Here is a 230,686-nt window from a genome sequence, read left to right on the forward strand (position 1 = left end):
GCGTGCGCAGCGCCGTGGTGCTGACCGGCGACGTGCACCGGTCGTGGGCGAGCAACCTGATGCTCGACTACGCCTCGCAGAACAGGATCGTGGGCACCGAGCTGGTCAGCACGTCGGTCACGTCCTCCGGCGACGGCAACGCGGCGGAGACCGGCCTGTCGAGCCTCAACCCGCACGTCAAGTTCTACAAGAACCTCCGGGGGTACGTCCGGGCCAACGTCGACTCCACCCGGATGGCCGTCGACTTCCGGTTCGTGGACAAGGTGACCGTCCGCGACTACCCGGTGCACACCGTCCAGAGCTACGCGATCGAGGCCGGCAACCCCGGTCTGGTGAACCCGTGAGGGCCCGCGCGCTCGGTGTCCGCGCTCTCGTGGTGGCCGTGACCGCCGCGACGGCCGGTCCGCTCCTGGTCGGCGCCCCAGCGTCGGCGTCCGGCACCACCCCGGCGGACATCACCTGGTCCACGGCGAACAGCGTCGCGACCGGCGACCAGGACAACGCGGCGGTGTCGGCGACCCGCAACGGGTACACGGCCGTCGTCTGGGAGGACGACCGCGACGCGACGAACCCGACCGACCCGGTGCACTCGGAGGTGTTCCTCCGGCTGTACAAGGACGGCACATCCCTGTACGAGAAGAAGATCTCCACCGGCGGCACCGGCACCTGGCGGCACTGGCAGCCCGACGTCGCCCTGCACGAGGACGGCACCGCCGTGGTCGTCTGGTCGGAGGACCCCGACGGCAACGGCTTCTACAACATCGCCGTACGCACCGTGTCCACCGCCGGCACGGTCAGCGGCTCCGGCACGGCCAACGCCAGCTCCGCCGGCCAGCAGTTCGAGCCGGCCGTGGCCGCCGACCCGGACGGCGCGGGCTTCACCGTGGTCTGGGAGGACGTGCAGACCGGCGCCCAGCCGACGGTCCGCGCGGCCGGCTACGCCTCGCTCACCTCGAAGACCTACGAGGCGCAGGTCAACACGACCGGTGGCACCCACCACCGGCCGGACGTGGCCGTCGGCGCGGCCGGCAACGCGGTCGTGGTGTGGGACGAGGACGGCGACGGCAACGGCTTCTACAACATCGGCCTGAAGATCCTCACCCCGTCCGGTGGGGTGAAGCTCGCCCAGACGACGGCCAACGCGGCCGGCGGCGGCCAGCAGCGCAACCCGGCCGTGGCCGCGACCTTCAACGGCGACTTCGTGGCCGCGTGGGAGACCGACCACACGGGTACCGCCCGGGTGGCCACCCGCTCCTTCACCGCCACCGGGGCGGCACGCACCACCACCGACCGGCTCGTCACCGACGACACCGAGGTCGTAGGCCCGCAGACCACGCCGCGGGTCGGCGTCGACGACCAGCTCAAGCTCGTCGTGAGCTGGGTGGACGGCTCGGACGTGTGGGCGCGCGGCTTCAACCCGGACGGCACGGTCACCGGCCGGTTGCCCGAGCTGCGGGTGAACGCGACGGCCACCGGCCGGCAGGACGAGCCGGCGTTGGGCGTGTCGCCGTGGGGCGAGATCACCGTCGCGTTCACCGACGACCAGGACGGCAACGGCTTCGACCAGGTCTACCTGGGCACCGGCCTGGTCAACAGCACCTGGTAACGGGGACGCGCGGATCGACCCGGCGGGCACCGGACCTGCTGCCCGCCGGGTCAGGCCTTCCAGCCGGGTTCGCGGCCCAGGTAGCGCAGCAGCGTGGCGGCGGCGTCGTCCCCGCCCTCGGCCGGCACGACGGCCCCGAACGCCCCCCACGCCCGCAACGGTTCGCACAGCGCCGTCGCGATCGGCAGCAGGGCCTCGGCCATCGGTGCGGTGAGCGGCGAGGGCTGCCCGGTGGCGACGGCGATGTCCCAGGCGTGCACCGCCGCGTCGAGCGCGCACGCCCCGGCGGCCAGGGTCGCGGACATCGGCCCCTGCGGCAGCGGGTTCGGCACGTTCTCCGCGTCGGTGGCCACGGTGGCCCAGGCGTTGACCGTGGCGTCGAGGGCCAGGTCCAGCACGATCAGCGGCGCGTCCCGGAGCTTCCCGGACGGCGCGAACGGGTTCTCCGCCGGGCCGGGGCCGCCGGTGATCGCCGCGGCATAGGCGAGCTGGTCCCCGGCGGCGTGCTGGAGCACCTGGGTGACGTTCCACTCCGCGCACGGGGTGCGCAGCGCCCAGTCGGCCGGGTCGACGGCGGCGACCGTGGTACGCAACGCCTGGTGCGCGTCGACGAGAAGGACGTACTCGGTCATGGGGCTCCTCCGTGGACAGCGCAAGATCAGCGCAGTGAGCCTCGCCCGTCGGATCCGTCCGTGTCAATGGGCCGTCCGGTGCTGCCGCGCCACGGCGTCGACCAGCGTGTCCACAATGGCCGAACGCGTCGACGGATCGTCGCCACCCCGCCCCGTTCGGTGATCCCTCTTCACGGGCGGGCCTCTAGTCGCGGGTCTGCAGCGCCAGGCGGACCGCGAAGCCGACCAGCAGCAGCCCGGTGACCCGCTCGATCCGGGCCCGGACCTTCGGCCGGCGCAGCACGGCACCGGCCCGGTCCACGACGAGGACGTACAGGCTGAACCACAGCAGGTAGATCACCGCGAAGATCGCCGACAGCAGCAGCGCGTAGCCCAGGCCCCCGCCGTGCCGGGGGAAGAACTGCGGCAGCAGGGTGATGAAGAACAGCGCGACCTTCGGGTTCAGCGAGTTCGACAGGAACCCGTGCCGCAGGTAGCGCCACGGGGAGCCGGCCGGTTGCGCGGCCTCCTCGACAGCCGCCGACGCGGACCGCTTCCGGGCCGACAGCAGGGTCTGCACGCCCATCCACAGCAGGTACACGGTGCCGATCAGTTTCAGGGCCGTGAACGCCTCCGCGGAGGCCATCAGCAGCCCGGACACCCCGAACGCCGCCGCGGTGGCGTGCACGGAGACCCCGGTCGCCCCGCCCACCATGGTCAGCAGCCCGGCCGTCCGGCCGCCGGTGAGCGCGTTGCGGGTGATCAGGGCCTGGTCCGGACCGGGGATGGCGATCAGGACCAGGGCGGCGAACGCGAAGACGAGCACTCAGACCCCCGACTGTCGGAATGTGGCGTTGATGGTCCGCAGCAGCGGCCGGCGGTGCTCGCGGTGGTAGAAGTGCCCGCCGGCGAACCGACGGGAGGCCACCGGACGGGTACTGTGCTCCGCCCACGCCGCCAGCTCCTCCTCCGTCACGTGGTCCTCGCGCCCGCCGAGGACGGTCAGCGGCACCGGCAGCGCGGGGGCCGGCCGGTGCGCGTAGGAGTCGACCAGCTCGTAGTCGGCCCGCAGGCAGCCGGCGATCATCGATTTGAGGTCCGGGTCGACCAGGGCCTCGGCCGGCACCCCGCCGTGCCGGCGCTCGACCTCCGCGAGCAGGTCGTCGTCGGGCAGGTGGTGCACGGCCGGCTCCCTGCGGGGCAGGTGCGGCGCCGGGTACGCGGAGACGAACAGCCGCTCCGGCAGTGGCCGGCCGGCGCGGTGCAGCGCCCGGGTCACCTCGTAGGCGACCAGGCTGCCCATGCTGTGTCCGAAGAACGCGAACGGCGCGGGAAACGTGTTCTCCGCCAGCAGTGCTTCCACGAGCGGCTCCATCCGGGTGAAATGTCGCTCCCTGAGCCTACTGCCGCGGCCGGGCAGTTGGACCCCCCACAACTCCACGCCGGGCAGTTCCGCCGCCCACCGGACGTACTCGGCGATCGAGCCGCCGCCGTGCGGGAAGCAGTACAGCCGGACGGCCGGGGTGGGCCGGGCGATGGCGCGGACCAGCCAGCGCGGAGTTGAGAGGGTGTCCACGTCAGCCCCCTACGCCGGCTGTCTCGCGAGGTGGTCCGCCAGGGCGGCCAGCGTCGGGTGGTCGAGGAGTTCGGTCGGGGGGATCGTCCGGCCGAGCAGGACGCCGAGGTCGCCGGCCAGCACGAGGGTGGTGGCCGAGTCGACCCCCAGCGCCTCCATGGTCGCGGTCGGGTCCACCTCGGACGGTGCGATGGCCAGCAGGTCGGCGACGAAGCCCACCAGCCAGTCCTGGATCGGCTGCGCGGTCATGACGCCTCCCGGGGCTCGGACGGACCGATCAGGTCGGTGAGGTAGCCGTCGAGGGCCTCCACCGTGGGGTACTCCAGGATCACCGCGACGGGCACGGCCACCCCGAACCGGGTCTGGATCGCCCCCACCAGCCGCGCGGCCTGCAACGAGTCGCCGCCGGCCTCCAGGAAGTCGTCGCCGAGGTCCAGGTCGGCCAGGCCGAGCGTCTCCCGCCAGATGTCCACCAGCTGGTATTGGCGTTCCGTCCGCGGCGGCTTCGCCGGCCGGCCCCGGGCCGCCGTCCGGACGCTCGCCCGTGCGAGGGCCTTGCGGTCGACCTTGCCGGTGTCGCTGAGCGGCACGGCGTCGAGGGTGTGGATCCGCGACGGCACCATGTGTTTCGGCAGCCGTTCGCCGACGAACGCCTTCAACGCCTCCGGCTCGAACCGGCGGCGCTCGGCCGGGCCCCGGGCGACGATCACGTCGAAGCCCACCGCCGCCGGGCCGCCGGTGGACAGCACCGTGGTGCCGGTGTACCCGGCCGTGGTCAGGACGGCGTCCCACTGCCGGCGGTCCAGCAGCGGGTGCGCGCCGCGCAGCGCGGTGTCCTCGTACCCGTCGAAGCCCTGTTGCAGGCCCATCGTGAGGTCGAACCACGGGTGGAACGTGGTCTGCTCGACCATGAGCAGCACCGCGTCGGGCGCGAGCACCCCGGACAGGTTGCGCATCGTGCGGCCGATGTCCTTCGCGTCGTGCAGCACGCTGGCGACGATCACCAGGTCGAACTCGCGGCCGTCGAAGCCCTGGGTCTGCGGGGTGCTGTCGAGGTCGTACAGTTCGTAGCGGACGAAGGGGTGGTCGGTGAACGCGGTGCGGGCCGCTCCGAGGAAGTACGTCGAGATGTCGGTGAACACGTACTCGGTGGCCTCCGGCGGCAGCAGCGGCAGCAGGTGACCGGTGAGCGAGCCGTAGCCCGCGCCGACCTCCAGGATCCGCAGCGGCCGGTCGGCCGGCCACTGCGCGACCAGCTCGGCGACGGCGGCCGCCGCGATCCGGTACGTCGGGTCGAACAGTCGGGCGTACACCTCCGTGGTGCGGTCGTTGGTGTACAGCTGCGCGGAGTGCAGGTCCTCGGTGAGCACCCCGGCGACGCCGCCGGCGAGGCTGAGCAGCCAGTCGGTCAGGTCGTCGGGCACGCCGAGCGACCCGCCCAGGCTGGCCCGCACGGCGTCGGCGACCGGGCCGGGGATGGCCTGCGGCAGCTCACGGACGACGACGGACCCCTCAGGGTCCGGGCGCAGGAAGCCCCGGTCGGTGAGCACGGCGGTGGCCCGGCGCAGCCAGCGGTCGTAGCGGCCGGCGACGCCCGCGCCCCGCGCCGTGTGCGCCGGGTCGAACACCCGCCCCGGGCGGTGTGGCATGCCCAGGGCGCGGAACGCCGTGCCCACCGCCGCCGCGTGCACGTCGTCGAGCCGCCGCCACGCCTCGAGCAACGCGGCGGTGTCCTCCTCCGGGGCGCTGGCGGCCAGGCCGGTCAGCCGCCGCCAGAGCGCGTCGTTGTGCGCCCGGTCGGCCGTCTCGACGCCGAACAGGGACTCGTCCGGCGGGTCGGTGGGCACGACGTAGCCGACCAGGCGGGCCGGGCCGTCCCCTGTCGCGGCGACGGCCACGGACTGGTCGACGCCCGGGTGCTGGCGCAGCACCGCCTCGACCTCGCCGAGTTCCACCCGGTACCCGTTGATCTTGATCTGGCCGTCGCGCCGGCCGAGGAACTGCAGGGTGCCGTCGGGCAGGTAGCGGCCGTAGTCGCCGGTCCGGTAGAGCCGCACGCCGGTCACCGGGTGGGTCGGGAAGCTGGCGGCGGTCTTGTCCGGGTCGCCCCAGTAGCCCCGGGCCAGCCCGTCGCCCTCGATGTACAGCTCGCCGGTCACCCACACCGGGCTGGGCCGCAGCCGCGCGTCGAGCACGTGGAACCGCTGATTGCGCAGCGGCGTGCCGTACGGGACGCTCGGCGCGTCCGGCTCCACGTCGGCGGTCGGGTGCGCGATCGACCAGATCGACGCCTCCGTCGCCCCGCCCAGGCTGAACACCTGCGCGTCCGGCCACAGGTCCGCGATGCGCTCGGGCAGGTCCACCGGGATCCAGTCGCCGCTGAGCATCACGACCCGCAGGGCCGGGGGCACCTCCGCGCCGGCCTCCAGGTGCTCGACGAGCATCAGCATCTGGGCCGGCACCGAGTTCCACACGCTGACCCGGTGCTCGGTCATCAGTTTCGCCCAGTGCGCCGGGTCGTTGAGCTTGTCGCCGTCGGGCAGCACGAGGGTCGCGCCGGCGGCCATGGTGCCGAACAGGTCGTAGACGGACAGGTCGAAGCCCAGGTCGGCGAGGCCGAACACCCGGTCGTCGGCCGTGACCCGGTACCGGTCGTTGATGTCCACGACCGTGTTCAGCGCCGACCGGTGCTCGATCATGACGCCCTTGGGGTTGCCGGTGGAGCCCGACGTGTAGATCACATACGCCAGGTCCTCCGGCCGGGCGGGGTTGTCCGGGGCGTCGAGGTCCGCCGGCAGCGCCGCCAGGTCGAGCCGGGGCAGCCCGTCTGGCCAGCGCTGTTCCCGGGCGGTGGCCCCGGACACGATCGCCGCCGCGTCGCCGTCGGTGAGGATCTGCCTCTGGCGCAGGGTGGGCAGGTTCGCGGCGACCGGCAGGTACGCCGCGCCGGCCCGCAGGATGCCGTACGCGGCCACCACCTGGTCGACGCCCTTGTTGGCGACGATCCCGACGAGCCGGTCGCGGCCCGGGCCGGCCAGCGCGGTGGCGACGGCCGCCGAGCGGGCCTCCAGTTCTGCGTAGCTGATCGTGCCGGCCGGGCTGATCACCGCCGGCTGGTCGGGGCGGTGCGGCACCTGGGCCAGGAACGGCTCGTGCAGCAGCCCGGCGGGCAGCGGGCCGGCCGTGTCGTTGGCCCGGCGGCGGGAGGCCACCTGGCGGTCGGGGAGCGCCACGGCCAGGTCGGCGTCCCAGGCGTCGTCGTCGCTGGCCAGCCGCTCGACGAGGGACGTGTACGCCTCGAACATGTCGTCGAGCATCCCGGCCGGGAACAGCTCCTCGATCGCGTCCCAGGACAGCTCCAGGGTGCCGGTGACGTCGACGACCTGGTGGTCGAGCCACACCTGGGGGGTCTGGCTGACCCGGTAGCCGATGTCGCCGAAGTACTCCCGGGGCCCGCTGAGGTCGGCGACCGTGCCGAGTCCGCTGGTGAACACGACCGGGATGGTCTCGAAGCCGGTCTGCAGGCCGCGGCGGCGGCGTTCGCGCAGGGTGTGCAGGGCGCTGGCGTAGCGGTGCCGCAGGTCCTGTTGCAGCTGGGACTGGGTCCGGCCGACCTTGTCGACGAACCCGTCGGCGCCGGTGGTGTCGACCTCCAGCAGGCAGATGGAGGTGAAGTCGCCGACCACGTCGCGCAGGTGCGGGTGCGCCATCCGGTGCCCGCGCCCGTCGTCGGTGAGCACGAGGGGCAGCCGGTTGAACAGGGTCAGGTTCAGGGTGAAGCGCTCCGTGCCGCTCCACAGCGCCAGGACCTCGCCGAACGCGGTGGCCAGCACGGCGGTCGGGGTCAGGCCGCGCGCGCGGGCCCGGTCGGCGAACCGCTGCCACAGGTCGGGCCGCAGCCGGTACTCCCGGTGGGTGAACACCGGCTTGCGCACGCTCGCCGGGGACTTCGCGAGGGGCAGGTCGGGCGGCGGGGCGAGGGTGTCGGCCCGGCCGGTCCAGTAGTCCAGCGCCGACAGGTAGCGCGACCCGGTGTGCGCCTCCTCGAGGGCCTCGACGTACTCCCGGAACGAGGTCTCGATCGGCGCCAGCACGGTCTCCGGGTGCTGGCACAGCAGCGCCCACTCGCTGAACAGGACGGCCACGCTGGCCAGGTCGACCATCAGCAGGTCGAGGCTGATGTGCAGCCGGTCGTGGTCGGGCAGCCGGGTCAGCCGCAGGCCGAACAGCGGCCAGGTCGTCGCCGGGTACACGTGGTGGGACATCTCCGCGCGGATCTCGTCGAGCCGGTCGTCGACCTCCGCGGGTTCGGCGTCGCGCAGGTCCACGCACGCGATCTCGTACTCCGGCACGTCGTCGAGGATCCGTTGCCGGCCGTCGTCGCCGACCACGGCGCGGAGCATCTCGTGCCGCGCGACGAGCCGCCGCCACGCCGTGGTGAGCAGGTCGGGGTCGAGGCGTTTGCCGTCGAGTTCGAAGTAGGCGTGCGGGGCGACGTTGCCGAGGACGAAGTTGGGGCCCCGGCCGACCCAATAGGCGTACTGGATCTCGGTCAGCGGAAAGGACTCAGTGTTGTCCACGCGGACACCCCCCGGGCGCGACGCGGCATCGTGACATCTTCATATGTGATGTACCAGCCTTATCCAGGTCAATGCGCCTCAATGGGCGGAGAGGCGGCAGAGCTAATGATCGCCACCGTTTATTCCCGGTGGCTTCTCCCAGGATGCTCACTTCGTCGGATCCGATGTGGACATACCTGGGGGGCTCTGACCTCGACCTGGGCCGCTACCCGACGCGACCGCCCCGGGCGGGTCGGGCGCGAAACGGAAGATCTTTGACGGTTACGGTGGTTCCCGACCCGGCGCGCGGCGGTCGACCCGCGCCGGACGGCCGGTCAGGTCACGCCATCCGGGCCAGGTCGGCGTGCCGCACCGCGCCCCGCAATGGCAGCCCGGCGGCGTACCGCTCGATGTCGGCGACCGCGTAGGCGCCCAGCAGGCGGAGCTCGCGGCCGCGTACCCCCGCGATGTGCGGGGTGACCAGAACGTTCGGCAGCACCAGCAGCGGGTGGTCCAGGGGCAGCGGCTCGGGGTCGGTGACGTCGAGGACGGCGTCGAGCCGGCCGGCGGCGCAGTGCCGGGTGAGCGCGGCGGTGTCGATCAGCGCGCCGCGCGCCGTGTTGATCACGACCGCCCCGTCCCGGAGCAGGTCGAGCCGGCGGGCGTCGAGCAGGTGGTGGGTCTCGGGCAGCGACGGGGCGTGCACGGTGACGATGTCCGACCGCCGGCACAGGGTGTCCAGGTCGACGAGCGTCGCGCCCCCGCCGCCCGCCGCACCGCCGCCGCCCGGCGGGGCGGCCCGGAACTCCGCCGGGTCCGCGTACGGGTCGGCCACCAGGACCTCGACGCCGTAGTCGGCGAGCATCGCGATCACCAGCCGGCCGACCCGGGACGCGCCGACCACCCCGACGACGCACCCGGTCAGGCCGGTCGCCTCGCCAGGGGCGTGCCGGTGGCCGTCGTGGCCGTTGCGCAGGTCGCGCGCGGCCCCGAAGGCCCGCTTCGCCGCGAGGACCAGGGCTGCCAGGGTGTACTCCGCGACCGGCCGCGCGTTGGCCTCGGCGGCGGAGGACACCAGGATGCCGGCCGCGTACACGGCGTCGGTGACGTGGCCCTTGACCGACCCGGCGGCGTGCACGACGGCCCGCAACCGGGGCGCGCCGGCCAGGAACTCCGCGTCGATGGTCGGGCAGCCCCAGCCGGTGAGCAGCACCTCGGCCCGGGCGAGCGCGGCCGGGGCCGGGCCGGCCTGGAGGTTGACCGCCGGGTCCCAGGTGGCGGTCCGGTCCAGCCGGGCCCGGAGGTCGGCCGGCAGCAGGTCGCCGACGAGGTCGGGCGGCAGGGCGAGGACGACGGCGGGATGGTCGGACATGGTGCCCCCGGTTCGGCGGAAGTAAACGATTACTGAAGTTGCACCGTAAGCCGATCGGGCTGGTGCGCGCAAGTGGCTCAAGTCACCGTTGGAAAGCGGTTTCCAACCCGGGAATAACATACCAAATCCGGCAAAAAAGTCCTGAGATAACTGGCTGGACACCCTCTTGACCTGAAGTAGTAACCGTTTTAGTGTCACGCCAGATAGTCCCTGAGCGATCCCGTGACCGAGAGGACAGAAGGTGACCGTGACCAGCCCGCCACCGACGCCCCGCCCGCCGAGCCGGCGCCGTCGGCTGCGCCGGGACGCGCTGCTGCTCGCCCTGATGCTGCCGGGCGTTGCCTACTTCCTGGTGTTCCACTACGGCGCGCTGTTCGGGAACGTGATCGCCTTCCAGGACTTCGTGCCCTACCTGGGCGTCGGCGACAGCGACTGGGTCGGCTTCTCCAACTTCGCCGCGATGTTCGGCGACCCGGCCTTCTGGAACGCGGTGCTCAACACCGTGCTGATCGCGGCGCTGCAGCTGGTGTTCTACTTCCCGGTACCCCTCGCGTTGGCTCTGCTCCTGCACAGCCTGACGGGGAAGTTCCTGCAGAAGTTCGTGCAGAGCGTGGTCTACCTGCCGCACTTCATCTCGTGGGTGATCGTGATCGCGCTGTTCCAGCAGATCCTGGGCGGCACCGGGGTGCTCAACGGCTTCCTCGGCGACCACGGCCTGCACACCGTGGACATCATCGGCAACCCGACGCTGTACAAGCCGCTCGTCGTCGCCCAGGTGATCTGGAAGGAGTCGGGCTTCGGCACGATCATCTTCCTGGCCGCGCTGTCCCAGGTCGACGTGCAGCAGTACGAGGCCGCCGCCCTGGACGGGGCCGGCTACGGCCGCCGGCTGTGGCACGTCACCCTGCCGGCGATCCGGCCCGTGATCGTGCTGCTGCTGATCCTGCGGCTCGGCGAGTTCCTCTCCATCGGGTTCGAGCAGTTCTTCCTGCAACGCGACGCCGTGGGCCCCGAGGCCGGCGAGGTGATCGACACCTTCGTCTACTACGCCGGCTTCGCCAACGGCAACTGGGGCCTGGCCGCCGCGGCCGGCCTGTTCAAGGGCGTGGTCGGCCTGGGGCTGATCTACACCGCGAACCGGATCGCCCACCGACTCGGAGAACAAGGGGTGTACGCGCGATGAGACCCGCCTGGCAAGGACGACCCACCATCGCGGTGCGGGTGGCCAAGGGCGTCGCGCTCCTGGTCGTGACGCTCCTCGTCGTGTTCCCTCTGTGGACGGTCGTGGCCACCAGCATCAGTTCCCCGGAACTCGTGACGGCCAACGGCGGCTACGTGATCTGGCCCTCGGACCTGTCCGTCGACGCCTACCGCGAGATCCTCGGCGGCGGCATCGTCACCCGGGCGCTGCTGGTCAGCGCCGGGGTCACCATCATCGGCACCGCCCTGAGCCTGGTCGCCACGATCGGCCTCGCCTACGGGCTGGCCCGGCCGCAACTGTTCGGCGGCCGGCCGATCCTGCTGACGGTCATGTTCACGTTCCTGTTCCCGCCGAGCATGATCCCGCTGTTCCTGATCGTGAAGGGCACCGGCCTGTTCGACACCTTCTCCGCGCTCGTGCTGCCGTTCCTCGTCAACGTGTTCAACCTCGTGGTGATGCGCGGCTTCTTCCAGTCGGTCCCGGCCGAGCTCCTGGAGGCGGCCCGGATCGACGGGGCCGGCGAGTTCCGGATCCTGCTCCGGGTGGTCCTGCCGCTGTCCAAGGCCGTGGTCGCCGTGATCGGGCTGTTCTACGCCGTCGCGTACTGGAACAGGTTCTTCGAGGCGATCATCTACTTCAACGACCAGTCGAAGTGGCCGATCGGCACCGTGCTGCGCCAGTACGTCACCCAGGGCGCGCAGCTCGCCGACTCCAGTGTCAGCGAGTCCGCCAGCGCGAACGCCCCCCAGTCGATCCAGATGGCCGTCGTCGTACTCGCCACTCTGCCGATCGTGTGTCTCTACCCGTTCGTCCAGCGCTACTTCGTCAAGGGCGTCCTCACCGGGGCGGTCAAGGCGTGATGCGACGTGTCCCTCCACCCCCAGAGTTTCAGCTGCGCTACTTCGTCAAGGGCGTCCTGACCGGCGCCGTCAAGGCTTAGAAGGGAATGACCATGGACCGCAGGTCCCTCCTCAAGATGATCGGCGCGGGGGCGCTCGCCGTCACCGCCGGCGGCACGCTCGCCGGGTGCGGCGGAGGTGCCACGAAGGGCGCCGTGGGCAACTCGGGCAAGAACCTCACCCCGTGGCCGACGTACGTGCCGTTCGCCGGCCCCAAGCCCGACCTGGCTCCCGAGGCGAAGTTCGGCATCCAGGCCGGCTACCTCAACTACCCGCAGCACCTCGCCACGGCCGTCAAGGACAAGGTCGGCGACGGCTCCGACGTCACGGCCATGGTGATCACCTACGGCACCCCGCCGAAGCCGGCCGAGCAGAACCAGCTCTGGGCCGCGCTGAACAAGGCGCTCGGCGTGAACCTGAAGCTGGTCCTGGTGCCCGACGCGGAGTTCCAGAAGAAGATGGCCACCGTGATGGCGTCGGGGGACCTGCCCGACATCATCATGTTCGGCGCGGGCTACTACCTGTCCCGGGAGCAGGACTTCATCCAGACCCAGTGCGCGGACCTGTCCGACCTGATCGGCGGGGACCACGTCAAGGCGTACCCGAACCTGGCCAACATCCCGGCCTACTCCTGGCAGGGCATGGGGCGGATCGGCGGCAAGATCTACGGCATCCCCACCGAGCGGCCGATGCCCGGCAACAGCCTGATCCTGAACCGGACGGCGATGGACAGCGCCGGCGTGCCCCGGGACTGGAACGCCGACCAGTTCCTCGCCGGGCTGAAGGGGTACACCTCCGGCAAGAAGTACGGGATCGGCGCCTCGACCAGCAACTTCACCGGCTGGGCCTCGGCGGCCTACCACGCCGGCTCGTTCGGCGCGCCCAACCTGTGGAAGGTCGAGGGCGGCAAGTTCATCCCCACCTACGAGACAGACCAGTTCCGCCAGGCCCTGGAGTTCATGACCAAGCTGCCCTACTACCCGGACTCGCTGACCACCAGCGCGGTGGACATGAAGTCGCTGTTCTACAACCAGACGGTGGCCTCGATGACCGACGGGTTCGGCGCGTACGCGGGCACGGCAGCCAAGGTCAAGGACTTCACCTTCGACTTCGCGCTGCCCTACGGCAAGAACCCCACCCCGTGGCAGGGCAACGGCCGGTTCGGGTACGTGGTGTTCAAGAAGGCCCCGACCGACCGGCTCAAGCTGCTGCTGCGGGTGTGCGACTACCTGGCCGCGCCGTTCGGTTCCACGGAGTACGAGCTGTGCAACTTCGGCGTCGAGGGCGCCCACTTCACCCGGGGCGCCGACGGCGGGATCGTCACCACCGAGCTGGCCAAGACGGAGAACATCACCAACCTGCCGGTGAAGTACATCGCCGCCGCCCCGCAGGTGATCTACTTCCCCGGCAACCCGGAGGCCACGAAGCGGCTGCACCAGTGGGAGCGCGACACCCTGCCGCGCAGCGTCGCCGACCCGTCCAACGGACTGCGCTCCGCGACCTGGTCGACGAGCGGGGCCCAGCTCGACAAGGTGATCGGCGACGGGCTGGCCGCGGTGATCTTCGGCCGCAAGTCGGTGTCCGAATGGGACGCGATCGTCAAGGACTGGAAGGCCAAGGGCGGGGCGAAGGCCGCCGAGGAGTACGCGACGGAGCACGCCGCCGCCTGACGGGCGGCGCGTCCGGGTCGGGCCCGGACGGGCGGACCCACCGACGCAAGTGATCCGCACGCACCCGGGTGGTGGCCGCCACCGCGGTGCGTGCGGATCCTCCGCGTCGGTCAGGCGCGCAGGCGGGAGCGGACCGAGTCGCGGATCACCACATGCGTGCCCAGCACCACGTGCGGGGTCAGGTCGGGGGAGTGCAGCGCGAGCCGCACCGCCTGGCGCCCCAGCTCCTCACTGGGGATGTGCACCGTGGTCAACCGCAGGTCGAGCGCCGGGGAGATGTCGTTGTAGCCGACCATCGAGATGTCCTGCGGCACCGACAGCCCCGCCTCGCGCAGCGCCTGCATCGCGCCGGCGGCCACCAGGTCGTCCGAGCCGAACACCGCCGTGAACCCGGGCGGGCCGGCGGCGAGGAGGCGGCGCATCGCGTCGTACCCGAAAGGGCGGCCGAACATGCCCAGCACCTGCAACGCCGGATCCTCGGCGATCCCGTGCTCGGCCAGGGCCCGGCGGTAGCCGGCGATCCGCTCCTCCGCCGTGCTGTGCCCGGGCGCGCCGCCCAGGTAGAGGATCCGCTCGTGCCCCTGGGACAGCAGGTGGCTGGTGAGCGCGTACGCCCCGGCCGAGTTGTCGTACTCCACGGTCACCGCCGGCACGTCCGGACCCAGCGACGGCCGGCCGACCAGCACGAGCCGCGAGCCCGCCGCGTGCAAGGAGCCGGCGACCTGGGCCATCCGCCGCCGGTACTCCTCGTCCTCCACCACGGCGCCGACCAGGATCACCGCGTCGGCGTGCTGTTCGCGCAGCAGGGTGAGGATCGCCATCTCGCGGTCCGGGTCCCCGCCCGTGGTGCAGATCAGGCACAGTCGGCCCTCGGCGGCCGCCTGGTCCTCCACGCCCTGGGCGATCTTCGCGTAGAAGGCCGCGTCGACCGCGCTGACCAGGATCGCGACCGTCTTGGCGCTGTGGCCGGACAGGGCGCGGGCGTGCGCGTTGACCACGTAGTCCAGCGCCGCGACGGCCTTGGTGACCCGGGCCCGGGTGGCGGGCGCGACCGGGTAGGTGCCCGCGAGCACCCGCGACACGGTGGCGACTGAGACCCCGGCCCGCTCGGCGACGTCGCGGATGGTCGCGCGGCCGCCCGGGGTGGTGCGCTTGCGGCTCATCGACCCTCTGTTTCTGTAAACGTTTTCATCACAGAATAGTGCATCCGCGGCACGGGTCAAGGACGCCCTCTTGACAGGTACGCGTCGATAGGTAAACGTTTTCCACATGCTTGCCACGCCCGCCGAGGACCGGGTCCTCTCGCCGCACACCGGCTGGGGTCGCGACCACTGGGTCGCCGTCGCCGACCACTGGCTGCTGCACCTGCGCCGGTACGCGAGCCCCGACCGGGCCCACTTCCACGTCCCCGGCCGCACCAGTGGCTCCGGTGTCCGCAGCGACGGGCTCGAGGCGTTCGCCCGGAGCATGCTGCTCGCCGCGCACCGGATCGCCACGGGCGACGACCCGCACGACTACGCCGGCTGGTACGCGGCCGGCATCGCCGCCGGGGTCGCGGGCGAGTGGTCCCGCGCCGACCCGTGCGTCGTTTCGATGGTCGGCACCGGCCAGCCCACGGTGGAGGCCGCCAACGTCGCCCTCGCCCTGCGGGCCAGCCGGGGCCGGATCTGGGACCGGCTGGACGCGACGACCCGCGAGCGCCTGGTCGACTGGCTCGGCCACCACGCCCGGCTGCCCGTGTGGCCGAACAACTGGCAGCTGTTCCCGGCGGCGTGCGAGGCGTTCCTCGGCTCGGTGGGCGCCGATGTGACGGGCTGCCGGGGCGCGGCCGGCGTCGCGGTGATCGAGGGGTACCACCAGGGCGGCGGCTGGTACCTCGACGGCCCCGGGCGCAACGTCGACCACTACCTCGGCTGGGCCATCCACCCCTTCCTCGGCATGTGGTACGCCGAACGCGGCACCCCCGACGAACTGCAGGCCTGGCGGACCCGGCTCGCGTCCTTCGTCGCCGACTTCGCCCGCACCTTCGCCCCAGACGGCCGGATGATGCACCAGGGCCGCTCGCTCACCTATCGCACGGCGGCCCTGTCCGCCCTGTGGCTCGCGGAGTCCGAGGGCGTCTCGCCCCTGGAGCCCGGGGAGACCCGGCGGATCGCCAGCGGCCTGCTGCGGTACTTCACGGACCTGGGCGTCGGCGTCGAACGGCCCGTGTCCCTCGGCTGGGGCGCGCCGGACCACCTGGCCCTGACCCAGTCCTACAGCGGCCCGGGTTCGCCGTACTTCGCGGCGACGGGTTTCGCCGGCCTCGGCCTGCCCGCCGATCATCCGGTGTGGACTGACGTGGAACCCGATCCGGTCACGGAACCGTTCACCCGCCCGTTGCCGGCGGTCGGCTGGCTGGTGCACGGCGCGGGCGATGGCGTGGTCCGCCTGGTCAACCACGGCAGCGACCACGCCTCCGACTCCTGGAACACGCCGACGGCCACCGACCCCGACGACCCGCACTACGCCAAGTTCGGCTACTCCACCCACACCGCCCCCGGCACCGGCGCGGCGTTCGACGACGCGGTCGACGGGCACCTCGCGCTGCTGCGGGGCGGCCGGGCCAGCCGACGCGGCCGGATCCTGGGCCACCTGGTCGACGGGAACCTGGCCGCCTCCTGGCACGTGCCGCAACGCGACGGGGCCGCCTGGGACGCGCGGGTCGTGACGGCCTCGGTGGTCGACGCCGGCCACGAGGTGCGCTGCCACTGGGTGACGGCGCGCGGCGCGTATGGGCTCCGCGAGGGCGGGCACGCGGTGGCCGGGGCGGCGGTGACGGCCGCCGACGGGGTGGTCCGTTCCGCCGACGGACTGGTCAGCTCCGTGGTCGCCCTGTACGGCTGGACCGGGGCCGGCAGCGTCGCGCAGGACGGGTGCAGCGCGTCCGGCGCGGTGGCCGCGGCGCCGTACCTGACCGGCGAGGTCAACGGCGAGGGCGTGTTCGTCGCCGACCACCGGCTGGGCTTCACAGCGGGCGACGCCGAGGCCGGTGACGGCGTCGACTCCGACGCCGGCGTCGACCCGGTGACGGCGGATGTGGCCGGCACTGTGGTCACCGTGACCTTTCCGTCCGGCCGGGTCCGCACCGTCGACCTGGCCGCGCTGTTCGATCTCCCGGCACCCGGGTAGCCGGTCCCGCCGGGCCCCGCAAGGCACCCCTCCCCGAAGGAACGCACATGAGACGCTTCCTCCCCGTGCTGGTCCTCGCCGCGACCCTCCTGGCACCGACGCCAGCCGGGGCCGCCGCCCCCGCCACCTACTACCTGGACTGCTCGGCAGCCGCCACCGGCGACGGCACGGCCGCGACCCCGTGGCGCGACCTCGCCACGGTCAACGCGCACACCTTCGCCCCGGGCGACACCCTGGCCCTGCGCCGGGGCGTCACCTGCACCGGCCAGCTGCACCCCCTCGGCTCCGGCACCGCCACGGCCCCGGTCACCGTCGCCGCCTACGGCACCGACACGGCCCGCCCGGTCGTGGCCGCCGCCGGCACCGCGTACGCGGCGTTCTACCTGCGCAACCAGGAGTACTGGGAGATCCGGGACCTGGAACTGACCAACGACGCCGGTACGGCCGCCGAACGCGACGGCCTGCTCGTCGAGCTGACCGACTTCGGCACCGGGCACCACTACGTGGTCGACAACGTCTACGTCCACCACGTGCGCGGCGACGACTCCAAGTGGAGCAACGGCATCCAGTTCCGGGTCAGCGGCACCACCACGCCGACGCACTTCGACGACGTGCTGGTCCAGAACTCCGAGGTGTTCCACGTCGACCGCGAGGGCCTGACGACCCGCTCGACGTGGATGTGCCGGCCCACGTACGGCACCGGGGACGGCTGCGGCACGACCCAGAACTGGGTGGCCAACACCCGGGTGGTGTTCCAGGACAACCTGCTGCACGACATCGGCGGCGACGGCCTGGTGACCCGGGTGACCGACCACGCCCTGGTGCAGCGCAACGTGGCCTACGACATCGCGACGCGTTCGCCCGGCAACAACGCCGGCCTGTGGACCATCAACAGCGACTACCCGACGTTCCAGTTCAACGAGGTGCACCACGTGCGCCGCCAGCCGGGGACGAACGACGGCATGGCCTTCGACTCCGACTTCGGCAACCTGGGAGCGGTGTTCCAGTACAACTACAGCCACGACAACGAGGGCGGCTTCCTGCTGTTCTGCGGGGCGTGCGGGGGCGGGTCGAGTTCGACGGGCACCGTGGTCCGGTACAACCTGAGCGAGAACGACCACTCCCGGATCCTGTACGCGGTGGGGGAGAAGGACGCCCGGATCTACCAGAACACGTTCCACCTGCCGGCCGGGTCGACGACCGCGATCGTGCAGGACTCGGGGAACACGAAGGTCGCGTTCACCAACAACATCGTGTCCAACCTCGGCAGCGGCGGTTACAGCGGCGCGGCGTCGGCGTACACGTGGACGAGCAATGTGTTCTTCGGGTCCCACCCGGCGAGCGAGCCCGCGGACCCGGGCAAGATCACGGCGGATCCGAAGCTCGTCGCGCCCGGCACCGGCCCGGCCGGACTGCGGCTCGGCGCGGGCTCACCGGCACGCGGGGCCGGCACGGTGATCGCCGGCAACGGCGGCCGGGACTACTTCGGCGGCGCGGTGCCCACGGGCTGCCGGCCGGACATCGGCGCGCACCAGGCGTCGCCGACCTGCGCGAACCTCGCCGCCAACGGCGACTTCGAGGCCGGCACCCTGGCCCCGTGGACGGTCTACAACCGGGGCGCGCTGGACCCGACGGCGCACGCGGGCACCGCCGGCGTGCGGGTCGGCGCCTACCCCGGCTCGGTCGAGCAGGTGGTCACCGTCGCGCCGAACACCACCTACACCCTCGCCGGATGGGGCAGGGTGTCGGCGACCGACACCCAGGTCGTGATCGGCGTGAAATCCTTCGGGGGTACCGAGACCCGCGCCCCCGCCTTCACCACGATGTCCTGGGCCTTCGGTAGCGTCACGTTCACCACCGGCGCGACGAACACGACCGCCCGGATCTACTGCTATGCCCGGGTCGGCACCGGCTACGGCTACTGCGACGACATCACCCTCGTGGCGACCTGACAGCGTCCGGCTGCTCGCTGACGACGGGCCCCTCGGGGCCCCAGGAGGCGAGCAGCCGCAACGCCTCCTCGGACGCCGACCCCGGCTCCGCGTGGAACGTGATCAAGTGCAGGTCGCCGGGCACGGGGAAGATCTCGTACGCGAGGGTCATCGGCCCCACCACCGGGTGCTGGAACTCCTTCGTGCCGAACGTCTTGTCCTGCACTCCGTACGCCGCCCACAGCTGGCGGAAGTCCTCGCTGCGCACCGACAGCTCGCCGACCAGCGTGCACAGCCGCTCGTCGCACGGGAACCGCCCGGCGTCGAACCGCAGGTAGTTGACAGTGTCGCGGGCCTTGCCGGCCCAGTCGACGAACAACGCCCGCGCCCGGGGGTCCAGGAACACGAACCGGGCCATGTTCCGCTCGGCCGGCGGCAGGGCCGGGAAGTCCACCAGCAGCGCGCGGGCCAGGCGGTTCCAGCCGAGCACGTCGGTGCGCCGGCCCGTGATGTACGCCGGCACGCCGTCCATCGCGTCGATCAGCTGCTGCAACTGGGGCCGGACCCGCTGCGGTCGGGCCGGGCGCGCCGCCGCCCGCCGGTCGGGCCGGGCCAGGTGCATCAGGTGCGCCCGCTCCGCCTCGTCGAGCCGCAGCGCCCGGGCGACGGAGTCGAGGATCTCCACCGACACGTTCTGGCCGTTGCCCTGCTCCAGCCGGGTGTAGTACGCCACGCTGACCCCGGCGAGCTGGGCCAGCTCCTCGCGGCGCAGCCCGGGAACCCGACGCCGACCGCCGTAGGTGGACAGACCAGCCTCTTCCGGGCTCAACCGGGCGCGCCGGGAGCGGAGGAAGTCACTGAGTTCGGTGTGCAGGCCCATGCACCCAGTATGCCCAGCGGTCCGGCGCTGATCCTGTCCCTGCCAGTGGTACGAAAACGGGTGGTCTGGGTAGGCCGCGCGGTCCCGGGCAGACTGGTCGCACATCCACTCGACAAGGAGCGCCAACAACCATGGCCAACGTCACCGCCTACGCCGCACCCCAGGCCAAGGCCCCGCTCGAGCTCACCACGGTCCCGCGCCGCCCGGTCGGCGAGCACGACGTGCTGATCGAGATCGCGTACGCCGGCATCTGCCACTCCGACATCCACCAGGTGAACGAGGACTGGGGCACCGCCACCTTCCCGATGGTCCCCGGCCACGAGATCGCCGGCATCGTGTCCGAGGTCGGCCCCGGCGTCACCCGCTACGCCGTCGGCGACCGGGTCGGCGTCGGCTGCTTCGTCGACTCCTGCCGCGAGTGCGTCAACTGCGAGGCCGGCGAGGAGCAGTACTGCCTCGGCGGCATGGTCGGCACCTACAACGGGACCGGCAGGGACGGCGGGCCCACCTACGGCGGCTACAGCACCCACATCGTCGTGGACGAGAACTACGTGCTGGGCATCCCGGAGGGCATCGGCCTCGACGAGGCGGCCCCGCTGCTGTGCGCGGGCATCACCCTGTACTCGCCGCTGAAGCACTGGAACGCCGGCCCCGGCAAGCGGGTCGCCATCGTCGGCCTCGGCGGGCTCGGCCACATGGGCGTGAAGATCGCGCACGCCCTCGGCGCGGAGGTCACCGTGCTCAGCCAGTCCCTCGCCAAGCAGGCCGACGGCCTCAAGCTCGGCGCGGACCACTTCCACGCCACCGGCGACCCGGCGACGTTCGGGAAGCTGGCCGGCTCGTTCGACCTGATCGTGAACACGGTCTCGGCGAACATCGACCTCAACGCGTACCTGGGCCTCCTGGCCACCGACGGCACCCTCGTCAACGTGGGCGCGCCGGAGGAGCCGAGCCCGGTGGCGATGTTCGCGCTGATCGGCGGCCGCAAGAGCCTGGCCGGCTCGATGATCGGCGGCATCCGCGAGACCCAGGAGATGCTCGACTTCTGCGCAGCGCACGGGCTGGGCGCCGAGATCGAGGTGATCTCCGGCGGCCAGATCAACGAGGCGTACCGGCGGATCCAGGCCAGCGACGTCCGGTACCGGTTCGTGATCGACATCGCCACGCTGAACAGCTGAAACGGCGGGCCGAACGTCCGGACCCCGGACGTTCGGCCTCCCGACGTTGTACTCTCCCGTCCATGCGGGTGCTCGTCGTCGAGGACGACTCGGACGTTCGGGGCGTGGTGGTCGCCGCCCTCCGGTCGGCCGGTTTCGCCGTCGACCAGTCGGCGGACTGGAGCCAGGCCGACCTCGCGCTGTCCGTCAACGAGTACGACTGCCTGGTTCTCGACCGGATGCTCCCCGAGGGCGACTCGGCCGACCAGTTGCACCGCCGCCGGCAGGCCGGCCTGACCGTGCCCGCCCTGATGCTCACCGCGCTCGACGACGTCCACGACCGGGTGGTCGGCTTCGAGTCCGGGGCCGACGACTACGTGGCCAAACCGTTCTCCTCGGCGGAGCTGGTGCTGCGGGTGCGCGCCCTGTGCCGGCGGCAGGGCAGCATGCTCCCGCCCGTGATGCGGGTCGGCGACATCGAGGTCGACGTGGCCCGGCGCGAGGTGCGCCGGGCCGGCATCCTGCTCACCCTCACCCCCAAGGAGTTCGCGGTCCTGGAGACCCTGCTGGCCCGGCACCCCTCGGTCGTCAGCCGGGCTGAGCTCATCGAGCACTGCTGGGACGAGGTGGCCGACCCCGCCTCCAACGTCGTGGACGTGATCATCGCCCAGCTGCGCCGCAAGCTGGGCGAACCGCTGGCCATCGCCACGGTCCGGGGCGCGGGCTACGGTCTGCGGCACCCGTCGATGTGAAGCGCCGTCCCCGCGCCGCCCGGCCGCAGGTGCACCTGCAGACCGCCGGCCGGCTCGTCGCCCTCCGGGTCCGGCTCACCGTGCTGCTGCTCGTCCTCAACGTCGCCGGGCTCGCCGGGATGGGCGCGGTCGCCCTCGTCGTGGACAGCGAACAGCGCAGCGAGGTGGCCACCGCCGAGCTGCGCCGGGTCGCCGGCACCGCCGTCGCGCTGCTGTCCTACGACTCCGGGGCGCTGCGCCTGGACAACCTGTTCACCGACCCCACGGCCCAGGGTTCCACCGCCGTGTACGTGTTCGAGGCCAGCCGTACCGATGTGAACCTGGTCTTCGCGCACCCCTCCGGGCGGCTGACCATGCCGACCCACGCGCTGCTCGACCCGGCCCGCGACGTGTGGCGGTCGGGCACCCAGGTGTCCGCGACCGCCACCGACGCCAGCGGGCACGGGGTGCAGCTGCTCGCCGTGCCGTTCGCGCACGGCGTGACCGGGGCCGTCGCCGGCACCGTGGTCGCGATCGCCGACCCCCGTCCCGGTCAGCTCGCCCACCAGCGGCTCGCCGTGGCGCTGGTCGTCGGCGGCGCGATCTTCATGACCCTCGCCGGGGCCGGCGGCTACCTGCTGGCCCGGCGGGGCACCCGGCCGGCGGTCGAGGCGGTCGGCCAGCAGGAGCACTTCCTCGCCGACGCCGCGCACGAGCTGCGCACCCCGCTGACCGTGATGCGCGCCCTGTCGGAGGCGGCGCTGAAGAACCCGGAGCAGCAGTCCGACGCGCTGCGCCAGGTGCTGCGGTCCACCGAGCGGCTCACCGACTCCGTGGAGGCGCTGCTCACCCGGGCCCGGGTGGTGGCCGGCCTGCGGGCCCTGGAGCGCCAGCCGTTCCGGCTCGACCAGCTCGCCGAGGAGGCGGTCGCCGAGGCCGTGCCCGCTCCGCACACCGTGACCGTCGAGGTGGAGCCCACCGTGCTCTACGGCGACCCGGCCCTGGTCCGGATCGCCATCCAGAACCTGGCCCGCAACGCCGTCCGGCACGGCCGGGTCGGGTCCGAGCCGGCCAGGATCCACCTCGTCGTCACCGAGGCCACGGTGAAGGTCGAGGACAGCGGCACCGGCGTGCCCGACTGGGCGCTGGACGCCCGCACCCGGCGGTTCCGGACCGGCGCGACCGACGGCATCGGGCTGGGGCTGGCCATCGCGCAGTGGGTGGCCGAGCTGCACGGCGGCACGCTGAGGCTCAAGTCCCGACCGGGTGGCGGCACCAGCGCGGTGCTCAGTCTGCCGGACCGCCCGCCCGTGCGGCCTTCCCGCCGTTGGGGGCGATGACCCACCAGCCCTGGGCGTGGTCCTGGCCGTTGGTGTCCCCGGGCATCCGGTCCCCGGCGAAGCCGTACAACGGCCAGCCGCCCAGGGTCAGCTGCACCGTGCCGTCCGCGCGGGCCAGGTTGCCGACGAGCTGGCGGTCGATGCCCACCACCCGCAGCTCGCCGTGCACGAGGACCGGCAGCCACCGGGCCGTGCACTCGTCCACGCAGTTCGACCGGGGCGGGGCGGAGCTGTCGCCGTCGAAGCGGTACAGCACGTACCCCTGGCCGTCGATCACGATCGGCCCGAGCACCCGCGAGTCGACAGCGAACAGGCCGGGGTCGGCCAGTCGGCCGGGGCTGGGCCCGGGGGAGGCGGTCACCGGCGACTCGGGGCCGGCGGTGCAGCCGGCCAGGGCGACCGCCAGGGCCACCGGGCCGAGGAGCCTGCGCCAGGGTGTCACCCACCCAGTATCGGGCCTCATGAAATCCTCACCATCGCCGGACCACACTGTGAGTCAGACCACCGACACAGGGTAGGGGAGGGCGGGCATGCGCTGGTTCGGCGTCACGGCTCTGCTGGTCCCCGCCCTGGTCACCGCCGGGTGCGTGACCTCGGCCGAACCGCAGCCGACCCCGTGCGGCAAGCGGATCGGGGTGTTCGGGCCGCTGTCGGGGGTGTCGGCGAACCTGGGGCGCAACGTGCGCGAGGGCGTGGAGCTGGCGGTCGAACAGTACAACGCGGCACACCGCACCTGTTCCGTCGAGATGGCCACCTTCGACTCCCAGGGCGACCCGAAACAGGCGCCGGCCCTCGCCCAGCGGGTGGTCGCCGACCCGCAGCTCGTCGGCGTCGTCGGGCCGGTGTTCTCCGGCGAGTCCCAGGCCGCCGTGCCGCTGCTCAACCAGGGTCAGGTCGTGACGATCTCCACCTCGGCGACCGAGACGAGCCTGACCAGCCACGGCTGGACGACGTTCCACCGGCTGCTCGGCAACGACGCCCAGCAGGGGCCGGCTCTCGGCCGGTACATCGAGAAGGTGCTCCACGCGGAGAAGGTGTTCGTCATCGACGACACCGGCGCGTACGGCCACGGCCTCGCCGCCCAGGTCATCGAGGCGCTCGGCCACCGCGTGGTCCGCAGCGCGACGGTGCGCTCCAAGCAGCTGGACTTCTCCGAGGTCGTCGCCCAGATCGTGGCGGCGAAACCGGACACGATCTTCTACGGCGGCTACTACGACGAGGCCGGCGGCCTGCTCCGCCAGGCCCGCGACGCCGGCGTCACCGCGGCGTTCGTGGCCGGCGACGGGGTCAAGGACGAGGGCTTCCTGACCCGGGCCGGCCAGGCGGCGGCGGAGGGCGCGGTCATCACGTGCCCGTGCCACCCGCCGGAGACGGCCGGCGGCCAGTTCTTCGCCCAGTACCAGGAGCGGTTCGGCCGCCGACCGGTGACCTACAGCGCCGAGGCGTACGACGCCGCGAACATCTTCCTGCACGGCCTCGACGCCGGCCGCGCCACCCGCCCCGACATGGTCGCGTACGTCAACGCCTACTCGGGGACGGGCGTCACCGGCGCCATCCGGTTCACCGAGACCGGCGAACTCGTCGGTTCGGCCGGCAAGGTCTGGGCCTACCGGGTCCACGCGGGGGCCATCGTGACCGACCGTCTCATTCCCGAAGCCTGACCCCGGAGGCAGACGATGACCGCTTCACTGACCCTGCACAGCACGCTGATCCGGCGTGGGGATCCGGCGACCGACTCCCTCCGCCGGGCGCTCGCCGAGGTGCCGACCGGAGAGTACGCGCTGCTGGAGGCCGCCATCGCCTGGCGCAACTTCCGGCCGGCCCAGACCCGGCCGTCCCGCCGGGGCGGGGCGCGTGCCCAGACCCCGCCCACCGGGCCGCGGTACCTGCCGCTGGCGGAGGTGGACGACGAGCAGGTGGCGGCCAGGCTGTGCCGGCTGCTGTCCGAGCTGGCCTGGGCCGTGGTGACCCGGCCGGAACCCGAGCCGGGCAGTACCCGGCGGCGGCTGCGGGTGGAGGTGCCGGCGCCGGTGTACCACCTGGTGGTCCGGGCGCTCAGCGGTGCGCTCCGGCACGCCCGCCGGGAGCTGGACGCGGACGTGGCCGGTTCCGGGGCCGGGGTCGCGGCGGCCACCTGGCGGATGGGCCTGCTGATCGGTGGCCTCGGCCCGAGCCGGGACGCGATCTGCCTGCGCACGGGCGCCTCGGGCACGGCCGACCTGCTGGTCAGCGCCGCTGCGGTGCTCGGGGTGTCGGCGACGGTCGACGAGGAGCGCGGCGGCCCGGCCGTACTCGTCTGCCAGGCCGGCGACGTGCGCCGCCTGCTCAACGCCGCCGTGACCCCGGCTCTGGTGCGCTGACCAGCACGAACATCCGCCCCGTTCGCCGCATCCTCTCTCGCGGCGGACGGGGCGGAGTCATGTCCGGCCCTTTACATGTGACCATTTGGTCACCTATCCTGGGGGCGTGACCGACGACGACCGCGTGTTTAAGGCCCTGGCGGACCCGACCCGCCGCGGCCTGCTCGACCGGTTGTTCGCCCGGGACGGCCAGACGCTCACCGAGCTGGAGGCCGAGCTGGAGATGACCCGGTTCGGCGTCATGAAACACCTGCGGGTCCTCGAGGACGCGGGCCTGGTGATCGCCCGGAAGTCCGGCCGGGAGAAATTGCACTTCCTCAACGCTGTGCCGATCCGGCTGATCCACGACCGGTGGATCGACAAGTACACCGAGCGGCGGGTGTCCGCGCTCGTCGAGCTCAAAACCGAACTGGAGCAGGGACAATGACAACCGTGGAAGAAAAGACCATCCAGGTGTACCGGGTGTACATCAACGCGACGCCCCAGGCGGTCTGGGACGCGATCACGAAGCCGGAGTTCACCGAGAGGTTCGGCTACGGCGGCCGGGCCGACTACGACCTGCGCCCCGGCGGCGCCTACCGGGGCTTCGCGAGCCCCGAGATGATCGCGGGCGGCTCGCCGGAGCTGGCCGTCGACGGCGAGGTGATCGAGTCCGACCCGCCGAGGCGACTCGTGCAGACCTGGCGGATGCTCATGGACGAAGGCATGATCGCCGAGGGTTTCACCCGGCTGACCTACGAGATCAAGCCCCGCCAGGGCGGCGTCACGGCGCTGACGGTCACCCACGATCTCACCGGTGCGCCGAAGCTGCAGTCGCTGCTGGCCGGCGAGTGGGACGAGACCGGTGCCGGCGGCGGCTGGCCGTGGGTGCTCAGCAGCCTGAAGACGCTGCTGGAGACGGGTGACACGCTGAACTGGCCGGGCTGAGCCCTGACGGCGTGACCGGCGCCGACCGGTCACGCCTGATCCCGTACCACAAAGGCTCAAGATCCTCATTCACTATGTTTGGGCGAATTTTCCCCGGGTATCTGTGCGGTGAACGACGACAGGGCGACCCCGTTGGTGGAAAACCGGCGGAGGGCCCCACGCGAGAGTCGGTAGTCCCATGCACAGCAAGCGGATCATGACCCTGCTCGCCACCCCAGTTCTGATCGCGACGGCGGTGTTCGCCGCGAGTACCCCGGCCTTCGCGACCTGCGCCAACCTCGACGGTGCGAACGGCGCGGCGGGCACGGCGAGTAACCCGGCAGGCCAGGCCGGCGGTGTCGGCGGCAATGCGGTCGTCGGCTGTCCCGGTGGGGCTGGTGGAACCGGCGGTGCCGGCTACGGTGGCGGAGCTGGGGGAGCTGGCGGTGCCGGCGGAACCGGCGATGTCGGCGGTGTCGGCGGCAAGGGCGGCGTGAGCGGTCCCACGGCCGGTACCGGCGGCGCGGGCGGCGCCGGCGGCACCAGCCGGATCGGCGCCGGTGCCGCGGGTGGGATCGGTGGCTACGGCGCTGCCGGTGGCGCCGGTGGACGCGGCGGCACGTCGAACATGGCCAACGGCGGCCTCGGCGGTGTCGGCGGCAACGGCCGCCCGGCCAACGGACCCGGTGGTGCCGGCGGCGCTGGCGGCCTCGCCGTCCTGGCGACCGGCGGCGACGGCGGCTCCGGTGGCCGGGCCTGTGGTGCCGGCGCCAACGGCATGGGCGGACTCGGCGGGACCGGATTCCTCGGCAACGGCACGGCCGGTCCGAACGGCGTCACCAACACAGGTAGCTGCCTGTAAAACGACGTGGCGCGGACGGGGCCGCCCGGGTGGCAGCCGGGCGGCGCCGTCCGCGCCACCGAGCCGTGCCAAGCCGAACGATGCCGAGCCGAGCCCGGCGGTGCCGAACCGGGCGGAGCAGCCCTCGTCGCCGAGCCGAGCCGGCGATCCGGCCCCGGGCACCGCCAGGTCTCGGGCTAGTCCCGCAACGCCGCCGCCACGAGCCGCAACGCCTCGCGCGGATCGACCCCGAGCCGGCGGACGAGGGCGGCGAGCGACGCGGCCTCCTGTTGCACCCGGCGCTGCGCGGCGTCCCCGAACGCCGTCACGAAGGTCCCGTTGCGCCCCCGGGTCTCCAGCACGCCGTCCTGTTCGAGTTCCCGGTAGGCGCGCGCGACAGTGTTCGGCGCGATGCCGAGCTCCTCGGCGAGGACCCGGATGGTCGGCAGCCGGGTGCCCACAGCGAGCGCGCCGGTGCGCACCTGGTCGAGGATCTGGGTCCGCAGCTGCTCGAACGGTGGCACGGCCCCTGCCGGGTCGACGGTGACGATCATGCCTCATCGTGGCACACGGGACGGACCCGCGCCGGGTGTCGGGGCGCGGGTCCGCGTACCGGTCGGATCAGTGGTAGATCATCAGGCTGACCCGGGAGGTGAGCATCTTCAGCCGGTCCAGCCCGGCGAGGCAGTTCTGCAGGTCGACGGCCGAGCCGACCTGCTGCTCGACCACGCTGCTGCCGGTGAACAGCCCGGCGATCACGGTGCCGGTGTAGGTCGTGACCAGTGTGCCGCCCGAGATCGACGCGGCGTGGGTGGCCTGGACCTTGGTGGTGGCTCCGGTGTTCCAGGTGATCGTGTAGGTGACGACGTAGGTCTGCAGGTTCATCTGGCACTGGTCGTTCAGCGTGCTGGTCACGTTGACCAGGCCGGACACCAGGTTCGGCACGGTCTGCGACACGCAGGGCTTGTATGTGGTCTTGTATGTCAGCGTGGTGGGCGCGAGGACCAGGGAGATCGGCGGGTTGAACGTCGTGACGTTGTTGCTCGGCGGGACGCAGTTCGCGTCGACGACCGAGGCGTGTGCCGGGCCGGCGAAAGCCACCAGGCTGCCGGTCAGGGCGAGCAGGGCGACGGCGGCGGCGCGGACGAGACGGACCATCATGGTCCTCCGATCGGGGGGAGTCGGACGGGACATATTGATGCTGGACTATATGTGAAGGTTAAGATCAGGTGAAGCGTCTGTCCTTAAGAGACAGTGCCAACCGCGAGCGCCGAGCCGACCGGGGCGGACCGGTGTCGCCCGCCGCCCGTCGGGCGGATCCGTGTCGAGTCCCGCCCGCCGGCTCCGACCACCACGTGTGGAGCACGCCGCTCCCGTCACCGGAACCACCAAAGGGGTGCCACCGTGAAGTACATGCTGCTGATCAACAACAATCCCGCGACCATGGAGGCGATGTCCGAGGCCGAGCGCACCGCGCTGATGGGCGACGTCGACCAGTTGATCGCCGAGCTCACCGCCTCGGGGGAACTCGTCGGCGGCGAGGCGCTCGCCGACGGCTCGCACACAAGGACGGTGCGGGTCCGCGACGGCGTGCCCACGGTCACCGACGGCCCGTTCCTGGAGGCGAAGGAGTACCTCGCCGGCTATCTGATCATCGAGGCCGAGAGTGTGGACCGGGCCGTGGAGATCGCCGCCCGGTGGCCCGACGCCCGGTACGGCGCGATGGAGGTTCGGCCGATCATGGACTCGGTCGGCCTGGAGATGTGAGCGCTCCGGCCGCGCGGCCCGCCGTCCTCACGACTCCGGGGGCAGGGGGAGCCGCGCGGCCCGGCCCGCCAGGTACCGCTGCTCGGGCAGGCTCGTGGTCCGCCGGGCCGCGAGCTGGAAACACGCCCGGGCCTGCGGCAGGTCGCCGGCCATCTCCAGCAGGTGGGCCCGCACGGCGTCGACCCGGTGGTGCCCGGCCAGCCGGTCGTCGGCGTCCAGGGTGGCCAGCAGGCGCAGGCCCTCGCGTGGCCCCTTGACCATCGCGACGGCCACCGCGCGGTTCAGGGTGACGACCGGGTTGTCGGCGAGCCGGTCGAGGATCTCGTACAGCGCCAGGATCTGCGGCCAGTCCGTGTCCGGCGCGCTGGGCGCCTCGGCGTGCACGGCGGCGATGGCCGCCTGCAGCTGGTACGGCCCGAGCACCGTGCTGGCCAGCGCCCCGGTGACCAGCACGATCCCCTCGGCGACCGACTCCCGGTGCCACAGCGAGCGGTCCTGCTCGGCCAGCGGGACCAGCGCGCCGTCGGGTCGGGTCCTGGCCGGCCGGCGCGCGTCGGTGAGCAGCATGATGGCCAGCAGGCCGGCGATCTCGCCGTCGTCGGGCAGCAGGCGGCGGACCTCCCGGGTGAGCCGGATCGCCTCGGCGGTCAGGTCGGCGCGGTGCAGGTCCGGGCCGGACGTCGCGGTGTACCCCTCGTTGAAGATCAGATAGAGCACGTGCAACACCGCCTGGAGCCGCTCCGTGCGCTCCTCGCCGGGCGGGATCGCGAACGCCATCCCGGTGGCCCTGATCCGCTGCTTGGCGCGGCTGATCCGCTGCGCCATGGTCGCCTCGGGCACCATGAACGCGCGGGCGATCTCCGCCGTCGACAGCCCGCCGACGGCCCGCAGCGTGAGCGCGATCCGCGACGCCGGTGTGAGTGCCGGATGGCAGCACAGGAACAGCAGGGTGAGCGTGTCGTCCGCGGCGTGCACGCCCGGATCGTCGGCGGCCGGCGCGAGGAGCCCGTCGGCCGGCGTCATCGCGGCCGACGTCGCCTCCCGGGTCCGCCGGGCCTGGTCGCTGCGCCAGTGGTCGGTCAGCCGGCGGGTCGCCACGGTCAGCAGCCACGCACGGGGATTGTCGGGAACACCCTGCTCGGGCCACTGCACGGCGGCGGCCAACAGCGCCTCCTGGACCGCGTCCTCGCACGCGTCGAACTGGCCGTGCCGGCGGACGAGCGCGCCGATCACCTGGGGCGTCAGGTGCCGCAACAGGTCTTCCACGCGCCCAGCGGGACTCACGCGTTCATCCTAGACCGCGGACCCGACAATCAAGATCAACCCCAGAGGAAGACGGGTACGAGAGACACCTGCCCCGGCTTCCATCCGTCCGCCAGCCCACGGGTCGCCGGCGGTGGCCGCCGCGTCGCGGGAACCTGGTGTCCTCAGGCCGCGTCGGCCGCCGGTTCGGCGTGGTGATGATGGTGGTGGCCCCGGACCTCCAGCCGCCCGAGCAGCTCGGCGGTCGCCAGCGCCACGGCCTCCACGGCGGCGTCGAACGCGTCGGCGTTGTGCGCCGCCGGCTTCCGGAAACCGGACACCTTGCGCACGTACTGCAGCGCTGCCGCGTGGATGTCGTCCTCGGTGACCTCTGGCGCGACCGGCGGCCTGAGGATCTTGATGCTTCGGCACATGCCCCCAGTATGCCCCGCGCGGGCCGGCACCCGGGCCGGCTCACGGTCTCCGGGCGGCACAGCACTCGCGGAGATGCGGACGGGCGGACCTGACGCCCATTCTGAGTGTCCGGGAGGATCCGCCACTCGTGCCTCGGGGGCATGGGAGGCGGAGGCCCGGACGACTTCTCTCCGCACGGCCCGCGCCGGACGACCGCGCGCCCGAACGGCAGCCCGAAACGGCGGCTCAGCAGGGATTACTCCCAGAGTGCTCGACTGCCCGCGAAGCCGTTACAGGGGCACGAATGCCATACATACTAATAATTCACCACCATCACGGGAGGCCACCATGGTCGTCGGGCGGGTCATCTCCTCGGTCGCGCAGCGTCAGGTCAGGTACGTGACGCCCGTGTCCGCCAACAACGCCACCGGACTGGTGTCCACAGTGTATGGACAGATCGCCGACGAGATGCGCCTCGTGGTGCCGCCGGCTCTCCTGCACTCGCCGGCCCCGGACCTGCTCGCCGCGTACTGGATGCTGATGCGCGAGCCGCTGCTGCCCACGGTCACCGTGACCCGGGCCGTGAAGGAGGCGGTCGCCGCGGTGGTGTCCGTCGCCAACACGTGCCCGTACTGCGCGGAGATGCACAGCATCGGCCTCTACGACCTGTCCACCGAGCAGGAGGCCGAGGCCGTCCTGGCCGACCGGCTCGACGAGGTGGTCGACCCTCGGGTGCGCTCCGTCGCCGAGTGGGCGAGGACCGCGCACCGGCCCGGCACCCCGGGCGGCGAGCAGCCGTTCCCCGCGGCCGACCGCCCGGAGCTGGTCGGCGTCGCGGTCAGTTTCCACTACCTCACCCGGATGGTGAACGTCTTCCTGTCCAGCTTCCTGCTGCCGCCCGGACTGCGCCCCGCGTCCCGCCGCCGTGCCAAGCGCGGCATCAGCCGGGTGCTGCGCCCGACCCTGCGCGGCAACCGCGAGGCCGGCCGGTCGGTGCCGCTGCTGCCCGACGCCCCGCTGCCCGCGGACGCCGGCTGGGCGGTGGGCAACCCGTCCGTCGAGGCGGCCGTCGCCCGGTCGTACGCGGCGTACGAGGCGGCGGGGGAGCGGTCGGTGCCGTCGGCGGTGCGCGACGTCGTCCGGGCCCGCCTGGCCGACTGGCGCGGCGAGGACACCGGCATGAGCCGGCGGTGGGTCGAGCCGCTCGTCGCCGGGCTGCCCGAGGCGCACCGGGCCGCCGGGAGAGTCGCGTTGCTGACAGCTGTGGCCTCGTACCAGGTGGACGAGGAGGAGATCGCGGCGTTCCGGCGCGCGCAGCCCGACGACCGGGCACTGGTGGAGACCGTGGCCTGGGCGAGCTTCGCCGCGGCGCGCCAGGTGGGCAGCTGGCAGGTGCCGGCCACGTCGGGTACGGCTCCGCGCACCCAGAGTTGAACAGAGCACTTTGGAAGAAGAAATCCGCCGGATGGCTCCGACAAGCTGGGAAAGGCTGCGCCCTGAACACCGTCGGGTGCGCGGTTGACAGGCCATTTCTTCTGCTGGAGGCAGATTATGACAACATTTGAGGCGTCGGGCGCGGGTTCCACCGGATTGCTGGACCGGTTGAACGGCGCCCGGCACCGGCTGTCCCTCAACCTGTTCATGGTCATCGTGTTGGCGCACTGGGCCGAGCACCTCACCCAGGCCTTCCAGATCTGGGTCCTGAACATGCCGCTGAAGGAGTCGCGGGGCGTCCTCGGCTACTTCTACCCGTGGCTGGTCAAGTCCGAGTGGCTGCACTACGGTTACGCGCTGGTCATGCTCATCGGCCTGTTCCTGCTCCGCAAGGGCTTCGTCGGCCGGGCGAAGGCGTGGTGGACGGTCGCGCTCGCCATCCAGTTCTGGCACCACATCGAGCACCTGCTGCTGTTCATCCAGGCGCAGAGCGGGACCATGTTCTTCGGCCAGAAGGTGCCGACCAGCATCCTGCAGCTCGCCTTCCCCCGGGTCGAGCTGCACCTGTTCTACAACACCATCGTCTTCATCCCGATGGTGGTCGCGATGTACCTGCACCTGCGGCCGAACCAGGACGAGTTCCACGGCGCGGAGTGCAGCTGCGCCAAGGAGCCGGCCCTGTCCGGCACCTCCCGCGGATGACCACTGACACGGCCGAGCAGAGCGCTCCCGTCCGCTGGTGGCGACGGCCGTGGTCACGCCGGTTGGGCGCCGGGATCGTGGTGTCGATGGCACTCCTGATGGGGGTCATCGCCCTGACCGACCCGGCGCCCACCGCGCTGTCGGCCCTCGTGCCCGCCGACGGCGCCGGTCTGGCCACCGCGCCGACCGAGGTGGCGATGGAGTTCACCGCCCCGCCGATCACCCGCGACTACCACCTGACCGTCGCCACCGCCCACGGGGTACCCGTCACGTCCGGCCCGGTCCGGATCGACGGCACCCGGGTGGTCGTGCCCGTCCGGATCACGGACCCAGGCGTATATCTGGTGGGCTACCACGTCCGACTGGACGACGGCACCGAGTCCACCGGCGTCAGCCGCTTCGGCGTCGGCCAGGACACCCCGCCGGCGCCCGTGGGCGACCCCCTCGCGGCCCCGGCCGGTCACGTGCACACCACGAAGGACCCGCTGAGCCTCGTCCTCGTCAGTGTGGACGTGGTACTGCTCGCCGCCCTTGCCTCCCTGCTGTTCCGCCGCCCCCGGGTCCGCCGCCCCCCGACGGGATAGCCGACCCGGGCCCGACGCGCACCGCCGATCCGGCCTACCCGCCTCGACGCGGCGGCCGCACGGCGCCGTACCGGAAACGGTCCGTGGCGGGTTCGGTGGAAGAGAGTCAAAGGCTCTTCTCTCTTCCACCGAACCCGCCACGGACCCCCGGGCCAGGCCCAGTCAACATCCCGGCCGGGCCTATCCAACATCCCCCGCCGGCTCCTCACTGCGCCCGCAGCGGGACGCGGGTCGGGCGCATGAAGAAGGTGCACCTGTCCTCGTAGCGGATGCGGAGTGGAGGCTCGCAGCGCCGCGAGAACAGGTGCACCTGTTCCTCACTCGGCGGCGGATCGGTGAGCGGGGCAGGAATCCCGGGCCGGATGCCTGATCCGCGGCGATCCGCCGCCTCTGTTCAGTCGGGGGACGCCGCCGGGTCGTCGGCCACCATGGCCGGCTGCTGTCGGCGCGTGCTCATGGTGGGACTCCTTCACAGGGCCAGCAGATGCAACCTCATAGTTGCAGATCGACGATGCCGGAGCAACCCGGGAGTTGCGATCCGAGCGGGAACGCGCAGCGGGTGCCCGACGTGCGGGCCGGCCCCCGCGGGGAATCGTCTCCGGATGGTGCCGCCCGCGACCTGCGCCGGAGCTGGTGTCGCCCGCGGCTCGGGCCGGAGCCGGTGGGGCCGGCGGCCGGCGCACGAAGGTCCAGGCCCGACCGCGCGGTCGAGCCTGGACCTTCGTGCGGAGAGCGGCGGGGTCTGCCTCACGAGTCCCGCCGTGAACCGGGACCGGTCAGATGTAGTAGGTGTTGGGGTCCGCCCCGCACAGGATCCGGCCGTAGGTCTCGGCGTTGACGTCGGGGTTCATCATCGCGTGCAGGCTGAACGTGTGCAGGTCGTTGACGACCCGCTGGATCGGCACCGACGTGTAGGCCGAGGAGCCGCCGCTGGCCAGCGCGAAGGTGTCCGTGGCCTCCCGGACCAGGCGCACGGCCGCGCCCTCGTCCGCGCGGCTGCGTCCGCGTTCGAGCAGCTCCCATTCGTCGCCGGAGGCGCACTTGGCGTCCACGGTGGCGGCCAGCCGCTGGGCGTGGAACTCCGCCTCGTCGAGCTTCATCATCGCCTCGGCGATCCGCAGGTGGGTCACCGGAGCCTCGGACATGCTCGGGTACTCGGTATAGGTGATCTTGCGGCCGGGCAGCCGCTCGAAGAAGGTGTCCCGGATCGACTTGGCCATGCCGATGGCGACGCCGACCGTGGACGCCGCGCCCATGGAGATGAACGGGGTCCGGTACATCGCGGTGCCGGCGTTGAGCTTCGAGGCCGACTGGCTGTTGACCACCATGGGCGCCGGCAGGATGCGCTCCTGGGGGATGAACAGGTCGCGCGCGGTCGTGGCGACGCTCCCGGTGCCGCGGAAGCCCGTGGTGTGCCAGTTGTCGGTGATCTCCAGGTCCGACATCAGGACCGGACCCATCACGGGATACGGCTGCCCGTTCGGGTCGAGGAGGATCGCCCCGATCTGCTGGTAGCGGCTGCTGAGCGCACCGCTGATGCACGGCCACGTGCCGTTGACCAGGATGCCGCCGTCCACGGGGACCGCTGTCGCGCTGCCCGGGCCGATCGTGGTGCAGACCTGCACGTCGGGGTCCGCGAACACCTCGTCCTGGACCTCGTCCGGGAACAGGCCCAGGCCCCAGGTGGCGACCCAGGAACAGACGGCCACCCACGCGGCGGACCCGTCGATCTGGGCGATCTCGTCAGATACGGCGACCATGGTCCGCGCGTCGCTCTCGTACCCGCCGTAGCGTACCGGGATCCGCATCCGGAAGACGCCGGCCTCTGTCAGGGCCCGGAGCGCGTCGTCGTGCAGCCGGCGGTTCTCCGACGACCACTCGGCGGTGGCCCGGATGACGGGCGCGATGTCGCGCACCCGTCGCACCAGCTCTTCCTGGGTCGGGACGTTGATCGATGTTGGCATGTTTTCTCCTAGATGGAGGTTCGGGGCCTACTCCGAGCTTCTGAAAGCGTTCCCGATCCGCCGGCCACAGACTTCTCCCGTATTGCCTACCCGTGCGGCGGCCCGGCCCGGCGCGGTGCGCAGCAAGGTGGGAGAAGCCAGGCGGACGCCGATCCTGTGATGCTCGTAGCCGTGGGTCGCTCCACCAGGGACGGTGCGTCCGCGCGCGGCCCTCGAGCGGTCGATAGCCGTGTGCGTATTCCGTCTACAGGAGAGAAGGCCGAACATGATCGAGCTGGAGACCGTGAACCTCGAGATCGACGGGCCGAAGGCCACGATCTTCCTGAACCGGCCGGCGAAGAAGAACGCCATGAACCCGCAGATGCACAAGGACATGAACGAGGCCCTGGACGCGATCGAGGCCGACGAGGCCGTCAAGGCCGTCGTCATCACGGGCAACGGCAACAGCTTCAGCGCCGGTATGGACCTCGAGGAGTGCTTCCTCAAGCCGTTCGAGGACCCGATGTTGTTCTACAAGACCAACCTGGTCGCGCTGAAGTGGTTCCAGCGGCTCAAGGCGTTCCCGGCGGTCACCATCGCCAAGGTGAACGGGTACGCGTTCGGCGGCGGCTTCGAGGTCACCGGGCTCTGCGACCTGGCCGTCGCGAACGAGTCCGCGAAGTTCGGCCTCTCGGAGATCAACTTCGGGATCTTCCCGGCGGGGGGCGCGTCCTGGGCCGCGGCCCACAACCTGCCCCGCAAGCAGGCGCTCTACTACATTCTCACCGGCGACACGATGACCGGTCGGGAGGCCGAGACGTACGGGCTGGTGAACAAGGCCGTGCCGGCCGACCAGCTCGACGCGGAGACCGACCGGCTCGTGGGCCTGATCGTCAACAAGAACCCGATCACGCTGCGGCTGGCCAAGGAGGTCTACGAGCGCACGACCACCCTGGATCTGCCGGCGGCGATCGACTACGACCAGGCGAAGCTGTGGGAGCTCTCCCGGCTCAGCGGCAACGAGTGGATCAACGTGGCGCTCAAGCAGTTCGAGAAGCGCGCCTACCAGCCCGGTCTCAGCACCTACAAGCGGGAGGAAGTGGCCTCATGATCTTCACTGGCTCCCGGCCGAGCGTGCCCATTCCCGAGACCTCGTTGACGTCGTTCGTGCTCAGCCGCGCCGAGGAGTACGCGGCGAGGCTGGCCACCGTGGACGTCACGGGCGGCAACGGGTACACCTACGGGCAGCTCGCCGCCGCGATCCGGCACACGGCCAGCGGGCTGCGCGCCCGCGGCTTCGGGAAGGGCGACGTGCTGGCCATCCTGGCGCCGAACGTGCCCGAGTACCCGATCGCGTTCCACGCCGCGGCGGTGGCGGGCGGCACGGTGGTCGTGCTCAACCCGCTGGACACCGCCGACGACCTGGCGACGCTCCTGAACGACACGGGCGCGCGGCTCCTCGTGACCGTGCCGGCCGAGGTGGCCAAGGCGACGGCGTTGACCACCCGGACGAAGATCGAGGAGATCCTCGTGTTCGGCGAGGCCGACGGCGCGACCTCGTTCTCCGCGCTGCTCGCCGACGACCGCACGCCGCCGGATCCGCCGATCGACCCGGCGCGGGACGTGGTGGCCCTCGTGCACTCCAGCGGCAGCACCGGCCATCCCAAGGGCGTGATGCTGACGCACCGCAACATGATCGCCAAGGCGCTCCTCACGGGCCTGGTCGCGCCGAACGGCGAGGGGGAGAGGGTGCTGGCCGTGCCGCCCTTCCACCACGCCTTCGGCCTGACCATGATGATGAACGCCAGCCTGTCGCAGGGCGCGACGCTGGTGACCATGTTGCGCTTCGAGCCCGAGGCCTTCCTGAAGGCGGTCCAGGACCACCGCATCACCCGGTTGTACATCGTGCCGACCATCGCCGTCCTGCTGGCCAGGAGTCCGCTGGTGGACAGGTACGACCTGTCGTCGCTGCGTTCGATCATCTCCGGCGGCGCCACGCTCGACCCCGAGATCGCCCGCCAGGTCCGCGAGCGGCTCGGCTGCCACATCAGCCAGGGGTACGGCCTCACCGAGGCGATGGTGTCGTTCATGCAGCTCGAGGACCCCCCGACGCCCGGGTCGGTCGGCCGGAACGCCCCCAACGTCGAGTGCAAGATCATCGACGTGACCACGGGGGAGGAGTTGGGGCGCAACCAGGATGGCGAGATCCTGATCCGCGGCCCGCACGTGATGAAGGGGTACCTCAACGCCGAGGAGGCGACCCGCAAGGTGCTGGAGCCCGACGGCTTCCTGCACACCGGGGACCTCGGCCACGTCGACGACGACGGGGAACTCTTCATCGTCGACCGGATCAAGGAACTGATCAAGTACAACGGGCAGCAGGTGTCCCCGGTCGAGCTCGAGGCGGTCCTGATGGCGCACCCGAAGGTCGCCGACGTCGCGGTGATCGGGGTCCCCGACGAGGCCACCGGCGAGCTGCCGAAGGCCTTCGTGGTCGCCAGCGAGCCGTCGACGCCCGAGGAGCTCATGGCCTACGTGGCCGAGCGGGTCGCGCCGTACAAGAAGATCCGGCGGGTCGAGTTCATCGACCAGATTCCCCGCACGCCGGTCGGCAAGATTGAACGTCGCACGCTGAAGGAGCGCACCTCGAAATAGGACTCCGCCGCGTCCCGTGCCGACTCCGGTCGGTGCGGGCGCGGCGCGTGTTTTCGCGCCTGAATGACGTGGCAGCGAGACGCCAATTTGGAAGAAGAATCGCGGGGCGAGTTTTGACACCCTGATAGGGGATAGATCCAGCAACGAGGAGATCTGATGAACCTTCCGACAGTTGTCTCCAGAGCAGAATGGTTGGTCGCGCGAAAGGCGCTCCTGGAAAAGGAGAAAGAAGTCACCGCCGCCCGCGACATGATTAACGAGGCGCGTCAGAATCTGCCGATGGTCAAGGTGGACAAGGATTATTCCTTCGAGGGGCCGAATGGCACGGTCACGCTGCTCGACCTGTTCGAGGGCCGCCGTCAGCTCATCGTCCGCCACTTCATGTTCGCCCCCGGGGACGGGGTCGGCTGCATCGGCTGTTCCATGCAGACCGACAGCATCGGCGACCTCGCGCACATCTGGGCCCGGGACACCAGCATCGTCCTGGTCTCCCGCGCGCCGCTGGCCGAGCTCGACGTCTACAAGGCCCGGATGGGCTGGACCATCCCGTGGTACTCGTCCGGGAACAGCGAGTTCAACCGCGACTACGAGGTCACCACGGACCTGGGCGAGTCGCCCGGGGTGAGCTCCTTCATCCGCGACGGGGACGACGTCTTCCACACCTACTCGATCTACGACCGGGGCGGGGAGATCTTCAAGAGCTTCTACAACTACCTGGACGTCACCCACCTGGGTCGCCAGGAGGCCCAGCTCGAGCACCCGTGGGACTGGTGGCGCCGCAAGGACGAGTACGACGACGTGACCGCCGCGGCGCCCGGCACCAACCACTGGAACGGCACGAGGTTCCAGTCGTAGTCGCCCCCGCCTTCCCTCCGTCCTGCCACCGGTCGATCAGCGGCCGGCCGGCGGGCACGACCCCACCGACGACCGCCCAGGGGTACGGCGGCGCGTCGGTCCGGTGGAGTGCCGCCGGCGGGACGGCCTGAGGCTCCGGCTCCGGCATCGTGGCGCACCGTCGCGCCAGGCCGGAGCCGGAGCTTTGTGGCGGGTGGCGCGTTGAACGTGCGGGGACCGGTGGCCGCCCGCGGGTCGCCACGACACGAAAGTCACGTCTGACACCGAACACCGAGCTTGACCGACCTTGCCCCGGAAGATATCCATGACACAGACATCCAAGACTGGGAGGACACCATGAGCGACTTGTCCGGCAGGACCACGATCGTCGTCGGTGCGAGCCGCGGCCTGGGCCGCGGGATCGCCACGGCTTTCGCCGAGGCCGGGGCCCCGGTGGTCGCCGTGTCCCGTAGCTCCGTCACGTATCCCGAACCGTCCAACGGCGCCGGCACCATCCAGCCGGAGGTCTTCGACGCCGGCGACGCCACGGTGCCGGCCCTCCTCCTCGACCGCCACGAGCCGGAGATCATCGTCGTGGTCGCCGGCGCGACCCCGCACATGCGTCCGCTCCAGGAGCAGACCTGGGAGACGTTCTCCACCAACTGGGAGACCGACGTGCGGATCACGTTCCACTGGCTGCGGGAGGTCCTGCTGACGCCGTTGCGCCCCGGCAGCAGGGTCGTCGTGGTCAGCAGCGGCGCGGCGCTGGGCGGTTCACCGCTCAGCGGAGGGTACGCCGGCGCCAAGTCCATGCAGCGCTTCGTCACGGGGTACGCGCAGGACGAGGCGAACCGCGCCGGCCTGGACATCACCTTCACCGCGGTGCTGCCCCGGTTCTCGCCGACGACCGGGGTCGGCCGGCCGGCGGTCCGGGCGTACGCCGCCCGCTCCGGCCGGTCGATCGAGGAGTTCCTCAAGGCCTCGGGCCCGCTGGTCAGCCCGGAGAGCGCGGGCGCCGCGCTGGTCGAGCTGGTCCAGGCGGACGCCGCGGCGGTGGCCCCCGCGTACGTGCTGACCGGGGCGGGGCTGCAGAAGCTCCCGTAGGAAGGCACGAGGAAGGGGCGGGCCCGTCCAGCGGCCCGCCCCTTCGCCGTGCGCTCAGCTCTGCTTGAGGGACCGGGCGAACGTCCGGACGTCCTGGACGTAGAGGTCCGGCTCCTCGAACGCCGCGAAGTGTCCGCCGCGCTCGAACTCCGACCAGTGCGTGAGGGTCGGCAGGATCTGCTCGGCGAACCGGCGGATCGGGGGCGCGATGTCGTGCGGGAAGACCGCGACGCCGGCCGGGACGGTCAGCGGCCACGGACCGGCCCAGCGCGCGGCCAGGTTCTGGTTGGTCCGGTCGGTCGACTCGTAGTAGATCTGCGCCGACGAGCCGGCCGTGGCGGTCAGCCAGTAGAGGGTGACGATCGCGAGCAGCCGGTCGCGGTCGACGGCCTCCTCGGGCACCAGGTGGGAGTCCGTCCACTCCAGGTACCGCTCCACGAGCCACGCGAGCTGGCCCAGCGGCGAGTCGGTGAGGGCGTAGGCCACCGTCTGCGGCCGGGTGGCCATCAGCTTCATGTGCGCCGACAGCTCCAGGTCGAAGTGCAGCAACTTGCCCAGCCGGCCCATGTCCGCCTCGCTGAGGCCCGCCATCTCGGCCGGGTCCTCGGGCGGGAAGGTCACCAGCATGTTCAGGTGCACGCCGGCCACGTGCTCCGGGGCGATCAGGCCCAGCTCCAGGGACACCAGCATGCCCCAGTCGCCGCCCTGGGCCACGTACCGGTCGTAGCCCAGCCGGCCCATCAGCTCCTTCCAGGCCCGCGCGACCCGCTCCACGTCCCAGCCCGCCGCGCGGGTGGGGCCGGAGAACCCGAAGCCGGGCATGGCCGGGATGACGACGTGGAAGGCGTCCGCCGGGTCGCCGCCGTGCGCGCGCGGATCGGTCAGCGGGCCGATCACGTCCATGAACTCGACGAACGAGCCCGGCCAGCCGTGCGTGATCAGCAGCGGGGTGGCGTCCGGTTCCGGGGACCTGACGTGGACGAAGTGGACGTTCGCCCCGTCGATCTCCGTGGTGAACTGCGGAATCTGGTTCAGGGTCGACTCCATGGCCCGCCAGTCGAAACCGGTGCGCCAGTACTCGGCCAGCTCCCTGAGGTAGCCGACGGGGACGCCGCGCGCCCAGCCGGCGCCGGGCACCTCGTCGTCGGGCCACCGCGCGTGCTCCAGCCGGCGGTGCAGGTCGTCCAGGTCGCTCTGCGGGATCTCGATGCGGAAAGGTTGCATGTCCCTGCCTCTCGTCGTGAATGCACCCCAAGGTACTTTCCGCCGCGTGCGCGGCACTCTTCCATGTTGCGCATGTCCGGTCCGGTTCCCGTCTGCGACCTGGGCGGCCCCGCGACAGTGGCCGGGAGGTCCACAGGGGACGTCCCGGCCACTGTTCCGGCCGGCCTCGCCGGGCGCGGGGCGGCACCGGCACGAGGCTGGTGCCGCCGGGTCGGCGTACCCGTCAGGGAATGGGGAAGAACGCCCGGACGAACTTCTCGAACCCGCGGTGGCCGATGATGGCCCGCATCTTCGGCAGCACCCGGGGCGGCATGCCGATCGGGTACCGGATCCGTGGGTTGGGGCTGGTCACCGCCTTCTCGATCACCTTTGCGACGTCGTCGGCCCGGACGGCGATCTTCCCGCGCAGCGGCGGGTTGTCACTGAGCCGGTACGCCTGGTGCCAGTCGACGAAGTAGTCCCAGAACTCCTTGTACAGCGCCGGGTTGTCGTGCGAGTCCATGCCCAGGTCCGCGACGCTGTCCGGCACGAACCCGCCCAGGATCGGCGCCGGCTGGATCAGCACCACCTCGATGCCGAACCGGCGCACCTCGTGCCGCAACGAGTCGCCGATGGCTTCCAGGGCGTGCTTGGTGGCCTGGTAGTAACCCCGTCCCGGGGTGGCGAACATGCCGAAGATCGACGACATGATGATGACCCGGCCGCCGCCGCGCTCGCGCATGCCGGGCAGGACGAGCTGGGTGAGCCGGCTCAGCCCGAAGACATTGGTCTCGAACTGGGCGCGCACCTCGTCCATCGGGGTCTCGCCGATGGTGCCGTTGAGGCTGTAGGCGGCGTTGTTGATCAGGGTGCCGACCGCGCCGTGCTCGTCGGAGATCCGCTTGACGGCGGCGACCATCGACTCCTCGTCGTTGACGTCGAGGTGCATGACCGTGATGCCCTCCGCGGCGAGGTCGGCCAGGGCGTCGACGTTGCGGCCGGTGGCGTACACCGGCCAGCCGGCGCGGTGCAGGCGCAGCGCGGCGGCCCGGCCGGAGCCGGAGGACATGCCGGTGCCCGACGAGGCGCCGGTCAGCAGGATCGCGCGTGATCGCGTCATGATCGGATGCCCGCCGTCACTCGTCTGCCAGGCGCGCGATGCGACTGCGGGTCACGGAGGAACCCAGGCCGGTCGCGTCGACCATCCGGTTGATGAAGGCGAACAGGCTGGCGGTGAACACGGCCTCGAGCATCTCCGCCTCGCTCCACCCTGCGGCGGCGGCCTTCTCCCAGTCCGCGTCGGTGATCTTGTACGCGCCCGTGCTGACCTTCGTCACCAGTTGCATCAGCGGCATGGTGCGCTCGTCCACCGGCAGTTCCTCGGCCGTGGTCGCGGTCTCCATCGCGTCGATCAGCTCGTCGGAGCCGCCGAACTCGCTCAGGAACCAGCTGTGCGTGCCCACGCAGTACGGGCAGCCGTTGAGCTTGGAGGTCCAGGCCGAGATGAGCTCCTTGAGCTGCCGCGGCAGGGTGTCCCCGCCGAAGACGCCGCCGTAGCCGGCGAGCACGACCTCCAGCAGTCGCGGATTGGTGGAGGTGAGGCGGAACATGTCCGGCACGAAGGGAAGTCCGGTGACCTGCTTGATCTTCTCGTACAGTTCCGCGGTGCGCCCTTGCGCGTGTTCCTCGTCAATCAGCGGGACCCTGACTCCCGGCTGCCTTGTCGTCGTTTCCATAGGGCCTTCTCCTCGGTGGGTGAACGATGCCCGGGCCCGCTCCCGCACGTGCCGCTCCGCGACCGGATCCAAAAGGAAGAGCGGGATACCGGTCGGAGCGTTTCCCCGGCGTTCGGCGACGGCGCTGCGGATGTTCTCCGCGACAGTGGTCGGGCGATGAAATCGCTGGTTAATGATGGCACGCCCGGACGGGCCGGATGCTCTCCCAGATTGCCTATTCCCACGGCCTTTCCGCTGGTGGCCGTGGTGGCGGGAAAGCCGCCGCCCGCGAGTGCTGGCTAGCGGCACGACCCACCGCTAATCTGTGGACAAATTCCTATTGCGACGGATGGGGTTTCCCGATGAGTCTCCTGCGACCGGTGCTGGGCGTGCTGGGGCTGACCCAGATCCGTCACGTCTCCGCAGTGCGGCGGGGTCGTGCGACCGGAATGGTCGCCCAGGTCTACCGGCAGATGGAGCGCGACTTCGGCGTCCTGGCTCCGCCGATCGCGTTGCACTCCCCGGCCCCGCCGACCCTGGCCGCGGCGTGGACGCTGCTGCGGGAGGTCCTGATCGTGGGCGGCACCGCGCCGCGGGCGGCGAAGGAGGCGGTGGCGACGGCCGTGTCGCTGGGCAACGCCTGCCCCTACTGCGCGACCATCCACAACAACGCCCTGACGGTGCTGGGCGCGCCCGGCGTCGAGTCCGCCGAGGGCGGCCCGGAGCTCGGGGCGTTCGCCGACTGGGTGCTGTCGGCCCAGAACCCCGGTGCGGCCGTCGCCCCGCCGTTCCCCGCGGAGCAGACCGCGGAGCTGGTGGGGGTCGCGGTGCTGCTGCACTATCTCAACCGCGTGGTCAACGTCCTGTTGCGCGACGTGCCGCTGCCGCCCGGCGTTCCGGAGCTGGCGCTGTCGCCTGTGCTGTGGGTCCTGGGCCGGGGCATGCTCGCCGCCTCGCGGCGCACCCACGTCCCTGGGCGGGCGCTCGTCCTGCTGCCGGCGGCCGAACTGCCGACGGATCTGGCGTGGGCCGCGGGCAACGAGTCGGTCGCCGACGCGTTCGCGCGGGCGTGCGCGGCGATCGACGAGGCTGGCCGCCGATCGGTGCCGGAGCCGGTGCGCGCGCTGGTGCTCGACAACCTCTCCGGTTGGCGCGGCGGGTTGCGGGGGATCAGCCGGTCGTGGGTCGAGGACCTGGTGGCCGTGCTGCCGGAGGGGCAGCGGGCCGCCGGTCGGCTGACGCTGTTGGTCGCCTTCGCGTCGTACCAGGTGGACGCCGGCGTGGTGCGCGGTTGCCGCGAGGCCGGGGCGGACGACGGGGCGCTGGTCGAGATGTGTTCGTGGGCGGCGATGGCGGCGGCGCGCCAGGTGGGCGGCGCCCTTCCGCTGCCGGGGGCCGCACGGTGAATGTGCGCCTAAACGGTCGCAAAGTATAGATGACCATCATTGTTATTGATTTCCGTGGATGCTAGTGTCGTGACGAAGCGAGATCAACTAGAGCACAGAGAGTAAGGCTGTGGTTCGATGCCGGACCGCACCCTGGTCGACGGGACGCCAGCCTGGCGGCGTCCCGTCCGGCATGCCCGTTGCGTCAAGCTCGTGCTCCGCAGCTCATGGTGGTGTCCCGGCCCCGGCGGGGACAGCCCGGTGCGACCGGCCTCCCGCCGGTCCGCCGGGCGACGCGAGCGCACCGTTCGAGAGTCGGACCCGCAGACGTCTCCGACTCACTCGCTGAATGGAGATGATTCGCCGTGCAGAAAGCCGTTGAGCGCGCAATCTCGATCATGTGGGACCGCTACCACGAACCGCTGTCGCTGGACGCCATGGCGGGTTCGGCCTTCCTCAGCCGGTTCTACTTCTCCCGTCTCTTCCGGTCGAGCACCGGCACCTCGCCCGGCCGCTACCTGACGGCGATCAGGTTGTACAAGGCCAAGAACCTGCTGCTGGAAACCGACATGACCGTCACGGACATCGCCTACGGGGTCGGCTACAACAGCCTGGGCACGTTCATCAGCCGCTTCACCCGCAGCGTCGGCATCTCGCCGGCCCGCTACCGCTGGCTGTCCCAGCACGGCATCCCGCAGCTGTCCCGGACCACCGAGGCCGGACCGCCCCGGCGGGCCACCCTCGGCGGCCACCTGTTGCTGCCGCACATCGATGTCCCGGTCAAGGTGTACGTCGGCGTGTTCGACAGCCCCATCGTGCAGGGCCTACCCGCCGCGTGCGACATCCTGGAGACGTCCGGGGCTTTCGTGCTGCGCGACATCCCGGAGGGGGAGTGGCATTTACGGGCGGCCGCGATCGCGCTCGACGACATCGCCTCCGGACCGTCCCTGCGCCGCCCCCTGGCCGTCGGCGCGCACGACCCGATCTTCGTGGTGGCCGGCGCCGACCTCGAGGTCGACCTGGAGCTGCACCCGATCGGGAGCTTCGACATGCCGATCCTGTTCGCGCTGCCGGAGCTGGACAAGCTCGCGGCGACCGGCAACGGGCGGCCGGTACGCCGGGACCGCCGGGCCGCGACGGCGCGGATGCTGCACGGCGCCAAGGTGTGACGACAGCCCGCCGGGCCGGACGGATCGTGCCGGCCGGCCCGGCGGGAAGGGTCCGGCGCGGCCCCAGGTGGACCCGGGCAGTCGTCAGGCGCGGGGCGCGGCCCCGGCGTGTTCGGCCGTAAGGGCGCCGACGTGCCCGGGATCGGCGGCCCGGCCCACCTGGCGCTCCGTGAGCAGCCCGGTGCGGTGCATCCAGCGCAGCGTGTCGGTCAGCGTGTCCGCGAAGGGCCGCGACCCGTGCGCCGTCGCACCGTCGGCGGGGTGGGCGTCGCAGGCGCAGACGTAGCAGGCGCCGTACTCGGCCGGGATGTGCCACGGCCACACGTGCTGCACCAGGCCGGTGAGGTAGGCGAACGGCAGCATCGGCCGCGCCGGCAGGAACAGTGTGGGCAGGTCCCGCCCGGTCGCCGCGCGCACGGCCCGCACGTAGTCGCGGGTGGTGAGGTACCCGCCGGGTCCGAAGTGCCGGTCGAGGCCCGTCGGGGCGGCCGTCAGGAGCTCGGCGTGCAGCCGCGCCGTGTCGCGGACGTCGCCGATCGGGAAGCCGCCCGTGGGCCACACCGGCATCAGGCCGCGCAGGGTGTTGCGCAGCCGGCCGTTCTGGTCGCCGACCTTCGGGTCGTACGGGCCGAGCAGGGCCGGCGGGTAGGTGATCGCCACCGGGGCGCCCTGCGCCTGGTGCCGACGCGCGACGGTCTCCGCGGCGGCCTTGCTCGCCAGGTACGGCTCCCGTGCCGTACCCGGCGGGGTGTCGGGCCCCACCACGCCACCGGCCGCGGGGAGCATCGCGCCGAACGTCGAGACGTGCACCGTCCGCGCGACGTCGAAACGCCGGGCGGCGTCGAGCACGAGTTCCGTGCCGCGGACGTTGGTGCGGCGCGTCTCGCGGTGGCGTCTGCTGTCGAACGAGTACACTGAGGCGGCGTGCACCACGGCGTCGACGCCGCGGACCGCCCGCGCCACCACCACCGGGTCGGTCACGTCGCCGATCAGCACCTCCACCGGGTCGCTGGGCACGCCGAGGGGCACCAGGGCCCGCTCCACGGCCGCCGCGTCGCGGGCGAGCACCCGGATCCCGTGTCCGGCCGCCGTGGCCGCCGCGATCGTGTGCGCGCCGACGAATCCCGTGCCACCCGTCACCAGTACCAGCATCACAAGCTCCTTCCGATGGGACCGATCGTGCTCCGCCGCGACCCCGCGGACACCTCTGAGCGTGCGCTGTCGTCAGGGGTGTTCGCCGTGGTCAGGAGCGCAATGAGGGAGTAGCCGGCCGGTCGGCGGAGCCGGGAGAATCAGGCGAATTGATCGCCGAACGTAGACGAGGGGAGCATCAGGTGACCGGTATCATTCGAGCGCTTCGGCGCCGTGTTTTCACCCCCGACATCGCCGAGACGCTGGTCTCTACCCGGGGGTTCCACGACAAGAGCCCGCAGGCCCGCGGCGTGCTGGAGACCGTCGGCGCGTCGTTCCTGGCCGGGCTGTCCGCCGGGGCCGGCGCGCGGCACGTGACCGACGTCGACACCGAGCTGGCCGACCTTCCGACCCGGTTCCGGGGATTCGCCTACGAGGGCGCGGGGATGGGCTTCGCGCTGGTCGACGCGGTCAGCCCCGGGCGGCCGTGGCGCAGTGCCGAGTTCCTCGCCGGCTCGGGCGACCCGCACGTGTACATGGCCTACGTCGGCATCGGTTGGGCGATCGCCCGGCTGCCGCGGATGCTGTGGGGGCGCGCCACGGCGGCGGCGACCGACCCGTTGCTGCGCTGGCTGGTGCTCGACGGGTACGGCTTCCACCAGGCCTACTTCCACACCCACGAGTACGTCTTCCAACGCCGCGAGCTGACCAGGTTCCCGTGGCCGGGCGACGACCGGTCCGGCTACGCCCGGCACGCGATCGACCAGGGCATCGGCCGGGCCATGTGGTTCGTCGCCGGCACGGACCCGGCGCTGGCGGCCGACCTGATCGACGACTTCCCGGCCCACCGGCACCAGGACCTCTACAGTGGCGCCGGCCTCGCGGCCACCTACGCCGGCGGCTGCACCGAGGAGGAGTTGCGCATGTTCCTGCGCCGCTCCGGCCCGCACGCGCCGTTCGTGTCCCAGGCGTCGGCCTTCGCCGCGCAGGCGCGGGTGCGCGCGGACCTGCTGGTGCCGCACACCGAGATGGCCACCCAGGTGTTCTGCCGGACCGGCGCGGTGGACGCCGGCCAGGTCACCGAGGACCTGATCCCGCCCGGCCCGAACGCTTCCGGCCTCCCGGCGTACGAGGTGTGGCGGCGGGCCGTCGCGGACCGGTTCCGGGCCGGAGCGCGCGTGCAGCGCTGAGGCGGGTCGCCGAGCCTGCTCGGTCAGGCGACCACAGCGGCCGCCGCACCCGCCTCGGCGGCGCGGCGGCCGCTGCCTGCGCCGACCTGGGCATCGACCCCGGTGAAGACGGCAATCTGGCGAATACCTTCGATGCCCGTGATGGATAACGTCGGTGTGGGCGCCCGTCGTGGCGCCGCCCGCAGCGCCGCGCCGCCGACGCGACGCGGCCGCCCGGGTCACCTGGGAAGAGAGGAAACGCCGTGTCTGTCGAGGGATTCTGGAAGATCGCGGTCGCCACGCCGCTGGGTACCCGCCACACCGTGCTGGAGCTGTTCACCGAGGACGGCGTCCTGCAGGGGATCTCCCGTGGCGAGAAGGAGGAGCTGATCCTCAAGGACCTGCGGCTGGAGGGGGACAAACTGTCCTGGTACCAGTCGATCAAGAGGCCGATGCGGATGGACCTGAGCTTCGACCTCGTGGTGGAGGGCGACGACATGACGGGCACCGCCAAGGGCGGCATCATGCCGGCGTCGAAGGTCACCGGCCGCCGTGAGCCGGCCGCACAGGCGGGCTGAGCCCCGCACGCGATCCGGGACGCGCGGCCACAACCACAGGTAGCACCGATCGTCATGGACGTCCCGACCCGGGGAGACGTCCATGACGTGTGTGCGCACCCCGACGGCGCACCGGGACCGAGCACGCTGGAAGAAGCGCGGGGTGGCCGACAGCGGGCAGCATGCCGGGCAGGACCGCGTTGCCGCCGGCCCGCGGCCTGTCGCCGAGGAGAGTGACCGTGGCACACATCAACCTGGGTCTCGACGAGGAGAACTTCCCCGGAATCACGGGACTGTTGACATTCCGGCAGGAGACCGCCGCGCCGCTCAACGCGCTGGCGGAGGCGCTCCTGCACGCCCCCCACCCGACCCTCAGCCCGGGGGAACGCGAACTGATCGCCGCGTACGTGTCGGGCCTCAACGAGTGCGTCTTCTGCGCCACGTCCCATTCGGCGTTCGCCGCGGCGCAGCTCGACGGCGGGATGACCCTGGTGAGCCAGGTGCGCGCCGACCTCGACTCCGCCCCCGTCAGCCCGAAGCTACGGGGCCTGCTGCGGATCGCCGGGGCCGTGCAGGAGAGCGGCCGCAAGGTCACCGCGTCGCTCGTGGAGGCGGCGCGGGCGGACGGCGCCACCGACCTGGAGATCCATGACGCCGTGCTGATCGCCGCGGCGTTCTGCATGTTCAACCGGTACGTCGACGGGCTCGGCACCCGGCTGCCGGTCGACCCGATCGCCTACGAGGAGGCGGCGGGCCGGGTCAAGACCATCGGGTACGTCCGCACCGGGTGAGCAGTGCCGTGCCGGCGGGCCGTCCCTCCGCCGGCACGGCGCCACCGGCCGCACCAAGCGCGGCCAAGAAGGCACGTTCGAAGTGCGTCAGGGCGGGTCCGGTCCGCGATCGTGGAAGCCATGTCGACAACCTCCGAACATTGGCAGCGGGTACGCACGTCCGTGCCCGAGGTGCTGCACCGACTACTCACCCTTCTCGACGGCGCCCCGCCCGACCGGGCCGCCACCGCCGACTGGTCCGTGGCCGACACCGTCGCGCACCTGGCCACCATCGCCGCCACCGACGTGGCGCTCGTGCGTGGTGGCTCCGAGGACCCGTCGGCCTCGGTCGTCGCCGACTTGCGACTGCGGACGACTGTGGACACCGTGGCGGCGATGAACGACGTCGTCATGGCACGGTTCACCGAGCGCAGGCTGCCCGTGCTGGCCGACAGGCTGCGGGCCGACATCGCCGCTCTGCTCGCCGCCACCGCCGACGAGGATCCGCTGCGCGAGATCACCTGGCTCGGCGGGGCCAACCTGCCGGTGGTCGGGCTGCTCGCGCACCTGGTCAACGAGCTCAACATCCACGCGTGGGACATCGCCCGCGCGTTGGGCCGGCCCTGGTACACCGACCCGGGCGACGCCGCGCTGTTCGTGGACCAGTTCCTCGTCGGCGTCACCCGCTGCGGATACGGCCGGCTCCTCGACCACGACCGTCCGGTGCGTCCCGGGCGGATCTCCGTGACCTTCCGGGCTGCGGGGGTCAGCCCCCCGGTGACGTTCGCGCTGATCGACGGTCTGGTCGTGCTGGAGCCGCACGATCCGCGCCCCGACGTGCGGGTCTCCTACGACCCGGTGACGTTCAACCTGATGCTGTTCGGGCGGGTCAGCCGGATGCGCGCGGCGCTGACCGGCAAGGTCCGCGTCGCCGGGCGGCGCCCGTGGCTGCTGCCGACGTTCATGGCGACGATGCGGCTGCCGTCCTGACCGTCGACGGGTACGGCGGTCGCCGCCGTACCCGTCTCGTCGGGTCTGTCCCACGCACACGGAACGGGCGCCGCGCGGACTCGCGCGGCGCCCGTCGGTGCCGGTGGGGGCTCAGTTCTCCCGGAGCCAGTCGGCCAGACGCTCACCGATCATCGTCGAGGTGAGGTTGGTGTTGCAGTTGACGATCTCCGGCATCACCGACGCGTCGGCGATGTAGAGGTTCTCGGTGCCGTGCACCCGCAGGCGCTCGTCGACCACCGCCGTCTCGTCGGTGGCGGGGCCCATCTTCGCGGTGCCGACCGGGTGGTAGGCGCTGTCGAGGCTCAGCTTGACGTAGTAGCGGAGCATCTCCTCCTCCTCCATCAGCTCGTCGCTCAGCACGATGTAGCTCTGGCCGAGGTCGCTGATGCCCGCGTGGTTGAGGAGCTTCCAGCTGTTGCGGACGCCGTCCACCAGGGTCTGGATGTCCTGCTCGGTGTCGAGGAAGTTGAGCTTGATCGACGGGTCGACGGTCGGGTCCAGCGTGGTCAGCTTCATCCGGCCGCGCGACTGCGGCTTCTGGTGCACGACCATGACGCCGAAGATGACCGGCGAGTTGGCCAGCATCTGCAGCTCCGGGAACAGCGACAGGTCGAAGTGGTTGACCATGTAGTACTGCATGTCGTTGAACTCCGAGGAGCCCTCGGCCGTCGTGCGGATGATGGTCTGCAGGAACGGGTCGTTCTGGCTGAACGTGCCGGGCTTGGGCACCATGAACGCCCCGGTGCGGGGATGGTCGATCAGGTTGTCCCCGACGCCGGGCAGGTCCACGCGCACGTCGGTTCCCAGCCAGCCCAGGTCGGCCGCCGGGCCGATGCCCGAGCGCAGCAGGATCGCCGGCGAGTTGATGGAGCCGGCAGACAGGACGACGTGCCGGGCGTGCACGGCCTCGGTGGTGCCGTTGCCGGTCGACAGCTCGACGCCGATCGCCTTCACCCCGTCGAACAGCACCCGGTTGACCGTGACGCCGGCCCGGACGGAGAAGTTCTCCCGCTGGCGGGCCGCGGGGAGGTAGCCCATGGCCGAGGAGAACCGGGTGGTGGTGTCGCGCCGGTTGGACGGGATCGGCCCGACGCCGCTGGCCGTCGGGTTGTTGTGGTCGGCGACCTCGGTGAACCCGGCCTTCAGGGAGGACTCCAGGAAGGCCTGCTGGACCCCGGTGAGTTCGTCGGCCGGCCACCGCCGGACGGGAATGGGACCGCCGGCGCCGTGCACGTCGGTGTCGCCGTAGTCCAGGTCGTCCTCGAGCCTGCGGTAGAAGGGCAGGACGTCGTTCCAGCTCCAGGCCGGGTTGCCGGCGGCGACCCACTCCTCGAAGTTGTTGGGCGTGCCGCGCAGCGCGATGGTGGCGCCGACGGCGGAGGATCCGCCGGTGATCTTCCCGCGCGGGAACCGGATCTTGCGTCCGTCGTTGATGTCGGCGCGGTAGTGCCAGTCGTGCTTGTCCATCGACATGGCACTGCCGTCGAGAATGTCGGTCGGGGTCTCCTCGACGACGGGGAAGTCGGGCCCGGCGTCGAGCAGCAGTACCTTGCGGGACGGATCCTCACTGAGCCGGGCCGCCACCGCGGCACCGGCCGAGCCGGACCCCACCACTACGTAGTCGTACTCATTCGTCATGGGACCTCTCCAAGAACGTGGATGGCGCCTCGACGTTCACGTGGCATCGTGGCGGGGCGGCACGGCCGCGGACATCCTTCGTGCAGCCCACTGACGAGCATCACAGCCGGCCCCACCGGTGGCTTCTCCGAGCTTGCTCGGCCGACCCGCGGCAGGGAGAGCGGCGGTCGGGCCCGGCGATGGCCGTGCCAATCCGGTATTCGCCCGGCATCCTGACCTGGCCTTTGCCCCTTTCGAGACAAGGGTCGCTGCGGCGAGCAATGTGAGAGAAGCCCCTGGGAGGCCGGGTACCCGAGTATGAGTAGGTCACCGGTGGGGGACGCAACGTTGACAGCCGCTGGCAACACCATTCGGGTGCCGCGCGCAGTACCCGGAAAAGCACGACGCCCGTTGCAGCGGGCGTCATTGCTGGGCGTTCGAATGGGCGTTTCGCCGCGCCCACCGAACGCATGTGACGTGCCGACAGCGACCAGCGCTGTCCTGTTCGACGACCAGGCTGCTCGCCCGCCACACCGGGTGCATACGAGCTGTACGCGTTCGCTCGCATCCGTTGCGGGGGCTCAGGGCCGTCCCGACCGATTCGCGAAAGGATAGTGTAACAGTGATTGGTGAACGTGTACGCAGATTGGTACCGGGAATCGCCGCGGTGCTCCTGGCGGCCTCCCTCTTCTCGGTGGTGACGAGCCAGGTGGCGGTCGCAGGCAAGGACGAGGCCGCGCAGAAGTACAAGTTCCAGGAGTTGCCGATCGCCTTCCCCGCCGGCTACGACGCCGTGCCGAAGGCCACGGTCCGGGTCGTGAACCCCGCCTACGAGCACATCAAGGCGTGGGTCTCCTCGGTCGGCGCGGGCATCGCGCTCAACGACTTCACCGGGCACGGCAAGGCCAACAGCCTGTGCATAGTGGACACCAGGACCAACCAGGTCGTGGTGACGTACGCGCCCACCGCGCCGGCGGCCGACCAGTTCGCGCCGTTCGTGCTGAACCCGGCCCCGCTGCCCATCGACAACACCATGGCCCCGATGGGCTGCACCCCGGGGGACTTCAATCTCGACGGCCGGATGGACCTCCTGGTCACCTACTGGGGCCGGGTGCCGATCATGTTCCTGGCCAAGACCGGGGTCACGACGCTGTCCAACGACGCGTACTGCCCCGAGGAGCTCACGCCGCAGGCGTCGCCCGACGGCAAGTACCACGGTCCACGGTGGAACACCAACGCCGTGGCGGTCAACGACTTCGACGGTGACGGCAAGCCCGACATCATCATCGGGAACTACTTCCCCGACTCCGACGTGCTGGACCCGACCGGCCTCTACAACGTGTCGATGAACAACGGTCTGTCCACCGCCCGCAACGGCGGCGGCAGCCATGTCATGCGCTGGTTGAAGGCCACCTCCGGCGACATGCCGACCGCGACGTTCGTCGAGGACCACGACGCCATCCCGTACGAGGTGTCGACCGGCTGGACGCTGGCGATCTCGTCGGCGGACCTCACCGGACGCGGCGTCCCCGAGGTGTACGTCGCCAACGACTTCGGCCACGACCACCTGCTGCACAACATCTCGACCCCCGGGCGGATCAGGTTCACCCCGGTGATCGGCGAGCGGACCCCGACCACCCCGAAGTCCTTCGTCCTCGGACTCGACTCCTTCAAGGGCATGGGCGTCGACTTCGGCGACATCAACCGCAAGGGCCGCTTCGACATGGTGGTCAGCAACATCACCACCTCGTGGGGCCTGGAGGAGAGCAACTTCGCCTTCATGAACGACGCCACCGACAACGCCAAGATGCTCGCCGAGCTCGACCGCGGCGTAGCGCCGTTCACCCAGAAGGCCCGCCCGATGGGCCTGGCGTGGACCGGCTGGGGCTGGGACGTCAAGTTCGGCGACTTCCTCAACAACGGCAACCTCGACGTCGTGCAGACCGAGGGGTTCGTCAAGGGTGACATCAACCGGTGGCCGTGGCTGCAGGAACTGGCCATGACCAACGACAACATGCTGTCCAACCCGGGAATGTGGCCGAAGGCCGGCCCCGGTGACGACCTCGCCGGCAGCCAGCCGATCGCCTTCTACGCGAAGAACTCCGACGGGGTCTACGTGAACATCGCCGAGCAGCTCGGGCTCGCGGTGCCGATCCCCACCCGGGGCGTGGCCACCGCCGACACCACCGGCACCGGCACCCTCGACTTCGCCATCGCCCGCCAGTGGGGACCGCCGGCGTTCTACGCCAACAAGTCCCCGAACCTCGGCAGGTCGCTCGACCTGCGGCTGTACCGCCCGGCGACCCAGACGGCCGGCACCGCGGCCGGCGCGCCGACCTCGCTCGGAGTCCCGGCCTACGGCGCCACGGTCATGGTCAAGCTGCCCGACGGCACCTGCCAGATCACCCAGGTCGACGGCGGCGGCGGCCACGGCGGCAAGCGCAGCTTCGAGGTGCACGTGGGGCTGGGCGGCGTCAGTGGCCCGGTCGATGTCGAGATCCAGTGGCGTGACCTCAACGGCACGCTGCGCAAGTCCAGCCAGAAGCTCACGGCCGGCACGCACACCCAGGTGCTGACCGACACCGCGCAGGAGGTCGAGAACCGATGACGTACGTTGTCGAATCCAAGAAGACGGCCGGGGACCTTATCCCGGCCAGCGCGCCACCCGTGGGCAAGACCAAGCCCAAGCCCGACCCGCGCTACCTGGCGCTGCGCAACTTCGCCATGTCGATCAGCGTCTTCAACATCTTCGGGTACACCCTCCTCGGGTTCGAGCAGCCCTGGCTGTGGCCGATCCTGTCCGTGCTCATCGGGTACACCGCTGAGATCGTCTTCGAGGTCATCAGCTCCTGGGCCCAGCGGCGCCCGCCGCGCTTCCTCGGCCGCGGCATGCGCGGCATGTACGAGTTCCTGCTGCCCGCGCACATCACCGCGCTCGCGGCCAACATGCTGCTCTACGCCAACGACATGTACCTCCCGATCGCGTTCGCCGTCATCGTCGGCGTCATCGGCAAGCACGCGCTGCAGGCCCCGATCGCCGGCCGGATGCGGCACTTCATGAACCCGTCGAACTTCGGCATCACCATGGCCCTGGTGTGCTTCGGGTCCTGGATCAGCATCGCCCCGCCGTACCAGTTCACGGAGAACGCGAACACCTTCTTCCGGATCATGATCCCGATCATCATCGTCACGGCGGGTACCGTCATCAACGCCCTGCTGACGAAGCGCACCTCGCTCATCGTCGGCTGGCTCGGCGGCTTCGCCATCCAGGCCTTCATCCGGCACTGGATCTGGGACGTGCAGCTGTTCTCCGCGCTCGGCGTCATGGTCGGTGTGGCCTTCGTGCTGTTCACCAACTACATGATCAGTGACCCGGGCACCACCCCGACCAAGCCGCTGAACCAGTTCATGTTCGGCTCCTCGGTGGCCATGGTGTACGGCGTTCTCATGGTGTTCAACGTCGTCTACACCCTGTTCTTCGCCGTCGTCGTGGTCTGCGGCGTGCGCGGCGCGGGCTGGTGGATCGCACACCTGCGCAAGCGGTCCCGGGAACGCCAGCTGGGCACGGCCGAGGCGGTGAGCGCGTGAGTACCTCCAGGATCGCGGTGGTCGGCATCTCCTGCCGGTATCCCGACGCCGACTCGCCCACCGAGCTGTGGGAGAACATCCTCGCCGGCCGGCGCGCGTTCCGGCGGCTGCCCGACGAGCGGATGAACCACGACGACTACTACTCGCCCGACCCGAAGGCGCCCGACCGGTTCTACTCGGCCAAGGCCGCGGTCATCGAGGGCTTCGAGTTCGACCGGGTGAAGTACCGGATCGCCGGCAGCACGTTCCGGTCCACCGACATGACCCACTGGCTGGCGCTCGACACGGTCGCCAGGGCGCTGGAGGACGCGGCGTTCCCCAACGGCGAGGGCCTGGAGCGCTCGCGGACCGGCGTGGTGATCGGCAACACCCTCACCGGCGAGTTCAGCCGGGCCAACCTGATGCGGCTGCGCTGGCCGTACGTGCGGCGCACCGTCGCCGCCGGGCTGAAGGACGACGGCTGGGACGACGCCAAGGTGCGGGAGTTCCTGGGGCGGCTGGAGGAGCAGTACAAGAGCCCGTTCCCGCCGATCGACGAGGACACCCTGGCCGGCGGACTGGCCAACACCATCGCCGGCCGGGTGTGCAACCACTTCGACTTCGGGGGCGGCGGCTACACCGTCGACGGGGCCTGTTCCTCGTCGCTGCTGTCCGTGGCGACCGCGTGCAACGCGCTGGCCAACGGCGAACTCGACACCGTCATCGCCGGCGGGGTCGACCTGAGCATCGACCCGTTCGAGGTGATCGGCTTCGCCAAGACCGGCGCGCTGGCCACCTCGGAGATGCGGGTCTACGACCGCAACTCCAACGGGTTCTGGCCCGGCGAGGGCTGCGGCATGCTGGTGCTGATGCGCGACGAGGACGCCGTCGCGCGCGGCCTGCGCCGGTACGCGACCATCGCCGGCTGGGGCTACTCGTCCGACGGCAAGGGCGGCATCACCCGGCCCGAGGCCAGCGGCCACCGGCTGGCGATGAAGCGCGCCTACGACCGGGCCGGGTTCGGCATCGACACGGTCGCCTACATCGAGGGCCACGGCACCGGTACCGCCGTCGGCGACGCCACCGAACTGCGCGCCTTCTCCGAGGAGCGCAGGGAGACCGACGCCGACGCGCCGCCCGCCGCGATCAGCACGGTGAAGGGCATCTTCGGCCACACCAAGGCCGCCGCGGGGGTCGCCGGACTGCTCAAGGCGATCCTGGCGATCCGCCACCAGGTGATCCCGCCGGCGACCAGCCACTTCGACACCCATCCGGAGCTGGCGGTCGAGAAGCCCGCGCTGCGGGTGCCGGCCACCGCCGAGCTGTGGCCGTCCGACGGCCCGATCCGGGTGGGCGTGTCGTCGATGGGCTTCGGCGGGATCAACGCCCACGTCATCCTGGAGCACGCCGAGGGCGCACGGCAGACCGAGCTCGACGAGGCGACGGCGATGCTCGTGCGCTCGCGCCAGGACGTGGAGCTTCTGCTGCTGGACGCCGCCACCGTCTCCGAGTTGCGCACCAAGGTGGAACGGCTGGCGGCGTGGTCGACGAAGCTGTCGTTCGCCGAGGTCGGCGACCTGGCCGCGACGCTGGAACGCGAGCTCGACGGCCGACCGGTCCGGGCGGCAGTGACGGCCACCTCGCCGGAGGACGTGCAGCAGCGGCTGACGAAGCTGCTGGCGATGCTCGACGGCGGGGCCCGGTCCGTGCTCGACGTCAACGGCGGGGTGTACCTCGGCACCGGCGGCGCGCAGCCCACGATCGGCTACCTGTTCCCCGGCCAGGGCGCCGGGCGGCGGGCCGACGGTGGCGGCATCCGTCGCCGGTTCACCGAGGTCGACGAATTGTACCGGGCGTACCAGCCCCCGGCGGACGGCAACCTGGTCGCCACGGACGTGGCCCAGCCGCGCATCGTCACCGGTTCGGTGGCGGGGCTGCGGGTGCTGTCCTTGCTGGGCGTCGAGGCGGTCGGCGCCGCCGGCCACAGCCTCGGCGAGCTGACGGCCCTGCACTGGGCCGGAGCGATGGACGAGGCGACGCTGCTGGAGGCCGCCACGGCCCGGGGCCGGATCATGGCCGACGCCAGCGCCGGCGACGGGACGATGGCCAGCATCTCCGCGCCGCCCGACGCGGTCGTGCCGCTGCTGGTCGGCACCCCGGTCGTCATCGCAGGCTACAACGGCCCGCAGCAGACCGTCGTCTCCGGTCAGGTAGGGGAGGTGGAGAAGGTGATCGCCGCCGCGGCCCGACAGGGTCTGGTGGCCACCCGCGTGGCGGTCTCGCACGCGTTCCACTCCGAGGCGGTCGCCCCGGCGGCCGTCGCGCTGCGCGCCCACCTGGACGCGCAGGCCTTCGAGCCGCTCACCCGGCGGATGGTGTCCACGGTCACGGGCACCGAACTGCCGACCGACACCCACGTGCCGAGCCTGCTGGAACGGCAGGTCCTCGACCCGGTGCGGTTCCACGAGGCCGTCGCCGAACTCGCCGGCCGGGTGGACCTGCTGCTGGAGGTCGGGCCGGGCCGGGTCCTGCGGGGGCTGGCGGCCGACATCGCGCCAGCGGTGCCGGTGGTGTCCCTGGAGACCGACAGCATGTCGCTGTCCGGCCTGCTCAACGCGGTCGCCGCCGCGTACGTGATGGGCGCGCCGGTGCGGCACGCCGAACTGTTCCAGGGCAGGTTCACCCGCCAGCTGGACGTCGGCAAGGAGTTCCGGTTCTTCGCCAGCCCGGTCGAGTCGGCTCCGGCCGACGACTACGCCGGCGTGACCGCGACGCGGACCGCCGTCGTCGTCGAGGCGGCGGACCCGGTACCCGTCGAGGCCGGTGCGGTCGCGTCGACCGAGAGCAGCCTGGACATCCTGCGCCGGATGGCGGCCGCGCGCGCCGAGCTGCCGTTGGAGGCGGTGCAGCCCGACAGCCACCCGCTGGACGAGCTGCACCTGAGCTCCATCACCGTCGGCCAGATCGTCAACGAGGCCGCCCGTGAGCTGCAGCTGCCGCCCCCGGCACTGACGTCGACGTTCGCGACGGCGACCCTCGCCGAGATCGCCGGGATGCTCGACGAGCTCAGCGCGACGGCCGTGCCCGGCGAGGACGCGTCGCGCACCCCCGCCGGCGTGGCCCCGTGGGTGCGCGCGTTCAGCGTCGAGCGGGTCCCGACCCCGGTGGGGGCGGCGCTGCCGTCGGCCGGCGGCGGGCAGTGGGAGGTGTTCGCCACCGACCACCACCCGATCGCGGAGCGCCTGCACGACGCGCTGCGCGGCGCCCGGGTCGGGCAGGGCGTGCTGCTGTGCCTGCCGCACGACTGCGACGAGCGGCACGTGTCCCTGATGCTGGGCGCGGCGCGTGCCGCGTTGTCCCGGGAGGGCACCACCCGGTTCGTCGTGGTCGGAGACCGGCGGGGTGCCGCAGGGCTGGCCAAGACGCTGCACCAGGAGGCGCCCGGGGTCCTCACCACGGTCGTCAGCCTGCCGCTGCCCGACATGATGTCGGCCGAGCGGGTCGAGGGGATCGTGGCGCGGATCGTCGCCGACGTCGCGGCCACCGCGGCGTTCAGCGAGGTGCTGTACGACACCGAGGGCGTGCGGACGGTGCCGGTGCTCCGGCCCGTCGAGTTGTCCACGTCGGGCCCCAGCCCGCTGTCCGCCGCGGACGTGGTCCTGGTCACCGGCGGAGGCAAGGGCATCACCGCGGAGTGCGCGCTCGCCCTGGCCACCGACACCGGCGCGGCCGTGGGGCTCCTCGGCCGCTCCGACCCGGCCGAGGACCCGGAGCTGGCCGCCAACCTCGACCGGATGACGGCCGCCGGGATCCGGTTCCACTACGTGCGCGGCGACATCACGGTCGTCGACCAGGTGAAGTCGGCGGTCGACGAGATCCGCCGCACCCTCGGCGAGGTGACCGGCGTGCTGCACGGCGCCGGCCGCAACCAGCCCAACGCGCTGGTCAACCTCGACGAGTCGGCGTTCCAGCGGACCCTGGCACCGAAGATCGCCGGGCTGGACGCCGTCCTCGCCGCGGTCGACTCCGACGCGTTGCGGCTGCTGGTCACGTTCGGCAGCATCATCGGCCGGGCCGGCCTGCGGGGCGAGGCGGACTACGCCACGGCCAACGACTGGCTCACCGACCTCACCCGGCGGGTGCAGGAGTACTACCCGCACTGCCGCTGCGTGGCGCTGGAGTGGTCGGTGTGGTCGGGCGCCGGCATGGGGGAGCGGCTCGGGGTGCTGGAGTCGCTGATGCGCGACGGCATCGAGCCCATCCCCACCGATGTCGGCATCGCCCTGCTGCACCAGGTGCTGGCCACGCCGGACGCGCCCGGCGCGATGGTCGTCATGGGCCGGGCCGACGGCCTGGCGACGATCAGCCTGGAGCCCCGGGAGCTGCCGCTGCTGCGGTTCGTCGACCGGCCCCAGGTGCACTACCCGGGGATCGAACTGGTCGTCGAGGCCGACCTGTCGGCCACCGACGACCTCTACCTGCCCGACCACGAGCTCGACGGGGACCTGCTGTTCCCCGCCGTGCTGGGCATGGAGGCGCTGTCGCAGGCAGCCCGCGCGCTCACCGGGCGCACGGCGGCCCCGGTGCTGGAGGACATCGAGTTCCTCCGGCCCATCGTGGTGGCACCGACCGGGGTCAACACGATCCGGATCGCCCTGCTGGCGACCGACGCCGGCACGGTGCGCGCCGCCATCCGCAGCAGCGACACCGGTTTCCAGGCCGACCACTTCCGGGCCACGCTGCGCTACGACGACACCGGGCTGGCCGACCTGCCGGTCCGCAAGCCGGAGACCGACACGCCGATGGTCCCGCTGGCCCCGCACCCCGACCTCTACGGGCCGGTGCTGTTCCAGGGCAAGCGGTTCCAGCGCCTGCTGGGGTACCGCCAGCTGTCGGCGACCAGCTGCGTGGCGATGGTGTCCACCCGGCCGGAGGACGACTGGTTCGCCCGTTACCAGTCGGCGGACCTGGTCCTCGGCGACCCGGGTACCCGCGACGTGGTCATGCACGCCCTGCAGTGCTGCGTGCCGGACGCGACGCTGCTGCCGGCCGGGATCGAGCGGCTGTACCTGGCCGACCCGGCGGTCATCGGCGCGCTGGACGCCGTGACGATCCACGCCCAGGAGCGCTCGTACGTGGGCGACACCTACGTCTACGACGTCGACGTCTGCGACGACGCCGGCACGGTCATCGAGCGGTGGGAGGGGCTGCGCCTGCAGGCCGTCCGCAAGATGGACGGCACCGGGCCGTGGCTGCCGGTGCTGGTCGGGCCCTACATGGAACGGCGCCTGAACGCCATGCTGCTCCCGGTGGAGCTGCGCGGCGTCGTGCTGCCCGACCAGGACGGCAAGCCCCTGGGGCGGGCCGCCCGCCGCGAGGCGACCCAGAGGGCGCTGACGTGGGCGCTGCGCCAGGCGACCACGGTGCGCTACCGGCCCGACGGCAAGCCGACGGTGGGGTCCTCCGGCGGCACCGAGGTGTCCTCCTCGCACGGCGGAGGCGTCACCTTCGCCGTCGCCGCGGACCGTTCGGTGGGCTGCGACGTGCAGACGGCGACGGCCCGCTCCGACGGGGACTGGACGGAGCTGCTCGGCGCCGAGGGGTTCGCGCTGGCCCGCCTGATCTCGGGCGAGCAGGGCGAGGACCTGGCGGTGTCGGCGACCCGGGTGTGGGGGGCGACGGAGTGCCTGCGCAAGGTGGGCCGCGCGCGGGTGGACCTGTCGGTCGGCGCCCCGGGCGCGGAGAACTGGGTGCAGCTGCGGTCCGGCGGCGCGCGGATCGCGACGTTCTCCACCTCCCTCAACGAGATCAGCGAACCGGTTGTGTTCACCGTTCTGGTGGAAGGCGACGAATGATGGAGCAGTATTTCGAGTACCGGCACATGGTGGGTTTCGAGGAGACCAACCTGGTCGGCAACGTGTACTACGTCAACTACCTGCGCTGGCAGGGACGCTGCAGGGAGATGTTCCTGCTGACCCAGGCTCCGGAGGTGCTCGCCGACATCCAGGACGACCTGAAGCTGTTCACGCTGAAGTGCGAGTGCGAGTTCTTCTCGGAGATCACGGCGTTCGACGAGCTGTCGATCCGGATGCGGCTGGAGGACCTGACGCAGACCCAGATCGGTTTCGCGTTCGACTACGTGCGGCTGCGCGACGGCGGTGAGGACCTGGTGGCCCGGGGCCGGCAGCGCATCGCGTGCATGCGCGGCCCCAACAACGACACCCGGCCCACCAAGGTCCCGGAGGTGCTGCGGACGGCGCTGACGCGCTACGCCGTGGTGGCCCCCGGCAACGGGCGGCTCGTCGCCGCTGTCAGCGAGGCCTGACATGGCGCAACGGACCGATCTGACGCCGCGGATCACGCTGCCGCCCGGTGTGCCGGTCGTCCCGGCCGTCGACGGCAAGGAACTGCGGGACGTGATGGGCATGTTCGCCACCGGCGTCACGGTGGTGACGGCCGGCCGGGACAACCCGCACGGCATGACCGCCAACGCGTTCACGTCCGTCTCGCTCGAACCGCCGATGGTGCTGGTCTGCGTGGTGCGGACGGCCGTGCTGCACCAGACCGTCATCGACAGCGGCGGCTTCGCCATCTCGGTGATGTCGGCGCGGCAGGGCCACGTGGCCAAGTACTTCGCCAGCCGGAGCCGGCCCCGGGACGAGACGGAGTTCAACGGCGTCGACTGGGCGCCGGGCCCGCACACCGGGGCACCGGTCCTGGGCGGCAACCTGGCCTGGTTGGAGTGCGAGCTCACCGCGGTCTACGACGGCGGTGACCACTCGATCTTCCTGGGCACGGTGCTCGACCTGGGGCGCAGCGGCGGCGAGGACGCGCTGCTGTTCCTCGGCGGTTCCTTCTACGAGTTCGACGCCGACAAGCAGTAGATCGGTCGGACGGGCGGGTCACCTGCGGGTGGCCCGCCGTTCGGCGTGCCGAGGCGCTGCGCGCCGGAGCGGACGGGTACGCACGGTGCGGCCACGGCCACGACGAAGGACCACCGGTCGGCGGTCGCCGGCCGGTGGTCCGTGGTGCGCGGGGTTCAGGCGGAGTGCACCGTCATCGGCAGGCCGCCCCGGATCCGCAGGGTCAGCATCGGCTCCGGCACCACCCGGTAGTCGGGGACCATGGTCAGCCGCAGCTCGCGGGCGACGGCGGCCACGACGAACGCCGTCTCCATCATGCCCAGGTTGTTGCCCACGCAGAACCGGGGCCCGGCCCCGAACGGGATGTAGGCGTAGCGGGGCCGGTCGGCGGCCCGCGCCGGGTCGAACCGGTCCGGGTCGAACTGGTCCGGCCTGGTCCAGAACTCCGGGTGCCGGTGCAGGGTGTACGGGCACAGCACCACGTCCGCGCCGGCCGGCACGTGGAAACCACCGACCTCGTCGTCGGCGACCGCCATCCGGGGCAGCAGCCACACCGGCGGATACATCCGCATGACCTCGTCGACGACCATGGCGGTGTAGCGCAGGTTGTGCAGGTCCTCATAGACCGGCGTGCGGTCGCCCAGCACCGTCACGGCCTCCTCGTGCAGCCGCTGCCAGATCTCCGGGTGCTGGTCGGCGAGGTAGAACGTCCAGCTCAGCGTGCTCGCGGTGGTCTCGTGCCCGGCCAGCAGCAGGGTCACCAGCTCGTCGCGCATCCGCTGGCGGCCCACCGCCGGGTCGGCCTCCAGCGCCGTGGACTCGATCAGGCGCGACACCACGTCGTCGCTGGTCTGCACGTCGCCGCGGGCCTTGCGCTCGGCCACCAGCCGGTCGACGATGACCTGCAGGTCGGCGCGGGCCCGGCGGAACCGCAGCTGCTTGGGCAGTGGCACCCACGTCGGGACGGAGCTCAGCGACATCATCTCGAACATGGCCTGGTCCTGCACGGCCTCGAACGAGTCGCCGATGCCCTGGTAGGCCGACAGGTCGGCGTCGAGCAGGCTGCGCCCGAGCACCCCGAGGGTCAGTTCCGTCATCTCGTGCCGGATGTCGACGGGCCCGCCGCCGATGTGCGTGCCCAGCCGGCGGGCGAGCTTGACCGCCTCGTCGGCGATGGCGTCGGCCTGCCGGGCGATCCGCTTGGGCTGGAAGACCGGCTGGATGGTCTTGCGCTGCTTGTGCCACAGCTCGCCCTCGCTGGTGAGCAGGCCGTCGCCGAGGGTCCGGCGGGCGTGGATCAGGCCGATGCCCTTGTGGTAGTTGGTGCTGTTCTCCGCCAGCAGGTACCTGGCGTGGTCGGGGTGGTTGAAGAAGTGCAGCGTCTTGGGGCCCAGCGGCAGCCGCACGGCGTCGCCGTACCGCGCCGAGACGTCCATCATGACCTCGAGCCTGTTGCGCGCCATCCGGGTGAGCAGCTGCGGGGCGGACCACCGCGACGGACCGGGCATGTCCCGGCGGCCGAGCGCCGTCGGCCCCTGTGTCGTGGTCATCTCAGTACCATCCCCGCTGGATGAACACGTCCGCGACGTTGTTGCGCCACATCTCGTACGTCGGCCCGGTGCTCGCCGGGTGGTCCGGGACAGCCGTGTCGGTCAGCGCCCCGGCCTCCTCGGGCGTCAGGTCGCAGAACACGCCGGTCGCCAGCACGGTGTGCCCGACGACCAGGCCGGCCCGCACCCGCGCCTGGGCGGCGAAGGCACTGGCCTGCGAGACCCAGGGGCGGTGCTGCCCGGCCCGGTTCCAGAGGGTGCGCAGTTCCCCCTCGTCGCCGCCGCCCGCGTACGTGGCGGCCAGCCCGGCCCCGCTGTAGAGGTCCCGGCGGCGCCGCTCGGGGAACCGGTCGATGAGGTCGCAGGCCAGGGTGGCGCTGGAGCCGGCGACGAACCACACGGCCCGTCCGATGCCCTGGTCGATCGCGTGGTGGGCGTATCCCGTGGGGTCGTCGGCAGGCCACGGGAACGCGGCCTCCTCGTGCTGGTCGCGCACGTACCGGGCGGTGTGGAAGTAGGCCTGGTGGAAGCCGTACCCGTCGAGGACCAGCCAGCGCAGCAGCGGATCGCCGGCCGCGGCGCTGGCCTTGGCCCAGCGCATCCTGGGCAGCCGGGCCATGGCCCAGCCGACGCCCACGTACGCCATGTAGATGTGCCTGTCGCCCGCGCCGGACAGGAACCGCGCCGTGCGCCGGGCCGGGCCGAGGGACAGGCCGTCCATGAGCGCGTAGGCCATCCCGGCGCCCTCGTAGGCGAAGCCCCGGTACTGCGGCTCGATGGCGTCCAGCGTGGTGATGTCGTCGGGGCCCTGGGACTCGGCCGCGCGCGCGAATCCGGCGAGGAAGGTGCGCCCGACGCTCTCGAGCAGGAACCGCGCCTCGGGTCCCTTGTCGTGGAAGCCGCGGGTGGACAGTTTGGTCTCGGAGATGTCAGGGGTCAGGATGCGGCGCCGCAGCGCCCTCAGCGTGCTTGCCACGGTGTCTCCCGGGTCGGGTGGCGTGCGATTCGTAGACCTACCCGAGATCCTTGTGGGTGCGGCCGCGCCGCAGCCACTCCCACCTTGCCGAATGTCGCCCGCCCCTCACGGTCGGCTACCCGGCTGGCACCACCAGCGGCTCCAGCGGGGCGTCGGCCCCGGCCTTGCGCCGGCGGGCCTTCGCCAACGAGGTGGCCACGTCGCGCGGGTCGTCGCCGGCGCCGAGCATCACGGCGCGCAACTGGGTCTCGAAACAGGAGTCGGCGTCGTAGGGGGAGACCAGGTAGCCGCCCAGGTCGAGGGTGACCAGGCCGTGCAGCGCGATCCACATCTGGTGCGCCACCTGCGCGATGTCGTCGCCCCGGAACCGGCCGATCGCCGTGGCGCGGGCCACGCCGTCCACGAGCGACTCCAGGGTGTACCGGCCGTGCTGGCGGTCCTCGTCGGCGAGGGCGAAGCCGCCGAGAACGGAGCTGCCGAACATCACGAGGTACAGCTGCGGGTACTCCAGCGCGTTGGCCCGGTAGGCGTAGCCGAGCGTCATGATGTCGCAGACCGGGTCGGCGGTGGCCCGCACCCGCGACATCCGCCGGTGCAGCCGGGCGAAACCCTCGTGCACCAGCGCGCGGACCAGGTCGTCCATCCCGCCGAAGTGGGTGTAGACCGCCGAGGTGGAGGTACCCACGGCTGCGGCGAGCCGCCGCGTGGTGAGCGCCGCGGCTCCTTCCTCGGCGAGCAGCCGGGCTGCGGCTTCCATCAACGCGTTCGGCAGCAACGGGTCGGAAGGTCGTGGGCTCATATTGACATGATCTCATGTCCGACCCTACGATTCATTACAGTGTTACGTAACGGCGATACGTCAAACCTTCGACGTCAGGCGGTCCCCGTGTCTGTCCTCACCTCCCACGCCACCAGAGGCGGCCTGCTGCGGCCCACCGCGCCGATCGGCCCCGAGCTCACCGAGCTGGCCCTCCCTGTCACCGGCCACCTGCCCCGCCAGCTCACCGGGGCACTGCTGGGCATCGGCCCGCACGCTTCCCGACAGACGCCGGGGGTCCGCCAGCACGCCCTGGTGGGGGACGCCATGGTGCACGGCATCCGGCTCCGCGACGGGCGCGCCGAGTGGTACCGCAACCGGTGGATCCGCACCGACCGGATCGCCCGCGGCCTCGGCGAGCTGCCCATCCCCGGCCCCCGACACGGCCTGTCCGACAACCCCAGCGGCAACGTCATCCGGCACGCCGGCCGGACGCTGGCGCTCGGCGAGGCCGGCGTGCTGCCGATCGAGCTGGACGACCAGCTGCGCTCGGTGGCCCGGTTCGACTTCGACGGCACGCTGCCGCACGGCTTCGCCGCCCACCCCGAGTGCGACCCGGTCACCGGCGAGCTGTTCACCGTCGCCTACTACCACGACCTGCCGTACCTGGAGTATCTGGTCGTCGGCGTCGACGGCCGGGTGCGCAGGTCCGAGCGGGTCGCGGTGCGCGGCACACCGATGATGCACTCGGTGTCCCTGACGGACCGCCACGTGGTCCTCTACGACCTCCCGGTCCGGTTCGACGCGGCCCTCGCCCGGGCCGGCTCCCGCTGCCCCTACGCGTGGCAGGAGGGCGGCGACTCCCGCCTCGGGGTGCTGGCCAGGGAAGGCTCCGGCGCGGACGTGCGCTGGTTCGACGTCGACCCCTGCTTCGTGTTCCACCCGGTGAACGCCTACGAGACCGGCGGGGAGATCGTCCTGGACGTCATCCGGCACGAGCGGGTGTTCGACCGGGACCTGCTGGCTCCCGGGGAGACGGCGCCGACCCTGTGGCGGTGGGCCCTGCACCTGGCCACCGGCGCGGTGACCGAGCGGCAGCTCGACGACATCCCGCAGGAGTTCCCCCGGGTGGACGAGCGCCGCAAGACCATGGCGCACCGCTACGTGTACACGGTCGCCTCCCAGGTCGGGTCCGGCGCGACGGGCGGGTCGGCGCTGCTCAAGCACGACGTCGTCACCGGCGACGTCGCGGTGCACGACTTCGGCCCGCGGCGCACGGCCGGCGAGGCGGTGTTCGTGCCGCGCGGGGCGATCGGGGCCGAGGACGACGGCTGGCTGATGACCTATGTGCACGACGCCGACGTCGACAGGACCTCGCTCGTGGTCCTCAACGCCGACGACTTCACGGGCGCCGCGCAGGCCGTGGTCGACCTGCCGGTGCGGATGCCCTCCGGCCTGCACGTGAACTGGATCGCGGACTGACCCTGGCGCGGCCGGTCCGTCGGGGGAGCGGGCCCGGGGCCGTCGGGGTCGGCGCGGAAAGAGGCCGCCGTGTCCAGTGGGCTCCCGCTGGACACCGCGGCCTGGGAGAACTGCTCCGGGTTCTTTCGATGGCCGCCACTGTGCTCAGGCGGCCGCCTGGTGGGCCAGCCGGGTCAACGCCGAGGTACGGATGTCCAGGAGCACCGGTGGGTCGAACGACCGCGCGAGGCGGAGCTTCAGGTCGATGTCGGCGAGGTCGCCGTCGTGTTCGACGACGAGGGGTCCCCGCGATCCCACGTAGACCGTCTGATGATCCTCCGCCGAGGGGTGCAGCACGAGGCGTTCGTCCGGATCATCGGCGACGGAGTGCGACAGCAGGAACCACTGGCCAGCCGGCACCTTGTCCAGGACGAACTCGCCGGGACCGTCCAGTACGGCGCAGCTGACCGGGCGGCCCTCGGGGATCCGGCCGGGGAAGAGCCCGACGAAGACCAGCCCGAGCTTGTGCTCGCCGGAGTCCGCCCAGGCGGTGCCTCGCACGGTGCCGTAGGCCGGCCCGGCGGTGTCGGCGGTGTTGTCGACGACGAGCTGCGGGGTGAAGCCACCGGCCCTGCGGTAGGTGGTGGGGGACAGGCCGACGCTCCGGGTGAAGCGGGAGCTGAAGGTGCCGACGCTGGAGTAGCCGACCCGGAGGCTGACCTCGGTCACGTTGAACGAGGTCGACGTCAGCAGCTGCTTGGCCTCCTGCAGCCGGAGGGCCGACAGGAACCGGCCCGGGGAGACGCCGGTGATGCGCTGGAAGATCCGGGAGAAGTGGAACTTGCTGAACATGGCCACCCGGGCCATGTCGTCGATCGTGAGTTCCTCACCCAGCTTGTCGCGCATCGTGGTGACCACTCGCTCAACGGCCCGTTCGGTTGCGTTTTCCATTTCGCCTCCTGATGCCATGGTTTTCGTGCGAGTTGACGCAGTACTGTTGAACCTGGCTTCACGCTCCACGCATCGGCCGGTAAATGCTGACTGTCATTTTTTACGCGCTACTTACCTGCTGGGAACACCGAAGCCTCTGACTGGCCGCACGGTCCTCCGGCTCGTTCCGAAAGTCGTGACGGTTCAGTTCCTCGCACCCGTTTCAGTCCAATAGGGACAGACGTTGATGCTAACTGCTCCGGTTGCGCTGGGCAATGCTCGGACTACGACTCCGGAGGTGTGTCCGGGGCTCGACTCCGGAGTCGCCACGCTGACCTGCGAAAACGGCGGCGACGAAAGCCGGTGCGCGAAAAGAGGGCAATATCGCGACGATAAGGTGTTGGCGATTGCTGCTATCCATTGCGGTCCGCCACAGAAAGTGAACAACTAATGTGGACTATCGACTACCAAGAGTGGTGATGGGAGCTGGGGGCGTTTCCCGGCCGGTGCCGCACCCCACCCTCTGTGCTCTCTGTCAGATTTTTTCCGGCCCTGTACGGACATAGGATAAATGTCGACAGTGCCGGATCCGGGCGCTCCCGCCCGCGCCGGAGGGAAGCCGCCGATCAGGGATCCATAAGGGACGATCGACGGGCTTTCGGGGGTATGATCTCTGTGTAAACCTTCATATCCGTCGCCGCGAGCACACTCATGGGGATCTATGCGCATATCGAGTCTCAGCAGGCGGGGCGGCGTGTCTGTTGCGACGATCAAGTTCTACCTCCGCGAGCGCCTGTTGCCGCCCGGCACGCTCACCGCGCGGAACCAGGCCGACTACGACGAGACGCACCTGGCCCGGATCAAGATGATCCGGACGCTGACCGGCATCGGCATGATGAGCCTGTCCGCGGTGCGTGAGGTGCTCGCCGCGATCGACGACAGCTGCGTCCCGCAGCGCGAGCTCTACCAGGTGCTCAACGGGGCGTTGTGCGCCCAGCTGACGGCCTCCACGGGTGCGGCTTCCGTCGTGCGGGCCCAGGCGCACGTCGACGAGTTCATCGAGGGCGTCGGCTGGCGGGTCGGCGACGACGCCCCGGGGCGCACCGCGCTCGCGCAGGTCGTCGCGGCCCTGCGGGACCTGGGCTGCACCAGCGAGGTCGAGGAGGTGTTCCTCCCGTACGCGCGGGCCGCGGAGCACCTCGCCGTCCGCGAGCTGGACGCCATGCCCCCCGGAGCCCCGGAGCTCGTCACCCGCACCGTCCTGTTCGAGGTCGCCTTCGCGGTGATGCGCAGGATGGCGTACGAGCATCTCATGGCGCTGCGGGACGCGGACTCTCCCGTTACCGACGAGTAGTGTGGTGACGGAACTCAGTTTCATGTGGCCGGACACCACTGGGCATGTGCGCGTTTCCTCTTCCGTGTTGCCTCATGGACGCGCAGAACGGGCATAGAGCACTCTCTGAGAAGACAGGGCAGGCCGCCGAACGCGACGATGTCGAAGGTCGAGAGAAGACAACGTCCGAACCGTTCGGGGCGCTTAGGACCACGGGAGGGGAGCCGCGAAACACGGCCGAAACATTCGGATCGTGCGCCCTGAGCCCTCCGGGGTACTCCCCGGAATTCTTTCCCATTGTTCCCGCGCCGTTCCGTAACGCCGGCGGAATTGTCGACCGGACCGGCGGGAATGGTCGGCGCACGATGTCGTGACGGCACGTGCCCACCGGGTCGGGAAAGCGGTATTCCCGATCGGAGCGGCCGTCTCTCTCAACCCAGTCCACTGTTTTCCCGGGTACCGGACCCAGTGCCGGTCGCCGGGTGATTCGACGTGCCTTCCACTTCGAGGGGGACCGATGCCAGCGCAATCCGTCGGCCTGTTCCGCCGACTTCTACCAGCCATCTTCGTGCTCGCACTGGTGAGCGCCCTGTACGTGGCGGCCCAGATTCCCGAGGCGTCCGCCGCGGCCCGTTCGTCGCTGGCGTCGAGGTTCCACTTCAAGGAACTGCCGGTCGCGTTACCCCCCGGTCTACCGGAGAACACGATCCGGAAGGTGAACCCGGAGTACGAGCACATCCGGGCGTGGATCTCCTCGGTCGGCGCGGCGATCGCCGTGAACGACCTGGACCGGGGCGGCTCCGCCAACGACCTGTGCCTGGTGGACACCCGCAGCGACAAGGTCGTCGTGACGCCGTCGCCGGACAGCAAGCAGAACTACCAGCCGTTCGTGCTGGACATGGCCCCGCTGCCCACCGACGACGCCATCGCCCCGATGGGGTGCGTCCCGGGGGACTTCAACGGCGACGGGTGGATGGACATCCTGGTCAACTACTGGGGCCGTACTCCGGTGCTGTTCCTGAACTGCGGCAAGACCGACCCGCTCAGCGCCCACTCGTTCCTGCCGACCGAGCTCGTGTCCAACGGCCCCGGCAAGGACGACAGGTACCGCGGCCCGCTGTGGAACACCAACGCCGTGGCGGTCGCCGACTTCGACGGCGACGGCCGGGTCGACGTCGGGGTGTTCAACTACTTCCCCGACACCAAGGTCCTCGACCCCAACGGGTTGAAGGGCGTGCAGATGAACCACTCGATGTCGCGGGCCCAGAACGCCGGAGGCGCGCACATCCTGCGCGGCACGGCGTCCACCCCCGCCGGCCCGACCAGCGTCCCGTCGGCGACGTTCGAGGAGCAGGACGCGATTCCGCCGAAGTACGCCACGGGCTGGACCCTGGGCGCCGCCTCGGCGGACCTCGACGGTGACCTGCTGCCGGAGCTGTACCTGGCCAACGACTTCGGCAACGACCGGTTCTTCCACAACGTGTCGACGCCCGGGAAGATCCGCTTCGAGCTGGCCGAGGGCCGCCGCGGCGCGTACACCCCGAAGTCTCTCGTGGTCGGGCACGACTCCTTCAAGGGCATGTCGATCGACTTCGGCGACCTGTACGGCAACGGCAAGTTCGACATGTTCGTCAGCAACATCACGACCTCGTGGGGCATCGAGGAGAGCAACTTCGTCTGGAAGAACACCGCGGCGAGCCCGGCGGAGGCGCGCAAACAGCTCGAAGACCACGTCGCGCCGTTCGACAACGCGGCGGCGGAGACCAACATGGCCTGGGTCGGCTGGGGCTGGGACGCCAAGATGGCCGACTTCGACAACAGCGGGCGGCTGAGCGTCGTGCAGGCCACCGGCTTCGTCAAGGGCGACATCAACCGGTGGAACTGGCTCCAGGAGCTGGCGATGGGCAACGACCTGATGCTCCAGGAGCCCGCGATGTGGCCGAAGGCCGGTCCCGGTGACGACATCGCCGGCGACCAGACGATGGCGTTCTGGGCGCCGGAGGGCAACGGCCGCTACGCCGACCTGAGCCCCGAACTCGGGATGGCCGCCCCGATCCCCACCCGGGGCATCGCGGTCGCCGACACCACCGGGAGCGGACACCAGAGCTTCGCGGTCGCCCGGCAGTGGGGCCCGCCGGCGTACTTCTGCAACATGGACACCAGCAAGGGCAACTTCCTCGGCCTGCGGCTGCACCGCCCCGCCGACGGCGCGGCCCCGGGCTCGCCCGGCAGCCCGGCCTACGGCGCGCAGGTGAGGATCCGCACCGCGGACGGCCGGACGCAGATCGCCCAGCTCGACGGCGGCGGCGGCCACTCCGGCAAGCGCAGCTTCGACGTCTTCTTCGGGCTCGGCTCCGCCGGCGACAAGCCGGTCTCGGCCGAACTGAACTGGCGGGACCTCAACGGCGCCACCCACACCCAGGTGCTGGACCTGGCCGCGGGCTGGCACGACTTCATGCTGACCACCCAGGCCCAGGAGGTGAAGGTGCCATGACTGACGTCAGACCCGTCGACCGGACCGGCACCGGCGTCCGGATGACCACCACCGTCGCACCGCCCGCCCCGAACGGGCAGGCGCAGGCTGTCGCGACCCCGAAGGACACCCGGCCACCGAAGATCGACAAGCGCGATCCGCGGTACCTGGCGCTGCGCAACTTCGCGATCTCGATGAGCATCTTCAACATCCTCGGGTACTCCGTGTTCGGCTTCGAACAGCCCTGGACCTGGCCGATCTTCGCGCTCCTGGTCGGCTACACGGCGGAGTTCTCCTTCGAGATCGTCGCCGCGTGGGCGCAGAAGCGCCGCCCGGCCTTCACCGGCCACGGCATGTGGGGCGTGTACACGTTCCTGCTGCCCACCCACATCACGGCGCTGGCCGCGAACATGCTGCTGTACTCCAACACCCTGTTCTGGCCGATCGCCTTCGCCGTCGTGGTGTCCATCGGGCAGAAGGTGGTGCTGCAGGCCCCGATCAAGGGCCGGATGCGGCACTTCATGAACCCGTCGAACTTCGGCATCACGGTCACGCTGCTGGCGTTCTCCTGGGTGAACATCGCGCCGCCGTACCACTTCACCGAGCACGTGCCGGACGTGATCCGGATCGTGATCCCGCTGGTCATCCTCACTGCCGGGACCGTGCTGAACACGATGCTCACCAAGAAGGTCCCGCTGATCATGGGCTGGGCCGGCGGGTTCGTGATCCAGGCGCTGATCCGTACCTGGATCTGGGACGTGCAGTTGTGGGCGGCGCTCCTGCCGATGACCGGGGTCGCGTTCGTGCTGTTCACCAACTACATGATCACGGATCCGGGCACCACGCCGTCGAGCGGGAAGATGCAGTTCATGTTCGGCTCCAGTGTCGCCATGGTCTACGGCGTACTGATGTTGTTCAACGTCGTGTACACCCTGTTCTTCGCCGTCTGCATCGTGTGCGCCATCCGGGGCACCTTCTGGTGGGTCAAGTCGCTCCGGGAACGCGGGCGCGCGTCCGCGCTGCAACCCGTCTCCTGACCGGCCGCCACCTCCGGCTGGACGGGCCCCGCGTCGCTCCCGTGACGCGGGGCCCGTCCAGCCGTTCCCCGCCCCGGCGCCCCCGGGACGTTTCGGTTACGGACGCGTCGGCACCGCCCGGTGGGCCCGGGCCCGGGCCTAGTAGACGTAGCCCCGGTCGATGATCCGCTGGCCGGCGTCCAGGTAGCGGTCGGGATCGTCGATGTAGAGGGTGCCGAGCCCGTCGACGTACCGGTTGTACATGCAGAACGCCGCCGCGATCAGTACCGTGTCGTGGATCTCGATGTCGGTCGCGCCCTCGGCCCGGGCGGCGTCGACCATCGCCGGGGTCACCTTGCGGCCGGTCTCCTGCACCGCCCCGGCGATCCGCAGCAGCGCCCGCATCTTCTCCGTCACGGGCGCGGAGTCCAGGTCGGCGTGCACCTGATCGACGAGCGGCATGCCCTCGGGCAGCTGCACCGCGGCGAACGCCGAGTGCGACGCGCAGCAGAACCGGCACTCGTTGAGCCCGGACACGTACGCGGCGATCAGCTCCCGCTCGCCCGGGGTCATCGAGTGCGGGCCGCGCAGCAGCGCCTCCGCGAGGGCGTTGAGGGGCCCGGACGTCTCGGGCCGAAAGCGCATCGGGCCGTTGATCCCTGGGAACTGGGTCTCGTCGAGTCCGAGGTCGATGTGTGCCACAGTCACGCTCCACAGTAGATGGACGGCATGCGGCAGATGGTCCCAGAGAACGACCCCGCGGCGCCAGTACCGCGCCGGAGGACCGGAGTCGAACGACGGCGGTGCGCGGCGCTCAGGACGACGCGATCCGGATCACCAGGTCTGCGCGGTCGCGGGTCGCGTCCACCACCGCGGCGTTGCGCTCATCGCTGCCGTGCGCCCAGTCCCGGGCGTCCGCCCGACTCTTGCCGTACGCCACATGCCGGCCCACCAGGCGGTCGCGCCGCAGGTCGGGGTCAACGTCGAGGAACCACACCTCGTCGAGCAGGTCGCGGACCGCCGACCACGGGCCGTCGTCCACCAGGAGATAGTTGCCCTCGGTGACCACCAGGGGGACGCCCCGGGCGACCGGGATCGACGCCGCGACCGGTTCCTCGAGCTCGCGGGGAAAGGCCGGCGCGTACACCACGTCCTCGTCGTCGGCGCGCAACCGGCGCAGCAGCGCGACGAAACCGGCGCTGTCGAACGTGTCGGGCGCGCCCTTGCTGTCCCGGCGGCCGAGACGGGCCAGCTCGGCGTTGGCCAGGTGGAATCCGTCCATCGGGACCAGGACGGCGGGGGCGGTCGGGCCCGCACCGGCACGTGGTCCCGTCTCCGGGGACGGGCGGGTGAGGGACAGCGCCGCGACCAGGGCCGCGGCGAGAGTGGACTTGCCGGCTCCCGGTGGCCCGGTGACGCCGAGCAGCCGCCGTCGGCCCGGCACGACCAGTCGTCGGGCCCGGTCGACCAGCTCCTCGAAGGTGATGCTCACCGTCCCACGGTATCGACTCTCCCGGCTCGGGGACGTGCGCCGGTCGGTCGGTCGGGTCGCGATTCCCGACAGGTGCGCTCCTTGGTGCGGTCCCGGTGCGGTGCGCCGTGGTGTGGGGCGGTGTGGTGTGGGGCGGTGTGGGGCGGCCCGGCCCGACTGGGTCGGGTCGGGCCGCCGGTAGCGGAGCGGCGGGCCGATCAGCTCGGCCGCGCGCACCGGGTCAGGACACGGTGCACTGGGTGAAGTAGGTGGCCTGGGTGCAGGACACGTCGGCGGTGGCGGTGGCCGTCGCGCCCCGGTTGTCGGTGACGGTCAGCGTGACGCGGTACGTGGCGGTCCTGGCGGGGTACGTGTGGCTGGGTTTGACCCCGGTCGCGGTGCCGCCGTCGCCGAAGGTCCACATGTAGCTGGCGATGGTACCGTCGGGATCGGTGGACGCGGTGGCGTCGCCGAAGCACAGGTTGGTCGCGCAGAAGCGGGTGAACGACGCGAGCGGCCTGTCGTTGACGGCGGGGTCGGACAGGCGGATCTGCGTACTGTTCGTGCCGGTCCTGCCGGTGTCGTCGGTGACGGTGAGCTTGACGGTGTAGGTGCCGTAGGCGGCGTAGGTGTGGCTGGGCTTCACGCCCGTGCCGGTCGCGCCGTCGCCGAAGTCCCAGGAGTAGGACAGCGCGGCGCCGGTGGAGGCGCTGGCGTCGAACGTGCACGCGCGGGCGTCGTTGTCGCAGGTAGGGGCGAAGCTGGCCGAGGGGCCGCCCGCGCCGCCGGGCGGGAACACAGCCGGGTCGTGCAGGTCCAGGAGGCGTTCCTTGGTGCCGTCGCCGGACGTGTCGGTCCAGCTGAGGTTGCCGGCGTTGACGAGCTTGTCGCGGATCGCGAGCACGCCCGCCCGGTTGCTGGGCTTGTTCGCGCCACTGGCCAGCCACGCGGCGGCGCCGGCCACGTGCGGGGCCGCCTGGGAGGTGCCGCTGTAGTTGGAGTACCCGCCGTTGGCGAACGTCGAGCGGATGCAGTCGCCGGGGGCCGCCAGGTCCACCCCGGCGCCGAAGTTGCTGTAGTCGGACAGGGTGTCGTCCCGGTTCTTGTTGTTGCTGTTGCACCAGGCGAAGTTCCCGGTGCCGCCGGGCTGGCCGTCGCCGTCGCTGAGGGAGGACACGGTGATCGCGTCGGCGACGTTGGCCGGGCTCTGGTGGCTGACGTCGCGGTGGTCGTTGCCGGCGGACACCACGACGACGACGCCACGGGCGATGGCGCGGTTCACGGCGTCGTTGACGGCCTGGACGGTGCCGTCGAAGCCGATGCTGATGTTGGCGACCTCGATGTCGGCGGCGTGTGCCGTCACCCAGTCGATGCCGGCGACGATGCCGGCCGAGTCGCCGCTGCCCTCCTTGTCGAGGACCTTGACCGACCACAGCCGGGCGCCGGGAGCCATACCGACGTAACCGACGCCGTTGTCGAGTTCGCCGACGATGCCGGCGACGTTGCTGCCGTGCCCGTTGTCGTCGGTACCGGCGTTGTCGACGCAGCTGGTGGTGTTGAGACAGTTCACCCGGTGCACCACGTTGAGGTCGGGGTGGTTCTGGTCGACGCCGGTGTCCAGGACCGCGACGTCGACGTCGACCCGCTCGTCGCGCCCGTCGCCGATCCTCAGGGCGGCGTTGCCGGCAGCCAGGGTGCGCGAGACGCCGTTGGCGACGGCCTGCCCGTCGGCGTGCCCGACCTTGTTCGGCTCGACGTAGGCGACCCGGGGGTCGGCGCGCAGTGCTGTGACCGCCCCCGGCGTCAGCTGGGCGGAGAAGCCGCGCAGCGCCGAGCGGTACACCGATCCCAGCCGCAGTCCCGCGACGCCGCCGGCGACGGTCGCCGGGTCGGGGGCGGAATCGGTCAGGACCACCACGTAGGTGGCCGAGGGCTCCTGGGCCGCGGCCGGGGTCGCCATGACGCCGGCGATCGCCAACGTCATCCCGGCGAACAGTGCGATGCGTTTCACAATTCCTCCATGAGGGGTGGGGTTGCCCGGAACGCTAAGCCCCCCTGGCGGGAAACGACCCGCCGGTTTACCGTCAACGGCGGGAAGCCGACACCATGGAGGAGGGTCGATGCTGGAGCCGTTCGACGTGGCCGAAGCCGAGGAATCCCTGTACCGGGTGATGCTCGGCCGTCCGGACTCGACGATCGCCGACCTCGCGGAGGTGACCGGACGCGACAGTTCCAGGCTCCGCCGGCAACTACGGACGCTGGAGGCGCGGGGCCTGGTGACCGCGACGCCGACCCGGCCCGTCCGGTACCGGCCCGCGCCGCCGGACCTGGCGATCGAGGTGCTCGCCCTGCACCAGCACCAGCGCATCGACCGGGCACGCCTCGACGCCGCCGAACTCGCGGCCGTGTGGCACGCCGCGCACCGCGACCGCGAGCCGCCTATCCAGATCATCGAGGGCGCCGAGGCCAATGTGCAGTGTTTCGTGCAGACCCAGCTGGCTACGCGCGAGGAGGTGCTGACGTTCGACAAGCCGCCGTACGTGCTGGCCGGCATCGCCCGCCAGGCCGAGGTCCAGCGCGAGCTGATGGCCCGGGGCGTGCGCTACCGCACCATCTACGACCGCCAGTCCCTCGCCGAACCCGAACAGGTCGCCCTGGCCCGGGAGCTCGCGCGGCTCGGCGAGCAGGCCCGCGTGCTGGACAACGTGCCCCTCAAGCTCCTGATCACCGACCGCGCGCACGCCCTCGTCCCGTTCCAGCTGACGGACGAGCGCCAGACCCTGGTCCTGCGGCGGTCCCCGTTGCTCGACAGCCTGGTCACCCTCTTCGAACTGCTCTGGGAGCGGGCGACCCCGCTGTGGTCGGCGGGTCGTGACGGCGGGGTCACCGACGACGACGCCCAGCTTCTCGGGTTCGCCGCGGCCGGGTACACCGACGAGACGATCGCCCGCCGGATCGGGGTCAACAAACGCACGGTCGAGCGTCGGATGCGCCGGATCATGGACGAGCTCGGGGCGCGGACCCGGTTTCAGGCTGGTCTGCAGGCCGCGCACAAGGGCATCCTCGGGGCGCCGCCCGGTGAGTCGGCGACGACGGCCGCGTCGGGGCGCCCGGCCCCGGCCCCGGCACTGTTTCGTCAGGTGCCTCCGATGGACCATCAGCCGTAGGCGCGGCGCGGGGTCCGACGGCCGCCAGCGGTGTCCCTTCGTGTCGGACAATCCGGGCTGGTCGGATCGACTGTCCCCTCCGCGCGGCGCGCCCCTTGATCGCGGGGGAGCTGGGCGGCACGATGTCGCTGTGTTCAACCGCAGCGATCTCCTCATCGTCAGCGCCGCCGTGGTGGCAATCGGCGCCGCCGGCGTCACCCGGTACGCCCATCTCGGCGACGTCACGGCCTTCGGCTGCGCGGCGCTCGCCGTCGCGCTGCTCGCCTCCCTCGTGGGGCGTTCCGTCGAACAGCTCGGCGAACGGCTCGGCTCCGGGGGCACTGGGGTGCTGCAGAGCGCCCTGGGCAACCTGCCCGAGCTGTTCATCGGCTTCTTCGCGCTGAAGGCCGGCCTGACCTCGGTCGTCCAGGCGTCGATCATCGGCTCGATGCTGGCGAACCTGCTGCTCGTGCTCGGCGCGGCGTTCCTGGTCGGCGGCCTCAAGCACGGCAGCCAGAAGTTCGACTCCGCGCAGATCCGGATGACGATGGTCCTGCTGCTGTTGGCCACCGCCGCGCTGGTCATGCCGGCCATCGCGCACGGTCTGCACGCGCCGGTCTCCCAGCACGAGAAGCCACTGTCGATCGTGATCTCCGTGGTGCTGCTGGCGATCTTCGCGTTGTCGCTGCCGGCCTCGCTGAAGCGCCGCGCCTCGACGGACCCGGTGCCGGCCGGGCACGAGCCGCCGCGCTGGCCGCTGTGGCTGGCGGTGTCCGTGCTGGCCGGGGCCAGCGTCGCGGCGGCGCTGGTGTCCGACTGGTTCGTGCACGCCCTGGAGCCCGCGATGGGCACCCTGCACATCTCGCCGGCCTTCGCCGGCCTGGTGATCGTGGCGATCGCCGGCAACGCGATCGAGAACGTGGTCGGCATCCAGCTCGCCGCGCGCAACCAGATGGACTTCGCGGTCAGCGTGATCATCAACAGCCCGTTGCAGATCGCCCTGCTGATGGCCCCGATGCTGGTCCTGCTGAGCCTGTTCACCGCGACGACCCTGACCCTCGTGTTCACCCCGCTGCTGGTGGCCGCCGTGCTGTTGACGGTGTTGACGGTGGCGATCGCGATGCTGGACGGGGAGTCGAACTGGTTGGAGGGCGCGGTGATGATCGCCCTGTACGCGATCATCGCGACGATGTTCTGGTGGGGCTGACCCCTGTCACCTAGCAACCTAGGACGCCGGGGGTGGCGTGACGCCCGCCATGCCACCCCAGCTCCACCGCCTCACTCCACGGAGCAGCCCCGAGCCCCAACGGGGCCACCTCACCTCCGCAGCGCCACCTCGCCCTGTGGGGCTTCCTCACCTGCCCGGAACCACCTCGCCCCACACGGCCACTTCACCTCCCGGAGTCACCCCGCCCGAAGGAGCCGCCTCGCCGTCACGGACCCGGGCCACCACGGTCCCGGTCCCGGCGGTGCCGCCGCGCTCCGATAGCTTGTGACCTCGATGAACCGTTTCATGACGCCCCACGGCGAGTTCGACCTCGTCCGCTTCCCGGTCGACCCGCGCGACCCGTTGCGCGCGTGGGACGCCGCAGACGACTACCTGCTGCGGCATCTCGACACACTCGACCTGTCCGGGACCGTGGTCGTCGTCGGTGACCGGTGGGGCGCGCTGACCACGGCGCTCGCCCGGTACGGGCCCATCCTGATCACCGACTCCCACCTGGCGGCCGAGGCCGCCCGGGAGAACCTGCGCCGCGCCGGAGCCGACGCGCGCGTGTCGACCACCCGGGACGAGCCGCCGGGCGTGGTCGACGTGCTGGTGGTGCGGGTACCCAAAAGTCTCGCTCTTCTCGAGGACCAGCTGCACCGGCTCGCCCCCGGGACGCACGCCGGCACCGTGGTCGTCGGCGCCGGCATGGTCAAGGAGATCCACACCTCGACGCTGGAGCTGTTCGAACGGATCCTCGGACCGACCAGCACCTCGCTGGCCGAGCGCAAGGCCCGGCTCGTCTTCTGCACCCCCGACCCGGCGCTCGTGCGGCCCGCCAACCCGTGGCCCCGGACCCACGCCCTGCCCGGCGACGTCGGCGTCGTGTCCGGGCTGACCGTGACGAACCACGCCGGGGTGTTCTCCGCCGAACGGCTCGACATCGGCACCCGCTTCCTCCTCGGACATCTTCCGGCGCGTTCCGGCGCCGAACACGTCGTGGACCTGGGCTGCGGCAACGGCGTGGTCGGGCTGGCCGCGGCGCTCGGCAACCCGGACGCGGAGCTGACGTTCGTCGACGAGTCCTACCAGGCGGTGGCGTCGGCGGAGGCGACGATGGCGGCCAACGCGCCCCGGACCAAGGCCCGTTTCCTGGTCGGCGACGGCCTCGCCGGCTTCCCGCCAGCCAGCGTCGACCTGGTCCTGAACAACCCGCCGTTCCACGTGCACCAGTCGACGGGCGACGCGACGGCCTGGCGGATGTTCACCGGCGCGCGGGCGGCCCTGCGGCCCGGGGGAGAGCTGTGGGTGGTCGGCAACCGGCACCTCGGTTACCACGTGAAGCTGCGCAGGTTGTTCGGCAACTGCGAGGTGGTGGCGGCCAACCCGAAGTTCGTCCTCCTGCGCGCCGTCCGTACGGGTGGGCCGCGGCCGTAGCGGACGAGCGGGGCCACGGCGGGCACGGTAGCTCCGTACACTGCGCCGATGCGGACAACCAGCCACGGGTGGTACGCGAGGATCGCCGGCACGGTCGCGACCCTCGCCGGGATGGTCGTGATCTTGTTCAACTGGAACAGGCCCGACTACGAGAGTGGGTTCTTCGTCGGCGGTCTCCTGGTGATCGGTGGCCTGCTGCTGCGGATCGAGGGCGCGGTGTCGGCGCGCAACGGGTCCGCGGCGAAGGACTGAACCCGACTTGGAACAGGTGTACTAAGATGGCGGGGTGGCCTCGTACTCCTTCCAGCCCTCGATCCTCGATCTGACCCCGGACGGCCCCGCTCTCGGGTCCCTGGCGGGTGCGAGGCGGCACGGGCTGACCGGGGGCGCGTGGGTCGACCACGTGCCCGGCTGGGTGCGCGGCTCCGACGACGTCCTCGGCACCCTGCTGCAGGAGGTGCCGTGGCACGCCGAGCGCCGCACGATGTACGACCGCGATGTCGACGTCCCCCGCCTCCTGAGCTGGTACGGGGGCGACGATCCCCTCCCGCACCCCCTGCTCGCCGAGGCCCGCGCCGCCCTGTCGGCGCACTACGCCCCGGAGCTGGGCGAGCCGTTCGTGACCGCCGGCATGTGCCTGTACCGCACGGGGCGCGACAGCGTCGCCTGGCACGGGGACACCAACGGCCGGGCGTCGACGTCCGACACGATGGTCGCGATCGTGTCCTTCGGGTCGCCCCGCGCGTTGCTGCTGCGGCCGCGGGGCGGCGGGGACAGCGTCCGGTTCGCGGTGGGGCACGGCGACCTGGTGGTGATGGGCGGCTCCTGCCAGCGGACATGGGAGCACGCCATCCCGAAGACGAGCCGCCCGGTGGGGCCGAGGGTGAGCGTCCAGTTCCGCACGGCGGGCGTGTCCTAGACCGGTGTCGCTCAGGAAAACTGACGGCGGGGTGTCCTGGGCCGTGCTTTCCGGAAGGCCGGCCGTCCCTCGACGTGGCGGGCGGGGCCGACGCCGGGGAGTCGGGACATGACGCTCAGGTCCCGGTCCGCCGAGGGAGGCGGCGGATCGCGACCGCGCACGTGTCGTCGTCGGTGGTGACGGGCTCCAGGTCCCGCAGGAGGACCGGCAGCGCCACGTCCGGCCGCCCGGCCAGCGCGTCGGCCAGCGCCCGCATGCTGGTGACGATGTCGGTGTCGCGGGTCTCGACGAGCCCGTCGGTGTAGAGGAGCACGGTGTCGCCCGGTTCCAGGGTCACCTCGGCCGTCTCGTACTCGGCCCCGGCGAAGGCCCCCAGCAGCGGACCGGTGCGCGCGTCGAGGAGCAGTGCCTCGCCGTCGGCGCCCAGGGACACCGGTGCCGGGTGCCCGGCGGTGGCCCAGCGGAACCGGCCGCTGTCGGGGTCGTAGCGGCCGATCAGCGCGGTACCCGTCGGGCTGTCCGGGTCGTCGCACAGCAGGCGGTTGAGGTAGCCGAGCAGTTCGGCCGGGTCGCCGGTGGCTGCCGTGAGCCCGACGAGGGCGTTGCGGACCTTGGTCATCGCCGCGGCCGCCGCGAGCCCGTGTCCGGCCATGTCGCCGATCGCGACGAGCGTGTGCCCGTCGGGGAGCGCGCGCAGGTCGAACCAGTCGCCGCCGACCCGGGCCGCGGCCTGGGCCGGTTGGTACCGCACGGCCGCCGCCAGCCCGGGCAGCGTCACCTGCCCCTCGGGCAGCGGCAGGATCATCTCCTGCAGCCGGGCGGTGACCCGCTGCTCGGCGACGAGCGCGCGGCGGCGTTCGGTGAGGTCGGCGCGCAGGTCGTTGAGCTGCCGGCGGGCCTGCTCGGCGGCCGTCACGTCCTGGACGATGCCGTAGATCTTCACCGGCACGCCGTCGGTGTCCACCACGGCCTCGCCCACGGTGCGCAGCCATTTCACGCCGCCGGGCAGCCCGACCCGGAACGTCACGTCGATCCGCCGGTGCTCGGCGAGGTTGGCCAGCCCGAGTTCGAGGATCGCGACGTCCTCGGGGAGGACGAGCGCGGTGAGTTCGTCCAGGCTCGCCGGGCCGGCGGTGCGGGCGCGTTCGAGGATCTGGTACACGTTGTCCGACCAGGCTGCGCTGCCCCCGGCCAGGTCCCACTCGCCCCAGCCGAGGGAACCGAGCCGTTCGGTGTAGGCGAGCCGTTCGGCCTGGAACTCCAGCTCGTCGTGCACCACCCAGCGGGCCAGCAGCGCCGTGCCCCACCGGTGCACGCGCACGCTGAGCCGGGCCTCCGGGGGCAGCCGCTCGCCGGTGTCGGAGTACAGGAACGGCCCCACCACCCGGGGCACGCCGTCGGCGAGGACCTGCGCGTAGGCGTCCCACAGCGGGGTGTCCGCCGCGGCCGGGTACGCGTCGAGGACCCGCATGCCCACCATCTCCTGGCTGCGCCGACCGGTGCTGTCCTGCGCCTCGGGGCTGGCGGCCTCGATCCGGTAGTCGACGATCCGGTCGGCCCGGTCGCGGACCGGGGCGAGGACCGCGAACGCGCCGGGGAGCATGTCCAGCACCGTCTGCGCCGCGAGGGTCCAGCTGCCGGGGGACTCCTGCCGGCCGGCGAGGCGGTCCAGCAGGCGGGCCCCCGCCTCCGCGACCTGTGCCCGGGTGGTCCGGCGGGTCGCCGCGTCGAACGGCTCCGGCCGGTCCCACATCACGCCGATCGCCGCCACGACCTCGCCGTCGGGGTGGTGCCGGCGGACCGGGATCCACAGCCGCGACGGCCACAGGTCCTCGGGATCGCCGATCAGGGTGTACCGGCGTCGCGCCGTCTCCAGGTCCGGCAGCCACACCTCGCGTCCGAAGCGCACGCAGTCGCGGACCGCGGTGTTCACGTGGTCGGGCGGACGCTGCCAGGCGCCCGCGAACCGGGCCGGCGTCCCGGCGGTGCCCAACGCCTGCACGGACCCGTCGGGCTGTACGGCCATGATGACGACCGCCGCCGCGCCCACCCGTGCGGACAGCTGGCCGAGCAGGTCGTCGGCGAGTTCGGCGACGTCCTGGCGCTCGACGGGTTCCGCGGACGCGACCGCGCCGCGTTCCCACCGGGTACCGGCGAGGACCACGGCGGGCCCGGGCTCCTGTCGCAGGTAGTACGCCGGGTCCAGGAGCCCGGGCGGCGGCGCGGACGCGGTCCCGGTCAGCCCGGCGGTCTCCAGCAGGGCCGCGGCGGTGGCGGCCGGGTCCTCGCCGCGTTCGCTCGCCAGCCGGTGCAGGCGGGCCTCGGCCTGCGCCAGGTCGGAGCCGAACCGGCCGGCGATGAGCCCCGCCGCCCGGTCCAGGAGCCTGGCCCGGGAGGCTTTGGCCTGCAGCGCGTCGTAGTCCGCGCGCGTCTGGACAGCGCCGGCGAACCCGCGGGTCATGGTGGTTTTGCCTGCCACCCCTCCACTGTCGCAGCACCCGGCCCGGCCTGGGCGCGCCCGGCCCAGGTCGAGCGGCCGGCGATCGGACTTTCCGCCCTCCGACGGCGATACCCGGAACCGGCGGATAGGTTTCGGGTCCGCCGCCTCCGTCAGATTCCCGGTGAACCGTTCCGGGGGCCCGTCCGTAGTGCTCAGTGACGTGCCCCCTCTCGAACGGAGCGAAACATGACGGTCAACGACACGCTGTGCCGGCGCGCGGTGCTGCTCGGGGCGGGGGCTGTCGGCGCGACAGCCCTGCTCGCGGCATGCGGCGGCTCCACCGACCAGGCGAAGCCGTCCGACCCGCCCGCCAACCCCCAGACCCCTGACTCGGGGGTACTGGCGAAACTCGCCGACATCCCCGTCGGCGGCGGCAAGCTGGTCGGATCGGTGCTGGTGGTCCAGCCGCAGGCCGGCGTCGTGAAGGCCTTCAGCGCCCGGTGCACCCATCAGGGCACCATCGTCGGCACCCCCGAGGCTGGCGTGATCACGTGCCCGAACCACGGCTCGCAGTTCAGGGCCGACGACGGCTCTCTCGTCAAGGGGCCGGCCGCGCGGGGACTGTCGGCGATCGCGGTGAAGGTCGTGGGAGGCGACGTCGTGAAGGCCTGACCGGGCACCGGGCCTTCGCGGGGCGGCGGTGCGGGATCCGGCGTGGCAAGATATCGATCATGACTTCCGTGCCCTGGCCGGGTTCCCTCACGCTCGACGGGGAGGGCGTCGTCCTCCGCGAGTGGGAGGACGCCGACCTGCCCACCATGGTCGAGCTGTTCGACGAGTCCGAGGTGGACGCGTGGACCCCGCTGCGGTCCCCGTTCGACCTGGACGCGGCGCGCGACTACCTCGACAACGCGCGCAGGGCCCGCACCGCGGGGAACGGCGTCCAGTTGGCGATCACGGCCGGCGGCCCGGCGGCGCTGGGCGAGGTGCTGTTGTTCCGGGCCGGGGCCGAAGGCCGCGACGGCGAGCTGGCCTACGCCGTCGGGGCCGGGCACCGCCGCCGGGGCCTGGCCGGGCGGGCGGTCCGGCTCCTGGCCGGGTACGCCCTGCGCGACCTCGGCATGCCGCGCGTCCTCCTGCGGATCGCCGACGACAACGTGCCGAGCGTCGGGGTGGCCCGGTCCAGTGGCTTCACCCGCACGGACGAGGAGCCCGTCATCCGGGAGCGAAAGAACCGCCGGGTGGTCCTGACCACCTGGGAACGCCGCACCTGACGGGTGCCCGCCACCGCGCGGTCCCGCCACAGGTGGCGGCCGGTTCAGTCTCCGTTGTCGGCGGTCAGGCCCAACTCCTCGACGAGGAGCCCCAGCGCCGCGCGCACGGCCCAGGTCCGCAGGCCGTCGCGGGTGGCGGCGGTGCCGAGCAGGGCGGCGTACCGGTCGCCGGCCGGGCCCGACAGTCCCACGAACAGGGTGCCGACCGGGTGGCCGTCCTGCTCCGTCGGCCCGGCGACCCCGGTGGTGGACAGCCCGTAGTCGGTTCCGAACCGCTCCCGGGCCGCGACGGCCATCGCCACCGCCGTCTGCCGGCTGACCGGTCCGTGCGCGGCGAGCAGGTCACCGTCGACGCCGAGCACGTGCTCCTTGGCCTCGGTGGCGTACGCGACCACGCCGCCCCGGTAGAACCCCGACGCCCCGGGCACGGCCGTGATCAGGCCGCCCAACAGGCCGCCGGTCAGCGACTCGGCCGTGGCGAGGGTGAGCCCCCGCGCGGTCAGCACCTCGGCGACGACTTCCTGCGCATCCACCGCCCCACTCTAGGGCAGGTCGGGCAGGCGGGCAGGGAGGCTGGTCAGCGGGGGGAGCGGGCAGTGCAGCAGGGCGCAGACGGTGCGGAGCAGTTCGATCTCGGTGACCTGTGCGACCGCGTCCTCGCTGATCACGGCCACGGCCGCCCGGACCAGGGTCTCCTTGGCGCCGGGGTCGAGCCGGTCGAGTACCGCCCAACCGTCCTCCAGCGCGAGCACCCCGCCGGGGAGGTCCGGCCGCGCCGGAGCCTCGTCGGGCAGTGCGAGGGCGAGCCCGGCCCGGTACGCCCGGTCGGCCGCCGCCGGGTCGGACTGGCCGGCCCCGGCGAGAACGGCGAGCAGCACCGCCACCTCCCGGCGGGCCCGTGACAGGGGCAGTGCCGACGTCAGCCGTGGCTTCGGGTGCAGGGCCTCGTAGAGGGCGCGGTGCAGCATCCGGGACAGGCAGTACTCGAAGGGGCTCGTGCGTCCGTCGGCGTTGATCAGGGTGTACACCGCGCCGAGCACCCCCTCCTGCTCGGTGGTCGTTCGGTGCCGCAGCGCGGGAAACGCAAGTTCGGCGAGGGGCAGCCGGAGCACCGGGGCGAGGTCGGCGAGCGCGTTGGCCTCCAGCCAGGCGGCGTCGGCAGTGGCCCGGTCGTACCGGGTGACGAGGTCGGCGTGCTGGCGGGTGCGTACCCCCGGATCGGCCGACAGGAGCAGGCCCAGCACCAGGGGCACCACCCGGTCCACGCTGCGGGCCCGGGCGGCGAACGGCGCCGGGATCCGGGCCAGGAACGCCTCGGCGTGTCGGTAGGACCCGGCGTCGGGCGAGGCGACCCGCGACACCACGAGATCCCCGGCCGTCACCGCCCGTGCCCCGGGCATGGGGCCCGGCCCGGTTCCCGGCACGGTGTGCCCGGCCAGACCCAGGGTCAGGTCCTCGCGCATCCCGTTCGGCGGCGACTGCGCCCACCCCTCCGCCAGCGCCTCGAGCTGCGCCGGATCGAACGACGGGTCCAACGCCCGGATCCGCTCGGCCAGCGGCGGATGGGTCGCGAACCACGACGCCCGGCTTTTCGACCCGGTGCCGAACAGCATGTGTCCGACCTCCTCGGCCTTCGGCGCGCCGAGCCGGGACCCGCCGGGCAGGCCGCCGATCTTCTTCAGCGCTCCGGCGATGCCGGCCGTCTGCCGGGTGAACTGCACGGCGGCGGCGTCGGCCAGGTACTCCCGCTGCCGGGACACCGACGCCTTGATCAGCCGGCCGGCGAGCACCCCGACCCAGCCGGCGGCGACCAGCGCGATCCCGATCAGGGGCAGCGGGTTGCCGCCGGACTTCTCGTCCCGGGACCGGCCGAAAGCGCCGGCCCGCAGCATCGTCTCCCCGGCCAGGGCCAGGAACATGATGCCGAACAGCAGGCCGATCAGCCGGATGTTGAGCCGCATGTCCCCGTTGACGACGTGGCTGAACTCGTGCGCGATGACGCCCTGCAGCTCGTCGCGATTGAGGGTCTCCAGTGCGCCGCGGGTGACGGCGACGGCGGCGTCCGAGGTGGACCAGCCGGCGGCGAAGGCGTTGATCGCCGACTCGTCCTGGAGCACGTACACCTCGGGGACGGCGACCCCGGAGGCGATCGCGATCTCCTCGACGACGTTGCGCAGCCTCCGCAATGCCGGGTCCGTGGTGTCGTGCGGGACGTAGTCGCCGCCGAGTTCGCGGGCCACCCGGCCGCCGCCCCCGCGCAGGGTGGCCGTCCGGTACAGGGTGGCCAGCCCGATCGCGCCGGCCGTCACCACGGTGCTCGCCACGAGCAGCCCCGCCAGGTGGGACACGGGCTGGTTGAGCGCCCCCATCGCGAGTACCACCGCCAGGTCCACCACCACGATGATCGCGACCACGGCGAGCGCGAACAGCAGCACCAGGCGGACGGACATCCGGCGCAGGTGCCGCTGGCGCTCGAAGAAGTTCATGCCTAGAACTGGACCTTGGGCGCGTCCCGCTCGCCGGGCTCGGCCACCTCGAACGGCGCGGCGGGCGCGAAGTTGAACATGCCGGCCAGCACGCTGGACGGGAACACCTCGCGCTTGTTGTTGTACGCCATCACGGCGTCGTTGTAGGCCTGCCGGGCGAAGGCCACCCGGTTCTCGGTGGACGCCAGCTCCTCCGACAGCTGCATCATGTTCTGGTTGGCCTTGAGGTCCGGGTACGCCTCGGCCAGCGCGAACAGCCGCCCCAACGTCTGGCTGAGGATGTTCTCCCCGGCGGCCAGTCCGGCCATCGCGGCGGGGTCGCCCGGGTTCGCCGCGGCCTTGGCCTGGGCGTTGACCGCGCCGGAGCGGGCGGCGATCACGGCCTCGAGGGTCTCGCGTTCGTGCCGCATGTACTCCCTGGCGACCTCGACCAGGTTCGGAATCAGGTCGTGCCGGCGTTTGAGCTGCACGTCGATCTGCGCGAACGCGTTCTTGTAGCCGTTGCGCGCCCGGACCAGGCCGTTGTAGACGCCCACGGCGTAGCCGACGACGACGAGCACCACGACGAGCAGGCAGAGGAGAGTGATCACTAGACCCATATGCCCATGATGCACGCCAATCCGGCGCTTATACCGACTTTCCAACACAGGCGACGATGGCGGTGTCGGGGACCTGTGGTTGTGTGGGGTGGTCCGCCGGCCGCCGGTGGTGTCGGGGGAGGTGTCGCCGTAGCCGTCTAACGGGGTGTTCTGGCCGCGACCGCCGCGTCCACGGCCGAGGCCGACAGCACCCGGTTGAGCACCAGGACCGTGCAGCCCACCAGACCGGCCCGCTCGTCGAGAACGCTCGGCACGATCCGCAGCCGGCGGGTCGCGTACGCCGCCGCGCGTTGGTAGACGGTCTCGCGCACACCCGCGACCAGGGGTTCGTACGCCCGGGCCAGGTCGCCGCCGAGCACGACCACGGCCGGGTTGAGGATGTTGACGGCCGCCGCGAGCACCTCGCCGAGCCGGCGGCCGGCGTCGCGCACGGTGTGCACCACCCGGGGGTTGCCGTCGCCCACCATGGACACCAGGTCGGCGACGCTGCTGACGGGCAGTCCGTCGTCGGCCAGACGCCGAACCAGAGCACTGCCACCAGCCACAGCCTCCAAACAGTCGGAGTTGCCGCATCGGCAGAGCACGCCGCCGCCGTTCTCGACCCGGATGTGGCCGAGTTCGCCGGCCGCGCCGATCGCGCCGCGTTGCAGGACCCCGCCGGCCACCACGCCCGCGCCGATCCCGGCGGAGACCTTGACGGCGAGCAGGTCCGTGATGCCCTCGGCCCGTCGGGCCCAGTGTTCGCCGACGGCCATCGCGTTCACGTCGTTGTCGACCACGACGGGTACGCCGAACTCGGCGGCGAACGGCGCGGCCAGGTCCACGTCGTCCCAGCCGGCGAAGGTGGGCGGGGTGCCGGTCCGGCCGGTCGCGACGTCCACCGGGGCCGGCACGGCCAGGCCCACGCCGCGCACGTCGTCGGCGGTGCGGCCCAGCTCGGCGAGGAGTCCCCGCCAGCGGTCCAGGAGCCAGGCGAACACGGCCTCGGGGCCCCGGGTGGCGTCCAGCGGGCCGGAGTCCTCGGCGAGGGGGTCGCCGGCCAGGTCGTACACGCCGAACTGGGTGCGGGTCACCCCGACGGCCGCGGCCAGGACGACCCCGGCGGCGGCGTTGAAGGACAGCCGGACCGGGGGACGGCCGCCGGTGGAGGGGCCGACCGTGGTCTCGACCAGCAGGCCCCTGGTCAGCAGTTCGCTGACCCTGGCGGTGACGGCGGTGCGGGACAGGCCGGTGAGCCGCCCGATGTCGCCGCGGGTGTCGGCCGTCCCGGTGAGGACGAGTCGGAGGACGTCGCCGGCGCTCGCGGGTGCCGGGGCGATCGGTGACCTGGCCATGAGACGAGAGTTAACCATTCGGACTTGCGTACGTCAAAGTGTCGATACTACGGAGGCTTCTGTATTTCATGATGCGAAACTATGCTTGCCATCGGGCCGAACTTCTGCCTAGGGTTGCTTGAACCTGCTCGGGAAGGGCGCAATTCATGCATCAGAGTGCACCGGTCGCGGCGTGTGACTTCGTGGTCTTCGGCGGCACCGGCGATCTGGCGTTCCGCAAGCTGCTGCCAGCGCTGTACCTGCGCGACCGCGACGGCCAGTTGACCCCCGACACCCGGATCGTGTCGGTGTCCCGCGCCGGCCTGTCCGACGAGGACTACCGGGACAAGGTGCACGCCGAGGTGCGCGCCTTCCTGCCGCCGGGCACCTTCGACGCCGACGCCTGGGCCGCGTTCCGCGAGCGGCTGTACCACCGCGAGCTGGACGTCACCAACCTCGCCGCGTACCAGGACCTGGCCAAGGTCCTCGTCGGCGGCGAGGACAGGGTCCGGGCCTTCTACCTGTCCTGCGCGCCGAAGCTGTTCGGACCGGTCAGCCGCAACCTGCACGAGGCCGGCCTGATCACGGAGAAGTCCCGCGTCGTCCTGGAGAAGCCGATCGGCACGGACCTCGCGTCCGCCCGGCGGATCAACGACGAGGTCGGCGCGGTGTTCCACGAGCACCAGATCTACCGGATCGACCACTACCTGGGTAAGGAGACCGTGCAGAACCTCCTGGTTCTCCGGTTCGCCAACATGCTCTTCGAACCGCTGTGGCGCTCGGGCTCCATCGACCACGTGCAGATCACGGTCGCCGAGGACCTCGGGGTGGGCGGCCGCGGCGGCTACTACGACGACGCCGGCGCGCTGCGGGACATGGTGCAGAACCACCTGCTCCAGCTCCTGTGCCTGGTCGCGATGGAGCCGCCCGCCAGCGTGGACGCCGACGCCGTCCGCGACGAGAAGCTCAAGGTGCTCCAGGCGCTGCGGCCCACCGGCCCGGGCGACGTGGTGCGCGGGCAGTACCGGTCGGGGGCGGTGTCCGGCGCGGCCGTGGCCGGCTACACCGAGGAGCTCGGCGGCCCGTCGAGCACCGAGACGTTCGTGGCCCTGCGGGTCGGGATCGACAACTGGCGCTGGGCCGGCGTGCCGTTCTACCTGCGCACCGGCAAGCGGCTCGACCGGCGCAGCTCCGAGATCGTGGTCCAGTTCCGGCCCGTGCCGCACTCCATCTTCGGCGCGGACGGCCCGCCGCTGTCCGCCAACCGCCTGGTCCTGCGGCTGCAGCCCGACGAGGGCGTCCGGCTGCACCTGATGACCAAGGAACCCGGCCCGGGCGGGTACCGGGCCCGGGGCGCGAGCCTCAACCTGCAGTTCTCCGAGACGTTCAAGACCCGCACCCCCGACGCGTACGAGCGCCTGCTGATGGACATCGTGCGCGGCAACCCGACCCTGTTCATGCGCCGCGACGAGGTCGAGGCCGCGTGGACGTGGACGGAGCCGATCCTGGCCGCCTGGGCCGCCGACGCTGTCGGCCCGAAGCCCTACGCCGCCGGTTCTTCCGGCCCCGCCGCCGCGATCGCCCTCATCGAGAGGGACGGCCGCACCTGGCACGAGGAGGAATCCACGTGAACCCCGTCCTGGACGCCGTGACCCGCCGGATCGTTTCGCGTTCGGCTCCGAAACGTTCCGCCTACCTCGCCCGGATCCGGGCCGCCGCGCACACCGGCCCCGCCCGGGGCGACCTGGGCTGCGCCAACCTCGCGCACGGCTTCGCCGCCTGCGGACCCGAGGACAAGCTGGTCCTGCGCACCACCCCGCGCGCCAACATCGGCATCGTCACCGCGTACAACGACATGCTGTCCGCGCACCAGCCGTATGAGACCTACCCGCCCCGGCTGAAGGCCGCGCTGCGCGAGGTCGGGGCCACCGGGCAGGTCGCCGGGGCCGTGCCGGCGATGTGCGACGGGGTGACCCAGGGCCGGGCCGGCATGCAGCTGTCCCTGTTCAGCCGGGACGTGATCGCGATGGCCACGGCCGTGGCGCTCTCGCACGACATGTTCGACGGCGCGCTCTACCTGGGCGTGTGCGACAAGATCGTGCCAGGGCTCGTGATCGGTGCGCTGAGCTTCGGCCACCTGCCGGCCGTGTTCGTGCCCGCCGGCCCGATGGTCTCCGGGCTGCCGAACAAGGCGAAGGCGCGCATCCGCCAGCAGTACGCCGAGGGCCTGGTCGGCCGCGAGGAGCTCCTCGAAGCCGAGTCGCAGTCCTACCACTCGGCCGGCACCTGCACGTTCTACGGCACCGCGAACTCCAACCAGCTCGTCATGGAGGTCATGGGCCTGCACCTGCCGGGCTCGAGCTTCGTCAACCCGGGCACCGCACTGCGCGACGCGCTCACCGCCGAGGCCGCGCGCCGGGTCGTGTCGCTGACCGCGCTGGGGAAGAACTACACACCGATCGGCGAGGTCGTCGACGAGAAGGCCATCGTCAACGGGGTGGTGGCGCTGCTGGCCACCGGCGGCTCCACGAACCACACGATGCACCTCGTCGCGATGGCCGCCGCCGCCGGCATCGAGCTGACCTGGGACGACATGGCCGAGCTGTCGGCGGTGGTGCCGCTGCTCAGCCGGATGTACCCGAACGGCGCCGCCGACGTGAACCACTTCCACGCCGCCGGCGGCATCGGTCTGCTGATCCGCGAGCTGCTGTCGGCCGGTCTGCTGCACCCGGACGTGCGCACGGTCGCCGGCACCGGCCTGGAGAACTACCTGGCCGAGCCGTTCCTCGACGGGGAAACCCTGGTCTGGCGGGACGGGGTCGCCGAGTCTGGCGACAAGGACGTGCTGCGCGGCGTGGGCGACCCGTTCGCCCCCGACGGCGGGATGCGGATGCTCGCCGGCAACCTCGGCCGGGCCGTGATGAAGGTGTCCGCCGTGAAGGCAGAGCACCGGATCGTGCAGGCCCCGGCCCGGATCTTCGACGACCAGCTGGACTTCCTGGCGGCCTTCGAGCGCGGCGAGTTCCCGGCCGACGCCGTGATCGTCGTCCGCTACCAGGGCCCGAAGGCCAACGGCATGCCCGAGCTGCACAAACTCACCCCCCCGGTCGCCGTGCTCCTCGACCGGGGGCTGAAGGTCGCGCTCGTCACCGACGGCCGGATGTCCGGCGCGTCCGGCAAGGTGCCGGCCGCGATCCACGTGACCCCGGAGGCCGCCGACGGCGGGGCCCTGGCACTGCTCCGGGACGGCGACGTGCTCCGGCTCGACGCCGACGCCGGCACCGTCGAGGTCCTCGCCGACCTCACCGGCCGAGCCCCGGAAGGTTCCCCCAAGGAGACCGACGCGTGGGGTACCGGGCGGGAGCTGTTCGCCGGCTTCCGTGCCCTGGTCGGCCCGGCCGACCGGGGTGCGACGATCTTCTGAGCGGAACCGGGGCCGGTGTCGACGGTGTCCGGTCGGGCGCGCCGGCACGATCGGATCCGTCCGTCAGGATGTCCGGGGCGGACCACCGGCCAGCTCCGGCCGGGGCCGGGGCGGCCCGCCCATCCACGGCCCCGAGCCCGCCCGACCACCGGCACGTCCGGCCCGATCGACCACCGGCACGTCCGGCCCGCCCGACCAGCAGCACGTCCGAGTCCGACCGACGACCAGCACACCCGAGCCCGACAGGGGAACCATGACCTCGATTCTCGACCTCGCGCCCGTCATCCCGGTCGTGGTCATCCACGACGCCGCCCACGCCGTGCCGCTCGCCCGGGCGCTGGTCGCGGGGGGCCTGCCGGCCATCGAGATCACGCTGCGCACCCCGGCGGCCCTCGACGCGGTGCGCGCCATCGCCGCCGAGGTGCCCGAGGCCTGGATCGGCGTCGGCACCGTGACGACGCCGGCGCACGTCGCCGCCTCCGTGGCCGCCGGGGCCAGGTTCCTGGTCAGCCCCGGCGCGACCCCGGACCTGCACGCGGCGCTCGCCGACTCTGGGCTGCCGTACCTGCCCGGGGTCGCCACCGTGTCCGAGGTCCTCGCGGCCGTCGAGCGCGGGCTGTCCGAGCTGAAGTTCTTCCCGGCGGAGGCGGCCGGGGGAGCGGCGTACCTCAAGGCGTTGTCCGGGCCGCTGCCCGACGTGCGGTTCTGCCCGACCGGCGGCATCACGGTCGACAGCGCCGCCGGCTATCTCGCGCTGCCGAACGTGGGTTGCGTGGGCGGCTCGTGGCTGACCCCGGCGGACCTGCTCGCCGCCGGCGACTGGGACGCGGTCGAGGGGCTCGCGGCGAAGGCCGCCGGACTGCGCCCCTGACCCCGCCCGCGCGCCCGTGAGCCTGTCCGTGGTGGCGGAGTCCCCCATGCCCGCCGGTTGTGGAACGGACGCCGGCTATAACAGGGGGATGAGATTTCGTCGATGGGTACCGGTTGTCCTGGCGGCGCTCGCAGTCCCGGGCGTGGCCGGATGCGTGGCGGTCGACCGGGCCCGGGCGGCGGACGTGCGCGCCCACGCCGCCGACGACTGCCGCGGGGTCGTCGGCCACGACGTGACGGGCCCCGCCGAGGTCCAGTGGCCGTTCGGCTACACCGGCGTCGCCTCGGCCTGCGGGCAGCGGCGCGCCGAGGGCCACCTGCTCGGCGCGTACCCGGGCAGCGGCTACTACGTGGTCACCAGCCCCGACGGCCTGTTCGTCACCCGGGTCGACTTCGGTGGCCCGGACCCGGGTCGCCACACCCGTAACCGGGCCGTGCGGCTCGCCCCCGACGCTGTCCCGGGTGGTGTGCTCACCGCGGAGGAGGTGACCCGCTACCGGGCGGACGTCGCCCGGCGCGGCGGGCTCGGCCCGACGGTCCGGGTCAGCGACGGTTTCGTGGTCTGAGCGGCTCCTGTATGAGGAGGACCTGGCGTTCGAAGACCTCGAACCACGGTCCGGTCTGCCACGCGAAGCGGGAGATCTTCCGGGAGGGCACCGGGTACCCGGTGACGGTGTCGGCTGTGGACACGTGGACTCTCCTCACACTTCCGACGGCCTCGCGCGGGCCGAACCAATTCATAATCGGTATTAATTTGGGCAATTACCAAGAATTCCTGCTATAACTATTCGTTATGGACGTGGATCTGCGTCTCCTCCGGTACTTCGTCTCCGTCGCCGAGGAGCTGCACTTCACCCGGGCCGCCGAACGCCTGCACATCTCCCAGCCCGCGCTGTCCAAGCAGGTCAGGCTCCTGGAGAGCCAGTTGCGGATGAAGTTGCTCCGCCGTTCCAGTCGACACGTCGAGCTCACCGACGCCGGCCGCGCGCTGCTGCCCCAGGCCCGCCGGCTGCTCGACCAGTGGTCGCAGTCGCTCGCCGCCACCCGTGCGGCGGCCGCCGAGGAGAACCGCACCCTGCGGGTCGGTTTCGTCGCTAACGCGTGCGGCGAGCTGACGCCGCGGATCTTCCAGGAGTTCGCCCGCCGCCGGCCGGACTGGAAGGTGACCATGTCCCAGGCCGCGTGGGGCGACCCGACGTGCGGGCTGCGCGACCGCCACGTCGACGTCGCCTTCCTGCGGGTGCCCGTCCCGGCCGACGAGTGCTTCCACCAGCGGGTCCTGCTCAGCGAGCCCCGCTGGGTCGTCCTGCCGGCCGGGCACCGGCTCGCCGCCCACGCCGTGGTGCCGTTCGCGGCCCTGCTCGATGAGCCGTTCGTGGCCACCCCGGTCGAGTCCGGGGTGTGGCGCGACTTCTGGCTGGCCGTCGAGGAGCGCGCCGGGCACCCGGTCAGGATCGGCGCCGAGGTCCGTTCGTCCGACGAGTGGATGGAGGCCATCGCCAACGGCTTCGGGGTGTGCTTCACCGCCGAGTCGACGGCCCGGTTCTACACCCGCCCCGGGGTGGTCTACCGCCCGGTGGACCGGATCTCCCCGACCCGGGTGGCGCTGGCGTGGCACCGCGACGACCGACGCCGGATCGTCGCCGATTTCGTGGCCGTCTGCACGGCCGTCGCCGAGGGATAGGAGTACGTCCATGGGGGTAGACCTGGGTGGCGTCGAGTTCTACACCGGACCGACCGTGCTCGGCGGTCCGGACGACCTGGAGGCCGTCGTGCTGGACTTCATCGGCGGCGCGAAGAAGGTGCTGCTCATCGCCGTGCAGGCGCTGGACTCCCGCCCGGTGGCCGAGGCGATCCTGACCGCGAAGTCCGCCGGGGTCCGGATCCAGCTGATCCTGGAGGGCAACTACCTCACCGAGGACGAGGCGGTCGACAAGCCGTGGGAGCCGGGCGGGGCCAACGAGGTCAACCGCACGATCCACGCCGCCCTGCTGCGGGCCAGGGTCGACATCATCACCGACCTGAACCCGGAGCTGTTCCACCAGAAGTTCATGGTCCGCGATCCGGGCCTGCCGTCGGCGGCCGTGCTCACCGGGTCGGCGAACTTCACCCTGACCGACACCGGTGCCAACCCGCCGGCCGGGACCGGGGGCAAGAAGGGCAACAACCTCAACCACATCGTGGTACTGCGCGGCACGCGCATCACCAGCCCCTACGTCACCGAGTTCGCCAGCCTGCGCTCCGGCACCTTCGGGGAGCTCAACCAGCGGGTCGAGCCACGTCCCCTCGAGGTGCGGCTCGGCGGCATCCGGGTCAAACCGCTGTTCGCCCCGCAACAGGGCCCCGAGATGGAGATCATGAAGCAGATGCTCAAGTCGCAGTCGAGCGTGGACTTCGCGATGTTCACCTTCGCCCGGTCCTCCGGCATCGACGACACGATGATCCGGCTGGTCGACTCGCTGACCCGGGTCCGAGGGGTCCTCGACCGGGGCCAGGGCGGGCAGAAGTGGGCGGCCACCCCGGACCTGAAGGCCGCCGGGGTCCGGCTGTTCGAGAACAAGCCCGGCACCGGGGTCCGCAAGGTGCACCACAAGCTGATGGTGGTCGACGAGCGGCTGACCATCGCCGGCAGTTTCAACTTCACCGCCCCGGGCGCGACGCTCAACGACGAGAACATCATCGTGCTCGGCGACCTGGAGGAGACCGACCCGGTGGCGGAGGGCCGGCAGCGCCAGGTCGCGGCGTTCGCCCTCGCCGAGATCGACCGGATCGTCAACGACCTGGGCAGGCCACTCTGAGGCCGGCGGCGGCCCGCCGGGACAGCGGGACGCCCGGCGGCCCCCGTGGGGTCGCCGGGCGCTCCGGTCGGTGCTGCGGGTCAGCAGTTCGTGATCATCCAGGCCCCGAACCGGCCGGCCACCGCCTGGTTCTCCGGCTTCGTCAGCCAGTCGGTGGCGCCCGGCTCGCCGTTGAGGATCGCCAGGTGACCCACGACGAACTGGTGCACGTCCGTCTTGATGTCGGCCGGCGCCCCGTCGTCGAGCGTCTTGAGATCCTTGCGGAGCTGGTCGAGGTCTGTCTTGTTCGTCCCGTTCATGTAGGGCGTCGCCGCCCGGAGGGTGACGGAGGCGAGCAGGTCGCAGAACTGCCGGTTCACGGTGGCCTTGCTCGGCGAGACCGAGGCCGGGGTTCCGGTGGCCCCCTCGCCCGGCGGCGTGCACGCGGCGAGGGCGAGCGGGAACGCCGCGAGGACGGCGACGACCGCGAGACGCTTCATGATCCGGTACTCCTTAGCAGTTGTGGGCGTACCAGAAGGCGGTGTGCGACAGCGCGGCCTCCACGTCCTTGCCGTCGGAGCGCTCGTAGGCGCCCGGCTTCTCGTCGATCAGGTCGATGTCGAGGGTCACGATCACCTGCATGTCCTGGCGGATGTCCGCCGGGGCGGCGTCGGCGATCGCCTGGAACGCCTTCTTGGCCTTGGCCTTCTCGACGCCGACCACGGCGGGGTTGCCGGTCAGGGCGACGGTCCGCAGCTTCTCCTGGTCGGCCTCGTACAGCTTGCAGAAGTCGCCCACCGGGACGGCGGTGACCCCGGCGGTCGGCCGCGCGCTCGGGCCGGCGGTGCTGGCCGCGCCCTTGCTGGTCGCCTCCGGGGCGGCCGAGCCGGACTGGCCGTCACTCGGAGCGGGTGACTGGACCGGAAGCTCACAGGCAGTGAGCGACCAGCCCAGCGCGAGGAGCCCGGTCGTGGCCGCCAGCATCCTCCGACGAGTTCCTGTGGACATTCTTTCCTCCGGTTTGGTGTCGACAACCGGTCACGGGACCGGTGATGTCGGGGGTGCCGCCGTACGCTTCCCGCATTGCGGCAAATGCCGTTGAACTTGCACTTAGTCGGGTCATACGCTGAGATGCGCATCGGCCCGTGGGAGAGAGCATCACCGCACTCGCTCAACGTTCGCTCAAGGTGGTGAGGCTGTGGCGGGATCCGAGTCCGTGGACTTCCGGGTGCTCGGGCCGATCGAGGCCCTGGCGGGAGGCGAGCCGGTGCGTCTGGGGGGTCCCCGGCCGCGTTCCGTCCTCGGTGTCCTGTTGGTGCACGCCGGGCAGGCCGTGCCCGTCGAGCACCTGATCGACCAGTTATGGGGCGACGCCCCGCCGGCCAGCGTCCTGCACGCGCTGCACGTGCACATCTCGTCCCTGCGCAAGGTGCTCGGCGAGCGGCTGGTCACGGTCGCCTCCGGGTACATGCTCGACGCGGCCCCCGACGAGGTCGACGCCGGCCGGTTCGAGGCCCTCGTCGCCCGGGGCAGGGAACTGCTCGCCACCCACCCGGCCCGGGCCGCCGAGGACCTCGCGGCGGCGCTCGCCCTGTGGAAGGGCGAGCCCTACGCCGGCATCCCGGCCGGCCCCGACGTCGAGGCCGCCCGGCTCCGGCTCGCCGAACTGCGGCTGTCGGCGTGGGAGGACCGGGTGTCCGCGGACCTGTCCCTCGGCCGGCACGCCCCGGTCGCCGCAGAGCTGGCCGGCGTCGTCCTCGCGTACCCGACCCGCGACCGGCTCGTCCGGGCCCACCTGCTCGCGCTGTACCGGTGCGGCCGGATCGCCGACGCCCAGGCGGCGTACGCGGCGCTGACCGGAGTGCTGGAGGCCGAGCTGGGCGTCGAACCCGGCGAGGAGGTCGCGGCGCTCGCCCGGGCCATCGACCGCCGGGACCCGACCCTCGACCCGCCCTCGACGATCCCCGTGCCGGCCAGCCGGTTCATCGGCCGCCGGCGGGAGCTCGAACAGCTCGCCGACCAGCTCGGCGCGTCCCGGCTGCTGACCGTGACCGGCCCGGGCGGGGCCGGCAAGACCAGACTCGCCCTGGAACTGGCCCGCGACACGGCGGCCGACTACCCCGACGGCGCGTTCGTCGTCGAGCTGGCGGCCCTGCCCGCCGGCACCCCCGTCGCCGCCGTGGTCGCCGCGGCCGTCAACGTGTGGGAACGCACCTCAGAGCCCATCCTGCGCAGCCTCGTCACCCGGCTGCACAGCGCCAGGGTGCTCCTGGTCCTGGACAACTGCGAGCACGTCGTCGACAGCTGCGCGGAGGTCGTCGACACCCTGCTCCGCGAGTGCGTGGGCGTGCGCGTCGTCGCCACCAGCCGTGAACCGCTCGGCGTGCCCGGCGAGCTGGTCCGACCCCTGGCCGGCCTGACCATCCCGGCCGAGGACGCCCCCGGCGCCGTGGCCGCCCGGGCCGAGTCGGTCCGGCTGCTCGCCGACCGGGGCGCCGCCGCCCGGCCCGGGTTCGCCGTCACGGCCGCCAACATCGCCACCGCCCGCCGGCTCACCCGCCGGCTCGACGGCCTGCCCCTGGCGATCGAGCTGGCGGCGGCCCAGCTGCGCACCCTGTCCCTCGACGAGGTCGCCGAACACCTCGGCCGCCGGCTCGACCTGGCCGACCGCCGGTCGCGGACCACCCCGGACCGGCACCGCACGATGCGCGCCGCCATCGACTGGAGCTACCAGCTCCTCGAACCCGACGAGCAGGCACTGTTCCGCGGGCTCGCCGTCTTCGTCGACGGCTGTGTCGCCGAGGCCGCCGAGACCGTGACCGGGATGGGGCACGACGTGCTCGCCCGGCTCGTCGACCAGTCCGTGGTGGTCGCCGAGCAGCACACCGACGGCACCCGGTACCGGGTGCTGGAGCTGGTCCGCGAGTACGCGACGGAGCAGTTGGCGCTGTCGGGGGAGGCCCCGGAGCTGCGGCGCCGGCACGCGCGGTGGTACGCGGACTTCGCCGAGCAGTCCTACCAGGCCAAGACCGCCGCCCCCCGGCTGCGGATGGTCCGGGCGGAGGTGCCCAACTTCCGCGCCGCCGTGCGCTGGTGCTTCGGCGAGGGCGGCGAGCCGGAGACCGCCGTCCAGATCGGCGCGTCCATGTGGTGGTACTGGAGCGACCACGGCATGAGCGTCGAGGCCCTCGGCTGGATCCGCCGGGTGCTCGACGATCCGGCGGTGTCACTGTCCCCTGAGGTGTACGTCCGGGCGACCCGCGCGGCGTCCGCCCTGGTCCGGGGCTCGGGCGACCTCGAACTGGCCCGGCTGTGGGGCGAGCAGTCCCTGGCGGCCTGCCGGGAACTCGGGGACGGCCAGGCGCTGCAGAGCGCGCTGAACGGCCTGGCGTTCACAGCCCTGGCCCAGGCGGACTACGCCGCGGCGGAACGGTTCGCGCTCGAGTGCAGGGCCGCGTGCGAGGAGGCCGGGAACAAGTACCGGGCGATCGTGTCCGGCACCCCGCTCGGCCTCGCGCTGTGCGGGCAGGGCCGGTGGGAGGAGGCCGGGGCGCTGTTCGCCGAGATCCGGGAGTGGTGCGGGGGAGCCGGCGCGCAACCTGTGGGCACGGCCGCCGCGACCAGCAACCTGGCCATGGTGCGCCGCCAGCTCGGCGACATCGAGGGCGCGCGGGAACTGTACCGCGAGAGCCTCGCCGAGTACTTCGACCTGGGCCTGGCCACCGGACAGATGGAGGTCCTCGACGGGCTCGCCGGCATCGCGTGCGCGGAGGGCCGCCACGCCCGGGCCCTGCGGCTGCTGACGGTCACCGACCGCGAGTGGGACCGGTTCGGGGTGATGGAGATGACCAACCACCATAGGCTCGCCGACCGGGCCGCCACCCGGGCCGCCGCCGGCGCGGCGCTCGGGGCCAGGGCGGCCCAGATCGCCGACGCCGTGCGGGGACTGAGCCTGGCGGCCGTCGTGGCCGACGTCCTTGCGGAGGAGGACGCGCCGGGGCCGGCCGCGAAGGTCGCCGCGGGCCGCTGACCGCGGCTGCCCCGGCGGGGATCACCCCGGCCGGCGCCACGGGCCCGCCGGGCACCCGGGACCGGCCGGGCGGACGCGGAGTGCCGTGCCGCGGCGTACCCGGAAAAGGGCTTAGGCGGTGGAGCGGCCGAACAGGACGAGCGCCCAGGTCAGGCACCCGAACGCCGCGCTGGACACCACGGCCCGCACCACGTTCCACCCCACCCACGTCGCCTCGAACCGGGCCCGCACCGCCGCCAGGTCCGCGATCGCGCCCGGCTTCCCGGCCGCGTCCAGCGCGTTGTTCAACGGCACGTTCACCGCCGAGGTGATGACGAACATGACCAGGTAGAGCACGAACGCCGCGACCAGCCACGGCAGCACGGTCCGGCCGGCGGCCCGCAGGTGCAGCACGGCCGCCAGGGCGGTGAGCAGCAGTGCGCCCACGAAGCAGAGCATGAACCAGCCATTGATGATGGCCACGTTGATCCGCTGCATGGTGTCGACGAAGCTGCGGTCCTCCACCTGGCGCAGGCCGGGCATCACGGCGACGGAGAAGGAGTAGAAGAGGCCGGCGATGAGGCCGGTGGTCACAGTGGCCGCGATCAGGACGGCGCCTCGGATCAGGTTCATGGTCCCAGTCAACCTGATCTTGGTGGACCCGGCCATCGCCGAGAGGCGCGCGGGCATACGCGCGCGTCTACGCTGGACCGCATGGACGCACTCACCGGGCTCCTCGACGGGCCCCGGGCCCGGGGAGCGTTCCTGCTCCGCTCCGTTCTGGACCCCCCGTGGTCGGTCCGGGTCGAGGACCGCGCGCCCCTGACGGTGGTCGCCATGGTGCGCGGCACCGCGTGGATCGTGCCGGAGGGCGGCGCGCCGGTCCGGCTCGGGCCGGGCGACGTCGCCGTCACCCGTGGCCCCGATCCGTACACCGTCGCCGACGACCCCGGCACCCCGCCGCAGGTCGTGATCCACCCCGGGCAGCGCTGCGCCACCCCCGACGGGGTCGACCTCGCCCAGGCGATGCACCTGGGCGTGCGGACCTGGGGGAACAGTCCGGACGGGGCGGCGGTGATGCTCACCGGGACGTACCAACTCGACGGGGCGGTCAGCCGGCGGCTGCTCGACGCGCTCCCGACCCTGCTCGTGCTGGCGGACGACGCCTGGGACTGTCCCGTGGTCCCGCTGCTGGCCGCCGAGATCGTCAAGGACGAACCCGGCCAGGAGGCCGTCCTCGACCGGCTGCTGGACCTGCTGCTGATCGCCGTGCTGCGCGCCTGGTTCTCCCGACCGGAGGCCGCGGCCCCCGCCTGGTACCGGGCGCTCGGCGACCCGGTCGTCGGCCGCGCCCTACGCATGCTGCACAACAACCCGGCCCACCCGTGGACGGTCGCCGGCCTGGCGTCGGAGACCGGGCTGTCCCGGGCGGCGCTGGCCCGACGGTTCACGGACCTGGTCGGGGAGCCGCCGATGGCGTTCCTCACCGGGTGGCGGCTCGCCCTGGCCGCCGACCTGCTCCGGGAGCCGGAGGTCACCGTCGGGGCGGTGGCCCGGCAGGTCGGGTACGGGAGCGCGTTCGCGCTCAGCACGGCCTTCAAGCGGGTGCACGGGGTGAGCCCACAGCAGCATCGGGCGGGCGTGCCGGGCTAGGGTGCCTCGGACCCGGCCAGTTCCGGGGACAGGGCACCCTCCGGCGGGACGGCGCGCTGCTCGGGGACAGCCGGCTCCTCCAGCGGCAGCGGACTGCACGCCGCGGCCGCCCAGACAGCGGCGCTCGCGCAGGCCGCCAGCACCACGAGCAGCATGACCCGGTCCATCGACGTGATGATCCACCAGTTCAGGTCGATCGGCGTGACCACGTAGGTCACCATCAGGCTGGAGACGTAGGCCGCGACCACGAGCCACAGCCACACGTCGGAGCCGAGGCCGAGCCTCTCGCGCCGTCGGCGCAGCAGGAGCCCGCCGAGGACGGCCACCGCCAGGCCGAGGACTGCGTACAGGCCGGCCTCGTGCCACATGGCGGCCAGCGTCGTGCCGAACCGGTGCACCGCGTCGTGGCCCCGCAGGGTGTCCACCCGGAAGTGCACGTCCCCGACGGCGCCGACATGGTGGGCGATCGTGGACCACACCTGCCCCGCCGCGAACGGCAACCAGACCACCCAGGCCCGGCGCAGGTTGCGGCGTTCCCGGACCGTCACGACCAGCGCCACGATGCCGGCGGCGACGTAGCCCTCGTTCTTGCTGAGCGCCGCCGCGGCCAGCATCAGCAGCGGCAGGGCCGGCTGGGCGAACGGTTTGCGGCCGAACAGCAACAGGAGCGCCGCGCCGACGACGCTGGTCGCCCACAGCGCGTCGGCCATCCCGCCCACGACCGTGTAGGGCGCGGTGCTCCACGCGGCGAGGCCGACCCCGACGGCCGCGGTCCGGGAGACGACGACCGGCGCCTGCTCGGTGATCCGCCGGACGGCGTAGACGAGGCACGCGATCGCGGAGAACGACAAGGCGGCGGAGGCGAACTGCGCGTCCCACACGTTCGCGCCCGGCAGCACCCCCCACACCACGGAGGTGGTCGCCGACGTCAACGGCGGGTAGTCGGTGTGCGAGAAGGCGGTCACGGCCGGGTTGCCCATCGCCGCGCGGGCGAAGTCGCCGCCCCAGGAGAAGTAACCGGCGTGCAGCCACCAGATCGAGTGCGAGTCCCACAGGATCGGCGGCGCGAGGACCTCCAGGAACATGGGCGTGAGCGGCAGGAACAGCCAGCGGGCCTCGGCCCACGTGCCCCCCGGCAGCGGCGCGACCGTCCGGCGGACCAGCAGCACGCCCGCCACCGCCCACTGGGCGAGGAACAGCCCGGCCGACCAGGCGAGCAGGGGGCCGCCGGTGGCCAGCATGAGAATCGTGCCGAGGGCCGCGGTGACCCCGGTGATCAGAGGCGCGGCCACGGTGGCCGTCAGAGCGTTGCGGGTCAGGGCGTAGCCGAGGGGGATTCCTGGGGCGAATACCGCGAGGATCGCGAGGAACGGGGTCATGGCCGGATCACCTCTGCCGTTCGATGGTCAGGCGGAGGTTCCCGGTGTTCAGGGAGACGGTGTAGTCGGTGGTCTCGCCGGGCCGCACGACGTAGGAGCCCTCCAGCATCGCGATCTCCACGAGCCGCTGGGTCCAGTAGGGGCTGTCGACGGAGGTGGCCAGGGTGACCCGGCTGCCGCTGGGCACGCCGCTGGCGAATTGCGAGCGCACCTTGACGAACTCGGTGTGCCACGGGTTGTTCGCGTTCGCCGGACGGACCCGCCCGGCGGCCTGACCGGCCGTGCGGACCGCGCCGACGGCGGCAGTGCCGAGGAGAACCAGCGCTAGGGCGACGACGAGCACCCGGGCCGCGGAGTGGAGACGCACAGCCTTCTTCTCTCATTGGATATGACGCAGCCCGCAGAGTTCGGTGCATCGGTACCCGCAGAGTCTATAAAATTTCCGTCCATCGCTATGTCCCTACCGCCCCGGGCGCCGACCGTTGGCGGGAGGAATCCGGCTAATCCGCCCAGCCGGGTCGGACCAGGCCCGATTCGTACGCCATCACGACGAGCTGGGCCCGGTCCCGCGCGCCGAGCTTCACCATCGCCCGCGACACATGGGTCTTCGCCGTCGCCGGGGACAGGAACAGCCGCTCGGCGATCTCCTCGTTCGTCAGGCCCCCGGCGGCCAGGGCCATCACCTCGCGCTCCCGGTCGGTGAGCACGCCGAGGTCCCGGGCCGCGGCCGGTCCCCGAGACCGGGTCGCGAACTCCGCGATCAGTCGGCGGGTCACCCCCGGCGACAGCAGCGCGTCGCCCCGGGCCACCACGCGGACCGCCTGGATCAGGTCCGCCGGCTCGGTGTCCTTGACGAGGAAGCCGCTCGCGCCGACCCGCAGGGCCTCGAACACGTACTCGTCGTGCTCGAAGGTCGTCAGGATCACCACCCGCACGTCGGCCAGCGCCGGGTCGGCCGCGATCTGGCGGGTCGCCTCGATGCCGTCGAGCCGGGGCATCCGGATGTCCATCAGCACCACGTCGGGCCGCAGCTCGCGGGTCAGCCGCACGGCCTCGGCCCCGTCGGGCGCCTCCGCGACGACGTCCATGCCGTCCTGCGCGGCCAGCAGCGCGCGGAAACCGCCCCGGACGAGGGCCTGGTCGTCGGCGAGCAGTACGCGGATCATGCCGGCAGCCTGCCGTACACCCGGAAGCCGCCCTCCGGCCGGGGCCCGGCGACGAGAGTGCCGCCGAGCGCGTCGGCCCGCTCGCGCATCCCGGTCAGCCCGTTGCCGGCCGTCGAGCCGCCGCCCACCCCGTCGTCGAGGATCTCCACGGTCACCGCGTCCGGCTCGTAGCCGACCAGGACGCGGGCAGTGTCGACGTGCGCGTGCCGGTACACGTTGGTCAGGGCCTCCTGCACGATCCGGAACGCAGCCAGGTCCGCGTTGGCCGGCAGCTCCCGGGGTTCGCCCGTCACCGTGAGCCGGACGTCGAGCCCGCTGGTCGCCAGCCGGCCGAGCAGCTCGTCCAGGCGGGTCAGGCTCGGGGCCGGCGTGCGCGGCGCCTCCTCGTCGACCCGACGCAGCACGCCCAGCGTGGACCGCAGCTCCTGCAGGGTCTCCTTGCTCGCCGCCTTGATCACGGTCAACGCCTCGCGGGCCTGGCCAGGGTCGTCGTCGAGCAGGTGCAGCGCCACGCCGGCCTGCACGTTGATCAGGGAGATGTTGTGCGCGATGACGTCGTGCAGCTCGCGGGCGATCCGCAGTCGCTCGTCGCTGGACTGCCGCTTGTGCTCCTCGGCGCGGGTCCTGGCCACCTCGGTGAAGTGCATTCGGCGCACCCGGACGAACTCGGCGAGCATCAGCACGCCGACCAGCCAGGCGGCGACCCCGAGCGTGCGGCCGACGGTCGGCGCGGGTTGCCGGTCGACGACGGTGCTGATCGCGACGAAGCCCACCAGGCTGGTCGCGGCGGCGGCCTTCGCCCACTGCCGGTGCCCGGTGAGGACGGTGAGGAACAACGCGACGAGACAGCCGATCGCCACCGGACCCCACGGGTAGCCGAGCGCCAGGTAGCCGCCCGTCGCGGCGAGGGTGCCGGTCAGCGCGAGGCCCACGTGCACCCGGCCCAGGTAGAGGACCAGGCCGGAGGCGGTGAGCAGCGCGTACCCACGCGCGTCGAGGACGTCGGCGTTGTGCCCGATCATCCGGACGCCGACGATCTGGGCGGCCGCCACCACCACGGGCAGGACCCGCACCCGCCACGACGGCGGGCGCAGCATCCGCGGCGGACGCGGGCGAAGTCGGCGCATGCCCGCAGGGTAGTGCACCGGGCGCGCCCGGCACGTCGGCTCCGGGGAGGCGGCGGCACTACTCCCGGGGGAGTAGCCGGCGCTCCCGGAATGACGCCGCCGGACCGACGCGGTGCGGGCCGCCGCCGCCCAGACTTGAGCCATCACCTCAGGAGGTAACAATGGAACACGAACCGGGCCAGGTCCGCGCCTCCGACAAGGAACGCGAACAGACCGTCGCCTTCCTGCGCGCCGCGCTCGCCGAGGGCATGCTCACGCTGGAGGAGTGCGACGAGCGGCAGGCAGCGGCCTATGCCGCGAAGTACCGGCACGAGCTCGACGTCCTGCTCACCGACCTGCCGCGCCAGCTGCGGTGGCACACCCCGGAGGCCCGGGCCGAGTTGCGGGCCTGGGGCCGGCGCAGGGCGTTCGTGGGGTTGACGGCGCTCGCGGTCGTGGTCACGTTCGCGGCGCTGTCCGGCGGGCACTTCTTCTGGCCGATCCTGCCGATCATGTTCGTCGCGTTCCTCGTGCTGCGCCGCAAGGCGTTCCGGCGGATGGCCGGCCGGGGCGGGGGCTGCGGCCCGCACCACCGCACGTTCGGGCCGGCGTCGGCCTGAGCGGTCCGACACGGGGCGGGGTCCACAAGGGCCCCGCCCCGCGCCGTGTCGGAAAGACCAGGAACATCTTCTGATTACGGTCGGGCCCGGCCCGGTCTCCGTCGGCCCGACCAGGCGGGGTGGCCGCCGTGAGCTCGGGGGCGTCGGCCTCGCCTGCCGCTCGCCCGGCGACTGGGGCCGATGCTGGGCCGGTTTCGCCGCGATCAGTAGCCGGCGAAGGAGCGCAGTGGCATCCGGGGCCCCCGGCGCGGCGCGCCCATCCCGGCGGCCGCCAGGAGTGTGCACACCCTGCCGCGGTGCCCGGCGAACGGGGCCAGCAACGCGAGCATCCGGGCGTCGTCGGCGCGCGGCTCCCCGGCGAGGGCCCACGCGACCATGTTCGGCAGGTGGTAGTCGCCGACACTGACGGCGTCCGGGTCCCCGTACGCGACGCGGACCACCTCCGCGGCCGTCCACGGCCCGATCCCGGGCAGCGCCGTCAGCCGGGCCGTGGCCTCGACGGAGTCGGCGCACCGTTCGAGCCGGTCGGCGACCGAGGCCGCCCGGCGCAGCGTGTCGGCCCGGCGCTGCTCGACCCCGAAGGGGTGCAGCACCCAGTAGGGCGCCGCCGCGATGTCTGCCGGGTCCGGCGGTACCCACAGCGCGGGGACCGGGCCGGGGGCCGGCGCGCCGAACTTCCGGACGATCGCCGAGTACGCCTGGTAGGCCTCCTTGCCGGTGACCTTCTGCTCCAGGACGGCCCGGAGCAGCCGGGGGAACACCTGGCCGGTCGCGGGGAGGCGTACCCCACGGTGGGTTCTGGCCAGGCGGGCCACGACGGGATGCGCCGCCGCGAGCTCCGCGAATCCGGTGAGGTCGTCGCGCAGGCCGGCGACCGCGTCGGCCCGCTCGACCACCCACGCGGCGCCCGGGCCGTGCCCCTCGGCGTGCAGGTCCGGGCCGACCCTGGTCAGCGCCAGTGCGGCCGGGCCGTCCGGGGTCCGGGCGGTCCACCAGAAGGTGCCCTCGACGAACCGGGCGCACGGGTCGTGCCGGCCCATGGAGAGCAGGCCGACGGAGCCGGCGAGGTGGTAGCCGAGCGGCGGCGTGAGTACCCGGAGCACGGCCCCACTGTCGCACGCCCACCTGGGAAACGGCACCCGTGTCCGGGTGGCGGCCGGTCTCCCGGCGGGGGCTGATGCGCCTGACTGGGCCGGATGGGGTCGGCGTGCCCGGCCCGGGGCTCAGGTGGCCGGGCCGGGCACGCCCGCGCTCAGCAGTGGGCCGTGGCGCGGGTGATCGTCGTGGCGAGAGCCGGCGGGCCGTCCAGCGGCGCCGGGTCCTCCGGGGTCGGCTGCACCCCGCCGGCGGCGATCGCGTCCAGCGCCCGCATCCCGGGCTCGTCCACGTGCCCGAAGACGGTGTAGTTGGGGCGGAGCACCGAGTCGGCGTACACCAGGAAGAACTGGCTGCCGTTGGTGTCCGGGCCGGCGTTGGCCATCGCGAGGGTGCCGCGCGGGTAGATCCGGCGCTGGCCGGTCGGGTCGTTCGGCGCCGGCGGCAGGTCGGTCGGCAACTCGTCCTTGTACCTGTACCCCGGCCCGCCCTCGCCCGTCCCCGACGGATCGCCGCACTGCAGCACCTTGAGCGTCTTGTACGCGGTGAGCCGGTGGCACGGCGACCGGTCGTAGAACCGGTGCTCGACGAGGTGGACGAAACTCTGCACCGTGCACGGCGCCTTCGCCCGGTCGAGGGTGACCGTGATCGGGCCGTGGTTGGTGCGCAACTCGGCGTCGACCGTGCCCCGGCTCGGCGTCCGGTGCGGATCCGGCGGCAGCGGCACCGGACGGGAGGCCGGCTCGTCCGGAGTCTCCGTGAACTCGCACGGCCCGTGCGTCGTCCTCGGCGGCTTCGCGTCCCCGGCGGCGAGCGCGGGACCCGCCCCGACGGCGACCAGGGCCCCGGTGGCCAGCGCGACCGTCGCGACGTGCGCGACCGCCCGGCTGAGTCGTCGGACTGCGGAGTGGGGCACGGGGGTCCTCCTGGGGTCATGGTGCCGGAAACCGGACACAAGTATCGGTTGTAGTCGATACGCCACCGGCCGTCAAGGGCACCCGGCCTGTCGGGCCCGCGGCCGCCGTGTTCGGGGCCGCGTGCCGAGCGGGGGCCGGCCGGAAGGCGAAGGCGTGCCGCCGCGCGGGCTGGTCGGAAGGCGACGGTGTGCCGAGCGGGCCGGCTACAGGGGGCGGTCCAGGCGGTCGGACAGGCGGGCGAGGGCCTGATCGGCGCGGCGGCGCACCTCGGGATCGGTGTCCGTGAGGGCCTTCCGCAGCGGCCCGGCGTGCTCGGCCTCCCCGACCACGCCCAGCCCCCGGGCGGCGGCTGCCCGCACCCGGGGCACCGGATCCGCCAGGGCAGCGGCGAGCGGGTCGGCGGCCTCGCCGAGTTCGCGGAGCGCGCACACCTTCGCGCACATCTCGCGGACCCGCCACGCGTCGTGCCCCAGGGCCGCCACCACGGCGGACGCGGCGGTGGGGTGCCAGGCGTAGAGCAGGGCGCGGGCGGCCCACACCGCTGGCCAGTAGACGAGCGCGTCGAGGTCGAGGAGGGGCTGGGCGCCGCGTCCGCCCAGGTAGGCGAGGAGTTCGGGGTCGTCGGCCGGGCCGCCCCGGAGCAGCGCCGCGCACCGGTCGACCAGCTCGGGCTCTGTCCACCGGCGGCTGGCGGCGCGGATCCGCTCGGCGGGGCTGGCGGAGACGGGGATGGGCGCGGTCACCGCCCCATGATGGCGCACGGCTACGACGAAACCGCCGCGTTCACCGACCGCGAGGCACCCGGCTTTCCGGACCCGGAGCCGTGCGTCGTGGCACCCGACTCTCTCCAGCCCGGAGCCACGGGCGGCGAGCGCCCGACCACCCCGGTGGCCGGGGCTGGCACCGGGCGCTCCCGGCGGGGCCGGATCTGACAGACTCCGCTGATGACGAGCAGCGTCCCCGCCCCGCCCGCCGAACCGACCGCCCGCCGCCGGGTGGGACTGCTGGCCGGAGTGGCCCTGGTGGCCGCCGTGGCCGACATCGTGTCCAAGGTGCTCGTGGTCGAACACCTCGTGCCCGGCGACTCGCCCCGCTTCCTCGGCGGACTGGTCTACTTCAGCCTGATCCGCAACCCGGGGGCGGCGTTCGGGATCGCCAGCGGGATGACGTTCGTGTTCGCGATCATCGCGGCGGTGGCCATCGTGGCGATCGTGCGGATGGCGTCCCGGCTGCGGTCGGTGTCCTGGGCGGTCGGCCTGGGCCTGCTGCTCGGCGGCACGATCGGCAATCTCGGCGACCGGCTGTTCCGGGCTCCGGGGTTCCTGCGCGGGCACGTGGTCGACTTCGTGTCGGTGTTCGGGCCGGACGCGAAGTACTTCCCGGCGTTCAACCTCGCCGACGCCGCCATCACGCTCGGAGTGGCCACGCTGGTCGTCGCCACCCTGCTGGGCATCGACCTCGACGGCCGCCGCAAACACCACTGACCACGGAGCGTCCGGGTCCGGCGGTCACACCCAGCCCCGGCGGACCGCCTGCACCCCGGCCTGGAACCGGTTCTCCGCCCCGAGGGCGTCCAACAGCACGCGCATCCGGCGCCGCAGACTCCGGGTACTCGTCCCGAGCTGCCGCGCGATCGCCTCGTCCTTGAGCCCGGACAACAGCAGGAGCAGGATCCGCCGGTCCTCCGCGTCCAGCGGGTCGGTGTCGGCGGACGGCCCGGCGGTCAGGGGCACGGCCTGCTCCCAGAGCCGTTCGAACAGGGTGACCAGCGCCGCGACCAGGGTGGTGCCCCGGATGACGACGCTGCGGGTGATCGGTGGGTCCAGGTGCAGCGGCAACAGGGCGAGCCGGCGGTCGGCGACGGCCATCTTCAGCGGAATGCCGGCGAGCACCCGGGCCTCCTCGCCGGCCCGGGACAGGCCCGTCACGTCGTCGAGGATGCCGGGGATCTCGAAGGCCTCGGGCGCGTAGATGGCCCGGTAGCGCACGCCGCGGCCGAGGAGCATGTGCTCGAGCGGGTTGCTGTGGTCCAGCACGTACGGCGGCCGGTCCAGGCTCATGATCTCCTCGGTGGCCTCCTGCTGCAGCCGGACGAACCACCGGCCCAGCTCGTCGGCGCTGGTCAGCAGCTCGACGCCCTCGCCGGGGCGCGCGGCCTGACCGATCGCCCGGTACACGGCCTCCAGTTCGGCGGCGGTGTCCGTGACCCGGCTGAGGTCCTCGTGCGCGTTGCGGACCAGGGCGGCGACGGCGGTGGTCGGGCTCACGGCCGTCCACCGGGGAGGGCGGCCGGACAACCTGCTGACCAGGCCGTATCCGCGCAACCGGCCCAGGGCGGCCTGGAGCTTGTCGATGCCGGAGCCGGTCCGGGTGGCCAGGTCACGCACCGTCACCGGCGGTCCGGCCAGGACGGTCCGGTAGACGCCCTCGTCGAAGGGCGTGACGCCGACCGCGCCGAACACGAACTCGTCTGCGCTCCTGGCCCCCATGCCGGTCGATCATGGCCGGTTCCGGCGCGGGCCGCAACCGGACAGGTGTCACACCTGGCCGATCGTCCGGGGCGCGGCTAGAAAGAGCACACGACCGACCCCCCACCCTGGAGACGGAATGCTCAACGAACCGCATCCACGGCCAGCCTCCCCGGCCCCGTCCCCGCTGTCCCGCCGCCGGTTACTCCTCGTGGCGGGCGTGGCACTCAGTACCGTGCTCGGCACGTTCGGGGCCGTGCCCGCCGGGGCCGACCCCGGCCCGGACGCCCCCTCGGCCCCCCAGGCCTACCAGCCGCCGCGGAACGTCACGCTCATCACGGGCGACCGGGTCACCCTGCGGACCGGCCGCGACGGGTACGCCCCCGCGGAGATCACCGCCGGGCCCGGCCGGGAGAAGGTCACCTTCATCCGGCAGCGCGGCCCGAAGGGCTGGTCCGTGGTGCCGGCCGACGCGATGCCGATGCTCGCCCAGGGCCGGCTCGACCCCCGGCTGTTCGACGTGTCGACCCTCGCGGCGACCGGCTACGACGACGCGGCGCGCGCGGACCTGCCGCTGCTGGTGCAGTACCAGAAGGGACAGGCCCGGACCAACGGGCTCGCGGCGGCCAAGGCCCGCGACCTCGGCACGCTCGACCTGGTCGCGGTGTCCCAGCCGCGGGCGAAGGCCGCGGACCTGTGGCGCGGCCTGACGCCCGGCACGGGCGCCCTGCGCGCCCTCGACGCGCCGATCGCCAAGGTCTGGCTGGACGGGAAGTCGAAGATCCAGCTCGACTGGAGCGTGCCGAGGATCGGCGCCCCGGCCGCGTGGGCCGCCGGATTCACCGGCGAGGGCGTCAAGGTCGCGGTCCTCGACACCGGGTACGACCCGACGCACCCCGACCTCGCCGGCACGGTGGTCGGGTCGGAGAACTTCACCCCCGACGCCGACGTGATCGACCACAACGGGCACGGCACGCACGTCGCGTCCACCGTCGCCGGTTCGGGTGCCGCGTCGGGCGGCCGGTTCAGGGGCGTGGCCCCGGGCGCGAAGCTGCTGGTCGGCAAGGTGTGCACGAGCGACGGCGAGTGCACGGACTCCAGCGTGATCGCCGGCCTGTCCTGGGCGGCGATCCACGGCGCGAAGGTGATCAACCTGAGCCTCGGCACCCCCGACGTGGACCCCCACACCGACATCGTCGGCCAGTTCGTGGACGCGATCACGGCCCAGTACGGCACCCTGGTCGTCGCCGCCGCCGGCAACTACGGCCGCGACTCGATCATCTCGCCCGCCTCGGCGGACAGCGCCCTGGCCGTCGGCGCGACCCTGCCCACCGCGAACGACGTGGTGTGGCAGAAGAGCAGCACCGGCCCCCGGCACCCCGACGGCGCGGTCAAGCCCGACATCGTCGCCCCGGGCGTCGGCATCGTCGCGGCCCGCGCGGCCGGTACCGGCGAGCCGTTCGAGGACAACGAGAACTACACCGAGATGTCCGGCACCTCGATGGCCACCCCGCACGTGACCGGCTCGGTGGCGATCCTGGCCCAGCAGCACCCGACGTGGACGCCCGCGCAGCTCAAGGCCCACCTGATGGGGTCGACGAACCCGGCCGCCGAGCTCGGCGCGTACATCCAGGGCGCCGGTCGGGTCGACGTGGGCCGCGCCGTGGCCCAGCACGTCACCCAGGAGCCGGCGTCGCTGAGCTTCGGCGTGGCGCGCTGGCCGTACTCGTCGAACCTGCCGATGGTGAAGACCCTCACCTACCGCAACGACGGCGACAAGCCGGTCACCCTGCAGCTGAGCCAGGTGGAGCTCGACGGTCACGGCAAGCCGGCCCCGGCGGGCCTGTTCACCCTGGGCGCGAAGTCCGTGACCGTGCCGGCGCAGGGCACGGCGCGCACCACGGTGCAGGTCGACACCCGGATCGGCAAGCCGGACACCTACAGCGGCACGGTCATCGCCCGCTCCGACGACGGCTCCGTCGCGGTCCGCACGGCCGTGGGCGTGGAGCTGGAGGAGGAGAGCTACGACCTCGCCATCACGGTCGTCGGCCGCAACGGCGCGGTCCCCGACTACACCGACCTGCGGGTGTTCGACATCGCCCGGCAGCGGTTCTACCTCGGCAAGCTGGACGGCAACACCTACCGGGTGCGGCTGCACGCCGGCACGTTCACGGCCACGGCCGTCCTGGGCACCGCCCGGGCCGCCGACCCCGACGCCCAGGACGTCACCCTGGGGGCCGAGCCGGAGTTCGTCCTGCGCGGCGACCGGATGCTCACGTTCGACGCCCGCAAGGGCCGGCCGGTCGCCAACAGCGCGCCGGACAGGTCGGCGCGGATCGCCAGCGCCACGATCGGGGCGGTGCAGCTCACCCCGGGCGTGACCTACGTGACCGCGCTGGAGATGTACGACTTCCGGGGCGGCAGCACGATCGACGGGATCTACACCATCCCGAGCGCCGGCACGGGCAGCGGCCAGTTCCTCTACGAGAACTTCACCCAGTGGGCGAAGCCGAAGGGCGACGGCACGTACGACGACACCCCGTACGTCTACCACCTCGCCAAGGTGGTCCCCGGCAAGATCCCGACCGACGGCGGCTACCGGCCGGCCACCTCCGAACTCGCCAAGGTCAGCACCACCTTCGCCTCGGCGGCCGACAAGCACCGGGGCAGCCACGAGGCCACCCCGCTGCTCAACGGCGTCGACACCGGTCTGCCCGGCGGCGCGGTCGGCGAGTTCGCGATGCCCTCCACGCGGACCGACTACTACTCGGCGAGCGGTGCCCTGAGCTGGGCGCCGGTGTTCATGCAGCTGCACGAGCCGCCGGACTCGTGGAACAACTTCGACCGGCTCACGTTCGGCAAGGCCCGCACGTACAAGGTCGGGGCGAAGAACGCCGAGCGGTGGAACGGCGCGGTGTTCGCGGTCGGGCTGTACGCGGACCTCAACGGGAACCGGCGGGTCGGCGACATCCTCTGGCTCGGGATGGACCTCGCGGCCAACGGTGTCGTCGAGCGCGCGGTGTACGAGCACGACGCGTTCACGACGAAGGTCGTGATCTACCGCAACGGCGAGCGGATCTACGCCGGTCCGTACAAGTTCACCGGGTACAAGCTGCCGGCGGACCCGAAGGAGACCGACTACCGGATCGTCGTCGCGCACCACGCAGCCCCGGGCGACTCGCGGCTGTCGACGGTCTACCAGGCGGAGTGGACCTTCCGGTCGAAGACCGCGCCGGGCACCACCCCGGTCGCACTGCCGCTGTCGGTCGTGCGGGTCAACCCGGAGCTGGACGCGGAGAACCGCGCGCCGGCCGGCACGTTCACCCTGCCGATCGCCGTGCAGCGGGAGACGGGCGCCGCCGCGTCGACCGTGAAGAAGCTCACGGCCGAGGTGTCCTACGACGACGGGGCGACCTGGAAGCCGGCCAAGGTCGGGGGCAGGGGGACCGCCTGGACGGCGACCGTGGAGCACCCGAGGAGGAGTGCCGGCACGTACGTGTCGCTGCGGTTCGCGATGACGGACGCGGCCGGCGCGACGTTCACGGAACGGATCGACCGGGCCTACCAGCTGCGGTAACGCACCAACGCGCACGGCGGAGGGCCCGCGACCACGGCGGTCGCGGGCCCTCTGGCAAGATCACCGCATGCCTCCCGCCGTCACCCAGCGCACCCGCTGTCGGGTCACGGTCTGTCGGGGCTGCTGCTGCGGCACGGCCCGCAAGCACCCCGACACCGACCATGACGCCCAGCTCGACGCCCTGCGCGCCGGCCTGGCGGGCGTGGCGGTGGTCCGGGCCGTGCCGGACTGCCTCGGCCCGTGCGAACGCTCGAACGTGGTCGTCGTCGGCCCGTCCCCGGCCGGCCGGGCAGCTGGTGGCCGGCCCGCCTGGCTCGGCGGGGTCCTGGACGAGGGGACGGTCGCGGCGATTGCTGACTGGGTGGCCCTCGGCGGACCGGGCGTGGCCGAACCGCCCCGGGCGCTGCGCGACCTGCGCTTCCCGACCCCGGCGACCGCGACGACCTGAGCCCGGCGGCCCACGTCCCGGCCCCCGAGCCCGAGGGGGTCAGATCTGCCGCCCCACGTCCCGGCCCCCGAGCTAGAGGGGTCAGGTCTGCCGCCCACGTCTCAGGCACCGTTCCCGAGTGCGCCGGGCTCTCCGCGATCTGGGCCGGGTCCGGATCTCCGCGATCTGAGTCCGGCCCGGCCCCGATCCGGTCGGGCGCGACCCGGTGCCCGGGACTGTCCAGTGTGGAATGCTGGGCGGATGGCAGACGGCCGGCGGTCCACCGCCTCCCTGTGCGTCCTCCCCGACAACCGGGTGTACATCGCCCGCCTGGTCATCCTCGCCCCGTTCCTGCTGGTCGGGATGGTGCTGTTCTTCTTCCGGCTGCTGGCCGGCGGCCGGGACGGCGAGGGCGCCGGGGGCGGCGGCGCGCTCGTGGCCACGGTCCTGGGCCTGGGCTTGCCGCTGCTGTACGTCGGCGGCCTGATCGTCCTGCGCCTGGTCAACGCCCGGATCCTGCTGGACGGCGACCGGATGACGGTCCGCAACGCCTGGCGCTGGCCGGTGTTCGTCGTGCCGGTGGACGACGTCACGGGCATGCATTCGGTGGACGTGAAGGTCGGCACGGACCAGCTCCGGCCCGGCCGGATCGTGGTCACGTCGCGTTCGGCGCGGCCGTTCGTGGTCGACGCGCGGCTGTGGCGGGCGGAGGAGTTCCACCGCCTGGTCCGGCGGCTCCGGCTCCCGCTGGCCGAGCGCCGCGGCGTGTGGTGGGAGCGGCTGCGGGAGGAGTTCCCGGGGGTACGGATGCCGTGGTCGCAGGTGCACCCGGGCGTGGTGCTGGCGGCGGGCACGATCGGGACCCTCGTGTACATCTTCGTGATGGTCAACCTGGCGTTCCGGATATGAGAGCATTCATCCCATGACTGACCCGGACCGGTCGCGCCGCGTGGAGGACTTCGATGCCTACTACCGCGACGGCGCGCCGCCCTGGGACATCGGCCGCCCGCAGTCGGTGTTCCAGGCCCTGGCCGACGCCGGCGGTCTGCGGGGCGCCGTCCTCGACGTCGGCTGCGGCACGGGCGAGCACGCGCTGCTCGCCGCCGGGCTCGGGCTCGCGGCCACCGGGGTGGACACGTCGCCGACCGCGATCGCGCGGGCCGCGGGCAAGGCCCGCGACCGGGGCCTGACCGCGCGGTTCGTCGTCGCCGACGCCCTGGAGCTGGGCGCGCTCGGGGCGGAGTTCGACACCGTGCTGGACTGCGGGCTGTTCCACGTCTTCACGGACGCCGATCGGGCGCGGTTCGTGGCGAGCCTGCGGTCGGCGACGGTGGCGGGTGGCACGTACCACGTGCTGTGTTTCAGTGAGAACGAGCCGGGGGACTACGGTCCGCGCCGGGTCACGCGGGTCGAGCTGCTGGCCAGTTTCGCCGACGGCTGGCGGGTCGCGTCGATCGAGCCCGCCCCGCTGGAGACCACGTTCGCGTCGGGCCCGGCGGCGGGCTGGCACGCGACGGTCACCCGCCTGTAGCCGTGGCGCCCCCCCGACCGGGGAGAGCGCCACAAGAACAACTTCAGGACACGGTTACGGAGGTTCCCGACCCGGTGTCCGTCGGTTCAGCACGTCCTGCCGTTCACGGTGCACCCGGTGGGCACTCCGGGCCCGGCCACGTTGAAGCCGAAGCTCGCCGTGCCGCCCGGCTTCACGGTCCCGTTCCAGCCGAGATTCGTGAACCGGTAGTGCTGCCCGGTCCTGGTCTGGTTCGCGCTCCACGAGCTGGACACCGCCGACCCGGCCGGCAGGTCGAACTCCACCGCCCAGCCGGTCACGGTCGCCGTGCCGGGATTGCGCAGGCTGTACGTCGCCCCGTACCCGGTGCCCCACACCGACGTCTGCGCGAACGTCGCGGTCAGCCCGCCGGCCGGGGGCGTGGTGGGCGGTGCCGACGTCGGCGGCCGGGTGGTCGGGGGAGCCGACGTCGGGGGAGTAGACGTGGGCGGCGCGGAGGTCGGCGGCCGGGTGGTCGGCGGCGCGGACGTCGGGGTGCCGCCCACCGAGACCAGGAACAGCGACGCCCCCGGGTCGGTCCGGGTCGCGTCCACCCCGTGCCCACCGGCGTAGTCGCGCTGCTCGTTGTGCGCCCAGTCGGCGATCGGCGCGCCCGCGACGTCCAGGTGCTGGTAGCCGGTCCCGGACCAGCCGAACTGGTACACCCGGTGCCGGTCGGCATAGTAGTCCACATAGGGCGAGGTGTCGGTGCCGAGCTGCTTGGTCATCGCGTTGTTGAAGAACACGTTGCGCGGCCCGGACGCCCCCGACCACTTGATCGCCTTCCTGCCGGCCCCCCACCAGATCGGGAACCAGTTCGAGTCGTCGGGCGTGCCGCCGCCCTCCTCGCCGCAGTTGGCCCGGCAGTTGGCGGACCGGTGCCCGTACGGCACGGCCACGGTGTTCAGCTCGAACAGGTTGTTGCGCTCCCAACCGCCGTGCAGGTTGAGGTCGGAGTCGAGGTCGTTGCCGATCACCACGTTGCCCGAGGCCGACCACTGGAACGTGAAGTGCCGCAGGTTGCGCGACGTGTTGCCGGCGTACAGGGAGTCCCAGACCCGCGAGCCGCGGAAGTACCCGTTGCCGCCCTTGCCCTTGTTCCACGCGCCGTCGAGGACGTTGTCCACGATCTGCAGGTTCTTCGCCTCCTCGGTGACGATCGGGTGCGAGCCGGTCATCTCCGTGTGCACGCCGCGGACCCAGGAGTTGGCCGCCCACTTGAAGACGATGCCGTGCATCTCGGCCGCCGGGTCCATGTTGCCGTAGTTGTGCACGGCCTCGGCGCGGGTGAGGCCCGGCTCGTCCTGGGTGATGGTGAGGTTCTCGAAGCCGACGCCGAGCACCGGGTCGACGATCGGCGCCGCCTTGGAGTCGTAGGCCACGCCGTCGATCGGGGCGGAGCCGTCGGACACCGAGGTGACCGGGACGTCGTACTCCAGGGGCTTGTCGACCGTGAGGGTGCGGGCGGTGGCGTCCACGGCCGCGATCGTGAAGATCTGCTGGCGCATGTGCAGGTTCTGCAGCGGCTGGTCGGTGGGCAACGCCTGCTGCTGCTCGTAGAACCGCATCGAGTTCGCGGCCCGGATGTTGACCAGCCCGCCGGGCACGAGCGCGGAGAGGGAACCGCTGCTGGCCAGGCGCACGACCGTGTCCCCGGTCCGGGCCGCGAACCCCGGGTCTCCCGGCTTGTCGCCGAGCTTCACGCCCACCTTCCAGTGCACGTTGACCGTGCCCTCGAAGATGTCCTTGCGGTTGGCGGGGGCCGCGGCGTAGTCGGCGGCGTAGGCGGAGTGCACGCCCCGGGACTGCACCCGGAACAGGCCCCGGCCTGGCCACAGCCAGCCGCCCTTGCCCTGCCCGGACGTCATGCCGTCCTCGTCCCAGTCCGAGCCGTCCGGGGTGAGGGTGTCATACCGGGTGTTCGCGTCGGGCCGGTAGACGATCCGGGTGTCGGCCCCGGCGCCCCGGACGACGAGGTAGTCGGCGTCGACGTGCAGCTCGCGGGAGACGTTGAGAATCCCTGTGGGCAGGGAGATCAAGCTCAGTTTCGTGTACCCGGCGGTCGGCGAACAGTTCGCCCTCACCTGGTCGATCGCAGCCTGCAGCCCGGCAGTGTCGTCGACCCCGTCGCCCGGCGTCGCGCCGAGCTGCGCGAGTTCGGCCGGCGTGATCTGGCAGGCGGGCGCGGGGTTGATGTCGCCGGCCCCGGGCAGGTCGGCGCCGCCCCGGTAGCCGGCGTGGCTCCAGTCGTACAGGCCGGGGAGCGGGGCGCGCCGGTTGGCGGCGGACAGGTTCAGGCCGCCGGTCGCCGACAGGGGGCCGGACGGGGCGGACAGTGCGATCGGGGCGGTGGCGAGGACCGCGACGGTCGCGACCACCGCGGTCGCGAGCCAGGGTGCGCGGATACGGGGCACGGGTACCTCCGGAGGGGTGGGGTTCCACGTAGTCAACTGAATCGATGTCAGCCGGTCAAGAGTCGTTCAGAATATGGCATCGCGTACACATATGTGAATGACCTGTGTGGTCGGTTAGCCTCGGTGGGTGGAGTTCAGGGTGTTCGGCGCCGTCGAGGCGACAGTGGCCGGTCGACCCGTCACGCTCGGCCGCCGCCGGGAGCGGGCGCTCCTCGGAGTGCTGCTCGTGCACCTCAACAGCGCGGTGCCCGTGGCCCGGCTGGTCGAGCTGCTGTGGGACGACGGCGCGCGGCCGGAACGGGCCCGGCCGGCCCTGCAGGTGCACGTGTCCCGGCTCCGCCGGGTCCTCTCCGGCGACCGCCACCCCGCAGGAACTGTCCACTTCGTCGCAGACCCGGCCGGCTACCGGCTCGACGGCGACCCGGCCCGCGTCGACCTGCACCGGTTCCGCGACCTGTACGACCGGGCCCTCTCCGCGACCGACCCCGCCCACCGGGCGGACCTCCTCGCCCGCGCGTTCGCCCTGCGCCCCGACCCGCTGTTCGGCGGCGACGCCACCGACGGGGTCCGCGCCCTGCTCCAGCCGGGGACCGACGACCTGGTGCTGTCCGCGGCCGAGCTGCGGATCGCCGCGACCGTCGCGCGCGGCCGGCCGGGGGAGGTGCTCGACGACGTCGCCCGGCTGGTCCGCGCCCACCCGCTGCGCGAACGCCCGGCGGCCCTGCAGGTCCTCGCCCTGTTCCGGGCGGCCCGCGGCGCCGAGGCCCGCGCGGCGTACGAGCGGATCCGCGCCGACCTCGCCACCGAACTCGGCCTCGACCCCGGCCCGGAGCTGCGCCGCCTGCACGAGGAGCTGTTCGCGCCCCGGGTCGTCCCGGCCCAGCTGCCCCCGGGCGTCGCGGGGTTCACCGGCCGCGAGGCCCAGCTCGCCCAGCTCGACCTTCTGCTCGGCCCCGGCGGCCCGGCCACGATCGGCAGCGTCGTGGGGGCCGGCGGGGTCGGGAAAACCGCGCTCGCCGTCCGGTGGGCGCACCGGGCCCGCGCCCGGTTCCCCGACGGCCAGCTGTACGCGGACCTGCACGGCTACTCCGGCGTCCCGCCCGTGCGCCCCGTGGACGCGCTGACCCGGTTCCTCCGGGCGCTGGGCGTGCCCGAGGCCGCCATCCCGACCGATGTGGACGAGGCGGCGGCCCTCTACCGCAGCCAGCTCGCCGACCGCCGGGTCCTCGTCGTCCTCGACAACGCCCGGCATCCCGACCAGGTCCGTCCCCTGTTGCCGGGCGGCGCGGGCAGCCGGGCCCTGGTGACCAGCCGCGACCGGCTCGCCGGCCTGACCGCCCGCGACGGGGCGCGGAGGCTGGCCCTCGACGTGCTCGGCCCCGGGGAGGCGGTCGCCCTGCTGGGGACCGTGATCGGACCGGAGCGGGTCGCCGCCGAACCGGACGCCGCCGCCGAGCTGGTCGCCCTCTGCGGCCACCTGCCGCTCGCGGTCCGGATCACGGCCGCCCACCTCGCCGACCGACCCGAGCCCGGCTTCCCGGCCCGGTTCCCCGCTCCGTCCGACACCGGCATCGCCGGGCACGTCGCCCGCCTGCGCGCCGCGGACCGCCTGGCCGCGCTGGAGTTCGCCGGGGACGACGCCGCCTCCGTGCGGGTCGCGTTCGACCACTCGCACGCCGCCCTGGAACCCGGCGCGGCCCGGCTGTTCCGGCTCCTCGGCCTGGTGCCCGGGGTGTCGTTCGGCCCGGACGCGGTCGCCGCGCTCGCGGACCTGCCGGTGGACGGCGCCCGCCGGGCGCTGGACCGGCTCGCCGCCGGGCACCTGGTCGAGGCGCGCGGCGGGGGCCGGTACGCGCTGCACGACCTGCTGCGCCTCTACGCCAGGGAACACGCCGACCGGCACACGGTCGACGGCGCCGCCGCGGTCCGCCGGCTCTACGACTGGTACGTCCTCGCCGCGCACGCCGTGTCCGAGGTGCTGTCGCCCGAGCGTCTGACGCTCCCCGTGCCGGCGGCGGTCGCCACCGCCGTTCCGGTGGCGTTCGCCGACCGGGACGCCGCCATGGCCTGGGCGGAGTCCGAACGGCAGAACCTGGTGGCGGCCGTCCTGTACCCGCCGGAGCCGGTCGGGCCGCAGGCGGTGTGGCTGCTCGCCGCCGGCCTGCGCGGCCACCTGGCCGTCCGCCGGTACGTCGACGACGCGCTCGCCGTCGCCCTCGCCGGGCTGGCCGCCGCCGCGCACAGCGACGACCCCCGGGTCCTGTCCGGCGCGCACCAGGGCGTCGCCGACGCGCACGGCACGCTGGGGCACCGCCGCGAGTCGGTCCGCCACAGCGCGGAGGCGTTGCGGTGGATCCGGCTGATCGACCTGCCGGTCGCCGAGGCGGCGTGCCTGCTCGTGCACGGCCGGGGCCTGCGGATCGCCGGCCGGCTGCGCGAGGCCGCGGAACACTACGAGGCGGCCCTGCCGCTGCTCGCCCCGGACGAGGAGAACCGCGACGGCGCGGCGATCGCCCGGCTCAACCTGGCGGTCACCTACCGGATGCTCGGCCGGCTGGACGAGGGCGCGGCGGCCGGCCGCGCGGCGCTCGCGGTGTTCCGGGAACTCCGGCCGCACCTGGTCTGCCACGCCGAGGACGTGCTCGCGGCGATCGCGCTCGACCGGGGCGCGGTCGACGAGGCCGAGACCTGGGCCGAGGCCGCGCTCGACGGGACGCTGCGGTTCGGCAACCCGTACCTGGAGGCGTTCGCCCGAGTGCACGTCGGGGCGGTGCACGAGGCGCGGGGACGGCGCGCGGCGGCGGGGCGACAGTACCGGCTGGCGTTGGAGGGCGCGCGGGGCATCCGGTCCGTGGAGGCGGAGGTGTCCGCGCGGCTCGGCCTGGTCCGGGTGGCCGGCGACGCCCTCGGGCAGGCCACGGAGGCGGTCCGGGTCGGCGCGCGCGAGGACTACCCGCTCGCCGAGGACCAGGCCCGCACGGCCCTCGCCGGGGCGCTGGCCGACGCCGGCCTGCGCGGGCGGGCGGTCGCCGAGGCCCGGCGCGCACTCGCCGGCCACCGGGCCAGCGGGTTCCGACTCGCGGAGGCAGGCACGCTCGCCCTGCTCAGCGAGCTGTTGGCCGATCACTCGATGATGGACGACGCGCGGGCGATCTGCGCGGAGATCGGGGTGCCGCCGCCGTCTCGGGGCTAGGGTCAGACCCATGACGGTGTACCCGAGCAGTCGGGCCTGGCAGCGCGTCGAACCGCCCGGCACCGAACTGGCCCTGTTCCGTGAGCACGCCGGCCTCACCGCCGAGGGGTCTGCGGTGGTGGGTGGCGAGATGCCGTACGTCGTGCGGTACTCGCTGGCCACCGACGAGCTGTGGCGCACCCGCCGGCTCGACGTCGACGTGACCGGCGTCGGGTGGCGCCGGACCGCCCGGCTGGAGCACGCCGCCGGCCGGTGGCGGGTGGCGACCGGCGAGGAGGGGCGGCTCGACGGCTCCGTCGCCGGCATCGACGACCCGGACCGGCTCGACGAGGCGGTGGACGTGGACCTGGGGCTGTCCCCGCTGACGAACACCCTGCCGGTCCGCCGGCTGGACCTGCTGTCGGCGCCGGTCGGCGTCAAGCACAAGCTGACGATGGTGTTCGTCCGGGTGCCGACCCTGGAGGTGTTCCCGCACGAACAGACGTACACGGTCCTCGGCCCCGGCCGGATCGGCTACACGTCGCTGGGCTACACGGCGGAGCTGGGCCTGGACGACCACGGCTACGTCACCCACTATCCGGGTCTGGCCACCCTCGTGTGATCCGCCGCGCGCAGAGTGAGGGGTCGCCGTAACCGTCTGATGGTGGTGAAGACGGCCCGGCGGCCCGGTCGTGACCGCTGGTCCGGGCGGGCCCGGCCCGTCGTGACCGTGCCTAGTCCGGCGGGGTCAGGCCGGTCGTGACCGCCGCGACCCGGACGAGCGCCCGGAACAGGTCGTCGCGGATCCCCGGCTCCATCCAGAAGAAGTGCCCGTACGCCTCGAGACACACGAACCCGTGCAGCGAGGACCAGGTCAGCAGCATCGCCTGGTACGTCGCGGGCGCGATCGCGTCCCCGAACTCCGCGAGCTTGCACCCGGCGAACTCCGCGAACGCCGGGCTCACGTCCGGCACGAGCGGGGCGCCGAGCGTGCCGTGCCGCTCGGTGTCCAGCACCAGCCCGGCCAGGTTGGCCATCGCGCGCTGGGCCGCGTCGGTGGTCGGGCCGCCGACCGGGGCCGAGTACCCCGGCACGGGCACGCCGAAGATCAGGGAGAACCGCTGCGGGTTGGCGCCGGCCCATTTCCGGTACGCCCCGCATGTCGCGAGGAACCGGCCACCCAGGTCCGTGGCGGGCACAGATTCGCGGGCCGCGGCCAGTTCGGCGGCGAGGTCCTCGAACGAGTCGGTGACCATCGCGGTGAGCAGCTCGTCGCGGTCGGCGAAGTAGCGGTACAGCGCGGGCGGGGTCAGGCCCATCGCGCGGGCGATGTCGGTGAACCGCACGTCCACGGTGCCCTGCTCGCGCATCAGCTCGAGGGCGGTCTGCTTGATCTCCTCGAGCGTGGCGGCCCGGGCGCGTTGTCGGCGGTTGGGCGGCTCGGCCAGGCCGGCGGCCCGCTCGGATGCCGTGCTCTGGGCGGACATGAGGCCTCCGTTCCGATTCGGTAGTGGTGCGGGCCACATCATTGCGGAGCCGCTTGACAAGGTTACGGCACATCGTAACAGTTACGAGGCGTAACTCAATTGATGTGGCCTCACTCACCCCCGGAGGATCCCATGGCCCAGCCGCTGCTCGACGACCGAGCCGCCCCGGACGGGGCAGCCCCGCCGCCCCCGCCCGGCCCGCTCGGCCGACTCGCCGGCTGGAGTTTCCGGCACCGGGGCCGTACGGTCCTGCTCTGGCTGGTCGCCCTCGCCATCGCGTTCGGGCTGTCCACGGCGTTCGGCGGCAAGTACAGCGCCGACTACACCGCGCCCGGTTCGGACTCCAAGACCGCCCAGGAACTCCTGGCGCGTGACTTCCCGACCCAGTCCGGCGACACCATCACCGTCGTCGTGCACTCCGAGGCCGGCGTCATGAGCCCGGCCGTGCAGACCCGGCTCACGGCCCTGTTCGCCGAGATGGCCAAGGTGCCGCACGTCAAGGCCGCCGAGGCCCCCGACCCCCGGCGCGGCCAGGTGTCCCCGGGAGCCGGGACGACCGGGATCGCGAAGCTGCGCCTCGACGTCGCCAACCCCACCGACATGCCCAAGGCCGACACCCACAAGCTCCTCGACCTGGCCAACGGGGCCGGCGACGGGCTCACCGTGAGCCTCGGCGGCCAGGCCGTGCAGATGGCCGAACAGGGCGCGATCGGCTCCGAGGGGATCGGCATGGCCGCCGCCGCTCTGATCCTGCTGCTCACCTTCGGCTCGATCGTCGCGGCCGGGTTGCCGCTGCTCACCGCCCTGGCGGGGCTCGCGGTCAGTTCCCTGCTGATCCCGGTACTCGCCGCGATCATGCCCGTGCCCGACTGGTCCACCTCCCTCGCGGCGATGATGGGCATCGGCGTCGGCATCGACTACGTGCTGCTGCTGGTCACCCGGTTCCGCGAGTGGCGGGCCGAGGGCCTGGAACCGCAGGCGGCCACCGTCGCCACCCTGGACACCGCCGGCCGGTCCGTCGTCGTCGCCGGGATCACGGTCATCGTCAGCATGCTCGGCCTGTTCGCCATGGGCCTGTCCTTCATGCGCGGCGCGGCGTTCGCGGCCATCACCTCCGTCCTCATCGTCCTGGCAGCCGCCACCACCCTGTTCCCCGCGCTGCTCGGCTACCTGGGACGCAACGTCGACCGGCTCCGCATCCCGCTGCCCCGCCGCAAGGCCGCCCGGGCCGCCAACGTGATCAGCCCCGGCTGGCTGCGGTGGAGCCGCCTCGTCGAGCGGTACCGGATCGTCGCCGCCCTCGCCGGGATCGTCGTCCTGCTCGCCCTGGCCGCACCCTTCCTCGACGTGCGGTTCGGCTTCCCCGACCAGGGCAACGACCCGGCCGGCCGGTCGACCCGCCAGGCGTACGACACCGTCGCCACCAACTTCGGCCCCGGCGCCAACGGGCCGCTGCTCCTGGTCGCCGAGCTGCCGGCGGCGAAGGACACCGCGGCGCTCGACGCCCTGGTGGCCAGGCTGGCCGGCACGCCGGGGGTCGCGGCGGTCACCCCGGTCCAGTACGCCGGGACCTCCGCCGTGTTCACCGTCATCCCCACCACCGGGCCGCAGAGCACCGCGACCGAGAAGCTGGTCCGCACACTCCGCGACGACGTGATCCCGCCGACCACGGCCACCGGCACGAACGTGCACGTCGGCGGCCTGACCGCCACCGCCATCGACAGCTCCGCCAACATCGTCAAGCGGCTCCCGCTGCTCGTCGGCGGCGTCGTCCTCGTGTCGATGCTCCTGCTGCTGCTGGCGTTCCGCAGCGTCGCCGTCGCCCTCAAGGCCGCCGTGATGAACCTGCTGTCCGTCGCCGCGGCGTACGGGGTCGTCGCCCTCGTACTGCGAGGCGGCTGGGCCGGAAAGCTGATCGGGATCGACAACCCCACCCCGCTGCCGGCGTTCGTGCCGGTGCTCACCTTCGCCGTCCTGTTCGGCCTGTCGATGGACTACGAGGTGTTCCTGGTCAGCCGGATGCGCGAGGCCTGGCTGCGCACCCGCAGCAACAGCGAGTCCATCGTCATCGGCCTGGCCGGCACCGCCCGGGTCATCACGGCCGCCGCCGCGATCATGGTCGCCGTGTTCGCGGCGTTCGTGCCGGCGCCGGAGGTACCCATCAAGGTGATCGGCGTCGGCATGGCCTCGGCCATCCTGATCGACGCGACCCTGGTCCGGATGCTGCTCGTGCCGGCCGTGATGCACCTGCTCGGCGACCGCAACTGGTGGCTGCCGGCCTGGCTGGACCGCCGGGTCCCGCAGCTGCACATCGAGGGCCCGCCCCCGGCCTGACCCCCGCACCGCCCCGCCGCCCCTCCGGGTGGCGGGGCGGCGTTCGTCGCACCCGGGCCGGACGCCCTCCCGACGGCCGATTGCCCGGGCTCCCCGACGTCGTCTAGCGTCGGACCGAGCGTCCGTTCAGGTGCACTCCCGCCGGGCCCGCGCGTCGTGGTCCGAGCCGACCTGGGGGTACCGGATGACTGATCCCACCGCGGTGGACCAGCTCCGGCTCTCCGACCACGTGTGCTGGACGTTCGACGACGACGACCGGTGCGCCGCGGCCGTCGCCCGCTACGTCGGGGCCGGCACCCGCGACGGCCACCGGGTGATCTACTCCGCCCCCGAGGTGCCGCGCGCCGACATCGCCGCCCGGTTGACCGCGCACGGCGTGCACGTCGCCGCCCTGGTCGCCACCGGCCAGCTCCAGATCGTCACCGTGCCGGACACCTACCTGACCGGGGGCGAGTTCCGCCCGTCGTCGGTGCGCGAGGGCTGGACCCGCCGGCTCGACGAGGCCCGCGCCGCCGGCTACCGGGGCGTACGGCTCGTCGCCGACCGTTCGTGGCTGGCCGGATCCGTGGCCGGCGCGCACCGGGTCGCCTGGTACGAGGCGCTCGCCAACCAGGTGTTCGCCGACGGCTACGCGATGGGCCTGTGCCTCTACGACCGCCGGCTGTTCCCGCCGCCCGCCCTCCGGGGGATCTGTTCCGCGCACCCGGCGACCTACCGGGCCGACAACGACCGGTGGTCGCCGCTGCTGCGGATGGTCCGCACGGTCGACCCGCCGGGGCTGCGGCTGGTCGGAGAGGTGGACGTGTCCAACCGGCGCGCGGTCGCTGCCCTGCTCAACGGGCTGTTCGAGGAGCCTGGGGCAGCGGGGGAGCCGCTGGTGGTGGACGTGTCGGATCTGTCGTTCGCCGACGCGCCGACGGCGACGCTGTTCGTCCGGGCGGCCCAGGCGTCGCCGGCCGGGCTGGTGCTGTGGGGCTGCTCGGCGCCGCTGGCCCACATGATCGCGATGGTGCCGGGCCGGCACGCGGACGGCCGGCTGCGGATCGTGCCGACCGGGTGACCCGGCCGGACCGGAACCGCGAGCCGGTGCCGGGTTCCTCAGGCTCGCGTCCTCAGAGAACCTACCGGCGCACCCGGGGCCGTGGCATCCTGGCCGGCTCGCGACCCGGCGGCCGGTCCGCCGTCCGGGGGAGCGGGCCGCCGACCCGGCCGGCGTGCGCCTCCGCCGGCGATCCGTCGAGGATCCGCTCCGCGCACCGGACGCCGGAGGTTCCGGGACCGGCGAGATGCAGCCCGGGCACCTCAGGCACCACCCGCCGCCCGACCCCGCTCCCGGCCGGCCCGACCCCGCTCTCGGTCGGCCCGACCCCGACCTCGATCCCCATCTCGACCCCGGGCTTGGCCGGCCCGACCCCGGCCCACACTCCAGCCCCGGCGGGCCCGGCCTGCACCGCCGTCGGCGTCGCGGCCCCGTGCGCCCGCTCCGCGTAGTCCAACAGTGCCCGCCCCACCAGATCGGCGCTGGCGGCGGCGGCCACTGCCCGGTACCCGCCCGCCGACGGATCGGCGTGTTCCCCGACCAGATCGTCGGCGAACCGCCCGTCGTCCGGGTCGGACACCACGACGGGCGCGCGCAGCACCTCCCCGGAGGCGGTGCGCACCCCGGTCACCCGGCCGGCCTCGACGGTCACCCCGACGACGGGCGTGCGGGTCCGCACCTCCCCGCCGTACGCCTCGATGGCCTCCACCAGCATCGACGACAGCACCTGTCCGCTGTCGCCGAGCAGCTGGTCGCCGAGCATCGCCGCGTGCGAGACGGCCGGCACCTGCTCCGGGGCGAGCCCGTGGTCGGAGCCGCCGAGCACGGTCCGGGCCCGCGCCGACAGGCCGCAGTCGCCCATCACCTGGTCGAGGGTCTTGCGCGCGCACGTGACGAACAGGGTGCTGGGCGCGGCGGGGCCGTCGGGGGCCATGCCGCGGATCTCGGCGTGCAGGGCGGAGCAGGTGTCGACGTACCGGCAGACCTGCGCGGCCTCCTCCGGCAGCGCCGCGACCATCCGGGCCCGGTAGGTGTCCCACCCGCCGGAGGTGCGCGCGGGGAGCGCGTCGAGCCCGTCGGGCTCCCAGAACCGGAACCGGTCGTCGAGCCCCAGCCCCTGGTAGACGGTCGGCACGGCCGCCCCGTCGTCCCCGCCGACCGTGGCGTGCCGGTCCAGCACCAGGACCCGCAACCCCCCGGCCACGGCCAGGTACGCCGCGCACGTCAGTCCGTTGTGACCCGCGCCGACCACGACGGCGTCCCAGCCGTCGGTTCCGAGCTTCGCGTTTGTCATACCCCGCAGCCTCGCCGCTGCGGGTGCCCCCGGCGTCGGGCAGCGGGCCGGGTCGGCCGGCCGACCGGAGGAGGGCTCCTCCTCCCGCGGCAGGAGCCGCCGGCACTGTGGACGGCTATCGTCTAGCCATGGGCCTGCTCGGTGACCGGTTCGGATGGATTCGACTCGCGGTGTTCCCGGCCGTGGTCAGTGACGTCGTCGCCCTGCGCGCGGACGGACCGACCACGGCCGACTGGCTGTTCGCGCTGCTCGCCGGCGTGGTCAGCCTCGGTGCCGGATTCGTGCCACTGGCCACGGTGGTCGGCCAGGCGGGCCTGCTGATCTGCACGGACCTGTTCGGGCACAGCGACGCCGTGTCGGTCATCCTGTTGGCCGCCCTGGCCCTGCTGGAGCTGATCGTGCGGCGTCGCGGCTGGCCGGTCGCCGTCGGGTGCGTCGCGATGAGCGTGCCTTTCGTGGTGCAGGTCCTGCGGTTCCACGCTGTGCTGCCCGGGATGTACCACTGGGCGTGGGTCGTGGGCCCGCCCATGCTCGCCGGGCTCTACGTCCGGTCGCTGCGCGAGAACAGCCGCCGGTCCCGGGAGCGGATGCTGGAGGGCGAGCAGCGCCGCGAGCTGGGCATGCTCAACGCCCGGCTGGGGGAGCGCACCGCGATCGCCCGCGAGCTGCACGACGTGGTGGCCCACCACGTGGCCTCGATCGTGCTGCGGGTCGCGGTGGCCCGGCACGTGATCCCGGAGACCGACCCCAGGATGCTGCAGGTGCTCGACGACGTGCACGCGGCGGCCACGACGGCGCTGACCGACATGCGCAAGCTCGTCGGGGTGCTGCGCGATCCGTCCGCCGTCAACGTCGAGTTGGGTTCGCTGCTCGTCGACCCGGCGGAGCTGCCGCAGGTCCTGCGCGAGGTCGTCGACCGGGCGGCGAACAGCGGGCTGCGGGTCGAGGCGACGATCGACCCGGCGCTGGCCGGGATGGACGCCGTCCGCGGCCTGGTGGTGCTGCGCCTGGTCCAGGAGGGCCTGACGAACGTGTTCAAGCACGGCGGGCCGGCGGGCCGGGCCAGGCTGACGGTCGCGATGTCGGCCGACGGGACCGCCCGGGTCGAGGTGCACAACGAGGGTCCGCCGGTGCGGTCGGCCACGCCCGGCCACGGCCTCGTGGGCCTGTCGGAACGGGTCACCCTGATCGGCGGCGAGATCTCCGCCGGGCCGGCCCGCGACGGCTGGCTGCTGTCGGCGATGCTGCCGGCGGGCGCCGCGTGATCCGGGTGCTGCTCGTCGACGACCAGCAACTGGTCCGGGCCGGACTGCGGATGCTGTGCGAGTCGGCGGGGGACATCACCGTCGTCGGCGAGGTGGGCAACGGCCTGGAGGCCGTCCGGCACGCCGAGCGGCTGCACCCGGACGTGATCCTGATGGACCTGCGGATGCCGGTGCTGGACGGCACTGCGGCCACCGAGCGGATCCTGCGCGCCCGGCCGTCGACCCGGATCGTGGTGCTGACGACGTTCGACGACGACGAGCACCTGTACCCGGCGCTGCTGGCCGGGGCGTGCGGCTTCCTGGTCAAGGACACCGCCCCGGCGAACCTGCTCGACGCGGTGCGCCGCGCGGCGGCGGGGGAGAGCGCGTTTAGCCCCGGGGTGCTGGGCCGGCTCGTCGACCGCGCGGTGACCGCCCGGTCGGAGACCGTGCCGAGCGCTGACCTGTCGGGGGTCACCGACCGGGAGCGCGAGGTCCTGGCACTGGTCGGGGCAGGGCTGTCCAACGGGGAGATCGCCGAGCGGCTGTCCCTGGGCGTGACCACGGTGAAGACGCACGTGGCGAATCTGATGACGAAGACCGACACCACCAACCGGGTACGCCTGGCGGTGCTCGCCGCCCGCCACGGCCTGACCCCCTGAACGGCGGGCCCACCGCATCGGCCGAGGACCTGGTCGCCCCTCTCGCGCGCCCGACCCGACGGCGCCTCAGGCGGCCTTGAGTCGCGCCGCCCGGTGCGCCTCCCACGTCGCGACCCCCGCGCACAGCACGCCCCAGCCGGCCACGACCCCCAGGTACCCGGCGGCGGGCAGCACCTCGCCGAGCCAGCCGAGCTCCACGGTGGCCACGGCCAGCGCGATCCGGCCGAGGTGCGCGAGCCGCCCGGTGCGCACGGAGAACGTCCGGGTGACGGCCAGGTAGCCGGCCATGCCGCCGGACACCAGCCAGTACGCGCCGGTGGGCGCCCCGCCGGCCAGCAGCAGCCGCACGCCGGCCGCGACGCTGATCACGGCGAACGCCGGGAGCATGTGCCCGCTGACGAACACGGCCCGGGCGACGAACTGCGAGCCGCCCGCAACCTCCAGCATCCGCCGGTTCATGTCCGCCGCCGCGTCGAAGTACTGCCACCACAGCGTGCCGGCGAGTACGATCGCTGCGATCAGCGGGAGCCACGCGATGTGCCCGTGCCCGCCGTCGAGCGCGCCGAGCCCGGCGGACGCGACCACCTCGCCGAGCAGGATGATCACGAACAGGCCGAACCGTTCGGAGAAGTGGTGCGCGTCGATGGCCTGTCCGGGGGCCGCCGGTTGCAGGGCGTCGAGGTCCATCCGGTCGGCGACCCTGAGCCGGCGCCGGTCCGGCGGCGTGTCGGTGTAGGACAGCCGGGACTCCACGGCGACCATCACGCCACAGAGGATGTACGACGTCGGCGACGGCAGGAACGCGGCCGTGGCGAACCCGGCGGCGGACACCAGGTAGCCGACGGCGGGGCGGGCGGCCGGGCGGCCGGCGATCACGGCGTGCGCGACGCCCAGGATGAGCCGGGCCGCGCCGAGACTGAGCGCGAACGCCCGCGGATGCCCCTCGGCCGCGTCGTGCACGGCCACGGCGGCCAGCCCGCAGGGCACCGTGCCGGCCAGGATCACCAGCCGGCTGCTGAGGGCGGTCTCCGCGCCGTGCCGGTTGTACAGCAGCGCGAAGCCCGTCCACGTCCACCACAGGAGGACGAACAGGCCGAACGCCGCCCACACCCCGCCCCAGCCGGGGTGCCCGCCGATGGCGTGCGCGACCTGCGCGACGGCCAGGACGAAGACGAGGTCGAAGTACAGCTCGACCCAGGACACCCGCTTGCTCTCACCCGTGACCACGGAGCTGATCTTGCCATGCCGCCGTGCGGGGACCCGCTACATCCTCGGGCTGAGAAACGCCCCGCCAGTGGCGTCGAGCCGGTGGCCGGTCACCCAGCCGGCGTCCGACGTGGCGAGGAACCCGACGATGTTGGCGACATCGGACCGTCCGGTCCGCGGCGCCGGGCCGTCCGACCGGCCCGACCGCTGGGCCGGGACCCGGTGGCCCGGCGCGACGGTGTTCAGGGTGATGCCGCGCGCGCCCAGCACGTCGGCCAGGCCCGGGGCGGTGATCCGGTCGGCGGAGACGTCGATGACCCGGCCGCCGTCGCGCAACAGGGGCTCGAAACCCCGGATCATCCGGTACGCGGCCCGCGCGCCCACCCCGACCGCCGCGTGCACCAGGATGTCCAGCCGGGCGTCCCCGGTGCGCGCCCGCAGCTCGGCCTCCAGCCGGGCGACCAGCGCCTCCGGCCCCCCGACCGCGTCGGGCACGCCCAACACGAAGGCCGACCCGCCGGACTCGACGATCAGCCCCGCGGTCTCCCGCGCCGCGCCCGGATCCCCGGCGTGGTGCACCGCCACCAGCGCGCCGTCGGAGCCGAGCCGGCGCGCGACGGCCCGCCCGACGCCCTGACCGCCCCCGGTGACCAGGGCCGTGCGGCCCACCAGTTCCGACATGTCGACTCCTCGTCCGTACGCGGCCACCCCGACGCCGCCCGGGCCGGCCGCCGTGCGCTCCGGCGGCCGTGCGAGCACGGTACGTCGCGCCGCTTGCCGTTTTCTTGCAGGCCACTTCTCGCGGGCCTCGGCGGCCGGTGCGCTACGGGCGGCGGGTGATGTGGATGGCCTGCTCCTCGTTGGGGCGGCCGTCGTTCGGCGGCTCCCACGGCGTGTCGGGTTCCTCCCGGGCCAGCCGGCGGTCCAGCGACTCGCCGCGCAGGGACTCGCGCACCGTGGTGCCGTACTCGTCGAGTCCGATCGGGGCGTCGCCCGCCACGGCCGGGCGCTCGGGATCGTCGGGCACCGGGCGCGGATCGTCGTCGTCGGCGTACTCGGGAATGCCGGCGCTCGCCGAGGACGCCCCGGGGTCGGAGCCGGGGACGCCGGCCCGGTACAGCCCCCGGCGTTCTGCCTCCTGCGCGAGTTCGGCCGTGCGGCGCTGATGGGTGGCGACCGCGGCGTCGGGTCGGTACCCCAGGGCGTCGTGCCGGGTCCGGTCGAGGCTGGCGAGTTCGCGTTCCACGGCGTCGTCGGACAGGGACGCGGCGGGTACTCCCTGGGCCGGGTCCTCGAGATGGTCTGCCATGCCCCGGATCTACCCCTGCCGGGGCACGGCCAAACGCGTGCCGGGGCCTCAGGTCCGGTTGTCCGCCCCGGTCCGGCCCGCCCCGCCGAGGACCGTGCCGAGCGCGAGCATGGCGACGCCGAGGCCGAGGTGCAGCCAGTTGTCCGCCGTGTTCACCGGCACGAAGTTGGCGGTGCTCCCGTGCCCGACGATCAGCCCGTACAGCCACAGCGCCAGGTAGATCGCGCCGCCGGCGACCAGGAACATCCGGGCCCCGGACCAGGTGCGGGCCATCGCCAGACCGGCGATCCCGAACAGCAGGTGCACGATGTTGTGCAGCACGGACACCTGGAAGGCGCCGAGCAACATCGCGCCCGACTCGTGGCCGGCGAAGGTGATCGAGCCGAGATGCGTGGTGATTCCGGGTACGAAGCCCAGAACGCCCACGAGGGCGAACACCGCTCCGACACCCATCGCCGCGACCTGCACCGGATTGTGGCTCATCGCGCCCATCCCGGCGTGCGACCGCATTCCGTGACTCATGGTGACACCTCCCTGACTCTCCAGGACTACGGCCTTCCACTACCCCCGTCGTGGACCGCCAAACATGAGGCCGAACCGAGGTGAACGGGGACCGAAGCCCCGGAGGAGGTAATGTTTGACGCAGGGAACCGTCCACCGCACAACGCCCCGCCGTGGCGCGGGCGGGATCGGCGATCCACACCACCTCCGGTACGGGAAAGGGTCCGCGTTGAGCGGCGAGAACACCATGACTGAGCAGCCCGTACGCCGGATCGTCAGCAGTCCAGCCGGCCTCAATCTCCGGGTCCCCGCGTGGGCGATCCCGAGCCATGGCAGTCACGCGGCGGCCTTGCGCCTGCTCGCGATGGGCACCACCGGCGTCGACGACCCCGAGCGGGCTGCCCTGTGCGACGCCCGGGTCGCGGCCGTCGGTCGCACCGCCGGCGCGATGGAGCCCGACGACGCCGAGTTCTGCGGGGCCCCGTTGTTCGCCGCGCACCTCGCGGCGAAGGTCGTCGCGGCGACCTGGAAGGACGACACGGACGCGGCCCAGGACGGCCGGCTGCACGAGCTGATCGACGGCCTGATCGGCCAGCTGTGGCCGGCCCCCGACGAGGCGTGGCCACCGAGCCAGGCCAGCCTGCACGCGGCGAGCCTGCTCCGCCGGCACCTGGCGGCCTTCCACACCCAGGGGATGTACACCCACCCGGGGCTCACGGACCTGGCCCGCGCGGCCTCCGCCCAGCGCCAGACGTACCCCGTCGCGGTGTACCACCTGGTGCGGACGGTGATCGGCCACACGGCCGGCGCGGAGTACCGGCTGCCGGTGGTCGTGGACTGCCTCGCCGACTGACGGCCTGACACCGGGCCGCCGATCCAGCACACTCCGCCCCTCGACGACCACGTAGGTGGCCGTCGAGGGGCGGACGTCGTCGTGGGGGCTGTGGCTGCGCCCTCGCGTCGCGGCGGCTTCAGCCGCGCCTGTATCTGCGGCTCGCAGCGGTCTCGGCCATTCGGGGCCCCGCATTTCTGGCAAAACGGAGCGGTCGTGGCCCACCGGCCGGAATGATCGGGGTTATGTCGCGGCGGAGGTGACCGGTGGTCGGGCGGCGGTCGCCGCGACCCCGGTTCCCGGTGCCGTGACCTGGCGGACCGCGGCGGGGACCGCTGACCCCAGGGAGGCTCCGGTGCGCAGACTCGCGGTCCTACTCGCGACGGTGGTCGTCCTGACCGCGGGTTTCAGCTTCGGCCCGCAGTCCCGCCCGGCCGGGTCCGGGCCCTCGACGGAGCGGACCGTGGCGGTCACCGCGATCCGGGTGGTCCTGGTCGCCCGCGCGATGCTGCGGCACCTGGGCCGCGCGGTCGCCGCCACCCGGACGCTTCCCGTCCACGGGTCGACCGCCGGAGAGTCGCCTCTCCCCGGCTGGTGATCAGGCCGGCTGTGGGACCTCGTCGGGGACCCGCCGCTGGGCCGGGCGCAGCGTGTGCCGCAGCAGGGGGACGGCCGTCAGGGTCAGCAGCAGACCGACGGTGCCGATCGCGGCGAATCCCCACGCCGGGCCGTAGTGGTCGCTGACCCAGCCGGCCAGGGGCGCCCCGCCGGCCATGCCGACGGTCATCGCCGAGCCCTGGATGCCCATCGCCTCGCCGCGCGCGGCGGCCGGCACCAGGGCCGACAGCGCCGTGGTGTTCGACGACAGCGACGGGGCGCACAGCACCCCGGCCGGCAGCAGGGCGAGCGCGATGGCCCACCACTGGCCGCCGGCGAGCCCGATCGGGACCGTCAGCACGGACATCGCGCCGCAGAGCAGGATCGACGGCAGGCCGCGGTGCACGGCGCCGTAGAGGAACGCGCCCAGCAACGAGTACACACACCACAGGGCGATCACCACGCTGGTGGCGCTCGTGTGTCCCGACTGGCGCAGCGCCGCGACCATGGCCATCTCCGTGCCGGCCAGGGTCGTCGTCGTGGCGGCGGCCACCAGCAGCAGGCCGATGAAGCCGCCGCGCAGCCACGTCCGCCGGGGCGGAGCCGGGGCGTCGGGCACGCCGGGCTCCTCCGCCTCCCGGGTGGGCGGGTTGAGCAGGTACAACGCGAGGCCGGACACGACGACGCCCGTGCCGATCACGATCATGGACACGTTGGGTGACACCTGGGTGGCCAGGATGATCGCGAGGGCGGGGCCCACCATGTACGACAGCTCCGTCGACATCGAGTCGATCGAGAACGCCGTGCGCCGCTGGTCCTCGGGCACCAGGGCCGCCAGGGCCTGCCGGGTCACCGAGAACACGCCCACCCCGACGAGCCCGCCGAGGAACGCCGCGACCAGCAGCGCCGGGTACGGCAGGAACGGGGCGGAGACCCAGAAGCACAGCGCGATCACGGTACCGAGCGCCGTGCTGACCCGCAGGCCCTTGCGGTCGGTCAAGCGGCCGGTGAACGGGGCGCCCAGCGCGGTCGCCACGGTGGCCGCCGTGCCGACGAGGCCCGCCTGCGCGTACCCCCCGTGCAGGTCGCCCAGGACGTGGAACGTGAGCGCCATGCCGGCCGCCGTCACCGGGATCCGGGCGAGCAGCGCCAGGATCATCAGCGTCCGGACGCCGGGCAGCGCGAGGACGTGGCGGTACGTGTGCAGGCGCATGCCGCCATCGTGCCTCCGGGGTACGACAAGTGACAGCGAATAACGCACACAGCGTGACGGCTATCACCTCCCGGGGCACCCGCCGCCGTGACGCGGCCTTCGAGCCCGCCCACCAGCTCAGCCACCGGACCACGCCCCGCCCGGGCCCCGGGCGGACCCGGCTCCTCGACCGGCTCCGGACGCCCCCGAGGTCTGCCAGAGTAGGGGTGTGCCATCCAGGACCCCGGCGACGCACGCGCTCGCCGAGACCGTCGCCCGCCTGCGTGCCGAGAACGAGACCCTCCGGGCCGAAGCCGCGCGCCACAGCCTCCTGGACCGGGCGACGGGCCTGATCGCCGGCCGGCTCGGCTGCGACGTGAACCGGGCCCTGGCCCACCTGCGGCAGCTGGCCGCCGAGGACGGCCGCGACCCGGTGGAGACGGCCGCGGCGCTGCTCGACGGGGCCGGTCTGCGTGCGGTGGGCCTGGCGGAGGACCCGTCGCTGCTGGACTCCGCGCGGTACGTGCGCCGGGACGCCGGGACCGCAGTCGCGTACCTGCCCGGGCCCGAGGTCGGTGCCGGCGGGGTGGGGTCGGCGGCGGCGGGGGCGTTCGCGGCGAGTACCGACGTGGACGCCCTGGCCGGGGAGGTGTTGGAGCACCTGGCGGGCCCAGCGGGCGTGGACGCCGTCATGATCATGGCGGTGCAGCCGGACGGTTCGCTGCAGTCCGTGGGCACGGCCGGCGTGCCCGCCCGGGTGGTGGGCGCCTGGCAGCGGCTGCCCCCGCACCTGGGGACGGCCGTGACGGCGTGCGTGCGGCTCGGCCGGGAGATCTGGTTGCCGGATCTGGCGGCGGCGCGGCGGCGGTACACCCTGATCGGCGATCCGGAGGACATCTGGAGCTCGCGGGTGTGGATCCCGGTGCGCGCGGCGGGGCCGGACAGCCGGATGGTCGCCGGGATCGGGGTGTTCTGGCGCGAGCCGCACCGGTGCGACATCGCCACCCGCCGGGTGGTGCGCGCGCACGCCGAGGCGGCCGGGGTGCGGCTGGTGGACCTGCTCGCCCGCGGCCAGGACGCCCCGGGCAGCTGGACGCTCGCCGCCCAGGTGGTGCTGGACATGCTGCCGGGGGCGTGCGCGGTGCTCGCGCCGATCCGCGACTCCGGCGACCGGATCACCGACTACCGGATCGAGGCCGCCAGCCAGGAGGCGGCGGACCTGTCGGGGCGGCGGGGCCGCGAGCTGGTCGGACTCCGGGTGCTGGAGGCCTATCCCACCATCGTGGACGGTCCGCTGTGGGCGGCGTACGAGCAGGTGCTGCAGGACGGCCAGCCCCGGGAGGTGGGCCCGTTCCCGTACACGGAAATGGTCCGGGGGTCGGCGGTCGACACGACGCTCAGCGTGCAGGTGCACCGGTGGGGTGCGGCGTTGCTGATCCGGTGGGTCCGGCACGACGTGCGCGACCAGCACGCGTCCCGGCTGGCCTACACCGAACGGCTCGGGGCGCTGGGCTGGGTCGAGTGGGATCTGACGAACGGCACGATGGAGTGGTCGCCCACCCTGTACCGGATCTTCGAGCGCGCCACGTCCGCCGGCCCCGCGAGCCTGGAGGACGTCGCCGGCCTGGTGGTCCCCGACGACCTGCCGGTGGTCGAACAGGGCCTGGCGGAGATCGCCGCCCGGCGGCGCACCGACATGACGCTGCGGATCCGGCTGCCCGGCGGGGTGCGGTGGCTGCGGGTGGTCGGCGAGGCGGTCCCCGACATCACCGGCGCGCCGGTGAAGATCTACGGCATCATGCAGGACGTCACGGCCGCCGAGCGGACCACCCGCGAGCTGGCGGCGCTGCGCGACGGGGCGTCGGAGAGCCAGCGGCTGGTGGCCGCCGAGCGCCGGATCCTCCGCCGGCTGCACGCGCTGGTCCTGCCGCCGACGGGCGAGCCGGTGCCGCTGCCCGGGCTCGTGGTGACGGTGCGGTCCGGGTCCGACGGCGCGGACGGCGGCTGGTACGACCTGCGGACCCTGCCCGACGGCCGGTCCGTCGTGGCGGTCGGCGAGGTAGCCGACCACGGGCTGGCCGCGGCGGCGGCCATCGCCGCGCTGCGGGGCGTGGTGGCCGCCGACTCCGACCCGACGGCGGACCCGGCGGAGCTGCTCGACCGGCTGAACCGGTGGAGCCTGCGCAACCCGAGCGCCGGGCACGGTTCGGCGCTGGTCGGCCTGTACGACCCGGCCGACGGCGGCTTCACCTGGGCCCAGGCGGGGCAGCCGGCGCCCGTTCACCGCGGCGTGGACGGGGAGAAGCTGGCCGTGCGCCGGCCGAGCGGGCCGCTGCTGGGGGTGCGCGACACGCCGGCGTACCGGATGGAGCGTCTGGTCCTGCGCCCCGGCGAGTCCCTGCTGCTGCCCGCCGACTCGGTGGCGCTGGGCCTGGCCGCCGAGGGGTCGCGGGGCGATGCGTAACTCCCGGGCCTGATGGGTAGGGCACCGGAAGACGCCGGGCTGAGGAGGAGACATGGACGAGCACCCGCGCGGCGGCTTCTGAGGGAGGACCCATGGAGGGCGAGCGACACCTGCGCCCCGGCGCGGAGCTGTGCGACGTGTGCGGGCGGGTGATCACCGACGGCAGCCAGCGGTACGCGCTGGTGCCCGACTCGTCCGCCGTGCACGAGTCGACGTCGCGGTTCGACGGCAGCAGGCTGCTCACCGGCTGCGACGCGGCCCACCTGGCGAGCCTTGTCCGGGAGTACGAGCGGCGGCCCTACGTCGCCGCGGAGCTGTGGGCCGGCCAGATCACCCGGGCCCTGCACGCCGCGTCCCCGGCGTCGCTGACCGTGGCCCAGCTCGGCGAGGCCACGGGCCTGTCCGCCGAGCAGATCGAGGCGGCGGTGGCCTGGAACAACGCCTGACACAGCCAAAAATCACGTTCATCAGACGGTTACGGTGACACCCGACCCGGTATCCGACGGTCCCACCGGGGCCGGGCGGCCTCGGCCGTCACCCTGCGGTCCTCGGCGGACGTGACCCTGCGGTCCTCCGCCGCGGCGGCCTGGCGCGCCTCCTCCGCCGCGCCCCGGGTGCCGAACAGCCAGCGGACCGCACCCCGGCGCGGCTCGCACGGCCACGGCTGCGCGCAGGTCCGGCACCGGCCGGCGAGCACCTCGCACGGCACGTGGCAGGCGTGGCCGGCCAGGGCCAGCTCGGTGAGCGCGGCCACCGTACCCGGCGAGAGTTCCTCGGGACCTTCTCGGTCGTACCCCAGCATCAGCCCTCCTTTCCCCATAACAGCGGGTTGGGCGACCCGGGCGTTACGTCGTAAAGAACATTTACGGCTGGGTCGCGGGCTGGATGTCGTACCCCCGGGGCAGGATGGGGGACGTGACAGCGGGATGGGACGGGTTCGGGCCGGCGACCAGCGCGTGGTTCGACGGGGCGTTCGCGGCCCCGACCCCGGCCCAGGTCGGGGCGTGGCGGTCGATCAGCGCCGGCCGCAACGCCCTCGTCGTGGCGCCCACCGGCTCCGGCAAGACCCTGGCGGCGTTCCTCTGGTCGCTGGACAGGCTGGCCAGCGAGCCGCCGCCCAATGAGCCCCTGCGCCGCTGCCGGGTGCTCTACGTCAGCCCGCTCAAGGCCCTGGCGGTCGACGTCGAGCGCAACCTGCGCGCACCCCTGGCCGGGATCCGGCAGGCCGCCGCCCGGCTCGGGACCCCGCAGCCCGACATCACGGTCGCGATGCGCTCCGGCGACACCCCGGCCGACCAGCGCCGGGCGTTCAACCGGACCCCGCCGGACATCCTGATCACCACCCCCGAGTCGCTGTTCCTGCTGCTCACCTCCGCCGCCCGCGAGTCGCTGCGCGGCGTCGAGACCGTGATCGTGGACGAGGTGCACGCCGTCGCGGCGTCCAAGCGCGGCGCGCACCTCGCGCTGTCCCTGGAGCGGCTCGACGCGCTCCTGCCGCGGCCCGCCCAGCGGATCGGCCTGTCGGCGACCGTCCGCCCGGTGCAGGAGGTGGCCCGGTTCCTCGGTGGCTCCCGCCCGGTCGACGTGGTGCAGCCCCCGGCGGCGAAGATGTTCGAGGTCACCGTCGAGGTCCCGGTCGAGGACATGACCCGCCTCGACGAGGCGGCCGGTGCCGACGACGACCCGCGCAGGACCTCGATCTGGCCGGCCGTCGAGGAGCGGGTCCTGGAGCTGATCCGCGCCCACCGGTCCACGATCGTGTTCGCCAACTCCCGGCGGGGCGCGGAGCGGCTGTGCGCCCGGCTCAACGAGCTGGCCGCGGAGACCCCGGCCGCCCCGGTCACCCGGATGCCCGCCGAGGTGATGGCGCAGTCGGGCCTGGCCACCGGCGCGCCCGTCGTGGTCGCCCGCGCCCACCACGGCAGCGTGTCCCGCGAGGAGCGACTGCACATCGAGGAGCAGCTCAAGTCTGGCCTGTTGCCGGCCGTCGTCGCCACCTCCAGCCTGGAGCTGGGCATCGACATGGGCGCGGTGGACCTGGTCGTGCAGATCGAGGCCCCGCCCAGCGTGGCCTCGGGCCTGCAGCGGATCGGCCGGGCCGGGCACCAGGTCGGGGCGGCGTCCAAGGGCGTGGTGATCCCCAAACACCGGGGCGACCTGCTGTCCTGCGCCGTCGTCGCCCAACGGATGGTCAGCGGCGCGATCGAGGAGATGCGGTATCCGCGCAACCCGCTCGACGTCCTCGCCCAGCAGATCGTCGCCATGGTCGCCATGGACGACTGGCCGGTCGGCGAGCTGACCGCGCTGGTCCGCCGCGCCGCGCCGTTCGACCATCTGCCCGACTCGGCGCTCGGCGCGGTGCTGGACATGCTGTCGGGGCGCTACCCGTCCACGGCGTTCGCGGAGCTGCGCCCCCGCGTGCTGTGGGACAGGACGGCCGACGTGCTCTCCGGCCGCCCCGGCGCGCAGCGGCTCGCCGTGACCAGCGGCGGCACGATCCCCGACCGGGGCCTGTTCGGCGTCTTCCTCGCGCACGCCGACCGGCCCGTCCGGGTCGGCGAGCTCGACGAGGAGATGGTGTACGAGTCCCGGGTCGGCGACGTCTTCCTCCTCGGCTCGTCGTCCTGGCGGATCGAGGACATCACCCCCGACCGGGTGCTCGTCAGCCCCGCGCCCGGCGCCCCGGCCCGGATGCCGTTCTGGAAGGGCGACTCCCTCGGCCGGCCGGTCGAGCTGGGCCGGGCCATCGGCGCGGGGCTGCGGTCCCTGCTCCGGCAGGACGACGCCGCCGCGACGGTGGACCTGCGGGCCGCGGGGCTCGACGCGTGGGCCGCCGCCAACCTGATGGCGTATCTGCGCGAGCAGGCCGAGGCGACCCGCGCCGTGCCCGACGACCGCACGGTGGTGCTGGAGCGGTTCCGCGACGAGCTGGGCGACTGGCGGCTCGTCCTGCACTGCGTCCTCGGCGCCCGGGTCACCGGCCCGTGGGCGCTGGCGATCGGCCGCCGTCTCTCGGAGCGCTACGGGGTGGACGCCCAGGTCGTGGCCTCCGACGACGGCATCGTGATCCGGCTGCCCGACATGGTCGACGAGCCGCCCGGCGCGGACCTGGTGTCCTTCGACCCCGACGAGATCGTCGCGCTGGTGGAGGAGTCGGTGGGCGCCTCGGCGCTGTTCGCGTCCCGGTTCCGGGAGTGCGCCGCCCGGGCGCTGCTGCTGCCCCGCCGGGATCCGCGCCGCCGCCAGCCGCTGTGGCAGCAGCGCCAACGCTCCGCCCAACTCCTGGACGTGGCCCGGGACTTCCCGGAGTTCCCGGTGACCCTCGAGGCGGCCCGCGAATGCCTCCAGGACGTCTACGACGTGCCGGGCCTCGCGCAGGTCATGCGGGAGCTGGCCAGCCGGAAGGTCCGCCTCGTCGAGGTCGAGACGCCCCGCCCGTCGCCGTTCGCTCGGTCCATGCTCTTCGGGTACGTCGGCGCGTTCCTCTACGAGGGCGACGCCCCGCTCGCCGAGCGCCGCGCCGCGGCCCTGACCCTCGACGCCGCGCTGCTCGGCGAGCTGCTCGGCCGGGTGGAGCTCCGCGAGCTGCTCGATCCGGAGGTCGTCACCGAGACCGAGCGCCAGTTGCGCTGGCTCACCCCCGAGCGCCGGCCCCGCGACGCCGAGGACGTCGTGGAGCTCCTCCGGCTGCTCGGCGACCTGTCCGACGCCGAGCTGGCCGCGCGCGGGGCGTTACCGGAGTGGCCGGTGGCCCTGGAGGCGGCCCGCCGCGCGATCCGGGTCCGGGTCGCCGGACAGGAGCGGTGGATCGGCGTCGAGGACGCCGGCCGCTACCGGGACGCGCTGGGCGTGGCCCTGCCGGTGGGCGTGGCTGTCGCGCACACCGAGCCGGTGGCCGACCCCGTGGGCGACCTGTTGTCGCGGTATGCGCGGACGCACGGCCCCTTCACCGCCGAGGCGTGCGCCCACCGGTTCGGGCTGGGCGTGTCCGTGGTCGAGCACGCGCTCCGCCGGCTCGGCGCGACCGGCCGGGTCGTGGCGGGCGAGTTCTCCCCGGGCGGTAGCGGCGCGGAGTGGTGCGACGCCGAGGTGCTCCGGCTGCTCCGTCGCCGGTCGCTCGCCGCCCTGCGCAAGGAGATCGAGCCGGTCGACCCGCGCGCGCTCGCCGTGTTCCTGCCCCAGTGGCAGCAGGTCGGCTCGGCGGCCCGGGGCGTGGACGGGCTCGCCGCCGTCGTCGAGCAGCTCCAGGGGGTGCCGGTGCCGGCGTCGGCGCTGGAGAGCCTGGTGCTCCCGGCCCGGATCGCCGACTACTCGCCGACCCAGCTCGACGAGCTGTGCGCGAGCGGCGAGGTGGTGTGGGCCGGCGCGGGGAGCCTGGCGAAGGCGGACGGCTGGGTCACCCTGGCGTACGCGGACGGCGCGGCCCTCCTGCTTCCGGTCCCCGACGAGGCCGCAGTCTCCACCCCGCTGCACACCGCCGTCCTCGACGTGCTCGACGGCGGACAGGCCCTGTTCTTCCGCGCCCTGTCCGACCGGGTCGCCGCCACCGACGACGAGGAGCTGCTGGCGACCCTGTGGGACCTGGTCTGGGGCGGCTGGCTCACCAACGACACCCTCGCGCCGCTGCGGGCCCTGCTCGGCGGGGGAGGCGCGCACAAGGCGAAACCCGCGGCCCCCCGGAGCCGGTACCGGCGTCCGGGCCGCCCGGCCCTGCCCTCCCGCTCCGGCCCGCCGGCCGCCGCCGGCCGCTGGTCCAGGCTGCCCGACCGGGACCTGGACCCCACCCGGCGCGCCGCGGCCCTGGCCGACACGCTCCTCGAGCGGCACGGGGTGCTCACCCGGGGGGCCGTGATGGCGGAGAACGCGCCGGGCGGCTTCGCCGGGGTGTATCCGGTGCTGGCCGGCCTGGAGGAGCGGGGCGCCGCCCGGCGGGGATATTTCGTGGAGGGCCTGGGTGCGGCGCAGTTCGCGGTGCCGGGGGCCGTGGACCGGCTGCGCGCCCAGGGTCCGGGCGGCGGCGCGCTGGTGCTGGCGGCGACCGACCCGGCGAATCCGTACGGCGCGGCGCTGCCCTGGCCCGAGCGGGCCGTGGAGTCCGGCGCGGACGAGCAGCCCCCGACCGGCGGCCGCGCACCGACCGTCCCGGCCGACGGCCACACACCGACCGTCTCGATCCACGGCCACGCACCGACCGTCCCGGTCCACCCCCGCCCACAGACCGGCCCGGTCCACGGCCACCCGGCGCCCGCGCCGGTCGCCGGTGACCCCGGGCCGGGTCGGGTGCCGGTCGGTCACCGGGCCGGCCGCAAGGCGGGTGCCCTGGTGGTGCTGGTCGACGGTGCCCTCGTGCTGTACGTCGAACGCGGCGGCAGGACCCTGCTCTCCTTCGACCGCGAGCCGGAGACCGTCACGGCCGCGGCCAGCGCCCTCGGCCGGATCGTGAGTTCCGGCGCGCTCGGCGCGTTGTCGGTGGAGCGCGCGGACGGCGGGGCGGTGCACTCGTCCACGCTGGTGGCGGCGTTGACGGCCGCCGGGTTCCGGGCCACGCCCCGGGGCCTGCGGCTGCGGGCCTGAGGCGGCGGCGTGCCCGAGGGGGACACCGTGTGGCAGACGGCGCGACTGCTGGAGCGCCGGCTGGCGGGCCGGGTGCTGACCGGCTCGGACTTCCGGGTGCCCGGCCTGGCCACGGTGGACCTGACGGGCTGGACGGTCCGCGAGTCCACCTGCCGGGGCAAACACCTGCTCCTGCGCCTGGCGGCCGCGCCGGATCCAGGCAGCCGGCTGTTCACGCTGCACTCTCACCTGCGGATGGACGGCACCTGGCGGGTGCACGCGCCCGGTGAGCGCTGGACCGCCCGCCCCGCGCACCTGATCCGGGTGGTGCTGGAGACGGCGGGGGCGGTGGCGGTCGGGTACCACCTGCATGATCTGGATCTGTCGCCCACCGCCGACGAGCATCTCGTGGTCGGGCACCTCGGACCCGACATCCTCGGCTCCGACTGGGACGAGGCCGAGGCCGTGCGCCGGCTGCGCGGCCGGCCCGGTACGACCGTCGCCGAGGCGCTGCTCGATCAGCGCAACCTGGCCGGGATCGGCAACGTGTACAAGGCCGAGGCGTTGTTCCTGCGCGGCGTGTGGCCGTGGACCCCGGTCGGAAACGTGGGCGATCTGCCGGCCCTGGTCCGGCTCGCGCGCCGGCTCCTGCTCGCCAACCGGGACCGTCCGGTCCGCAGCACCACCGGGTCGCTGCGCCGAGGCGAGACCAGCCACGTGTACGGCCGCGCGGGGTCCCCGTGCCGGCGGTGCGGCACGGCGATCCGCTCGGAGTCGACCGGCGACCGGGTCACGTACTGGTGCCCCCACTGCCAACCGCCCCCCTAACCGGGAGTGCCCTACACCCCCAGGTGCAGCCGGATGGCCGTCCCCTCCGGTCCGGTGTGGATCCGGACCAGGTCGCACAGCTGGTGGGCGAGGATCAGCCCCCGCCCGCCGGTCGCGTCCGACGCCGGCGGCACCCGCCCGGCGAGCGGGTCGGCGATGTGGCCGGTGTCGGTGACCTGGCAGACCAGCCGGCCCGGCTCGGTCCACACCGTCACCCGGCCGGTGCCGGCGGCGTGTTCGCAGGTGTTGGTCGCCAGCTCGTTCACGGCGATCAGCAGGCTGCCGAGCTGGTCGTGGGACAGGCCGGCGCGTCGGCCCTCGGCGGTGAGGAAGCCGCGGAGTCCGATCAGGCTGCCGGCGCCGTCGATCGCCGCCGACGGGGCGTCGGGCGGCTCGGGCGGCAGGGGCTGGTTGAAGACCGCCGCGGTGGCGAGCGGGTCGCCGTAGGCGGTGCTGAGCCAGGTGGTCGTCGCCGAGGAGAGCACCGGATGGGTACGCGCGGCGTCGGCCACCCGCCCGGGATCCAGCCGCACGATGTCGTACGGGCACAGGATGCTCGCGTCCCGGCCGGCGAAGGCCACGTTGATCAGGGCCTCGTGCTGGGCGCACGCCGGGTACTCCACCGGTGTGCGCTCGGGCCAGATCGGTTCGCCAACGATCCGTACTCGTCTGCCGGCGTGTTCCCCGGCGAACCGCAGCAGCACGTCGGGGATGATCCGCCCGGGGTTGCGGCCGGCGACGGCCATGTCGGCCCAGCGGACGGCCGAGGCGTCGGCGCCCAGCCGGTCGCGGATCAGGGCGAGGCGGGCACCGGGCACGGCCACGAGCACCGGTTCGCCGGCCGCGAGGCCGACCTCGATGAACTCGGTGGTGGCAGCCACGTACTCGGCCGTCGACGCGTACAGCAGGCCGGGGTGTTCGAAGGTCCCGCGACTCCGGGTCATGCACCGCCCTCCTGTCCGTGACGCCAGCCTACTCGGGCGGGTCACTGCGAGGGTGCCGTGCGCGGGGCTCAGCCCCGGGGTCGGTTGATCTCCGCGACCAGCTCGTCGACCCGCGCGACGGTCACGATCGTCCGGGCATGGGTGAGCCCGCCGAAGGGCAGGTTCCCCGCCGCCGGGTGGACGAAACGGATCGACGCCCCCCGCGTCGGCCCGGTTCCGAACAGGGCGGTGTCCTCGTCGGCGGCCCGGGCCCCGACGCCCGCCCACCCGGCGGGGACGGCGACCGGCGCGGCGTCGAGCACGTTGTCGATCGGCGTCTCCAGCCACCACGGGCCGAACCGGATCCGCAGGAACTCGCCGACCGTCACCGCGCACGTGCCGGGGCGGACGCCTGCCACGGCGAGGGCGAGCCGCCACCGGGGGTCGAACGCGAACCCGAAGCCGTCGGCCACCGGTCGGCGCTCGGCACGCGCCGTGACGGGGGACGGGTGGGTGAGGTGGAGCACGGAGGCGAAGGAGAAGTGCATGGGCCTGGCTCCTGCCACGAGGGCGAATGGGATACCCGCAGCGTATCGAGGGCAAACCATGATCATCAGGTGTCGGGGGCATATCGCGCTGGTCGGTGACCGATCCTGACTGAACGTGCCGTGACGGTCACCGAGTGACCCATCTGGGCTGACTGTTCGGCGCGGGCGTGAAACCGGGCGGGACTGGGTACCTCCTGACCGGCGGTCGGGTGTCCCTGTCCGCCGAAGGGTGGGTCTTCCGCCCAGAGAGAGGTGCGCTGAGATGCCCAGGACACTGCTGAGCCGATTCCGCCGTGCGGACGGGACCGCCACGCCCGAGATCGTGCGCGACGACAAGCACGGCAACCTGCCGGACCCGGTTCCCGTCCGGGGTAAGGCCCGGAACCGGACCGTGCCGGTCGTCGAACGGGACGCACCGGCTGGCCGCGACATCCCGGCAGGCCGGTCGACCTCCGACCGCGACCTTCCGGTCGACCTGGACCTCCCGGCCGACCGGATGTCGGGGGATCGGGACGCGGCCGGTCGCCCGGTCCCCGGTCCCACCGTGGTCGAGGCCCGCGGCCGGACCAGCGTCACGTCGGTGGCCGCGCTGGTCGTGGGCCTCACGGCGCTGTACGCGGCCCTCACAGGTGTGCTGGCCCGGCCGGCGCTCCTGGTCGGCCTGCTGGGCCTGGTGCTGGCCGTCGCCGCCGTGGTCCGGCCCACCCGCCGCCGGGTCGCCGGCAACGGGCTGGCCGTGCTCGGGGCGCTGTGCTCGGTCGCGGCGCTCGCGATCGGGATCGCGGTGGCGACGGGGTCGCTGCCCGGCCTCGACGGGGGCACCGATCAGGTGGTGCGGGTCCGCGACTGGTTCGCCGGCTGGTGGCCCTGGATGGGTGCCTGACCCTCGGCCCGAACGGTGTGAACATCTCGGGGCAAGGGGTACGGATCGGGAGTAGCGTGGGACCAGGAGGGAGGCGATTCATGGCCGACGAACGTGAGCCGCCCGCCGACGAGGAGACCGTAGCGCCGAAGCCGGCCGAGGAGAACTCCGAGGAGGAGGACACCCTCGAGTCTCCCGACGACGTGCACGACGACCCGGGCTTCACGGGCCGGACAACCGAGACGTCGTACCGGCCGTAGACCGGAGCCCGGCTCACACCCAGCCGATCAGTGCTGGCGAGGGTTGGGCTCCTTCACCTGCCGGGGCGTCGCCACTCCAGACGCCCCGGTCCCGCGCCCGGGCCGCCGTCCGGTCCGGTCGTGGTTCCGGACTCCGCGGGCCGGTACACGATCAGCGCCCGGTCGCTCTTGCCGATCGTGATCGCGGTGCCCGTGCGGGTGACCTCCCCGTCCAGGGACAGCCCGATCGGACCCCGGGGCGACCGCAGCCGCACTGTGCGGGCCTCGCGCGCCTGGTACACCCGGCAGGTCGCCAGGGTCCCGGTGGCGACGGCCAGGACCAGGCGCAGTCGCGTGAACGGCCGGGTGCCGTCCACGACCCGGATGTCGAGGAGCCCGTCGTCGAGGCGGGGCCGGTGCGAGGGGACCATGCCGGGCGGCGCGTAGTGGCCGTTGCCGGCGAACAGCAGCCACACCCTGCGGCGGCGGCCGTCCACCACCATCGGGGTGGGGGAGCCGTGCCGGAGCACCTGGACGAGTCCGACGACGGCCGCCGGCCACTTACCGATCCGGGTCTCCAGCTTCTCCCGGGCGCGCACGAGGTCCACGTACACCCCGACGCTGCAGGTGTTCACGAACACCGCGTCCGCACGCGGCCCGCCGACGCCGGCGGCCACCCGTGCCGCGCCGTCACCGGTGGCCGTGCGGACCACCCCCAGATCGACGGCCACCGCCTCGCCACCCCGTAGCGCCGCGGCGGCCCCGGCCACCCCCGCCACCCCGACATCGGCGGCGAAATGGTTCAGCGTGCCCCCGGGCACCACGAACAACGGCAGCCCCGACTCCCAGGCGACCCGGGCGGCCAGGTTCACGGTCCCGTCCCCGCCGGCGACGCCGAGCACCACCGCCGTGTGCGCCGCCCCGGTGAACAGTTCGTCGAGGTCGTCGTCGGGGCCGGCGAGGACCACCTGCGCGTCGGGCAGTTCCGCCCGGACGTCCGCGGCGATGTCCTCTCCGGAGCCGCCGGCTGCGGGGTTGACGACCAGGACCAGCCCCGCGCCGGTCGGCAGCGCCGGCGCCTCGTGCCGGGGCCGGGCGGCGCGTGCCGCGACCGGGGGCCGGCGGGGCCACCAGCGCTGGGTGGCCAGGCCGAGCCCGACGCCGATCGCCGCGCCGGCGAGCACGTCGGAGGGGTGGTGCGCGCCGGTGAACACCCGTGAGACCGCCACCGCCGCGGCGGCGCCCGCGAGGGGCAGACCGACGCCGGGCAGTTCCAGGGCCACCCCGGTGGCGAAGGCCGCCGCCGAGGCGGCGTGTCCGGACGGGAACGAGGTGGTCACCGGGGCGCGGCGTAGCCGGCGGGCCAGGGGCGCCACCCCGTCGGGCGGCCGGTGGCGGCCGGTGACGGCCTTGATGGTGTGCGCGGTGGCGCTGGTGATCGCCACCGCCACCAGGCCCCGCATCGCGGCCCGCCGGGCCCGCGGGTCGCCGGTCAGGGCCAGCGCGCCGGCCACCCCCATCCACAGCAGGCTGTTGTCGGCGGCTCGACCGGCCGCGGGCAGCACCCGGTCGAGGACCGGCGAGCGGGTGGCCGCCACCCGGCGCAGCAGCCGGTCGTCTCCGTCGGCGACCAGACGGAGAAGTCCGTGCGGCACCCGACGGAGAAGAGCGTGCGGCAGCCGGTCGTCGGCGACCCGACGGAGAAATTCGCGCATCACCCCACCCTAGGCTTTTCAGGACGAAGTTCGGCCATTGCAACGGGTTGCACTGCAACTAGTTGCAGGCAATACTGGGCGGCATGGCCCTGGAACACGCGATCGTCGTCTCCCTGCTGGAGAAACCCGGCACGGGCTACGAGCTGGCCCGGCGCTTCGACCGGTCGATCGGCTTCTTCTGGGCGGCCTCACATCAGCAGATCTACCGGGTGCTGCACCGGATGACGGCCGACGGCTGGGTGGACATCGCGGAGGTGCCCGACGAGGCGCACCGGATCACGAAGGTCTACACCGTCACCGACGCCGGCCGCGCGGCCCTCGCCGCGTGGATGCGCGCCCCGAGCGAACCCGAGCAGCACCGCTCGGACCTGGGGGTGAAGGTGCGCGGCGCGGCGTTCGACGACCCGGCGGTGCTGGTGGCCGACGTGACCGGGCACCGCGACGCGCACGCCGAGCGGCTCGCCCTCTACACCGAGATCGAGGAGCGCGACTTCCCGGCCGGGGAGACCCGCGATTCCGCCCGCCGGCTGCAGCACCTCGTGCTGCGGGCCGGCATCCGCTACGAACAGGGCTGGCTCGCCTGGTGCGAAGAGGTCCTCACCGAACTGGGAGACATGACATGAGCCCCTACCCCCGGCTGTTGGAGCCCCTCGACCTGGGTTCCGTGACCCTCGCCAACCGGGTCGTGATGGGCTCGATGCACACCGGCCTGGAGGACAGGGCCCGTGACCTGCCCAAACTCGCGGCGTACTTCGGCGAGCGGGCGGCCGGCGGCGTCGGCCTGATCGTCACGGGCGGGTACGCGCCGAACTGGGAGGGCTGGCTGCTGCCCTTCGCCGGCACCATGGCCAGTGGTCGGGCCGCCGACGGGCACCGCACGGTCACCGACGCGGTGCACGCCGAGGGCGGCCGGATCCTGCTCCAGATCCTGCACGCGGGGCGGTACGCGTACCACCCGCTCAGTGTCTCCGCGTCGGCCGTGAAGTCCCCGATCACCCCGTTCAAGCCCCGTGCGCTCAGCGGAAGAGGGGTGGAGCGGCAGATCGGCGCGTTCGTCCGGGCGGCGAAGCTGGCCCAGCGGGCCGGCTACGACGGCGTGGAGATCATGGGGTCGGAGGGCTACCTGATCAACCAGTTCCTCGCGCCCCGCACGAACCGGCGCACCGACAGGTGGGGCGGGTCCGCCGAGAACCGCCGCCGCCTCCCCGTGGAGATCGTCCGCCGGACCCGGGAGGCGGTCGGCCCGGACTTCGTCGTCATGTACCGGCTGAGCCTCCTCGACCTCGTCGCCAACGGCCAGGACTGGGCGGAGGTCGTGGAGCTCGCGACCGAGCTGGAGGCCGCAGGGGCGACCCTGCTCAACACCGGCATCGGCTGGCACGAGGCCAGGGTGCCGACGATCGTGACCTCGGTGCCCCGGGCGGCGTTCGCGTGGACCACGGGCCGGCTGAAGCCGCACGTCGGCATCCCGCTGGTCGCGTCGAACCGGATCAACATGCCCGACGTGGCCGAGGGCATCCTGGCCCGGGGCGAGGCGGACCTGGTGTCGATGGCCCGGCCGTTGCTCGCCGATCCGGACTGGGTGCGCAAGGCCGCCGGCGACCGGGCCGACGAGATCAACACGTGCATCGCGTGCAACCAGGCGTGCCTGGACCACACGTTCCAGCGGAAGACCGTGACGTGCCTGGTCAACCCCAGGGCCGGGCGGGAGACCGAGGCGGCGTACCTGCCGGTGCCGACCGTGCGGCGGAAGCGGTTCGCCGTCGTCGGGGCGGGGCCGGCCGGGCTGGCCGCCGCGAGCACCCTGGCCGAGCGGGGCCACCAGGTGGACCTGATCGAGGCGGCCGGCGAGATCGGCGGCCAGTTCAACCTGGCCAAGCGGATCCCCGGCAAGGAGGAGTTCCACGAGACCCTGCGCTACTTCGCCCGCCGGATCGAGCTGGCCGGCGTCCGCACGAAGCTCGGCACCAGGGCCACGGCGGAAGACCTGGCCCGAGAGGGGTACGACGCCGTGCTGCTCGCCACCGGCGTCTCGCCCCGCACCCCGGCCATCCCCGGGGTGGACCACCCGAAGGTGCTGTCGTACGTGGACGTCATCCAGGGCGCCGCGGTCGGCGCGCGGGTCGCGGTGATCGGGGCCGGCGGGATCGGCTTCGACGTGAGCAGCTTCCTGGTGCACCCCGACTCGGCGACCCTGGACCCGGCAGCCTGGCGCGCCGAGTGGGGCGTGACCCAGGACGAGGGTCCCCGGGGCGGGCTCGCCGAGCGGGTGGACACCCCGTCGCCGCGGCAGGTCTACCTCGTGCAGCGCAAGACCACCCGGGTCGGCGCGGGCCTCGGCAAGACCTCCGGGTGGGTGCACCGGGCGGCGCTGACCCACAAGGGCGTCGAGATGATCAGCGGGGCCAGCTACGACCGGATCGACGACGAGGGCCTGCACGTGACCGTGGGGGACAGCTCCCGGGTGCTCGCCGTGGACACGGTCGTGGTGTGCGCGGGCCAGGAGCCGCGTCGGGACCTGTACGACGGGCTGGTCGCCGCCGGCGTCGCGGTGCACCTGGTCGGCGGGGCGGACGTCGCCGCCGAGCTGGACGCCAAGCGCGCGATCGACCAGGCGACCCGGCTGGCCGTCGCGCTGTAGGGAACGCGGGAGTGGGGCGCCTCGCCGGAGACGCCCCGCTCGTAACATCTGGGATTTGTTCTTTTTGCTCTATATGGCCCAGGGTCGACATAGTCTGATTCCTGTGGTAGCGACGGTTATTGAAGGCCGCTCGCTGGGACAGATCGCCTGGACCCGGCTGAAACGTGATCGCCTCGCGCTCGGCGGCGGGGTCGTCATCGTGATCCTGGTGCTGGCCGCGGTCCTGGCGCCGCTGCTCGTGAAGATCACCGGGGGTTCGCCCACGGACTTCCACCAGGACCTGATCGACCCGACGTTCAGCAAGCCGAAGGGCGAGGGGGTCTTCGCCGGGTTCAGCTGGGACCACCCGCTGGGCGTGGAGCCGCGCAGCGGGCGCGACGTGTTCAGCCGGATCCTCTACGGCGCGCAGATCTCCCTGCTGATCGGCTTCCTGGCCACCCTGCTGTCGGTGACGATCGGCACCGTGCTCGGCGTCATCGCCGGCTACATGGGCGGCTGGGTCGACACCCTGATCAGCCGGACCATGGACGTGTTCCTCGCGTTCCCGCTGCTGTTGTTCGCACTCGCGCTGGCCGGGGTCATCCCCGACCACGCGTTCGGGATGAGCGGCAACACGCTGCGGATCGCGGTACTCGTCTTCATCATCGGCTTCTTCAACTGGCCCTACGTCGGCCGGATCGTGCGGGGCCAGACCCTGTCGCTGCGGGAACGCGAGTTCGTGGACGCCTCCCGCAGCCTGGGCGCGCGCGGCTTCCACGTGGTGTTCCGCGAGCTGCTGCCCAACCTGTTCGCGCCGGTCCTGGTGTACGCGACCCTGATGATCCCCACCAACATCCTCTTCGAGGCGGCGTTGTCCTTCCTCGGCGTCGGCATCCGGCCCCCCACCCCCTCCTGGGGCAAGATGCTCGCCGACGCCGTCCCCTTCTACTCCGTGGCCCCGATGTACATGGTCGTGCCCGGACTGGCCATCTTCCTCACCGTGATGGCCTTCAACCTGCTCGGCGACGGGCTCCGCGACGCGCTCGACCCACGGGCGCGCTGACACCCGAGGGGGTGGCAACACAATGAGAAGAGCGACCATGGTCGCCGGGGTCGCGCTGGCCCTCGGGCTATCGGCATGCAGCAGCGGCAACAACACCACCACGAAGACGGGTACCGCCGTGTTCAACGCGGCCGACTCGAAGATCGTGAACGCCTCGGACCACAAGGGCGGCACGCTCAACCTCGCGATCTCCGACGACTGGGACTCCATCGACCCCGGCAACACCTACTACGCGTTCTCCTGGGACTTCGCCCGGCTCTACGGCCGGTCGTTGACCATGTTCAAGCCCGCGGCGGGCAAGGCCGGCCTGGAGCTGGTGCCCGACCTGGCCACCGGCCTCGGCCAGGTGTCCGACGGCGGGAAGACGATCACCTACAAGCTCAAGCCCGGGGTGAAGTACGAGGACGGCACGCCGGTGAAGGCCGCGGACGTCAAGTACGCCGTGGCGCGCACGTACGCCCGCGACGTGCTGCCCAACGGCCCCACCTACTTCGTCGACTTCCTCGACGCGGGGGACTACAAGGGCCCGTACAAGACGCCGGACATGAACGCGTTCACCGGGATCCAGACGCCGGACGACTCCACGGTCGTGTTCAAGCTCAAGTCCCCGTTCGGCGACTTCGACTTCCTGGTGTCCAGCCCCCAGACGGTGCCGGTGCCGCAGGCGAAGGACACCGGGGCCAAGTACCAGGAGCACCCGCTGTCGACAGGGTCGTACAAGGTGGACTCCTACGAGCCGGGCAAGCAGTTCCTGCTCAGCAAGAACCCCAACTGGGACACCGGTGACCCCAACCGCAAGCAGCTCGTCGACAAGATCGACGTGAAGCTCAAGACCACGGCTGAGGACATCGACAACCGGCTGCTGGCCGGCTCGCTGGACGCCGACGTGGCCGGCTCCGGGGTACAGGCCGCCGCCCAGTCGAAGATCCTGTCCGACCCGAAGCTGAAGGCCAACTCGGACAACACCTTCACCGGCCGGCTGTGGTTCTTCGTGATGGACGAGAAGGTCGCGCCGTTCGACAACATCGAGTGCCGCAGGGCCGTGCAGTACGCCACGGACAAGGTGTCGCTGCAGACCGCCTACGGCGGGCCGATCGCCGGTGGCGACATCGCCACCACGATGCTGCCCCCGACGATCGTCGGCTACCAGAAGTTCGACCTGTTCGCCACGCCCGACTCCAAGGGCGACGTGGCCAAGGCCAAGGACGCCCTGGCCAAGTGCGGCAAGCCGGATGGCTTCTCCACGACGATCCTGCTCCGCGCCGACCGGCCCAAGGAGGTCGCCTCCGGCGAGGCGCTGCAGCAGGCGCTGAGCAAGGTGGGCATCAAGACCGAGATCAAGTCGGTGCCGGCCGGGCAGTACTTCACCCGGTTCGCCGGCGCGCCCGAGTACGTGAAGACCAACAACATCGGGATCGTGTTCCACGGCTGGTCCGCCGACTGGCCGACCGGCTTCGGGTTCCTCCAGCAGCTCGTCGACGGCCGCACGATCAAGCCGCAGGGCAACACCAACGTCCAGGAGATGGACGACCCGGCGATCAACGCCCTGTTCGACAAGGCCGCGGCGAGCACCGACGCGAAGGAGCGCGAGGCGATCTACGGCCAGATCGACAAGGCCGCGATGGAACACGCCTCACTGGTGCCGTTCCTGTACGGCAAGGGGCTGCTCTACCGCAACCCGGCGATGACGAACGTGGTCATCGACTACTCGTACGGCATGTACAACTACACCCAACTCGGCAAGCAGTGACGGGGGGTGAACGCCCGGGGCGGTGACGTCCCGGGCGGCTACTATGGCGGCTTTCCTGATCCGACGGTTGCTCGGCGCGATCGTGCTGCTGTTCATCACCAGCATGGTCACGTTCGCGATCTTCTTCATCGTGCCCCGGATCGCCGGGCAGTCCGTCGACCAGTTGGCCGCCCAGTACGTGGGCAAGGACCCGAGCCAGGCCGAGATCGAGGCCACGAAGGTCAAGCTGGGGTTGGACAAGCCGCTGGTGGTGCAGTACGGCCAGTTCGTCAAGGGCATCGTCGCCGGCCGGGACTTCGAGTTCGGCCCCGACAAGGAGTACTGCCCGCCGCCCTGCTTCGGCTACTCCTTCAAGACCCAGCGCCCGGTCTGGCCGGACCTCGTGGACCGGATCGGGGTGACGGCGTCCCTGGCGGCGGGCGCGTCGATCCTGTGGCTCATCGCCGGGGTGGCGATCGGGGTGCTCTCCGCCCTGCGCAAGGGCACGTTCTTCGACCGGGCGGCGATGCTCGTCGCCCTCGGCGGGGTGTCGTTGCCGATCTTCTTCACCGGTCTGTTGTCGCTGGCCCTGTTCAGACCCAGCGGCGTGAACTACGTGCCGCTGACGGAGAACCCCCTGGAGTGGGCCGACAACCTCCTGCTGCCCTGGGTGACCCTGGCCTTCCTGTACGCGGCCCTGTACGCCCGGCTCACCCGCGCCGGGATGCTGGAGACGATGGGGGAGGACTTCATCCGCACCGCCCGGGCCAAGGGGCTCACCGAGCCGATCGTGGTGACCCGGCACGCGCTGCGGGCCACCCTCACCCCGATCCTGACCGTGTTCGGCCTGGACATCGGGCTGCTGCTCGGCGGGGCGGTGCTCACGGAGAGCACCTACTCGCTGCCCGGCATCGGCCGGTACGCCATCGACGCGATCAACAACAACGACCTGCCCCAGGTGCTCGGCGTGACCATGCTCGCCGCGCTGTTCATCGTGCTGGCCAACCTGACGGTCGACATCCTGTACGCCGTCGCCGACCCCAGAGTGAGGCTGTGATGGCGTTTCTCGAGGTCAACGACCTACACGTGACGTTCCCGACCGACGACGGGCTGGTGCACTCCGTCGGCGGGCTGACCTTCGCCCTCGATCGCGGCAAGACCCTGGGCATCGTGGGGGAGTCCGGCTCCGGCAAGAGCGTGACGAGCATGGCCATCATGGGCCTGCTGAAGACCGGGCACCCCACGATCACCGGCGAGATCTGGCTCGACGGCCTGGAGCTGGTGGGCGCCACCCGCGACCGGGTCCGCCGGTTGCGCGGCAAGAAGATGGCCATGATCTTCCAGGACCCGCTGTCGGCGATGCACCCGTTCTACACCGTGGGCCGGCAGATCGTGGAGGCGTACCAGGTGCACAACGCGGTCTCCAAGGCCGTCGCCCGCAAGCACGCGATCGACATGCTCGGCCGGGTCGGCATCCCGCGCCCGGACAAGCGGGTCGACGACTACCCGCACCAGTTCTCCGGCGGCATGCGCCAGCGGGCCATGATCGCGATGGCGCTGAGTTGCGACCCCGACCTGCTGATCGCCGACGAGCCCACCACCGCCCTCGACGTCACGGTGCAGGCCCAGATCCTCGACCTGATCCGCGACCTGCAACGCGACTTCGGGGCGGCGGTCATCGTCATCACCCACGACCTGGGCGTCGTCGCGGAACTGGCCGACGACATCCTCGTCATGTACGCCGGCCGGGCCGTCGAGCACGCCTCCTCCGAGGACCTGTTCGACCGGGCCGAGCACCCCTACACCTGGGGCCTGCTCGGTTCGGTGCCCCGCCTCGACGTCGAGCCCACGGCGCGGCTGGCCCAGATCGCCGGCACCCCGCCCAGCATGATCAACCTGCCGACCGGGTGCGCGTTCCACCCCCGGTGCCGGTACGCCGTCGCCAACGACGGGCTGAGCGAGACCGAGACCCCCGAGCTGGAGGACGTCGGCGGCGGCCACCGGGTCGCCTGCCATCTGCCGCCCGGCGTCCGGCGCGGCATCTTCACCGACGAGATCCGGCCCAGGCTGGAGGGGCAATGACGACTCTGCTGGAGGTCACCGGGCTGACCAAGCACTTCCCCGTGACGCACGGCGCGCTGTGGCGGCGCAAGGTCGGGGCGGTCCGGGCGGTCGACGGGCTGGACTTCACGGTCAGTACCGGGGAGACGCTCGGGCTGGTCGGGGAGTCCGGCTGCGGCAAGACCACGACCGGCCGGCTCCTCGTCCGGCTGCTCGAACCGAGCGCGGGGAAGATCGTGTTCGACGGGCACGACATCACCCACCTGTCCGCCAACGCGATGCGTCCCCGCCGCCGCGACATCCAGATGATCTTCCAGGACCCCTACTCGTCCCTCAACCCCCGGCACACCGTCGGCACGATCGTCGGCGCGCCCTTCCGGATCCAGGGCATCGCCACCGAGCACGGCACCAAACGCGCCGTGCAGGAGATCCTCGAGATGGTCGGCCTGAGCCCCGAGCACTACAACCGCTACCCGCACGAGTTCTCCGGCGGCCAGCGCCAGCGGATCGGCATCGCCCGCACCCTGGCGCTGCGGCCCAAGCTGATCGTCGCCGACGAGCCGGTGTCCGCGCTCGACGTGTCCATCCAGGCCCAGGTCGTCAACCTACTGGAGGACCTGCAGGACGAGCTGAACCTGACCTACCTGGTCATCGCGCACGACCTGTCCGTGGTCCGGCACATCAGCGACCGGGTCGCCGTCATGTACCTCGGCAAGATCGTGGAACTGGGGCCGCGCCAGGGCCTCTACGACACGCCCATGCACCCCTACACCGTCGCCCTGATGTCGGCCGTGCCCGTGGCGGCAGCCAAGCACCACCAGCGCCGGGAGCGGATCCTGCTCGGCGGCGACCCGCCGTCCCCGTTGGACCCGCCGCCGGCCTGCCGGTTCCACACCCGGTGCTGGAAGGTGCAGGACATCTGCCGGACCGTGGAGCCCCCGCTTCTGGAGCTGGCGCCGGGGCACCGGGTGGCGTGCCACTTCCCGGAGAACGCGCCACCGAAGGGCCCCCGGCACGCGGCCGTGGAGGAACCGTGACCGCGACAGGCACCCTCCGGTCACGTGCCGGGGGCGCCACCTCCGGCCGGATGCCCGCTGCCGTGCCTGCGTCCGGATGCCCGTTGCCGTGCCTGCGGCCCGATGCCGCTGACGTCGTCGCGGCCGGACGCCGCTGACGGCGATGTCCGGACACGTGCCGCCATCGCCGGGCACCGCGCGTGTCGCCGGGGACGTGGACACCTGATCCGTACCCGATGATGGTCCTGAGCTTGGTTGCACGTCACCTGGGCATCACCGGGGTGCGCTGCGATCCGGGGAGGAATCCCAATTCTTCCCTGGAGGCATCGTGTTCGCACTGCGCAAGGTGGCCATCGCCACGGGACTCGCCGTGGCCGCCGTCGTCGGGGTGGCCGCCACCGGCCAGGCCGCGCCGGAGGACGGCGCGAAGCTCGGCTGGCACAAGTACACCGTCGGACTGTTCGGCGACGTCAACTACGGCAACGGCGGCCGGTCGGAGTTCGCGGCCCTCGCCGACCACATCAACGCCGCCAACGTGAACTTCTCGATCTACGACGGCGACCTGAAGAACGGCAAGGAGCGCTGCGACAACGCGATGTACGCCGACGCGCTCGCCCGCTTCAACGCCATGACCAAGCCGGTCGTCGTCCTGCCGGGCGACAACGACTGGACCGACTGCCACCGGGCCAACAACGGGGCCTACGACCCGATCGAGCGCCTCGACTACGAGCGTTCCGTGTTCTACTCCACGCCCTACTCGCAGGGCAAGAAGCCGATGAAGATCGAGCGGCAGCCGGCGTACCCGGAGAACAACCGCTTCGCCTGCGGCCCCGTCACCTACCTGGGCCTCAACGTGCAGGGCAGCAACGACAACTTCCCGCACGCCGGGGTCGACGGCGAGGCCCGCCCCGCCGCCGAGATCGCCCGCCAGGACGCCGAGCACACCGCCCGGCTCGCCGCCAACATCGCCTGGATGCACGAGACGTTCGCGCAGGCCACGGCCCGGGGCGACCAGGGAGTGGTCGTCGTGTGGCAGGCCGACCCGAACTTCAACAACGAGGGCCGGCTGACCGACCCGCGCAGCTACGACGGCTTCACCGAGATCGTCGCCGCGCTGCGCACCGAGGTGCTGGCGTTCAAGGGCCAGGTCGCCCTCGTGCACGGCGACTCGCATTACTACAAGCAGGACAAGCCGCTGACCTACGACAACGGCCAGGTGATCGGCAACTTCACCCGGGTGGAGACGTTCGGCGACCTCAACAGCCACTGGGTCAGCCTGACCGTCGACCCGCACAACCCGGACCTGTTCACGTTCGCGCCGCAGATCGTCCCGGCGAACGTGCACGACCGCAAGTAGGGGTCCAGCGCCCGGCGGCACGGGGCCGCCGGGCGCGGGACAACCGCTCAATGTGGGTGCCGTCGGCGCCTCGAACTGTTCATCCGGCGTGCACCGCGCACCGCACGTCCCGTCGGCTTCGGCCGGCAGAATCGGGCTCCACCGTTCCGACCGGGACGGGTACACGGGGGCGGCCCGTGGAGCACGCGGACCAGTGCTCGCAGTCGGCGCCGTGGTCGCGGCGGGCACGTGGGCACGCCGGACGACCCCGCCGCCGAGGGCGGCACGGCGGGGTTCGGCATCGGGGGGAACTGATATGGCACGGACTCCGCGCGGCGCGATGGGGCTCTTCCTGGCCCTGCTCGTGGTCGCCGCCGCGAGCCCCGCGGCAGCCGACCCGCCGCCAGGCCGATATCCCCAGCTCGTCGGCCTCACCACGGACGTGACGGACAACCTGACCGAGGGCTTGTCCGGGGTACTGGGCACAGACGGCTCGCTGATCGGCGGCTGGGCCAGCGGCGGGGGCGGTGCGATCCAGACCCGGCCCACCGGATGCGTCTTCCCCCGGCCGGTCAACGGACCCGAGGCCCTCGCGGCGCTGCGGGCGGCCAACGGCGAGTTCGGCGGCGTCTTCCACGGCGTCGACATCACCGGCTGCGTCGACTTCCTGTCCACCACGACGGCGGCGGACGTGCCCGGCTACACCAGCATCCCGTACGCCGTCGACGCGGTGACCTACGCGATCAACCAGGACAGCGACTTGCCGTCGAACCTGACCTACACGCAGTTGCAGCGGGTCTACCGCTGCCTGAACACCGGCTTCGGCGGCACGCCTGTCACGCCGGTGCTGCCAAGGGTCGGCTCGGGAACCCGCGCGTTCTGGCTGTCGCGGATGGGGGTCACCGAGGCGGACATCGCCGCCGGGGACTACCCCTGCCTCCGGACCGTGGACGGCACGGTGCCGGACAACGACGGCGCGGTCCTCGTCGGCCACGACGACTACCTGATGCCGTACCTGGTGAGCCGGTACGTCGCCCAGGCCGGCAGCGCCACCATCCTGGCCTCGACCGGGGTCACGGTCGCCGACCGTCGAGGACCGGCCGTCCTGGGCAGCGTCGACAACGTCTCCCCGACCACCACCGGCGGCGGGCTCAACCGTGCACTGCGGCCCGAACTGCGCCGCCACGTCTACACCGTGCTGCCGAACACCAAGCTCCTCTACGAGCCGTACCACTTCCTCTTCGTCGCCGACGGCGCGACGGTGTGCCGGCAGCGGAGCACGATCGAGCGGTTCGGCTTCGGCTACCACGGCTGCGTGTACACCCCCTGACGGCGGCCGCCGCGGGGAACCCGTCCGCGAGTACCGGGAAATCTGGGTTTCGGATCTGGCAAGCTGGGCGGATGAGCACGCTGTTTCTCGCCCAGGACCCGGCGGCCGACGAGCTGTTGCGCACCGACCCGCTCGCCCTGCTGATCGGGATGCTGCTCGACCAGCAGATCCCGCTGGAGAAGGCGTTCATCGGCCCGTACCTACTGGCCGGCCGCCTCGGCACCCCCCGGCTCGACGCCGCGGCGATCGCCGACCACGACCCCGAGGAGTTCGCCCGGATCTTCTCGACCGTCCCGGCGATCCACCGCTTCCCTGCCGCGATGGCCGAACGCACCCAGAAACTGTGCCGGGTGCTCCTCGACGACTTCGACGGCGACCCCGCCTCGGTGTGGACGGCCGCCACCAGTGGCGCGGACCTGGTGAAACGGGTCGGCACCCTGCCGGGCTTCGGCAAGGCCAAGGCGCAGATCTTCACGGCCCTGCTCGGCAAGCAGTTCGGGGTGCGACCGACGGGCTGGCGCGCGGCGGCGGGGGATTTCGGGCCGGCCGGCACGTACCGGTCGGTGGCGGACATCGTGGACGCGGGGAGTCTGGGCAAGGTGCGCGACTTCAAGAAGAAGATGAAGGCCGCCGCGAAGTCGGCGAACGCCTGACGGCCGCCCCGCCCGGACGGGGTGGCTCGGGCGGGCGTTCGTCGGCCTTGCGTCGGCGTGGCACGCTGGCAGCTCACCCCGAGGATGAGCGAGGCCGGTTGTCGTGTTGTCTGCCCTGTGGGACCGTTTGGTCACCGTCCAGCCCCACCCGTCCCTGGTGCTCGTCATGGCCGCGGCCTTCGTGGCGGCGTGCGCCGTCGGTCCGAGCCAGGTCTGGCGACTGACCAGGGGTTTCGTCACGATCGCGCACGAGGGCGGCCACGCGCTGGTCGCGGTGCTGTCCGGCCGGCGGCTGTCGGGCATCCGGCTGCACTCGGACAGTTCGGGCCTGACCCTGACCCGGGGGCGGCCGACCGGTCCGGGCATGGTGTTCACGGCCCTCGCCGGCTACGTCACCCCGTCCCTGCTCGGCCTCGGCGGCGCGGCGCTGCTGGCCGGCGGGCGGCCCACGGCGCTGCTGTGGGGGAGCATGCTGCTGCTGCCCTGCATCCTGATCATGGTCCGGAACGTCTTCGGCATCCTGTCGGTGCTGGTCACGATGGGGATCCTGTTCGCGGTGTCGTGGTTCGGCTCCTCGGACGTGCAGGGCGTCTTCGGGTACCTGCTGGTGTGGTTCCTGCTCCTCGGCGGCGTGCGTCCGGTGTTCGAGCTGCAGGCGATGCGCCGCCGGGGCCGCGCGCCGGACTCCGACGCCGACCAGTTGGCCCGGCTGACCCGGGTGCCGGGGCTGGTCTGGGTGGGTTTCTTCCTGCTGTTCGCCGTCGGCGCGCTGGTGTTGGGCGGCAGGTGGCTTATCGTGTGACGGAAACAGACCACTATGGACTGACAAGTAGCGGACAGGGTGCTGACGCGGCATAAGATCCACTGTTATGGATGTACGGGTGGTGTAACCGCCACATCCCTCAGTGAGAGTGAGTCGCTATGAGCAGACGCTTCGCCGCGGGCGGCACTGTCGCACTCGTCGCCGGCCTCCTGGCCGCCGTGTCCACGAGCGCGCAGGCCGCCCCGCCGTCTCTCCAGGCCCGGGCCGTCGCCTCGGCCGACGCCTCGATCAGGTCTCATCCCGACGCGGTCAGCGCGGCCCCGGGCGACGCGTACACCGTCGCCCGCACGGTCACGGAACCCTCCGGCGCGTCGCACGTGCGCTACACCCGCACGTACGCCGGGCTGCCGGTGCTCGGCGGCGACTTCGTCGTGCACAACGCGCCCGGCGGCACCCTGGCCGGGGTCACCAACGCCCTGGCCGCCCCGCTCGCGGTGGACACGAAGGCCGCCGTCCCCGCGGTGCGGGCAGCGTCGGCCTCCCGGGCGGCGTTCAGTGGCACGGTCAGCGGCGCGGACGCGCCCCGGCTGGTCGTGGACGCCACCTCCGGCACGGGTCACCTCGCGTGGGAGACCGTCGTGCGGGGGACCCGCGCGCAGACCCCCAGCGTGCTGCACGTGCTGACCGACGCGCGGACCGGCGCGGTCACCGGCTCCTTCGACGAGGTCAAGACCCTGAGCGGCCCGGGCACCGGCGGCACGGGCGGCGGCGGCCTCGCTTCGGACGGCCCGGGTGTCGGCGGCACCGGCACCGGCGACCGCACGACGGACGGTCCGGGGACGGTCGGCACCGGCACCGGCGAGTTCGCGGCGGACGGCCCCGGCACCACGGGGACCGGCGGCGGCGACCTCCCCAACGGGCTGAACGTCGCGGGTACCGGCAAAAGCATCTACTCGGGCACGGTCACGATCGACACCACCCCGTCGTACTCGATGGTGGACCCGTCGCACGGCAACAACTCCACGTGCGACATGAACCAGGGCTCCGGCACGTGCACGACGTTCACCGACGCGGACAACGTGTGGGGCGACGGCACCCAGGCCAACCGGCAGTCGGCGGGCGTGGACGCGCACTACGGCGCGGCGCTGACCTTCGACTACTTCAAGAACGTGCACGGTCGCAACGGCATCTTCGGCAACGGCACCGGTGTGCCGAGCCGGGTGCACTACGGCAGCAACTACATCAACGCGTTCTGGAACGGCTCGACGATGACCTACGGCGACGGGCAGAACAACCAGCGCCCGCTGGTCGCCATCGACGTCGCCGGGCACGAGATGGGCCACGGCATCACCGAGAACATCATCCCGGGCGGCCTGACCTACGCGGGCGAGTCCGGCGGGCTGAACGAGTCCGCGAGCGACATCTGGGGCACGATGGTGGAGTACTCGGCGAACAACGCCAGCGACCCCGGCGACTACCTGATCGGCGAGAAGATCAACATCTTCGGCAACGGGAACCCGCTGCGGTGGATGTACGACCCGAAGCTCGACGGCTCCTCGAAGAACTGCTGGTACGACGGCATCGGCAACATCGACGTGCACTACTCCTCGGGCGTCGGCAACCTGGCGTACTACTTCCTCGCCGAGGGCAGCACGGCCAACGCCCCGCTGTGCCCGGGCGCGTCGCCGGTGACCGGGGTCGGCCGGGACAAGGCCGCGAAGATCTGGTACCGGGCGATGGACCTGTACTTCACCAGCTCCACGAAATACGTCGCCGTCGGCGCGAACGACGCGCGCGCGGCCACCCTGTCCGCGGCGTCGGACCTGTACGGGCTGTGCTCGACGGAGTACAAGGCCGTGCAGGGCGCGTGGACCGGCGTGAACGTCGCTGGCGAGGACGCGCCGTGCACCACCCCGGGCACCCGGGTCGCCCGCGACTACAACGGCGACGGGCGCTCCGACCTGGCGTTGACCGGTGGCTCGGGCTGGACGACGGTGCCGGTGGCCTTCGGCAACGGCGCGGGCTCGTTCAGCGTCACGAACAACGGCGTGACCAACTTCCCGGGCTGGGCCGCCACGGCTGGCGTCCAGGCGGTCTCCGGTGACTTCAACGGCGACGGCCGGGCCGACATCGCCCTCGCGGGCGGCTCCGGCTGGACCACGGTGCCGGTGGCGTTCTCCAACGGCAACGGCACGTTCACCGTCACCAACAACGGCGTCGCGAACTTCCCGGGCTGGGCGACCACCCCGGGCGTGAAGCTCCTCTCCGGTGACTTCAACGGCGACGGCCGGGCCGACCTGGCGTTGACCGGCGGCGGGGGCTGGACGACGGTACCCGTCGCGTTCTCCAACGGGAACGGCACGTTCACCGTCACCAACAACGGGGTCGCGAACTTCCCCGGCTGGGCCGCGACGGCCAACGTCAAGGCCGTGGCCGGCGACTTCAACGGCGACGGTCGGGCGGACATCGTGCTGACCGGCGGCAGCGGCTGGACGACGGTGCCGGTGGCGTTCTCCAACGGGAACGGCACGTTCAATGTCACGAACAGCGGCGTGGCGAACATCCCGGGCTGGGCGACGACGCCCGGCGTGCAGGTGGCCGCCGGCGACATCAACGGCGACGGCCGCGCGGACTTCCTGCTCACGGGCGGTTCGGGCTGGACGACGGTGCCGGTGGCGTTCTCCAACGGCAACGGCACGTTCACCGTCACCAACAACGGCGTCGCGAACATCCCGGGCTGGGCGACCACCCCGGGTGTGCAGGTCGCGGCCGGTGACTTCAACGGCGACGGCCGGACCGACTTCGCCCTCGCGGGCGGTTCGGGCTGGACAACGGTGCCGGTGGCGTTCTCCAACGGCAACGGCACGTTCACCGTCACCAACAACGGGGTCGCCAACTTCCCGGGCTGGGCGACGACGCCCGGCGTGAAGCTGGTCTGACCGACCGGCGCTCCCCGCGCGACCACCCTGCGCGCGGGGAGCGCCCCCTTGTCATTCCCGGAAGCCCCGGCCCAGCCGGACCAGGGCGTCGTCCAGCAGCTCCGGCAGGTCGCCCTCCCCGGTGTCGGTCCAGGTCCGGATCACGGCCATCCAGGCCCCGACCACGGCCCCGACCAGCACCCGGGTGTCGGCGGGATCGGCGTCCAGTGCGGTGACGATCATCTCCTGGGTCTGGTGCAGGTTCTCCCACATCCGGGCCCGCAACTGCGGAACGGACAAACTCAGCCGGGTACGCGCGAGAATGCGCTCCCCGTCCTCCGCGTAGATCGGCACGAACACCTCGCGGAGCACCGCCCGGATCGCGTCCACGGGCGGCTCCCCGGCCGGCCGGCGCCGCAACGCCTCCACGATCAGCGGGTCGTACTCGTCCTCGACGACCACGTCCTCCTTCGTCGCGAAGTACCGGAAGAAGGTGCTCGGGGACACCTCGGCGGCTGCGGCGATCTGGTCGACCGTGGTCGCCTCGTACCCCTGGAGGTCGAAGAGTCGCAGCGCCTCGGTCTGGATGGACCGGCGGGTCCGCAGCTTCTTCATCTCCCGCAGGCTCATGCCCTCATTCTGCCGGACAACCCGAACCCGGCCAGGGCCGCGCCGAACGCCACGCACACCACGCACGTGGCCAGGACCAGCCGCATCCCGCCGACCAGGTCCGGCAGTCGCCCGGACAGCAGGCTACCGAGGACGGCGACCCCGAGCGCGCCGCCGACCTGCCGCATGGCCTGCACGGCGGCCGAGCCGATTCCCGTCCGCTCGGCCGGCAGCGTGGCCAGCACGGTGTCCATCGCCGGCACCAGGGACGCCCCGGTGCCGACCCCGAGCACGGACAGCCACAGCGCGGTCCAGCCGTAGCCGTCGGCGGCGTCGGTGGTCGCGCCCAACGCCAGGCCGACCGCGAGGACGACGAGACCGCCGCCGACCGCGAGCCGGGGGCCGACCCGGGGCAGGATCCGGGAGCTGGCCAGCCCGGCGACGAGCAGGCCGGCCATCAGGGGGATGAGTCGCAGGCCGACGCCGAGCGCGTCGTAGCCGAGGACCTGGTGCAGGTAGAGCGGCAGGACGAACAGGACGCCCATCAGCCCGAACGTGGCGAGGGTGGCCACGACGGAGCCCCAGAGGAAGTTGCGGTCGGCGTACAGCCGCAGGTCCAGCATGGGGTGCCGGGCCCGGCGCTGCCAGAGCAGGAACCCGGCGAGGCCGGCGACCCCGGCGACGGTCCAGCCGGGGGAGCGCTCGATCGCGCCGTAGACCAGGGCGCCGAGACCGGCTACGGACAGCGCGACCCCGGCCAGGTCGACCGGCTCGGTCCCCGGGTTGCGGGACTCCGGCACCATCAGGGCCGTGACCAGCACGGCCAGCAGCACGACGGGCACGTTGATCAGGAAGATCGAGCCCCACCAGTAGTGGTCGAGCAGCCAGCCGCCGAGGACCGGGCCGAGCGGCAGGCCGAGGGCGACGCCGGCCGACCAGATCGCGATGGCCTTCGTGCGCTCGGCGGGCGGGAAGACCGAGGGGATCACGGCCATCGACAGCGGGATGATCAGGGCCGCCCCGAAGCCCATCGCGGCCCGCGCGGCGACCAGCCCGGGCACGCCCGTGGTGTAGCTGGCCGCCAGGGACGCCGCCCCGAAGAGCACGAGGCCGGTGATCAGGAGCTTCTTGCGGCCGTACCGGTCGCCGAGCAGCCCGGCGGGGAGCAGCAGCACGGCGAACACCACGAGGTAGCCGTCCACGATCCACTGCAGGTCGCCCGTGTCGGCGCGCAGCGCCCCGGCGAGGGTGGGCAGGGCCACGTTGAGCACGGTCGAGTCGAGCCCGATGACGAGGACGGAGAGCACGAGGGCCGCGAGGGCCCACCAGCGACGGTTCATGAAATGAGAGTAGCTGTCAAATAGTAGTGACTGTCAAGAGGGGGATATAGGCGGCGTATAGCGGAAGGTCGCATCGTGCTCGGTGGACCCCGCCGAGTCGAGAGCAGGAGCGAGCCATGTCTGACGACCGCACGTACCGCGTGGTGCGTAACGACGAGGAGCAGTACTCGCTGTGGTGGGCGGACCGGCAGCCCCCCGCCGGCTGGGCCTTCGACGGCCCTGAGGCCAGCCGCGAGGAGTGCCTGGCCCGGATCGGCGAGATCTGGACCGACCTGCGCCCGCTGAGCCTGCGTGAGCGGATGGCGAACGCATGAGCCTCCTGCACCAGCTCGTCGCCGAGCAGGCCGCCCGCACGCCGGACGCCGTGGCGGTCATCGACGAGCACCGCACCGTCTGCTACCGCGAACTCGACCTGCGGGCCAACCGGCTCGCCCATCACCTGCACGGCCTCGGCGTCGGCCCGGAATCCCTGGTCGGGGTACGGATGCGCCGGGGCGCCGACCTGGTCGTCGCGCTGCTCGCGGTGTGGAAGGCGGGGGCCGCGTACGTCCCGCTGGACCCCGAGCACCCGCGCGACCGGCTGCACTGGGTCCTGGAGGACACCGCGGCGCGGATCGTCCTGACCGAGGAGTCCCTGGCCGACGCGCTGCACGGTACCGCCGCGCGGCCCGTGTGCCTGACCCCCGGCTGGGGTGAGGTGCAGGCGCTGCCCGAGGCCCCGCCGGCCGTCGAGGTGACCGGCGACAACGCCGCGTACGCGATCTACACCTCCGGCTCCACCGGCCGGCCGAAGGGCGTCGTCGTCGGGCACGCCGCGATCCGCAACCGGGTGCTGTGGGCCGTCGAGCGGCACCAGATGGCGGCGGCCGACCGGGTGCTGCAGAAGACCGCGCTGACGTTCGACGCGGCGTGCTGGGAGTTCTTCGCCCCGCTGATCAGCGGCGGCACCGTGGTGCTCGCCCCGGTCGGCGCGGAGCGCGACCCCGCCTCGCTGGTCGCCGCGATCCTCCGGCACAAGATCACGGTGCTGCAGGGCGTGCCCTCCGTGTACCGCCTCCTCGCCGACGAGCCGGCCTGGCGCGACTGCCTGTCGCTGCGGCTGCTGTTCTCGGCCGGCGAGCCGCTGCACGCCGAGCTGGGCCGCCGGCTCACCGACGGGCTGAAGGCCGAGCTGTGGAACACCTACGGCCCGACCGAGTGCGCCATCGACGTCACGGCCCACCCGTTCGACCCGGTGCAGGAGACCGGCCCGGTGCCGATCGGCCGGCCGATCGCGAACAACCGGGTCCTGGTCCTCGACGCCGACGGCGAGCCGGTCCCGGTCGGCATGCCCGGTGAGCTGCACGCCGGCGGGGTCGGCGTGGGCCGGGGCTACCTGGGCCGCCCGGACCTGACCGCCGCGACGTTCGTCCCGGACCCGTACGGCGAGCCGGGCACCCGGCTGTACCGGACCGGGGACCAGGTGCGCTGGCGGCCGGACGGGTCGTTGGAGTATCTGGGTCGGATCGACCAGCAGGTCAAGATCAACGGGGTCCGGATCGAGCCCGGCGAGGTCGAGGCCGCGCTCGCCGCGCACGCCGAGGTCAAGGGCGCGACCGTGGTCGCCTTCTCCGACGCCGACGGGTCCAAGCGCCTCGCCGGGTACGTCGTGGGCTCCCGGGCGCTGCCCGGCACCGAACTGCGCGAGTTTCTCCGCGACCGGCTGCCCGAGGCGCTGATCCCGGCAGTGTTCGTCCAGCTCGACGCCTTCCCGCTCACCACGAGCGGCAAGGTCGACCGGGCCGCGCTGCCCGCGCCGGAGCCGGAGGGCACCGACTTCGTGGCGCCGCGTACCCCCGCTGAGGCTCTGGTCGCGCAGGTCTGGGCCGACCTGCTCAAGGTCGACCGGGTCGGGGTGCACGACGACTTCTTCAGCCTCGGCGGCTCCTCGCTCGTGCTGACCCGGCTGGCGAAGGCCCTGCGGGTCGCGTCCGGCGGCGAGGTGCAGCTGCGCGGCCTGTTCACGGCCACCACGGTCGAGCAGCAGGCCCTGCTGCTCACCCTGCCCGCCGAGGTCGTGCCCCCGGTCGTGCCGGTGCCCCGCGACGGCGCGCTGCCGCTGTCGTTCGCCCAGCACCGGCTGTGGTTCCTCGACCGGATGCAGCCGGCCAGCCCCGAGTGGGTCGCGCCGGTCATGCTCCGCCTGGACGCCGCCCTCGAACCGGCCGCCGTCCGCCGGGCGCTGGACGGCCTGTCCGCCCGGCACGAGATCCTGCGGACCCGATATGTCACCGAGGCCGGCGAGCCCGTGCAGGTCATCGACCCGCCGTCCCCGGTCGAGCTCCGGGTCGCCGACTCCGCCGCCGCCGACCTGACCGACGTGCTCGCCCAGCAGTTGGCCCGGGGTTTCGACCTGGCCACCGGCCCGGTCTGGCGGGCACTGCTCGTCCGGGTGCCCGGGGAGGAGCACGTCCTGCTGCTCACCCTGCACCACATCGCCTCCGACGGCGGATCCACCGTCGTCATCGAGCGCGAACTTGCCGCCCTGCTGGCCGGGACGGAGCTGGCGCCGCTGCCCGTGCAGTACGCCGACTTCGCCGCCTGGCAGCGCTCCTGGCTCACCGACGAGCGCCTGGGCCGCGACCTGGACTACTGGCGGGCCACCCTCGACGGCCTGCGCCCCCTCGAGGTGCCCACCGACCGGCCCCGGCCCGCCGAGCGCGACCCGCGCGGCTCCGGCGTGCGGATCACGGTCCCGGCGGACCTCGCGGCGGCTGTGGAGAAGCTGGGCAAGCAGCACGGGGCGACCCCGTTCATGACCCTGCTCACCGCGTTCGGCGCGGTCCTGGCCCGCTACACCGGGCAGTGGGACACCGTCGTCGGGGTGCCGGTGTCCGGGCGGGACCGGCCCGAGGCCGAGAACCTGGTCGGCTGCTTCCTGAACTCCCTGGTCCTGCGGGCCAACCTGGAGGGTGCGACCTTCGCGGAGGCCCTCGACCGGGTCCGCACGGTGTGCACCGACGCGTTCGCGCACCAGGAGCTGCCGTTCGAGCGGCTGGTCGAGGACCTGCAGCCCGACCGGGACCTGTCGCGGACCCCGCTGTACCAGGTCGGCTTCGACCTGCTCGACGAGGGCCAGACCGCCAACTCGGGCGGCGAGGCCTTCCAGGAAGCGTGGCGGATCTCCAAGACCGACGTGACCCTGTTCATGTGGCGGGGCGAGGACGGCTCGCTGTCCGGCGCCCTGGAGTACGCCACGGCCCTGTTCGACGAGGCCACCATGACCCGGCTCGGCGACCACCTGGTCGGCCTGCTGGAGGCGGTCACCACCTACCCGGACACCGCGCTGTCCCGGGTGGACTTCCTCGACCCGGTCGAGAAGGCGCTGCTCGCGGCCCCGGCCCGCGCCGAGCACCCGGTGGCCAAATGCGTGCACGAGGTCTTCGAGGAGCAGGTCGCCGAGACCCCCGACGCCGTCGCGGTCGCCTTCGGCGAGCACGAGCTGACGTACGCGCAGCTCAACGCCCGGGCCAACCGGCTCGCCCACCACCTGCGCGGCCTCGGCGCCGGCCCGGAGTCCCTCGTCGGGGTGTGCCTGGAGCGCGGCCCGGACCTGGTCCCGACCCTGCTGGGCGTCCTCAAGTCGGGAGCGGCCTACCTGCCGCTCGACCCGGTGCAACCGGCCGACCGGCTCGGCTTCATGCTCGCCGACGCGGGCGCGAAGATCGTGGTCACCCGGTCCGAACACGCCGGGCTCGTGCAGGGCACACTGGTGTTGCTGGACGAGGAGCTGGAAGGCCCGGAGCACAACCCGGAGCCGCGCAGCACCCCCGACAACCTGATCTACGTCATCTACACCTCCGGCTCCACCGGCAAGCCCAAGGGCGTGTGTCTCACCCACGAGAACGTCCTGCGGCTGCTCACGTCCGCGTGGGAGCACTACGAGTTCGGGCCGACCGACGTGTGGCCGCTGTTCCACTCGTACGCGTTCGACGTGTCCGTCTGGGAACTGTGGGGCGCGCTGCTGCACGGCGGCAAGCTGGTCGTCGTGCCCCGCGAGGTGACCCGCGCGCCCGACGAGTTCCTCGACCTGCTCGTCGAGCACCAGGTCACGGTCCTCAACCAGACGCCGAGCGCCTTCCGGAGCCTGGTGGCCTTGGCCGGCGACGGCGACCCGCGGATCGACCGGTTGAACCTGCGGGCGATCGTGTTCGCGGGCGAGAAGCTCGACGTGCCCGACCTCGCGCCGTGGACCGACCGGTTCAGCGTGGAGCACCCGGCGCTGGTCAACATGTACGGCATCACCGAGACCACCGTGCACTCCACCTACTACCAGGTGCAGGCCTGCGACCTGGAGCCCCTCGCCGGCAACCCGGTCGGGCACCCCCTCGCGGACCTGCGGATCCACCTGCTCGACCCGGACGGCAACCTCGTCCCGGTCGGCGTGCCCGGCGAGATCTACGTCGGCGGGCCCGGGGTCGCGCGCGGCTATCTCAACCGGCCGGAGCTGACCGCCGAGCGGTTCGTGCCGGACCCGTGGGGGACCGGCCGGCTGTACAAGAGCGGCGACCTGGCCAAGCGCCGGGTCGACGGGAGCCTGGAGTTCCTGGGCCGCGCCGACGACCAGGTCAAGATCCGGGGCTACCGGATCGAACTGGGCGAGGTGCAGGCCGTCCTCGCCGGCCACCCGTCGGTGCGCGACGCCGTCGTGATCGCCGACGAGCCGAGCCCGGGGGACAAGCGCCTCGTCGCCTACTACGTGCCGACCGCCTCGGTCGGGGGCGCGGAGCTGGCCGAGCACTGCGGGGTGGGGCTGCCGGAGTACATGGTGCCGTCGGCGTTCGTACCCCTCGACAAGATCCCGCTGACCGCCAACGGGAAGCTCGACAAGCGCGCCCTTCCCGCCCCGGACCGCGACGCGCTGCGCTCGACCGTCGAGTTCGTCGCCCCACGCGACGTCGTCGAGGAGCGGATCAGCGAGATCTGGGTCGAGCTGCTCGGCGTCGAACCGGGAGTGCACGCCAGCTTCTTCGCCCTCGGCGGGCACTCGCTGCTCGCGGTCCGGCTCGCCTCGCGGCTCCAGGAGGAGTTCGACGTGGAGATCCCGGTCCGCGACATCTTCGAACGCAACACGGTCGCGCACCTCGCGCTCCTGGTCGAGGACCGGATCCGGGCCGAGATCGCCGCACTGTCCGACGACGAACTGGCGGAGGCCGGCCAATGAGACATCTGATCTCCCTCAACGACCTGACGGACGACGACCTGCGCTCCATCGTGGACCGAGGTGCGTGGTTCGCCGCGCACCCCGACGCCCGGGAACGCACCCTCGACGGCCTGGTCGCCGGCATCTACTTCCGGCGCACCTCGACCAGGACCCGGACGGCGTTCTCGGCCGGCGCGCTGCGGCTCGGCGCGCAGATCGTCACCTACGGCCCCAACGACCTGCAGACGAACACGGGCGAAACCACCGAGGACACCGGACGGGTACTGTCCCGGATGGTCGACCTCCTCGTCGCCCGCACCTCCGACGCCGAGGACGAGATGCGCGCCTGGGCCGCCCAGGACCGGATGGCCGTCGTCAACGCGATGAGCGCCGAGGAACACCCCACCCAGGGGCTGACCGACCTGACCACGCTCCACCGCCAGTTCGGCAAGATCGAGAACCTCCGCGTCCTGTACGTCGGCGAGGGCAACAACTCCGCCGTCGCCCTGGCCCTGGCCCTGAGCAGGTTCCCGGGCACCGTGCTGGAACTGCGCACCCCGCCCGGCTACGGCCTCCCCGTCGGGGTCCTCGACCGCGCCGCCGCCCAGGCCGCCCGGTCCGGCGCGTCCGTCGCGGAGCGCCACGACATGGCGGCCCTGCCCGACGGCTTCGACGTCATCTACACCACCCGCTGGCAGACCACCGGCACCGTCAAGCCTGACCCGGACTGGCGGACCATCTTCGACCCGTTCCAGGTCAACGAGTCGCTGTGGACGGGCAGCCCGCGCGCGGTGTTCTTCCACGACCTGCCGGCGCACCGGGGCGAGGAGGTCACGGCCGACATCCTCGACGGGCCGCGCAGCGTCGCGTTCGACCAGGCGGAGAACAAGATGCACAGCGCGATGGCGGTGCTCGAATGGTGCGCGGCGTGACGCAGACGACGGGCGGCCCGGGTTCCCCGGCCGCCCCCGGCGACACCCTGGTCGCCGAGACGCCCGTCCCGGTGCCCCTGGGCCGGAACAGGAGCTTCCTGCTGCTGTGGACCGGGTCGGGCATGGCAGTGCTCGCCGAGCGGTTCAGCGCCCTGCCGTTCACCCTGGTCGTGGTCTTCGCCGGCTACTCCAAGACCGTCGCCGGCTTCGTCGCGTTCGCCGCCCTGCTGCCGATGCTGCTCGTGCAGCTCCCAGCCGGGGTGCTCGTCGACCGCTGGGACCGGCGCAAGGTGATGATCTGGTCCAGCGCGATCCGGCTGTGCGGCACGGTCAGCATCGCCGTGCCGCTGTTCTTCGGCCGGCTGTTCCTGTGGCACCTGTTCACCGTGGCGTTCGTCCAGGGCACGCTGACCATCTTCTACCAGCTCGCCGAACGGGCCGCCGTGCCCAACGTGGTGACCCGCGACCAGCTGCCCACCGCCCTGGCCCGCAACGAGGCCCGGGGCCGGGCGGCGGCGCTCGCCGGACACCCGGCCGGCGGGTTCCTGTTCGAGCTGGCCCGGTGGGCGCCGTTCGCGTCCAGCGCCGTGCTCTACTTCCTGTCCCTGTGCACCCTGCTCGGCCTGAAGGGGCCGATGCGCGCCGACCCGTCCAAGGTGCGCAGTTCCCCGATCGCCGGCGCGGTCGAGGGCCTGGCCTGGGTGTGGCGCAAGCGGTACTTCCGGGTCGCCCTCCTGCTCGTCGCCGGCAGCAACCTGTTGTTCCAGGGCCTGATCCTCGGCGTGCAGTTCATCGTCAAGGAGGACGGCCGCTCGCCGGCCACGGTGAGCCTGATCCTGGCGGCAGGCGGGATCGGCGGCATGTGCGGGGCCCTGCTGGGCGGGTGGTGGATCCGGCGGCAGAGCATCCGGTACATCATGATCATCACGCACGCGGCCTGGGCCGTCACCATGCCGGCGGCGGCGCTGACCCGCGACCCGGTCGCCCTCGGCGGCCTGTTCTTCCTGCTGTCCCTGATCGGGGGCGCGGTCACCGTGTCGGGCATCGTGCACCAGTCCCGGATGACGCCCAACCACCTGCAGGGCAGGGTCGGCAGCGTCGTGCTGCTCCTGGTCTCCGGCACCAGCGCGCTGGGCGCGATCTCGGCGGGCTGGCTGATGCAGGACTACGGCATCCGCCCGGTCCTGCTGGGCTTCGGCGCGGTGATGGTCGTGCTCGCGCTGATCGCCGTGCTCACGTTCGCCGGGGCGGGTGCGGACCGCGAGGCGGCGGAGAAGGAACCCGACGCGCCGGCGAAGGACACCGCGCCGCCCCGGGTCGACACGACAGAAAAAGTATAGGAACGCCCCCCACCATGCACCCGAAACGCTTGCGATCAGTGACCGAGGGAGAAGGCCGATGAACGACCGCCAGTGGGGACCGTTGGAGATCCATCCCAGCGATGTCGGGGCCGAGGCGACCCCCGAGGGACTGGTCGCCCACCTGCGCTCCGCCGCCGTCGACGAGCAGCTCGTCGCCGAGAAGGCCCTCGTCTACCGCGGGTTCAACGTCACGGAGGACACCCTCGATGGCGTGATGGACCTGCTGCTGCCCAACCGCCTGGCCTACGTGCACGGCAACTCGCCGCGGACCAAGGTGGGCAAGAACGTGTACACCTCGACGGAGTACCCGCCGGAGTTCACGATCTCGATGCACAACGAGCTGTCCTACGCCTCCGCGTGGCCGACCCGGCTGATGTTCTTCTGCCACACGGCCGCCGCGACCGGCGGGGCGACCCCGGTCGTGGACGCCGAGCTGTGGCTGAACCTGCTCGACGACGAGGTCCGCGAGGCGTACGCCAAGGGTGTCCGCTACACCCAGAACCTGCACGACGGCCTCGGCCTCGGCAAGAGCTGGCAGGACACGTTCGAGACGGACAAGCGCGACGAGGTCGAGGCGTTCCTGGACACCTCCGGGGCGACCTGGAAGTGGACCGGCGACGGCCTGCGGGTCAGCCAGGTACGGCCGTCCACCCTGGAGCACCCGGTGACCGGTACCGAGGTGTGGTTCAACCAGTCCGACCAGTTCCACCCGGCCTCGCTCGGCGACGACACCGCCAAGGCCCTCGCCGCGATCATGCCGGTCGAGGAGATGCCGCAGTCCGTGGCGTTCGCCGACGGCTCGCCGATCCCGGACGAGTACGTCATCCAGGTCCGCGACCGTGCGCTCGACGCCGCCGTGGACGTGGACTGGCGCACCGGCGACGTGCTGCTCATCGACAACGTGCTGGTCGGCCACGGCCGCCGCCCCTACACCGGCTCGCGGCGGGTCCTCGTCGCCATGTCGGACTGAGAGGACTGACGTGCTTCCCTTCCTGGTAGAGGGCGCCGACGAGATCTCGGCCGCCATCAACGCCGACCGGCCCCGGCTGCGCAAGCTGCTCGCCGAGCACGGCGCGATCCTGCTCCGCGGCTTCCAGGTCGACGGGGTCGACGGCTTCGACGGCTCGGTCCGCGCCCTGTCCGGCGCGCCGCTGACCTACGCGGAGCGCTCCTCTCCCCGCAGCACCATCAAGGGCCAGGTCTACACGTCCACGGACTACCCGCCGGACGAGGAGATCTTCCTGCACACGGAGAACTCCTACCAGGCCACCTGGCCCCTGGTGCTGTACTTCTACTGCGTCGAGCCGCCCACCACCCTCGGCGCGACCCCCCTCGCGGACATCGCCCGGATCCACGACGCGATCGACCCGGCCGTGCGCGCGGAGTTCGCGGCCCGCAAGTGGATGGTCGTGCGCAACTTCCACGCCGAGTTCGGGGTCACGTGGCAGCACGTGTTCAACACCGAGGACCGGTCGGTGGTGGAGGCGTACGCCGTCGAGAAGGGCATCGCGCTGGAATGGCGCGGGGCCGACAGCCTGCGGACCCGTGCGGTGCGTGACGCCATCCACGCCCACCCGGTGACCGGCCAGGCGTCCTGGTTCAACCACGCCACCTTCTTCCACGTGTCCACCCAGGCCCCGGAGGTCCGCGAGGGCCTGTTGGAGATCTTCGAGGAGGACGACCTGCCGAGCAACACCTACTACGGTGACGGCGGCCGGATCCCCGACGACGTGATGGACCACCTGCGGGCCTGCTACCGGGCGGAGAGCACCCGGTTCGACTGGCAGCGCGACGATGTTCTCGTCGTGGACAACATGCGGGCGGCCCACGGTCGTGAACCGTTCACCGGACCGAGGAAGATCGCGGTAGCGATGGCGGAGCCGTCGAAGTCCTGAATTGCTACCCATCGGTAGCGATTTGTGTTGATCTTTCTAGATCGTTTGGATGTACGACATGGACGACGGCGTGCGGCTTGAGTCGCTGAGCAGGACCTACGGCACCGGATCCACTGTGGTGACCGCGCTGGACGGTGTGACCCTCGAGTTCGAGGCCGGCACCTTCACCGCGATCATGGGGCCCTCGGGCTCCGGCAAGTCCACCCTGCTGCACTGCGCGGCGGGGCTGGACCGGCCGACCGGGGGCCGGGTGCTGGTGGCGGGCACGGACCTGACCGGTCTGGACGAGACGGCCCTGACCCTGCTGCGGCGGGACCGGATCGGCTTCGTCTTCCAGTCGTTCAACCTGCTCCCGGCGCTGACCGCCGAGCAGAACGTCGGCCTGCCGATCCGGCTCGCCGGGCGGCGGCCGGACAGGGCTGAGGTGCTCAAGGTCCTCGCGGACCTCGGGCTCGCCGACCGGGCCGGCCACCGGCCCAGCGAGCTGTCCGGCGGCCAGCAGCAGCGGGTCGCGATCGCCCGGGCGCTGGTCACCCGACCGGCGGTACTGTTCGCCGACGAGCCGACCGGCGCCCTGGACGCGAAGACCGGGCGCGACCTCCTCGCCCTGCTCCGGACGCTCGTGGACGAGCAGGGCCAGACGATCATCATGGTCACCCACGACCCGGTGGTCGCCGCGCACGCGCACAGGGTGGTGTTCCTCGCCGACGGCCGGCTGGCCGGCGAGCTGGTCGACCCGACGGCCGAGCAGGTCGCGGCCCGGATGACCGGACTGGAAGTGACCGGGTGACCCCGATCGCACTCGCGACCCTGCGGGCCCGGTGGGTGACCTTCGTCAGCACGTTCGTCGCGCTCACCCTCAGCGTGGCCCTGGTCTCGGCCATGGGGCTGATGCTGGGCGCGACGTTCAACCTGCCCGAACGCGGCGCGGAACGCTTCAACACCGCCCCCGCCGTCGTGTACGCCACCGACGTCACCTGGGACCCTGCCCTGCACGACCCGGGCACCCGCTCCCTCGCCGCCGCCAAGGGTGTCGACAAGGACCTGGTGACCACCCTCCAAGGCCAGGGCCGCACGGTCGTCGACCGCTCGTTCTACGCCCAGGTGTCCGGCCAGCGGACGCGCCCCGGGCTGGCCCCGCTAGGCCACGGCTGGTCGGTCGCCGAGTTCGGCGGCTACACCCTGGCGGCCGGGCGCGCGCCGAACGCGGCGGACGAGATCGCCACCGGCGGCGCGACCGTGGGCCAGTCGGTGACGGTGCTGACGGCCGAGGAGTCCCGGACCTACACGGTCGTCGGCGTCACGAAGGCCGTCGGGTTCGAGCAGGCGGTGTTCTTCGCCGACGCCGAGGCCGCGCGGCTGTCGCCCCGGGTCGAGGCCGTGGTGTCCTTCGCCCCGGTGGACACCCTGCGGTCCACGGTGGGGGAGAAGGCTCTCGTGCTGACCGGCGACGACCGGCACCGGGCCGACCCGAGCCTCGCGGGTGACCGCGACGCCATCGACAACACCGAGACCCTGCTGCCGATCACCGCGTCGGTCGCCGGGTTCGTCTCCATCTTCGTGGTCGCGTCCACGTTCGCGTTCGCCGTCGTGCAGCGCCGCCGCGAGGTCGCGCTGCTGCGCACCGTCGGGGCCACCCCGAAGCAGGTCCGCCGGATGCTGCTCGCGGAGGCCGGCCTTCTGGGTACCGTCGCGTCCCTGCTCGGCTGCGTGCTCGGCTACATCGCCGCGCCCCTGATGACCGACTGGTGGATCCGCCTGGGCATCTCGCCCGAGTGGTTCTCCGTCGACGGTTCCTTCAGCTTCTGGGTCTGGGGCCCGCTCGTCGGCGCGTTCGTCGTCGGCCTGACCGTGGCCCTGCTCGGCGTGTGGGCCGCGTCGCTGCGGGCCGCCCGGGTCCGCCCGGTCGACGCGCTGCGCGAGGCGGCCGCCGACACCGGGGGCATGACCCGGGGCCGGCTGGTGACCGGCCTGGTCGGGCTCACGATCGGCCTGGTCGCCGTCGCGCTGGTCGGCTTCGTCGCGCCGGACCTGGTGCTGATTCCCAACGCGTACGTGCCGATCCTGCTCGTGCCGATTCTCGCCCTCGCGCTGCTCGCGCCGGTGGCCGTCGGGCCGATCGTCAAGCTGCTCACCTGGCCGCTCGGCCGGCTCAAGGGGGCCGGCGCCATGCTGGTCCGCGAGGGCACGCTGAGCGCGACCCGGCGCACCGCCGCCACGGCCGCGCCCGTGCTGCTCACCCTCGGGCTGTCCCTGTCGCTGCTCGGGGCCACCGAGACCGTCAACGAGGCCCGCGACACCGCGCTGCGCTCCGAGGTGAAGGCCGACTACGTGGTCTACCCCGACGGCACCCCTGGCGTGAGCCGCGCTGTCGTGGACCGGATCAAGGCCGTGCCGGGCGTGGACGTGATCGCCCCGATCATGACCATGCTGTACATCGAGGAGCCCGAGGGCCTCGACGAGAACGACGGGCAGGCCGTGGAGCCGTCCGAGCTGGCCAAGACCGTCGAGCTGCCGGTCGCCGAGGGCTCCCTCGCCGACCTGACCGACGACACGGTCGTGGTGCCCGACCTGTGGGGCAAGGACCTGGGCGAGACCCTGAACATCCAGATGGGCGACGGGACCAGGGTGTCGCTCAAGGTGGTCGCGATCGTGAAGGCCACCCCGGGCAACGACATCGCGTACCTGTCGATGAAGTACGCCGACACCGCCAAGTACGCCCGGACCGGCCTGGCCCGGCGCGCGCAGATCAAGGTGCACGCCGACGCCGACCGGGGGGCCGTGGACGCCGCGTTGAAGCAGGCGATCGGCGGCTCCGGGGCCCGGCTGTGGGCAGCCTCGGAGTGGGTCGGCAACGAGACCGCCGAGGCCCGGAAGATCAACTCGCTCCGGCAGCAGGTCGTACTCGGCATCGTGGTGCTGTTCTGCTTCATCGCGATCGTGAACACCCTGATGATGGCCACCGCCGACCGGCGGCGCGACCTGGCCGTGCTCCGGCTGACCGGGGCCACGCCGAGCCAGGCGCTGCGGGTGTTCGCCGCCGAGTCGCTGCTGGTCTGCGCCGTGGGCTTCACCCTCGCGGCCCTCGCGGCGCTGGTGAACCTGATCGGGCTGCGGTTCGCGCTGACCGCGCTGTTCGGGTCCACGCCGATCGTGGTGCCGTGGGGGCCGGTCGCGCTGATCGGGGCGGTCAGCGTGCTGCTCGCGCTCCTGGGGACCGTGCTGCCGGCGGCGCTGGCGCTGCGTACCCCCTCGGTGGAGTTGGCGGGCGTGCGCGAATAGACCCGACGGGCGTGTCGGAGTTTCTCGACGAGTCCTGCGAGCGGCTCGTTGCGCAAGGACATACGCGCAGCTGACGCGGGTCGGGCCGGCGCGGTGGGGTTTGAAGGGAGAAGAGCCTTTGACTCCCTCCAAACCCCACCGCGCCGGCCGTACGGCGCCGTACCGGAAACGGTCCGTGGCGGGTTCGGTGGAAGAGAGTCAAAGGCTCTTCTCTCTTCCACCGAACCCGCCACGGACCCCCGGGCCAGGCCGCCGACAGCCGCGTCCAGGCCCCGCTTGCTGCGCCCGGCCCCGCCGCCCCCGACCAACCGACCGGCCGGGCTCAGCCCGGGACCTCGCGTCGATATAGGCGTCGTATAGCGGGACACGCGACTCTCTCACCATCTGCTGACGTCTAGGTGGTTTGAAGGAGCGCGGCGCATGAGCACAGGCGGAACCGAAGCGATCCGTGAGGAGCTGCTCCGCAGCCGGCTCGCCGGGCGGGCCAGCCGGCGCGCGACCATCGAGCAGGTGGACCGCGACGGTCCCCTCCGGTTGGCGTTCGGCCAGCAGCAGATGTGGTTCCTCAGCCGGCTGGAGCCGGACAGCTGGGAGTACCTGGTGCCGGTGGCGCTCCGCCTGCGCGGCCCGGTGGACGCCGCGGCGCTCGGCCGGGCCTGGGACGCCCTGGTCGACCGGCACGAGATCCTCCGCACCCGCTACGAGCTGGACGGCACCGAGCCGGTCCAGGTCATCGACGCCCCCCGCACGGGCGGCCTGACCGTCGTCGACGTGGCGTCGGAGGCCGAGGCGCTGCACCTGGCCGAGGTCGAGCCGGGCACCCCGTTCGACCTGGAGCGGCAGTGGCCGGCGCGCGCCAAGCTGCTCCGGATCACCGAGACGGATCACATCCTGGTCGTCGTGTTCCACCACATCGCGTGCGACCAGTGGTCGGTGCGGATCTTCGCCGAGGAGCTGAGCGCCCTGTACAGCGCCGGTGAGGCGTCGCGGCTGACCCCGCTGCCGATCCAGTACGCCGACTTCGCCGCCTTCGAGCGCGGCCAGGCCACCCAGCCGAAGCATCTCGACTACTGGAAGCATCAGCTCTCCGGCATCGAGCCCTTGGAGCTGCCGACCGACCGCCCCCGCCCGGCGACCCGGAGTTCGGTCGGCTCGGCCGTGCCGTTCGCGTTCCCGGCCGGGCTCGCCGACAGGCTGCGTGCCGTGGGCCGCGACAACGAGTCGACGCTGTTCATGGTGCTGCTCACCGCGTACCAGGCGCTGCTGGCCCGCCACACCGGCCGCACCGACATCCCGGTTGGCACCGTCGTGTCCGGTCGGGTCCGGCCCGAGACCCAGCGGCTGATCGGCTACGGCATCAACAGCCTGGTCATGCGGGCCATGTGGGACGACGACCCGACGTTCGCGGAGCTGCTGGCCCGGGGCCGCACCACGGTGCTGGAGGCGTTCGACCACCAGGAGGTGCCGTTCGCGAAGCTGGTCGACGAGCTGCAGCCCGAGCGGGACATGTCCCGCACCCCGCTGTTCCAGGCGGCGTTCACGATGCACGACGAGCGGGTCGGCGGCTTCGACCTGCCCGGCGTGACCGTCGAGGCCCTGGAGCCGCCGGCCCGGATCGCGAAGTTCGACCTGACGTTGCAGGTGGAGGAGGCGGCCGACGGCGGGCTGCGCGGGCACCTGGAGTACGTCTCGGCGCTGTTCGACGAGTCGACCGTGGAGCGGATCGCGGGGCACTTCGTCCGGCTGCTCACCCAGGTCGCCGCCGAGCCCGGCATGAAGCTGTCCGCCGTGGAGCTGCTGGACGAGACCGAGCGGGCCGTCGTGCTCGCCGAGCCGCGCCGCCAGCACGGCCTGCCACCGACCCAGTGCGTGCACGAGGTGTTCGAGGAGTGGGCGGCGTCGTTCCCGGACGCGCCGGCTGTCGTCTTCGAGGGTCAGGAACTGACCTACGGCGAGCTGAACGCGAAGGCCAACCGGCTCGCCCACCACCTGCGCGCGCTCGGCGCGGGCCCGGAAACCCTGGTCGGGGTGTCCCTGGAGCGGGGCGCGGACCTGGTCCCGACCCTGTTGGGCGTCCTGAAGTCCGGCGCGGCGTACCTGCCGCTGGACCCGGCCCAGCCGGCCGACCGCCTGACCTACATGCTCGCAGACGCCGGGGCCCCGATCCTGGTCGCGGACACGGTCCAGGCCGAGCGCCTGAAAAGCGCGGACGTGCAGGTCGTCCTCGTGGACGAGCACGCCGACGTCATCGCCGCGAACCCGGCGCACAACCCCGACCAGCTCGGCGGCCCCGACAACCTGATCTACGTCATCTACACCTCCGGCTCCACCGGCCAGCCCAAGGGCGTCTGCCTGACCCACGGCAACGTGCTGCGGCTGCTCACCGTGACCGACGCGGACTACTCGTTCGACGAGAACGACGTCTGGCCGCTGTTCCACTCCTACGCGTTCGACGTGTCGGTGTGGGAGCTGTGGGGCGCGCTGATGCACGGCGGCAAGCTGGTCGTGGTGCCCAAGGACGTCACCCGGTCCCCGGACGACTTCCTCGACCTGCTCGTGGACCACGGTGTGACCGTGCTCAACCAGACGCCGTCGGCGTTCCGCGGCCTGGTGAGCCTGGCCGGCGAGGGCGACCCTCGGATCGACCAGCTCAAGCTGCGCGCCGTCGTGTTCGCCGGCGAGAAGCTGATCTTCGGCGATCTTGCCCCGTGGACCCGCCGGGTCGGGCTGGACGCCCCCCGGCTGCTCAACATGTACGGCATCACCGAGACCACGGTGCACACCACCTACTACCGGGTCCGCCCGGAGGACATCGACCCGCAGGCCGGCAGCCCGGTCGGCCGGGCCCTCGACGACCTGCGGGTGTACCTGCTCGACCGGCACGGCAACCTGGCCCCGATCGGCGCGCCCGGCGAGATCTACGTCGCAGGCCTGGGCGTCGCCCGCGGCTACCTGAACCGCCCCGAGCTGACCGCCGAGCGGTTCGTGCCCAACCCGTTCGGCCCGGGCCGGCTCTACAAGAGCGGTGACCTGGCCCGGCGGAAGCCCGACGGCAGCCTGGAGTTCATGGGCCGCGCCGACGACCAGGTCAAGGTGCGCGGCTACCGGATCGAGCTCGGCGAGATCCAGGCTGCCCTCGCCGCGCACCCCAGTGTGCGCGACGCCGTGGTCGTGGTCCGCGACGAGCAGATCCTCGCCTACATCGTCGCGGCCGGCGGTTCGGTGCCCGCGCCGAGCGAGCTGCGGGCGCTGCTGCTCAGGACGCTGCCCGAGTACATGGTGCCGGCGGCGTTCGTCCCGGTCGGCAAGATCCCGCTGACCGTGAACGGCAAGCTGGACCGCCGGGCGCTGCCGGTGCCGGGTCGCGCGGAGCTGGGCTCCGACCGGGAGTTCGTCGCGCCGCGTACCCCCGTCGAGGAGCAGGTCGCGGCCGTGTGGCGCGACGTGCTCGGCGTCGAGCGGGTCGGCGTGGACGACAACTTCTTCGACCTCGGTGGCGACTCGATCCGGGCCGTCGGGCTGGTCGGCGCGTTGCGGCCGGCCGGCTTCGACGTGGCCGTGCGCGACATCTTCGCGCACCGGACCGTCGCGGCGCTGTGCGAGTTCCTCACCGGCCGGCCCGCGCTGGTCGAGCTGGACCGGGTGGTCGCCCCGTTCGACCTGGTCTCGGCCGAGGACCGGGCGAAGCTGCCCGCCGATGTCGTGGACGCCTACCCGCTGTCGCAGATCCAGCTCGGCATGGTCGTGGAGATGCTCAACGACACCGGGCGCAACAACTACCACAACGTGACGTCGTTCCGGATCCTCGACGACGGGCCGTTCGACCTGGTGGCGCTGCGCGGGGCCGGGAAGATCGTGATGGCCCGGCACGAGATCCTGCGCACCTCCTTCGACCTGGACACCTTCGCGGTGCCGCTCCAGCTCGTGCATGCCACGGCGGAGCTGCCGATCGGGTACCAGGACCTGACGGCGTTGACGGGTGACGCGGTGGAGAAGGCGGTCCGCGCGCACATCGCCGTCGAGCGGGCCGACCTGTTCGACCTGGCCGTGCCGCCGCTGCTGCGGTTCACGGCGCACGAGTGCGGCGACAAGAGCTGGTGGCTGACGTTCACCGAGTGCCACCCGATCCTGGAGGGCTGGAGCCACCACTCGCTGCTGATGGAGCTGGTCGACCTCTACCGCACCATCCGCGACGGCCAGACGCCCGTGGACCCCGAGCCGGCGAACGTGCGCTACGCCGACTTCATCGCCGCCGAGCTGGACACCCTGGCCGGCGACGAGGACCGGGCTTACTGGAAGACCATCGTCGACGGGTACCCGAAGGTGGAGCTCCCGGCCGTCTGGGCCGACCCGGCCGACACGCCCAAGGAGTCCTACCGGATCTGGATCCCCTTCCACGACCTGGAGTCCGACCTGCGCCGCCTGGCCAGCCGGGCCCAGGGCTCGCTGAAGAGCGTCCTGCACGCCGCGCACCTGAAGGTGATGAGCCAGCTCACCGACGAGGAGCGGTTCTTCAGCGGCCTGGTCTGCAACGCCCGCCCCGAGGCGCTGGGCGCCGACCGGGTCTACGGCCTCTACCTCAACCCGCTGCCGTTCGCCTTCGACCGGGGCGCGGCCACCTGGCGCGAGCTGGTCGAGGGCGTGTTCGCCCGCGAGGTCGAGCTGTGGCCGCACCGCCGGTTCCCGATGCCGGCCATCCAGCGCGAACTCGGCGACGGCCAGAAGCTCCTCGACATCCGGTTCAGTTACCTGGACTTCCGCCAGGTCGACCAGTCCCTCGTGGACTACGCGGCCACCATCGACGACAGCCCCACCGAGTTCCCCCTCGCGGTGTCCACCCAGGCCGGGTTCTGCATCCTCACCGGGCACACCCACGCCATGAGCAGGGCGAACGCGGACCGGCTCGCGGCCATGTACCGCGCCGTGCTGGAGTCCATGGCCGCCGACCCCGAGGGCGACGCCCGGGCCACGTACCTCCCGGAGGGTGAGCGCCGGCAGATCGTCACCGGCTGGAACGACGTCACCCGGCCGGCCCCGGAGCACACGGTCCGCGAGCTGGTGGAACGCGCCGCCGCCCTCTACCCGGAGCGCCCGGCCGTCCTGGGCGGCCCCTCGCCGCTGACGTTCGCGGAGCTCGACGCCCGGGCCAACCAGTACGCGCACCACCTGCTCGCGGCCGGCGTCGGCGCCGAGTCGGTCGTCGGCGTCCTCCTCGACCGGGGCCCCGACCTGATGGCGGCGCTCCTCGGCGTGTGGAAGGCCGGTGCGGCGTACGTGCCGCTGGACCCGTCCTACCCGGCCGACCGGATCGGCTACATGCTCGAGGACGCGCAGTCGATCGTCGCGATCACCCAGGACGCCTACGCGGACCGGTTCGCGGTGCCGGTGGTGAAGCCGGCCGACATCGCGGGCCGGCCCACCGGTTCGCCGGAGATCGCTGTCGACCTCGACCAGCTCGCCTACGTCATCTACACCTCCGGCTCCACCGGCCGGCCCAAGGGCGTGCAGGTCCCGCACCGGGGCCTGGCCAACCACATCAACTGGGCGGCGGAGGAGCTGGCCGGCGGCCCGATCGTCGACGGCCCGGGCCGCACCGCACCCGCCGACGGCGCGGGCAGGCACGCCGCCGGCACCGGCAACGGCGCCCCTGTGTTCTCCTCGGTGTCCTTCGACCTCGTGGTCCCCAACCTGTGGGCGCCCCTGGTCACCGGCCAGCCCACCCACCTCCTCCCGCAGGACGTGGACATGGCCGACCTGGGTCGCTGGCTGGTCGCGTCCGGGCCGTTCAGCTTCATGAAGCTCACCCCGGGCCACCTGGACGTTCTCACCCACCAGATGACCGCCGCCCAGGCGCACGGCCTCACCGAGGTGATGGTCGTCGCCGGCGAGGCGTTCACGAGCCGGACCCTGGACCGCTGGCGGGCACTGGACCCGACGACCCGCCTGGTCAACGAGTACGGCCCGACCGAGGCGTCCGTCGGCACGTGCGTCTTCCCGATCGCCGACGGCTACACGGCCGACGTGGTGCCGATCGGCCGCCCGCTGCCGAACATGACCATGTATGTCCTCGACGCAGACCTCAACCCGGTGCCGGTGGGCGTGACCGGCGAGCTGTACGTCGGCGGCACCGGCGTGGCCCGCGGCTACGCCAACCGCCCCGACCTGACCGCGGAGAAGTTCGTCCCCGACCCGTTCGGCGCGCCCGGCACCCGGCTGTACCGCACCGGTGACCTGGTCCGCCAGCTCGCCGGCGGGGAGATCGACTTCCTCGGCCGGGTCGACAACCAGGTGAAGATCCACGGCTACCGGATCGAGCTGGGCGAGATCCAGACCGTGCTCCTGGAGCACCCGGGGGTCCGCGAGGCGGCCGTCGTCGTGCACGAGGACGAGGCGGGCGAGAAGCGCCTGGTCGGCTACGTGGTCCCCGAGGCCGGCCCCGTCACCGGGCTCGCCGAGCACTGCGGGACCCGGCTGCCCGAGTACATGGTGCCGCCGGTCTTCATGAGCCTGGACAAGCTGCCGCTGAACGCGAACGGCAAGGTGGACCGCAAGGCCCTCCCGGTGCCCGACGCCGACGCGGCGGCCGAACGGGAGTTCATCGGCCCGCGTACCCCCACCGAGGAGCACGTCGCCGCCGTCTGGCGCAAGGTCCTCGACCTGGACCGGGTGGGCGTCACCGACAGCTTCTTCGACCTCGGCGGGCACTCGATCCGGGCCGTGGCCCTGGTCGGCGCGCTGCGGGCCGCGAAGTTCGACGTGTCGGTGCGCGACGTGTTCGCCTACCGGACCGTCGCCGAGCTGGCCGAGTTCCTGACCGGCCGGCCCGCGAGCCCCGAGATCGAGGCCCCGGTGGAGCCGTTCGCGCTGGTCTCGGCCGCCGACCGGGCGAAGCTGCCGGCGGACGTGACCGACGCGTACCCGCTGTCGCAGGTGCAGCTCGGCATGATCGTGGAGATGCTCGCGGACGGGCGCAACGCGTACCACAACGTCTCGTCCTTCCGGGTGCAGGACGGGCACCGCTTCTCGCTCGCGGCGATGCGCAAGGCCACGGCGGAGATCACCGCCCGGCACGAGCTGCTGCGCACGTCCTTCGCGCTGGACGCCTTCGCGACCCCGCTCCAGCTCGTGCACGCCACGGCCGAGATCCCGGTGGAGGTGCGCGACCTGTCCGACCTGGACGAGCCCGCCCTGCGCGCCTCGATCGCGGAGTTCACCCGCGACCAGCGCTCGGAGCTGTTCGACCTGTCGGTGGCCCCGCTGTTCCGGCTCACCGCGCACGTCGAGAGCGACGAGGCCTTCTGGCTGACCGTCACCGTCTCGCACCCGATCACCGAGGGCTGGAGCCAGCGGGCCCTGCTCCGCGAGCTGATCGACCTCTACGAGCACCACCACGCCGGCGAGCAGATCAACCCCGTAGAGCCCACCCCCATCCGGTACGCCGACTTCATCGCCGCCGAGCTCGACGTGCTCGCCGGCGACGAGGACCGGGGCTACTGGAAGTCCATCGTGGAGGGCTACCCGAAGCTCACCCTGCCGGCCGGCTGGGCCGGGGACACCGACGAGCCCGCCACCTCCTACTCCACGGTCGTGGACATCCGCGACCTCGAGGGCTCCCTGCGGTCCCTGGCAAGCCGGGCCCGGGGCTCGCTGAAGAGCGTGCTGCACGCCGCGCACCTGAAGGTGATGAGCCAGCTCACCGACGAGCCGTCGTTCTGCTCGGGCCTGGTCGCCAGCGCCCGACCGGAGGCCCTGGGCGCCGACCGGGTGTACGGCATGTACCTCAACACCCTGCCCTTCGCCCACGACCGGGGCGCGGCCACCTGGAAGGAACTCGTCGAGGGCGTCTTCGCCCGCGAGGTCGAGGTGTGGCCGCACCGCCGGTTCCCGATGCCCGTCATCCAGCGCGAACTGGCCGGCGGCGAGCGGCTGCTCGACGTGCGGTTCAGCTTCCTGGACTTCCAGGAGGACTCCGAACTGGTCGACGTCGCCGACGGCGTGATCGGCGAGGGGGCCACCGAGTTCGGGCTGGCCGTCGCCGCGCTGACCAACCAGCTGATCCTCACCGTGGACACCCACACGCTCAGCCGGGCGCACGCCGACCGGCTCGGCGCGATGTACCGCGCGGTCCTGGAAGCCATGGCCGCCGACTTCGACGGCGACGCCCGGGGCGTGCACCTGCCGGCCGGTGAGCGGGAGCTCCTGCTCGACGAGTGGGCGCACACCGCCGGCCCCGACATCACGCACTCGGTCCTCGACCTGTTCGAGGCCCAGGTGGCGGTCACGCCGGACGCCGTGGCGCTGGCGGTGGCCGGCGGCTGCGAGGTCACCTACGCGGACCTCGACGCGAAGGCCAACCGGTTCGCGCACTACCTGCGCGGCCGGGGCGTCGGCCGCGAGTCGGTCGTCGGCGTGCTCCTCGACCGGGGCCCGGACCTGCTCGCCGCGCTGCTGGGCGTGTGGAAGGCCGGCGGGGCGTACGCGCCCCTGGACCCGTCCTTCCCCGCCGACCGGCTCGGGCACATGCTCGGCGACTCGGGCGCGAAGGTGGTCGTCACCCACTCCCGGTACGCCGACCGGTTCGACCCCCAGTGGTCCGACTGCGTCCTGGTGGACGTCGAGCGCTACGAGCTCGCAGGCCAGCCCACCTCCCCGGTGGAGGAGACCAGGGACCTCGACGGGGCCGCCTACGTCATCTTCACCTCCGGCTCCACCGGCCGGCCCAAGGGCGTGCAGGTCACCCACCGGGGCCTGGCCAACCACGTGGTGTGGGCCCGCGACGTCCTCGCGACCCAGGGCGACGGCGGCGCGCCGCTGTTCTCCTCGGTCGCCTTCGACTTGGTCGTCCCCAACCTGTGGGGGCCGCTCGTCGCCGGCCAGCGGGTGCTGCTGCTCCCGCAGGACGTGGACCTCGCCGACCTCGGCCGCCTCCTCGACGCCCAGGGCCCGTTCAGCTTCATCAAGCTGACCCCCGGCCACCTGGAACTCCTCGGCCACCAGCTCGACGCCGCCCAGCTCGACGCCCTCGCCGCCGTGATCGTGGTCGCCGGCGAGGCCCTGCCCGGCCCCCTCGCCGAGCGGTGGCGGGAGCTGCTGGGCGACAGCCGGCTGATCAACGAGTACGGCCCGACCGAGGCGTCCGTCGGCACCTGCATCCACCCGGTGGTCACCCCGCAGCACGTCGAGGTGGTGCCGATCGGTCGGCCGCTGCCGAACATGTCGATGTACGTCCTGGACCCCGAACTCCAGCTCGTCCCGGTCGGCGTCACCGGCGAGCTGTACGTCGGCGGCACCGGTGTCACCCGGGGCTACCTGAACCGCCCCGAGCTGACCGCCGAGAAGTTCGTCCCCAACCCGTACGGCCCCGGCCGGCTCTACCGTAGCGGCGACCTGGCCCGGTGGAACGAGGACGGCGCGGTCGAGTTCCTGGGCCGGATCGACGACCAGGTGAAGATCCGCGGCTACCGGATCGAACTCGGCGAGATCCAGGCCGTGCTCACCTCGCACCCGGGCGTCCGGGAGGCCACGGTCGTGGTGCGCGAGGACACCCCCGGCGACCGTCGGCTCGTCGCGTACTACGTGGCCGACCCCGAGGTCGACCTCGTGGACCACTGCGCGTTGCAGCTGCCCGACTACATGGTGCCGGCGGCGTTCGTACCCCTCGAGAAGTTGCCCTTGAACGCCAACGGCAAGGTCGACCGCAAGGCGCTGCCCGCGCCGGAGCAGGCCGACGAGGGCGAGTTCACCGGCCCGCGCACCGCCGTCGAGGAGCAGGTGGCCGCCGTGTGGCGCACCGTGCTCGGCGTCGAGCGGATCGGCGTGCACGACAGCTTCTTCGACCTCGGCGGGCACTCGATCCGGGCCATCGCCCTGGTCGGCGCGCTGCGGCAGGCCGGCTACCCGGCCGTGTCGGTGCGCGACGTGTTCACCCACCGCACGGTCGCGGACCTGGCTCACGCGCTGACCGGGACCGGGGCGGAACCGGCGGCCGACGAGGGGCACACGGTCCCGTTCGCGCTGCTGTCCGACGCGGACCGGGCGAAGCTGCCCGAGGGCCTCGTCGACGCCTACCCGATGTCTCGGGTCCAGCTCGGCATGGTCGTCGAGATGTTCGCCGACCCGGAGGTCAACCGCTACCACAACACGTCGGCGTTCAAGGTCACCGAGCTGGCGCCGTTCGACGCCGACGCGCTGCGGAAGGCGGCGGCCCTGGTCGTCGAGCGGCACGAGATGCTGCGCACGTCCTTCGACCTCACCGGGTACTCCACCCCGATGCAGCTGGTCCATCCGGTCGCGGAGATGGGCGTGGCCGTCTGGGATCTCCGCGACCTCGATGACGCCGAGCGCGACACGGCGATCCGCGAGTTCGTGGCCCGCGAGCGGCGCGAACTGTTCGACCTGGAGCACCCGCCGCTGCTGCGCCTCGCGGCGCTGGTCGAGAGCGGGGAGTCCTGGCGGCTGGCGTTCACCCTGTGCCACGCGATCACGGAGGGCTGGAGCCAGCAGGCGCTGCTCGCCGAGATCCTCGACGCCTACCGGGCCTTCCGCGACGGCGGCACCCCGAAGCCGCTGGACCTGGCCGGTGCCCGGTACGCCGACTTCATCGCCGGCGAGCTGGAGTCCCTGGCCTCCGAGGCCGACCGGGACTACTGGCGCACCATCGTCACCGCGCACGCCCCGCTCGCCCTTCCCGAGGGCTGGGGCGGCGAGGAGACCGGCAGCTTCCGGTCCTTCGTGCCCTACCACGACCTGGAGGCCGACCTGCGGGCCCTGGCCGCCAGCGAGAAGGCGTCCCTGAAGAGCGTGCTCCTCGGCGCGCACCTCAAGGTGATGAGCCAGCTCACCGACGCCAAGGCGTTCTACGTCGGCCTCGTGCAGAGCGCGCGCCCCGAGAACCAGGGCGCCGAGAAGGTGTACGGCATGCACCTCAACACGCTGCCGTTCCCCTACGACCGCACGGCCGGCACCTGGTCCGAGCTCGTCGGCCAGGTCTACGCCCGCGAGACCGAACTGTGGCCGCACCGCCGGTACCCGCTGCCGGCCATCCAGAAGGAGCAGGGCGGCGACCGGCTGATCCAGGTCATGTTCAGCTACCAGGATTTCCGGGCCACTGACACGGAGAAGTCCGACGTGCGCGCCGACGTCGGCGACGCGGCCAACGAGTTCGGGCTGCAGGTGTCCACGGTGCCCGGTCACCTGGTGCTCAAGGCCCCGGCGGAGCTGCTCAGCCGGGCCAACGCCGAGCGACTGGTCGGCATGTACCGGGCCGTGCTGGAGGCCATGGCGGCCGACCCGGCCGGCGACGCGGGCGCGTCCTACATCTCCGAGCCCGAGCGCGACCAGCTGCTGGTCGAGTGGAACGACACGGCGATGGAGTGGTGAGCGTGCGGCGTCTCGTGGGTCAGGGTGTCAGGGAGGTTGGCGAATGAGGTCCGTGCATCACGTCTTCGAGGACCGGGCGGCAGCGACGCCGCACGCGGTGGCGGTGGTGTCCGGCGACGAGCGGGTGACGTACGCGCAGCTCGACGCGCGGGCCAACCAGTTCGCGCACCGGCTCCGCGAGCGCGGCGTCAGCCCGGACGACCGGGTGGGCGTGCTGCTGCGCCGGGGGCCGGACATGGTCGCCGCGCTGCTCGGGGTGTGGAAGGCCGGGGCGGCGTACGTGCCGCTGGACCCGGACCTGCCCGCCGAACGGCTCGGCTACTACCTGGCCACGGCCGGCGTCCAGCTCGTCATCACGGAGTCGCCCCACGCCGGGGCGCTCCGCGAGTACGACGGCCGGGCACTGTGGACCGACCGGGAGGACTGGGCGGACCCGACGACGGCGGTGGAGCGCTGGGACGACCAGTACAACCTGGCGTATGTGATCTTCACGTCGGGATCGACGGGCAAGCCCAAGGGCGTGCAGATCGCGCACCGCGCCCTGCTCAACCTGCTGTTCTCGCTCCGGGTGCACCTCGGGGCGGCCGAGGGCGACGGCTGGCTGGCGTCGACGTCGCTGTCCTTCGACATCTCCGGTCTGGAGCTGTGGCTGCCGCTGATCACCGGCGGCCGGGTGGTCCTCGCGGGCGACGGCGAGACGAAGGACGCGGCGGCGCTGATCCGGCTCGTCGACACCCAGCAGGTCAGCCACGTGCAGGCCACCCCGTCGGGCTGGAAGCTGCTGCTGGCGGCCGGGTTCGGCGAGCGGCCGGTCACGGCCCTCGTCGGCGGCGAGGCCCTGCCGCCCGTGCTGGCCCGGACCCTCGCCGGCCAGGTCAAACGCCTCGTCAACGTGTACGGCCCCACGGAGACCACCATCTGGTCCACCTTCTGGGACGTGCCGGCCGACGCGGAGACCGTGCTGATCGGCCGGCCGCTGCACAACACCCGCACGTACGTCCTCGACGCCGACCTGCGCCCGGTCGCCGTCGCGGTGACCGGCGAGCTCTACCTGGGCGGCGACGGCGTGGCCCGCGGCTACGTCGGCCGCCCCGACCTGACCGCCGAGCGCTTCCTCCCGGAGCCGTTCGGCGGCGCCCCGGGGGCCAGGATGTACCGGACCGGCGACCTGGCCCGCTACCGCGCCGACGGCACGATCGAGTTCCTCGGCCGGGTCGACCACCAGGTGAAGGTCCGGGGCCACCGGATCGAACTCGGCGAGATCGAGGAACGCCTGATCACCCACCCGCAGGTCCGCGACGCGTGCGTCCTGGCCCGCGAGGACGCCCAGGGCGAGAAGTGGCTCGTGGGCTACGTCGTGGGCGACGCCGAGGGCGGGGAACTGCGCGGGCACCTCGCCGAGGCCCTGCCCGGCTACATGATCCCGGCGGCGTTCGTGCACCTGGACGTCATGCCGCTCAACGCGGCGGGCAAGGTCGACCGCCAGGCGCTGCCGGCCCCGGACCGGGCGGCCATGAGCCCCGACCGGGCGTACGTGGCCCCGGCCACCGAGACCGAGGCCCTCCTCGCCAGGGTCTGCGCGGCCGTGCTCGGCATCGAGCAGGTCGGCATGGGGGACAGGCTGATGGACCTCGGCGTGGACTCGATGCGGATCGTGCACCTGCTGGCGGCGCTGCGCGAGGGCGGCAAGGAGGCGTCGCTGCGCCAGCTCTACCGCTACGACACCCTCGCCGACCTGGCCCTGGGCCTCGACGGTGGCCGGCCCCGGCCGCTGGCCCCCGCCCGCAAGGTGCCCACCCAGCGGGGAGCGGTCCGGCTGCCGTCGCCGCTGGGCGTGATGGCCGACCACAATGTGCCGGGAGTGAGCGTCGCTGTGCTGCGCGACGGCGAGGTGGCCCTCGTGGAGAGCCACGGCGTGCTCCGGGCGGGTGGTGGCGAGCCGGTGACGGCCCGCACCCCGTTCCAGGTGGCCTCGATGAGCAAGCACGTCACGGCGTTCGCGACGCTCCGGCTCGCCGAGCAGGGCATGCTCGACCTCGACGCGGACGTCAACCGGTACCTGACCGACTGGCGGGTGCCGGCCGGCGGCGTGGTCACGGTGCGCGGGCTGCTGTCCAACACCTCCGGCCTGTCGCAGTCGCCGAGCACCCTCTACGAGCCGGGCCAGCCCGTGCCGGGCCTGCTGGACGAGCTGCGGGACCGCGACGTGCGCCCGGAACTCGCGCCGGGCACCGTGTTCCGCAAGACCAACAGCCATTTCGCGGTACTCCAGCAGGTGCTCACCGACCTCGTCGGCCGGCCGTTCCCGGAGCTGATGACCGACCTGGTGTTCACCCCGCTGGGCATGGCCGACAGCAGCTTCGACCAGCGCTTTCCCCAGTGGTCGGACAGCACGGCCGCCGCCGGCCACGACGAGGACGGCGCGCCGGTCCCGGGTGGCTACCGGCTCCGGACGGCCGTGGCGGCCGGCGGCCTGTGGTCCACGGCGGCGGACCTGGCCCGGGTGGCGTGTGAGATACGTAACGCCGCGCGCCACAATTCATCTGAGCTGCTGACGCGCTTGTCGGCCGAACAGTTGTTGACGGTGGTGCTGCCCGGGAGTTTCTATGGGCTGGGCACAATCGTCGACGATTCCGGGGCCGATACCGAGTTCGGGCACGGCGGGGAGTCGACGGGTTTCCGGTGCATGACCATGACGCGGCTGAATGAGGGTTCTGGATTGGTGGTGCTCACCAATAGTGAGTCCGGACGTGAGGTGCACGGCTTCCTGGCGGACGCGCTCCGTGGCCAGGACGTAAAGAGATCTATAGTGGACTGAATATGTTACTGACCAGTTTGTGGAAACTGAAAAGAATTCACCTCTTCTCGAATGGCCTGGAGCTTGCCGCCAATAGTCGCGTTGTTGACTAGTGGGTACAAGCTTCATTAGCGCGGTCGACACCCCTGATTTACATCTTGTAACGTGGGTCCAAAAGTGCTGGACCGCAAGAAAAAATCAGGGGAGCGCGATGCTCGAGGCCTTCGATGTCGATCCCGTGGCGGAGTCCATCTACCTCGCGATGCTCAAGAGTCCCCTCGCGGGGATCGCCGAGCTCGCCGAGCGACTCGGCTGGGAGGAGGCGCGCATCCGGTCCGGACTGGACGAACTGGCCAGGCTCTCCCTGCTCAGGCCGTCGTGGGAGAACCCGCTGGCGATGCGCCCGGTCTCCCCGGAGGCAGGGCTGGAGATCCTGCTGGCGCGCCAACGGGTGGACCTGCTGCGCCGCCAGCACCAGATCGAGGAGGGCCAGGCGGCCCTGCAGGTGCTGATCGCGGAGTACGCGCACCCGAACCGGGGCTCGGCCTCCACTGGGGTCGAGGAGCTGATCGGGCTCGACGCGGTCCGCGAGCGCCTGGAGCGGCTGGCCTACCAGACCCGCCACCAGGTGCTGGCCTTCGCCCCCGACGGGGCGCAGACCGAGGAGGCCCTGGCGGCGAGCCGCCCACTGAACGCACTGCTGCTCGAGCGGGGGGTCGAGATGCGCACGCTCTACCTCAACAGCGTCCGCAACGACGCGCCCACCTGTGCGCACGCGGAGTGGCTGGGGGAGATGGGCGCCCTCGTGCGCACCGTGCCGGTGCTGCCGATCCGGATGCTCATCGTGGACCGGATGTACGCGGTGGTGCCCCTGGACATGGAGAACACCGCCGCGGGGGCCGTGGTCGTCCGCGGTGCCGCCCCGGTGGCCGTGATGTGCGCGCTGTTCGAACAGATCTGGCAGACGGGTACGCCGTTCGGCGACCAGCAGGAGGTGTGCCCGGAGCTGACCGACCAGGAGCGCGCGCTGTTGAACCTGCTGTTGCAGGGCGACACCGACGAGCAGGCCGCGCGCAAGCTCGGTGTGTCGCCGCGTACCGTCGGACGGATGGGTGCGGAGATCATGGCGCGACTCGGGGCGCGCAGCCGGTTCCAGGCGGGCGCGCTGGCCGCCGAACGCGGCTGGCTGGCCCAGACATGACGTGCTGGTGTCGCGGCGGACACAATTCCGCTACCTCGGAACCCTGGATTCTTAAGTCCGATTCTGTGATGGTTGGTCGGTGCATTTAGTAACGGTCCGCATGAGCGCCACTATGTCCTGTTCTGCGGAGCAGGCCGAGTGGCTTCGTCGCGTTATCTGGCAGGTGGCCAGACCCGCCGACGGGCTCGAGCACGTGTATGTCGAGCCGACCGCCGAGGGCGCCGACGCCGTGGTGTTCGTGGTGGCCAGCACCCTCTCCGACGCCGAGCGCGCCGCGGCGGACCTGATCGAACGCGCGGTGCTCCGCGGCGGTTACGACGGGTGGCGGGTGCTTCTGTGCGAGGTGTCTCTCATCATTCCGTTCGCGCGCCAGTCCGTTCTTCCTGACGAATGACGCTGACCGAATTCGGTCATGCAGGATTCAGACACTGAACTGGCTTGACCGGCCCTTGTGGACCCGACAGGATTTCAGACGAAAGACAGATTCGGCGATCTCCGCCGTCACCGGCGCGGAGTAGCTTCGAACGTGAAGTCCTTTCTTCTAATCGAATCCTGTGAGGAGTCGTTGTGGCACGTGTCCTGCGCAGCGTAGTCATCGGGGCGGCCGTTCTTATCGCTGTGGTCGCCGTCACCTCGATCGTCAGGTCCCGGCCGCCGGTGGAATCCGGCCACAGTGTCGCGGGCGCCTCGACGTCCGGAACCGAGAATACGGACGACTTCACCTGGCAGTGAATCGACCGGCAATCGCGGGTAAACAACAAAGAGAATCTCGATGTGAACGCGCCGGAGGTGGGGCCGGCAGCACGGTCGACTCCACTCTCCTTCCTTATTCCGCGAATTCTCATATGTCGACGGGTGGATCCATGGAATTCCGTGTCCTCGGACCGGTGGAAGTGTGGAAGGACGGCGCTGAGATCCCGCTGGACGGGTCGAAGCAACGCACGGTGCTGGCGGCCCTGCTGCTGGCCGACGGGCGGATCGTCTCCGACGAGCGGCTCAGCTCCCTGCTGTGGGGCGAGAACCCGCCGGCGACCCTCAACGCCCAGATCTGTACCTACGTGTCCCGGCTGCGCAAGAGTGCCGACCCGGGGATGGAGATCCTCCGCCAGCGCCCCGGGTACCTGATCCGGCTCGACGGCGCCCGCTACGACCACGGGGACTTCGAACGCCTCGCCCAGACCGGCCGGGCCGCGCTCCGCGACGGCCGGCACGCCGACGCCGCGGAGCAACTGCGGGCCGCACTGGCGCTGTGGCGGGGGCCGGCGCTGGCCAACGTGACGGAGTTCCTGCTCGGCGCGGAACAGCTCCGGCTGGAGGAGGCCCGGATCGCCGTCCTGGAGAGCCGGATCGACGCGGACCTCGCCCTCGGCCGGCACGCGCCGCTGGTGCCGGAGCTGACCGGCCTGGTCGCCGAGCATCCGCTGCGCGAGGGACTGCGGGCCCAGCTGATGACGGCGCTGTACCGGTGCGACCGGCAGGCCGACGCCCTGGCCGTCTACCACGACGGCCGCAAGGTGCTCGTCGACGAGCTGGGCGTCGACCCCGGCCCGACCCTGAGCAAGGCGCACCACGACATCCTGGTCGCCTGCCCGACCCTCGACGCGCCCGCCACCCGGATCGAGATCGCCGCGCCCCGCCCGGCGATGCTGCCGGCCGACCTCGGCGACTTCACCGGGCGTACCGCCGAACTCGCCCGGGTGGCCGCCGTGCTGGGCGACGACGGGGCCACCGCGGTGCCCTGCCTGGTCACCGGCATGCCCGGGGTCGGCAAGTCCGTCCTGGCGGTCCGCGCCGCGCACCAGGCCCGCGCCGACTTCCCTGACGGCCAGCTGTACGTGGACCTCGCGGGCGACGTCGAACCCGCCGAGGCCCTGGCCTGGTTCCTGCGGGCACTCGGAGTGGAGGACGACGCGCTGCCGGCCGGCCTGGACGAGCGGATCCAGATGTACCGGACCCTGGTGGCCACCCGTCGGGTGCTCGTCGTCCTCGACAACGCCCGCGACGACGCCCAGGTCGCGCCCCTGCTGCCCGGCGGCCCGACGTGCCGGGTGATCGTGACCAGCCGGGCGCACCTGCCGGCGCTGGCCGCCGCGCACCCGGTCGCGCTGGAACCCTTCGGCACCGACGACGCGCTCGTGCTGTTCGCGGCGGTGATCGGCGTGGCCCGCTACGACGCGGAACGCGACGCCGCCGAGCGGATCGTGGCCCGCTGCGCCGGCCTGCCACTGGCACTGCGGGTCGCAGGCACCCGGCTCGTCGCCCGGCCGCACTGGCCGGTGTCGCGGCTGCTGGACCGGCTGGAGACCAGCGGCCAGCTGCTCGACGAGTTCCGGCTCGGGGCGCTGGACCTGCGCGAGAGCCTGCACCGCGCGTACCGGACACTGCCGGCGCTGGCCCGGACCGGCCTGCGTCGCCTGGCCCTGCTCGACGTGCCCGACTTCCCGGCGTGGGCCCTGGCGGCAGTCCTGGAGGTGCCGGAGGAGCCTGCGGAGGACCTCGCGGAGGCGCTGCTGGACGCCCGGCTGCTGGAGCTGCGGATCGACTGCGGCGGCCGGCAGCGGTACGCCTTCCACGACCTGGTCCGCCCGTTCGCCCGCGAACGCGCCGAGGACGAGGAGCCGCCCCGGGCCAGCCGGGCGGCGCTGGACCGCGCGTTCGGCGCGTGGCTGTCCCTGGCCACCGAGTGCTCGCGGCGGCTCGACGGCGTCAGCACCCGACCGGCCCGGGGCGACGCGCCCCGCTGGCGGCTGGCCGGCGGCCTGGTCAACGACCTCGCCGAGACCCCGGTGGCCTGGTTCGAGGCGGAGCACGGCGCGCTGGTGGCCCTCGTCGCCCAGGCGGCGGCCTCCGGGCAGGCCGCCGCGGCGTGGGAGCTGGCCGGGGCCTGCGAGGACTACTTCGAGCTGCGCGGCCACCAGCACGACTGGCGGCGCACGTACCAGCGGGCGCACACCGCCGCCCGGACCTCCGGGGACGCGCGGGGCGAGGCGGCGATGCAACTCGGCCTGGCCCGCCTCGCCGGGTACCGGGGCGACGCCAACGCCAGCCTCACGTACGCCGACCGGGCCGCCGCTCTGCACGCGGCGCTCGGCGACCCGGTGGGGGAGTCCGAGGCGCTGCGCCGGTGCGCGGACGCCTACCGCCACCTCGGCCACCCGGCCTCCGCCGAGGACGGCGCCCGCCGCGCGCTGGAGATCGCCGTCGCCGGCGGGGACAGGGCCGGCACCGCCGGGGCGCGCACCGCACTGGGCGACGTGCTCCAGGATCTGGGCCGGCACGCCGAGGCCCGGGTCGAGTACCAGGCGGCGGTCGAGCTGTCCCGGACGCTGTCCGACCCGCGCCGCACGGCCGGGGCGCTGTCCGACCCGCACCACACGGCCGGGGCCATGTCCGAGCCGCGCCGTGCGGCCGGGGCGCTCGACGGCCTGGCCCGCCTCGATCTGGAAGCCGGCCGGTACGCGGACGCCGAGTCCGGCCTGGCCCGGTGCCTGGCGGTGTACACCCTCGCGGGGGACCAGGCCGGCCGGGCGACGACGCTGACCCACCTGGGGCACCTGCGGCTCGCCGAGGGCCGGCACGACGCGGCCCGCTCGCTGTACCGCGACGCCCTGGCCCTGCTCAACGGCCTGGGCCTCCAGCGCCGGTACGCGCACGCCTGCGCGGTCACCGGGCTCGGCCGGATCGCCGCGGCCCAGGGCGAGTCGGGCCGGGCGGTGCACCTGCTGACCACGGCCGCGGAGCTGTGGACGGGCCTGGGCCTGGCGACCCGCGCGACCGGGGTACTGACGGAGCTCGACGGGGTGCTCGGTCGCCCCAGGGTCACCGCCTGACGGAGGAAGCCGAACGCGGGGCGTGGCCGGGTCCAGAGACCGGGCCACGCCCCTTCGCGCGGGCGGACCACACGGTGCCGGAGCTGGCGGAGCCCGACGGCGCGTCTGGCATCATGGGCGGACACGGCGGGGTGTGACGGGGGAAGCGCGTGATGACGTTCGACGGACCGGGTCAGATCGTGATCCTCAACGGAGCCTCGCGCTCGGGGAAGTCCAGCATCGCCACCGCGATCCAGGACCGCTTCCCGGGCGTCTGGATGAACCTGGGGGTCGACCGGTTCATGGGGATGACCCCGGAGCGGTTCCAGCCCGGGATGGGGCTCCGGCCGGGAGGGGAGCGGCCCGACCTGGAACCGCTCGTCGCCACCCTGTACGCCGGCATGTACGAGGCGATCGCGGCCCACAGCCGTCTGGGGCTCCACGTCGTCGCCGACACCCTGCACCACGACGCCTACTCCGTCCCCCGTGGAATCCTGCGCGACTGCGCCCGGAGGCTGTACGGACTCCCCGTGCTCTTCGTGGGGGTGCGGTGTCCGCTCGAGGTGGTCCGGCAACGCCGTCGGGACACGTGGGGTGGCGTCGGCTACCAGCAGGGCGGTTCGGTGGCGGATCCGGTGCGCCTCTGGCAGGAGGCGGTCCACATCCCGGGCGTCTACGACCTGGAGGTCGACACGTCGGTGCTCAGCCCGCAGGAGTCCGCCGACCTGATCGCCCGCCGCCTCGAGGAAGGTCCGCCCCCGGCGGCCTTCCACCAGCTCGCCTGAAGCCACCACCCATTCCTATGGGTTTCTCTGACGAACGCCGCCCACCCGGCCGCCCGCGATCCGCCACCGCCCGGCCGGCGGAAGTCGTGTGGAACACGAACGGCCGGGCGGGACGACGTCCCACCCGGCCGCTCACACGACTGGTCGTGCTAGCCGATGTGCGCCATCGCCGGCGCGTCGGCGGGGTCGCCGGCCGTGGTGTTCGACGGCGTGTTCCGGATCATCAGGAAGATGATCAGGGCCGACGCGCCGAGCAGCACCGCGCTGACCGTGAACGCCACGTTGTAGCCGTGCACGGCGCCGAGGGCCGTGGCCTGCTCGATGGTGGCCGGGCCGTTGGCCTTGACGTGGTCCGTGACGAAGTTCGCCACGGCCGTGGTGAACACCGTGTTGAGCAGCGCGACGCCGAGCGAGCCGCCGATCTGCTGCGAGGTGTTGAGCAGGGCGCTGGCGACACCGGCGTCGCGCGGGTCGACGCCGCTGAGGGCGGTGTTGCCCAGCGGCACGAACACCAGGCCCATGCCCGTCGCCATCATGATCAGGGCGGGCATGATGAACGCCGGGTACGACGAGTCGATCTTCAGCTGGGTCAGCCAGATCATCGCGCCGGCCGCGAGCACGCCGCCGATCGTCATCATGACCCGGGCCCCGATCTTCGGCAGCAGGCCGCTGGCCACGATCGCCGTCACGATCAGGGCGCCGGAGAACGGCAGGTAGGAGACCCCGCTGCGCAGCGGGGAGTAGTGCAGCGTGCCCTGGAAGTAGTACGTCATGAACAGGAACATGCCCATCATACCCGCGCCCAGGGTGATCGAGACCAGGGTCGAGCCGCCCCGGTTGCGGTGCAGCACCACGCGCATCGGGAGCAGCGGGTGCTTGGTGAGCACCTCGACCACGACGAAGCCGATCAGCAGGATGGCGGCGACGACGAACCACGCGAGGGTGGAGATCGCCGACCAGCCGTTCTCCGCGGCCTTGGTGAAGCCGTAGACCAGGGCGACGAGGCCGGCCGTGGACAGCACCGCGCCTGGGATGTCGTACTTCGTGTTGCCCTCGGAGCGGCTCTCCTTGACGATCGGGAGGGCCAGCGCGAACGCGATCAGCGCGATCGGGATGTTGACGAGGAGGCACCAGCGCCACGTCGTGTACTCCGTGAGCAGGCCGCCCATGATCAGGCCGATCGCCGCGCCGACGCCGGAGATGGCGCCGAAGACGCCGAACGCCTTGGCCCGGTCCTTGACGTCGGTGAAGGTGACCGTGATCAGGGAGAGCGCCGCGGGGGCGAGGAGCGCGCCGAACAGGCCCTGCAGGCCGCGGGCGGCGAACAGCATGCCGGCGTTCTGCGCCACGCCGCCGAGGGCCGAGGCCACGGCGAAGCCGATCAGGCCGATCAGCAGGATCTTCTTGCGGCCCACGTAGTCGGCGATCCGGCCGCCGAGCAGGAGGAAGCCGCCGAAGGCCAGGGTGTAGGCGGTGAGGATCCACTGCCGGTTGGCGTCGTTGATGTGCAGCGCGTGCTGCGCCGACGGCATGGCGATGTTGACGATCGTCGCGTCGAGCACGACCATGAGCTGGGCGATCGCGATGACCCCCAGCGCGAGCCAGCGCTTGGGATCGACCGCGGGCACGCCACCGGGCGTCGCGGCCACAGTGGCGGTTTTCTCGGACATGTTCGGTGTGCCTCTCGAGGGACCTCGGTGCGACGCGGTGTTCGGTCACTTTTCGGCCAGTCTCGCCGGCTCGTGATCATCACGCCACAGGTTTTCTCTGCCTGGTCACGACCCTAGAGTCAGCCACTGACAAAAAACTGACGCCGCCGTTCGCCATGAGCTGATCTTGGAATGGTGACTCTGCGCGATCGGGCAGGGAACTGTCCCATTCGTACACGAATATTGTGATTGGGTGTTCGAAAATCGCCCGAAAAAAGGCGGTGGTCACCCGGCCCGGTGACCACCGCCTCCACTGGTGTGAGCCTCGTCTCAGGCGGCCATCCGCTCCCGCAGGCTCAGCGGGCGCATGTCGGTCCACACCTCGCTGATCCGGGTCAGGCACTCCTCCTTGGAGCCCTTCGTGCCCTCGGCCGTCCACCCCGGGGGCAGCTCCCGGTCGGCGGCCCAGATCGAGTATTGCTCTTCGGCGTTGCGCACGACGAGAAACATGGCGGTGAACCCTTCAGCTGGTGGGGAGGAAGTTGTCGACGGTCACGCCGAGGCCGGCGCTCTCCGCGGCGTCCCGGACGAACTGGGCGACGGCGATGTCGAGGACGCCGAGTCCGAACGGGGAGTACACGATGGTCTTCTTTGGGTCAGGCCGGAAGTCCACGACCCCGCGGACGAGCTGGCCCACCGAGGCGTCGATGAACGAGCGCGACCCGACGGCCAGTTCCGCCAGGGACAGCGAGGTGCCCTCCCGGCAGGCGTGGTCGGCGTCGTCCACGATGTTGTGGCTGTCCAGGATGGACTCCGTGACGATGTCGCGCAGCGAGATGTGCAGCACGACGGTGCCGGGCGCCGCGGCGGACAGGTCCATGTGCGGCTGGATCGCCGTGCTCGCGATCGACACCACGGGGCTGGCCGCCACGGCCTGGGCGAGGTCGGTGACCGCCCGCGCCGTGACGCCCGGCACGACCTCTCCGGCCCGCTCGGCGAACGCCGCGGCCCGCGCCGGGTCCAGGTCGAAGACGGTGATCTCGTTCAGCTTCGGGAACCGCGCGCCGAGGAACCGGAGGATCTCCCGGTTGATCAGGCCGCACGCGATCAGCGACACGGCGGTCACGTCCTGGTCGGCGACCAGCAGGCCGGCGCCGAGCGCCGCGCTGGCGGCGGTGCGCTTCGCCGAGATCAGCGAACCCTCGATGAACGCCTCGGGCCGGCCGGTCTCCAGCGAGTTCAGCACCATCGCGGCGCTGGCCCGGGGCAAACCGAGGTCCAGGTTGCCGGGGAAGGAGGAGATCCACTTCATGCCCGCGACCGGCTTCGGCCCGCCGAGGTAGGCGATCAGCGAGATGATCCGGTCCCGGGTGTTGTCCGGGAAGCGCAGGAAGGTGGAGTGCGGAAGCGAGGACTGGCCCTCGTCGTGCAGCGCGTACGCCGCGCCGACGAGGTCGATCAGCTCGGTCTCCCGGCCGGTCAGGATGTCGTGCACGCCTTCGTGCCCGATGATCAGCATGGTGCCACCTTCGTTGAGGAGTTTTCCTTCCACAGGTGCGACACCTCACCGAAGTGCCGGTTCACCCATGAGTCCGAGTAGATGGTGTCCAGGTAGCGGTCGCCGCCGTCCGGGAAGATCATGACGACGTTGGAACCCTCAGGGATCGCGTCGCGCATCTTGCCCAGGGCCGCCACGGTCGCGCCGGAGGAGCCGCCGCCGAGGATCGCCTCGCGGATGGTCAGCGTGCGGCAGGCCACGACGCACTCCAGGTCGGTCACGTGCACGACGTCGTCGGCGGCGCTCGGGTCGAGCAGGGCCGGGCGGATCGACGCGCCGTGCCCGGGGATCAACCGCTGGCCGGGGACGGTGCCGAACAGCAGGCTGCCGACGGCGTCCACGGCGACGATCCGGGTCGACAGGCCGCTGCGGCGGACGAACCGCGACGCGCCCAGCGCCGTGCCGAACGTGCTCGCCGCGCTGAACAGGTAGTCCACCGGACCGTCGAGCGCCTCGACGATCTCGCGCATCGTGCCCTCGTGGGCGAGGGGGTTGAGCGGGTTGGCGTACTGGTTCGGGCAGTACGCGTTCGGGGTCGACGCCACCAGTTCGGCGACCCGGCGCAGGCGGGCGGGCAGGTACTCGCCCGTCTCGGCGTCGCGCTCGGTCACCAACTCGATCGACGCGCCGAACGCGCGGAGGATCGCCACGTTCTGCTCGGTGGTCTTGGCGTCGACGACACAGACGAAGTCGATGCCGTAGTACCCGCAGATCTGGGCGATGCCGATCGCCAGGTTGCCGGAGCTGGACTCGATCACCACGGAGCGACCCGGGACCAGCTCGCCACTGTGGATCCGCTCCATGAGCATGCTCAGCGCGGAGCGGTCCTTGATGCTGCCGCCCGGGTTGAACCGCTCGAGCTTCGCGAAGACCCGCGCTGGAAAGTCGGGGAACAGGTGCACCAGCTCCACGAGGGGCGTGTTCCCGATGGTCGAGAGTACGCCTTTGAGCGCTTGTTTCGCCACAGCTCTCCCCTTAGAACGAAAAATCGACAGTTATGCGGAACCGGTGGCCATCGCGAGCAGCCGCTGCCGCTCGGCGTCGTCCACCAGCGAGGCGCGGGAGACCCGCACGTCGGGGGTCGAGACGGCGACCTCGGTCAGCCGGAGGAAGTGTCCGACGAACCGTTCGATCGTGGCCCGGTCGAACAGGTCTGTGTCGTAGCGGAAGGCCGCGATCAGGGAGTCGGTGCTCTGGGTGATCTCCACCGTCAGGTCGAACTGGCCCTCGAGGTGCGGGACGTCCAGCGTGCGCAGCCGGAAGCCCTCGTGCTCCACGGTCTCGCCGGCGGCGATCCGGTCCAGGTACCCGGTCATCTTGCCCGCGCTGACCATGGTGAAGCAGATGTTGAACCGCTGGCCGCCGAGCAGGGAGGTCGGGTAGCTGGCGTGCGCCATGCCCCCGCTCACCGTCGTGCCGGCCGCCGCGATGGCGTCGGCGAACGTGGTGTCGGAGCTGAACCGGGACCGCAGGAGCAGCGGGTTGACGAAGTAGCCGACCACCTCGCGCATCCCGCCCCGGCGGCGGGTGCTCGCGGGGCAGCCGATCACGAAGTCCGTCTGGCCGGAGTAGCGGAAGACCAGGGACTGGAACACGCCGAGCAGGTACGCGAACGGGGTGACCCCCGCCGCCGAGGCCGCCGCCTTGATCCGCGGGACCAGCGCGTCGGGGATCCGGCGGGTGTGCGCGTCGCCCACGTAGGAGCGCTTCGCCGGCCGGGGCCGGTCGGTGGGCAGCTCGCCGGCCGTGGCGTCCGCGACCGCGGCGGTCCAGTACGCCTCGCCGGCGGCGCGCCGGGGGGAGTCCAGGAGGTTCTGCTCGTGCGCCACATGGTCGGCGTAGGTCACGGTCAGCGGGGCCAGCTCGGGCTCGCGGCCGGCCGAGAAGGCCCAGTAGAACTCCAGCAGGTCCCGCCACAGCAGCCAGTTGGACTGGGCGTCCGTGGCGATGTGGTGGCTGCCGACCATCAGGATCGCGTCGTCGGCGCGCCGCCACATGACGAACCGGAACGGACCGGTCTCCTCCAACCGGTAGGGCACCTTGATGGTGGCCCTGACCAGGTCGAGGAGCGCCTCGTCGTCGAGGTCGGGCACGTCGTGGACCTCGAGCCGCAGGGAGTCGGGCCCGCCGATCTCCCTGCGGGGCTCGCCGTCGACCTCGATGAACCGGGAACACAGCAGGTCGTGCCGCTCCGCCAGGGCGCGGACCGCGCGCTGGAGAACGGCCAGGTCAGGGGCGGGGCTCATGAGTGCCGCGCCCGCGTCGTTGTAGGCCACGCCGTCGGGCGCGAGCCCGTACAGCAGCCACAGGGCTTCCTGACCTGATGACAGCGGCTGGATCCCGGGCATCGACTACACGCCCCGGGAGGCGGCGACGAGGTCGGTCAGGTCCCGGACCCGGACGAGGTTGGCGACCTGCTCGTCGAGCACCTCGATGTCGAACGCGCTCTCGGCGCCCGACAGCAGGTCGACCCGGTTGAGGGAGTCCATGCCAAGGTCCTCGAACGTGGACTCCGGGGTGATCTCCTCGCCCTCCAGCTCCGGCATGAGCTCCTTGATGATGCGGGCGATCTCGTCGGAGATCTCGTCGCGCGTGCTGGTCGTCATATCGTGATTTCCTTTGTACTAGAGGTGATGGGTTACGGCATCGTGACGATCTGGCCGGCGTAGGTGAGACCCGCGCCGAAGCCCAGGGTCAGCACCAGATCGCCGGGGGTGGTGCGGCCGCTCTCGTGCAGCCGGGTCAGGGCCAGCGGCACGGACGCGGCGGAGGTGTTGCCGGCCTCGACGACGTCGCGGGCGACGCACTCGTCGTCCCAGCGCAGCGCGCGGGCGACCGTGTCGAGGATCCGCTTGTTGGCCTGGTGCATGACCAGCCACTTCACGTCGGACAGCTCGACGCCGGCCCGGGCCGCGGCGCGCTTGGCGGCCTTCGGCATGTTGCTGGTGGCCCACTTGTAGACGAGCGGGCCGTCCATGGTCACGTACTCGCGGCCCAGCTCCGGGAAGTCGGTCAGCTCGAGGACCGGGGCCCGCTTGCCGTCACTGCCCCAGACGGCCGGGAAGATGCCGTGCTTCTCGGAGCGGGACACGACCGCCGCGCCGGCGCCGTCGCCGAAGATCGCGTAGGTGTCCGGCGTCTCCGGGTTGATCCAGTCGCTGGTGCGCTCGGCGCCGACGACGAGGGCGTGCTTGGCGTCGCCGACCCGCACCGCGTTGGAGGCCAGCGCGAGGGAGTACGTGAAGCCGGCGCAGACCGCGTTGACATCGAAGGCGCCGGCGTTCGGCAGACCGATCGTGCTGGCGACCTGGGGCGCCGCGCCGGGCATGCGCTGCGCGCGGCTCGCGGTGGCCAGGATGACCAGGTCCACGTCGGCGTAGTCCAGGCCGGCCATGGTCAGGGCCTTCTTGCCGGCCTCCGCCGCCATCGCGACGATGGTCTCCTCGGGGCCCGCGTGGTGCCGGCTACGGATGCCGGTCCGGTCCTCGATCCACTCCGGGGTGACCGTCGTGGACTTGGACAGCTCCTCGTTCGTGACCAGGTTGGTCGGCCGGTAGTCGGCCAGCCCGGTGATCACCGATCCATAGCTCTCCATGCGCGCTCCCACGTCCTTCGATGCGGCCTACTGGCTCCAATGTCGAGACCGAGAGTGCGTTCGGGCGCTATATCTTCTCTATAGGGGGCAGGCAAAATAGCGAAAATATAGAAACCTCGACCTTGATGTGCCCGGGCGAATCAGCCCTTACAGATCAAGAAGGGGTACTCATCACCATGAGGAAGACTCTCGCGATCAGCCTGGCCGCGGCGGGTGCCGCCGCAGCCCTGGGCGCCTTCCTGCCGACCGCCGCTCAGGCCGCCTACAGCGGTTCGTGCACCGAGGTGCACGTCGCGACCGCGACCGGCAAGTTCGACGGTTGGAACTGCACCGACTCCACCGGGACGGCCGTCTACGGCCGGCTCGCCGACACGAAGATCGACGGCAAGTGCACCGCGCTCGCGGTGAACTTCACCGTCGAGGGCCTCAAGACCAGCTACCCGGTGTGTGACGGGCTGCCGGGCCGGTTCGCCAACGTGGCGAGCAAGTACCAGGGCGTGATCTCCATCGGTGTGCTCGCGGTCGACCCGCCGGCCGACAACTAGACGTGAAAATGGCGCTGGCCGGGGTGCGCACCCCGGCCAGCGCCACCCGCGCGGATCAGATCGCCGTGCCGCCGTCCACCTGCAGGACCTGGCCCGTCATGTACGACGCGCGGTCCGACAGCAGGAACGACACCAGGTCGGCCACCTCCTCCACCCGGCCGAACCGGCCCAGCGCGACCCGGCCCAGCATGTCCTTCGTGAACGCCTCGCTCAGCTCCGAGATCATGTCGGTCTCGATGAAGCCGGGGGCGACGGCGTTGACCCGGATGTTGTACCGGCCGACCTCCTTCGCCAGGGCCTTGGTGAAGCCGAGGATGCCGGCCTTGGACGCGGCGTAGTTCGTCTGCATCGGGGTGCCGACGACGCCGGCCACCGAGGACATGGTGACGATCGAGCCGCCCTTGTTCTTCATCAGCCGGCGGATCGCGGCCCGGCACACGTTGTACGTGCCGTCCAGGTTGACCCGCATCACGTCGCGCCAGTCGTCGTCGGTCATCAGGGCCAGCGGCTTGTCGCGGATGATGCCGGCCACGGTCACCACGTTCGTGACCGGGCCCAGCTCGGCCTCGGTGACCTTCAGGTAGTCGCGGACCTCCGCGCCGTCGGACACGTCGACCTTGTGGGCGAGCACCCGGCCGCCGTGCTCGCGGGCCGCGTCGGCGACCCTCTCGGCGGCCTCGTGGTTGGACTGGAAGCAGAAGCTGACGTCGTAGCCGTCCTGGGCGAGGCGGGTGACGATGCCCGCACCGATGCCGCGAGAGCCACCGGTGACGAGGACGACGGGCCGGGCGGGTGGGGACACAGACACGGTGCGCTCCTCCTGTGATAGGTGGAGCACACCATGTGGCTGTGAGCTATATCTTCTCTACACTCCGACGGGCACCCGCTCCTCGGACTCGCTGATCCCGACCCGGTCGTGCAGCCGGCGCAGCGGACCCGGGGCCCACCAGGCGGCCCGGCCGAGCAGCGTCATCATCGCCGGGACCAGCAGGCAGCGCACCACGGTCGCGTCGATCAGCACGGCCACGAACAGCCCGAGCCCGATCTGTTCGATGTCGCCGACCTGGGCCGCGGCGAAGCAGCCGAACACGATCAGCATCAGCAGGGCCGCGGAGGTGATGATCCCGCCGCTGCGCTGCAGGCCGTGCCGGACGGCGGTGTCGCTGTCCTCCCCGGCGTCGCGGTACTCCTTGATCCGCCCCAGCAGGAACAGCTCGTAGTCCATCGACAGCCCGAAGCCGAACGCGGCGACGATCGCGATCACGAACGGGCTCAGCCCGCCCACGGTCAGTGTGTCCAGCGGCCCCGACAGGTGCCCGTCCTGGAACACCAGGAGCAGCACCCCGAACGTGGCGGCCAGCGACAGCGCGTTCATCACGATCGCCTTCACCGGGATGACCACCGAACCGGTCATCAGGAACAGCAGGACGCACATCGTCGCGAGCATCACCCCGACGGCCCACGGCAGGCCGGCCTCCAGGCGGCCGAGCAGGTCCAGGAGCAGCGCGGCGTCCCCGCCGACCCAGGACTCCACCCCCGCCGGCCGGGCGGCCCGGATCCGGACCACCAGGTCCTGGGCGTCGCGGCCCTGCGCGTCACCCTTCACGGCGATGGCCACGCTGGACAGGTTCGGGCCGATCCTCTTCGCCGGCTCGACCCGGACCACCCGCCGGTCCTGCTGCCACTGGCCGGCCCACAGGTCGAGGGTGGCCTGGTCGGTGCGGGCGACGACCTTGACGGCCGGGGCGGCGCTGAGCCCGTACCGGGCGCTCATCGCGTCGGCGACCCGCACCGACGGCAGGGTGCGGGGCAGGCCCTCCAGGCCGGGCAACCTGACGGTCAGCGACAGCAGGGGAGCCGCCACAGCCAACAACGCGATCGTGGTACCGGCGGCGATCAGCAGCGGCCGGCGCTGGGTGAACCGCGCGAGCCCGGCGAAGAACCCGGCCTCGCCGCCGCGAGGACCGGAGGCATCGGTCCGGTTGTGGCCCTCGGCCGCGACCGACGCCGAGGATCCGAGCGGCCCGGCAGCACTGGCCGCGGCGGCCTTCTGCCGCCTGCCCGGCCTGATCCACCGGCCGAACGCGCCGAGCAGCGCCGGGGTCAGGGTGAGCGCGGCGACCATGCCCATCAGGGCGGTGGAGATGCCGGCCGCGCCGAGCGCCTGGAGCCGGGGCACGTCGAACACGAGCAGGCCGGTGAGCGCGCCGGCCACGGTGAGGGCGCTGAACAGGATGGTCCGCCCGGCCGTGCCCCAGGCTCTGCCGACGGCCACGTCCCGGGCATGGCCGGCGGAGAGCTCCTCGCGGAACCGCGCCACCAGCAGCAGGCCGTAGTCGATGGCCAGCGCGAGGCCGAGCAGGGTCACGACGGTGACGACGTTGTTGTCGAGGTCCACGACCTTCGAGAAACCGAGCAGCATGGCGAACGCCCCGGCGATCGTGGCCAGGGAGGCCAGGATGGGCAGACCCGCGGCGAGGACCCCGCCGAACACGAATACCAGCACGATCAGCGTGATCGGCAGCGAGATGAGCTCGGAGCGGCCCAGGTCCTCCTGCACGGCGGCGTTGGCCTCGCCGCTGATCAGGTCCCCGCCGGCCTCGACGGTCGAGCCGGGGATCTCCGTCCGCAACTGGGCCAGCCGGGCCTTGACCAGCTTGGTCGCGGCGGACCGGTCCTTCATCTGCATCTTGGTGAGCGTGATCGGGACGGCCAGACCCCGGTTGTCGTTCGCGACGATCGGCCGGCCGACCTCCAGGACCCCGGTGGTGACCCGCAGGTCAGCGCTGGCCCTCTTCACGGCATCGGTGACCTGGGCGGACGTCGGGTCGACCCCCTCGACGAGCCCGATGATCTGGATGCCCCGGTCGCCGCCGTCCTTGACCACCTGCGAGGCGGTCACCGACTCCAGGCCCTGGGGCGGCTTCGTGTCCCCGATGCTGTCGAACACCGGGCCGATGGCCGCGCCGCCGCCGACCAGGAGCGCCAGCCAGCCGAGGAGCACCCATCGCCAGTTGCGGTAGCAGAAACTTCCGACCTTGGTAACCATGGGGACGAGTCTTCGCGGTTCCGGTGCCGGAGTCGGTAGTGAAACCGCCCCAATCGGGGTGTACCCAGGTACAGGTCGAAGTGTGGTGTGGACTCCATGCCCGGTTCACGATGGATTCTCTACGGTGGTCACATGACGACGCCCGGAGCACTGATGAGGGCCACCTGGTCGGCCCGGACCTGGCTGGGCACGGCACACCTGCTGGTCGGACTGCCGGTCGGCGTGGCCACCACGGTCGTGATCGCGACCCTGGTCCCGCTGATCGCCGGCTTCGCGATCACGGTCGTGCCGGCTATCGCCCTGTGCACAGTGCTCCTCACCAGTCTCCGGGTGTTCACGAGCTGGCAACGTTCCCGGTTCTCGGCGTTCTGCGGGGTCGACCTCGCCGAGGTGCCGGTAGAGGATCCGGGGCTGCTCGCGGCGGTCCGCAGACCGTCCACGTGGCGCCAGTTCGGGTACCACACCCTGGCCGCCGTCCCCGGTGTCCTGATGGCGGGGATCGTGGCCGGGGTGTGGTCCGTCGGATTCGTGTTCTCCACGGCCCTGCTGCACGGTTGGCTGCTACCGGCCCGGCCGATCGCAGGCCTCGACCCGCACGACCCGGCGGTCCTGCTCGGCGCGACGGTGGTCGGCCTGCTCGCGCTGCTGGCCGCGCCGTGGATCGTCCGCGCCCTGGTCATCGTCGACGTTGCGATCGCGAAGGGCCTGCTGCAACCCAGTCACGCCGAGCAGCTCGCCGAACGGGTCGCCGCGCTGTCGGAGAGCCGGGCGGACGTGGTCGACGCCGCCGACGCCGAACGGAGGCGGATCGAGAGGGACCTGCACGACGGTACGCAGCAGCGGCTCGTGTCCCTCGCCATGAACCTGGGCATCACCCGAGCGACCCTGGGGGCTGACGTGCCGGAGAGCGCGCGGATCTCGATCGCCGCAGCCCACGAGGAGGCCAAACAGGCCCTCGTGGAGCTGCGGGACTTCATCCGGGGACTGCATCCGGCGGTCCTCGACGACCGGGGCCTGGACGCGGCCCTGTCCGGGATCGCCGCCCGGTCCCCGGTGCCGGTGCGGCTCAAGGTCGGGCTGGACACCCGGCCCTCGCGGGTCGTGGAGGCCGTCGCGTACTTCGTGGTGTCCGAGGCGCTCACCAACGTGGCCAAGCACGCGCAGGCGACCCGGATCGACGTCAGTGCCGAGACGATCGGAGACCGACTGTGGCTTGTGATCGCAGACGACGGCGTGGGCGGCGCCCGGCAGGAGAAAGGCAGCGGGCTGCGTGGGCTGGCCCAGCGGGTCGGATCGGTGGATGGCAGGCTGAAGATCGACAGCCCGCTCGGCGGGCCCACCCTGATCGTCGTGGAGCTGCCATGCGCATCGTGATCGCCGAGGATTCCGTCCTGCTCCGCGAGGGGCTGGTCCGGCTGCTGTCGGGCATGGGCATCGAGGTGGTGCGGGCCGTCGGGGACGCCGAGTCGCTGCTCGACGCCATCGGCGAGCACGCCCCGGACCTGGCTCTGGTGGACGTCCGGATGCCGCCCTCGCACACCGACGAGGGGCTGCGGGCCGCGCTGGTGATCCGCCGGCAGTGGCCGAAGGTCGCTGTGCTGGTCCTGTCGCAGTACGTGGAGGAGCGCTACGCCACCGAGCTGCTGTCCGGAGAGACCAGCGGCGTCGGGTACCTGCTCAAGGACCGGATCGCCGACGTGCTCGAGTTCGCCGAGACGGTCCGCCGGGTCGCCGGCGGCGGCACCGTGCTGGACCCCGAGGTGGTGTCCCAGCTCCTCGTCCGGCACCGCCGCGACCCCCTGGAGCGGCTCAGCCCCCGCGAACGCGACGTGTTGTCCCTGATGGCCGAGGGCCGCTCCAACTCCGCGATCGCCGCGGCGCTGGTGGTCAGCGACAGCGCGGTCGCCAAGCACGTGAACAGCATCTTCACCAAGCTCGACCTGGCCACCGCCGACACGGACCACCGTCGGGTGCTGGCCGTCCTGAAGTATCTCCGAGCCTGAGAAAGAGGAACCATGTCCACCACCAGTCGCAGCGGTTGGCTGATCGGCGGCGCGGTGTTCACCGTCGCGGCCCTCGTGATCGGCGGCGTGACCCTGTGGTCCACCCTGCTCGGCGCGTCCGAGCCCGGCGAGGCCACCGAGAAGCAGACCTACAACCAGCAGGTGACCCGGATCGAGCTGGAGGTGGACCGCGGCGCGGTGACCCTCGTGGCGGGCGAGGCCGGCCAGGTGGCCGTGGAGCGGCACTTCCGCTGGTCCTCGGAGAAGCCGAAGGTCACCGAGCGCTGGGACGGCGGCATCCTGCGGATCAGCACCGAGTGCACCGCCGACGAGATCAACATCGTGGGCCACGCCACCTGCGACGTGGACTACACCCTCGCGGTGCCGGCGGGGGTGGAGATCGAGGCGCACACCAACTCCGGGGCCGTCGTCAGCCGGAACCTGACCGGCGCGCTCAAGCTGGGCAGCACCTCCGGCGACATCACGGTGACGAAGGCCGGCGGCGCGCTGCGGCTGGAGGCCACCTCCGGCAAGGTCAAGGCCTCCGAGCTGTCCTCGGCCGAGGTGGACGTGCAGTCCAGCTCCGGGGGAGTGGAGCTCGCGTTCGCCACGGCACCGCGCAAGGTGCGGGCCGAGGCCAACTCGGGGGACGTGCGGGTCACGGTGCCCAAGCCCGACGCGTACCGGGTGGAGGCACAGACCAACTCCGGGCAGGAGTCGGTGACCGTCGCCCAGGACGGCGGGGCGACCCGGACGATCTCCGCGCAGACCAACACCGGCGACGTCGACGTGCGCTACGTGGCCGGCTGAGCCGAGCGCAACGCGGTGGACAGGTCGGCAAGCAGGGCCTTCTCCTCCGGTACCAGATAGAAGTGGTCCCCCGGCAGCACCTTCAACCGGAACCCGCCCGTCGTCACGGCCGCCCAGGCCGCGGCGTCGGGCACGGCACAGCCCGGGTCGGCGTCCCCGGTGTAGGCGACGACCGGGGCGGACACCGTCCCGGTCGGCGGCACGTGCGTCTCGATCAGCCGGTAGTCGGCCCGCAGCGCCGGCATGATCAGCTCCAGCAGTTCGGGCATCTCGAACACGGCCGGCTCGATCTCGCCCTGCCCGCGCACGTGCGCGATCAGCTCGGCGTCGGAGCGGGTGTGCAGCGACGTCGGCGGCACGTGGCCCGGGGCCTCCCGCCCGGACAGAGCCAGCAGCACGGGGGAGACGCCGTGGTCGCGTTCGAGCCGGACCGTCACCTCGTGCGCGACCGACGCGCCCATGCTGTGCCCGAACAGCGCCACCGGCACCCCGCCGAGAACCAGCGGCAGCAGGGCCTCGGTGACCCGGTCGGCCATCTCGGACATGGTGTCGATGAGAGGCTCGGTGAACCGGTCCTGTCGGCCCGGGTAGCGCACCGCCAGGGTCTCCACGTCGGCGGGCAGCCCGGCGGGCCAGGAGTGGAAGAACGTCGCGGTCCCGCCGGCGTGCGGCAGGCACACGAGGCGCAGCCCGAGGGGGGCCGTCGCGGGGTACCGCCTGAACCAGAGCTCCGAACCAGCCATGCCCCACACCCTAGACGGCCGAAACGGGGCCGTGATCGACCGGGTCACGCGGCGGCGACCCGGCCGGACACCCGGGGCGGACGCGCCCACGCCCGCCCCGGAGCTCACCCCAGCAGGGCCAGCATCTGGGTGATCTGGGCCGTGCGGGACTGGTCGATCCGGGCCGCCAGCTCCCTGGCCTGACGGTCGGACCCGCCGCCGGTCTCCATCCGCGCCACCTGGATGGCGTCGTCCTGGTGCGCGATCAGCATGTTCAACAGCCCGCGCTCGAAATCCGCCCCGGACTTCTTCGCCAGCGCCGCGATCTCGCCCTCGGTGGTGCCGGGCATGCCGCCGTGCGCGGCGTGCCCGTTCGGGTCGCCGGTCAGCGGCTGGCCCCAGGCGGTCAGCCAGCCGGTCATGGTGTCGCGCTCGGCGGCCTGGGTGACCACGATCGCCGCGGCGAGGTTCTTCAGGTCCTGGCTCACCGGCCGGTCGCGGGCCAGGCCGGCGATCTCGATGCCCTGGTGGTGGTGCGGCAGCATCATCTGCAGGAACATCACGTCGGTGTCGTTGTACGGGCCGTCCGACGCCCGGTGCGTGCCGGCGGCCGTCGGGGCCGGCGCGGCGGCCGGCGCGCCCTGGCAGCCGGTGAGCACCGCGAGGCCCACGGCGAGGGCGACGAGAAGTGCCCGGGGGGTGCGGGGCCGCCCCGCACCCCCCGGAATCAGACGGCCAGCCACAGGGCCGGCACGTTCGGCGGTTCCCAGCCGACGATCGCGGTGTGCGGCTGCCGGCAGGTGTAGCTCACGCCGTTGTAGGTGACCCGGTCGCCGGTCTTGTACGCCGTCCCGGCCTTCCACGTCCCACCTGGCTGGGCGGTCGGCGACGCGGTCGGCGAAGGGCTCGGCGACGCCGACGGCGTGGGCGTGGGCGTGGGCTTCGGCGAGGCGGTGGGCGACGGCGAGGGTGACGGGCTGGGCCCACCGCCGCCGAAGTCCACGTCGGAGCAGGTGTAGAACGCCTCGTTGCTGTACTGGACCCGCTGCCAGATCGAGTAGATCAGCGCCCGCCCGGTGCGCGGCGGGATCGGCAGGGTCCAGCTCGTGAACGTCGTCGGGTTGACGTTGGTGAACGTCTTGAGCAGCACCAGGTCCGACCACTTCAGCGGCATGGTCGGGTTCCAGCCGTCCCGGGTGATGTAGAACTCGAAGTTGCTGCCGGCATGCGGTGCGGTCGCGTGGTAGGTGACCGTCAGGTTGCCGGCCGAGATCTGCTTGGCCGGCCAGTCGTCGCGGGCCAGGTCGAGTCCGCGGTACTTCTCCCGACCGGCGCTGCACAGTTTGCCGTCCGGGATCAGCTCGCGGTGCCGGCCGCCGGCATCGATCAGGGACACCTCGTTCCAGTCGTAGAACGCCTGGGTGCCGCCGGCGGCGACGGCGGCCTTGCACGCCGCGGAGGTCGGGTTCTCGGGACCCTCGTTCTTGCAGGTGTACACCCGGCTGGCCGGGTCGGACATCGTGCCGTGCGCCTCCGCGACGCCGCCGGGCAGCAGCGTGGCGGCCACCAGCGCGGCGGCGAGGGACAGGGTGATCGCGTGTCGTCGTCTCATGGAGTTGTCTCCTCGGGTGAGGGGATGAGCGCCGTCGCAGGCGCTCCCCGAGCGCTATTAGGAAGGAGTCCTAATAGTTACTGTGTGGGGTGACGATAACTCCTGCACCCGTGGTTCGGGAAGAGTTGACACATCACGATGTCTCGATCCGCCGGTTGTGGCCCGGGTCACGGGGAACCTTTCGGTGGTCGGCCCCCTCCTGGGGTGATGGGAACACTCATCACAAGGGAGCGCGACGTGGCACACAGACATCTCGGCACCGCCGTCGGCGCCGTCCTGGCGACCGACGCCCTCTTCCACGTGTACTGGACCACCGGCGCCACCTGGCCGGCCCCCGACCCCCGCACCCTGTCCTACGCCGTCCTCGGCGCCGTCGACGTGCCGTTCACGCCACGGACACTGCTGCCGTTGATCGCCGTCCTGGCGCTCGCCGCCGGCTGCGTGTTCGCGCGGTCCCGCGACCGGGGCGGGCCGGTCACCCGGTGGGGCACCCTGCTGGTCGCCACCGGGCTGCTGGTCCGGGGCGCGCTCGGCCTGGCGTGGTCCCTCGGATTGGGCGTCGGGGCACCGTTCTACGGGATCAACCTGTTCCTCTACACGCCACTGTGCCTGGCCGCCGGCCTCGCGGCGTTCGCCGTCGCCGGGGTGCCCCGCTGGGCGGCCGCCGTCCCCGCCGTCCCGCTGCTGCTCGTCGCGGCGCTGCTGTGGGGCGCGTACGGCTGGGCCCCGGCCGAGCACCGGGAATACCGCGCCCCGGCCGGGTCGCAGTTCGTGGACACCCCGCTCGCCCGCTTCCACTACGAGCGCGCGGGCTCCGGCCCGGCCGTCGTGCTGCTGTCCCCGGGCGCGGCCTGGACGTACGCCTGGCGTCCGCAGCTCGAGGCCCTGCGCGCCGGGCACACCGTCTACGTGGTCGACCTGCCCGGGCAGGGCTTCACGGAACTGCGCGACCGGGGCCTGACCTGGGACCTCGACGGCATGACCCGCGCGGTCGGCTCCTTCCTCGACGCCGTGGGCCTGGACCGGGTAGCGCTCGTCGGCAATTCCTGGAGCGGCGGCTGGGCCCTGCGCTACGCCCAGCTGCACCCCGACCGGGTCGGGTCCCTGGTGCTGCTCGCGCCGTCCGGGCTGGCGGACAAGGACCCGCGGACCTGGGAGCTGATGAAGTACCCGGTGCTCGGCGAACTCCTGACCAACGCCGGCGCCGCCGACCGGGAAACCACCGCCCCGGGGGTCCGGGCGCTGTTCGCCCACCCGGAACTGGCCACCGACGAGGTGGTCGACGCGATGTGGGCCCCGAACACGTTCGCCGACAACCGCGCCGCGACGTACCGGCTGGAACGCGGCCTGGACTGGCGGGTCACCCAGGACGCCATGCCCGGCACCAGCACGCCCACGCTCGTCCTGTGGGGGGACCGCGACACCGTGCTGCCCGTCGGGCGGGCCGCCCGGTTCGGCGCGCTGCTGCCGCACGCCGAGGTGCACGTCCTCGACGCCTGCGGGCACGCGCTCACCCTCGACTGCGCCGGACGGGTGTCGGCGCTGATGGCAGACTTCCTCCGTGATCACTGACCGGGGCGCGGAGCTGGTCCGGGCCGCGCAGGGCGGGGACACCCTCGCGATGGCCGACCTGCTCGACGAGCTGACGCCGTACGTGGCGCGGATCTGCGGGGGCATCGCGCTGGGCGGCGGGGCGGACGCGGCGCAGGAGACGCTGATCGTGGTGTTCCGTACCCTCAAGGGTCTCCGCGATCCGCAGGCCCTGCGCGGCTGGGTGCGGGTGATCGCCGTCCGCGAGGCGGTGCGGGTCGCCCGGCAGGACTCCCGGGCCGTGCCGGTCGAACTGTCCGAGCTGCCCGACCGGGGCACCGCGCACCTGGCGGCCGACATCCGGGCCGTCCTCGCCGGACTCAGCCCCGAACACCGCGCGATCCTCGTCCTGCGCGACCTGGAGGGTCTGGACGAACAGGCCACGGCGGAACTGCTCGCCGTGTCGAAGGGCACCGTCAAGTCCCGGCTGCACCGGGCCAGGGCCAGCTTCCGGAAGGCGTGGACGTCATGACAGAGCTGTGGCCGACGGCCGACCTCGACCCGGTGCGCCGGCTGCGGATCCTCGCGGCCGGGGTGCCCGGGGCGCGGGTCGTGGAACGCGAACTCGACGCGCCGTTCGAGCGGGTGTGGGCGGTGATGGCGGACCTGGAGGGCGGGTTCGGCGAGTTCCAGACCGACATGTCCCGGGTCACGGTCACCGGCCGGGACGGGGACCGGGTCGCGGCCCTGGCGCGCAGCAGGTTCGGCTTCCGGGCCCGGCTGCACGGGGTGCTGCGGCCCGGGTGGTGCTGGCTGCAGAGCCGGTTCCTGATCCTCGGCATGGCCGCGACCCCGACCCCGGCCGGCGGGACCCTGGTCGCGCTCACCGGCGGTCTGCGGGTCCCGGGCCGCGCCGCGATCATTCCGCTGGGTACGCGCCGGGAACTGACCCGGGCCGCGGACCGCCTGTCCACCCTGGTGTGACGCGGTCGCCCGGTCCGTCCGGGCGACCGCGCCGGGGTCAGTCGACTCAGCCGCAGAACACCGGGGTCGCGTGCGCCGGGTCCAGGGCGTTGGTCACGTGGTGCAGGGCCGTCGGGCTGAACGCCATCGCCACGTGCTCGGGGATCGCCACCGGGCAGGAGTCCTGCACGACCCGGTTGGCCACGTCCGGCCCGGACAGGAACTGCGTCCGGTAGGGCGTGACCACCTGGTCGTACCAGGTGGAGATGACCGTGTAGCGCACGCCCGGCACCGTGTCCCCGCCGGCGTTGAGCTTCGTCAGGGTCGCCGAGCCGACCACCTGGTCCTGGCAGGCCGGGCACGCGGTGTAGACGAGCTGGGCGATGCCGGGGAAGTGGTCGGCGAGATTCGCGATGCCCGACAGGGTGGTGCCGTGGTTGCTGGGCGCGAGGCCGACGAGCTTGTCGACCTTGGCGGCCCCGCCCAGGAACTTCAGGTAGTACCGCGGCATCATGCCGCCCTGGGAGTGCCCGACGATGTCCACCTTGGCCGCGCCGGTGCTCGCGCGCACCCGGTCGACGAACGTCGCGAGCTGCGCCGCCGACTCGGCCACCGGCCGCAGCCCGCCGATCGGGAGCACGATGCCGCTCCCGGTCGAGGTCCAGCTGTCACCGGTCAGGCCGTAGGTGAGGGCGTAGACGCAGTACCCCTTGCTCTTGAGCAGCGGGGACAGCACCAGCCAGTTCTCGTACTGGTTGGCGAACGTGCCGTGCACGAGCACGACCGGGTTGGGGTGCGCGGCACTGGGCCGGCACGACCAGTCGTTGGCCCCGGGTGGGTCGGCGATCTGGCTGTCGGCGCTGTCGGCGACCGACGCCGTGGCCGGTGCCGTGGTGCCGAACAGCAGGCCGGTGGCGAGGAGGGCGGCGGCGACGACGGTACGAAGGCGGGTGAGGGGCACTGTTACCTCCGGGAATTCAGATGTTTACTGGTGGGTAACGTTGTGCCTCCCAGGATGGGTTCTCGCCCGCGACCGGAGGCTGGGAGTCTCACCAGACCTGAGCGGGGGTTGTTGTGACCGAGCACAACGCGGCACCGTTGGTGATCGCGGGCCGGCCGCTCGTCGAACGGTTCCTGGCCGCGGTGCCGGCGATGACCCGCGCCGTCGTCACCGAGCTGGTCGACGTCGTCCCCGTCTACGGCCTGATGCCCAGCGAGGAACTCGCCGGCGACATCCCCCGGATCGTGGAGCGCACCCTGCGCACCTTCGGCGAGGTGCTGCGCAGCCGCGGGGTGCCCGGCGCGGAGACCCTGGCCGGGATCCGCGAGTCGGCGGCCCGGCGCGCGGAGGAGGGGGTGCCGATCGACGCGGTGCTCACGGCCTACCACCTCGGGGCCAGGGTCTGCCTCGGCCACGTGGCCGGCGACGCGGGCCCCGGCGACGTCGGAGACCTGCTCGCCACCCAGCGGCTGATCCTGGACTTCCTGCAACGCGTCACGTCCGCCGTCGCCGCCGGCTACGTCGAGGAGCGCCAGGCCGACGACCACTCCGCCCGCCAGGCGCTGCTCGCCGCGCTCCTCGACGGGCTGCTGGTCGAGCCGGCCGCCGCCCGGGCCGGGGTCCGGCTCCCGCCGTGCTACCTGGTCCTGAGCCTGCACCTGGCCACCCACCCGGACGAGGCTCCGGGCGCGGCGGTCGCGGCGCGGCGGAAGGTCCGGCGGGTCCGGGTGGAACTCGAACACCAGGCCGCCGAGCCCGTGCTGTCGATGCTCACCGCCGACGGCGGCGTCGCGCTGGTCCCGTGCCCGACCGCGCCGGAGGCCCTGACCGACGCGGACTGGCGCCGGTTCGCGGAGATCGCCGCCCGCCTCGGCCGGGCCGCCGGTACGGAGGTGCTGGCGGGCGCCGCCGTCGCCGCCCCGCGCGCGGTGGCCGAGGCCGCCGTCCTGGCCAGGGAGATCCTGGGCGTGGCCCGGACGTTCGGCCGCCGGTCCGGGCTGTTCCGGCTCGCGGACCTGCTGGTGGAGTACCAGCTCACCCGGCCGTCGGCCGCCCGCGACCAGCTCGCGGGGCTCCTCGGCCCGCTCGACGCCGAACTGCTGGCGACCCTGCGCGCCTATGTGGCCAGCGGCCTGAGCCGCCAGCGCGCCGCCCGACACCTGCACGTGCACCCCAACACGGTGGACTACCGCCTGCGCAAGGTCGCCGCGCTCACCGGGCTCGACGCCAGCCAGGCCGGCGAGCTGCCGAGGATCGCCGCGGCGCTGGCGGCCAGGGACGCCGTGGACGGGCGCTAGCCTGGTACCAAAAAGGAGTGTCGATGGAAACTCCCTCCCGTTCCCCTCTCCTCGACTGGGCCGGCGCGGCGCTGGCCGCGTGGCTCGTCGGCGGCGCCTGCATCGACGCCTGGGCGCACTGGCACATCCCCGAGCTGGAGTCGTTCTTCACGCCCTGGCACGCGATCCTCTACTCCGGCATGTTCGTCAACATCCTCTTCGTCGGAGTGCTGTTCCTGCGCGGCCGGACGGCCGGCGGCCCGCTGCGCGCGGCGTTCCCGCCCGGCTACGGGCTCACCGCCGTCGGCTGCCTGGTGTTCCTCCTGGCCGGGCAGGGCGACATGGCCTGGCACACCTTCTTCGGGATCGAGCGCAACACCGAGGCACTGCTCAGCCCCACCCACCTCGGCCTGATGGTCGGGGCGACCCTGGTGGCGGCCGGCCCGTGGCGCGCGGCCCGGCTGCGCGGCGACGGCCGCGGCGACCACCCGGCGGCGCTGTCGGCGGGTCTGGTGCTGGCGATGCTGTGGTTCTTCCTCCAGTTCGACCTGCCCTACACCGCGCACTGGGCGGCGGGCACGGTGCGCGGGGTCGACCGCGCCGTGCAGCTAGGGGTCCTCGGCGTGCTGGTCGCGACCGTCACCATGGTCGGCGTGGTGCTGCTGTTCCTGCGGGACCTGCGGCCGCCGCCCGGCCTGGTCACGATCGTGACCGGGGTGCCGACCCTGTTCGTCGTCGGATTCTCCGGGCAGGCCGACCCGCTGGTCACCGATGTCGCGGCGCTCACGGCGGCCGTGCTCGCCGACGTGGTGCTCGCGGCCGGCCCGCGCCGGCTGTTCGCGGTCGCGTTCCCTGTCATGGTCTGGGCGGCCTACTTCGGCGGCCTCGCCGTGACGGAGGGGGTGGCGTGGAGCGTGCACGTCTGGGCGGGCTGCGTCGTCGTCGCGGGGCTGATCGGCTGGGCGATGAGCCAGCTCGTCCCGGCGGCCGCGCCGGTCGCCCGGTCGGTGCCGCTCACGGACGCGCCGGAGCCGGCGGTCAGCGACTGACAGTGTGCGGCCCGAGGCGGCCACTGTAGGGGATTCATCCATGGAAAGCCCTCCGATTGTGTGCGGCGAACATATGGCCCGGGTGCGCGCGAGATCGATAGTGTTCGCCGTCACAGGAGGTGCGAACACATATGCCGCCAGTCATCGCGACCAGGGGACTGTCCAAGGAGTTCCGCGGTTTCCGGGCCGTCAACAACGTCACCCTCGACATCGCCGAAGGGTCCGTGCACGCGCTCGTCGGCCCGAACGGCGCGGGGAAGACGACACTGTTCAACCTGCTCACCGGGTACTTCCGGCCCACCGGCGGCCGGATAGAGCTCGACGGCCGCGACGTCACCGGCTACGCCCCCGAACGGGTCGCCCGGCTCGGCATGGCCCGGTCCTTCCAGATCTCCAGCCTGTTCGACCGCCTCTCCGTCCTCGGGCACGTCGAGTTGGCGTTGCAGGCCACCACGTCGCTCGGCTGGCGGTTCTGGCGCTCCGACCGGCTGCTGGACGCGTTCCGGCCCCGCGCGCTGGAACTCCTCGACCAGGTGGGCCTCGCCGACGAGGCGGACACCGTGGCCGGCGAGCTGGCCTACGGCCGCAAGCGCGCCCTGGAGCTGGCCGTCGCCCTGGCCTCCGACCCGAAGGTGCTGCTCCTCGACGAGCCGACCGCCGGCATGGGCGTGGAGGACGTGGACCGCACCGTCGAGCTGATCGGCCGGGTCCGGGCCGGGCGCACCGTCGTGCTGGTCGAGCACAACATGTCCGTCGTGGCCAGCCTCGCCGAGCGGGTCACCGTGCTGCAACACGGCGAGGTGCTGGTCGAGGGCGGGTACGCCGAGGTCCGCACCGACCCGCGCGTCATCACCGCGTATCTGGGGGAGTCCGATGCTGACCGTACGTGACCTCACCGCGAACTACGGCCAGGCCCGGGTGCTGCGCGGGGTGTCCCTCGACGTCGCCGCCGGGGAGATCGTGACCCTGGTCGGCCGCAACGGGGCCGGCAAGACCACCCTGCTGCGCTGCGTGATGGGCCTGCACCGCGAACAGACCGGCGAGATCGCCCTGGAGCGGCCGCTGACCGGTCTTGCCCCGCACCAGCGGGCTCGCGCCGGCCTGGGCTACGTGCCCGACGACCGGGGCATCTACGCCGGCCTGACGGTCGAGGAGAACCTGCTCCTCCCGCCGACCACGAAGGGCGGCGAGCCCTGGTCGATGGCCCGGATCTACGAGACGTTCCCCGTGCTGTGGCAGCGCCGGCGGTTCCCGGGGACGAAGTTGTCGGGCGGCGAGCAGCAGATGCTGGCGCTGGCCCGGGTCCTGCGGACGGGGGCCCGCCTGCTGCTGTGCGACGAGCCCACCGAGGGCCTGTCACCGCTGCTGGTCCGCCAGATCGGCGACATCCTCCGCGAGGTCAAGGCGCACGGCGTGACCGTGCTGCTGATCGAACAGAACCTGCACTTCGCGACGACGGTCGCCGACCGGCACTACCTGCTGGCCGAGGGCCGGGTCGTGGAGAACCTCGACAACTCCGAGGTGCTGGCCCGCGAACACGAACTTCTCACCTACCTAGGGATCTGATATGCGGAAGACTGCGGTACTCCTCACCGGGGCGCTCCTGTTGGCCGGCTGCAACGGCGGACCGCCCACGGCCAGCGGGAAGCTCAGCGGCGACAAGCTCGTGCTGGGCGTGCTCAACGACCAGTCGGGCATCTACGCCGACCTGTCCGGCAAGAACTCCGTGGAGGCCGTCCGGATGGCCGTGGAGGACTTCAAGGCGAAATATGGGAGTAAGGCGGTCACGAAGAACATCGACGTGGTGACCGCCGACCACCAGAACAAGTCCGATGTGGCGGGCTCGAAGGCGCAGGAACTCTACGACCGCAACGAGGCCGACGTGATCCTCGACGTGCCGCAGTCGGCGTCGGCGCTGGCCGTGGCGAAGGTGGCCAAGGACAAGAAGAAGCTGTACTTCAACATCACGGCGGCGACCACCGAGTTGACCGGCAAGCAGTGCAACAAGTACACGTTCCACTACGCCTACGACACGTACATGCTGGCCAACGGGACCGGCACCGCCGTCACCCAGCAGGGCGCGAAGAACTGGTATGTCGTCTACCCCGACTACGCGTTCGGGCAGGACATGCAGAAGAGCTTCACGGCGGCCGTGGAGAAGGCCGGCGGGAAGGTGGGGGTGAAGGACCCGACGCCGTTCCCGAACGACAACTTCTCCACGTTCCTGCTCAAGGCGCAGAACATGAACCCGAAACCCGATGTCCTGGGTACGATGCAGGCCGGCGGGGACCTGGTCAACCTGGTCAAGCAGTACAACGAGTTCGGGCTGCGCGACAAGGGCATCAAGCTGTCGGTGGGCCTGATGTTCCTGACCGACATCCACTCCCTCGGCCCGGACGCGTTCGCCGGCACCACCTTCACCGACGCGTGGTACTGGAACTTCGACGCCAAGAACCGCGAGTTCGCCGACCGGTTCATGAAGCGCACCAACACCCGGCCCACCTTCGCGCACGCCGCGAACTACTCGGCGGCACTCCAGTACCTGGAGGCCGTGCAGCGGGCCGGCACCGACGCCTCCGACGACGTGGTCAAGACGCTCGAGGGGCACGCCTTCGAGGACGTGTTCGCCCGGGGCGGCAAGATCCGGGCCGAGGACCACCGGGTGATCCACGACGCGTACCTCGCCGAGGTCAAGCCGAAGAGCGCCGTCACCGAGGCCTGGGACTACGAGAAGATCCTGCGCACCATCCCGGCCGCCGAGGCGTTCCGGCCGGTGGGCGAGAGCGGTTGCACCTTCTCATGACGAACTTCCTGCAACAGTGCTTCAACGGGCTGGTCAGCGGCTCCTTCTACGGGCTGCTGGCCCTCGGCCTGGCCGTCATCTTCGGCATGCTCGGCGTGGTGAACTTCGCGCACGGCGCGTTCTACATGCTGGGCGCGTTCGGGGCGTACGTGCTGCTCACCGAGGCGGGGATCGACTTCTGGCTCGCGCTGGTCTGCGTACCCGTCCTGTTGGCGGTCTTCGGCGGTCTCGTCGAACGTTTCCTGGTCCGGTGGCTCACCGGGCTCGACCCGCTCTACAACTTCCTCCTTACCTTCGGCATCACCCTGGTGCTCCAGGACCTGGTCAAACGCGAGTACGGCGTGGCCTCGCAGCCCTACCCCCGGCCCGCCGCGCTGTCGGGCACCCTGGACCTGGGGCTGTTCGAGTACCCCACCTACCAGGTCTTCGCCTTCGCCGTGTCCGTCACGCTCTGCCTCGCGGTGTGGCTGCTGCTCACGAGGACGAGGATCGGGCTGATCGTCCGGGCGTCCACCGAGCGGCCCGAACTGACGGGCGCGCTCGGCATCAACGTGCGGCGCTGGGTCACCCCGGTGTTCGCCTTCGGGGTGGGCCTCGCAGGCCTCGCCGGGGTCCTGGCCGCGCCGATGCGGGCGGTCAACCCGCTGATGGGCGCCGACATGGTCATCGCCGTGTTCGCCGTCGTCGTCATCGGCGGCCTCGGCTCGATCTTCGGATCGGTGCTCGCCGGGTACGCCGTCGGCCTCCTCCAGGCCCTCGGCCAGCTCTACGTCCCCGGCCTCGCCCAGATCCTCACCTTCGTCCTGATGGCCGTCGTCCTGCTCTGGCGGCCGTCCGGGCTGTTCGGCCGAGAGGAGGCCCGGGCATGATCCTCTCCGTCCTCGCGCGCCGCCCGGTGCTCCTGCTCCTCGGGCTCGTGGTGGCACTCGCATTGCCCTGGTTCGTCTACCCGCCGATCGCGATGGACATCGCCACCTGGGCACTGCTCGCCGTCGCCGTGGACCTGCTTCTCGGCTACACCGGGCTGCTGTCCTTCGGGCACGCGGCGTTCTGGGGCTCGGCCGCCTACGCCACCGGGCTGCTCGGCCTGCACACCGGGCTGCCTTTCCCGGTCGCCGTCCTCGGCGGTGCCGTGTTCGCTGCGGCCCTGGCCGTCCCGATCGGCTACCTGTCGGTGAAGCGCACCGGGATCTACTTCGCCATGGTCACCCTCGCGTTCGCCCAGATGGTGTACTTCGTCGCCAACCAGTGGCGGGACGTCACCGAGGGCGAGAACGGCCTCCAGGGCATCCCGCGCCCGCTGTTCGGCGTCGACCTGTCCGAACCGTTCTACTTCTACTACGCGGGGCTGCCGATCGTCCTCCTCGGGCTCCTCGCGGCCTGGCGGGTGGTCCGGTCTCCGTTCGGCCGGGTACTCGTCGCCATCCGCGACAACCCGGCCCGGGCCAGGGCGCTGGGCTACCCGGTGGACCGGTACAAACTCGTGGTCTTCATGATCTCCGCGGCCCTCGCGGGGCTGGCCGGCGGGCTGTCGGCCGTCAGCCACGGGTCGGCGTCGTTGCAGGGCGTGCACTGGACCACCTCCGGGCAGGCGGTGATGATGGTCGTCCTGGGCGGGATCGGCACCCTGTGGGGCGGCGTCCTCGGCGCCGGGCTCGTCGTGCAGTTGGAGGACTACCTGTCCACGGCCCAGTTCAACGGGCCGGGCATCGTCACCGGATCCGTGTTCGTGCTGGTCGTGCTGCTGTTCCGCAAGGGGCTGTGGGGCACGGTCGCCGGGTGGAGGAGGGCCCGTGCCGAGTGACCCGGCCGTCGGCGGGGTCGACCTGACCGGGCGGACCGCGCTGGTCACCGGCGGGGCCAGCGGCATCGGCCGGGCCGTCGCGGAGCGGCTCGCCGCCGCCGGGGCCACCGTCGTGATCGCCGACCGCGACGGCCCGGCCGCCGAGGAGGCCGCCTCGGCGGTCGGCGGCCGGGCCTGGGTCGTCGACCTGACCGACCTCGACGCCGTCGACGACGGGCTCGGCCGGGTCGACGTGATCGTCAACAACGCCGGCCTGCAACATGTCGCGCCCCTGGAGGACTTCCCCCCGGAGCGATTCTCGATGATCATGCGTCTCATGGTGGAGTCCCCGTTCCGGCTCGTACGGCGCGCGCTGCCGCACATGTACGCCCAGGGCTGGGGCCGGGTCGTCAACATCTCCTCCGTGCACGGGCTGCGCGCCTCGCCGTTCAAGTCCGGCTATGTCGCGGCGAAGCACGCCCTCGAGGGACTGTCGAAGGTGATCGCGCTCGAAGGGGCACCGCACGGGGTCACCTCCAACTGCGTCAACCCCGCGTACGTGCGCACCCCGCTCGTGACCAGCCAGATCGCCGGCCAGGCCCTCGCGCACGGGCTGCCGGAGAACGAGGTGGTCGAACGGATCATGCTCGCGCCGTCGGCCATCAAACGGCTCATCGAACCCGACGAGGTGGCCGAACTCGTCGCGTACCTGTGCGGGCCGCCGGCCTCGTTCATCACCGGGGCCTCGATCACCATGGACGGCGGATGGACAGCCCACTGACGCACTTCCTCGACCTGCTGGCCCGCGAGGCCCCGGCCGTCGAGTTCGAACGCCCCGGACTCGACGCCCGGCTCGCCGGCGCGCCGGTCTCCGAACTCGCGGCCCTCGACCGGGACAAGGCCGTGGCGCTGCGGGTCCGGGCGCTGCTGGAACGCCGCCGGGCACGGGAGGCCGAACTGTCCGCGCTGTTCGACACCGTCGCGGACCTTGCCACCCTCCGCGACACCGACGCGGTGCTGGAGGCCATCGTGCGGCGGGCCCGCAAACTCCTCGGCACGGACGTGGCGTACCTGACCCTGACCGACCCGGAGCGCGGCGACACGTACATGCGGGTCACCGACGGGTCGGTGTCCGCGCGGTTCCAACGGCTCCGGCTGTCCATGGGCGCGGGGCTCGGCGGCCTCGTCGCCCAGCTCGCCGCGCCCTACGAGACCGCCAACTACCCGCAGGACCAGCGGTTCCGGCACACCGGGGAGATCGACGCCGGGGTCGCGGAGGAGGGGATCGTGGCCATCCTCGGCGTACCCCTCAAACTCGGCCCCCAGGTGATCGGCGTCCTCTACGCCGCCAACCGCACCGCCCGGCCCTTCGCCCGAGAGGAGGTCACCCTGCTCAGTTCCCTCGCCGCGCACGCCGCCGTCGCGATCGACAACGCCCGGCTGCTCGCCGAGACCCGCGCGGCCCTGCGGGAACTCAGCGCGGCGAACACGGCCGTCCGCCAGCACAGCGACGCCGTGGAACGCGCCGCCGAGGCCCACGACCGGCTCGCGGACCTGATCCTGCGCGGCGGCGACGTGGAGGAACTGGCCCGCACCGTCGCCGGGATCCTGCACGGGCCCCTGGCGGTCCTCGACGCCGACGGCCGGCCCCTCGTCGCGATCGGAGACTTCCATCCGGTCCCCGCGCCGGGACCGTCGAGCGGCGGGACCGGTCCGGGCCTCCGGCGAGGGCCGGGGAGCGCGGCCCGTGGTGAGAGTGGTTCTCCGCCGCGTCCGGTGGCGGATCCCGGCAGCGGGTGGGAGACCGCGCCCGGACCTGCCGACGTCCGCGACGGCCCAGGTGCTCCCGGCACGGAGGGCCTCCGCGACGCGGTGCGTGGCGGTGGCCTGGTGGACGCCGCTCCGGGTGGTCAGGCCGGGCTCCTTGACGGGCTCGGCGACGTGGTCGCCCGGTCCCGGTCGCTGGGCCGGGCCGTCCGCGACGGCGACCTGTGGGTGTCCGCCGTCGGCACCGGCACCGAGGGGCTGTGCGCCCTCGTCCTGCGCTCCGCCGCCGACCTGACGGAGGCCGACCAGCGGATATTCGAACGCGCGGCCGTCGTCACCGCGCTGCTGCTGCTGTCGCGGCGCAACGCCGCCGACGCCGAGAGCAGGGTCCGCGGCGAACTCCTCGACGAGCTGATCAGCCGGCCGGACCCCGCCAACGCCCGCGACCGGGCCCGCCGCCTCGGCCTGGACCTCGACCGGCCGCACGTCGTCCTCGTCCTCGCCGGCACCGACGACGCCCGGCAGCGCGCCGCGTCCTGGGCCGCCGCCGAGGCCGCGGCGCACGGCGGGCTGTCAGGCCACCGGGACGGCAGGGAGGTGCTCCTGCTGCCCGGAAACGACCCGGGAACCGCGGCCCGCCGCGCGGCCCACGACCTCGGGGCCGTCCTGCGCACCCCGGTCACGGCGGGCGCCGCCGGTCCGGTGACCGGCCCGGCGGCGGTCCGCGGCGGGTACGCCGAGGCCCACCGGTGCGCCTCGGCCCTCCTGCTCCTCGGCCGGGCCGGTGAGGGCGCGGGACCGGCGGACCTCGGGTTCGTGGGCCTGCTCCTCGGCGCCGGGCGCGACGTGGGGTCCTTCGTGGCCGACACCCTCGGGCCGGTGCTCGACTACGACGCCCGGCGGGCGACGCTGCTGGTCGCGACCCTGTCGGCGTACTTCGCGTCCGGGGGGAGCCCCGCGCGCTCCGCAGGGGTGCTGCACGTGCACGTCAACACGGTCAACCAGCGGCTCGACCGGATCGGGCAACTGCTGGGCGCGGACTGGCAGCGGCCGGACCGGGTCCTGCAGATCCAGCTCGCACTGCAACTGCACGAACTGCGGGAGAGCCTCGAGTAGCGCGCGACCGCCGCCCGCCCGATCATCGGGCCGACGCTGCCGGGTACACCCCACCCGTAAATTGTGATGGTTTTTGGATCTTGGTTGGGTAGCGTTCGCGGCGTGAGGGATCTGCGCGCGCTGCCGAAGGCCCACCTGCACGTCCACCTGGAGAGCACCGTCCGGTGGGACACGCTCGCCGAGATCGGCGCCGCCAACGGGGTGACCGTCCCGCCCGGCCGCGCGTTCACCGGCTTCGCGGACTTCTTCGACCAGAACGACCTGGTCAGGGCCTGCCTGCGCCGCCCGGCGGACTTCCACCGGATCGCCGTGGAATTCTGCGAGGACGAGGCCGCCGGTGGCGTGCGCTACGCGGAGGTGTCCTTCACCGCCGCCGGCCACGGCGACCGGCTCGGCGACCCGACCATGCCGCTGCGGGCCGTCCTCGACGGGCTGGCCGAGGGCCGCGACCGGTTCGGCGTCGAGTGCCGGGTCCTGATCGACCACTCCCGCCGCCGCTCCGTGGACCGCGCCTGGCGCAGCCTGGACCTCGCCGAACGCTTCGACGGCGTGGTCGCGATCGGCCTCGCCGGCGACGAGGCGTACCCGGGGGACCCGTTCGTCGAGGTGTTCGCCGCGGCCCGCGACCGGGGCGTGCACGTCGTGCACCACGCCGGGGAGGCCTGCGGGCCGGCCAGCATCCGGCAGGCGATCGGCGCGGGCCGCACCGAGCGCGTCGGGCACGGCATCACCATCCTCGACGACCCCGACCTGGTCGCGGAGGTCCGCGAACGCCGGCTGGCGCTGGAGGTGTGCCCGTCGTCCAACGTGGCGCTGGGCTTCGCGTCCTCGCTCGCCGAGCACCCGCTGCCCCGGCTGCGCGACGCGGGTCTGCTCGTCACGATCAACACCGACATACCCTCCTTGATCGGTACGCCGCTGGCGGTGGAGTACTCCCGGGTCCGCGACGCGTTCGGGTACGACGACGCGGTGATGGCCGAGCTGGCGCGCAACGGCGTCGAGGCGTCGTTCGCTCCGGAGGAGGTGCGGCGGAGGGTGCTGGCGGGCATCGACGCCTGGCTGGGCTGACGCCGGGCTGGCGCTGGGTCGGTCCGCCGGCTCCGGCCCGGCTCCGTCCGATGGTCAGACGGGCTCCGGGCCGGTGTACGTGCCCTGGTAGCGGAACCGCAGGCCCGGCTCCTCGTACTCCTCCAGGGCGTGCGCGATCCAGCCGGCCGTCCGGGCGAGGGCGAACACCGCCTCCCCGGCCCCCGGCGTCATCCCGCACACGTGCGCGAGCACCGCCAACGCGAACTCGATGTTCGGCAACCCGCGCGAACGGCCGCCGGCCGCGGCGAGCAGCCCGTCCACGGCGGCGCGGACCTCCGGCCGGGTGGGCACGTCGTCGAGCAGCCCGAGGAGGACCAGGGCCCGGACGTCGCCGTCGGGGTAGAGCGGATGCGCGCCGTGGAAGAAGCCCTCGACGCGGCCTTCGACGCGCAGGCGCTCGGAGTACACCATGAGGGGGTCTCCGGTCGCGATCGCCTCCGCGAGCAGCCGGTGGGCCTGGGAGGCTGCGGCGCCGTGCAGGGGGCCGTCGAAGGCGCTCAACCCCGCGGCGACGACGGCGTACGGGTGGGCCCGCGCGGACGCGGCGACCCGGGCCGCGAACGTCGACGCCGCCAGGTCGTGGTCGGCGAGGAGGACCAGGGCGGCGTTCAGGGCGCGCACGGTGTCCGGGGTGGGGGCGTGGGAGGTGAGTCGGGGCCACAGCCGGGCCGCCAGGTCACCGAACGCGGGTCGGTGTCGCTGGCCAGTGCCAGTCCCGCGGCCGATTCCGTTGCCGCTGCGGTCGCCGCCGCCGTCGACATCGACATGGGCGTCGGCTCGGGTCGGTGGCGCGCCGAGCAGGGGAAGCGCGTCGACCATCGTGGCCAGCAGTGCGGCCCCGGTGCCGGCGACAGCGTCCGGCTGGATGTTGAACCGCTCCGGATCGGCCGAGGCCGCCACAGCCACGATCACCCGCAACCGGTCGGTCAGCCGCGTCCCCGAGGACAGCGGCGACGTGGCGGCCCGCGCGAGGTCGACGAGGCCCGCCGGGGCCGAGAACCGGGCGGTCGGGTCGAGTGTTCCCGACCACAGCAGCGACGCCACGGACTCGAAGCTCTCGCTGACGGCGAGGTCCGCCGCGTCGCGCCCCCGGTAGCACAGCCGCCCGTCGCGGATCAGCGTCAGGCCCGTCCGGATCACCGGGCCGGTCTCCTTCACCGGCCGGTTGCGGGCACCCCGCGCGGCGAGTTGTTCCACCTCGGCGGGGTCGAACAGGCTGCCCCGGCCGTCCTTCGCCCGGGTGCTGTGCAGGAGGCCGCGGCTGACGTACGCGTACACCGTCTCGGGTTTTACGCCGAGCCGCGCGGCGGCCTGGTCGGTCGTGAGCTGATCCACGCAGTCATCTTCTCACATTGACTAGTCAACATTGACAACTCATGTCGAGATGGGTGACAGTCGCGGCATGGCACACACATTTGACGTCCCGCGGGGGCTGGCCGGCGTGATCGTGACCGACACGACGATCGGCGACGTCCGCGGCCGGGAGGGCTTCTACCACTACCGGCAGTACTCGGCGATCGACCTCGCCCGCACCCGTACCCTCGAGGACGTCTGGCAGCTCCTCCTCGACGGCGCCCTGCCCGACCGGGCCGGCCGCACGGCCTTCGCCGCCGAGATCGCGCCACTGCGCCGGATCCCCGACCAGCTCCGCCCGCTCCTCGGCCCGATCGCCCGGGTGTCGAGCCCCCTGGAGGGCCTGCGGACCGCCCTGTCGCTCGCTGGATCACTGCACGGCACCCGCCCCCTGATGGACATCAGCCCCGAGGCCCGCCGTGCCGACGCCCTGTTCGCCTGCGCGCTGACCCCGACGCTGCTCACCGCACTGCACCGGGTCCGCCACGGACAGTTGCCGATCGAGCCCCGCGATGACCTGTCCTACGCGGCGAACTACCTCTACATGCTCACCGGAACCGTGCCCGAGGAGGCACATGCCCGGGCGATCGAGTCCTACCTGATCTCCACCATCGACCACGGCTTCAACGCCTCCACCTTCACCGCCCGGGTGATCGCCTCCACCGGCGCGGACCTCGTCGCCTGCCTCGTCGGCGCCATCGGCTCCCTGTCCGGCCCGCTGCACGGCGGCGCGCCCAGCCGGGCACTGGACACCCTCGACGCGATCGGCACCCCGGACCGGATCGACCCCTGGATCCGTGAACGCGTCCTGGCCGGCGAACGGATCATGGGCTTCGGTCATCCGGTGTACCGCACCGACGACCCCCGGTCCCTCATGCTCCGCGACATCGCCCAGGGGATCGGCGGAGGGCTCGTGGACTTCGCCGTCCAGGTCGAGAGCCGGGTACTGGAACTCCTCGCCGAACTCAAACCCGGCCGCGAGCTGTTCACCAATGTGGAGTTCTACGCCGGCGTGGTGATGGAACTGTGCGGGCTGCCCCGGGAGATGTTCACGCCGACGTTCGCGTCGAGCAGGGTGATCGGGTGGTGCGCGAACATCCTGGAGCAGGCGGGGGACACGAAGATCATTCGGCCGGCGGCGCGGTACGTCGGGGCCGAGCCACCGGTCGCGGTACCCGTGCTGTGAGTGCCGGGCAGGGCGAATCGATCAGCTGGGGCCGTGGCGTCACGGTGGGCCTGTCGTGGCAGGACCGCATCCAGGCGCGGCGCGGCTGCGGACCAGGCTGGCGCGACGGGTGGCCGGGCCGTGGGTCAGGCGTGTTCCCCGGGCTCCTCCAGGCTCCCGAACCGGGCGAGCGCCAGGCACCCGGCCAACGCGAGGACGAACCCGGCCCCGGCCACCGGCCCGAACCCGGCCCGGGTGCCGTCCCCGAACACCAGCACCCCGAGCACCGACGGCAGCACG

189 protein-coding genes (2 of these 189 only partly in view) are annotated in these 230,686 nt (G+C 72.5%); 118 read left to right on the forward strand and 71 right to left on the reverse strand.

The genetic code is table 11. The annotated features are described in order from the left end of the window. Both IW245_RS05555 and IW245_RS05560 read left to right on the forward strand, forming a co-directional pair. Nucleotides 1-344: the 3' portion of an alkaline phosphatase D family protein gene (locus IW245_RS05555; RefSeq protein ID WP_197002123.1), read on the forward strand. The gene continues 1,180 nt to the left of window position 1, outside the view; only the last 344 of its 1,524 coding nucleotides appear in the window; its start codon lies beyond the left edge, outside the window; the stop codon is at nt 342-344. Next, complete coding sequence (locus IW245_RS05560; RefSeq protein WP_233472643.1) at nt 341-1,606, forward strand: hypothetical protein; 1,266 nt, start codon at nt 341-343, stop codon at nt 1,604-1,606. The genes IW245_RS05555 and IW245_RS05560 overlap by 4 nt, the downstream gene beginning before the upstream one ends. A gap of 50 nt (nt 1,607-1,656) precedes the next feature. Here the strand turns inward: IW245_RS05560 and IW245_RS05565 are convergent, their stop codons facing one another. The 6 genes from IW245_RS05565 to IW245_RS05590 form a co-directional block, all read right to left on the reverse strand. Then, a complete protein-coding gene (locus IW245_RS05565) occupies nt 1,657-2,238 on the reverse strand; it encodes a TIGR03086 family metal-binding protein (protein ID WP_197002124.1) in 582 nt (193 codons plus the stop codon). A 184-nt stretch (nt 2,239-2,422) separates the two neighbouring features. Next, nucleotides 2,423-3,043 carry a LysE family translocator gene (locus IW245_RS05570; protein ID WP_197002125.1) on the reverse strand — a complete coding sequence of 207 codons (621 nt, stop codon included), beginning with the start codon at nt 3,041-3,043 and terminating at the stop codon, nt 2,423-2,425. Then, the gene (locus IW245_RS05575) at nt 3,044-3,793 is read right to left on the reverse strand and encodes a thioesterase II family protein (protein WP_197002126.1); all 750 of its coding nucleotides are present in this window, start codon (nt 3,791-3,793) and stop codon (nt 3,044-3,046) included. It abuts the gene before it with no gap. A 9-nt stretch (nt 3,794-3,802) separates the two neighbouring features. Beyond that, the gene (locus IW245_RS05580; RefSeq protein ID WP_197002127.1) at nt 3,803-4,042 is read right to left on the reverse strand and encodes an acyl carrier protein; all 240 of its coding nucleotides are present in this window, start codon (nt 4,040-4,042) and stop codon (nt 3,803-3,805) included. After that, nucleotides 4,039-8,373, reverse strand: a complete 4,335-nt coding sequence (locus tag IW245_RS05585) for a non-ribosomal peptide synthetase (protein WP_197002128.1) — start codon at nt 8,371-8,373, stop codon at nt 4,039-4,041. Before IW245_RS05585 ends, IW245_RS05580 begins: the two co-directional genes overlap by 4 nt. A gap of 319 nt (nt 8,374-8,692) precedes the next feature. Then, on the reverse strand, nt 8,693-9,724 hold the full coding sequence (locus IW245_RS05590; RefSeq protein ID WP_197002129.1) for a hydroxyacid dehydrogenase: 1,032 nt from the start codon (nt 9,722-9,724) through the stop codon (nt 8,693-8,695). A 241-nt stretch (nt 9,725-9,965) separates the two neighbouring features. On the opposite strand from IW245_RS05590, the gene IW245_RS05595 reads away from it, so the two are divergent. The 3 genes from IW245_RS05595 to IW245_RS05605 all read left to right on the forward strand — a co-directional run bounded on the left by IW245_RS05595 (nt 9,966) and on the right by IW245_RS05605 (nt 13,494). Beyond that, nucleotides 9,966-10,907, forward strand: coding sequence for an ABC transporter permease (locus IW245_RS05595; protein WP_233472641.1), 942 nt, complete (start codon nt 9,966-9,968; stop codon nt 10,905-10,907). Then, the gene (locus IW245_RS05600; protein WP_197002130.1) at nt 10,904-11,785 is read left to right on the forward strand and encodes a carbohydrate ABC transporter permease; all 882 of its coding nucleotides are present in this window, start codon (nt 10,904-10,906) and stop codon (nt 11,783-11,785) included. The genes IW245_RS05595 and IW245_RS05600 overlap by 4 nt, the downstream gene beginning before the upstream one ends. A gap of 92 nt (nt 11,786-11,877) precedes the next feature. After that, nucleotides 11,878-13,494 carry a type 2 periplasmic-binding domain-containing protein gene (locus tag IW245_RS05605; RefSeq protein WP_197002131.1) on the forward strand — a complete coding sequence of 539 codons (1,617 nt, stop codon included), beginning with the start codon at nt 11,878-11,880 and terminating at the stop codon, nt 13,492-13,494. A 110-nt stretch (nt 13,495-13,604) separates the two neighbouring features. On the opposite strand, the gene IW245_RS05610 is transcribed toward IW245_RS05605, so the two are convergent. Further along, the gene (locus tag IW245_RS05610) at nt 13,605-14,657 is read right to left on the reverse strand and encodes a LacI family DNA-binding transcriptional regulator (RefSeq protein ID WP_197002132.1); all 1,053 of its coding nucleotides are present in this window, start codon (nt 14,655-14,657) and stop codon (nt 13,605-13,607) included. A 106-nt stretch (nt 14,658-14,763) separates the two neighbouring features. On the opposite strand from IW245_RS05610, the gene IW245_RS05615 reads away from it, so the two are divergent. Both IW245_RS05615 and IW245_RS05620 read left to right on the forward strand, forming a co-directional pair. After that, a complete protein-coding gene (locus IW245_RS05615) occupies nt 14,764-16,665 on the forward strand; it encodes a DUF2264 domain-containing protein (RefSeq protein ID WP_197002133.1) in 1,902 nt (633 codons plus the stop codon). 47 nt (nt 16,666-16,712) lie between these two features. Continuing rightward, entirely contained in the window at nt 16,713-18,617 is a 1,905-nt protein-coding gene (locus IW245_RS05620) for a carbohydrate binding domain-containing protein (protein WP_197002134.1), read from the forward strand. Here IW245_RS05620 and IW245_RS05625 read toward each other — a convergent pair. After that, complete coding sequence (locus IW245_RS05625) at nt 18,598-19,476, reverse strand: helix-turn-helix transcriptional regulator (protein WP_197002135.1); 879 nt, start codon at nt 19,474-19,476, stop codon at nt 18,598-18,600. The genes IW245_RS05620 and IW245_RS05625 overlap by 20 nt on opposite strands. A gap of 131 nt (nt 19,477-19,607) precedes the next feature. On the opposite strand from IW245_RS05625, the gene IW245_RS05630 reads away from it, so the two are divergent. From IW245_RS05630 to IW245_RS42070, 3 genes are all read left to right on the forward strand, one after another. After that, nucleotides 19,608-20,654 (forward strand): NAD(P)-dependent alcohol dehydrogenase, encoded by a 1,047-nt coding sequence (locus IW245_RS05630; RefSeq protein WP_197002136.1) that lies wholly within the window; start codon nt 19,608-19,610, stop codon nt 20,652-20,654. A 62-nt stretch (nt 20,655-20,716) separates the two neighbouring features. Then, nucleotides 20,717-21,385 carry a response regulator transcription factor gene (locus IW245_RS05635; RefSeq protein ID WP_197002137.1) on the forward strand — a complete coding sequence of 223 codons (669 nt, stop codon included), beginning with the start codon at nt 20,717-20,719 and terminating at the stop codon, nt 21,383-21,385. Then, nucleotides 21,382-22,704: a sensor histidine kinase gene (locus IW245_RS42070; protein WP_197002138.1), complete on the forward strand. Its 1,323-nt coding sequence runs from the start codon at nt 21,382-21,384 to the stop codon at nt 22,702-22,704. The genes IW245_RS05635 and IW245_RS42070 overlap by 4 nt, the downstream gene beginning before the upstream one ends. Here the strand turns inward: IW245_RS42070 and IW245_RS05645 are convergent. After that, complete coding sequence (locus IW245_RS05645) at nt 22,652-23,146, reverse strand: hypothetical protein (RefSeq protein ID WP_197002139.1); 495 nt, start codon at nt 23,144-23,146, stop codon at nt 22,652-22,654. The two genes, IW245_RS42070 and IW245_RS05645, sit on opposite strands and share 53 nt — an antisense overlap. Before the next feature lie 88 nt (nt 23,147-23,234). Between IW245_RS05645 and IW245_RS05650 the strand changes: the two genes are divergently transcribed. The 5 genes from IW245_RS05650 (at nt 23,235) to IW245_RS05670 (ending at nt 26,832) form a co-directional block, all read left to right on the forward strand. Continuing rightward, nucleotides 23,235-24,365: a branched-chain amino acid ABC transporter substrate-binding protein gene (locus IW245_RS05650; RefSeq protein ID WP_197002140.1), complete on the forward strand. Its 1,131-nt coding sequence runs from the start codon at nt 23,235-23,237 to the stop codon at nt 24,363-24,365. A gap of 15 nt (nt 24,366-24,380) precedes the next feature. After that, nucleotides 24,381-25,064: a hypothetical protein gene (locus tag IW245_RS05655; RefSeq protein WP_197002141.1), complete on the forward strand. Its 684-nt coding sequence runs from the start codon at nt 24,381-24,383 to the stop codon at nt 25,062-25,064. Nucleotides 25,065-25,170: 106 nt separating this feature from the next. Continuing rightward, on the forward strand, nt 25,171-25,491 hold the full coding sequence (locus IW245_RS05660; protein WP_197002142.1) for an ArsR/SmtB family transcription factor: 321 nt from the start codon (nt 25,171-25,173) through the stop codon (nt 25,489-25,491). Then, nucleotides 25,488-25,991: an SRPBCC family protein gene (locus IW245_RS05665; RefSeq protein ID WP_197002143.1), complete on the forward strand. Its 504-nt coding sequence runs from the start codon at nt 25,488-25,490 to the stop codon at nt 25,989-25,991. Before IW245_RS05660 ends, IW245_RS05665 begins: the two co-directional genes overlap by 4 nt. A gap of 178 nt (nt 25,992-26,169) precedes the next feature. Continuing rightward, nucleotides 26,170-26,832, forward strand: coding sequence for a hypothetical protein (locus tag IW245_RS05670; protein ID WP_197002144.1), 663 nt, complete (start codon nt 26,170-26,172; stop codon nt 26,830-26,832). Nucleotides 26,833-27,008: 176 nt separating this feature from the next. On the opposite strand, the gene IW245_RS05675 is transcribed toward IW245_RS05670, so the two are convergent. After that, nucleotides 27,009-27,365: a GntR family transcriptional regulator gene (locus IW245_RS05675; RefSeq protein ID WP_197002145.1), complete on the reverse strand. Its 357-nt coding sequence runs from the start codon at nt 27,363-27,365 to the stop codon at nt 27,009-27,011. A 67-nt stretch (nt 27,366-27,432) separates the two neighbouring features. Continuing rightward, nucleotides 27,433-27,972, reverse strand: coding sequence for a hypothetical protein (locus tag IW245_RS05680; RefSeq protein ID WP_197002146.1), 540 nt, complete (start codon nt 27,970-27,972; stop codon nt 27,433-27,435). 252 nt (nt 27,973-28,224) lie between these two features. Between IW245_RS05680 and IW245_RS05685 the strand changes: the two genes are divergently transcribed. Further along, nucleotides 28,225-28,578, forward strand: coding sequence for a YciI family protein (locus tag IW245_RS05685; RefSeq protein ID WP_231399326.1), 354 nt, complete (start codon nt 28,225-28,227; stop codon nt 28,576-28,578). A gap of 27 nt (nt 28,579-28,605) precedes the next feature. Here the strand turns inward: IW245_RS05685 and IW245_RS05690 are convergent, their stop codons facing one another. Together IW245_RS05690 and IW245_RS05695 are read right to left on the reverse strand one after the other, a co-directional pair. Next, nucleotides 28,606-29,862 carry an RNA polymerase sigma factor gene (locus tag IW245_RS05690; RefSeq protein WP_233472639.1) on the reverse strand — a complete coding sequence of 419 codons (1,257 nt, stop codon included), beginning with the start codon at nt 29,860-29,862 and terminating at the stop codon, nt 28,606-28,608. 143 nt (nt 29,863-30,005) lie between these two features. Beyond that, on the reverse strand, nt 30,006-30,254 hold the full coding sequence (locus tag IW245_RS05695) for a DUF2277 domain-containing protein (protein WP_197002148.1): 249 nt from the start codon (nt 30,252-30,254) through the stop codon (nt 30,006-30,008). Between the two features lie 328 nt (nt 30,255-30,582). Between IW245_RS05695 and IW245_RS05700 the strand changes: the two genes are divergently transcribed. The 3 genes from IW245_RS05700 to IW245_RS05710 all read left to right on the forward strand — a co-directional run bounded on the left by IW245_RS05700 (nt 30,583) and on the right by IW245_RS05710 (nt 32,954). Then, nucleotides 30,583-31,668, forward strand: a complete 1,086-nt coding sequence (locus IW245_RS05700; RefSeq protein WP_197002149.1) for a carboxymuconolactone decarboxylase family protein — start codon at nt 30,583-30,585, stop codon at nt 31,666-31,668. Between the two features lie 117 nt (nt 31,669-31,785). Further along, complete coding sequence (locus IW245_RS05705; protein WP_231398679.1) at nt 31,786-32,370, forward strand: hypothetical protein; 585 nt, start codon at nt 31,786-31,788, stop codon at nt 32,368-32,370. After that, the gene (locus IW245_RS05710; RefSeq protein WP_197002150.1) at nt 32,367-32,954 is read left to right on the forward strand and encodes a copper resistance CopC family protein; all 588 of its coding nucleotides are present in this window, start codon (nt 32,367-32,369) and stop codon (nt 32,952-32,954) included. Before IW245_RS05705 ends, IW245_RS05710 begins: the two co-directional genes overlap by 4 nt. 776 nt (nt 32,955-33,730) lie before the next feature. On the opposite strand, the gene IW245_RS05715 is transcribed toward IW245_RS05710, so the two are convergent. Further along, the gene (locus IW245_RS05715; RefSeq protein WP_197002151.1) at nt 33,731-34,918 is read right to left on the reverse strand and encodes an acyl-CoA dehydrogenase family protein; all 1,188 of its coding nucleotides are present in this window, start codon (nt 34,916-34,918) and stop codon (nt 33,731-33,733) included. Between the two features lie 265 nt (nt 34,919-35,183). Between IW245_RS05715 and IW245_RS05720 the strand changes: the two genes are divergently transcribed. The 4 genes from IW245_RS05720 (at nt 35,184) to IW245_RS05735 (ending at nt 39,490) form a co-directional block, all read left to right on the forward strand. Beyond that, nucleotides 35,184-36,008, forward strand: coding sequence for a p-hydroxycinnamoyl CoA hydratase/lyase (locus tag IW245_RS05720; protein ID WP_197002152.1), 825 nt, complete (start codon nt 35,184-35,186; stop codon nt 36,006-36,008). Further along, on the forward strand, nt 36,005-37,552 hold the full coding sequence (locus IW245_RS05725) for an AMP-binding protein (protein ID WP_197002153.1): 1,548 nt from the start codon (nt 36,005-36,007) through the stop codon (nt 37,550-37,552). The genes IW245_RS05720 and IW245_RS05725 overlap by 4 nt, the downstream gene beginning before the upstream one ends. A gap of 156 nt (nt 37,553-37,708) precedes the next feature. After that, nucleotides 37,709-38,407: a DUF899 domain-containing protein gene (locus tag IW245_RS05730; RefSeq protein WP_197002154.1), complete on the forward strand. Its 699-nt coding sequence runs from the start codon at nt 37,709-37,711 to the stop codon at nt 38,405-38,407. A 336-nt stretch (nt 38,408-38,743) separates the two neighbouring features. Then, the gene (locus tag IW245_RS05735) at nt 38,744-39,490 is read left to right on the forward strand and encodes an SDR family NAD(P)-dependent oxidoreductase (RefSeq protein WP_231398680.1); all 747 of its coding nucleotides are present in this window, start codon (nt 38,744-38,746) and stop codon (nt 39,488-39,490) included. A 54-nt stretch (nt 39,491-39,544) separates the two neighbouring features. On the opposite strand, the gene IW245_RS05740 is transcribed toward IW245_RS05735, so the two are convergent. The 3 genes from IW245_RS05740 to IW245_RS05750 form a co-directional block, all read right to left on the reverse strand. After that, the gene (locus tag IW245_RS05740) at nt 39,545-40,714 is read right to left on the reverse strand and encodes an epoxide hydrolase family protein (RefSeq protein ID WP_197002155.1); all 1,170 of its coding nucleotides are present in this window, start codon (nt 40,712-40,714) and stop codon (nt 39,545-39,547) included. Nucleotides 40,715-40,937: 223 nt separating this feature from the next. Continuing rightward, entirely contained in the window at nt 40,938-41,813 is an 876-nt protein-coding gene (locus tag IW245_RS05745) for an SDR family NAD(P)-dependent oxidoreductase (protein WP_197002156.1), read from the reverse strand. 16 nt (nt 41,814-41,829) lie between these two features. Further along, a complete protein-coding gene (locus tag IW245_RS05750) occupies nt 41,830-42,429 on the reverse strand; it encodes a carboxymuconolactone decarboxylase family protein (protein ID WP_197002157.1) in 600 nt (199 codons plus the stop codon). 341 nt (nt 42,430-42,770) lie between these two features. Here IW245_RS05750 and IW245_RS05755 point away from each other — a divergent pair, with 341 nt between their 5' ends. After that, a complete protein-coding gene (locus tag IW245_RS05755; RefSeq protein WP_197002158.1) occupies nt 42,771-43,814 on the forward strand; it encodes a carboxymuconolactone decarboxylase family protein in 1,044 nt (347 codons plus the stop codon). A gap of 344 nt (nt 43,815-44,158) precedes the next feature. Then, nucleotides 44,159-44,962 (forward strand): helix-turn-helix transcriptional regulator, encoded by an 804-nt coding sequence (locus IW245_RS05760; protein ID WP_197002159.1) that lies wholly within the window; start codon nt 44,159-44,161, stop codon nt 44,960-44,962. 84 nt (nt 44,963-45,046) lie between these two features. Here IW245_RS05760 and IW245_RS05765 read toward each other — a convergent pair whose 3' ends face one another. After that, nucleotides 45,047-46,114, reverse strand: coding sequence for an NAD-dependent epimerase/dehydratase family protein (locus IW245_RS05765; protein ID WP_197002160.1), 1,068 nt, complete (start codon nt 46,112-46,114; stop codon nt 45,047-45,049). A gap of 182 nt (nt 46,115-46,296) precedes the next feature. On the opposite strand from IW245_RS05765, the gene IW245_RS05770 reads away from it, so the two are divergent. From IW245_RS05770 to IW245_RS05785, 4 genes are all read left to right on the forward strand, one after another. Continuing rightward, nucleotides 46,297-47,283: a DUF1702 family protein gene (locus IW245_RS05770; RefSeq protein WP_197002161.1), complete on the forward strand. Its 987-nt coding sequence runs from the start codon at nt 46,297-46,299 to the stop codon at nt 47,281-47,283. Nucleotides 47,284-47,525: 242 nt separating this feature from the next. Then, complete coding sequence (locus tag IW245_RS05775; RefSeq protein ID WP_197002162.1) at nt 47,526-47,840, forward strand: hypothetical protein; 315 nt, start codon at nt 47,526-47,528, stop codon at nt 47,838-47,840. A gap of 218 nt (nt 47,841-48,058) precedes the next feature. Further along, nucleotides 48,059-48,610: a carboxymuconolactone decarboxylase family protein gene (locus IW245_RS05780; protein WP_197002163.1), complete on the forward strand. Its 552-nt coding sequence runs from the start codon at nt 48,059-48,061 to the stop codon at nt 48,608-48,610. 120 nt (nt 48,611-48,730) lie between these two features. After that, nucleotides 48,731-49,579, forward strand: coding sequence for a maleylpyruvate isomerase N-terminal domain-containing protein (locus tag IW245_RS05785; protein WP_197002164.1), 849 nt, complete (start codon nt 48,731-48,733; stop codon nt 49,577-49,579). Nucleotides 49,580-49,690: 111 nt separating this feature from the next. On the opposite strand, the gene IW245_RS05790 is transcribed toward IW245_RS05785, so the two are convergent. After that, the gene (locus IW245_RS05790) at nt 49,691-51,238 is read right to left on the reverse strand and encodes a GMC family oxidoreductase (protein ID WP_197002165.1); all 1,548 of its coding nucleotides are present in this window, start codon (nt 51,236-51,238) and stop codon (nt 49,691-49,693) included. A 601-nt stretch (nt 51,239-51,839) separates the two neighbouring features. On the opposite strand from IW245_RS05790, the gene IW245_RS05795 reads away from it, so the two are divergent. The 5 genes from IW245_RS05795 to IW245_RS05815 all read left to right on the forward strand — a co-directional run bounded on the left by IW245_RS05795 (nt 51,840) and on the right by IW245_RS05815 (nt 61,668). Further along, the gene (locus IW245_RS05795; protein WP_197002166.1) at nt 51,840-53,825 is read left to right on the forward strand and encodes a CRTAC1 family protein; all 1,986 of its coding nucleotides are present in this window, start codon (nt 51,840-51,842) and stop codon (nt 53,823-53,825) included. Next, nucleotides 53,822-54,805: an enediyne biosynthesis protein gene (locus IW245_RS05800; RefSeq protein WP_197002167.1), complete on the forward strand. Its 984-nt coding sequence runs from the start codon at nt 53,822-53,824 to the stop codon at nt 54,803-54,805. The genes IW245_RS05795 and IW245_RS05800 overlap by 4 nt, the downstream gene beginning before the upstream one ends. Further along, nucleotides 54,802-60,639 (forward strand): type I polyketide synthase, encoded by a 5,838-nt coding sequence (locus IW245_RS05805; RefSeq protein WP_233472636.1) that lies wholly within the window; start codon nt 54,802-54,804, stop codon nt 60,637-60,639. The genes IW245_RS05800 and IW245_RS05805 overlap by 4 nt, the downstream gene beginning before the upstream one ends. Then, entirely contained in the window at nt 60,639-61,109 is a 471-nt protein-coding gene (locus IW245_RS05810; RefSeq protein WP_197008340.1) for an acyl-CoA thioesterase, read from the forward strand. Before IW245_RS05805 ends, IW245_RS05810 begins: the two co-directional genes overlap by 1 nt. Nucleotides 61,110-61,203: 94 nt before the next feature. Further along, nucleotides 61,204-61,668: a flavin reductase family protein gene (locus tag IW245_RS05815; protein WP_231399334.1), complete on the forward strand. Its 465-nt coding sequence runs from the start codon at nt 61,204-61,206 to the stop codon at nt 61,666-61,668. Nucleotides 61,669-61,823: 155 nt separating this feature from the next. On the opposite strand, the gene IW245_RS05820 is transcribed toward IW245_RS05815, so the two are convergent. The 3 genes from IW245_RS05820 to IW245_RS05830 form a co-directional block, all read right to left on the reverse strand. After that, nucleotides 61,824-63,197: a cytochrome P450 gene (locus tag IW245_RS05820; protein WP_197002169.1), complete on the reverse strand. Its 1,374-nt coding sequence runs from the start codon at nt 63,195-63,197 to the stop codon at nt 61,824-61,826. Nucleotide 63,198: 1 nt separating this feature from the next. Continuing rightward, nucleotides 63,199-64,173 (reverse strand): DUF1702 family protein, encoded by a 975-nt coding sequence (locus tag IW245_RS05825; protein WP_197002170.1) that lies wholly within the window; start codon nt 64,171-64,173, stop codon nt 63,199-63,201. A 115-nt stretch (nt 64,174-64,288) separates the two neighbouring features. Beyond that, nucleotides 64,289-64,972, reverse strand: a complete 684-nt coding sequence (locus IW245_RS05830) for a TetR/AcrR family transcriptional regulator (RefSeq protein WP_197002171.1) — start codon at nt 64,970-64,972, stop codon at nt 64,289-64,291. An 87-nt stretch (nt 64,973-65,059) separates the two neighbouring features. Between IW245_RS05830 and IW245_RS05835 the strand changes: the two genes are divergently transcribed. Next, entirely contained in the window at nt 65,060-66,412 is a 1,353-nt protein-coding gene (locus IW245_RS05835) for a carotenoid oxygenase family protein (RefSeq protein WP_233472635.1), read from the forward strand. A gap of 144 nt (nt 66,413-66,556) precedes the next feature. Here the strand turns inward: IW245_RS05835 and IW245_RS05840 are convergent, their stop codons facing one another. Next, the gene (locus tag IW245_RS05840; RefSeq protein ID WP_197002173.1) at nt 66,557-67,342 is read right to left on the reverse strand and encodes a helix-turn-helix domain-containing protein; all 786 of its coding nucleotides are present in this window, start codon (nt 67,340-67,342) and stop codon (nt 66,557-66,559) included. A 700-nt stretch (nt 67,343-68,042) separates the two neighbouring features. On the opposite strand from IW245_RS05840, the gene IW245_RS05845 reads away from it, so the two are divergent. The 3 genes from IW245_RS05845 to IW245_RS05855 all read left to right on the forward strand — a co-directional run bounded on the left by IW245_RS05845 (nt 68,043) and on the right by IW245_RS05855 (nt 72,164). After that, nucleotides 68,043-68,675: a MerR family transcriptional regulator gene (locus IW245_RS05845; RefSeq protein ID WP_197002174.1), complete on the forward strand. Its 633-nt coding sequence runs from the start codon at nt 68,043-68,045 to the stop codon at nt 68,673-68,675. Nucleotides 68,676-69,171: 496 nt separating this feature from the next. Continuing rightward, complete coding sequence (locus IW245_RS05850; protein WP_197002175.1) at nt 69,172-71,148, forward strand: CRTAC1 family protein; 1,977 nt, start codon at nt 69,172-69,174, stop codon at nt 71,146-71,148. Beyond that, a complete protein-coding gene (locus tag IW245_RS05855) occupies nt 71,145-72,164 on the forward strand; it encodes an enediyne biosynthesis protein (RefSeq protein ID WP_372445091.1) in 1,020 nt (339 codons plus the stop codon). The genes IW245_RS05850 and IW245_RS05855 overlap by 4 nt, the downstream gene beginning before the upstream one ends. 138 nt (nt 72,165-72,302) lie before the next feature. On the opposite strand, the gene IW245_RS05860 is transcribed toward IW245_RS05855, so the two are convergent. The 3 genes from IW245_RS05860 to IW245_RS05870 form a co-directional block, all read right to left on the reverse strand. After that, on the reverse strand, nt 72,303-72,845 hold the full coding sequence (locus IW245_RS05860; protein ID WP_197008342.1) for a carboxymuconolactone decarboxylase family protein: 543 nt from the start codon (nt 72,843-72,845) through the stop codon (nt 72,303-72,305). 112 nt (nt 72,846-72,957) lie between these two features. Beyond that, nucleotides 72,958-73,635: a nucleoside/nucleotide kinase family protein gene (locus IW245_RS05865; RefSeq protein WP_197002176.1), complete on the reverse strand. Its 678-nt coding sequence runs from the start codon at nt 73,633-73,635 to the stop codon at nt 72,958-72,960. Between the two features lie 220 nt (nt 73,636-73,855). Then, nucleotides 73,856-75,625: a S8 family serine peptidase gene (locus IW245_RS05870; RefSeq protein WP_233472629.1), complete on the reverse strand. Its 1,770-nt coding sequence runs from the start codon at nt 75,623-75,625 to the stop codon at nt 73,856-73,858. Nucleotides 75,626-75,734: 109 nt separating this feature from the next. Between IW245_RS05870 and IW245_RS05875 the strand changes: the two genes are divergently transcribed. The 5 genes from IW245_RS05875 to IW245_RS05895 all read left to right on the forward strand — a co-directional run bounded on the left by IW245_RS05875 (nt 75,735) and on the right by IW245_RS05895 (nt 80,323). Beyond that, nucleotides 75,735-76,781, forward strand: coding sequence for a helix-turn-helix transcriptional regulator (locus tag IW245_RS05875; protein ID WP_197002177.1), 1,047 nt, complete (start codon nt 75,735-75,737; stop codon nt 76,779-76,781). Nucleotides 76,782-76,911: 130 nt separating this feature from the next. Continuing rightward, nucleotides 76,912-77,967, forward strand: coding sequence for a calcium/proton exchanger (gene cax, locus IW245_RS05880; protein ID WP_233472627.1), 1,056 nt, complete (start codon nt 76,912-76,914; stop codon nt 77,965-77,967). Between the two features lie 294 nt (nt 77,968-78,261). Then, the gene (locus tag IW245_RS05885) at nt 78,262-79,404 is read left to right on the forward strand and encodes a methyltransferase (RefSeq protein ID WP_197002178.1); all 1,143 of its coding nucleotides are present in this window, start codon (nt 78,262-78,264) and stop codon (nt 79,402-79,404) included. A 48-nt stretch (nt 79,405-79,452) separates the two neighbouring features. Continuing rightward, nucleotides 79,453-79,656, forward strand: coding sequence for a hypothetical protein (locus IW245_RS05890; RefSeq protein ID WP_197002179.1), 204 nt, complete (start codon nt 79,453-79,455; stop codon nt 79,654-79,656). 34 nt (nt 79,657-79,690) lie between these two features. After that, nucleotides 79,691-80,323 (forward strand): alpha-ketoglutarate-dependent dioxygenase AlkB, encoded by a 633-nt coding sequence (locus tag IW245_RS05895; RefSeq protein ID WP_197002180.1) that lies wholly within the window; start codon nt 79,691-79,693, stop codon nt 80,321-80,323. Between the two features lie 115 nt (nt 80,324-80,438). On the opposite strand, the gene IW245_RS05900 is transcribed toward IW245_RS05895, so the two are convergent. Further along, nucleotides 80,439-82,802 carry a GAF domain-containing SpoIIE family protein phosphatase gene (locus tag IW245_RS05900; protein ID WP_197002181.1) on the reverse strand — a complete coding sequence of 788 codons (2,364 nt, stop codon included), beginning with the start codon at nt 82,800-82,802 and terminating at the stop codon, nt 80,439-80,441. A gap of 207 nt (nt 82,803-83,009) precedes the next feature. On the opposite strand from IW245_RS05900, the gene IW245_RS05905 reads away from it, so the two are divergent. Beyond that, on the forward strand, nt 83,010-83,435 hold the full coding sequence (locus IW245_RS05905) for a Rieske (2Fe-2S) protein (protein ID WP_197002182.1): 426 nt from the start codon (nt 83,010-83,012) through the stop codon (nt 83,433-83,435). A gap of 59 nt (nt 83,436-83,494) precedes the next feature. Further along, nucleotides 83,495-84,037: a GNAT family N-acetyltransferase gene (locus IW245_RS05910; protein WP_197002183.1), complete on the forward strand. Its 543-nt coding sequence runs from the start codon at nt 83,495-83,497 to the stop codon at nt 84,035-84,037. Nucleotides 84,038-84,081: 44 nt separating this feature from the next. Here the strand turns inward: IW245_RS05910 and IW245_RS05915 are convergent, their stop codons facing one another. The 4 genes from IW245_RS05915 to IW245_RS05930 form a co-directional block, all read right to left on the reverse strand. Then, entirely contained in the window at nt 84,082-84,570 is a 489-nt protein-coding gene (locus IW245_RS05915) for a CinA family protein (RefSeq protein WP_197002184.1), read from the reverse strand. A 9-nt stretch (nt 84,571-84,579) separates the two neighbouring features. After that, nucleotides 84,580-86,523: a M48 family metallopeptidase gene (locus IW245_RS41485; RefSeq protein WP_197002185.1), complete on the reverse strand. Its 1,944-nt coding sequence runs from the start codon at nt 86,521-86,523 to the stop codon at nt 84,580-84,582. 2 nt (nt 86,524-86,525) lie between these two features. Next, nucleotides 86,526-87,122, reverse strand: coding sequence for a LemA family protein (locus IW245_RS05925; RefSeq protein WP_197002186.1), 597 nt, complete (start codon nt 87,120-87,122; stop codon nt 86,526-86,528). A gap of 137 nt (nt 87,123-87,259) precedes the next feature. Further along, complete coding sequence (locus IW245_RS05930; protein WP_197002187.1) at nt 87,260-88,456, reverse strand: ROK family protein; 1,197 nt, start codon at nt 88,454-88,456, stop codon at nt 87,260-87,262. Between the two features lie 146 nt (nt 88,457-88,602). Between IW245_RS05930 and zwf the strand changes: the two genes are divergently transcribed. The 6 genes from zwf (at nt 88,603) to IW245_RS05960 (ending at nt 95,527) form a co-directional block, all read left to right on the forward strand. Continuing rightward, complete coding sequence (zwf, locus tag IW245_RS05935; RefSeq protein WP_197002188.1) at nt 88,603-90,066, forward strand: glucose-6-phosphate dehydrogenase; 1,464 nt, start codon at nt 88,603-88,605, stop codon at nt 90,064-90,066. Next, entirely contained in the window at nt 90,063-91,859 is a 1,797-nt protein-coding gene (edd, locus tag IW245_RS05940) for a phosphogluconate dehydratase (protein WP_203787466.1), read from the forward strand. The genes zwf and edd overlap by 4 nt, the downstream gene beginning before the upstream one ends. A gap of 253 nt (nt 91,860-92,112) precedes the next feature. After that, nucleotides 92,113-92,730, forward strand: a complete 618-nt coding sequence (locus IW245_RS05945; RefSeq protein ID WP_197002189.1) for a bifunctional 4-hydroxy-2-oxoglutarate aldolase/2-dehydro-3-deoxy-phosphogluconate aldolase — start codon at nt 92,113-92,115, stop codon at nt 92,728-92,730. Between the two features lie 88 nt (nt 92,731-92,818). Then, on the forward strand, nt 92,819-93,295 hold the full coding sequence (locus IW245_RS05950; RefSeq protein WP_197002190.1) for a hypothetical protein: 477 nt from the start codon (nt 92,819-92,821) through the stop codon (nt 93,293-93,295). Between the two features lie 227 nt (nt 93,296-93,522). Further along, a complete protein-coding gene (locus IW245_RS05955) occupies nt 93,523-94,413 on the forward strand; it encodes a LysR family transcriptional regulator (RefSeq protein ID WP_197002191.1) in 891 nt (296 codons plus the stop codon). A 10-nt stretch (nt 94,414-94,423) separates the two neighbouring features. Further along, nucleotides 94,424-95,527, forward strand: a complete 1,104-nt coding sequence (locus IW245_RS05960; protein ID WP_197002192.1) for a phospholipase D-like domain-containing protein — start codon at nt 94,424-94,426, stop codon at nt 95,525-95,527. Nucleotides 95,528-95,607: 80 nt separating this feature from the next. Here IW245_RS05960 and IW245_RS05965 read toward each other — a convergent pair whose 3' ends face one another. Together IW245_RS05965 and IW245_RS05970 are read right to left on the reverse strand one after the other, a co-directional pair. After that, a complete protein-coding gene (locus IW245_RS05965) occupies nt 95,608-96,006 on the reverse strand; it encodes a hypothetical protein (RefSeq protein ID WP_197002193.1) in 399 nt (132 codons plus the stop codon). Between the two features lie 13 nt (nt 96,007-96,019). Beyond that, nucleotides 96,020-96,514 (reverse strand): hypothetical protein, encoded by a 495-nt coding sequence (locus tag IW245_RS05970; RefSeq protein WP_197002194.1) that lies wholly within the window; start codon nt 96,512-96,514, stop codon nt 96,020-96,022. Between the two features lie 190 nt (nt 96,515-96,704). Between IW245_RS05970 and IW245_RS05975 the strand changes: the two genes are divergently transcribed. Next, the gene (locus tag IW245_RS05975; protein WP_197002195.1) at nt 96,705-99,536 is read left to right on the forward strand and encodes an ATP-binding protein; all 2,832 of its coding nucleotides are present in this window, start codon (nt 96,705-96,707) and stop codon (nt 99,534-99,536) included. Between the two features lie 111 nt (nt 99,537-99,647). On the opposite strand, the gene IW245_RS05980 is transcribed toward IW245_RS05975, so the two are convergent. Next, nucleotides 99,648-100,148: an anthrone oxygenase family protein gene (locus IW245_RS05980; RefSeq protein ID WP_197002196.1), complete on the reverse strand. Its 501-nt coding sequence runs from the start codon at nt 100,146-100,148 to the stop codon at nt 99,648-99,650. Between the two features lie 81 nt (nt 100,149-100,229). On the opposite strand from IW245_RS05980, the gene IW245_RS05985 reads away from it, so the two are divergent. Then, nucleotides 100,230-101,168 carry an AraC family transcriptional regulator gene (locus IW245_RS05985; protein WP_197002197.1) on the forward strand — a complete coding sequence of 313 codons (939 nt, stop codon included), beginning with the start codon at nt 100,230-100,232 and terminating at the stop codon, nt 101,166-101,168. Here the strand turns inward: IW245_RS05985 and IW245_RS05990 are convergent. From IW245_RS05990 to IW245_RS06005, 4 genes are all read right to left on the reverse strand, one after another. Continuing rightward, nucleotides 101,165-102,547, reverse strand: a complete 1,383-nt coding sequence (locus IW245_RS05990; RefSeq protein ID WP_197002198.1) for an LPXTG cell wall anchor domain-containing protein — start codon at nt 102,545-102,547, stop codon at nt 101,165-101,167. The genes IW245_RS05985 and IW245_RS05990 overlap by 4 nt on opposite strands. Before the next feature lie 7 nt (nt 102,548-102,554). Beyond that, a complete protein-coding gene (locus IW245_RS05995; RefSeq protein ID WP_197002199.1) occupies nt 102,555-102,914 on the reverse strand; it encodes a hypothetical protein in 360 nt (119 codons plus the stop codon). A 133-nt stretch (nt 102,915-103,047) separates the two neighbouring features. Further along, on the reverse strand, nt 103,048-103,713 hold the full coding sequence (locus IW245_RS06000) for a response regulator (protein WP_197002200.1): 666 nt from the start codon (nt 103,711-103,713) through the stop codon (nt 103,048-103,050). Beyond that, nucleotides 103,710-104,840 carry a sensor histidine kinase gene (locus tag IW245_RS06005; protein WP_197002201.1) on the reverse strand — a complete coding sequence of 377 codons (1,131 nt, stop codon included), beginning with the start codon at nt 104,838-104,840 and terminating at the stop codon, nt 103,710-103,712. The genes IW245_RS06000 and IW245_RS06005 overlap by 4 nt, the downstream gene beginning before the upstream one ends. Nucleotides 104,841-105,001: 161 nt before the next feature. On the opposite strand from IW245_RS06005, the gene IW245_RS06010 reads away from it, so the two are divergent. Continuing rightward, entirely contained in the window at nt 105,002-105,439 is a 438-nt protein-coding gene (locus tag IW245_RS06010; RefSeq protein ID WP_197002202.1) for a DUF1707 SHOCT-like domain-containing protein, read from the forward strand. A 203-nt stretch (nt 105,440-105,642) separates the two neighbouring features. Here the strand turns inward: IW245_RS06010 and IW245_RS06015 are convergent, their stop codons facing one another. The 3 genes from IW245_RS06015 to IW245_RS42075 all read right to left on the reverse strand — a co-directional run bounded on the left by IW245_RS06015 (nt 105,643) and on the right by IW245_RS42075 (nt 108,194). Further along, nucleotides 105,643-106,542 carry a DNA-3-methyladenine glycosylase family protein gene (locus tag IW245_RS06015; protein WP_233472625.1) on the reverse strand — a complete coding sequence of 300 codons (900 nt, stop codon included), beginning with the start codon at nt 106,540-106,542 and terminating at the stop codon, nt 105,643-105,645. 149 nt (nt 106,543-106,691) lie between these two features. Further along, nucleotides 106,692-107,450, reverse strand: a complete 759-nt coding sequence (locus IW245_RS06020) for a peptidylprolyl isomerase (protein WP_197002203.1) — start codon at nt 107,448-107,450, stop codon at nt 106,692-106,694. A gap of 204 nt (nt 107,451-107,654) precedes the next feature. Beyond that, on the reverse strand, nt 107,655-108,194 hold the full coding sequence (locus IW245_RS42075) for a HEAT repeat domain-containing protein (RefSeq protein WP_197002204.1): 540 nt from the start codon (nt 108,192-108,194) through the stop codon (nt 107,655-107,657). Between the two features lie 6 nt (nt 108,195-108,200). Between IW245_RS42075 and IW245_RS06030 the strand changes: the two genes are divergently transcribed. Further along, nucleotides 108,201-108,383, forward strand: coding sequence for a hypothetical protein (locus IW245_RS06030; RefSeq protein WP_197002205.1), 183 nt, complete (start codon nt 108,201-108,203; stop codon nt 108,381-108,383). A gap of 12 nt (nt 108,384-108,395) precedes the next feature. Continuing rightward, nucleotides 108,396-108,935: a signal peptidase II gene (gene lspA / locus IW245_RS06035; protein WP_197002206.1), complete on the forward strand. Its 540-nt coding sequence runs from the start codon at nt 108,396-108,398 to the stop codon at nt 108,933-108,935. Nucleotides 108,936-108,959: 24 nt separating this feature from the next. Here lspA and IW245_RS06040 read toward each other — a convergent pair whose 3' ends face one another. Beyond that, nucleotides 108,960-109,940, reverse strand: coding sequence for a helix-turn-helix domain-containing protein (locus IW245_RS06040; RefSeq protein WP_197002207.1), 981 nt, complete (start codon nt 109,938-109,940; stop codon nt 108,960-108,962). Nucleotides 109,941-110,139: 199 nt separating this feature from the next. Here IW245_RS06040 and IW245_RS06045 point away from each other — a divergent pair, with 199 nt between their 5' ends. The 4 genes from IW245_RS06045 to IW245_RS06060 all read left to right on the forward strand — a co-directional run bounded on the left by IW245_RS06045 (nt 110,140) and on the right by IW245_RS06060 (nt 115,454). Beyond that, nucleotides 110,140-113,496 (forward strand): S8 family serine peptidase, encoded by a 3,357-nt coding sequence (locus tag IW245_RS06045; RefSeq protein WP_197002208.1) that lies wholly within the window; start codon nt 110,140-110,142, stop codon nt 113,494-113,496. A gap of 67 nt (nt 113,497-113,563) precedes the next feature. Then, nucleotides 113,564-113,944: a hypothetical protein gene (locus IW245_RS06050; protein WP_197002209.1), complete on the forward strand. Its 381-nt coding sequence runs from the start codon at nt 113,564-113,566 to the stop codon at nt 113,942-113,944. A gap of 240 nt (nt 113,945-114,184) precedes the next feature. Next, nucleotides 114,185-114,832, forward strand: a complete 648-nt coding sequence (locus IW245_RS06055) for a hypothetical protein (protein ID WP_197002210.1) — start codon at nt 114,185-114,187, stop codon at nt 114,830-114,832. 13 nt (nt 114,833-114,845) lie between these two features. After that, on the forward strand, nt 114,846-115,454 hold the full coding sequence (locus tag IW245_RS06060) for a class I SAM-dependent methyltransferase (protein WP_197002211.1): 609 nt from the start codon (nt 114,846-114,848) through the stop codon (nt 115,452-115,454). An 86-nt stretch (nt 115,455-115,540) separates the two neighbouring features. Here the strand turns inward: IW245_RS06060 and IW245_RS06065 are convergent, their stop codons facing one another. After that, entirely contained in the window at nt 115,541-117,886 is a 2,346-nt protein-coding gene (locus tag IW245_RS06065; RefSeq protein ID WP_233472623.1) for a cellulose-binding domain-containing protein, read from the reverse strand. A 127-nt stretch (nt 117,887-118,013) separates the two neighbouring features. Between IW245_RS06065 and IW245_RS42080 the strand changes: the two genes are divergently transcribed. Both IW245_RS42080 and IW245_RS06075 read left to right on the forward strand, forming a co-directional pair. Further along, entirely contained in the window at nt 118,014-121,079 is a 3,066-nt protein-coding gene (locus IW245_RS42080; protein ID WP_197002212.1) for an AfsR/SARP family transcriptional regulator, read from the forward strand. 10 nt (nt 121,080-121,089) lie between these two features. Further along, nucleotides 121,090-121,680 (forward strand): putative glycolipid-binding domain-containing protein, encoded by a 591-nt coding sequence (locus IW245_RS06075; RefSeq protein ID WP_197002213.1) that lies wholly within the window; start codon nt 121,090-121,092, stop codon nt 121,678-121,680. A gap of 112 nt (nt 121,681-121,792) precedes the next feature. Here IW245_RS06075 and IW245_RS06080 read toward each other — a convergent pair whose 3' ends face one another. After that, nucleotides 121,793-122,545: a TetR/AcrR family transcriptional regulator gene (locus IW245_RS06080; protein ID WP_197002214.1), complete on the reverse strand. Its 753-nt coding sequence runs from the start codon at nt 122,543-122,545 to the stop codon at nt 121,793-121,795. A gap of 132 nt (nt 122,546-122,677) precedes the next feature. Between IW245_RS06080 and IW245_RS06085 the strand changes: the two genes are divergently transcribed. Together IW245_RS06085 and IW245_RS06090 are read left to right on the forward strand one after the other, a co-directional pair. After that, entirely contained in the window at nt 122,678-124,879 is a 2,202-nt protein-coding gene (locus IW245_RS06085; RefSeq protein WP_197002215.1) for an MMPL family transporter, read from the forward strand. A gap of 184 nt (nt 124,880-125,063) precedes the next feature. Beyond that, nucleotides 125,064-125,939 carry an MEDS and STAS domain-containing protein gene (locus tag IW245_RS06090; RefSeq protein ID WP_197002216.1) on the forward strand — a complete coding sequence of 292 codons (876 nt, stop codon included), beginning with the start codon at nt 125,064-125,066 and terminating at the stop codon, nt 125,937-125,939. 61 nt (nt 125,940-126,000) lie between these two features. Here IW245_RS06090 and IW245_RS06095 read toward each other — a convergent pair whose 3' ends face one another. Then, nucleotides 126,001-127,212: a phytoene desaturase family protein gene (locus IW245_RS06095; RefSeq protein ID WP_197002217.1), complete on the reverse strand. Its 1,212-nt coding sequence runs from the start codon at nt 127,210-127,212 to the stop codon at nt 126,001-126,003. Between the two features lie 128 nt (nt 127,213-127,340). On the opposite strand from IW245_RS06095, the gene IW245_RS06100 reads away from it, so the two are divergent. Then, complete coding sequence (locus IW245_RS06100; protein WP_197002218.1) at nt 127,341-128,477, forward strand: sensor histidine kinase; 1,137 nt, start codon at nt 127,341-127,343, stop codon at nt 128,475-128,477. Next, nucleotides 128,474-129,118: a response regulator gene (locus tag IW245_RS06105; RefSeq protein ID WP_197002219.1), complete on the forward strand. Its 645-nt coding sequence runs from the start codon at nt 128,474-128,476 to the stop codon at nt 129,116-129,118. The genes IW245_RS06100 and IW245_RS06105 overlap by 4 nt, the downstream gene beginning before the upstream one ends. Nucleotides 129,119-129,184: 66 nt before the next feature. Here IW245_RS06105 and IW245_RS06110 read toward each other — a convergent pair whose 3' ends face one another. The 4 genes from IW245_RS06110 to IW245_RS06125 form a co-directional block, all read right to left on the reverse strand. Next, entirely contained in the window at nt 129,185-130,345 is a 1,161-nt protein-coding gene (locus tag IW245_RS06110) for a low temperature requirement protein A (RefSeq protein ID WP_197002220.1), read from the reverse strand. A 36-nt stretch (nt 130,346-130,381) separates the two neighbouring features. Further along, nucleotides 130,382-131,005, reverse strand: coding sequence for an SDR family NAD(P)-dependent oxidoreductase (locus tag IW245_RS06115; RefSeq protein WP_231398681.1), 624 nt, complete (start codon nt 131,003-131,005; stop codon nt 130,382-130,384). Nucleotides 131,006-131,147: 142 nt separating this feature from the next. Next, complete coding sequence (locus IW245_RS41500; protein WP_197002221.1) at nt 131,148-131,633, reverse strand: DUF6158 family protein; 486 nt, start codon at nt 131,631-131,633, stop codon at nt 131,148-131,150. Between the two features lie 48 nt (nt 131,634-131,681). After that, nucleotides 131,682-132,143, reverse strand: a complete 462-nt coding sequence (locus IW245_RS06125; protein ID WP_372445300.1) for a DUF4383 domain-containing protein — start codon at nt 132,141-132,143, stop codon at nt 131,682-131,684. A 238-nt stretch (nt 132,144-132,381) separates the two neighbouring features. Here IW245_RS06125 and IW245_RS06130 point away from each other — a divergent pair, with 238 nt between their 5' ends. Both IW245_RS06130 and IW245_RS06135 read left to right on the forward strand, forming a co-directional pair. Further along, nucleotides 132,382-132,987: a hypothetical protein gene (locus IW245_RS06130; RefSeq protein WP_197002222.1), complete on the forward strand. Its 606-nt coding sequence runs from the start codon at nt 132,382-132,384 to the stop codon at nt 132,985-132,987. Between the two features lie 334 nt (nt 132,988-133,321). Then, nucleotides 133,322-133,564 (forward strand): hypothetical protein, encoded by a 243-nt coding sequence (locus tag IW245_RS06135; protein WP_197002223.1) that lies wholly within the window; start codon nt 133,322-133,324, stop codon nt 133,562-133,564. Here the strand turns inward: IW245_RS06135 and IW245_RS06140 are convergent, their stop codons facing one another. Next, nucleotides 133,565-134,776 carry an MFS transporter gene (locus IW245_RS06140; RefSeq protein ID WP_197002224.1) on the reverse strand — a complete coding sequence of 404 codons (1,212 nt, stop codon included), beginning with the start codon at nt 134,774-134,776 and terminating at the stop codon, nt 133,565-133,567. A 208-nt stretch (nt 134,777-134,984) separates the two neighbouring features. Between IW245_RS06140 and IW245_RS06145 the strand changes: the two genes are divergently transcribed. Both IW245_RS06145 and IW245_RS06150 read left to right on the forward strand, forming a co-directional pair. After that, nucleotides 134,985-137,219, forward strand: coding sequence for a SpoIIE family protein phosphatase (locus tag IW245_RS06145; protein ID WP_197002225.1), 2,235 nt, complete (start codon nt 134,985-134,987; stop codon nt 137,217-137,219). Between the two features lie 92 nt (nt 137,220-137,311). Then, nucleotides 137,312-137,665, forward strand: a complete 354-nt coding sequence (locus IW245_RS06150) for a hypothetical protein (RefSeq protein WP_197002226.1) — start codon at nt 137,312-137,314, stop codon at nt 137,663-137,665. 29 nt (nt 137,666-137,694) lie between these two features. On the opposite strand, the gene IW245_RS06155 is transcribed toward IW245_RS06150, so the two are convergent. Beyond that, nucleotides 137,695-138,021, reverse strand: a complete 327-nt coding sequence (locus tag IW245_RS06155; protein WP_197002227.1) for a hypothetical protein — start codon at nt 138,019-138,021, stop codon at nt 137,695-137,697. 104 nt (nt 138,022-138,125) lie between these two features. On the opposite strand from IW245_RS06155, the gene IW245_RS06160 reads away from it, so the two are divergent. Both IW245_RS06160 and IW245_RS06165 read left to right on the forward strand, forming a co-directional pair. Continuing rightward, nucleotides 138,126-142,793 (forward strand): ATP-dependent helicase, encoded by a 4,668-nt coding sequence (locus tag IW245_RS06160; protein WP_372445301.1) that lies wholly within the window; start codon nt 138,126-138,128, stop codon nt 142,791-142,793. A gap of 9 nt (nt 142,794-142,802) precedes the next feature. Beyond that, the gene (locus IW245_RS06165; protein WP_197002228.1) at nt 142,803-143,600 is read left to right on the forward strand and encodes a zinc finger domain-containing protein; all 798 of its coding nucleotides are present in this window, start codon (nt 142,803-142,805) and stop codon (nt 143,598-143,600) included. An 11-nt stretch (nt 143,601-143,611) separates the two neighbouring features. Here IW245_RS06165 and IW245_RS06170 read toward each other — a convergent pair whose 3' ends face one another. Continuing rightward, complete coding sequence (locus tag IW245_RS06170) at nt 143,612-144,544, reverse strand: anti-sigma factor RsbA family regulatory protein (protein WP_197002229.1); 933 nt, start codon at nt 144,542-144,544, stop codon at nt 143,612-143,614. Nucleotides 144,545-144,612: 68 nt separating this feature from the next. After that, nucleotides 144,613-145,071, reverse strand: a complete 459-nt coding sequence (locus tag IW245_RS06175) for a hypothetical protein (protein WP_197002230.1) — start codon at nt 145,069-145,071, stop codon at nt 144,613-144,615. Nucleotides 145,072-145,333: 262 nt separating this feature from the next. On the opposite strand from IW245_RS06175, the gene IW245_RS06180 reads away from it, so the two are divergent. Beyond that, nucleotides 145,334-145,954, forward strand: a complete 621-nt coding sequence (locus tag IW245_RS06180; protein WP_197002231.1) for a hypothetical protein — start codon at nt 145,334-145,336, stop codon at nt 145,952-145,954. An 80-nt stretch (nt 145,955-146,034) separates the two neighbouring features. Then, complete coding sequence (locus tag IW245_RS06185; RefSeq protein ID WP_197002232.1) at nt 146,035-146,193, forward strand: hypothetical protein; 159 nt, start codon at nt 146,035-146,037, stop codon at nt 146,191-146,193. A gap of 53 nt (nt 146,194-146,246) precedes the next feature. Here IW245_RS06185 and IW245_RS06190 read toward each other — a convergent pair whose 3' ends face one another. Further along, nucleotides 146,247-147,887: a bifunctional phosphatase PAP2/diacylglycerol kinase family protein gene (locus IW245_RS06190; protein ID WP_197002233.1), complete on the reverse strand. Its 1,641-nt coding sequence runs from the start codon at nt 147,885-147,887 to the stop codon at nt 146,247-146,249. 83 nt (nt 147,888-147,970) lie between these two features. Between IW245_RS06190 and IW245_RS06195 the strand changes: the two genes are divergently transcribed. From IW245_RS06195 to IW245_RS06250, 12 genes are all read left to right on the forward strand, one after another. Further along, nucleotides 147,971-148,510: a PadR family transcriptional regulator gene (locus tag IW245_RS06195; RefSeq protein WP_197002234.1), complete on the forward strand. Its 540-nt coding sequence runs from the start codon at nt 147,971-147,973 to the stop codon at nt 148,508-148,510. Beyond that, a complete protein-coding gene (locus IW245_RS06200) occupies nt 148,507-150,528 on the forward strand; it encodes an oxidoreductase (protein WP_197002235.1) in 2,022 nt (673 codons plus the stop codon). Before IW245_RS06195 ends, IW245_RS06200 begins: the two co-directional genes overlap by 4 nt. A gap of 103 nt (nt 150,529-150,631) precedes the next feature. Further along, the gene (locus IW245_RS06205; RefSeq protein ID WP_233472610.1) at nt 150,632-151,570 is read left to right on the forward strand and encodes an ABC transporter permease; all 939 of its coding nucleotides are present in this window, start codon (nt 150,632-150,634) and stop codon (nt 151,568-151,570) included. Between the two features lie 22 nt (nt 151,571-151,592). Then, nucleotides 151,593-153,320, forward strand: coding sequence for an ABC transporter substrate-binding protein (locus tag IW245_RS06210; protein WP_197002237.1), 1,728 nt, complete (start codon nt 151,593-151,595; stop codon nt 153,318-153,320). 43 nt (nt 153,321-153,363) lie between these two features. After that, a complete protein-coding gene (locus tag IW245_RS06215; protein ID WP_197002238.1) occupies nt 153,364-154,356 on the forward strand; it encodes an ABC transporter permease in 993 nt (330 codons plus the stop codon). Next, on the forward strand, nt 154,356-155,381 hold the full coding sequence (locus tag IW245_RS06220) for an ABC transporter ATP-binding protein (RefSeq protein WP_197008350.1): 1,026 nt from the start codon (nt 154,356-154,358) through the stop codon (nt 155,379-155,381). Before IW245_RS06215 ends, IW245_RS06220 begins: the two co-directional genes overlap by 1 nt. Then, complete coding sequence (locus IW245_RS06225; protein WP_197002239.1) at nt 155,378-156,397, forward strand: ABC transporter ATP-binding protein; 1,020 nt, start codon at nt 155,378-155,380, stop codon at nt 156,395-156,397. The genes IW245_RS06220 and IW245_RS06225 overlap by 4 nt, the downstream gene beginning before the upstream one ends. A gap of 307 nt (nt 156,398-156,704) precedes the next feature. Beyond that, nucleotides 156,705-157,733 (forward strand): metallophosphoesterase, encoded by a 1,029-nt coding sequence (locus tag IW245_RS06230; RefSeq protein WP_197002240.1) that lies wholly within the window; start codon nt 156,705-156,707, stop codon nt 157,731-157,733. Nucleotides 157,734-158,028: 295 nt separating this feature from the next. Then, nucleotides 158,029-159,042, forward strand: coding sequence for a type 2 periplasmic-binding domain-containing protein (locus IW245_RS06235; protein WP_197002241.1), 1,014 nt, complete (start codon nt 158,029-158,031; stop codon nt 159,040-159,042). A gap of 71 nt (nt 159,043-159,113) precedes the next feature. Next, nucleotides 159,114-159,695, forward strand: a complete 582-nt coding sequence (locus tag IW245_RS06240; RefSeq protein WP_197002242.1) for an HhH-GPD-type base excision DNA repair protein — start codon at nt 159,114-159,116, stop codon at nt 159,693-159,695. A 166-nt stretch (nt 159,696-159,861) separates the two neighbouring features. Continuing rightward, nucleotides 159,862-160,497 carry a M50 family metallopeptidase gene (locus IW245_RS06245; RefSeq protein WP_197008351.1) on the forward strand — a complete coding sequence of 212 codons (636 nt, stop codon included), beginning with the start codon at nt 159,862-159,864 and terminating at the stop codon, nt 160,495-160,497. 119 nt (nt 160,498-160,616) lie between these two features. Next, on the forward strand, nt 160,617-163,397 hold the full coding sequence (locus tag IW245_RS06250; RefSeq protein WP_197002243.1) for a M4 family metallopeptidase: 2,781 nt from the start codon (nt 160,617-160,619) through the stop codon (nt 163,395-163,397). 51 nt (nt 163,398-163,448) lie between these two features. Here IW245_RS06250 and IW245_RS06255 read toward each other — a convergent pair whose 3' ends face one another. Both IW245_RS06255 and IW245_RS06260 read right to left on the reverse strand, forming a co-directional pair. Continuing rightward, the gene (locus tag IW245_RS06255; protein ID WP_197002244.1) at nt 163,449-164,006 is read right to left on the reverse strand and encodes an acyl-CoA-like ligand-binding transcription factor; all 558 of its coding nucleotides are present in this window, start codon (nt 164,004-164,006) and stop codon (nt 163,449-163,451) included. Further along, nucleotides 164,003-165,325, reverse strand: a complete 1,323-nt coding sequence (locus tag IW245_RS06260) for a DHA2 family efflux MFS transporter permease subunit (protein ID WP_197002245.1) — start codon at nt 165,323-165,325, stop codon at nt 164,003-164,005. The genes IW245_RS06255 and IW245_RS06260 overlap by 4 nt, the downstream gene beginning before the upstream one ends. Nucleotides 165,326-165,441: 116 nt before the next feature. Here IW245_RS06260 and IW245_RS06265 point away from each other — a divergent pair, with 116 nt between their 5' ends. The 14 genes from IW245_RS06265 (at nt 165,442) to IW245_RS06330 (ending at nt 197,948) form a co-directional block, all read left to right on the forward strand. Further along, nucleotides 165,442-165,639: an MbtH family protein gene (locus IW245_RS06265; RefSeq protein WP_197002246.1), complete on the forward strand. Its 198-nt coding sequence runs from the start codon at nt 165,442-165,444 to the stop codon at nt 165,637-165,639. Continuing rightward, nucleotides 165,636-170,528 (forward strand): non-ribosomal peptide synthetase, encoded by a 4,893-nt coding sequence (locus IW245_RS06270; RefSeq protein WP_197002247.1) that lies wholly within the window; start codon nt 165,636-165,638, stop codon nt 170,526-170,528. Before IW245_RS06265 ends, IW245_RS06270 begins: the two co-directional genes overlap by 4 nt. Continuing rightward, entirely contained in the window at nt 170,525-171,439 is a 915-nt protein-coding gene (locus tag IW245_RS06275) for an ornithine carbamoyltransferase (protein WP_197002248.1), read from the forward strand. Before IW245_RS06270 ends, IW245_RS06275 begins: the two co-directional genes overlap by 4 nt. Further along, the gene (locus IW245_RS06280; RefSeq protein WP_197002249.1) at nt 171,436-172,779 is read left to right on the forward strand and encodes an MFS transporter; all 1,344 of its coding nucleotides are present in this window, start codon (nt 171,436-171,438) and stop codon (nt 172,777-172,779) included. Before IW245_RS06275 ends, IW245_RS06280 begins: the two co-directional genes overlap by 4 nt. Nucleotides 172,780-172,837: 58 nt before the next feature. After that, nucleotides 172,838-173,770 (forward strand): TauD/TfdA family dioxygenase, encoded by a 933-nt coding sequence (locus tag IW245_RS06285; protein WP_197002250.1) that lies wholly within the window; start codon nt 172,838-172,840, stop codon nt 173,768-173,770. A 10-nt stretch (nt 173,771-173,780) separates the two neighbouring features. Then, the gene (locus tag IW245_RS06290) at nt 173,781-174,695 is read left to right on the forward strand and encodes a TauD/TfdA family dioxygenase (protein WP_197002251.1); all 915 of its coding nucleotides are present in this window, start codon (nt 173,781-173,783) and stop codon (nt 174,693-174,695) included. A gap of 49 nt (nt 174,696-174,744) precedes the next feature. Continuing rightward, on the forward strand, nt 174,745-175,485 hold the full coding sequence (locus IW245_RS06295) for an ABC transporter ATP-binding protein (protein WP_197002252.1): 741 nt from the start codon (nt 174,745-174,747) through the stop codon (nt 175,483-175,485). After that, nucleotides 175,482-177,977 carry an ABC transporter permease gene (locus tag IW245_RS06300; protein ID WP_197002253.1) on the forward strand — a complete coding sequence of 832 codons (2,496 nt, stop codon included), beginning with the start codon at nt 175,482-175,484 and terminating at the stop codon, nt 177,975-177,977. Before IW245_RS06295 ends, IW245_RS06300 begins: the two co-directional genes overlap by 4 nt. Nucleotides 177,978-178,397: 420 nt before the next feature. Then, nucleotides 178,398-189,356, forward strand: coding sequence for a non-ribosomal peptide synthetase (locus IW245_RS06305; RefSeq protein WP_197002254.1), 10,959 nt, complete (start codon nt 178,398-178,400; stop codon nt 189,354-189,356). A gap of 43 nt (nt 189,357-189,399) precedes the next feature. Continuing rightward, nucleotides 189,400-192,174 carry a non-ribosomal peptide synthetase gene (locus IW245_RS06310; protein WP_197002255.1) on the forward strand — a complete coding sequence of 925 codons (2,775 nt, stop codon included), beginning with the start codon at nt 189,400-189,402 and terminating at the stop codon, nt 192,172-192,174. A 190-nt stretch (nt 192,175-192,364) separates the two neighbouring features. Further along, complete coding sequence (locus IW245_RS06315) at nt 192,365-193,354, forward strand: helix-turn-helix transcriptional regulator (RefSeq protein ID WP_197002256.1); 990 nt, start codon at nt 192,365-192,367, stop codon at nt 193,352-193,354. 163 nt (nt 193,355-193,517) lie between these two features. Further along, nucleotides 193,518-193,748, forward strand: a complete 231-nt coding sequence (locus IW245_RS06320) for a hypothetical protein (RefSeq protein WP_197002257.1) — start codon at nt 193,518-193,520, stop codon at nt 193,746-193,748. Between the two features lie 469 nt (nt 193,749-194,217). Beyond that, complete coding sequence (locus tag IW245_RS06325; RefSeq protein WP_197002258.1) at nt 194,218-197,184, forward strand: AfsR/SARP family transcriptional regulator; 2,967 nt, start codon at nt 194,218-194,220, stop codon at nt 197,182-197,184. Nucleotides 197,185-197,336: 152 nt separating this feature from the next. Beyond that, the gene (locus IW245_RS06330) at nt 197,337-197,948 is read left to right on the forward strand and encodes a chloramphenicol phosphotransferase CPT family protein (RefSeq protein ID WP_197002259.1); all 612 of its coding nucleotides are present in this window, start codon (nt 197,337-197,339) and stop codon (nt 197,946-197,948) included. Between the two features lie 149 nt (nt 197,949-198,097). Here the strand turns inward: IW245_RS06330 and IW245_RS06335 are convergent, their stop codons facing one another. The 7 genes from IW245_RS06335 to IW245_RS06365 all read right to left on the reverse strand — a co-directional run bounded on the left by IW245_RS06335 (nt 198,098) and on the right by IW245_RS06365 (nt 204,750). Next, the gene (locus IW245_RS06335; protein ID WP_197002260.1) at nt 198,098-199,618 is read right to left on the reverse strand and encodes an MFS transporter; all 1,521 of its coding nucleotides are present in this window, start codon (nt 199,616-199,618) and stop codon (nt 198,098-198,100) included. 309 nt (nt 199,619-199,927) lie between these two features. Further along, nucleotides 199,928-200,107 (reverse strand): MbtH family protein, encoded by a 180-nt coding sequence (locus IW245_RS06340; protein WP_197002261.1) that lies wholly within the window; start codon nt 200,105-200,107, stop codon nt 199,928-199,930. A gap of 13 nt (nt 200,108-200,120) precedes the next feature. Further along, nucleotides 200,121-201,116, reverse strand: a complete 996-nt coding sequence (gene sbnB / locus IW245_RS06345) for a 2,3-diaminopropionate biosynthesis protein SbnB (protein WP_197002262.1) — start codon at nt 201,114-201,116, stop codon at nt 200,121-200,123. After that, a complete protein-coding gene (sbnA, locus tag IW245_RS06350) occupies nt 201,110-202,120 on the reverse strand; it encodes a 2,3-diaminopropionate biosynthesis protein SbnA (protein WP_197002263.1) in 1,011 nt (336 codons plus the stop codon). The genes sbnB and sbnA overlap by 7 nt, the downstream gene beginning before the upstream one ends. Nucleotides 202,121-202,150: 30 nt before the next feature. After that, the gene (locus IW245_RS06355; protein ID WP_197002264.1) at nt 202,151-203,503 is read right to left on the reverse strand and encodes a condensation domain-containing protein; all 1,353 of its coding nucleotides are present in this window, start codon (nt 203,501-203,503) and stop codon (nt 202,151-202,153) included. Between the two features lie 3 nt (nt 203,504-203,506). Further along, complete coding sequence (locus tag IW245_RS06360) at nt 203,507-203,761, reverse strand: acyl carrier protein (RefSeq protein WP_197002265.1); 255 nt, start codon at nt 203,759-203,761, stop codon at nt 203,507-203,509. Nucleotides 203,762-203,793: 32 nt separating this feature from the next. Continuing rightward, nucleotides 203,794-204,750 (reverse strand): beta-ketoacyl-ACP synthase III, encoded by a 957-nt coding sequence (locus IW245_RS06365; RefSeq protein ID WP_197002266.1) that lies wholly within the window; start codon nt 204,748-204,750, stop codon nt 203,794-203,796. Between the two features lie 176 nt (nt 204,751-204,926). On the opposite strand from IW245_RS06365, the gene IW245_RS06370 reads away from it, so the two are divergent. Next, entirely contained in the window at nt 204,927-205,295 is a 369-nt protein-coding gene (locus IW245_RS06370) for a hypothetical protein (protein WP_197002267.1), read from the forward strand. Nucleotides 205,296-205,350: 55 nt separating this feature from the next. On the opposite strand, the gene fabG is transcribed toward IW245_RS06370, so the two are convergent. Together fabG and IW245_RS06380 are read right to left on the reverse strand one after the other, a co-directional pair. Next, nucleotides 205,351-206,103, reverse strand: a complete 753-nt coding sequence (gene fabG / locus IW245_RS06375; protein WP_372445094.1) for a 3-oxoacyl-ACP reductase FabG — start codon at nt 206,101-206,103, stop codon at nt 205,351-205,353. A gap of 57 nt (nt 206,104-206,160) precedes the next feature. Beyond that, complete coding sequence (locus IW245_RS06380) at nt 206,161-208,344, reverse strand: MMPL family transporter (RefSeq protein ID WP_197002268.1); 2,184 nt, start codon at nt 208,342-208,344, stop codon at nt 206,161-206,163. Between the two features lie 132 nt (nt 208,345-208,476). On the opposite strand from IW245_RS06380, the gene IW245_RS06385 reads away from it, so the two are divergent. From IW245_RS06385 to IW245_RS06395, 3 genes are read left to right on the forward strand one after another with little or no spacing between them, the layout of a single operon-like run. After that, nucleotides 208,477-209,718: a sensor histidine kinase gene (locus IW245_RS06385; protein WP_231398682.1), complete on the forward strand. Its 1,242-nt coding sequence runs from the start codon at nt 208,477-208,479 to the stop codon at nt 209,716-209,718. Continuing rightward, nucleotides 209,706-210,347, forward strand: a complete 642-nt coding sequence (locus tag IW245_RS06390; RefSeq protein ID WP_197002269.1) for a response regulator transcription factor — start codon at nt 209,706-209,708, stop codon at nt 210,345-210,347. Before IW245_RS06385 ends, IW245_RS06390 begins: the two co-directional genes overlap by 13 nt. Nucleotides 210,348-210,359: 12 nt before the next feature. Further along, nucleotides 210,360-211,157 carry a DUF4097 family beta strand repeat-containing protein gene (locus IW245_RS06395; protein WP_197002270.1) on the forward strand — a complete coding sequence of 266 codons (798 nt, stop codon included), beginning with the start codon at nt 210,360-210,362 and terminating at the stop codon, nt 211,155-211,157. On the opposite strand, the gene IW245_RS06400 is transcribed toward IW245_RS06395, so the two are convergent. The 3 genes from IW245_RS06400 to IW245_RS06410 form a co-directional block, all read right to left on the reverse strand. Continuing rightward, on the reverse strand, nt 211,142-211,900 hold the full coding sequence (locus tag IW245_RS06400; RefSeq protein ID WP_197002271.1) for a thioesterase II family protein: 759 nt from the start codon (nt 211,898-211,900) through the stop codon (nt 211,142-211,144). The two genes, IW245_RS06395 and IW245_RS06400, sit on opposite strands and share 16 nt — an antisense overlap. A gap of 104 nt (nt 211,901-212,004) precedes the next feature. Next, entirely contained in the window at nt 212,005-212,622 is a 618-nt protein-coding gene (locus tag IW245_RS06405; protein ID WP_233472599.1) for a DUF305 domain-containing protein, read from the reverse strand. Next, nucleotides 212,607-213,491 carry a lytic polysaccharide monooxygenase gene (locus tag IW245_RS06410; protein WP_197002272.1) on the reverse strand — a complete coding sequence of 295 codons (885 nt, stop codon included), beginning with the start codon at nt 213,489-213,491 and terminating at the stop codon, nt 212,607-212,609. Before IW245_RS06410 ends, IW245_RS06405 begins: the two co-directional genes overlap by 16 nt. 237 nt (nt 213,492-213,728) lie before the next feature. On the opposite strand from IW245_RS06410, the gene IW245_RS06415 reads away from it, so the two are divergent. From IW245_RS06415 to IW245_RS06425, 3 genes are read left to right on the forward strand one after another with little or no spacing between them, the layout of a single operon-like run. After that, nucleotides 213,729-215,063 (forward strand): alpha/beta fold hydrolase, encoded by a 1,335-nt coding sequence (locus tag IW245_RS06415; protein WP_197002273.1) that lies wholly within the window; start codon nt 213,729-213,731, stop codon nt 215,061-215,063. Next, nucleotides 215,053-215,553 carry an RNA polymerase sigma factor gene (locus IW245_RS06420; RefSeq protein ID WP_197002274.1) on the forward strand — a complete coding sequence of 167 codons (501 nt, stop codon included), beginning with the start codon at nt 215,053-215,055 and terminating at the stop codon, nt 215,551-215,553. Before IW245_RS06415 ends, IW245_RS06420 begins: the two co-directional genes overlap by 11 nt. Then, nucleotides 215,550-216,005: a hypothetical protein gene (locus IW245_RS06425; RefSeq protein ID WP_197002275.1), complete on the forward strand. Its 456-nt coding sequence runs from the start codon at nt 215,550-215,552 to the stop codon at nt 216,003-216,005. Before IW245_RS06420 ends, IW245_RS06425 begins: the two co-directional genes overlap by 4 nt. Nucleotides 216,006-216,051: 46 nt before the next feature. Here the strand turns inward: IW245_RS06425 and IW245_RS06430 are convergent, their stop codons facing one another. Beyond that, nucleotides 216,052-216,945, reverse strand: coding sequence for an esterase/lipase family protein (locus IW245_RS06430; RefSeq protein ID WP_197002276.1), 894 nt, complete (start codon nt 216,943-216,945; stop codon nt 216,052-216,054). A 113-nt stretch (nt 216,946-217,058) separates the two neighbouring features. Here IW245_RS06430 and IW245_RS42085 point away from each other — a divergent pair, with 113 nt between their 5' ends. From IW245_RS42085 to add, 10 genes are all read left to right on the forward strand, one after another. Then, nucleotides 217,059-218,282 (forward strand): helix-turn-helix domain-containing protein, encoded by a 1,224-nt coding sequence (locus tag IW245_RS42085; RefSeq protein ID WP_197002277.1) that lies wholly within the window; start codon nt 217,059-217,061, stop codon nt 218,280-218,282. Between the two features lie 23 nt (nt 218,283-218,305). Beyond that, nucleotides 218,306-219,310 (forward strand): hypothetical protein, encoded by a 1,005-nt coding sequence (locus tag IW245_RS06440; RefSeq protein WP_197002278.1) that lies wholly within the window; start codon nt 218,306-218,308, stop codon nt 219,308-219,310. A 131-nt stretch (nt 219,311-219,441) separates the two neighbouring features. After that, nucleotides 219,442-220,200 (forward strand): ABC transporter ATP-binding protein, encoded by a 759-nt coding sequence (locus tag IW245_RS06445; protein ID WP_197002279.1) that lies wholly within the window; start codon nt 219,442-219,444, stop codon nt 220,198-220,200. Next, nucleotides 220,184-220,876, forward strand: a complete 693-nt coding sequence (locus tag IW245_RS06450) for an ABC transporter ATP-binding protein (protein ID WP_197002280.1) — start codon at nt 220,184-220,186, stop codon at nt 220,874-220,876. Before IW245_RS06445 ends, IW245_RS06450 begins: the two co-directional genes overlap by 17 nt. Before the next feature lies 1 nt (nt 220,877). Then, nucleotides 220,878-222,113 carry an ABC transporter substrate-binding protein gene (locus IW245_RS06455; protein WP_197002281.1) on the forward strand — a complete coding sequence of 412 codons (1,236 nt, stop codon included), beginning with the start codon at nt 220,878-220,880 and terminating at the stop codon, nt 222,111-222,113. After that, nucleotides 222,110-222,982: a branched-chain amino acid ABC transporter permease gene (locus IW245_RS06460; protein WP_197002282.1), complete on the forward strand. Its 873-nt coding sequence runs from the start codon at nt 222,110-222,112 to the stop codon at nt 222,980-222,982. The genes IW245_RS06455 and IW245_RS06460 overlap by 4 nt, the downstream gene beginning before the upstream one ends. After that, complete coding sequence (locus tag IW245_RS06465; RefSeq protein WP_197002283.1) at nt 222,979-223,917, forward strand: branched-chain amino acid ABC transporter permease; 939 nt, start codon at nt 222,979-222,981, stop codon at nt 223,915-223,917. The genes IW245_RS06460 and IW245_RS06465 overlap by 4 nt, the downstream gene beginning before the upstream one ends. Beyond that, on the forward strand, nt 223,907-224,677 hold the full coding sequence (locus IW245_RS06470; RefSeq protein ID WP_197002284.1) for a 3-hydroxybutyrate dehydrogenase: 771 nt from the start codon (nt 223,907-223,909) through the stop codon (nt 224,675-224,677). Before IW245_RS06465 ends, IW245_RS06470 begins: the two co-directional genes overlap by 11 nt. Further along, nucleotides 224,662-226,779 (forward strand): helix-turn-helix domain-containing protein, encoded by a 2,118-nt coding sequence (locus IW245_RS06475; RefSeq protein WP_197002285.1) that lies wholly within the window; start codon nt 224,662-224,664, stop codon nt 226,777-226,779. The genes IW245_RS06470 and IW245_RS06475 overlap by 16 nt, the downstream gene beginning before the upstream one ends. A gap of 102 nt (nt 226,780-226,881) precedes the next feature. After that, nucleotides 226,882-227,847, forward strand: coding sequence for an adenosine deaminase (add, locus tag IW245_RS06480; RefSeq protein ID WP_197002286.1), 966 nt, complete (start codon nt 226,882-226,884; stop codon nt 227,845-227,847). A 54-nt stretch (nt 227,848-227,901) separates the two neighbouring features. Here add and IW245_RS06485 read toward each other — a convergent pair whose 3' ends face one another. Beyond that, entirely contained in the window at nt 227,902-229,203 is a 1,302-nt protein-coding gene (locus IW245_RS06485; protein WP_197002287.1) for a citrate synthase, read from the reverse strand. A 67-nt stretch (nt 229,204-229,270) separates the two neighbouring features. On the opposite strand from IW245_RS06485, the gene IW245_RS06490 reads away from it, so the two are divergent. Beyond that, nucleotides 229,271-230,407 carry a citrate synthase/methylcitrate synthase gene (locus IW245_RS06490; RefSeq protein WP_197002288.1) on the forward strand — a complete coding sequence of 379 codons (1,137 nt, stop codon included), beginning with the start codon at nt 229,271-229,273 and terminating at the stop codon, nt 230,405-230,407. A 125-nt stretch (nt 230,408-230,532) separates the two neighbouring features. On the opposite strand, the gene IW245_RS06495 is transcribed toward IW245_RS06490, so the two are convergent. Next, nucleotides 230,533-230,686: the 3' portion of a DMT family protein gene (locus tag IW245_RS06495; RefSeq protein ID WP_197002289.1), read on the reverse strand. The gene runs 686 nt beyond the window's last position; 154 of the gene's 840 nt are visible here — the last part of the coding sequence; the start codon falls outside the window, past its right edge; its stop codon occupies nt 230,533-230,535.

Source organism: Longispora fulva, from assembly GCF_015751905.1.
In the GTDB taxonomy this organism is placed as follows: Bacteria; Actinomycetota; Actinomycetes; order Mycobacteriales; family Micromonosporaceae; genus Longispora; species Longispora fulva.

Bases quoted from the DNA above. Each gene is read 5' to 3' on its own strand.
- IW245_RS05840 (WP_197002173.1), bottom strand. From the start codon at position 67,342: ATGGAAAACGCAACCGAACGGGCCGTTGAGCGAGTGGTCACCACGATG.
- IW245_RS06160 (WP_372445301.1), top strand. From the start codon at position 138,126: ATGGGGGACGTGACAGCGGGATGGGACGGGTTCGGGCCGGCGACCAGC.
- IW245_RS05790 (WP_197002165.1), bottom strand. From the start codon at position 51,238: ATGACGAATGAGTACGACTACGTAGTGGTGGGGTCCGGCTCGGCCGGT.
- IW245_RS06390 (WP_197002269.1), top strand. From the start codon at position 209,706: ATGCGCATCGTGATCGCCGAGGATTCCGTCCTGCTCCGCGAGGGGCTG.
- IW245_RS05720 (WP_197002152.1), top strand. From the start codon at position 35,184: ATGATCGAGCTGGAGACCGTGAACCTCGAGATCGACGGGCCGAAGGCC.
- IW245_RS06220 (WP_197008350.1), top strand. From the start codon at position 154,356: ATGGCGTTTCTCGAGGTCAACGACCTACACGTGACGTTCCCGACCGAC.
- IW245_RS05625 (WP_197002135.1), bottom strand. From the start codon at position 19,476: ATGGGCCTGCACACCGAACTCAGTGACTTCCTCCGCTCCCGGCGCGCC.
- IW245_RS05830 (WP_197002171.1), bottom strand. From the start codon at position 64,972: ATGAGCCCACGACCTTCCGACCCGTTGCTGCCGAACGCGTTGATGGAA.
- IW245_RS41500 (WP_197002221.1), bottom strand. From the start codon at position 131,633: ATGGCAGACCATCTCGAGGACCCGGCCCAGGGAGTACCCGCCGCGTCC.
- IW245_RS06085 (WP_197002215.1), top strand. From the start codon at position 122,678: ATGGCCCAGCCGCTGCTCGACGACCGAGCCGCCCCGGACGGGGCAGCC.
- IW245_RS05950 (WP_197002190.1), top strand. From the start codon at position 92,819: ATGAGATTTCGTCGATGGGTACCGGTTGTCCTGGCGGCGCTCGCAGTC.
- IW245_RS05620 (WP_197002134.1), top strand. From the start codon at position 16,713: ATGAGACGCTTCCTCCCCGTGCTGGTCCTCGCCGCGACCCTCCTGGCA.
- IW245_RS06465 (WP_197002283.1), top strand. From the start codon at position 222,979: ATGATCCTCTCCGTCCTCGCGCGCCGCCCGGTGCTCCTGCTCCTCGGG.
- IW245_RS05650 (WP_197002140.1), top strand. From the start codon at position 23,235: ATGCGCTGGTTCGGCGTCACGGCTCTGCTGGTCCCCGCCCTGGTCACC.
- IW245_RS05850 (WP_197002175.1), top strand. From the start codon at position 69,172: ATGCCAGCGCAATCCGTCGGCCTGTTCCGCCGACTTCTACCAGCCATC.
- IW245_RS06180 (WP_197002231.1), top strand. From the start codon at position 145,334: ATGCCCAGGACACTGCTGAGCCGATTCCGCCGTGCGGACGGGACCGCC.
- IW245_RS06355 (WP_197002264.1), bottom strand. From the start codon at position 203,503: ATGCCCGGGATCCAGCCGCTGTCATCAGGTCAGGAAGCCCTGTGGCTG.
- IW245_RS06040 (WP_197002207.1), bottom strand. From the start codon at position 109,940: ATGGGGGCCAGGAGCGCAGACGAGTTCGTGTTCGGCGCGGTCGGCGTC.
- IW245_RS06190 (WP_197002233.1), bottom strand. From the start codon at position 147,887: ATGCGCGAATTTCTCCGTCGGGTCGCCGACGACCGGCTGCCGCACGCT.
- IW245_RS05890 (WP_197002179.1), top strand. From the start codon at position 79,453: ATGCGGACAACCAGCCACGGGTGGTACGCGAGGATCGCCGGCACGGTC.
- IW245_RS06240 (WP_197002242.1), top strand. From the start codon at position 159,114: ATGAGCACGCTGTTTCTCGCCCAGGACCCGGCGGCCGACGAGCTGTTG.
- IW245_RS05700 (WP_197002149.1), top strand. From the start codon at position 30,583: ATGGTCGTCGGGCGGGTCATCTCCTCGGTCGCGCAGCGTCAGGTCAGG.
- IW245_RS05960 (WP_197002192.1), top strand. From the start codon at position 94,424: ATGGGGGTAGACCTGGGTGGCGTCGAGTTCTACACCGGACCGACCGTG.
- IW245_RS05810 (WP_197008340.1), top strand. From the start codon at position 60,639: ATGGAGCAGTATTTCGAGTACCGGCACATGGTGGGTTTCGAGGAGACC.
- IW245_RS05675 (WP_197002145.1), bottom strand. From the start codon at position 27,365: ATGATCGTCACCGTCGACCCGGCAGGGGCCGTGCCACCGTTCGAGCAG.
- IW245_RS05820 (WP_197002169.1), bottom strand. From the start codon at position 63,197: ATGACCACGACACAGGGGCCGACGGCGCTCGGCCGCCGGGACATGCCC.
- IW245_RS06450 (WP_197002280.1), top strand. From the start codon at position 220,184: ATGCTGACCGTACGTGACCTCACCGCGAACTACGGCCAGGCCCGGGTG.
- IW245_RS05905 (WP_197002182.1), top strand. From the start codon at position 83,010: ATGACGGTCAACGACACGCTGTGCCGGCGCGCGGTGCTGCTCGGGGCG.
- IW245_RS05610 (WP_197002132.1), bottom strand. From the start codon at position 14,657: ATGAGCCGCAAGCGCACCACCCCGGGCGGCCGCGCGACCATCCGCGAC.
- IW245_RS06305 (WP_197002254.1), top strand. From the start codon at position 178,398: ATGAGCACAGGCGGAACCGAAGCGATCCGTGAGGAGCTGCTCCGCAGC.
- IW245_RS06330 (WP_197002259.1), top strand. From the start codon at position 197,337: ATGACGTTCGACGGACCGGGTCAGATCGTGATCCTCAACGGAGCCTCG.
- IW245_RS05785 (WP_197002164.1), top strand. From the start codon at position 48,731: ATGTCGACAACCTCCGAACATTGGCAGCGGGTACGCACGTCCGTGCCC.
- IW245_RS06200 (WP_197002235.1), top strand. From the start codon at position 148,507: ATGAGCCCCTACCCCCGGCTGTTGGAGCCCCTCGACCTGGGTTCCGTG.
- lspA (WP_197002206.1), top strand. From the start codon at position 108,396: ATGACGAGCAGCGTCCCCGCCCCGCCCGCCGAACCGACCGCCCGCCGC.
- IW245_RS05665 (WP_197002143.1), top strand. From the start codon at position 25,488: ATGACAACCGTGGAAGAAAAGACCATCCAGGTGTACCGGGTGTACATC.
- IW245_RS06210 (WP_197002237.1), top strand. From the start codon at position 151,593: ATGAGAAGAGCGACCATGGTCGCCGGGGTCGCGCTGGCCCTCGGGCTA.
- IW245_RS05855 (WP_372445091.1), top strand. From the start codon at position 71,145: ATGACTGACGTCAGACCCGTCGACCGGACCGGCACCGGCGTCCGGATG.
- IW245_RS06475 (WP_197002285.1), top strand. From the start codon at position 224,662: ATGGACAGCCCACTGACGCACTTCCTCGACCTGCTGGCCCGCGAGGCC.
- IW245_RS05580 (WP_197002127.1), bottom strand. From the start codon at position 4,042: ATGACCGCGCAGCCGATCCAGGACTGGCTGGTGGGCTTCGTCGCCGAC.
- IW245_RS06090 (WP_197002216.1), top strand. From the start codon at position 125,064: ATGACTGATCCCACCGCGGTGGACCAGCTCCGGCTCTCCGACCACGTG.
- IW245_RS06295 (WP_197002252.1), top strand. From the start codon at position 174,745: ATGTACGACATGGACGACGGCGTGCGGCTTGAGTCGCTGAGCAGGACC.
- IW245_RS05755 (WP_197002158.1), top strand. From the start codon at position 42,771: ATGAGTCTCCTGCGACCGGTGCTGGGCGTGCTGGGGCTGACCCAGATC.
- IW245_RS06250 (WP_197002243.1), top strand. From the start codon at position 160,617: ATGAGCAGACGCTTCGCCGCGGGCGGCACTGTCGCACTCGTCGCCGGC.
- IW245_RS06235 (WP_197002241.1), top strand. From the start codon at position 158,029: ATGGCACGGACTCCGCGCGGCGCGATGGGGCTCTTCCTGGCCCTGCTC.
- IW245_RS05990 (WP_197002198.1), bottom strand. From the start codon at position 102,547: ATGACCCCGTTCCTCGCGATCCTCGCGGTATTCGCCCCAGGAATCCCC.
- IW245_RS06270 (WP_197002247.1), top strand. From the start codon at position 165,636: ATGAGCCTCCTGCACCAGCTCGTCGCCGAGCAGGCCGCCCGCACGCCG.
- IW245_RS05985 (WP_197002197.1), top strand. From the start codon at position 100,230: ATGGACGCACTCACCGGGCTCCTCGACGGGCCCCGGGCCCGGGGAGCG.
- IW245_RS05715 (WP_197002151.1), bottom strand. From the start codon at position 34,918: ATGCCAACATCGATCAACGTCCCGACCCAGGAAGAGCTGGTGCGACGG.
- IW245_RS06155 (WP_197002227.1), bottom strand. From the start codon at position 138,021: ATGCTGGGGTACGACCGAGAAGGTCCCGAGGAACTCTCGCCGGGTACG.
- IW245_RS06460 (WP_197002282.1), top strand. From the start codon at position 222,110: ATGACGAACTTCCTGCAACAGTGCTTCAACGGGCTGGTCAGCGGCTCC.
- IW245_RS06265 (WP_197002246.1), top strand. From the start codon at position 165,442: ATGTCTGACGACCGCACGTACCGCGTGGTGCGTAACGACGAGGAGCAG.
- IW245_RS06075 (WP_197002213.1), top strand. From the start codon at position 121,090: ATGACGGTGTACCCGAGCAGTCGGGCCTGGCAGCGCGTCGAACCGCCC.
- IW245_RS05740 (WP_197002155.1), bottom strand. From the start codon at position 40,714: ATGCAACCTTTCCGCATCGAGATCCCGCAGAGCGACCTGGACGACCTG.
- IW245_RS06400 (WP_197002271.1), bottom strand. From the start codon at position 211,900: ATGGCTGGTTCGGAGCTCTGGTTCAGGCGGTACCCCGCGACGGCCCCC.
- IW245_RS06325 (WP_197002258.1), top strand. From the start codon at position 194,218: ATGGAATTCCGTGTCCTCGGACCGGTGGAAGTGTGGAAGGACGGCGCT.
- IW245_RS06275 (WP_197002248.1), top strand. From the start codon at position 170,525: ATGAGACATCTGATCTCCCTCAACGACCTGACGGACGACGACCTGCGC.
- IW245_RS05955 (WP_197002191.1), top strand. From the start codon at position 93,523: ATGGACGTGGATCTGCGTCTCCTCCGGTACTTCGTCTCCGTCGCCGAG.
- IW245_RS06410 (WP_197002272.1), bottom strand. From the start codon at position 213,491: ATGAGACGACGACACGCGATCACCCTGTCCCTCGCCGCCGCGCTGGTG.
- IW245_RS05910 (WP_197002183.1), top strand. From the start codon at position 83,495: ATGACTTCCGTGCCCTGGCCGGGTTCCCTCACGCTCGACGGGGAGGGC.
- IW245_RS06380 (WP_197002268.1), bottom strand. From the start codon at position 208,344: ATGGTTACCAAGGTCGGAAGTTTCTGCTACCGCAACTGGCGATGGGTG.
- IW245_RS06100 (WP_197002218.1), top strand. From the start codon at position 127,341: ATGGGCCTGCTCGGTGACCGGTTCGGATGGATTCGACTCGCGGTGTTC.
- IW245_RS05635 (WP_197002137.1), top strand. From the start codon at position 20,717: ATGCGGGTGCTCGTCGTCGAGGACGACTCGGACGTTCGGGGCGTGGTG.
- IW245_RS06260 (WP_197002245.1), bottom strand. From the start codon at position 165,325: ATGAACCGTCGCTGGTGGGCCCTCGCGGCCCTCGTGCTCTCCGTCCTC.
- IW245_RS06255 (WP_197002244.1), bottom strand. From the start codon at position 164,006: ATGAGCCTGCGGGAGATGAAGAAGCTGCGGACCCGCCGGTCCATCCAG.
- IW245_RS05875 (WP_197002177.1), top strand. From the start codon at position 75,735: ATGCTGGAGCCGTTCGACGTGGCCGAAGCCGAGGAATCCCTGTACCGG.
- IW245_RS06095 (WP_197002217.1), bottom strand. From the start codon at position 127,212: ATGACAAACGCGAAGCTCGGAACCGACGGCTGGGACGCCGTCGTGGTC.
- IW245_RS06030 (WP_197002205.1), top strand. From the start codon at position 108,201: ATGATGGCGCACGGCTACGACGAAACCGCCGCGTTCACCGACCGCGAG.
- IW245_RS06130 (WP_197002222.1), top strand. From the start codon at position 132,382: ATGACTGAGCAGCCCGTACGCCGGATCGTCAGCAGTCCAGCCGGCCTC.
- IW245_RS05930 (WP_197002187.1), bottom strand. From the start codon at position 88,456: ATGGCCAGGTCACCGATCGCCCCGGCACCCGCGAGCGCCGGCGACGTC.
- IW245_RS06055 (WP_197002210.1), top strand. From the start codon at position 114,185: ATGGCAGACGGCCGGCGGTCCACCGCCTCCCTGTGCGTCCTCCCCGAC.
- IW245_RS05815 (WP_231399334.1), top strand. From the start codon at position 61,204: ATGGGCATGTTCGCCACCGGCGTCACGGTGGTGACGGCCGGCCGGGAC.
- IW245_RS06445 (WP_197002279.1), top strand. From the start codon at position 219,442: ATGCCGCCAGTCATCGCGACCAGGGGACTGTCCAAGGAGTTCCGCGGT.
- IW245_RS06490 (WP_197002288.1), top strand. From the start codon at position 229,271: ATGGCACACACATTTGACGTCCCGCGGGGGCTGGCCGGCGTGATCGTG.
- IW245_RS06170 (WP_197002229.1), bottom strand. From the start codon at position 144,544: ATGACCCGGAGTCGCGGGACCTTCGAACACCCCGGCCTGCTGTACGCG.
- IW245_RS05845 (WP_197002174.1), top strand. From the start codon at position 68,043: ATGCGCATATCGAGTCTCAGCAGGCGGGGCGGCGTGTCTGTTGCGACG.
- IW245_RS05750 (WP_197002157.1), bottom strand. From the start codon at position 42,429: ATGGAAACGACGACAAGGCAGCCGGGAGTCAGGGTCCCGCTGATTGAC.
- IW245_RS06225 (WP_197002239.1), top strand. From the start codon at position 155,378: ATGACGACTCTGCTGGAGGTCACCGGGCTGACCAAGCACTTCCCCGTG.
- IW245_RS06010 (WP_197002202.1), top strand. From the start codon at position 105,002: ATGGAACACGAACCGGGCCAGGTCCGCGCCTCCGACAAGGAACGCGAA.
- IW245_RS06195 (WP_197002234.1), top strand. From the start codon at position 147,971: ATGGCCCTGGAACACGCGATCGTCGTCTCCCTGCTGGAGAAACCCGGC.
- IW245_RS06215 (WP_197002238.1), top strand. From the start codon at position 153,364: ATGGCGGCTTTCCTGATCCGACGGTTGCTCGGCGCGATCGTGCTGCTG.
- IW245_RS05655 (WP_197002141.1), top strand. From the start codon at position 24,381: ATGACCGCTTCACTGACCCTGCACAGCACGCTGATCCGGCGTGGGGAT.
- IW245_RS06315 (WP_197002256.1), top strand. From the start codon at position 192,365: ATGCTCGAGGCCTTCGATGTCGATCCCGTGGCGGAGTCCATCTACCTC.
- IW245_RS06050 (WP_197002209.1), top strand. From the start codon at position 113,564: ATGCCTCCCGCCGTCACCCAGCGCACCCGCTGTCGGGTCACGGTCTGT.
- IW245_RS06140 (WP_197002224.1), bottom strand. From the start codon at position 134,776: ATGCGCCTGCACACGTACCGCCACGTCCTCGCGCTGCCCGGCGTCCGG.
- sbnB (WP_197002262.1), bottom strand. From the start codon at position 201,116: ATGCTGATCATCGGGCACGAAGGCGTGCACGACATCCTGACCGGCCGG.
- IW245_RS06365 (WP_197002266.1), bottom strand. From the start codon at position 204,750: ATGGAGAGCTATGGATCGGTGATCACCGGGCTGGCCGACTACCGGCCG.
- IW245_RS05725 (WP_197002153.1), top strand. From the start codon at position 36,005: ATGATCTTCACTGGCTCCCGGCCGAGCGTGCCCATTCCCGAGACCTCG.
- IW245_RS06175 (WP_197002230.1), bottom strand. From the start codon at position 145,071: ATGCACTTCTCCTTCGCCTCCGTGCTCCACCTCACCCACCCGTCCCCC.
- IW245_RS05705 (WP_231398679.1), top strand. From the start codon at position 31,786: ATGACAACATTTGAGGCGTCGGGCGCGGGTTCCACCGGATTGCTGGAC.
- IW245_RS05565 (WP_197002124.1), bottom strand. From the start codon at position 2,238: ATGACCGAGTACGTCCTTCTCGTCGACGCGCACCAGGCGTTGCGTACC.
- IW245_RS05600 (WP_197002130.1), top strand. From the start codon at position 10,904: ATGAGACCCGCCTGGCAAGGACGACCCACCATCGCGGTGCGGGTGGCC.
- IW245_RS05800 (WP_197002167.1), top strand. From the start codon at position 53,822: ATGACGTACGTTGTCGAATCCAAGAAGACGGCCGGGGACCTTATCCCG.
- IW245_RS05980 (WP_197002196.1), bottom strand. From the start codon at position 100,148: ATGAACCTGATCCGAGGCGCCGTCCTGATCGCGGCCACTGTGACCACC.
- IW245_RS05605 (WP_197002131.1), top strand. From the start codon at position 11,878: ATGGACCGCAGGTCCCTCCTCAAGATGATCGGCGCGGGGGCGCTCGCC.
- IW245_RS05945 (WP_197002189.1), top strand. From the start codon at position 92,113: ATGACCTCGATTCTCGACCTCGCGCCCGTCATCCCGGTCGTGGTCATC.
- IW245_RS06005 (WP_197002201.1), bottom strand. From the start codon at position 104,840: ATGCGCCGACTTCGCCCGCGTCCGCCGCGGATGCTGCGCCCGCCGTCG.
- IW245_RS05965 (WP_197002193.1), bottom strand. From the start codon at position 96,006: ATGAAGCGTCTCGCGGTCGTCGCCGTCCTCGCGGCGTTCCCGCTCGCC.
- IW245_RS05670 (WP_197002144.1), top strand. From the start codon at position 26,170: ATGCACAGCAAGCGGATCATGACCCTGCTCGCCACCCCAGTTCTGATC.
- IW245_RS06455 (WP_197002281.1), top strand. From the start codon at position 220,878: ATGCGGAAGACTGCGGTACTCCTCACCGGGGCGCTCCTGTTGGCCGGC.
- IW245_RS06115 (WP_231398681.1), bottom strand. From the start codon at position 131,005: ATGTCGGAACTGGTGGGCCGCACGGCCCTGGTCACCGGGGGCGGTCAG.
- IW245_RS06060 (WP_197002211.1), top strand. From the start codon at position 114,846: ATGACTGACCCGGACCGGTCGCGCCGCGTGGAGGACTTCGATGCCTAC.
- IW245_RS06360 (WP_197002265.1), bottom strand. From the start codon at position 203,761: ATGACGACCAGCACGCGCGACGAGATCTCCGACGAGATCGCCCGCATC.
- IW245_RS06370 (WP_197002267.1), top strand. From the start codon at position 204,927: ATGAGGAAGACTCTCGCGATCAGCCTGGCCGCGGCGGGTGCCGCCGCA.
- IW245_RS06000 (WP_197002200.1), bottom strand. From the start codon at position 103,713: ATGATCCGCGTACTGCTCGCCGACGACCAGGCCCTCGTCCGGGGCGGT.
- IW245_RS06340 (WP_197002261.1), bottom strand. From the start codon at position 200,107: ATGTTTCTCGTCGTGCGCAACGCCGAAGAGCAATACTCGATCTGGGCC.
- IW245_RS06150 (WP_197002226.1), top strand. From the start codon at position 137,312: ATGGAGGGCGAGCGACACCTGCGCCCCGGCGCGGAGCTGTGCGACGTG.
- zwf (WP_197002188.1), top strand. From the start codon at position 88,603: ATGCATCAGAGTGCACCGGTCGCGGCGTGTGACTTCGTGGTCTTCGGC.
- IW245_RS05590 (WP_197002129.1), bottom strand. From the start codon at position 9,724: ATGTCCGACCATCCCGCCGTCGTCCTCGCCCTGCCGCCCGACCTCGTC.
- IW245_RS05685 (WP_231399326.1), top strand. From the start codon at position 28,225: ATGCTGCTGATCAACAACAATCCCGCGACCATGGAGGCGATGTCCGAG.
- IW245_RS05735 (WP_231398680.1), top strand. From the start codon at position 38,744: ATGAGCGACTTGTCCGGCAGGACCACGATCGTCGTCGGTGCGAGCCGC.
- IW245_RS06285 (WP_197002250.1), top strand. From the start codon at position 172,838: ATGAACGACCGCCAGTGGGGACCGTTGGAGATCCATCCCAGCGATGTC.
- IW245_RS05765 (WP_197002160.1), bottom strand. From the start codon at position 46,114: ATGCTGGTACTGGTGACGGGTGGCACGGGATTCGTCGGCGCGCACACG.
- IW245_RS05925 (WP_197002186.1), bottom strand. From the start codon at position 87,122: ATGGGTCTAGTGATCACTCTCCTCTGCCTGCTCGTCGTGGTGCTCGTC.
- IW245_RS06395 (WP_197002270.1), top strand. From the start codon at position 210,360: ATGTCCACCACCAGTCGCAGCGGTTGGCTGATCGGCGGCGCGGTGTTC.
- IW245_RS06185 (WP_197002232.1), top strand. From the start codon at position 146,035: ATGGCCGACGAACGTGAGCCGCCCGCCGACGAGGAGACCGTAGCGCCG.
- IW245_RS06245 (WP_197008351.1), top strand. From the start codon at position 159,862: ATGGCCGCGGCCTTCGTGGCGGCGTGCGCCGTCGGTCCGAGCCAGGTC.
- IW245_RS05745 (WP_197002156.1), bottom strand. From the start codon at position 41,813: ATGACGCGATCACGCGCGATCCTGCTGACCGGCGCCTCGTCGGGCACC.
- IW245_RS05695 (WP_197002148.1), bottom strand. From the start codon at position 30,254: ATGTGCCGAAGCATCAAGATCCTCAGGCCGCCGGTCGCGCCAGAGGTC.
- IW245_RS06385 (WP_231398682.1), top strand. From the start codon at position 208,477: ATGACGACGCCCGGAGCACTGATGAGGGCCACCTGGTCGGCCCGGACC.
- IW245_RS06310 (WP_197002255.1), top strand. From the start codon at position 189,400: ATGAGGTCCGTGCATCACGTCTTCGAGGACCGGGCGGCAGCGACGCCG.
- IW245_RS06125 (WP_372445300.1), bottom strand. From the start codon at position 132,143: ATGCGGTCGCACGCCGGGATGGGCGCGATGAGCCACAATCCGGTGCAG.
- IW245_RS05615 (WP_197002133.1), top strand. From the start codon at position 14,764: ATGCTTGCCACGCCCGCCGAGGACCGGGTCCTCTCGCCGCACACCGGC.
- IW245_RS05730 (WP_197002154.1), top strand. From the start codon at position 37,709: ATGAACCTTCCGACAGTTGTCTCCAGAGCAGAATGGTTGGTCGCGCGA.
- IW245_RS05630 (WP_197002136.1), top strand. From the start codon at position 19,608: ATGGCCAACGTCACCGCCTACGCCGCACCCCAGGCCAAGGCCCCGCTC.
- IW245_RS06080 (WP_197002214.1), bottom strand. From the start codon at position 122,545: ATGTCCGCCCAGAGCACGGCATCCGAGCGGGCCGCCGGCCTGGCCGAG.
- IW245_RS06335 (WP_197002260.1), bottom strand. From the start codon at position 199,618: ATGTCCGAGAAAACCGCCACTGTGGCCGCGACGCCCGGTGGCGTGCCC.
- IW245_RS06425 (WP_197002275.1), top strand. From the start codon at position 215,550: ATGACAGAGCTGTGGCCGACGGCCGACCTCGACCCGGTGCGCCGGCTG.
- IW245_RS06440 (WP_197002278.1), top strand. From the start codon at position 218,306: ATGGAAACTCCCTCCCGTTCCCCTCTCCTCGACTGGGCCGGCGCGGCG.
- IW245_RS05680 (WP_197002146.1), bottom strand. From the start codon at position 27,972: ATGATGGTCCGTCTCGTCCGCGCCGCCGCCGTCGCCCTGCTCGCCCTG.
- IW245_RS05970 (WP_197002194.1), bottom strand. From the start codon at position 96,514: ATGTCCACAGGAACTCGTCGGAGGATGCTGGCGGCCACGACCGGGCTC.
- IW245_RS05885 (WP_197002178.1), top strand. From the start codon at position 78,262: ATGAACCGTTTCATGACGCCCCACGGCGAGTTCGACCTCGTCCGCTTC.
- IW245_RS05710 (WP_197002150.1), top strand. From the start codon at position 32,367: ATGACCACTGACACGGCCGAGCAGAGCGCTCCCGTCCGCTGGTGGCGA.
- IW245_RS41485 (WP_197002185.1), bottom strand. From the start codon at position 86,523: ATGAACTTCTTCGAGCGCCAGCGGCACCTGCGCCGGATGTCCGTCCGC.